Source organism: Amycolatopsis nalaikhensis (assembly GCF_030264295.1).
Classification (GTDB): domain Bacteria; phylum Actinomycetota; class Actinomycetes; order Mycobacteriales; family Pseudonocardiaceae; genus Amycolatopsis; species Amycolatopsis nalaikhensis.
Genome location: NZ_CP127173.1, coordinates 8968322 through 9196243, shown reverse-complemented (window position 1 = coordinate 9196243; position 227922 = coordinate 8968322). Strand labels below are relative to the sequence as shown.

Genomic DNA, 227922 nt, shown 5'->3' with positions numbered 1-227922 from the left:
CCAGGCGGCGCAGCGACCCCTCGACGGCGGAGACGATCCACCGGCGAGAGCTGCCGCGCTGGTTGGCGCCGGGGCCCATCGGGCCGTTGAACTTCGTGGCGAGGACGACGTCGTCGCGGCGGCCGCGCACGGCTTTTCCGACGATCTTCTCGGATTCGCCGTCGCCGCCGTAGACGTCGGCGGTGTCGATGACGGTGATGCCGCCGTCGAGGGCGCGGTGGACGATCCGCACGCAGTCGCCGGGGTCGGGATTGCCGTGCGGGCCGAACATCATGGTGCCCAGGGTGTAGGCGCTGACCTGGATGCCGGTCCGGCCGAGCGGGCGGGTGCGCATGGGGTTGCTCCTGCGTCGGGGCGGGGTGCGGCCGCGGGCGGCCGCACCCCGGCGGGCGGATCAGGCCTGGGCGTACTCGGTCGCGACGTCGACGATCCAGGTGACGCCGAAGCGGTCGGCCAGCATCCCGAAGGCGGGCGCCCACTGGGCCGGGCCGAACTCCTCGATCACGGTCGCGCCCTTGGCGAGGCCCGCCCACACCGGCGTCACCTCCTCGACGCTTTCACCGCGGACGGAGAGGAAGAACGGCTCGTTGGTGATCGTCATGCCGTTTTCGCGACGCGTGCCGGGTGCGGCCGGGGCGGCGGGCGCGTCCTGGCCGGGCACGTCGTAGGCCATGACGCGGAAGCCGTTGCCGGCGACGACCTGCCCGAACACGACGTGCGTCGCGCCGGGCAGCTCGGCCGGCATCCCGAAGTCGGCGTAGGTGACGACGGTGAGCTGCCCGCCGAACACCGACTGGTAGAACTCGAGGGCTTCGCGGGCCTCGCCGTGGAAGTTCAGGTGGGCGACAGCGTTGAGCGACATTTGGTCCGGTCCTTCACGAGTGGTTCCGCCGCCGGAGGTTTCCGGCGGCGAGCGCCACTGTTCCGCGAATAGCGGTCAGAGTACGTCCGTTACTCGTGGCATCCTGAAAAGATGCCGATCGCCACTTCGACGACGACGTCCAGCAGGCTCCTGGCGTTGCTGTCCATGCTGCAGGCCCGCCGCGACTGGCCGGGCGGCCTGCTGGCCGAGCGGCTGGGCGTCAGCGAGCGGACGGTGCGCCGCGACGTCGACCGGCTGCGCGAGCTCGGATATCCGGTCCAGGCGGTCAAGGGACCCGACGGGGGCTACCGGCTCGAAGCGGGCAGCCAGCTGCCGCCGCTGCTGTTCGACGAAGAGCAGGCGGTGGCGCTCGCGGTGGCGCTGCGGATCGCGGTGGGGACGGGCGCGGGCATCGAGGAGGCGGCGGCGCGGGCCCTGACCACGGTGCGGCAGGTGCTGCCGGCGCGCCTGCGGCGGCGCGTCGACGTGCTCGAGGTCAGTGCGGCGGGGCGCGGAACCGATCCCCAGGTGGACACGGAGGTCCTGCTGATACTCAGCGCGGCGGTCCGGGCCCGGGAGGAGCTGAGGTTCGACTACCGCGCGCCGGGAAGTTCGGAGGACGCCGAGCCGCGGCCGCCGCGCCGGGTGCAGCCGCACCACCTGGTGGTGCGGGCCGGGCGCTGGTACGTCGTGGGTTGGGATCCCGATCGTGGTGACTGGCGGACCTACCGCGCCGACCGGATGAAGCTGCGCGTCCCGAACGGGCCGCGGTTCGCGCCCCGTGAGGTTCCGGGGGGCGACGTGGCCGCTTTCCTTTCGGCCCGCTTCAAGGGCGCCGAGAGCGCGGACGCTTGGCCCTGTCGCGGCGAGGTGATCCTCGACCTGCCGGTGGCTGAGGTGGCGCCCTTTGCCGGCGATGGCGTTGTCGAGGAAGTTGGTGCTGCACGGACCAGGTTGACGGCCGGGGCCTGGTCTTGGGCTGCGCTCGCGGCGTCGCTGGCCCGCTTCGACGCCGAGATCGAGGTGGTCGCTCCGGCGGAGCTGCGGGCCGCGTTTGGCGAGTTGTCCCGGCGTGCCGCTCGAGCGGGTGAGGTCCATGTATCGGCCTGAAGATCTCCGTACGGTCGAAGTGGTCGGCTACCTGCGCGAAAATTCCGGACGGTTCTTCCGCGCCGGGGCGGCCGACGTCCGCATCTCCAGGCGGGACGGATGGCTGCTCGTCGACTCCGATGTGGACTGGTTGCGCGATGTGGAAGACTTCGTTTTCGGCCGGATCGTTCCCTTTACTGGCGCTGGACCGAACAGCATGTTCGCCGAAGTGTTGCTGGTGGCCTTTGCGAAGGTGTCGCCACGGCATCTGCGGGGTCAGTGCGAGTGATCAAGCGGTGGATGCGGAGAATGCTCGACCCGCGCCGACCGACACAAGTTTCGACGAAATCGAGGAGCCGCGGTATGGAGTGGGGTAGTTATCGGAGCTATCGACCCGCGGTGATCGGACCGCCGCGCCAGATGGCCCGGGCTGATGCTCGTCTCGAGTACAACCATCTCATGGCCCACAAGGACGAGCGGATCACGTGTCTACTCAAGTTGACCAGCTTGAACGGAGTCGCGTTCGACGGTACTCGTGATGGGCTCGAAAGACTCGATCGCTGGTTTGCTCAGAACATCGAAGAGGACTCGCGCGAATCCGGCAGGCTGGCGCCTCTTTGGTATTCGATCGTGATCGACGTCGGTCTCTTGCTCGGTGACCTGATGATTCGGCAAGTTCCGCATCTGAAGTGGGTTTTTCACACCTTTGGGAAGACCGATATCAACTATCACAAGGCGGTCATATTCGGGTTCACCAAAATAGCTGTCAAGAACTACACCGTTGACCCCGACGGGTTGGTCGCGACCTACGGTCACCGCATCGTGGCGGGCCTGGATGTCGATGAGAACCTGTTCAACCTCATCCTTGTCTCGACCCGGGAAAAGGCCTGACGGACACGGATGAGGGCAGTCGCCTGGGCGTCGTCGTCGGTCGGCCGCTAGGATCCTCCAGCCGGGTCGGGGGACTCCGGAGGGGGATCCTTGTTCGACGAAACGCGCTCCACCCTGTCCAACCACGACCAGACGACCGTCCACCGGCACGTCGACTCCGGGGGGACCGACGGCTTCGCCATCGCCGCCCTGCTCTGCGGGCTGATCGGGCTCGTGCCGTTCGCCGTCATCCTGGGCATCCGCGCTCTGGTCCGGATCGGACGCAGTGGCCGCGCCGGGCGGGGGTTGGCCGTCACCGGCATCGTTCTCGGTGCGCTCTGGCTGGGCGTCGGCCTGGTGAAGCTCGGGCCGCAGCTCCTCGCGCGATCGCCCGTCGCGCGTGGTGACGACTACATCCACGTCATGCCCGTCGGCGATTGCTTCGACTCCGGTGCCGACGGTGAACACGTCGCCCGGGTCGCCTGCGACCTCCCGCACGACGAACAGATCTTCGGACGCATCGACGTCGGCACCGGCACGGACGCCTACCCGGGCCTCGACGCCCTCCGCGAGCAGGCCTTGACCACCTGCCGGATGGCCGCGGACGCCTACTTCATCCGCGGCACGCCGCCGCCGGCGCTCGAGTTCTTCGTGCACCTCCCCACCCGCGGCTCCTGGATCGGGGGCGTTCGGACCGCCGCCTGCACCTTCGGGCAGCCGGGTGCGAAGCTCACCGCCTTCGTTCAGCCCTGACCGAAAGCTGTGCTCCGACCGCGAAGGCCGTCGCCGCCACGCCGAGGCCCGTGCGGAGCCAGTCCCACCGGTTCCAGGCCGCCAGCGCGCCCGCGACGTCTCGCGGGGGAAACGCGGGATCCAGCAGTGCCAGGTTCGCCGGGACGAAATACAGCAGCAGCACGAAAGTCCCGGCGGAACACACTGTCGCCGCGGCCCACCACCACCGCGCCGAGCTTCCTCGGATCGACAAGGCCAGCAGCACCAGGGAGGCCAGCTCGAACGGGAACACCGTCGCCCCGGTGATCGGGCCCTCTGTGGCGAACCGGGCCAGGAAGACCTCCGGTGGCGCCGCCCGCCACGAGGGGACGATCACCGTCTGGGTCAGCAGTGCTCCTCCGGCGAACGCCGCCGTCGCCGCCAATGCCAGGGTTCTCATATCCCTCTGACGGACCCGCCGCCGCCGTTGTGACGGGTACCGTGCCTCCATGTCCGCCTTCGACGTCCGGCCCGCCGAAAACTTCGACGACGTCGCCGCCATCCTCAACCCCAGCGGCAACGACCGCGCCTGCTGGTGCCTCGCCTACCGGATCACCTCCGCCGAATACAGTGCCCTGCGCGGCGAACGCCGGGCCGATCGGGTCCGGGGCCTCTGCGCCGAGCAGCCCGCCCCCGGCGTCCTCGCCTACGACGGTGACACGCCCGTCGGGTGGTGCGGGGTCTCGCCGCGGTCGCGGATGGAACGGCTGAACCGCTCGCGGACCATCCTTCCGCTCGACGACCTGCCTGTGTGGAGCGTCGTCTGCTTCGTCGTCCGGTCGTCCCACCGGCGGCGCGGCGTCGCGCGGGACCTCCTGGACGGCGCCGTCGACTACGCCCGCTCCTGCGGCGCTCCCGCCATCGAGGGCTATCCCGTCGACACCGAGGGCGCGCGGCTCAACTCGAGCGCGGCCCACGTCGGCACCACGACCTTGTTCGAAGCCGCGGGGTTCGGCCGCGTGCGGCCGACCCTCGCGCGGTCCGATCGCCGCGTCCGCTGGCTCATGCGGCTCGACCTCGGCGCGCCAGCTCGGTGACGACGTCCTCGAGCGGCGGCAGCTCGGCGATGCTCCGCTGGAATTCCCTTGCGGCGGAACGGAAAGACGACTCGGTGAGCACCCGCGAGACCGCCGCGGCGAGGGTCTCCGCGGTGATGCCCGCCGTCTCGACGTGCACGCCCACGCCGAGTTCGTGCACCCGTGCGGCGTTCGGCGGCTGGTCGGCGAACAGCGGCACCGCCACCATCGGCACCCCCGCCGACAACGCCTCGCGCACCCCGCTGAACCCCGCGTGCGTCACGAACGCGTCGCACCCGCCCAGCAGTTCGCGCTGCGGCACGAAGCCCGCCAGCTCCACGTTCGCCGGGCGCGGTCCGCGCCACGACGCCACCGCCTCGTCGCTGCCCAACGCCACCACCGCCGGGACGTCCAGGGCCCCCAAGGCCTCGACCGTGATCGACAGCAACCGGGACGGGCCCAGGAACCGGTGCGCGTTCGAACCGAACGCGGCGAGCACGCGCGGCCCGGCGGCGACCGGCGCCTCGGGCAGGCGATGACAACGGAGTCCGGGCGGGCGCGAGTCCGGGGGATACCACGACTCCGGCAGTAGCCCGGCCGTCAGCGCAGCCGCCGATCCGCCCGGCGGCACTCCGAACTTCGCGCGCAACGCGTCCAGCCGCTCCGCGAACGCCGGGACCAGCCGCGTGATCAGGGGCGCGATGTCCACCACCGCCGACGGGACGCCGAGCACCTCCGCCGCCAGGAGCCCGCCGTACTCGTTCGTCTCGCGGACGATCACGTCCGGCCGCCACCGCGCGTCGATGACGTTCGTGGCGAACGTCGCGGCCATCGCGTCGTCGAACACCGGCACCACCAGCGGCCCGCTGATCTCCGGGCGCCACTGCCGCAGCTTCTCCCGTACCGGCCGCAGTTCCGGGCGGCTCCCGGCCTCCTCGGGCGAGAGGACGTCCGGCAGCACCACCACCGGCACCCCGTGTCGCTCGACATCGGACGCCACCGCCGCGCCCGTCGCGATCGCGACCTCGTGGCCCGCCTCGCGAGCCGCCCGGGCCAAGGGCGCCAGCACCGGCAGCAGGTGGGACTTGATCGGCAACCCCGTCAGCAGAATCCGCACCCGGCCAGCCTAGGGGCGGACCCGGTGACCATGGGGGCGTACTAAAGGTCCAGGACCAGGTCCTCTCCGGGCCGCGAGCAGCAGACGAGCGCGTCGCCCGGGGCCGGTGGCTCGAGCGGGTCCGGGTCGTACCGGACGCTGCCCGACAGCACCGGCGTCACGCAGTTGTGGCACACGCCCGCGCGGCACGACCAGCGCGTCGGCACGTCGCACGCCTCGGCGAACTCCAGCAGGCTCGGGTAGTCGTCGTTCCACGGCACCGTGATCCCGCTGCGGGCGAACGTGACCGCCGGGCCCGTGCCCACCGCTCCGGCGGGCGCGTGCGGGGTCACCGTGACCGCGCCGGTGATGCCCGGGTTGAGCGCGGGCAGCGTGCCGAAGAGTTCACTGTGGACGTTCGCCGGGTCGACGCCCAGCGAGACGAGGGCTTCGCGCATCGCCGACATGAACGCGTCCGGGCCGCAGAGGTAGGCCACCGCAGCGGCCGGCAGATCCAAAGTGGACAGCACGGAAGCCGTGAGCCTGCCCTGTTCGGACGTGTAGTGGACGTGTTCGCGGCCGTGCGGGAGGCTCGCCAGCAAGCGGTGTGCCTCGGCGGCGAACGCGTGCTCGGCCGCCGAACGCGCGGTGTGCACCCACCAGACCGGCCGCGCGCTCCGGGCGGCGGCGAGCGCGTGCAGCATCGCCAGCACCGGCGTGACGCCGATGCCCGCCGACAGCAGCACCACGGGCCGGTCGTCGTCGGTCAGCACGAAGTCGCCGCGAGGCGCCGCGACGTCGACGACCGCGCCCGGCGTCAGGCTCGTGTGGAGGTAACCGCTCACCACGCCATCCCGCTTGACGCTGATCCGGTACTCGCTCTCCGACGGCGCCGCCGACAGCGAGTAGCTGCGGACCGGCGCCGGGTTCCCGGCCCCCGGGACGCGCAGGGTCAGGTACTGGCCGGGCTCCGGCCGGGGGAGCGGGGCGCCGTCGTCGGCGGCCAGGTGGATCGAGGCCACGCTCGCGCTCTCGGGCACGACCCGGGCGACGCGCAGCGGCCGGAACCCGCGCCACCCGCGTGGCTCGGCCGGGGCCGCCGCGTCGAGGAGGTCGCGGAACGACGTCTGCCAGCCCGGGCTGAGCGCCGGGATGTCCACGGCCTTGCGGAGCGCCTCCCGGTCGCGGTCCGGCAGGTAGAGCAGCGCGTCGATGTCCGCGATCGTCATCGCGTGGCGGCCGGTGCGGGTGCGGACGATCTCGTCGCCCGCCTGGACGCGGCCTTCGGTGATGACGCGCAGGTAGAAGCCGGGCCGGTGGTGCGCGACCAGCAGGGACGGCATCCGCGGCTCGCCGAGCCGCATGCCGACGCGGAAGCACGTCACCCGCGGCTGGGTGACCTCGAACTCGGCCTCGCCGATGCGGTAGCGGTCGCCGACGCAGACCTCGTCGTCCGGCAGGCCCTCGACGGTGAAGTTCTCGCCGAACTGGCCGTCTTCGAGGTCGTCGCGGCCGAGGAAGCTCCGCCAGTGCTCGTAGGACTCGCGCTGGTAGACCAGCACGGCGCGGTTCTCGCCGCCGTGACCGCCCAGGTCGCCTTGGCCGTCGCCGTCGATGTTGAGCCGCCGGACCATCAGCGGGCCGTCGACCGGATACTTGAAGATTCCGGTGTGGACGGTCCGGCCCTGCCAGGAGACGTCCTTCGGCAGCCCGACGTTGAGTGACACCAAACGCGCCATGGTGATCGTCTCCTTCAGTCCGCGGTGCGGGAGCGCTGGTGGTGGCGCCGGGCCTTCATCCGGTTGCCGCAGGTGGCCATCGAACACCACCGGGCGCTGTTGGGCTTGCTGCGGTCGATGAGGAACAACCGGCACTCGGGGTTGGCGCACGGCCGCAGCCGGCCGGGGCTCGACTTGGCCAGCGCGTCCCACGCCAGCACGGCCCGCGCGGCGGCGGACCGGCCCGGCGGCACGTCGAGGGTCCACTCGACGCCGTCGCCCAAGGACGCCCGGTACCGCACGCCCTCGACGAACCGCGCGACCGCCGCGGGGGCTTCCTCGCCGCGCACGATCCGTTGCAGCACCGAGCGCGCCTCGAGCAGCGCGCGGTGTTCGTCCGCGGTGGCGGGCAGGTCGTGGGCGCCCAGCCACTCGCGACCGGCCCGCGCGCCGGCGAGGTCGTCTACGGCCACCCCGTCGCGCACCGGAGTGGTGTTGAGCAGGTCGAGCAGCATCTCGTCAGTCATCGTGCACCTAACCTCCAAACTCACTGTTGACAGGTTACAGGCGGAGTGCTTCCATGTCTAACTATCAAAGTCGCTCATAGAGGTTAGGAGCACGAGATGGGACTGGCCTGGCAGCAAGGACCGCTCGCCACGCGGGCGGTGGGGCACTTCCTGGTCGAGCAGCCGCTGCCCGAGCGGATGCTCTTCGCGGAGCCGCTGCGGCGGCGGATGCGCGTGCGGTTCGGCGGCGAGTGGATCGCCGACAGCGAGGACGTCGTCCTCCTGCACGAGCCGGGGCGCTACCCGGTGGCCTACTTCCCGGTCGCCGACGTCCGGGCGGACGTGCTGGCAGCGGAGAACCGCACGACGACACACCGCGAGCTCGGCGCCACCGAGTGGTACACCGTGCGGGCCGGCGACCAGGAGGCGCCGCGCGCGGCCTGGCGGTACACCGGCCTCCCGGGGCACGCCGACGTCCTGCGCGACCGCGTCGCCTTCGCCTGGCGGGCGATGGACGCCTTCTACGAGGAGGACGAGCGGATCGTCGGGCACGCGGCCGACCCGTACCACCGCATCGACATCCGGCAGACCTCGCGGCACCTGGTCGTGCGCGACGGCGACCGCGTCGTCGCCGAGACCCGGCGGCCGGTGGTGCTCTACGAGTCGGGCTTCGCGCCGCGCTGGTACGTGCCGCGCGAGGACATCGACCTCACCGCGCTGAACCCGGTCGAGGGCGAGACGTTCTGCCCGTACAAGGGCCTGGCCGGCTACTTCGACATCGGCGACGCCAAGCGCGCCGCCTGGTCGTACCCCGAGGCGTGGCCCGAGGTCGAGCGCGTGTCCGGGTTCGTGTCGTTCGAGCCGGACGTCGTCGACGTGACCCTCGACGGCCGGAAGCTGGCCGTCGAACCGGGTCAGACCGTCACCCCGCACGGCATCGACCGGGGCCTCGACCCCGACGAGCTGCGGCTGCGCGTCCCGGAGAGGAACTGACGTGCTGACGGACCGCACCGTGCTCGTGGTGGGCCGGGGCAGCGGCATCGCCAAGGCCGTGACGGAAGCCGTCCGCGCGGCCGGGGCCACCGTCGTGGTCGCCGGCCGCGACGAGCGGGCGCTGGCCGCGGCCTACGACGACCCCGGCGTCACGGCCGCCGCCGTCGACCTCACCGACGAAACCTCCGTCGCCGCGCTGGCCGGCCGGCTCGGCCGGGTCGACCACGTCGTTTCGACGGCCTCGGCCCGGGCTCGCGGCGCGGTCGGCGACCTCGACCACGACACCGTGCTCCGGTCGTTCGACGTCAAGGTGCTCGGCCCGCTCCTGCTGGCCCGGCACTTCGCGCCGCGGATGCCCGAAGACGGCTCGTTCGTCCTCTTCTCCGGCTCCTCGGCGCGCAAGCCCCGCCGCCGGCATGCTCGCCGTCGGCGCCACCAACGCCGCGGTCGACGCGCTGACCCGCGGCCTCGCCGTCGAGCTCGCGCCGATCCGGGTGAACGCCGTGTCACCCGGCACGGTCGACACGGGCGCCTACGACGCGCTGGGAGAGCGGAAGAAGGCCGAACTGTTCGCCGCCCGCGCGGCCACCAGCCCCGCTCGCCGCGTCGGGCGCCCCGGAGAAATCGCCGAAGCCGTCGTCTTCGCGCTGAGCAGCACCTTCCTGACCGGGGTGTCCCTCGGCGTCGACGGCGGCGAACCCCTCGTTTGACCCATTCGGAAGGAACAGCCATGTACGCAGGAGCAGTCACCCCGGAAGTCGGGGCGGTGCCGTCGATCTACGTCCCCCGGCCCTTTCGGCTGGAGGTCGTCACGCTTCCCGTCAGCGACGTCGACCGCGCGGCGCGGTTCTACGCCGAGCAGCTGGGTTTCGCGCTGGACGTGGATTACCGGCCGAACGCGGCGTTCCGCGTCGTCCAGCTGACCCCGCCCGGCTCGGCGGCGTCGATCCAGCTGGGGGTCGGCCTGACCGACGCCGAACCGGGCTCGGCCCGCGGCGGCTACCTCGTCGTCGACGACATCGTCGCGGCCCACCGGGAGCTGGCGGAGCGCGGGGTGGCGGTGGGAGCGGTGCGGCACAAGAAGTCCGCGGACTGGCAGGGCGACTTCGCGCCCGGCGTGGACCCGGACCGGCGGGACTACGCGAGCTTCTTCGACTTCGCCGACCCCGACGGCAACACGTGGGTGGTTCAGGAACGCGGCCACCAGGCACCGGTGGTCGACGCGTCGTAGTCCGCGCCGTCGGTCTTGGTCGCGGTGTCGTGGCGGGCGCCGGTGAGATCGACGCCCGTGAGCCGCTTGTGGCTCAGGTCGGCACCGTCGAGGTCGGCGCCGGTCAGCTTCGCGTCGCTGAGGTTGGTGAGCTGGCCCTTGGCCCCGGCCAGGTCCGAACCGGACAGGTCCGCCTTGATCAGGAGCAGGTGGGTCAGGTCGGCGTAGGGGGCGTGGACCCCGGTGAGGCAGGTTTCGCCGAGGTTGGCGGCGAAGGCGTTCTTCGCTTCGCGGGCCACGTTCCGCCGGGTTATCACCAGGAACGCGGCCTCGACGTCCGGTGGGGTCTTCGGGCACGGGCCGGTCCGGGGGCTGGTGGTGCGGATGAACGCGGCCAGCACCTCGACGATCGTCTGCTGGTCCCGCGGCGAGTCCGTGGCCAGGCGCTCCAGCGCGAAGATGCCGCCCAGCCGCGCCTGCAGGTGGTCGGCGCTCAGCTGGTCGACGGCCTTGGTGTAGCGGTCGGTGAGCTGGCCCTGCTCGGCGATCCCGAGCTGGTCCCGCGTCGCGCCGAGGGACAGCGCGGTGAAGACCAGCGCGCCGAGCGCGGTGAACGCCGTGACGAGCGTGCTGACCCGCGACCAGCGGCCTTCCCGCGGCTCGGCTTCCGGCGCCGGTGACGCAGCGGTGCGGCCGCGCCAGGCCACGGTCGCGGCGGCGACGGCCAGCGCCCCGGCGAGCAGCACGAGCCACCAGCTGCCGAGCCAGTCGAGCAGGCCGGTCCACGAGAGGGCGCCGCGGACGAACAACGCCGCGACGAGGGCGGCGACGGCGGCCGCGGCCAGCAGCACGGCCACGCGCCGCCGGGAACGTCCGGTATCCGGGTGATCACGGTCCACGTCCGTTAGTCGGCGGGTGGCCGCCGGACGATACAGGCGTCGTCGGCGATCCGCATCGCCCACGCGTAGACCTCGGCCGGGTCACCCGCCGTGGCCCGGACCGCCGGGGCCACCAGCGGCCCGTTCACCGCCTGCAGCAGGTCGTACAACCCGAAGTACGCCCACTCCCACAGCATGCTGTCGAAGTTGTACGCCTCCATCAGCGGGGTGATCCTCGCCCGGATCCGCGCCACCTCGGCCGACGGCAGCCCGGCGGCGTGCAGCCTCCCCAGGGTCGCCCGCTCGGCTTCGGCGCCGAACTCCGTGTCGAGGAACGGCTCGAGCAGGTCCGCCCAGACGTCCGCGCGCCGCACCTCGGGGATGCCCGTGCGGTGGCAGAACTCCGCCAGCTCGCCGCTCTGCTCGCGCGGGACGAACAACGTCTCGCCGCGCCGGGTGCGCAGTTCCGGCCGGATCGCGTGCCAGTCGGCGTCGCGGATCCGCGCGATCGGGACGGCGCCCGCGCGGTAGACCGTGGCGCCGCGGAAGGGGTACCACTCGAAACACACGTGGTCCTCGGCGAACGTGACCTTCACAGCTCGAGCAGTCCCGCGAGGCTGAGCTGGTCGGCGGCGACGTCCAGGTCCGCCGCCGGGCCCTCGGCGAAGTGGTCGGCGATGTCCTCCAGCGTCACGGAGCGGCGGGCCGCGACTTCGAGCAGCGGCAGCGGCCGGAACGGAGGCAGAGCGACGCCGAGTTCGCCGGACGTGTCCGTTTCGCCGCGGTACCACCGGTCGCCGGTCCACCAGAAGCAGAACGTCAGCAGGCCACGGCGGCCACGCTCGTCGAGGACGCTGTCGGTCACCCAGGCCGGGGCCCCGGTGAACAGGTCCGGCAGCGGCCCGCCGCCGTTGTAGGCGGCGTCGAGCAGCGGGGAGTTCCAGCGCCCGCCCGAGAGCACCGCGCGGTTCCCGGGCAGCACGTACAGCGTCGAGCCGTTGCGGGCCGCGTCTTCGTACGACGCCGAGCCGGGGCGGATGCGGGGGCCCTGCTCCTCTCCGAGGCCGGCCGACACCGCCGCGAGCACGGCCCAGCGAGTCCAGAGGTCGCCGAGCGGCGGGAGGTCCGCGGCGGCGACCGCGGGCCGGCCGGCGGCCGCGTCGTCGGCGGCCCGGCTCGGTGGGCGGCCCTGCGCGGCGGGCCCCGCGATGTACCCGGCCAGCCAGACGGGCAGCGCCGGGCGCGGATGGGCCACGACGTCGTTGCGGTAGTGGCCGGGAGCGAGGAGCTGGTCGCCGGGGAACGGCTCGACGCCGTAGTCGTAGTCGGCGGTGGTTTCGCCGAGGTCGCTGCCGGTCACCAGCAGCCGCCACCACGGCCCGGACGGCATCCGCGCCGCAACGGCCCGCTGGGCGCGCACCAGGTCGACCACCGCCCGCGGCACCGGAACGGCCTCCGACCGGTCGCCGGTCCGGAACCGCACCCGGGCGACGTCGGCGGAAACAGTCACGGAGAACTCCGCGGAGAACCACTCCCAGCCGGGCGGGCCGAGCCGGGCCAGCTCCCGCGCGATCGGCTCGAGCAGGGCCTCGGCCTGGTCGGCGGCGGCATCGTCGGCGTCCACCGGGCCGCGCGGGAACCCGCCGACGTCCGGCGGCACCGCCGCGTGCCGGAACACCCACCCGAACTCGGCCAGGACGGCGGCCCCTTCGCTCCCGGGCGCGGGCGGCCGGGCGGCGAACTCCTCGAAGAGGAACTCGTCCTGGGCGATCGCCGGGGGCGTCGCGGACGAGACCTCCTTGATCCGGCCGGAGTCACCGACCAGGAAGACCGACTGGCCGACCGGCATCTCGAGGAACGCCAGCGGGTCGCTGTCGTCGACGTCCGCGGGCGCGTACACGCACCAGCCCGCGGCGAACCGGTCGGCTGTCAGGGCTTCGGTCGGGTAGTCGAGGCCGCGGGTCCGGATCCACGCCACCACCGAGGCGATCGCCGCCGCTTCGTCCATCCCCGCCCTCCCGTCGCGATCACCTTACGCGCCGGGGCTCGGCTCGCGCGGGCCCCGGCAGCGGCGTCTTGAATGAGTCATTCAAGACCTCCGAAGACCTGAATGAGTCATTCAAGACACGCGGCGGTCACACCGGGGAATCAAACGCGTCGCCCAAGCGCTGGGAGGGGCGTGAAGAAGATTGGCTTCCTCTCGTTCGGCCACTGGTCGGCGAGCGCGCACTCCGAGACGCGGTCCGCCGCGGACTTCCTGCACCAGTCGATCGACCTGGCCGTCGCTGCCGAGGAGCTGGGCGTCGACGGTGCCTACTTCCGCGTGCACCACTTCGCGCGGCAGGCGGCCAGCCCGTTCCCGCTGCTCGCGGCGATCGGCGCGCGGACGTCGAAGATCGAGATCGGCACCGGCGTCATCGACATGCGCTACGAGAACCCGCTGTACATGGTCGAGGACGCGGGCGCGGCCGACCTCATCTCCGGCGGCAGGCTGCAGCTCGGCATCAGCCGGGGATCCCCCGAGCAGGTGATCGACGGCTGGCGGTACTTCGGCTACGCGCCGGCGGAGGGCGACACGGACGCCGACATGGCCCGCCAGCGCACCGAGGTGCTCCTCGAACTGCTGAAGGGCGAGGGCTTCGCGCAGCCGAACCCGCGCCCGATGTTCGCCAACCCGCCGGGCCTGCTGCGGCTCGAGCCGCACTCGCCGGGCCTGCGCGACCGCATCTGGTGGGGGTCGGGTTCGAACGCGACCGGGGCGTGGGCCGCGAAACTCGGCATGAACCTGCAGAGCTCCACGCTCAAGGACGACGAGACCGGTGAGCCGCTGCACGTCCAGCAGCGCAAGCAGATCGAGGCCTACCGCGAGGCGTGGAAGGAAGCGGGTCACGAGCGGGAGCCGCGGGTGTCGGTGAGCCGCAGCATCTTCGCGCTGACCAACGACCTGGACCGGGCGTACTTCGGCCGCGACCGCCACTCGCGCGACCAGGTCGGCATGATCGACGAGAACACCCGGGCGATCTTCGGGCGTTCCTACGCCGCCGAACCGGACGAGCTGGTGCGGGAGCTCAAGGAGGACGAGGCCGTCCAGGCCGCGGACACCCTGCTGCTGACCATCCCGAACCAGCTCGGGGTCGACTACAACGTGCACGTGCTGGAGAGCATCCTCACGCACGTGGCCCCGGAGCTCGGCTGGCGCTGACGGCTCGACCGGCGGTCGTGAGTGGCGATTAGGGTTCTAACCCGAATCGCCACTCACGACCACCAGGCGGCACAGGAGCGCGTCGGGCGTCCGGCTCGAGCCGAAGCGGCCCGTGTACGCGACCCCGGCGACGTACTCGCCCGGCGCGCACTGGCCCTTGTAGTTGCCTGAAGCGAAGTCTCCCCCCGGGTCCCCGGCCGGGCGGTTGTCGCCGCGGTCGAACCAGACCGTGCGGCCCGTCCGGCCCAGCGGCGTCGCGGACCGGCCGCACAGGACCGCCGAGAACGCCGCTCCCGTCACGCCGTAGCCCACCACCGCGTGGTCCGGCGGGCACTGCACCTTCGTGTAGCCGGACGCCCAGTCGGTGTCCACATGGGACTCGTCGCGGACGGTGATGTACGCCGTGGGCGCCGGGAGCGTGCCCGTGCACAAGCCGCGGTTGCCGGTGTGGGCGAGCCCGGCCAGGCGTTGGCCGTCGGGGCAGACCCCCTTGCGCGCGCCCGGGTTCCAGTCCGGCTGCGCCCGCACCGCGCGCGAGGCCTGGAAGTCGGCGTGATCCAGGTTGAGCATCGACCAGTGCTCGGCCGCCGGGACAGGTCCGGTGTGCGACGGCGCGCCGACCAGCCGCCGCCACGCCGGGCCGCGCCAGTCCGTGCCGTCGAGCACGTCGATGCCGTGGCCGGCCGCGTCCCAGGCGAGCAGCGACCACCCGTCGCCCTTGCCGTCGGTCTGGAACCCGACCGCGGGCCAGTACGCGAAGTCCGTGTCCGTCTCGGCCAGGTAGTCGACGAAGTTCTCGAACCACGCCCGCGACGCCGGGTCGGTGGTGTTCCGGCCTTCGCCGAACTCGCTGATCCACAACGGCGCGGTGTAGTGCTTGCCGGTCTCCGCCGAGACGAAGAAGGCCTGCCGGTACAGCGTGTCCCGCAGCTGCTGGGGTGAAAGGTCGCGGTAGCGCGGGTCGTGCGTCTCACCGATGCCCGTCGCGCCGGAGTGGTTCGGACCGGTGTAGCCGTAGAAGTGCGCCGAGTAGACCAGCTTTCCCGAGTCGACGAGCGTGTGCGACAGCGTCCGGGCGGGTTCCAGCGTCGGACGGCCGTGGGGGAGGCCGTCGACCGGCAGTCCCGTCCAGTTGATGCCCTCGACGAAGATCAGCAGGTCGCGGTTGGCTTCGGTCAGGATCCGGTCGGCCACCTGCTGACTGGCGCGCTGCCAGTCCATGCCGTTGCCCCAGCCCCAGTTCGGGTCGTCGAAGGTGTTCCTCCGGACCTCGTTGTACAGGTCGGCGCCGACGACCCGCTTGTTCGCGGCGTAGCGGCGCGCCATGAACAGCCAGTCGTCCTGCCACCGCTGCTCGGACTGGGCGGTGTTCCAGCGTTCGTTGCCGTCGAGCCCGCAGCACCAGCGCGACGTCGTGGTGTGGTTGTTGAGGATGACGGCGAAGCCGCGCGCGGTGAGCCGCTTGACGACGTGGTCGTACACCCGCAACGGCGTCATGCCGCGCAAAGCGGGGTTGGCCGGCAGGTCGGGTACCGGGTTCGGGTCGTGGATCATCGCGTTCGAGAACGGCAGCCGGACGCTGTTGAGGCCCAGCCGCGCGAGCCCGTCGATGACCGTGTCGACCGGGACGCGGTCCAGCCCGAGCGGGGTCTGGTAGGCGATTTCGCCCGCGTGGTGGTTCGCGGGGTCGGCCGCGTCGCCCGACCCGGTCCACGTGCCGCTCGCGCCGTGCCAGTTGGCGGCCTTCAGCTTGAACCGGTCGCCGTGGGCGTCGACGAGGTAGCGGCCCTGGGTGCTGAGTGGTCCGGACCACGGCGGCGGATCCGCCGCGGCCGGGTTCGAGGAGAGCGCCGCGAGCGGCAGCGCGACGGCGACGGTCAGCAGGACGGCCCGGAGTCTCACCCCGGCAGTCAACCAACTCCGGCGGCCGCCCGGCTACGGCCGTCCGTCGGAACCGGCGAGCTGCGCGTCGTGGACCCGGCGCCACACCAGCAGCGAGACGACCGCGCCGCACAGGCAGAGGAACAGGTCCCACTGCGTGTCCCAGACGTCCCCCTGGGTAGCCAGGAAGGCGTCGGCACCCGACCCCGCGACGAGCGCGCTGAACCATTCCACGAACTCGAAGCACGCGCCGATCGCCAGGCACACGCTCGCGGTGAGGAACGCGACCCACCCGCCGGGCCGCAGCGGCGTCCGGCGCAGGAGCACCTCGCGGACGGCGACCGCGGGCACGAACCCCTGGACGAAGTGGCCGAGCCTGTCGTAGTTGTTGCGCTGGGTGCCCAGCCAGTCCCGCACCCAGTTGCCGAGCGGGGTTTCCGCGTACGTGTACTGACCGCCGTAGCAGAGCACGAGGGCGTGCAGCACGAGCAGCCAGCACAGCAGCCGCGTCAACGGAAAGCGCTTGCGCAGCACCAGGACCAGCGGCAGGCCCACCAGCACCCAGACGACTTCGAGGAACCACGTGCCGAGTGCCTTGGCCTGCGTCCCGGTCACCACCAGGGCCACGAGCACCACGGCGACCAGCAGCAGTCCCTCGGTCCGGCCCACTCCGCGCACCATCCGGCGACCCTACCGTGCGCCTTGACCTCGACGTTGGTCGAGGTTTTAGCGTCGGGACCATGACCGGAGCGACGATCCCCGACGTGCGGCGGCCGCCCAGGGCCCTGCTGGCGACCCTCCTCGGGGTCAGCACGATGACGATCATGGCCAGCGCGACGATCACCCCGGCGCTGCCGGGGATGGAAGCGCACTTCGCCGCCGAGCCGCACGCGCGGCTGCTGGTGCGGCTGGTGCTGACGCTCCCGGGGCTGGCGATCATGCTCGCGGCGCCGCTGCTGGCCCGGCTCAGCGGCCGGACCGGGCGCGTCCCGGTGCTCGTCGCGTGCTTGCTGCTCTACATCGTGGGCGGCGGCTCCGGCCTGGTCCTGGATTCGCTGCCCGCGTTGCTCGCCGGCCGGGCGCTGCTGGGCGTCGGGATCGCGGGCATCATGACGACGTCGACGGCGTTGCTGGCCGACCACCACGCGCCCGCCGAGCACGGCCGCGTGCTGGGCCTGCAGGGCGCGGCGATGGGGTTCGGCGGGGTCGTCGCGTTGCTGCTGGGCGGGGTGCTGGCCGCGGTGAGCTGGCGGGGGCCGTTCGCGGTCTACCTGCTGGCGGTGCCGGTGCTGGTCCTGGTGCTGCGTTACGTGCCGGAGGCGGTGCCGTCGCCGCCGGGCCCGTCGGCGGCGGAAACGCCGTGGACGCCGCGGGTGCTCGGGTTGTACGCGCTGATGTTCCTCGGCGTAGTGGTCTTCTACACGGTGCCGACGCAGGCGCCGTTCTGGCTGGCCGAGGTCGGCGACGCGGGCCCGGCGGTCACCGGCGCGCTGATCGCGGCGGTCAACCTGGCGATGACGCTGGTGGGCTTGAACTTCCGGCGGCTGCGCGCCCGCTGGGACTTCCCGGTGCTGGTGACGGCGATGTTCGCGGCGTTCGCCGCCGGGCTGGTCGTGCTCGGCGCGGCCGGGACCCTGGGCGTGGCCGCGCTGGGCATGGTGGTGGTCGGGCTCGGGATCGGCCTGCAGAACCCGGCGATCAACGGCTGGGTCGTCGCGTCGGTGGTGCCGACCGCGCGGACGAAGGCGCTCGGGATGCTGACTTCGGCGTTGTTCCTCGGGCAGTTCGCCTCGCCGTTGCTCGCGCAGCCGGTGGTCGACGCGGCCGGGCTGGGCCGGACGTTCGTCTTCGCCGGGGTGCTCGCCGCCGCGGTCGCGGTGGTGCTGGGCGGGACGCGGTTGCTGCGCGCCCGCCGGCGGCGGCCGTCGGGAGCGGGGCTCAGTCGAGCGAGAAGGGGTCCACGAACGGAAGGCCGCTGAGGCGCTGGTCGGTGAAGAGGCCGTCCGGAGCCGTCACCACCGGCAGCGGCTCGGCGGGCTGGTGGCCCCCCGCGCAGCGGGCGAACGGCCCGGTCACCGGGTCGAGCAGGGCGCGCATGTTCGGGTCGACGTGGTGGACCCACCAGTTCGACATGCCGAACGCCGGGTCGAACCGCAGGTGCTCCCAAGCCCGCCAGATCGAGTCGAGCCGGGAGAGCGCCTGGGCGTGGCGGTACCACTCCGGGCACCACACCTGGCCGGTACCCGGGGCCGGGCGAGTGAAGAAGTACGCGAACCGGTCGACGACGAACTCGTGGACGTTCCCGTAGAACAGCTCCGCCGGGCGAGCGAACTGCTCCTCGTCGCTCCGGATGTCGTCGACGGGCTCTTCCGGGGTCTGGGGTGGGGTCACGCTCATGCTCCTCTTCGCTGCTGGACGTCGACGGCTTCGGAGTGGCGGCCGAGGCGGTCCAGGGCCTGGGCGCAGACGCGGACGGCCTCCCGCAGGTCGGCCTGCAGCCCGGCGTCGCCCGGGTGCCGGTCCACCAGGTTCCGGTAGACGCGGACCGCGCGGCGCGCCGGTTCCTCGGCCCGCGCGGCCCGTCGCCAGTCGTGCCTGCCGCACAGGCTCAGCGCCCGGGCCAGGCGGCGCAGGACGCGCCCCTTGGTCAACGACGTCGCGTTCGCGGCGACGGCCAGGCACAGCTCCTCGGCTTCGACGGCCGTGCGCCAAGCCTCGTCCGGCGCTCCGGCCATCGTCCGCGCTTCGGCCAGCCGAAGGAGCGCGAAGCACAGGGACAGCTCCTGGCCTTCGCGGTCGGTGTCGAGCAGGCCGCGCCGGACCCGCACTTCGTGCTCCGCGACGCGCGCGGCTTCGGCGAACAGGCTCGTCATCGTCAGGGCCCGGCTCAGTGCCGCGCAGGTGGTGGCCAGGTGCACGGTCTCGCTCGCGTCCTCGGCCGCCAAGGCGGTGCGCAGCTCGTACGCTTCGCGGAGCGGGGCCACCGCGCGGGGCACCGTCGGGAACGCCGACGCGTAGCTGGTCCCGAGGTCGTACAGGCACCACGCCAGTGAGCTGCGGGCCTCCGGGGTATCACGGGCCAGCCTGCGGTAGCGGGGCAGGACCTGGCGCAGCCGGGTGCGCGCCGCGACCGGCCGGTCGTGCCGCTGGTACAGGTCGGACTGGTCGTGGAGGGCGCTGACGTACCGCCACGCGTACAGGCTCGGGGCGTAGTCGCTGAGCCGCCGCAAGGTGGCGATGGCCCGGTTCTGGGCGTCGAGGGCGTCCTTCTTGCGGCCGAGGGCTTCCGCGGCGGCGGCGAGGTCGCGGTAGATCTCCGCCTGGGTGTTCAGGTCGCGGGTGTTGAGCGGCGACGCCACCTCGTCGTACAACGCGAGCGCTTCGCGGTAGCGCGTCATCGCCGCCTCGTCGTCGCCGACGCGGTAGTCGATGTGGCCCAGCACCCACAGCGACTGCGCCAGGCGCAGTCTCGGGTCGCCGCGCGGATCGTAGGTCACCGCGCGCCGCAGCCGGATGGCTTCGGTGACCGACTCCCGTGCCGCCGCGTGGTCGCCCTCGTCGCGTTGTTCGCACGCGAGGTTGTGCAGCAGGAGCGCCAAGACGGGGCGGTGGACTTCGGGCAGTTCGTCGGCGAGCGGCCGCAGCACGGCGATCGCCTCGAGTTCCGCCGCCTTCCGCTCCTCGTACGGGCGGTCCGCCGCGGAGTGGCTGACCGACATGCCCAGCAGCGCGTTCGCCAGGTCGGCGGCCCCGGCGTCGGGGTTCTCGTGCGCCAGCCGGCGAGCGGTCTCGACCACTTCTTCGCTCTGGCTGAACGACTCCGGGTGCTTCTGCAGGCGCCAGAGGCTGTTGCTGCGTTCCTCCAGCGCCCGGACGAGCAGCAGCGGGTCCAGCTCGGGGTGCTGCTCGGCGAGGACGCGGGCGCGCCGGACGGCTTCGTCGGCGTGCTGCTCGGACCGGGCGACCTGGTCGAAGTCGATCGTCGTCGGGTCGAGCTGCCAGACCACCACCGACAGGTTGACCAGGGCCCGCACCAGGCCGCGTTCGCGCTTCTCGGCGCCGGGCCCCTCGTCGGCCGCCAGCGTGCGAAAGAGCCGAAGCGCCTCGGCACCGGCTCGGTGCGCTTCGGCCGGGTTTCCCGTCACCCGCAACGCTTCCGAGGCGACCAGCAGGGATTCCGCGAGCGCACCGTCGTCCGCCAGGCGCTCGCGGATGGCCACCGCTTCGCTCGCCGCCTCGTGGGCGTGGTCCCAGTCGCCGACGCCGAGGTAGCGCTCGGCCAGGCTGTGCAGGGCCCAGGCGCGGTCGCGCAGCACGTCCGGGTCGTCGCTCGTGGCCGGGTACTTCCCGCTCAGCTCGCGGGCGACGTCGAGCGCGTAGTCACGCAGGACGTGGGTTTGCTCCGGCAGCGCGGCCAGGTGTGTGCGCAGCGTGGCGGCAGTGAGGGGCCGCTCGGCCGACGCCGACCGCAAAGCGGCGCGCAGCCGCTCGACGACGGTTTGCGCGGCTCGCGTGCGTCGCTCGTTGGCGTGGGCCACCGCGGCTCGGGCCAGCACCGTGAGGGTCTGGCCGCGGAGGTGGTCGGGCGCGTCGGCGAACAACCGCTCGAGCAGCTTCGGGTCGGCGATGACCGCTTCGCTCGCCTGGTACTCCGCCAGCCGGTCGGGCTCGAGCTGGCCCCAGTAGCGTCCTTCCGGCGGCGGGTGAGGCTCGCGCAGGAGCTCGGCGATCTCCGCGGTCGTCGACCCGGGTTCGGCGGGCAGCGCCCGGCGGATGACGTCCCCGGCCTCGACCTCGTCCAGGGCCGGGCACAGCACGGCCGCCGCCACCGCGGGCTCGAGCAGCCGGGCCGCCCGCTTCCCGAGGTCGCGTGCGGCCGCGTTGTCCAGCCAGTACCGGCGTTCGTGCGCGAGCAGCTCCCCTTCCAGCGGCTGGTCACCCTCGGGATCCCGGCCGTGGCGCAGCAACGCGACCAGCGCCGCCATCTGCGTGGTCAGCGCCGTCTCGGCGCCGGCCGCGCCGACGCGGGCCGGGACGGTTTCGGCGAGCGCCCGCCAGTCGACGTCCGTCCGGCCGGTGACCTCGCCGAGGCGCGGCGCGAGACCCCGGGCCGCCGCCCGGAACGCGCTCTCGCGGTCGGTCGCCCCCGGGCTCAGGGCGGGCAGCTTCAGCTCGTCGAGGCCGCGGCCGGTCGCCGCGAACTGCCACGAGCCGAGCCCGCGGGCGAGCAGCAGCAGCCGCACCGGGTGCGGTGCGTCCTCGGCCCGCTCGGCCAGCTCCCGGACCAGCTCGGGCCGGGTCTCGGCGTAGTCGACGACGAACAGGACCGGGTGCTGGATCGCCCGCAACGCCCGGACGTCACCGACTTCGCGGCCGTGGACCTGCCCGGCCACCCAGCCGCGCTCGCGCAGCCGCGCCATCAGCTCGCGCGCGAGCCGGGTCTTGCCCTGCCCGCCCGGTCCGGTGAGCACGCGGACCGCCGGGCCGGGAGTGTCCGCCGAGCACCACCGTTCCAGCGCGGACAGCGTGTCCTCGCGGCCGTGGAAGGGCACGACTTCGGCGTCGGCGCGCAGCAGCATCGTGGGGGAGGTCAGCGCGCGCTTGGGTGGCGCGGGCTCGAGCAGCCCGGCCAGCTCGGCCGGTTCGGGCCCCGGGTCGACGCCGCTCGCCGCGCGCACCACCGCGCGGAAGTCGGCCAGGGCCAGCAGGGATTCGACGGTGGTGCACAGCAGGCGCGTGCCGTGCTCCGGCCTGCGGTCGCTGCGCACCACGCCGAGCAGCAGCTTGTCGCCGTCGGGGAACACCGCGGCGCCCGACATCCCGGACCACGGCGTGCGCGATTCGGTGCCGAGCCCCGAGGTGTCGAAGTCCATGGTGCCGTGGGCGTCGAGGATCTCGAAGGTCGCGCCGCCGTGCGGCCGGACCCGGCCGCCGAGCACCTCCGGGTGCCGCAGTCCGTCCCGCCGTTGCTGCCGCGGGAACCCCATGGCCGCGACGGCGAGTTCGGTGCCCGCGGTCACGAACCGGCCCCACCGCTGCGGATGGACCCGCAGCGACGCGGGCGGGACCCAGGTCTCGTCGTCGGCCGGGACTTCGAGGAGGGCGGCGTCGACGGTGTCGTCGAGCCGCCACCAGCGCACCACCGCGGCCGACCGGCCGGGCTGGTCCCCGAGGGACACGGTGAGCTGCGGCCGGCTCGTCCGGTGGCGGCACGAGGTGCGCGGCCGTCAGGACGAGCCGTGGCGCGACGAGGTACCCGCTGCCGAAGCCGAACCGCGAGCCGCCGCGGACCCGGACGACCTGCCCCCGCTGCATCCGACCGCGGGACTATTCGGTGTCGCCGACGGAGACGTCCCCGCCGCCCACGCGCTCCGGCGTCAGCTTCAGCGTGACGCGCTGGTGGGACCGGGTCGACCGCTCGCCGCGCGCGTCCGCTTCCACGACGCCGAACCGCAGCGCGCCGCCGCCGTTCTTCTTGCGCACCAGCTCGATCTCGAACTCCGCGGTGATTTCCCCCAGCTTGAACCGCAGTGGCGAATCCTGGCCGCGGCTCTGCGCCTCCGACAGCTGCTCGCGCAGCATCTCGATGGCGTCGGCCAGGTCCAGCCAGTCCTCGTCGTTCCCCCGCTGCGTCATGCCCCGCCCTTCGTTTCGCGCGATGAGCCCGCATCCTATCCCGGCGGCCGGGTCCGGGGGCGCAGTGCGGAAGGTTCGCCCCGTTCGAGGGCGGTGACGTGCTCGGCGAGGGCGAAGACGTCGCCGAGGGTGGCGCCCGCGTCGAGCCGCCCGACGAGCGCCGTCTCGGTCTCCTTGATCGCGAGCGCGGCGTCGAGGAGGCTCTCGATCCGGTCCGGGGCCACGACGACGACGCCTTCGCCGTCGGCCAGGACGAGGTCGCCGGGGTTCACCGTGACGCCACCGCAGGTCACCGGCACGCCCAGCTCGCCGGGCTTGACCGCGGTGCCGGACATCGGCGTGACGAACCGGCTGTAGACGGGCAGCGCGCAGTTCGCGACGTAGCCCAGGTCCCGGTACCCGGCGTCGACGACGAGCCCGCCGAGCGATCGGGCCAGCGCGCCCCTGGCGAACAGCTCACCGCCCAAGGCGATCTCGCGCGCGCCGCCGTCGACGACGACCACGTCGCCGGGCGCCGCGGCTTCGACCGCCTGGAGCACGCCGAGGAAGTCGTCGCGGCACCGCACGGTGAACGCGGGGCCGAAGATCCGCGTCCGGGCGGAGCGGGGCCGGATCGCGTCGGCCAGCACCCGGGTGGTCTTGTCGGCGTCGCAGAGGGCGGTGGTGTCCACCGCGCGGAAACGCTGAGCGAGGTCTTCGGTCACCGGCATTTCCGCAGGCTAGCCGATCTGCTCGCGGATCCACGCGGCGACGACGTCGACCCTGGCGATGGTTTCGGGACCCGGCTGCGGGCACGGCGGCCCGGTGTTCACGATCGCCACCAGCCGCCCGGTGCGGTCGTCGTCCGAGACGAAGAACGGGCCGCCCGAATCCTCCGGGCACGGCCCGTTCTCCACCGTGCGGGTGCCGACCGGGAGGGCCTCCAACGTCGCCCGGTCGACGCGGGAAACCGTGAACCGCCCGCGTTTGAGGTGGTCGGACGGCCCGAGCACGGTCGCCGAGTGCGAACCCCAGCCCGCGAACTGCAGCTCTTCGCCCACCGACGGCCGCGTGTCGGCCAGCGCCACCGGGACGACGTCGTCGACCGGGGCGCTGAGCTCGGCCACGGCGAGGTCGTTGACCGGCGACTGCCGGACGTCCACGACCTCGGCGGTGTGGCCGCCGGGATCGCTGTCCTTCAGCTTCCCGACAGTCACCGTCATCGTGTAGCGCGGCCGCCCGCCGACCCGGTTGTCGGCCAGGTCGTGGAAGCAGTGCCCGGCGGTGACGACCCACCGCGGCGCGACCAGGGAGCCGCTGCACGCTCCACTGCGGACACCGCCGCCCGCGACCGGAATGTCGTCCGACGTCAGTTTCGCGTTGAACGGCAGGATCGGGTCCGGGGGAGCGGGTTCGCGGGCGGCGGGGTCGGGCAGGCTGTGCCCGGTGGGGGGAGCGGCCAGTGCGGGCACCGTGGCCGCCGCGCCGAGTGCGGTGTGGGCGAACGCGACGCCGGCTCCCGCCAGCACCGCGACCGCCGTCGCCCCCGGCCGGAAGAGCCGCCGTCGTTCCGAAGTTCGCCTCACACTTCTACTACACGAGCGGGAGCCCGGATTGGTTGAGTTGACCGCGTTTCCGCCGGTCAGGCGGGTGCGTCGTGCGCCGCGTCGCGGCCGGGGTCGCAGAAGCGGGCCGCGACGAGCCCGCCCGCGGCGATCAGCGCGCCGAGCACGAGGAACGCCGTGTTGTACCCGGACACCCGGTCGCCGGCGGCGTCGACCAGCGCGCCGGTCGCCCACGGCGCGATGATCCCGGACGTGCTCTGCAGCGCGATGAACAGGCTCAGCACGCTCGTCCGCTGCGACGGCGCCGCCGCGGTCCCGATCGCGGCGTAGACGATCGGCTGCGCCACGAGCGTCAGGCAGTACCCGGCGACGAGCAGGGCGTACGCGACATACCGGGAGCCACCGGCCAAAGGGAGCAGGGTGAGCAGGACACCGCCGAGGGCGAGGGCGAGCGTGGGCACCAGGCCGTGCGCGACCCGCGCCGACGCGCCCGCCGCGAGCAGCCGGTCGGTGACCCAGCCCGCGCCGAGCATCACGACCATCCCGATGATGCTCGGCAGGCCGAACAGGAACCCGGACGTGATGGGCGAAAACCCGAGTCCGGCCTCCAAATAGGACGGAAGCCAGCTGAGCACCACCGAGATCAGCGCGTACATCGGGTAGGTGGCGAGCAGGAGCACGAGAAAGGTCCGGCTGCGCACGACGGTGAGGAAGGTGCGCCGCCGCGCGGCCCGGCTCGCGGCGTCCGGCGTCGCCACCGGGGCCGGGGCGAACGGCCCGGTGCGGCCGCCGAAGAACCAGACCACGCACCAGACGAGGCCCGCGATCGCGAGCGCGAGGAAGGCCGAGCGCCAGCCCTCGCGCACGATCAGCACGGTGAGCAACGGCGCGGCGACGAGCTTGGCGACGGACGCGCCGGAGGTGAGCAGCGCGGTCGGCAGGCCACGTCGATGCGGCGGGAACCAGCTGTAGGCGGTGGAGTTCGCGACGGCGGTCGCCGGGCCTTCGGCCATGCCGAGCCCGACGCGGGTGCCGAGCAGGACACCGCCGCTGGCGAACAGGAACACGGGCAGCTGGGTGGCGGCCCAGAGCAGGGACATGAGGAACAGCAACCACTTCAGCGGAACGTGCCGCGTCGCGAGGAAGCCGACGCCGACCGCGCTGACGCTGTAGAGGAAGTAGAACGAGCTGCTGATCAAGCCGAACTCCGACGCGGAGAGGTGCAGTTCGCGGATCAGCGGCTGGGCGGCCAGCGCGAGGGAGATGCGGTCGGCGAAGTTGAGCACCATGAACACGGCCAGCAGGAGCAGGACGGCCCAGGCACGCAGCGGCCGGTACCGCGGTGAGCCGGGCGTGTCCGGTGTGTCCGATGTGGACAGTGCGAGGTCGGGGAGCTTCGAAGCCGTCACGGGAACTTCCCTTCGCTGCGCTCGGCGACGTCGCCGGGGCGGGGTGGCAGCGACAGTAAAGGGGAAGTTCCGTTACAGTCAATATCTGAAACGTAAGCCAGGGTCACACGAGCTGTGCCCGCAGTTCGGCGGCCGTTTTCCGCAGCACGGGAAGGACGTGCTCGTGCATCTCCGCTTCGGACATCCGCTCCACGCCAGCACCCACGTTCAGCGCGGCGATCGCGGTCCCGTCCCAGCGGTGCAGCGGCACGGCGATCGAGTGGAACCCGGTCTCGACTTCATGGGCGACATAGGCGTGGCCCGCCTCGGCCGCCTCGGCGATCTTTGCCTCCAGCGCGGCCAAGTCGTCCTCACTAAGCCCGGCGTGCGTGACGAGGTGCCGGTGACGGCGCTCCTCGTCAAGCCCGCCGAGCAGGACGAGGCCGAGCGCCGAGCGGGTGGCGGGGACCTGGAACCCGATGCCCTGGCCGATGGGCAGGCTGTGCCGCGGCAGTGCCCGCGCGATCATCACGGCGGCCGCGCCGTCGAGGACCGCCGCCGTGCACGATGCCTGGAACCGTTCGGCCAGCTCGTCGCAGACCGGCTGCAGCACCTGGCTCACCGGGTTGGTCGTCAGGTAGGCCGAGGCGAGCGTCAAGACCTTGGGGCCGAGGCGGTACGCCTTGTCGTCGGGCACGACGTACCCGAGGTGGGCCAGCGTCAGGAGCGCCCGGCGCACCGTCGCGCGGGGCAGTTCGAGCTTGCGGGCCAGCTGAGCCTGTGTCAGCCGTTCTTCGGTGTGCCGGAACGCCGTCAGCACGAGCAGGCCACGTTCGAGCGCCTCGGAGTAGTCGGCCCGGTTGGTGCCTTCCACCTCGCGGGCGGCCCTGCGTGCTTCGTCCCGTTCGTTCAGCTTCGCCACGCTTGCTCCGTTCGATTAACGCACACTCTGTCGCAGAACCTAACACGGGTCTTGCGGAAGCCGAACTCCGCTGCCTACATTGCTCACATAAGAACGAAGTGTTCGGTAATCGAACGAGGAGCACAGTCATGCGCGCGGAGGACAACCGGAAGCTGACCGAGACCGGGCCGGGCACGCCCGGCGGCGCCTGGATGCGCCTGTACTGGCAGCCGGTCGCGCTGTCGGAAGAACTCGACACCGGCCGCCCGGTGGTGCCGGTGCGGATCCTCGGGGAGGACCTCGTCCTGTTCCGCGACGACGACGGCGGGCTCGGCCTGATCGACCGCCGCTGCGCCCACCGCGGGGCCGACCTCTCCCTCGGCCGGCTGGAGGACGGCGGCCTGCGCTGCTACTTCCACGGCTGGCTGTTCGGCCGCGGCGGGTCCTGTTTGGACACCCCGGCCGAGCCCGAGGACAGCAAGCTCAAGGCCAAGGTGCGGATCCGCGCGTACCCGGTCCGCGAGTGCAACGGCATCGTCTGGGCCTACCTCGGCGACGGCGAGCCGCCGAACCTGCCGTCGCTCGACTGCTTCGTCGCGCCCGAGGAGTACACCTTCGCCTTCAAGGGCTACCTCGACTGCAACTGGCTGCAGGCCCTCGAAGTCGGCATCGACCCGGCGCACGCGTCGTACCTGCACCGCTTCGAAGAGGACGAGGACACCGGCGACAGCTACGGCAAGCAGTTCCGCGGCGCCTCGCTCGGCACCGACCTGCCGATGACCAAGATCCTCCGCGAGTACGGCCGCCCGGAGATCCTCAACGCCCGCACCGAATACGGCCAGCGGATCGTCGCGTTGCGCACGCTCGACAAGGACGGCCTCGACGGCTCGTCCACGCACGTGCGGATCACCCACCAGGTCTTCCCGCACGGCATCACGATCCCGCTCAGCGCGACCATGGCGATCACCCAGTGGCACGTGCCGATCGACGACGTCTCCTGCTACTGGTACGCGATGTTCACCAGCCTCGACGAGCCGGTGGACCAGGCGACCATGCGGGCCCAGCGGCTCGAGGGCATCACGCTGCCGGACTACAAACCGGTCCGCAACCGCGCCAACAACTACCGGTTCGACCCGGAAGAGCAGCGCACCCAGACCTACACCGGGCTCGGGCGCGACATCAACGTCCACGACCAGATGGCCGTCGAAGGCCAGGGCTACATCTACGACCGCAGCCGCGAGCACCTCAGCCGGTCCGACCGGGCGATCGTCACCTACCGGCGGATGGCGCTGCAGGCCATCGACACCGTCGCCGAGGGCGGCAGCCCGGACACGTTGCTCAAGGACAGCGCCGACGTCGAAAGCCGCGGCCCGATCCCGCTCGACGGCATCGGCCCGACGGGGGAGTGGGAGCGGTACTGGGCGGCCTCGATCGCCGACCTGCGCAAGGCCAGCCCGTGGGCCTCCGGGCTGCAGGCGGCGCTCGCCACCGGACCGGCCGGCGTGCCGGGCTCGGTCGTCGAGCCCGACCGGTCCTCCTCGCCCGACGCCTACCGGCGGGACTGACCATGGGGTTCATCGAGAAGTTCGGCGTGTGGACCGCGGAGCAGCAGGACGCGGCCCGCGCGGTCCTCGCCCGCGTCGAAGCCGAAGACCTGCGGACGATCCGGGTGTCCTTCGTGGACCAGCACGGGCTGTTGCACGGCAAGACGATCCCGGCGAGCGGGCTGCCCGCGGTGTTCCGCGCCGGGCTGGGCTGCGTGTCGACGCTGCTGTCCAAGGACACCTCCGGCACCACCGTGTTCTCCGCCTTCAACGCCGACGGCGGCCTCGGCGTCGCCGAGATGGCCGGGGCCGCGGACGTCGTGCTGGTGCCCGACCCGACGACGTTCCACCTCGTCCCGTGGGCGCCCGGCACCGCCCGGCTGCTGTGCGACCTGCGGTTCCAGAACGGCGAAGCGGTGCCGTTCTGCAGCCGCGGCGTGTTCCGCACGGCGCTGGAACGGGCCGGGGCCGCCGGGTACGGCTACGTGACCGGGCTGGAGATCGAGTTCCACCTCTACCGGCGCGCCGGGCACGTCCCGAACGACGACGGCATCGGCGTCTGCGCGCACCCGACGCCGGTGGAGCCGATCACCCGCGGGAACCAGCTGCTCAGCGAGAACCTCGGCGACGAGGTCGAGCCGGTCACCCGGCGGATCCGCGAGGTCCTCGACCGGATGGGGATCGAGCTGCGCAGCATCGAGGTCGAGTTCGGCGCCGACCAGCTCGAGGTGACGCTCGACCCGGCCGCCGGACTCGGACCGGCCGACGCGATGGTGCTCCTGCGCAGCACGGTCAAGCAGCTGGCGCGGCGGACCGGCTACCACGCCACGTTCATGTGCCGCCCGCAGATCGCCGACAGCAAGTCGAGCGGCTGGCACCTGCACCAGAGCCTCGTCGAGGGCACGCGCAACGCGTTCGTCCCGGCGGACGGTGAAGGCCCGGTTTCCTCGGTAGGACGGCACTTCATCGCCGGGCAGCTCGCGCACGCGCGGGCGGCGTGCGTGTTCGCCAACCCGACGATCAACGGCTACAAGCGGTTCCAGCCGTACTCGATGGCCCCCGACCGGGTGGCCTGGGCCCGCGACAACCGCGGCGCGATGATTCGGCTCGTCGGCTCGGCCGAGGACGGCAGCACCCACATCGAGAACCGGATCGGCGAGTCCGCGGCCAACCCGTACCTGTACATGGCCTCCCAGCTGCACTCCGGGCTGGCGGGCATCGAGGCGGCGCTGCCGCTGCCGCCGTCGGCGGACGACCCGTACACCACCGAAGCCGGGCGGCTGCCGGCGAACCTGCGTGAAGCCGTCGACGCCCTCGAAGCCGACACCGGCCTGGCCAAGGCGATGGGCGCGCAGTTCGTCGCGTACTACGCCGGCTTGAAGCGGGCCGAGATCGCCCGGTTCGAGCGCACGGTCACCGATTGGGAGCAGCGTGAGTACTTCGACCTCTACTGAGCACGCCCTGCGCGTGACGCGCTTGACCTGGGAGGCCGACGGCGTCGTCGGCCTCCGCCTGTCCGCTGTGGACGGACGCCAGCTGCCGCCGTGGGAGCCGGGCGCGCACGTCGACGTCCGGCTGCCGTCCGGGTTGAGCCGCCAGTACTCGCTGTGCGGCGACCCGGCCGACCGCACGGGGTACGACATCGCGGTCCGGCTCGAAGCCGACGGCCGCGGCGGCTCGGCGGAAGTCCACGGCACGGCGCTGATCGGCCGCGAAGTCGTCGTGACCGAGGTGCGCAACCACTTCCCGCTGACCGACGCCGCCGAGTACCTGCTGATCGCCGGGGGCATCGGCGTGACGCCGCTGCTGCCGATGGCGCGGGCGCTCGCGGCACGCGGGGTCCCGTGGTCGGCCGTCTACTGTGGACGCGGCGCGGCGACGATGGCCTTCCGCGCCGAGCTGGTGGCCGCGGGCGGCGAGCGCGTCCGGTGCGTGGACACCGCGGCCGAGCCGCGGCCCGACCTCAAAGGACTGGTCGGCGCACTGGGTCCGGACGCGGTGGTGTACTGCTGCGGCCCGAACAGCCTGCTCGACGACGTCACGGAGATCTGCGAGGCCGCTGGCGTCCGGTGCGAGACCGAGCACTTCGGCGCGGCCACCGCGGTGCCCGACGCGGGCGGCGAAGAGGTCGAGCTGGAGCTGCGCCGCACCGGCGTGACGGTCGTGGCGGGCCCGGAAACGACGTTGCTGGAAGCGATCCGCGACGCCGGGGTCGACGTCGAGTCCGACTGCGAAGAAGGCTACTGCGGCACGTGCGAGACCCGTGTGCTCGAAGGCGTGCCCGACCACCGAGATGTCGTGCTGTCCAAGGCCGAACGGGCCACCGGGCGGACGTTCTTCCCCTGCGTCAGCCGCGCCTGCGGGCGCAAGCTGGTGCTCGACCTCTAGGAGGATGCGCGTGACCGAAGTGACCGTGGTGCCACCGGGGGCGGGGGAGAGCGTCACGCTCCCGGGGTTCGGCGCGGTGTTCAAGCTCGCCGGGGCGGACGTCTCGATCGTCGAGCACCCGTTCGCGGTCGGCGCGATCACGGCGCCGCACAGCCACACCCGCGAGGACGAGCATACGATCGTGCTGGAAGGCGAGATCGGCTTCCGGTCGGACGGCCAGGAGGTCGTCCTCGGGCCCGGCGGGTACATCACGAAGCCGCGCGGGCAGATGCACGCGATGTGGAACGCGGGCGACCGGCCGGGCCGGATCATCGAGGTGATCGCCCCGGGCGGGTTCGAGCGCTATTTCCGCGAGCTGGGCGAGCTGCTGGTCACCCACCCGGGCGGCGGAGACCTGCACAAGCTGCCGGAGTTCGCGGCACTGGCCCGGAAGTACGTTCTGACGTACGGAAAACCGGACTGGCTCGACGACGTCGTCCACCGCTACGGCCTGAACCGCCCCACCCACTGACGGGTCCCAAACGCCCCAATGTGGCCTTGGTTGCGTCTGACGCACCCAAGGCGGCCTTCGGTGCGTCTGACGCACCGAAGGCCACATTGGGGCGCTTGGGGTCACGGCTTCGGGGGCCAGAGGGGGTCCGGGACTGTGACGCCGAAGTCGTGGCCCCAGCGGTTTCGGCTGCTCACCTCGTGCACCGGACGCCGGTTCGCCGCCACGCCCCAGCGGCCGCGCGGGTAGCCCATGGCCAGCATCGCCGTCATCTGCCAGCCCTGGCCCGCCGGCACCTCCAGCAGCTCCAGGACCCGGTCGGCTTCGTAGCGCAGCACCGTCGTGATGACGCCGCCGACGCCCTCCGCGCGGGCCGCCAGCAAGGCGCTCCAGATCGCCGGGTAGATGTTCGCGCCGCCGTGGTCGTCGATCGCGAAGACGAACAGCAGCAACGGGATTTCGGTGAAGTGCTCGGTGAACCAGTCTCCGGAAGCCTTGATCCGGCGCAGGGTTTCGGCGTGTTCGGCGGCGTCGTGCACCGGCTTGGCGAGCGCGCCCGCGGCGATGTCGGCGTACTCCCGCTCGCGGCACTTCTCGTACAGGGCCGCGAGTTCGGCCTTCGTGTCCGGGTCGTCGACGGCCAGGAAGTGCCAGCGCTGCGTGTTGCCGCCGTTGGGGGCGCGGATGGCGGCGTCGAGGATCCGGGCCTGCACCTCCGGCGGGATCGGGTCGGGGTGGACGCGGCGCATCATGCGCGTGGTGTACAGCGCCTCGTGGACATCCATGGAGGCGATTATGCGCCGATTTACGTTACAGTCAATACATGGAACTTAACTGCGACGACGCGGCTTCTTCTCGGCCGCGATCGCGGGCCACAGCACCGAAACGACCGCCTCGGGGATCCCTTCCCGGGTTTCCCCGCGGTAGAACGCGGCGAAGTAGCTGCCGAAGCACATCGTCGCGATCGTGTGCCGGTCGATGCCCTCCCGCACGGCCCCGCTTTCCTGCAGCTGCTTCAAGACGTTCTCGACGAGCGTGACCCGCGGCTCGACCGAGTGCTCGCGCAGGATCCCGAGCAGCTCCGGCGTGCGGATCGCCTCGCCCGCGAAGTTGCCCATGAGCACCATCGCGTCCGGGTTGAAGTACGTGGGGTCGAGCCGCCGGACGGCCTCGACGAGTGCCTCCCGCGGCGCCATGCTGCTCAGGTCCACCTTGTAAGAGTCGCGCTGCTTGCGGAAACCGTAGTCCAGCGCGTCGACGACCAGGTCGAACTTCGTGGTCCACCGGCGGTAGAGCGTCGGGCGGCTGACCTTCGCGTCCGCCGCGATGTCGCCGATCGTCATCTGGGAATAGCCGTCGCGGACCAGGCGGGCCCGGGTGGCCAGGATGATCGCCTCGTCGAGCGCCGCGTCACGCGGGCGGCCGCCGGGCCGCGGCCCGGCTTCCTCGGTCTTCGCTGCTTCGCGTGCTCGCGCCATGAACCGCATCCTAACCGATTCGTTACAGGGAGTGGCTGTTACGCATGGACGTCCAGGAGTACCTCGACCGCATCGGCGCCGCCCGGCCCCCGGTGCCTTCGCTCGCCGCGCTGCGCGAGCTGCAACGCCGTCACCTCGAAACCGTGCCCTTCGAGAACCTCGCGATCACCCTGGGCGAGGCGATCGAACTGGGGGAGGAGGCGCTGTCCGGCAAGCTCGTGCGACGGCGGCGGGGTGGGATCTGCTGACGAGCTCAACGGCGCGTTCGCCGTCCTGCTGCGCGCGCTCGGCTTCGACGTCCGGTTGCTCGGCGGGCGGGTGTGGCGGCGCGAAGGCGGGTTCGGCCCGCCGCTCGACCACCTCGCGCTGCGCGTGGACCTCGGCGAGCCGTGGCTGGCCGACGTCGGGTTCGGCCGGTTCAGCCTGCGGCCGCTGCCGCTCGTCGACGGCGCCGTCCAGGACGATCCGGCCGGGCGGTTCGAGATCCGCGCCGCACCCCGGGGCGACCTCGACGTGCTCCTCGACGGCGGCGTCGTCTACCGGCTGGAGCAGCGCCCTCGCGAGCTCGCCGAGTTCGAAGCCATGGCCTGGTGGCACTCGACGTCGCCGCGGTCGCGGTTCACCGGCGGGCCGACGTGCTCGCTGGCCACCCCCGGCGGCCGGATCACCCTCGCCGGCGACCGGCTGATCGAGACCGTGGCCGGGCAGCGGACCGAGCGGCGGCTGGCGTCCGACGCCGAGGTGCTCGCCGCCTACCGCGAGCACTTCGGGATCGTCCTGGACCGGGTGCCGCGCGCAGTTTAGTTACAATACTAGACTGTAACGAAACTTCGGCCTACCGTCGGAGCACGACGGAAGGAGCCTCCGATGACCACCGCGCAGGACCTGATCGACCGCAGCATCCCGTTCCTCGAGGACGTCAAGAACCGGACCGCGGGCGGGGAGCTGGAGACCTGGCTCAACGAGAACCACGGTCCCGGCAGCCCGCTCTACGACGACCTCGCGCGCATGATCACCGACGGCGTGCGCGCCGGCTGGGCGGCGAACATCGAGGTCGACGGCCCGAAGTACCGGCGCAGCCGGATCGCCGAACCCCGCGACGTCCTCAACTACTTCAGCGTCACCGCCGTCTACATGGACAGCGTCGAGCCGTACCGCGGGCAGTACCACCAGCACCCCTACGGCGAGCTCAACCTCGTGGTGCCGCTGGACCCGGACGCGAAGCTGATGGGCCCGCGCGGCTGGAGCGGGCCGGGCTGGACCGCGCCGGGGCCGGGCAGCCACCACTACCCGGAGGTCAAGGGCGGTGCGCTGATCGCGTTGTTCTACCTGCCCGCCGGCCGGATCTCCTACGACATCACCCCGCCGGCCGAGTGAGCACCACCGTCGAGGAGGCCCTGCTCGGCCGCCGCAGCTGCCGGGCCTTCCGGCCGGATCCGGTGCCGCGCGCGCAGGTCGAGCGGATCCTGGACCTCGCGGCCCGGTCGGCCAGCAACTCCAACTCGCAGCCGTGGCAGGTGCACGTGCTGACGGGCGCGGCGAAGCGGGCGCTGAGCGCGGACCTGCTGTGCGCCTACGACGAGGGCCGCCGGGCGGCGGGCGAGTTCGCCTACCAGCCCGGCGCGGACCAGTGGCTCGAGCCGTTCCGCACCCGCCGCCGCCGCTTCGGCGAGGGCCTCTACCGGGACGCGCTCGGCCTCGGGCCCGAAGACACCGAAGGCCGCCGGGACCACCACCGGCGCAACTACGAGTTCTTCGGCGCGCCGGTCGGGATGATCCTCACGGTCAGCAAGCTGCCCCTGCAGGGCGCGCTGGTGGACGCGGGACTGTTCCTGCAGGCCCTGATGCTCGCCGCGCGCGGGGCCGGGCTGCACACGTGCGCGCAGGCGTCGCTGCTCGACTTCCACCCGGTCCTGCGGCGGCACGTGCGGATCCCCGACGACCACGTCGTCGTCTGCGGGATCGCCCTCGGGTACGCCGACGAGGAGCACCGGCTCAGCACCCACCGGACGACGCGGGAGCCCGTGTCGGCGTTCGCGACCTTCTACGACAGCGCGGACACCAAGACCCGGGTGACGGCCTGACGGCCGCGGCGCCTTCGCGCGCCGCGGCCGTCGAGGTCCCCCTCCCGGTTAGCTCCACGCGTTGCAGTTGTAGAGCAGGTTGTTCTTCATCCGGCACACCCGCACCTTGGCGATGTACGTCTTCGCGTAGGTGAAGCCGATCCCGTGGGTCTTGCCGACGCCGCACGCGCGCTGGCTCGTCAGCGTGAAGCGCGTGCCGTCCAGCGACACCTCCGCGACGGCGCAGTAGCCGTCCGCGTCCCGGTCCGCGACCTCACCGCTGATGCGCCCGGAGTAGGGCGCTTTGCCGCTCCAGGTCAGCGTTCCGTAGTACCGGGCGCCCCGCGTGCCGCCGTCGGTGGAGTAGATGTCGATCCACCGCGACCCGAGCGCGTGGACGCCGCCGTCGTCGGCGGGCGGGTGGTACGGCGCGACGATGCCGATCGGCTCGCCACCCGGTTCGGGGGCGGTCGCGGCGCCGGCCGGGACGGCGACGGCGGCGAGCGCGGCCAGCGACGCGACGCCGATCGCCGCGGGTTCGCGGACGGACGCGAGCAGAGCAGAGAACATCGGTTTCCCCTCTCCGGCCGTCGCGGGTGCGGCGGCTCGGGGACGAACCTACGGACGGATCCGGTGGAATTCGTCCGCCGCGGAATGGAGATCCGGCTGTGCCCGCGGCGGCACGGCACGGGCGTTCGTAAACCACGGCGGTATGCCCGGAAGGGGACGCGACCGCCCTCGAGCCTCGTTACGCTCGGCCGGTGCACCGGATCGAGTTCGTGCGGCGGCATCCGCGGGCGGTGGACCTCGCACTGGCCGTCACGATGCTCGCCGCGATGTGCGCGGTCGGCGGGCTCTACCGGCCGCCGGTGCACCGGCCGTTCGACGCCGTGGCCTACCTCTTGACCGGCCTGATCTGCCTGCCGCTCGGCGCCCGCCGCGTCCACCCGATGCCCGTGCTGCTCGCGACGTCCGCCGCCTACCTGGTCTACGCGGCCCAGGGTTACCTGCCGGGCCTGCACTTCTGGGGACCGGTGCTCGCCTTCTACAGCCTGGCGGCGGCGAAACCGCGGTGGCCGACCGCGGTCGGCGCCGTCGTCACCGCCGTCGTCGTGCTGAGCAGCGGAATCGCGTTGCACGCACCCCTCTTCGCGGCCGTCGCCGAAGCCGTCGCCGTCACCGCCGTGGCCTGGGGGCTCGGCGGCGTCGGCCGGCGGCTCGCCGATTGGAACGAGCTGCTGGCCGAAGCCACCGAACGGCTGCGCTGCGACCAGGCGCGGCGGATCGAGCGGGCGCTGACCCAGGAACGGCTGCGGATCGCGCGGGAACTGCACGACGTCGTCGCGCACCACATGTCGATGATCTCCATGCAGGCCGGGCTCGCGGGCTATGTCTTCGACACCGATCCGCCGACGGCGCGGGCCGCCGTGGACACGATCGGCGGTACCAGCCGGGAGGCGCTGGCGGAGATGCGGCGCCTGCTGGTCCTCCTGCGGGAGTCCGACGTCGCGGGCGGCGACGGCGAACCCGAGCCCGCGCCCGGGCTGGACCGGCTGGCGGCGCTGGTGGCCCGTGCTCGCGCCGGCGGCGTCGAGGTCGGCCTGGAAACCAGCGGTGACCTGGAAAGCCTGCCGTCGGGGCTGCAGCTGACCGTGTACCGGGTCGTGCAGGAGGCGCTGACCAACGCGGTCAAGCACGCCGGGCCCGCCCTGGTGGCGATCGGCGTGCACCGGGGGCCGCACGCGGTGACGGCGACGATCCGCAACGGGCCGGGATCGCCGGTGCGGGACGGGGAATCCGGGGAATACGGCTTACTGGGCATGCGTGAACGCGCGAAGCTGTACGGTGGAACGGTGACCGCGGGACCGCGACCGGACGGCGGGTTCGCGGTGGAGCTGGCACTGCCGCTGACTTGACAGTCCACCGGGGGATTCCGCCATGACCACGACCGTGCTCGTCGTCGACGACCAGCCGCTGGTGCGGGCCGGGCTCGCGGCCCTCCTGCGCGCGGCGTCCGGACTGGACGTGGTCGGCGAGGCCGCGGACGGCGAACAAGCCGTCGCCCGTGCCGCGGCGACCCGGCCGGACGTCATCCTCATGGACGTGCGCATGCCCGGCGTCGGCGGGGTGACGGCCACGCGCCGGATCCTCGCCGCCGCCGAGGATCCCGCCCCGCGCATCCTGATCCTCACGACGTTCGACATCGACGAGTACGTCTACGAAGCCCTGCGCGCGGGTGCGGCGGGGTTCCTGCTCAAGGAAGCCGAACCGGCCCGCCTGGTGCACGCGATCCACACCGTGGCAGCCGGTGACCTGCTCTTCGCGCCCGCCGTCACGCGTCGGCTGATCGAAACGTACGTCCGGCACCACACCCCGGCCGGCGGCGGCCGCACCGGCCACGCGCGGCTGGGCACGCTCACCGCGCGGGAGCGCGAAATCCTGTGCCTGGTCGGCACCGGCATCACCAACCGGGACATCGCCGGGCGGCTCACGATCAGCGAAGGCACGGTCAAGACTCACCTGAACCGCGTGATGACGAAGCTCGACCTGACCAGCCGGGCCCAAGCCGTCGTGCTGGCCTACGAATCCGGGCTGATCGTCCCCGGCGAGCCCGCATCGGCGGGCTTCGCGGCGGATTCGACGAAATGGTCGAACTCCGCCCCGCGCTGAATCTTCTCCGGTGAATCTTTCTCCGGCGTGGGAAAGCGGTTACACTCCCGTGCTGGGAGCGCTCCCAGATCGTCCTGTCGAGCTTTTCTCCAGGAGGTCGGTATGCACTGGCGAATTCTCCGGGCGGTGGTGGCCGGCGTGCTGCTGGCCGCCTGCGCCGTCGTGGCTCCCGCCCCGGCGGGGGCCGCCGCGCCCACGCGGGTCATGGCGCTGGGTGACTCCATCACCGGGTCGCCCGGGTGCTGGCGGGCCCTGCTGTGGCAGCACCTGCGGGAGACCGGGCACACCGACGTCGACTTCGTCGGCACGCTGCCGCCGCAGGGCTGCGGGTTCACCTACGACGGCGAGAACGAGGGCCACGGCGGATTCCTGGCGACCGGTATCGCGCGGGACAACCAGCTGCCCGGGTGGCTGGCGGCGACCCACCCGGACATCGTCCTGATGCACCTGGGCACCAACGACGTCTGGAACGGCATCCCGGCGAGCACGATCCTGGACGCCTTCACCACGCTGCTGGGGCAGATGCGGGCCGCCAACCCGACCACCAAGCTCGTCGTCGCGAAGATCATCCCGATGAACCCGGCCAACTGCGCCGCCTGCGCGCAGCGGGTCGTCGACCTCAACGCCGCCATCCCCGGCTGGGCGCAGGCGCACAGCACTGCGGCTTCCCCGATCACGGTCGTCGACCAGTGGACGGGATTCGACACCGCGGCCGACACCACCGACGGCGTCCACCCCAACGGCACCACCGGCATCCGGAAGATGGAAAGCCGCTGGTACCCGGCGCTCGTCGCGGCCTTGGGCACCGGCACGCCCGCCGCGGCGGGGCTGCACGTCGACGGCACCCGCGTCGTCGAGGCGAACGGCGCCGCGTTCGTGATGCGCGGGGTCAACCACCCGTACGCCTGGTACCCGAGCCAGAACAGCGCCTTCGCGAACATCAAGTCCTTCGGGGCCAACACGGTCCGGGTGGTCCTCGGCAGCGGCAAGCGGTGGGGACCGACGTCGGCGGCCGAGATCACCACCATCATCGGGCTGTGCAAGCAGTCGCGGCTGATCTGCGTGCTGGAAGTCCACGACACGACCGGCTACGGCGAAGAGAGCGCGGCCGCGAGCCTCGACGAAGCGGCGACGTACTGGATCAGCGTGGCCGCGGCCTTGAAGGGCCAGGAGAACTACGTCGTGCTCAACCTCGGCAACGAACCGTTCGGCAACAACCAGCAGGTGAGCGCGACCTGGGCGAGCGCGACGAGCGGGGCGATCGCGCGCCTGCGGTCCGCCGGGCTGCGGCACCTGATCATGGCCGACGCGCCGATGTGGGGCCAGGACTGGCAGAACATCATGCGCGACGACGCGGCGTCGGTGCTGGCCGCCGACCCGCAGCACAACACCGTGTTCTCCATCCACATGTACGGCGTCTACGACACCGCGGCCGAGATCACCGCCTACTTCGACGCGTTCCGGTCCGCCGGGCTGCCCCTGGTCGTCGGCGAGTTCGGCAACAAGCACAGCGACGGCGACCCGGACGAGGACACGATCATGGCCCAGGCGCAGGCCCGCGGCCTCGGCTACCTCGGCTGGTCGTGGAGCGGCAACGGTGGCGAAGTCGCCTACCTCGACATGACGAACGGCTTCGACCCGGCCAGCCTCACGGCGTGGGGCGAGCGGTTCCTCAACGGCACCAACGGAATCCGGCAGACGTCCGAGGAGGCCACCATCTACGGGGGCGGCGGCACCGACACGCAGGCACCGTCCACTCCGGGCACGCCGACGGTCTCGGCCGTGACGTCGTCCGGAGCGACGTTGACGTGGACGGCTTCGACCGACGACGTCGGCGTCACCGGCTACGACGTCCTGCGCGCCCCCGGCGCGAGCGGCGGGACGTTCACCGTGGTCGGCTCGAGCCCGACGACCACCTTCACCGACTCGGGTCTCACGGCGTCGAGCACCTACCGCTACCAGGTGCGGGCCAAGGACGCGGCGGGCAACACCTCGGCCGCGTCCGGGATCGCGTCGGCGACGACCACCGCGGGCGGCACCGGCGCGTGCAAGGTCGCCTACTCGGCGCCCGGCTGGGGCGGCGGCAACGGCTTCACCGCGTCGGTGACCATCACCAACACCGGCGCGAGCACGATCACCGGCTGGACACTGGCCTTCAGCTACGCCGCGGGGCAGCAGGTGACTCCACCCGGCTGGGGCGCCACGGTCAGCCAGACCGGGACCGCGGTCACGGCCACCAACCTGGCCTGGAACGGCACCTTGGCGCCGAACGCTTCGACCGGCATCGGCTTCAACGGGACGTACACCGGGTCCAACCCGGCGCCGACGTCCTTCACCCTCAACGGAAACACCTGCCTCACCGCCTGACCGTCCCCTTCGGAGAGAAAGGTGTGCCCATGCGTGCGTTCGTCTTCGGGCGGTGGCTGACCGCGGGACTGCTGGTGGCCGGGCTGCTGCCCAGCCCCGCGGCGGCCGCGGCCCCGGCCGTGCAGGTAGACAGGCTGAACCGTGGGGTGGTCAGCGTCCACACCGCGGAAGGCAACCAGGTCGGGTGGCGGCTGCTCGCCGACGACCCGGCCGGGGTGGCGTTCGCGGTCTACCGCGACGGCACCCGCGTGACCGAGACCCCGGCCGGTGGGCCGACCGGCTTCCTGGACCGCGGCGCCCCGGCGGGTGCCCGCTACACCGTCCGAGCGGTCGTCGGCGGGGTCGAGCGGATGTCGGCCTTCGCGGCCGAGGAATCCTTGACGTTGACCAGCGTCGCCGCGGCGAGCACCCGCGACGTCCCGATCCAGATCCCGCCCGGCGGCACGACGCCGTCGGGGGAGAGCTACACCTACAGCGCGAACGACGCGAGCGTCGGCGACCTCGACGGCGACGGCCAGTACGAGTTCGTCGTGAAGTGGGATCCCAGCAACGCCAAGGACAACTCGCAGTCCGGCTACACCGGCGACGTCTACGTCGACGCCTACCGGCTGGACGGCACCCGGCTGTGGCGGATCGACCTCGGGCGCAACATCCGCGCCGGGGCGCACTACACGCAGTTCCAGGTCTTCGACTACGACGGCGACGGCCGCGCCGAGGTCGCCATGAAGACCGCCGACGGCACCCGCTCGGGCACCGGCCAGGTCATCGGCAACGCGAACGCCGACTACCGCAACTCGAGCGGGTACGTCCTGTCCGGCCCCGAGTACCTCACGCTGTTCACCGGCCAGACCGGCGCCGTGGCGGCCACGGTGAACTACGACCCGCCGCGCGGCACGGTGTCGTCGTGGGGCGACAGCTACGGCAACCGCGTCGACCGGTTCCTCGCCGGGACGGCCTACCTGGACGGTTCGCACCCGAGCCTGATCATGAGCCGCGGCTACTACACCCGCACGGTGATCGCGGCCTGGGACTTCCGGGGCGGCGCGCTGACCGAGCGCTGGAAGTTCGACTCCAACTCGGCCGGTTCGCAGTACGCCGGGCAGGGCAACCACCAGCTGTCGATCGCCGACGTCGACGGTGACGGCCGCGACGAGATCGTCTTCGGTGCCATGGCGATCGACGACACCGGCAGTCCACTGTGGAACACCCGCACCGGCCACGGCGACGCCATGCACGTCGGCGACCTGATCCCCAGCCGTCCCGGGCTGGAGGAGTTCAAAGTGGACGAAGACACGTCGAAGCCCGCGTCGTGGCTGGCCGACGCGAAGACCGGCCAGGTCCTCTGGCAGAACACGTGCGGCTGCGACAACGGTCGCGGCGTCTCCGACGACATCTGGGCGGGCAGCCCGGGGGCCGAGTCCTGGTCGTCCGGGGTGTCCGGGCTGCTGAACACGAGCGGGCAGAACGTCGGGCGCAAGCCGTCGTCGGCGAACTTCGTGGTCTGGTGGGACGGCGACGCCCAGCGCGAGCTGCTCGACGGCACGCACATCGACAAGTACGGCACGGGCGGCGACACGCGGCTGCTGACCGCGTCCGGGGTGCACGCGAACAACGGCACGAAGAACACGCCCGCGCTGCAGGCGGACCTGTTCGGCGACTGGCGGGAGGAGGTCGTCTGGGCGACGTCGGACAACCGGGCCCTGCGGATCTACTCGACGACGGACGCGACGAGCATCGCGCACGTCTCGCTGATGCAGGACCGGCAGTACCGCGAGGCGGTGGCCTGGCAGAACACGGCGTACAACCAGCCACCGCACCCGAGTTTCGCGCTGGCGCGGTGAGCGGGCCCGTATCCTCGGGCGCATGACGTCCAAGCCGGTGATCGCCGTGGTCGGGGGTGGGATCGGCGGGCTCGCGGCCGCGGCGTTCCTGCACCGGGCGGGGCTTCCGTGCACGGTGTACGAGCAGGCCAAGGAACTGAAGGAGGTGGGCGCCGGTCTCGTGCTGGCGCCCAACCTCGCCCGGCTCCTGCGGCAGCTGGGCGTGCTGGAGGCGATGACGGCGACCGCGGTCCGCCTCGACGTCGGCTGGGAGTTCCGGCGCTGGCAGGACGGCACCGTGCTGTCGGCGGAGGACCTGCGCGAGTCGTGCGCGGACCTCTACGGCGAGCACACGTACACGGCGCACCGGGCGGACCTGCTGGCGGCACTGGCGTCGGCGGTGCCACCGTCGGCGCTGCGGCTGGGCAAGCGGTGCGTGTCGGTCACGGACGGCACCCTGCGGTTCGAGGACGGCGAGCGGGTGACGGCCGACGTGGTGATCGGCGCGGACGGCGTGCATTCGGTGGTGCGCGCGGCCTTCGTCGAGGCGGCGGCGCCGGTGTACTCGGGGTTGTGCGCGTTCCGGGCGCTGGTCCCGGCGTCGAGCGCACCCGAACCGGCCCGGCGGCCCGCGCAGACGTTGTGGATCGGGCCGGGCCACCACCTGGTCCACTACCCGATTTCCGCGGGCAAGCTGGTCAACGTGGTGGCGTTCGCCCCGGCGGGCGGCTACGAGACGGAGTCCTGGACGGCGACGGCGTCGCTCGAAGAGTTCCTCGCCGAGTTCGAAGGCTGGGACCCGCGGTTGCGGGAGCTGATCCGCGCGGGCGGGCGGCCGGGGCGGTGGGCGCTGCTGGACCAGGCGCCGCTGCGGCGGTGGAGCCACGGGCCGGTGACGCTGCTCGGTGACGCGGCGCACCCGATGTTCCCGTTCTTCGGCCAGGGCGCGGCGCAGTCGGTCGAGGACGCCGCCGTGCTGGCCCGCTGCCTGGCGTCCGGTGCCGAGCCCGCGGAGGCGTTGCGGCGGTACGAGGCCGTGCGGATGCCCCGGACGACGAGGTTGCAGGAGGCCAGCCACGGCCGGGCGCACGTGAACCACCTGCCGGACGGGCCGGAGCAGCGGGCGCGCGACGCGGCGTTCGCGGGCCGGGACCCGTTGCGGGACAACGGGTGGATCTACGGCTACGACGCCGGTTCCGACCCCGGGTAGGAGCCGGAACCGGCGGCGGGTCAGACCGTCACCTTGCCGAGCGTGGCCAGGGTGTGCGGCCGGTCCGCGGGGACGACGCCGGAGTAGAGCGCGGTCCAGCAGGACGGGCAGCAGTACTGCCGGAAGACGACCGGGGCGTCGATGTAGTCCGCCGGGTCGGCGGTGATCTGCGGGCCCGCCTCGGTCGAGGGACCGTCGTGGACCGCCACCGCCAGGTCCCCGTCCGGGCCGCCGAGCACCTCGGCGCAGTGGCGGCACGCCAGGACGTCGCCGACCTCGACTAGGTTGTCGTCGACGCGCCGGGCCGCGGTCAGGTCCGCCTTGCCGCGTGGGGTTCCCGCGAGCTGCGACCGGTCTCGCCGCAGCGCACGCAGCCGGGCGCGTTCCCGCGCGGTCGCGTCCTCGTCGACGTCGCCGTTCTCGACCACCACGCCGTAGACGTCGGTCGCCGCGGCCGTGGTGATCTTGTGCTCGCGCAGGTCGCGGACCACCGCGGCCGGGTCGCGGGTGAGCGGGTCGCCGTACCCGCCGCCGCCCTGCCACGTCATCGCGAACACCTCGCCCGGCGCGAGGTAGCTCGACGCGTAGTTCTGGCCCGGCTCCAGCGTGTCGCTCAGTTCGGCCAGCTCGCTCGGCATCCGCCCGGCCGCGAGCAGCTCCGCGACCCGGCTTTCGCGCGCCACGACGTCCAGCCCGCTGTTGCCCGGGTGCCCGCCCGACAGCCCGGTGTTCTGCGCGACGGCCTTGCCCGCCGACGCCAGCACCAGGCCCATCGGGACGCTCGTGCCGTGCGGCGTCAGCGCGATCGACGCGCCGAGCCCGCCGCGGTGGCGTCCCGGCCCGCCGGAGTCCGGGACCTCCCGCCGCCACAGCGTCAGCACCGGGTACAGGAACTCCGTCATCTCGACGTCGGGCACGCGGCCCATCGGGATGCAGAACAGGCCGCCGGTGTCGAGGCCGTCCGCGTGCGGGCGGGCGCCGTAGCCGCCGGCCATCGGCTCCATGATGATGTTGAGGAACGGCGCCGGCTGCTCGCCGCGTTCGTCCAGACCCGCGATGACCGCCGTGTCCCACGTGCCGCAACAGGTCGCCTGCACGTTCTTGCCCAGCTCGAGGTCGCGGTCGAGCATCTGCGACAGGCATTCGGCGATGAGGCTGCCGGTCAGCCAGGCCGGGCCGATCGGGCCGCGGCCGACGGCGGCGGGGAAGGTGGCGTTGTTGAGCGTGCCTTCCTCGGTGACGAGGTCGAAGCAGCGCATCAGCCCGCCCGCCGACCACGGGATGTCGTTCGCCAGGATCGGCAGCAGGGCCAGCATGACGCCGCCGCGCATCCCGGCGTACGTGCAGTTGATGACGCCCGCCTGCGGGTCGGTGCCGGTGAAGTCGAACGTCAGGTGGTCGCCCGTCTTCGTCGTGGTGACGGTGATCTTGTGCAGGTTCCGGTCGCCCTCGTGGGACTGGTCCTGGTAGCCGGTGGCCGACCAGCTCCCGTCCGGCAGCGCGGAAAGCTTGTCGCGCAGCCGGTGTTCGGCGTCGGCCATCATCCGCTTCATGACGGCCTTGACCGTGTCGGGCCCGTACTGCTCGATCAGGGCGTGCAGGCGTTCGGCGCCGACGTTGTTCGCGCCGATCTTCGCGCGCAGATCAAGCCCGACGAGCATCGGCACGCGCGAGCGGCGCACCCACAGGTCGGCGACGTCGCGCTGCAGCCGCCCGCCGCGGACGACCTTGACCGGCGGCGTCGGCAGGGACTCGGAGAAGACGTCCTCGGCGGCGGGGGAGAAGGAGCCGAGGCCGACGCCGCCGAGGTCGGGCTGGTGGGCGATCGCGCTGGTCCAGGCGAACAGCTTGCCGTCGTGGAACACCGGCTGGTACACGATGACGTCGTTCTGGTGCAGCCCGCCGCCCACCCACGGGTCGTTGCAGAGGAACATGTCCCCGGCCTCGATGCCCGGGTTTTCCGCGCGGTGGCGCAGGGTCCAGTAGATCGCGAGGTCGACCGCGCCGACGAGCATCGTGTTGTAGAGCCCGACCTGCACCTCCTGGCCGAGCTCGTCGGAGATGGCGAAGTCGAAGTCGTTGGCGTCGGTGACGATCGGCGAGCCGGACATGCGCTTGAGCGCCTCGCCCATCTCGTCGGTGACCGACCACAGCCGGTGCCGGATCACCTCGTAGGTCAGTGGGTCCAGGGAATCGACCTGGTCCTGCGTGACACTGTGGACGTCCAAAGCGGACGGCAGCGACCGGGCGAGCTCGGCCGGGTCGACGGGGCGGCTGGAGAACAGCTCCGAGCCGGGGATCGGCATGCTCATGCGGCACTCCCTGCGGTCACGGTGGTGCGGGCGGGCTCGGCCGGGGCGGCACCCGCGCGGATGGTGAGGTTGCCCAGCGCGTCGACGGTGCCGGTGGTCCCGGCCGGGACGACGACGGTCGTGGTGGGCACCTCGACGATGGCGGGCCCGGTCAGGACGTGCCCGGCCCGCAGTTCGCGGTAGTCGTAGATCGCGGTGTCGACGTACCCGGTAGCGGCGGTGAGGCAGACGGGCCGGCTGCCGGTCTGCGCGGCCGCCGGATCGGGCGAGTCGGCGAGCGGCACAGCCGGCAGCTCGGGGCTGAACGGCAGCACGCCGATGCCGCGCACGCGGAAGGTGATGGCCTGGATCCCGGCTTCGCGGAACCCGGCGTCCGCGCCGAACAGCTCGGCGTAGCGGGCTTCGAACGCGGCCGCGGCGGCCTCGATCGCGGGCATGTCGAGCGGGCCGTTCGCGACCGGCGCGGTGACCTCGGCGAGCTGCATCGTGTACCGCATGTCGATCTCGCGGTGCAGCTCGATCGCCTCGAACCGGATGCCCTGGCGTTCCAGCCCGGCCCGGACGCGCTGCTCGAGCTGCGCGAAGTTGCGCTCGGCGCGGGCCGGGTCGAACGGGACGACCGCCGGGTCGGACAGCTCGGCGGCCAGGACGATGTCGGAGGAGGCCAGGCCGAACGCCGAGAACGCGGACGCGACCGGGCCGAGCGGGACGACGACCTCGGTGCAGCCGACCTCGGCCGCGTAGCCGGCGCAGTGCGCGGGGCCGGCGCCGCCGAACGCGTAGAGCACGAACTCGCGCGGGTCGTGCCCGGCCTCGACGACGGTTTTCCGCAGCAGGTCGCCGGTTTGCGCGTTCTGGACGGTGTAGATCGCGGCCGCGGCCTCCTCGACGGTGAGGCCGAGCGGCTTGGCGATCTGCGTGTCGATGGCCTGGCGGGCGAGCTCCACCGACAGCGGCTTGCGGCCGCCGAGCAGGCCGCGCTCGGGCAGGATGCCCAGCACCAGGTTGGCGTCGGTGTTGGTCGGCTCGGTGCCGCCGTTGCCGTAGCACGCCGGGCCGGGGACGGCCTGCGCGCTACGCGGCCCGATGCGCAGGTTGCCGCCGGTGTCGAGCCAGGCGATCGCGCCGCCGCCGGAGCCGATCGCGTCGACGCGCAGGGTCGGCACGTTGATCGGGTGGTGGTTGATCACGGTGGTCGTGTCGCGCACCGGCTCGCCGTCGACGATGAGGCCGGCGAGGAACGTCGTGCCGCCGACGTCGGTGGAGATGATGTTGCGGTGGCCGAGCTGGCGGCCGAGGGCCACCGAGCCGACGACGCCGCCGGTGAGCACCGAGCCGACGGTGCTGATCGCGGTGGCGGGCGCTTCCTTCGCCGCGACGGCGCCGCCGTTGCTCTGCATCACCAGCAGCGGCCCGGCGAGCCGCTTGCCGCGCAGGGTGTCTTCGAGCGTGGTCAGGTAGTCGCGCAGGCCGGGGCCGATCTGGGTGCTCATGATCGTGGTGGCGTTGCGGGCGAACTCGCGGATGCGCGGGCTCACTTCCGACGACAGCGCGACGAAGACGTCGGGGTCGGCTTCGGCGATCAGTTCGCGCAACCGCCGCTCGTGCACGGGGTTGCGGAACGACCACAGCAGGGACACCGCGATCGCGCGGACGCCGTCGTCGAGCAGGGTGCGGATGGTGGCGCGAGCCTCGTCCTCGTCGAGTTCGACGATGACCCGGCCGTCGCGGTCGACGCGTTCGGTGACTTCGAGGGCGTGCCGCTTCGGCAGCAGCGCGTGGTCCTTCGACTGGCCCAGCACGTGCTGCAGCTCGTGCGGCGACCGGCCGAGGTACCGGCCTTCGACGTTCATGATGAAGATCGAGTCGCGGTGGCCCTTGGTGGTGAGGAAGCCGACGTCCGGGACATTCCCCATCACCAGCGCGTTGAGCGAGGACGTCGTGCCGTGGGCGATGTGGTGGGTGTCGGCGAGCATCCGCTCCAGCGGCACCCCGAGCTGCCCGGCGAGCAGTTCGAGCACGTCGAGGACACCGCGGGAGTAGTCCGGCGGGGTGGACGGGGACTTGGCGGCGAGCACGGTCCCGGCGTCGTCGTCCAAGACGGCATCGGTGAACGTGCCGCCCACGTCCACGCCGATGACATAGGCCATGACTACGCTCCTTTGCGCGGCGAGTTGCTTACGTCGGCGTAGACTATTCAACGCTTGCGACGAGAGTCAAGCAACACTCGCGCGCTCTTGACGAAATCTCGTCTTTGGCGTCGAATACTCGACAGTTGAGTCGAGACAGAGTTGGGAGGCCCTGCATGCAGCCGAAACGCGCAGCCGTGCTGGGCGGGGGCCCGGGAGGGCTCTACGCCGCACGCCTGCTCAAGCTGGCTTACCCGTCGTGCGAGGTGGCCGTGCACGAGCAGGGCACGCCGGACGCGACGTTCGGGTTCGGCGTGGGATTGGCGGCGGGCACGCAGCGGAAGCTGGCCGCGGCGGACCCGGACACCCTGCGGGCCTTGGTGGCCGCCGGCACCCGGCACGACATGACCATGCGCGTCGGCGGCCGGACCGCGCGCGTCCGCAACGACCGGCTCATCGGGGTCGCCCGCACCGAGCTGCTCGCCATCCTGCAGCAGCACGCCGAAAAAGCCGGGGTGCGGCTCGAGTTCGGCGTCCGCCGCGACGCCGCCGAGCTGGACGCGGACTTCGTCGTCGCCGCGGACGGCGTCGGCAGCGCGACCCGCGAGTCCGGCTCGTTCGAGGGGCACACCGAGGTCGGCCGGGGCCTGTACCTGTGGTGCGGCACGGATTTCGCCCTCGAAGACGCCGTCTTCGCGCCGGTGCGCACCGAGTACGGCACGTTCGTCACGCACGCCTACCCGTACTCCGGCGGGCGCAGCACGTTCCTCATCGAGACCGACGAACGGACGTGGCGCACCGCCGGGTTCGACGCCACGACCGAGGCGACCCCGCCCGACGAGTCGGACGAGAAGTCCCTGCGCTACCTGGAAGAGGTCTTCGCCGAGCAGCTGCGCGGCCACCCGCTGATCGGCAACCGCACGCGCTGGCTGCGGTTCCGGACCGTCCGCTGTGGACGGTGGGCGCACGGCCGCACGGTGCTGCTCGGCGACGCCGCGCACACCGCGCACTTCTCCATCGGCTCCGGCACGAAACTGGCGATGGAGGACGCGATCGGGCTCGTCGACGCTCTGCGCTCGTCGCCGGACATCGAGACCGCGTTCGAGCGGTACGAAACGGCCCGCCGCCCGGCGGTCGAGCGGCTGCAGGAGCTCGCGCGCCGCAGCCAGCTGTGGTGGGAGTCGTTCCCCGCCCGGCTGGACCTGCCGGTCGAACGGCTGATGGTCGCCTACATGACCCGGGCGGGCAACGTCCCGCTCGACCGGTTCGCGACGACGGCTCCGGACCTCGTCGCCGCCGCGCTGGCGCGCTACGCGCCGGGCGCGCCACCGGACGGGGACGTCGTCCGGTGGGTGCTCGACCAGCCCCTCGACCACGACGGCGGGCGCTTCCCGGACCGCCGCGCCGGGCGCTCGGCCGCGGAGCTGGTCACCATGGAGTGCGTGGTCACCGATCCGTGGGACGCCCGGGGCGACGCCGTCGTCGCCCGAGCGCGGCACGCCCGTGCCCAGGGCGCGCCCGGGTTCCGCGTCACCGGCCCCGACGATCGTCCCTCGGTGCTGACCCGGCTGGACGTCGCCGAGCGCGTCCGCACCGAGGCGGGCGGGCTGGTCGTGGTCGAAGGCCCCGCGGCGCTGGCCGCGGACCTGGCCGCCGGGCTGGTCAGCGGCCGCACCGACCTGGTCACCCTGACGGGGGAGCCGGCATGAGCAAGCTGGTCGGCTATCCCGACGAACTGCGCCGCGCCTACCGCGACGCCGGGCTGTGGGGGACCCGCACGATCGCGCAGGAGCTGCGCGAGGTCGCCCGCGTCCACCCGCTGCGGCCCGCGGTGATCGCGCTCGACGGCGAGCTGACGTTCGCCGAGCTGGACGAGCGCGCCGACCGGCTCGCCGCCGGGCTGCACCGCCTCGGCCTGGTGCCGGGCGACCCGGTGCTGTTCCAGGTCACCAACCGGCTCGGCGCGATCGTCGCCTGGTACGGCGTGCTGAAGGCCGGGCTCGTGCCGGTGGCCACGCTCGCCGCCCACCGCGGGCACGAGATCGGGGAGATCAGCCGCCGGGTCGGGGCGCGGGCGCACCTCGTCGAGGCGGGCACGCGCGGGTTCGACCTCGTCGAGTTCGCCGTCCGCCAGCGCGACGGACACCCCACGCTGCGGCACGTGCTGACCCTCGGCGCGGGGGACGACGACCGGGGCGTGGCCGTGGAAACCCTGGGCCAGGACGTCGATCCGGCCGAGGCGCGCCGGACCGTGGACCGGATCCAGGCCGGGATCGACGCCGACGCCGTGGCGGTGTTCCAGCTCTCCGGCGGCACCACGGGCGTGCCGAAGGTGATTCCCCGCCTGCACGCCGAGTACTGGTACAACGCCCGCGCCTACGCCGGAAGCTGGGGCTGGACGGCGGAAACCCGCGTCGCGCACCTGATCCCGATCATCCACAACGCCGGGATCGTGTGCGCGGTGCACGGCCCGCACAGCGTCGGCGCGTGCCTCGTCCTCGGCACCGCCGACCTGGACGAGTCGCTGCCCCTGCTCGCTCGTGCGGGCGCCACCCACGTTCTGCTGGGGCACGGGCACTTCAAGGCCGTCGAGCACCCGGCGTTCGAGGCCGTGGCCGCCGCGGTGACGCAGGTGGTCCTGTCCGGCTCGAAGGTCCCCGCCGCGTTGTTCGACGACCTCGAGCGCCGCGGGCTGTGGTCGGGTCAGCTGTTCGGGATGGGCGAAGGCCTGTTCCTCACCACTCGTCCCGGCGCGTCGCGGACCGCCCGCGCCACCACCGTCGGCACCCCGTTGTCCGAACGCGACGAGGTCCGCATCCTGGAGCCCGGCACGGAAACCGAGCTGCCCGACGGCGAGGTCGGCGAGCTGTGCTGCCGCGGCCCGTACACCCTGCGCGGCTACTTCGACGCCGAGGCGCACAACAAGCAGGCGTTCACTTCGGACGGCTTCTACCGCACCGGAGATCTCGCCGTGGTGCAGGCGCACGGCGGGGAGAAATGCGTCGCCATCGAAGGCCGCATCAAGGACCTCATCAACCGCGGCGGCGAGAAGATCAACGCCGAAGAGGTCGAACTGCTGCTCCTGCGGCACCCCCGCGTGAGCGCGGCGGCCGTGGTCGCCATGCCGGACCCGCGCCTGGGCGAACGGACCTGCGCGTTCGTCGTCGCCGACGGCGCGCCGCTGACGCTCGAGGACGTGCGGCGGCACTTCGCCGAGCTGGACGTCGCGAAGTTCAAGTGGCCCGAACGCGTCGAGAACGTCGAGGCGATCCCGCGCACCCTCGTCGGCAAGATCGACAAGAAACGCCTGCACGCCGAAATCACCGCGAAACTGGCGGCCGAAGCCGTGACCACCGGAGGCACCCGATGACCGACCCCCGTCCGCTGCACCGCGTCGGCTTGGTGGTGCCGAGCTCGAACGTCACCGTCGAGACCGAGATCCCGGCGTTGCTCGCCCGCCACAAGGATACGCGATTTTCCTTCCACGCCAGCCGGATGCGCATGCACCAGGTTTCGCCGGAGGAGCTGCGCGCGATGAACGCCCAGCGCGAGCGGTGCGTCGACGAGCTCGCCGACGCGGGCGTCGACGCGCTGCTCTACGCGTGCCTCGTCGCCCTGATGGCCCAAGGACCGGGGGAGCACCAGCGCACCGAAAAAGCCGTCACCGAGCAGCTCGCTGCCCGTGGCCGGAACCCCGCCGTGCTGTCCAGCGCCGGAGCGCTGGTCGAAGGGCTCGAAGCCCTCGGCGCGCGGCGGATCGCCCTGGTGACCCCGTATCTGCGGCCGCTGGCCGAGCAGGTCGTGGCGTACCTGGAGGCCGAGGGCTTCGAGGTCGTGGACTGGGCGGCGCTCGAGGTCGCGGACAACGCGGAAGTCGGCTGCATCCCCGGCGACCGCGTGCTGGCGGCCGCCCGCGGGCTCGACCTCGCCCGGGCGGACGCGCTGGTCATCTCGGCGTGCGTGCAGATGCCGTCGCTGGCACTGGTCGCCCCGGCGGAGGAGGAATTCGGGCTGCCGGTGCTGTCCGCGGCGACCGCGGGGGCGTACAGCCTGCTGCGGCACCTCGGCCTGACACCCGCGCTCACCGGTGCCGGGCGGTTGCTGTCCGCCCCTCTACCATCACCGTCATGAGCGGCAAGGCACCGCGGGCGCAGTCCCGCAAGAAGGGCGAGACCGGCCGCGTGGGCACGGCCCGCCGCGAGCTGGTCGAGTCCGAGCTGTACGAGCACGCGACGCGCCTGTTCGCCGAACGCGGGTTCGCCGGAACCAGCCTCCAGGACATCGCCGAGTCGCTCGGCATCTCGCGGCCCGCGCTGTACTACTACGTGAAGAGCAAGGAAGAGCTCCTCGCGCGCCTGGTCACCGAGGTGACGAACGGCCCGCTGGACGACCTCCAGCAGCTGGTCGCCACCGAGGGGCTCGACCCGGTCGCGAAGGTGCGCGGGATCGTCGAGGTCGTGGTGCGCCACCGCGCGTCCCAGCCCGAGCGGTTCCGCCTGCTGATGCGCTCGGAGGCCGACCTGTCCGACGAGCTGACGGAGGCGTACGACCACAGCCGCCGCGCGATCCTGAAGATCATCGCGACCGCGATCGACGACGGCGTCCGGGCGGGCGTGTTCCGCCCGGTCGACTCCCGCATCGCGGCGCTCGGCGTGCTGGGCATGGGCAACTGGGTGTCATGGTGGTTCCAGCCGGGCGGCCGCGACAGCGTCGACGACGTGGTCGAGCAGCTGGGCGACATGGCGATCGGCGGCCTGCAGCGCGACGAGCACCGCGCGCTGGCGGACGGCACGCCGGCGGCCGCGTTGAAGATGCTGCGCCAGGACCTCGACCACCTGGAGCGGATCATCGGCTCCTGACCGAGTTTTTTCGGAAGGCCCCTTCGCCCGCGGGTGGAGGGGCCTTTCGCGTGCCGTCACCTGAGCCCGGTTCCCCAGCGCCCCAAGGCGGCCTTGGTTGCGTCTGACGCACCGAAGGCCGCCTTCGGTGCGTCTCACGCACCGAAGGCCACATTGGGGCGCTGGGGCCTCACATGGTCGTCGTCACATGTGTCGAACTATTGACGCGATCGTCGAGACCCGCGTAGCGTCGGACACAGAACGACAGAGTCTCTGGAGGCACCCATGACCGAGCTGGACCACCGGGTCGCCGGCGTCGACCACGTCGCGTTCCCCACCTTCGACCCGGCCGCGACCGTGCGCTTCTACCGGGACGTGCTGGGTTTCCCGGTCGTGCACTCGATCTGCGCGGCGGGCTGGGGACCCGAGGACCACCCGGACTTCATCCACTTCTTCTTCGACATCGGCAACGAAGACCGGATCGCGTTCTTCTACTACTTCGGCACCGAGCCGAGCGTCGGCGGCGCAGCCGGCGCGAAGGGCGACGTCTACGCGCGGTTCACCGCAGACGTGCCGGACTTCTTCGTGCGCTCGCGGCACCTGGCCATCCACGTCGACAGCGAGGAAGACCTGCTGGAGTACCGCCGCCGCCTCGACGCGAGCGACTGGCCGGTCGAAATGCAGATCCAGCACGAGACCATCGAGTCGATCTACACCCACGACCCGAACGGGTACATGTTCGAGATCACCCGCGCGATGCGGCCGGTGACCCCGCAGGAGGACCTCGACGCGAACATCACCATCGACGCGCTGCTCGACGTCGTCGCCGAGCCCGAGCCGACCTTCGGGAAGCTGCTGGCGCGCAAGGCGGAGCTGATCGTCGAGAGGGCGGCGGACTGGGAGCTGGCCCGCACCGGGCGGGAGGCGGGCCGGTGACCGCGCTGTACGTGCTGGACGTCCCGGAGAACACACCGGTCGCGAAGGTCGCCGCCGAGGACGCCGCCGTCACCGTCGGCCGGGTCGGGCCGTACTTCGAGATCCGGGCCGACGGGCCGATCGTGATCGACCGCCGCGCCACGGGCTGCCGCCACGCCGTCTGGTACTCATGCGTCGCCGGCGTCTCGCGCGACAGCCACATCACCCAGCACGACAAGGACGCTCTGCGCGTGGAGGTGCGGTGAGCCTCGGCGCGGGCCGCTACCTGGCGGCGGGGGAGCGGCCGCCCGAGGTGGTGACGTCGGTGCACGAGCTGACGACGGCGGACGGCGCGACCGTGCGCGGCGTGCTGGCCGTGCCGCCCGGCGCGCGCACGGTGGTCTGCCTGACGCACCCGCGCCAGGATGTCACGCACCACCCGCTCGTGCCGTTGCTGCTGCAAGCCGGAGCGGCGGTGTGGACCCAGCACACCCGGTCGGTGAACAACGACCTGACCCTGGTGCACGAACAGGCCCTGCTCGACGTCGCCGCGGGCCAGGAGTTCCTGCGGGAGCGAGACTTCGCGTCGATCGTCCTGTTGGGACACTCCGGCGGCGGGACGCTGTTCGCGTTCTACCTCGAACAGGCGGCCCTGCCGCCGGGCGCCCGCATCGCCGCGACCCCCGGCGGACGGCCGACGAAGCTCGCCGACGCGCGGATGCCCCTCGCCGACGGCGTCGTGTTCCTCGCGCCGCACCCGGGGCAGGGCAAGCTGCTGCTGAGCTGCATCGACCCGTCGGTCGCCGACGAGGCGGACCCGCTGTCGGTGGTCCCGGAGCTGAACACCTACGACCCGGCCAACGGGTTCGCCGAACCACCGCGGAGTTCGGCCTACTCGGCCGAGTTCCTGACCCGCTACCGCGCGGCCCAACGCGACCGCGTCGCGCGGATCGACGCGGTCGCGCGCGAGCACCTGGCCCGCGCGGCCGAGGCGCGGTCGGCGTTCAAGGCGTCCGGCCTGGCCGCGGACCGCCGCCGGTCGCTGGCCCCGAAGATCATCACGGTGTTCCGCACCGACGCCGACCCCCGCACGGTCGACCTGACCCTCGACCCGAGCGAGCGCCCGTACGGGTCGCTGTTCGGCAAACGCCCGGACCTGATCAACTACGGCCAGGTCGGCTTCGGCAGGCTGACCACTCCCGAGGCGTGGCTGTCGACGTGGTCGGGGCTCAGCTCGAACGCCGACTTCGTGCGGTGCGCACCCGGCGTCACGACACCGACGTTGTTCGTCGAGCTGACCGGCGACCAGGCGGCGTTCCCCGCCGACACCCGTCGCATGATCGACGCGCTCGGCGCCGACGACCTCACGACGGCCACCGTCCGCGGCCGCCACTTCGGCGGCGCGATCGCCGAGGGCGAGCCGACGGGCAACGAGCTGGCGGCCGCGGAGATCGTGACGTGGCTGGGGAAGCGCTTCGAGCTGGCTTAGACGACCCCGGCCGCGATCAGCTGCTGCCAGATCTCACCCTGGTCGACGACCTCGACGCCGTGCTTCTCGGCCTTGGTGAGCTTGGCGGCACCGACGTCGGCGCCGGTGATGAGCAGGTCGGTGCTCGCGGAGACCGACGAGGCGATCGTCGCGCCCGCTTTCTCGCAGAGCCGCTGGAAAGTCGGGCGCGGCACCTTCTCCCCGGACCGCGGGTCGCTGATCGCCCCGGTGACGACGACGGTCTTGCCCGCCAGCGGCGCTCCGGCCGCGACGACCGGCGGAAGGTCCTCTTCGCGCACGTCGAGGGAGACGCCCCGCTCCCGCAGCCGTTCGAGCTCGGGCCGCAGCCGGGTGAGGTGTTCGATGAGCGAGGCGGCGACCTTCGGCCCGATGTCGTCGACGGCGACGAGTCCTTCGACCCCGGCGTCGGCGACGTCTTCCAGCGACCCGAAGCCGGCCCGGCACAACCGGGCGGCGGTGCCTTCCGAGGCCATCGGGATGGCGAGGCCGATGAGGGCGCGCCGGAGCCCGACCCCGCGGCTGGCGTCGATCGACTCGATCATCCGCGTGGCCGAGACTTCGCCGATGCGGTCGAACTCCAGCAGCCGCTCCTTGGTGAGCCGGTAGAAGTCCGAGGGGTGCTCGAGATCGCCGGACTCGGCGAGCCGTTCGATCCAGACGCCCCCGATGGCATCGATGTCCGCGGCGGCCCGCGAGGCCCAGTGGATCAGCCGCCGCACGGTCTGGGCGGGACAGGCGACGTTGGTGCAGAAGAGCTCACGGCTGTTGCCCTGCTCGGTGAGCGGCTGCGCACAGGAGGGGCAGGTGCTGGGCGGCACGATCTCGCGTTCGGCCCCGGTGCGCTTGGACTCGTCGAGCACCCCGGCCACGAACGGGATGACGTCGCCGGCCCGCCGGACGAGGACGGTGTCCCCGATCTTGATGCCCCGCGCCCGGATGACCTCCTGGTTGGCGAGCGTGGCCCGGGTGACGGTGGTCCCGCCGACGAAAACGGGCTCGAGCCAGGCGACGGGAGCGATCTTCCCGGTCTTCCCGACATCCCAGACGACGTCGGCGAGCACGGTGGTCTTCTCTTCGGCGGCGAACTTGTAGGCGAGGGCGCCACGGGGAGAGCTGGACCGGGTCCCGGCGGCGGCGTAGGCGTCCCGGTCGGCGAGCCGCATGACGGCACCGTCGAGGTCGTAGTCGAGGGAGTCGCGCTGCCGTTCGATCTCCCCGATCCGAGCTTGGGCTTCGGCGGCATCGGCACACCGCCGCATCTCGGCGGCGGTGAAGCCGAGACTGTGCAGGGCGGCCCCGAGATCGGCATCGGCGTTGTCGGGTTCGGTGTCGAGATCGAAGGCGAAGAACCGAAGCCGCCGCTCGGCGACGGTGGCGGGATCCTTGGCCCGCAGCGTCCCGGCGGCGGCGTTGCGCGGGTTGATCAGCGGCTTGTCGGGGTGCGCGGTGTTGTAGGCGGCGAAGGTGGAGCGAAGCATGACGGCCTCACCCCGAACCTCGACCCGCCCGGAAGCACCGAGCTTTTCAGGGACCCCATCGGTGAGCGCCCGAACGAGCGGAGTGACGTCATCTCCGGTGGTGCCGTCCCCCCGGGTGACGGCCCGGGCGAGCCGCCCGTCTTCGTAGACGAGGGCGAGCGAGAGCCCGTCGAGCTTCGGCATGACGACGACGGGCTGCCCGGGAAACCGATCGAAGAAGGCGACGACCTGCTCGGGCTTGGTCGCCTTCTCGAGCGAGAGCATCGGCCGGGAGTGCCGCACGGGAGCGTGCAGCACGGAGGGCGCACCGACCTGCTCGAGCGGGTTGGGATCGGGAGCGAGCTCAGGATGAGCCTCGACGAGCCCCCGAAGCTCATCCTCGACGGCGTCGTACTCAGCGTCGGCGACGAGGGGCGAGCCCCGGTAGTAGGCGTCGCGCAGGGCGACGATCCGATCGGCGAGTTCCTGAATGCGTTCCCGAGCGTCCACGGGAGGAACGCTACCGGTAGCCACCGACAATCCGCCTGAAAGGGACGGCCTTCGAACCCGGACCATCCGGGAAACCGGCTGTTACTGTCGAGACGTGTCCGAAGCGTTGACCCAAGACCCGGGCCCGGCGGCCCGCGTGAGGCTGTGCAGCCGCCGGGACAACGGCTGGTCTTCGCTGCAGGTGCGCCTGCTCGACAACGCGGAAGAGGCGGAGCTGGACCTGCCGCCGGGCCCGGACCAGGTGATCGTCCTGGTCACCCGCGGCACCACCACGATCGAGTCACACCACGGAGCGACGTGGCGACGCGCGGCGTATGTCCCGGGCTCGATCGGCCTGACCGCACCGGGCCACCCGACGCGGCTCCGCTGGCGCGGCCCGGAACGCACCGCGACGACGCACATACACCTCCCGGGCCCCCTGATCGACCGCACGGCACTGGACCTCTGGGGCCGCGACGCCGCTCGTCTCGGCCGTCCGGACGCGCTGTCGGTCGAAGACCCCGTCCTGGCCTCGGTGGTCGAAGCCCTCGGCGCGGCAGCGCTGGCCGGAGCCGACGAGCTTTACGCGGAATCGGCGGCGACGTTCCTCGCCGTCCACCTCCTCACCCGGCACGCGGTAGCGCCCCCACCCCGGGAGATCGGCCGCGACGAGCTGCGGACCCGCCGGGCCGTCCAGTTCATCCGGGACAACCACCACCTCCCGCTGTCGCTGGCGGACATGGCCGCCGCGGCGGACCTGAGCACCTTCCACTTCCTGCGCGTCTTCAAGACCGCCACCGGCCAGACGCCCTACCGGTACCTGACCCGGATCCGGGTCGAACGCGCCTGCCGCCACCTCGAACGCGGTGTCCTGTCGGTCACGGAAATCGCGCAGGCGTGCGGGTTCGCCACGCCCTCGCGGTTCGCTTCGGCCTTTCGTGCCCAAATCGGACAGTCGCCGTCGGCGTACCGGACGGCGGTGCGCGGACCGGCGCAATAAACGGCGTCCCCGGTAGCAATCACAGGAAGGCGCCCCCGCCGGCGCGCGGGTTAGCGTCGCCTCAGTGTCAGGGTGATGTTGCCGCTGTTGCGGTGGTTGGGATCCTGGCCGCTGGTGATCTGGCTCGTAGCGTCGCTGCCGCCCGTGGGTTGGCGATCATGCGTTGTGCCGGTCACCGGTGAGCCGGGGCCGGCCGGCGTGACTTGATAGGAGCGTGGCAGCGCCCCTCACTGAGGTGTGTCCGCCGGCCGGCCCAGCCGTCCCTTCGAGCTGGAAGGAGACCATCCCCATGGTGGTGATGCTGGGTATCGATGTCCACAAGAACACCCACACCGCGGTCGTGGTGGACGAGGTCGGCCGCAAGCTGGGCGAGAAGACGGTCCGCGCGACGGATGCCGGCCACCGGCAGCTGTTGCGCTGGACATTGCGTCAGTGGCCATCGCAGCAGGCGCGGTTCGCGGTGGAGGACTGCCGGCACGTCTCGACCCGGCTGGAGCGGGCGCTGCTGGGTGCGGGGCAGACCGTGGTGCGGGTAGCGCCCAAGCTGATGGCCGGCGCGCGGTCGGCGGCCAGGACCCGCGGTAAGTCCGACCCGATCGACGCTCTGGCCATCGCGCGAGCGGCGCTGCGGGAGCCGGACCTGCCGGCTGCTGTCCACGATGAGGCTTCGCGGGAGGTGAAGCTGCTGGTCGACCACCGTGAGGACATGGTCGCCACCCGCACCCGGATGCAGAACCGGCTGCGTTGGCACCTGCACGAACTCGACCCCGAGCTTCGATCCCGCCGCCCGTGGCCTGGACCGGCGCTGCGAGCTGGACCGGCTCACCGCGTGGCTGGCCCGGCAGCCGGCGTCGATGGTGGTGCGCATCGCCGCCGAACTGGTCACCGACATCCGCGACCTCACCGTCCGCATCAACGCGCTCGAACGCGAACTGGCGACCCGCATGACCCAGCAGGCACCGCAGCTGCTCGCCCTGCCCGGCTGCGGCGCGCTGACCGCAGCCAAAATCGTCGCCGAGACCGCGAACGTGACCCGGTTCCGCTCCGAAGCCTGCTACGCCATGCACGCCGGTGTCGCCCCCATCCCCGCCAGCTCCGGCAACACCACCCGCCACCGCCTCGCCCGCGGCGGCAACCGTCAGCTCAACGCCGCCTTGCACCGCATCGCCGTCACCCAGATCCGCCTTACCGGCCCCGGCCGCACCTACTACCAACACCGCCGCAGCAACGGAGACACCACCATGGAAGCACTCCGCGCCCTCAAACGACGCCTCGCCCGCGTCGTGTTCAACCTCCTCCGAACCGACACCACACCCCGCACAGCCGCACTCCCCACAGCGGCTTGACATAGGAGCAACGCGTGTCCACTCCAGAAACCACCGTCGAGGCGACGGTCAACGGCGAGGCCGTGCGGCTCGGCGTCGACCCCCGGGAGTCGCTGCTCGACGTGCTGCGCGAACGGCTCGGCCTCACCGGCACCAAGAAGGGCTGCGACCAGGGCCACTGCGGGGCCTGCACGGTGCACCTCGGCGGGCGCCGCGTGGTGTCCTGCCTGACGCCCGCCGTGCAGGCCGCCGGCCAGGACGTCACCACCATCGAAGGCGTCGCCGGCCCGGACGGCGGGCTGCACCCGCTGCAGCAGGCGTTCGTCGACAACGACGCGCTGCAGTGCGGCTACTGCACGCCCGGCCAGATCATGTCCGGGCTGGCCTGCATCGCCGAAGGCCACACCGGGGACGACGACGAGATCCGCGAGTACCTGAGCGGCAACCTGTGCCGCTGCGGTGCCTACGTCGGCATCGTCGCCGCCGTCCGGCAGGCCGCCGAGGCCGCGAAGGGGGAGAGCTGATGCGTCCCTTCGCCTACGTCGCCCCGGCCACCGTCGGTGCCGCCGTCGACGCGCTGCGCGACGCCGCGCCCGGTACCAAGGTGCTGGCTGGCGGCACCACGCTCTACGACCTGATGAAGCTGGGCATCGAGACCCCGCCCGCGGTCGTCGACGTGCACCGGCTGCCGGAGCTGACGACCATCGAGACCGGCCCGGACGAGCTCGTCTTCGGGGCCGGGGCCCGGATGGCCGACGTCGCCGACCACCCGGTCGTGCGCGCCGAGTACCCCGCGCTGTCCGAGTCGCTCTGGCGCGCGGCGTCGCAGCAGCTGCGGAACATGGCGACCGTCGGCGGGAACCTGTTGCAGCGCACCCGGTGCGGCTACTTCCGCGGCGGCCCGGAGTTCCCCTGCAACAAGCGCGAACCCGGCAGCGGGTGCGCCGCGCTCGGAGGCCACGACCGCACGCACGCCCTGCTCGGCGCGAGCGACGCCTGCATCGCGACGTACCCGGGTGACTGGGCGATCGCGCTGCTCGCCTTCGACGCGGTCGTCGACGTCGTCGGCCCGCGCGGGGAACGGACCGTGCCGCTCAAGGACCTGCACGTCGAGCCGGGTGACGACCCGACGCGCGAGCACGTCCTCGACGCCGACGAGCTGATCCTCCGCATCCGCGTCCCGGCCACGCCGGCCGGCCGGGGGAGCACCTACCTGAAGATCCGCGACCGCGAGTCCTACGCCTTCGCGCTCGCGTCGGCCGCCGTCGCGCTGACCGTGGCCAACGGCGCGGTCGCCGACTGCCGGATCGCGCTCGGCGGCGTGGCCACCCGGCCCTGGCGGGCAGAGGAGGCCGAACGCGCGTTGCGCGGCGCGCCGCTGACCGCCGAGGCCGCCCGCCACGCCGGCGAAATCGCCTTCGCCGGCGCGCGGCCCGGCACCTACAACGGATTCCGAGTCGAATTGGGCATCCGCACCGTCGCCGACGCCGTGCGCATGGCCGGGGAGAGAGCCACCCGATGACCGACACGCGCCGTGTCGACGCCTACGAGAAGGTCACCGGCCGGGCCGCCTACGGCACCGACCGCGTCCCCGACGGCGTCGCCTACGCCACGCTCGCCCTGGCCCGGATCGGCCGCGGCCGGGTGTCGCGGGTGGACACCGCCGCGGCGGAAGCCGTGCCGGGGGTCGTGCTCGTCGTGACCCGGTTCGACGCGGAAGAGCTGCGCGGCCCCGGCTTCATCATGGGCGGCGGGTTCTCCTTCCAGAGCCTGCAGCCCCTGGTGGACGACCACATCGCGTACCGCGGCCAGCCGATCGCGCTCGTCGTGGCGGACACGCTCGTCGCCGCGACCGAGGCGGCCGAGCTCGTCACCGCGGAGTACGAGACCGAAGCCTTCGCGGTCCACCTGGGCGACGAAGGTGCGACCACGCTGGTCCAGGAAGAAGCCATCCCGCTGCCGTTCCTCGCCGACATCAAGGTCGGCGACGCCGACGCGGCGGTCGACGCCAGCCCGGTGCGGATCGACAGCACCTACGAGCACGCGGCGCAGCACGCGGTCCCGATGGAGCTGAACGGCGGCGTCGTCGAGTGGCGGGACGGCAAGCTCATCGTGCACGAGGGCACGCAGAACGCGGCGGCGCTCCGGCACGGGCTGGCCCAGCAGCTCGGCCTCGACGCGGCGGACATCGAGGTCCGCTCGCCGTACGTCGGCGGCGGCTTCGGCCAGAAGAACTCGCTGCAGCCGCACCTGGGACCCCTGGCGCTGGTGGCCCGGCGCCTGGGCCGGCCGGTGAAGCTGGTGCTGGCCCGCACGCAGACGTTCCACAACGGGAGCTTCCGCCCGGCGACCCGTCACCACGTCCGGCTGGGCGCGGACGCCGGCGGCCGCATCCTCGCCGCCGTGCACGAGGTCGACCAGCAGACGTCCCGGCACGACCTGTTCCCGGCGATGCACACCGAGGTCACCTCGCGCCTCTACGGGTTCCCGGCGTTCCGCGGCCGGCACCGCCTGGTGCAGACGGACGTCCAGACGCCGGGCTACATGCGGGCGCCGTTCGAGAAGCTCGGCGGCGTACGCGTTCGAGTCGGCGGTCGACGAGCTCGCGTACGCGACCGGCCAGGACCCGGTCGCGCTGCGGCTGGCCAACGACACGATGACCGACCCGGTGACCGGGCGGCCGTTCTCGACCCGGTTCCTGGCCGAGTGCCTGCGCCGCGGCGCGGAGAAGTTCGGCTGGGCCGACCGGAACCCGGAGCCGGGCTCGATGCGCGCGGACGACGGTTCGCTGGTCGGCTGGGGCGTCGCGGCGGGCAACTACCCGGGCAGCATCGTCCCGGCGGTCGCGCACGTGACGGCGACGGCGGACGGCCGGGTCACGGTGGGCGTAGACGGCCACGAGATGGGCCAGGGCATCCGCTCGGCGGTGGCGCTGCTGGTGGCGGGCGATCTGGGCATCCCGGCGAGCGACGTCGAGGTGCGCGTCGGCGACACCCGGTACGCGGCCCAGCACCTCACGGCTGGATCGTGGGGCACGGCTTCGGCGCTGCCCGCGGTCCACGCGGGCCTGCGGGAGCTGCGCAAGCACCTGGACGTCGCGGACACGGGCGAGGTCGACGTCGCGGCGGCGGTCGAGCGCGTGGGGCACCCGGTGGAGGTCGAGGCCGCCACGCTCGGGCCGGGCCAGCCGCCCGAGGCGGTGGACCAGGCGAAAGCCGGCCACCTGGCGATCTCGGGCCCGGTGTACCCGGAGTTCAGCACGTTCAGCTGGATCGCCCATTTCGTGGAGGTCCGCGTGGAGCCGACGACGTGCCGCATCCGCGTGCCGAGGGTGGTGAGCGTGGTGGACTGCGGCCGGGTGGCGAGCCCGGTGACGGCGGCGAGCCAGGTCCGCGGCGGCGTGGTGTGGGGCATAGGTGGGGCGTTGCGCGAGGAGAGCCTGGCCGACCCGAGGTTCGGCGGCTTCCTCAATTCGACGCTCGAGGAGTACCCGATCATGGTCAACGCGGACGTGGGCCGGATTGATGTGGACTTCGTGGACGAGCCGGACCTGCGGTTCAACCCGGTGGGGGTGAAGGGTCTGGGAGAGGTGGCGATGGTCGGAGTCGCGGCGGCGGTGGCGAACGCGGTCCACCACGCGACCGGGCGGCGCCACCACCGCCTGCCGATCCGCCTCGATGACGTCCTCTAGCCGGGACCTGGACGACCGGCCATCGGTCTGCAGGCCGGACGCACTGGGCCCGGCGGAGCTGGAAGGCATCCGCCGGGCCCAGCCCCACCGAGGGCTACGAGGGTTGGTGTTCGTCCTGCCGGTGACGGCATTGCTGGCGGCGGGAGCGGGAGGCCCGGTACCGACGCTGGAAGCGCTCGGGCCGTTCGTGACGTTCGCGCTCCCGATCGTGGCGATGATCGCGTTCTGGTGGGAGGACTGGCCGGGCAGCCTGTTGAGAGGAGGCTGGCCAGGCATTTCGGACACGGCGCTGGTGGCGGCCGGGGGAGCGGTGCTGACCTTGCTGGGCCGGGCGGTGACCGGAACGGCATCGGTGCCGTTGGCGGCGGGCATCTTCACGTTGATGCTGCAGCTGACATTGGTGGGCGAAGGTTGGCCACTGAGGGGCCGAGGAACGCGCTGGCCGGGAGTGGCGGCACTGGCGGTGTGCTGGGCGGCGGGCTGGGGAGTCTATTCAGGACTGGTCGAGACGGGCCTGGTGCCGGGCGAGGAGTTCGCGGCGTGGTTCGCGGTACTGGGCGCATGGCAGATGGTCTGGTACGTGGCGCTGAGAGGATGGCCATTCGCCCGAATCCGAAGCCGCGCGGTCAGGTTGTCCGTCGCGCATGTCGCGGTGATCGCATGTGCGTGGGCAACGTATTTCGCGGCCCCACCGGAGAAGATCGCGGCAATAGCGGGCGCGGCGATCGCGTCGGTACTGGTGGTGGCAATGCTGTTCGAGGCATGGCCGGGAGTTCGTTTAGGACCAGTGCCCGGCCGCACGCTGGTGCTGGCGCTGGTGGCGCTGCTGACGGCGGCGTTGTCCTGGGTGGTGCCATGGGTGGCGAGGTGGGCAGAGGTACCAGAGCATTTGGTACCGGGCTGGACAACGCACACAACGCTGAACGCGTTGAGCTTGGCGGTGATCCTCCACGTAGCGGTGTGGCGCAGATGGCCCGCCGCCAGGCGGGTTGAAAAAGAGGAGCTGGGTGGTCATCCCGTCGCCTGAGGCCGTCAAAATCACTTTGAGCCAGGCCCGCAACTACCTCTTCAACGTGAGTTAGCTACGGAGGCTTGCGGGCCTGGCTCAAAGTGATAGGCCTCAATCAGGCGACGGGATGACCACCCAGCGGCCCCCACGAGAACGCAACGGGACTACGAAGCCCCGGCCATCCCAGAGCCTGCCCGTCCGGCGAGGACATGTCTTTAAAGAAGGCGGGCCCGACATCCCCCGCCCCTCCTCGCGGAGTGTTCAGCCGCCGGTTGACCTTGTCAAGGCGGGAAAGCGTGCCTTGACAAGCTCAACCGTCGACTGAAGGGCGGCGAGGACGAGGGGCGGGGGAGGTCTGGTGATGTCGTGCCTGCTTTGCGTTGCCGGCCGCCGGTTCACGAACGCGAAAAAGACTGCGGCGGCCGCGTCACGAACTCAGCTTGGACCGCGCCGCCAGCTGCTCGCTGATCTCCGCCAGCAGCTCATCGGCCGCATCACCCAGCGCCTCCAGGTCGGCAAGCGTCGTCTCCCCAGTGCTCACGGGCACAGCTCCTCCTCGATAGCCGCATGACAGACAACGACGGCATCCGCGAACGCGGTATGCACACGCAAATACTCCTCAAGGCCGACACTGTCGTCAGCCCAGGCATGCCACCGGACGTGCGCCTCGGCGACATCCAGCTTGGCGGCGGCAGCGACCTTCACCGGACTAGCGCCGGCCAGGACCGCCTGGTGCATGAGGGACGGCGATGCGCGCCGGGCGAGCTCGGCCAGCGCCGCGAGGCGGGCCAGCTCCGTCAGCGCGTCGGGCGCGACCGGGCGGTGGCGAGGTCCCGGCACCGGATGGGGGTTCTCGCGGCCGTCGGTCAAGACGCTGGTCATCGGATGACTCCTGGGCGGAAGCGGTGAAGCAACCTGAACGGCGGACGTTTACCCCGCTCTGAGCGGCGTAAACGAGGTGTCTGGTGATCTTCACCTCACCGGGTCGGGTGCGACACGCCTACCCAGTCGGGTAGCTAATCTTGATTCATTCCAGAAAATGCGGCAGACTCGCCGCCGTGCCCACGACCACGGACTTCGAGCGGATGCTGCGGGACGCCGCCCTGCGCGTCACGCGGCCGCGCCTTGCTGTGCTGTCCGCGGTGCACGGCCACCCGCACGCCGACACCGACTCGATCATCGGGGCCGTGCGGGACCACCTCGGGGAAGTGTCCCACCAGGCCGTCTACGACGTCCTGCGGGCACTCACCGGAGCGGGGCTGCTGCGGCGCATCCAGCCGCCCGGCTCCGTCGCCCGGTACGAGGCCCGCGTGGGGGACAACCACCACCACGTCGTGTGCCGGTCGTGCGGGGCCATCGCCGACGTCGACTGCGCCGTCGGCAGTGCTCCTTGCCTGACCGCTTCGGACGCCCACGGCTTCGTGATCGACGAAGCCGAGGTCGTCTACCGGGGCCTGTGCCCCGACTGCTCCACCGCGCCGAGTTCCTGAACACCTTTTGTCCCGGAAGGATTCCAGTGTCTGACAGTGCTGACGCCAAAGTTGGCGAGTTGAACGAAGAGGCCGCGGGCGGCTGCCCCGTCTCGGCCGGGCGTCGCAACCACCCGACCGAGGGTGCCGGAAACCGCGACTGGTGGCCGAACCAGCTCAACCTGAAGATCCTGCGCAAGCACGCGGCCGTCGCCAACCCGATGGACGACGGGTTCGACTACGCCGCCGAGTTCAAGACCGTCGACCTCGACGAGCTCGCGAAGGACGTCGACGAGGTGCTGACCACGTCGCAGGACTGGTGGCCCGCCGACTTCGGGAACTACGGCCCGTTCATGATCCGCATGGCGTGGCACAGCGCCGGCACCTACCGCGTCGAAGACGGCCGCGGCGGGGCGGGCGCCGGCATGCAGCGCTTCGCGCCGCTGAACAGCTGGCCGGACAACGGGAACTTGGACAAGGCGCGGCGGCTGCTGTGGCCGGTCAAGAAGAAGTGGGGCAAGAAGGTCTCCTGGGCCGACCTGATGATCTTCACGGGCAACCGCGCCCTGGAGACCATGGGCTTCAAGACCTTCGGCTTCGCCGGCGGCCGCGCCGACGTGTGGGAGCCGGACGAGGACGTCTACTGGGGCCCCGAGCGCACCTGGCTGGGCGACGAGCGCTACAGCGGTGACCGCAACCTCGAGAACCCGCTCGCCGCGGTCCAGATGGGCCTCATCTACGTCAACCCCGAGGGCCCGAACGGCAACCCGGACCCGCTGGCCGCGGCCCGCGACATCCGCGAGACGTTCGGCCGGATGGCGATGAACGACGAGGAGACCGTCGCCCTCATCGCCGGTGGCCACACCTTCGGCAAGACCCACGGCGCGGCCGACCCCGACCAGCACGTCGGCCCCGAGCCGGAAGGCGCCTCTCTCGAGGAGCAGGGCCTCGGCTGGAAGAACTCGTTCGGCTCCGGCAAGGGCCGCGACGCCATCACCAGCGGCATCGAGGTCACCTGGACCCCGACACCGACGCAGTGGAGCAACTGGTTCTTCCACAACCTCTTCGAGTACGAGTGGGAGCTCACGACCAGCCCGGCCGGCGCCCACCAGTGGACGCCGAAGGACAACAAGGCGAAGAACACCGTCCCGGACCCCGAGGACGGCAAGCTCAACCGCGCCCCCGGCATGCTCACCACCGACCTGGCGTTGCGCGTCGACCCGGTCTACGAGCAGATCTCGCGCCGGTTCTACGAGAACCCGGACCAGTTCGCCGACGCGTTCGCCCGCGCCTGGTTCAAGCTGACCCACCGCGACATGGGCCCGATCCAGCGCTACCTCGGCCCGCTGGTGCCGCAGGAAGAGCTGATCTGGCAGGACCGCGTCCCGGCCGTGGACCACGAGCTGGTCGACGACGCCGACGTCGCGTCCCTCAAGGCGCAGCTGCTCGGCTCCGGCCTGACGATCGCCCAGCTCGTCTCGACCGCGTGGGCGTCGGCCTCGACGTTCCGCGCCAGCGACAAGCGAGGCGGCGCCAACGGTGCCCGCATCCGCCTCGAGCCGCAGCGCGGCTGGGAGGTCAACGAGCCCGACCAGCTGGCGCAGGTGCTGCGCACGCTCGAGAACATCCAGGAGTCCTTCAACGGCGCCCAGACCGGCGGCAAGAAGATCTCCCTGGCCGACTTGATCGTGCTGGGCGGTGTCGCCGCCGTCGAGCAGGCCGCGAAGGACGCGGGCGTCACCCTCACGGTGCCGTTCACGCCGGGCCGCACCGACGCGACGCAGGAGCAGACGGACGCGGACTCGTTCGCGCCGCTGGAGCCGACCGTCGACGGGTTCCGCAACTACCGCGGCAAGGGCCACCGCCTGCCGTCGGAGTACCTGCTGCTCGACCGCGCGAACCTGCTGAACCTGAGCGCGCCGGAGATGACTGTCCTGGTCGGTGGCCTGCGCGTGCTGGGTGCGAACTACCAGCAGTCCCCGCTGGGCGTGCTCACCGAGACGCCGGGCAAGCTCACCAACGACTTCTTCGTCAACCTCCTCGACATGGAGACGGAGTGGAAGTCGACCTCGGAGGACCAGGAGACCTTCGAGGGCCGTGACCGCGCCACCGGCGAGGTCAAGTGGACGGGCACCCGCGCCGACCTGGTGTTCGGCTCCAACTCGGAGCTGCGCGCCCTGGCCGAGGTGTACGCGAGCGACGACGCCAAGGAGAAGTTCGCCCGCGACTTCGTGGCGGCGTGGACCAAGGTGATGAACGCCGACCGGTACGACCTGGTCTGAGTTCCCGGCTTCGCGCCCGCGTCCGGCACTCCTCAGAGGGTGCCGAACGCGGGCGCGAGTCGTTCCAGCTCCTCGACGGCGGCGGCGAAGTCGTCGCCGTGCGGGGGAAGCAGGACGACGTGGTCGGCGCCCGCGGCGAGGTGGGCGCGCGCTTTGGCCGGGATTTCCGGGTCGTCGGTGGCCACGGTCAGCCCGGTCACCAGCAGCTTGCCGGGGCCGAGCGTGGCCCGGGCGGCCGCGGTGAACTCCGGCGGTTGCCCGGCCGGGAAGGCGCCGTCGGCCAGTTCGGCGGCCAACGCGAGCATCTTGGGCCCGTTGGCGGCGAGCAGCCGCGGGTATTCCGCCGCGGGCGCGGGCGGCGACGTCGTCGCGGCCATCCGGGACAGGTAGTCCCGGACTGTCCGCAATGGACTGCCGTAGTCGCGGCCTGCCGCGGCGGCCTGCTCCCGGTAGCCCGCGCCGATGCCGAGGACCAGCCGTCCCGGGTAGGCCTCGGCGAGCTGCGCGGCGGCGGCGTGCAGCACCTGCGGCTCGCGGGCCCAGATGTTCGCGATGCCGGTGCCGAATCGCAGCGTTTCCGTGGCGGCCAGCAGGATCGCCAGCTGCACGAGGGCGTCCTTGCCGCCGACGACCTCGTTCGTCCACACGGTCCGGTACCCGGCCCGTTCGAGCCGCCGGGCGGCGTCGCGCTGGGCGCCGGCGGGGGCCGTCGTGGTGAAGGAGATCGGCAGGTAGACGCCGACCGGGCCGAGGTCCGTCACCGCGAGCCCGCCGCGAAGTAGTGCCCGGCGTCGAGGTCGGCGAGCAGGCCCGGCTGCTCCGGCCGCCAGCCGAGCAGTTCGCGGGTGCGCGCCGCGGATGCCGGGATGTCGAGCGCGAAGAGCGCGCCCACGAAGCCGAAGTGGCCGACCGCCTCCTCCGGCGCGATCGGCTTCACGGGCACGTCCAGGTGCCTGCCGATGACTTCGGCGATCTCTTTGACCGCAACGCCTTCGTCGCCGATCGCGTGCAGTCGCGTACCCGCGGGCGCCGACTCGAGCGCCAGGCGGAACACCCGCGCCGCGTCGAGGCGGTGCACGGCGGGCCAGCGGTTGGCGCCGTCGCCGGGGTACGCCGAAAAGCCCTTGTCACGGGCGGCGGCGAGCACGCGCGGCACGAAACCCTTGTCGCCTTCGCCGTGCACGCTCGGGGGCAGCCGCACGACCGAGACGCGGACACCGCGTTCGGCGAAGGCGAGTGCCGCCGTCTCGGTGCCGAAGCGGGGCGAGGTGAGCGACGCGGGGTCGGGCGTCGAGTCCTCGGTGGCGACTCGCCCGGGAACCAGGCCCGCCGTGCCGGAGGTGATCACCAACGGGCGCCCGGACTCGGCGAGCGCGTCGCCCAGTGCCTCGATCGCCGTCCGGTCCTGCGCCGCGGCGGCGGCGAAGTCGGTGAAGTCGTGGTTGAAGGCGAGGTGGACGACGCCGTCGGCCGCGGCGGCCCCGGCGCGCAGGATCTCGAGGTCGTCGAGGGATCCGCGGTGCGCCTCGGCGCCGATGGCTTCGAGCGCGGCGGCGGAGGCGTCCGAGCGGGCGAGGCCGAGGACCTGGTGACCCGCGCCGAGCAGCTCGCGGACGACGACGCTGCCGACGAAACCGGTGGCGCCGGTGACGAACACACGCATGGTGGTGCACTCCTTGGAGTGGGGTTCTCCTTCCACCGTGGCTGCGCGAACCGGGCCGGGTCCAATGAGTGTTTCGCGAAGCGTGATGCGGTTCGCGCATGACCGCAGCTCAAGGCGCTATGCTGGAGACATGCCCGAACCGGATCTCGACCTCCGCTTGGTCCGCGGCTTCACGGTCGTCGCCGAGCGGGGCCACTTCGGCCGCGCCGCCGCCGAGCTGCACCTGACGCAGTCGTCGCTGAGCCGCCAGATCGTCCGGCTGGAGCAGCAGGTGGGGGCGCGGCTGCTGGACCGCACGCCGCAGGGCACCCGGCTGACGGAGGCGGGCGAGGCGTTCCTCCCGCTGGCGGTCGAGCTGCTGCGCACGGCGGCGGGGGCGGCCGCGCACGCGCGGTCGGTCGCCCGGCCGCGCCGGATCACGGTCGGCTACATGGCGAACCTGATCGTCACACCGGCGGTGCGCGAGCTGCGGCACCGCCACCCGGACGCGGAGGTGCGGACGAAGCACCTGGAGTGGGACGACAGCCGCGCGGCACTGCTGGAGCACCGCGTCGACGTGGCGGTGCTGCGCCTGCCGTTGCGGACGGGCGGCCTGCACGTGACGGTGCTCTACGACGAGCCGCGGGTCCTGCTGGTCTCGAGCGAGCACCGGCTGGCGGGCAAGGAGTCGGTGACGCTCGACGACATCGCGGACGAGCCGCTGCCCCGGGCGGCGGACCCGGAGTGGGACGCGTTCTGGCGCATCGACCCCCGCCCCGACGGCCGCCCCGCCCCGGACGGCCCGCACCTGAGCGCGATGGAGGACAAGTTCGAGCTGGTGGCGAGCGGCCAAGCGGTGGCGATCGTCCCGGTGGGCCCGGGCAGCGTCAGCAGCCTCCGCCCGGACTTGACGACGGTCCCGTTGGAGGGCGTCGAACCGGCACACGTCGCGGTGGCGACCAGGGCCGGGGACCGGAGCCCGCTGGTGGCGTCGTTCCGCAAGTGCGCGGAGGCGGTGCTGACCGGCCCGCCGGCCTGAGCGCGCCCGGCCGCTACGAAGACGCGGGCAAGGCGGCGACCTTCGCCGCGAGGTGCCGCGCGGAGTTCACCGCGGTGTGGTGCCGGGTGAGCTGCTCGACGATGGCGCGGATCCGGGCCCGATCCGTCACTTCGGCGGGCGCGAAGTGCAGCGCCGTGAGGAGCGAACAGGCCGTCTCGTCGGGTTTCCGCCAAGCCCACCAGGCCCGCGCCATGTCGGTGAAGTGCCGTGCCCGGCGTTCGGGCGTCGGCAGTGCGCGCACGTCCACCTGACGGCCGGCTTCGACGGCGGTGCCGGCGTCGCCGAGTGCCCAGTGCACGCTCACGCGGTACATGCGGGCGTTCGCGGTCGCCCGGTCGGCGATTTCGGGAGGGACGCGGTCACGCAAGCACGAAGCCGCCCGCGCGGCTTCCCCGATGGCGGCCAGCACGGTGCTCCGGTCTTCGTTCTGGGCGGCCACGTAGGCGTGTGTGCACATGACCTGGACGTAGGAGATCGCCTGCCGGACGTCGGTCAACCCGGTCCGCTCGATCAGGTTCGCCGCACGGAGGCTGACCAGGTTCGCGGTGGCCGTCTTTCCCTCGTGCCGCAGCACGATCGTGAGGCCCCGGTCGGCGGCCGCCATCGCCAAGGGGGAACCGCTCTGGCGGGAGACCCGGATCGAGTTCTGCGCGGTGAGCCGCGCGGCCCCGACGAGCCCGACCTTGTCCAGCAGATCCGTCGCCAGATCGTTCACCTGGCAGTACCGTTCCATCGCGTCCGGGTGACCCGACTCCAGCTCCTGGTCCGCCAACCTGAGCAGATCGGGGAGGTGGCGCAGCACCACGGCGTTGCGTCCCTGGTCGTACCAGGCCCGCGCGGTGGCCAAGGTCCGGCCGAGCATGCCGGGTGGCGCGTCGATCCCGGGGCTGACGCCCGCCAGCACGCTGTCGAGACTGCTGAGCAGGACGGCGGGCACGGTCGCACCCGTCAGCGTAAGGAAAGAACGACGATGGATCGGGTCCTCCTCGGCCGGGTTCGCTCCTGAGGTGACGCTAGGCGATGGAGCGTCATCAAGGCCGAGAGCCACGCCGACCTGATGGGGTGGAATCCGCAGCTTTTCCGCGAGCGCTTTCGCCAGGCGGATGTCCGGCGTCTTCATCAGCCCGCTCTCGAAGCGCGACAATGTCGAAGTCGAAATGTTGACCTGGGCGGTCGTTGGCCGCCATCCCGATTTTCGGCGTGTCACCCGCCCCTCTTGATACGAGCAATCCGGGCGCGGCCGACGAGCGGTCGATGAGGAGCAGTTGACACCCGGGATGGGAATCGTCGTCGACGTGGTCGGTTACGGCCGGCGCAGTGTCGCGCGCCAACGTGAGGTGCAGCAACGGCTGTTCGCGGTGATGGCCGGGATCCCGGACGCGGTCGGCGTCGACCCGGAACGCGTCCGGGTGGCCGGCGGGCTCGGCGACGGCATGGTCCTGCTCTTCCCGCCCGAGATCGACGTGACTCGCGTGCTGCCCCGGCTGGTGCGAGCGATGGCCGAGCGCGTCGACGCCGACAACCGGCGGTACCGGGATCGGATGCGGATTCGCCTGGCGGCGGGCTTCGGCCTGGCCGGGCGGGGGCCGCTCGGGCACGTGGGATCTTCGGTGCTCGAACTCAGCCGCCTCAACGATAGTCCGCCGGCGCGACGGGCGATGATCGACCGTGAAAACGCCGATCTGGTCGTCGTGGTTTCGCACCTGCTCTACCAGTTGATCGACCGATGTGGACGGTGTGCGGACGACTTGCCGCCGCTGAAACCCGTTACGGTGAGCGTGAAAGAGTACTACTCCACGGCCTGGATGTGGATCTGCGAAGGGTGACGGGTTTCAGCGGCACCGGACGAATTCCGTCACCGGGAAACGGAAGCGCCCGCCTTCGTGCGGGAGGCCTGCTCCGCCCGTTTGCGCTGGATCGCTTCCTGCGCGCGCTGCAATTTGTCGTGCCAGGCTCCTGAGTCGTTCATGGCGTGCTCCGAGGGACCGTTACGCGGGTGGAGTGCCGTGGCCGGACGCTGAACCCCGGCCACGGTCGGAGGATGCGGCCCGGCGCGCCGCCGGTGCCGCGAGGAAGAGGTACCCCGCCCACCTGCCCGTCAATTCCGGTTTTGTGTGCTCCACCAGGGTGAACTCAGTCGCGGGCTCCGGCGAGCCCGTCGAGGAACACGCGCACCAGCCGCTCCGCCGGTTCCGTTCGCTCCGGCGGTGCCGGGCCCGCCGCGAGTGCCGCTTCGTGCATCTCGAACAGCAGCGCCAAGTCCGCCGGTTCGAGGTCGGCTCGTACGCTGCCTTCGCGCTGGGCCCGCTCGAAAGCCGGGCGCAGCAACGAGATCAGCGCCTGCGTGTACTGGACCTGGCTGCGCACCGGCAGTTCGCGGAACAGCCGGACGAGCGGCCGACGCCGGGCTTGCATCGCCAGCACCAGCCGCAGCAGCTCGCGGAACGATTCGTTGCCGCGCACCAGGTTCTTGAACTCGGCCAGGTGGTGGGCGGCGACGGCGAGGGCCAGCGCCGTCCGGTCGGGGAAGTGCCGGTAGACCGTCGCCCGGCCGAGACCCGCGCGGCGGGCGACCTCGTCGAGCACGACGTCCGCTTCTTCGCTGAACGCCTCGTCCGCGGCGCGCAGGATCGCTTCGCGGTTGCGGCGGGCGTCGACGCGCCGGGGTACGGCCGCAGACGGTCGCCCAGCACGCATGGAGCCGAACACTACTCGCGAGTAGTGAGACCGGCAATCCGTTCCATCTCTCGGTTCGGGTTCGTACTGTCACCCACAGTCACGATTGGAGCCCACCCATGCGCACCCTGAACCGCCGCACCCTCCTCCACGGCGCGGTCGCCGTCGCCGCGCTCGGGGCGGCCCGGGTGCCGACCACCCGGGAGGAGCACCGCGTCGTCGTCATCGGGTCCGGCTTCGGCGGCGGTGTCACGGCGTTGCGGCTCGCGCGGGCCGGGGTGCCCGTCCTGGTGCTCGAACGCGGCCGCCGCTGGCCGACCGGGCCGGACGCCGAGACCTTCCCGCACCCCACGACGTCGCCGGACAAACGGATCTTCTGGCTCGGCTCCGCGCCGTCGCTGCCCGGCCTGCCCTCCCTGCCGCCGTTCGAGCGCTACACCGGGCTGCTGGAGCAGGTGAGCGGCCGGGGCATGAGCATGATGTGCGCCGCGGGCGTCGGCGGCGGCTCGCTGGTCTACCAGGGCATGACGCTGCAGCCGACGGCCGAGCTGTTCCACGCCTGCTTCCCCGAGCGGCTCGACTACGCGCGGCTGGACGCCGAGTACTACCCGCGCGTCGCCCGGATGCTCGGCATCGCGACGGCGCCCGACGCGCTCATTGAGAGCAAGCCGTACACGGCCTCGCGGATCTTCGCCCGCAACGCGCGCAACGCGGGTTACGCCGTCGAGAAGATCCCGATGCCGATCGACTGGGAATACGCGCTGCGCGAGCTCGACGGCGAGATGAAGCCGTCCTACACCAACGGCGACTGCGCGCTCGGGGTCAACAACGGCGGCAAGCACTCGGTCGACGTCACCTACCTCGCCGCCGCCGAGGCGACCGGCCGCTGCACCGTCGCGCCCCTGCACAACGTCACCGACGTCGCCTTGGCCCCGGACGGCCGCTGGGAGATCCGGGTCGACCGCATCGACACGAGCGGCACGGTGCTCGAAAAGAAAGTCCTGACCGCGAAGGCCCTCGTCATGGCCGCCGGGACGGCGAACACGACGCGGCTGCTCATGCGGGCGGGCGCGAAGGGCGACATCCCGGACCTGCCCGACGCGCTCGGCACCGGCTGGGGCACCAACGGCGACCGCATCTACACCTGGACCGACCTCGCCGACGACTTCGGCGCGCCGCAGGGCGGCCCGGTCGTCTACGGCAGCAAGGAGTGGGACGAGCCCGCCACGGCCAACACCGTCATCCAGGCGTCCCTGCCGCCGCTGCCGGACCTGCGCACCACGATGCTCGTCGGCTACGGCGTCAGCACCGGCCGCGGCCGGTTCGTCTACGACTCCGCGGCCGACGACGCCGTCCTGCACTGGCCCTCGACCGCCGACGCGCGGCTGAGCGCCCGCATCCACGAGCGGATCTCCCGCATCGCCGGCCCGCTCGGCGTGCTGCTCGACACGACCGCCGTCGCGCCGAGCACCTGGCACCCGCTCGGCGGCGCCGCGATGGGGGCGGTCTGCGACCTCGAGGGCCGCGTGCTCGGCCACCGGGGCCTCTACGTGCTCGACGGCGCCCTGATGCCGGGGACCACCGCCGCCTGCAACCCGTCGATGACCATCGCCGCGGTCGCCGAGCGCGCGCTCGACCACCTGATCGCCGAAGACGTCGACAACGTCTTCTGAAACCCCTGGGCTCGACGAGGAGTTCCCGTGCGGAGAAACCGTTTCCGGCCGCTGCTGCTGGCGGTCGTCGCGTTGGTGTCGACGATGGGCGCCGCGGTGCCGGACCCGCCGCAAGGCCCGGCCGGTGACGCGTTCTACACGCCACCGAGCCCGCTGCCGGACGGCGCGGACGGCGACGTCGTCTGGTGGCGGCCGCTGCCGGACCAGTCCGGCGCGCGCGGCTACCTCCTGCTGTACCGGTCGCGGTCGGCGACGGACACGCCGATCGCGGTGTCGGGCCGCGTCCTGGTGCCGACGACGCCGTGGACCGGCGCCGGGCCGCGCCCGATCGTCTCGGTGGCCAGCGGGACCCGGGGCATCGGCGACCGCTGCGCGCCGTCGAAGTTCCAGCCGGACTACGAAAAGCCCCTGTTCATCGACGCGATGCTGCGCCGCGGCTGGGCCGTGGCCATCACCGACTACGAGGGCCTCGGCACACCCGGCCTGCACACCTACGTCGTCGGCCGGTCGGAAGGCCACACGGTGATCGACGCGGTCCGCGCGGCCACCCGGCTGCCCGCGGCGGGGCTGGCGGCGGGCGGGCCGGTCGCGTTCTCGGGCTACTCGCAAGGTGGCGGCGGAGCGGCGTGGGCGGGCGAGCTGGCGCCGTCGTACGCGCCCGAGCTGGACGTCGTGGGCATCGCGGCCGGCGGCACCCCCGCGGACCTGGAGGTCGTGGCGAAGAGCCTCGACGGCGGCATCGGGTTCGGCTTCCTGCTGCTGTCGGCGCTGGGCCTGGACGCCGCCTACCCGGAGCTGGACCTGCCCGCCTACCTCAACGAGCGCGGCCAGACGCTGTACGAGACGCAGCAGGACGCCTGCGTCGACGCCGTGTTCGGCTACGCGTTCGGGCACATCGCGGACTACACGACGGCGAACCCGCTCACCACGGCGAAGTGGCAGGCGCGGCTCGCCGAGAACGAGCTGGGCGCGCGCCCGCCGAAGGCCCCGGTCTTCCTGTTCCACGGCAGCCTCGACGAGATCATCCCGCTGTCGCAGGCACAGGCGCTGCGCAGGACCTATTGCGCGGCCGGGGTCGACGTCACGTGGGGCACCTACGTCGGCGAGCACGTGACGACGCTGGCGTTCTCCGCGGGCGACGTCGTGAACTACCTCGGCGACCGGTTCGCGGGCAAGCCCGCACGCTCCAACTGCTGAGCGATTTCCCGGTCGGGGTAAGGCGTTTTGCGGCTATCCCCGTGCAGGGCGACGTAGAAGTCGTTGACGACCACGGCGAGCGGGGCGTAGCGGTGCAGGAACGGGTGCGCGCCCGGCACCGCGCGCCCCGCCGCGCATTCGCGCACCACGCCGTGGACGGCGCGGTAGCCCGTGCCGTCGGCGTGCCGCCGGGCGATCCGGTTGACCAGGTGGGTCAGCACGTAGGCCCGGTCGTGGTCGGCGTGGCGGGCGAGGAAGGCGGCTTCGGCGTCGGAGAGCGCGAAGTCCGGGAACACGGCGAGCCCGAAGTCGGAGAGGTAGAGCCGGTCGCCGTCGGTGAGGATGTTCGCGAAGTGCGCGTCGAAGTGCTGGACGCCCCGCGCGGCGAGGAACTCGGTGATCGCGCGGAGGTCCCGGTGGGCGAGGTCGATCCCGTCGGGGTGGTCGTCGATCCACCGGTCGAGGTTCCCCGGCAGGTGTTCGAGGAACAGCACGAGGTCGGTGGTCGCGTCATCGAGCGCTTCCAGTCGCCGCCGGACGCCGGGGTCGCCGTGCCAGAACGCGACGTCCCGCTCCAGGTCGGTGCGGGGTCGCGGCTGTCCGGGCAGGATCCGCCAGTGGTGCAGGAGCGGGAAGTGCTCGCAGGCGCCGGTGCGCACCCAGTCGCTCGCGGCGCGGTGGGCCGCCAGTTCCCGCCACGCCCCGCCGCCCGCCGAGCCGACGCCGTAGTGCGACCACGGCGGCAGCCCGTACAGATCGGCGGTCGAGCCGTCGTTGCGGCGTTCGACGTCGGTGAGGGCGACGCGTTTGACGAAGACGGGTTCCCCCGCGACCCGCAGCAGCCACGTCGACCCGCCGATCCCGGTGCCCAGCGGGTGCGCGTCGGCCAGGAGGCCGTCCCCGGCTTCGGCCAGTGCCGCGGCGATCTTCTCGTGGCGTGCCAGGCGGGCCGTCACGCGCGCACCAGCGGCAGGTAGACCTCGTCGACGATCTCCACGAGCACGGCGTCGTCCACTGTGGTCAGTCCGCGGGTGAGGTATTCGTTGCGCAGCAGCACGAGCGCGACGGTGGCGACTCGCGGGTGACGCGCCTCCGGTCGCGCCTCGCCACGCGCGATGGCTTTCTCCAGGATCGCGAGCCACGGCTTGGTGCCGCCTTCGGCCGCCTGTTCGTGCAGCTGCCGCCGCAGCTCCGGCTCGTCGCCGACGCCGGTCAGGAGGCCGTGCAGGATCCGGGCGGCGGGGGAGGACTGGCCGCAGTTGATCGCGCGCAGCAGGGTCAGCGCGTCTTCGCGGAGCTCACCGGTGTCGGGCGGGCTCAACTTGGCTTCGGCCAGGTGCCGGTAGGCGGCGACGCCGAGCGCGGCGCGGTTCGGCCAGCGGCGGTAGAGCGCGTTCTTGTTGGTGCCCGCCCGCTGGGCGACGCGCTCCATGGTCAGCCCGGGGTAGCCGGACTCGGCGAGTTCGTCCGCGGCGGCACGCAGGATCGCGTCTTCCAGCTCGGCGCCGCGGCGCCGCGTCCTCTCGGGCATGGGACCCAGCCTAGCGCATCTAGGGTACGGTACGGACCGTACCCTAATTTTGGAGGAGACATGCGCGCCAAGGGCATCGGCTACGACACCGGCTTCGAGCGCGGCGGGAAGTTCAACCGCCCGTTCGACACCGGCCTGGTCCGCCGCGAGCTGGCGGTCATCCGCGACGACCTGCACTGCACGGCGGTGCGGCTGATCGGCACGGACCTCGACCGGATCGAGTTCGCCGCTCGCGAGGCGGCCGCGCTCGGGCTGGAGGTGTGGTTCTCGCCGTTCCCGTGGGACCGCACGCCGGAGGAGATCCTGGACCTGCTCGCCGACGGTGCCGCGCGAGCCGAACGCCTTCGCGTAGCGGGTGCCGAGGTCGTGTTCGTCACCGGGGCCGAGCTGAGCCTGTTCAACCACGGCTTCCTGCCCGGCGACGGCATCGAGGAACGGCTGGGCAACCTCCTCGCCGACCGGGAGCTCCTGACCGGGCTTTCCGAGCAGGTCAACGAGTTCCTGGCCCGGGCGGTGGCCGTGGTCCGCGCCCGGTTCGGCGGCCGCGTCACCTACGCGTCGGTGCCGCTGGAGCGGGTCGACTGGGCGCTGTTCGACATCGTCGCGGTCGACGCGCACCGGTCGAAGGAGGTGGCCGACAGCTACCAGGAGGGCATCCGTTCGCTGGTGGCGGCGGGCAAGCCGGTGGCGATCACGGAGTTCGGCGTGACGCCCTACCGCGGCGCGGCGGACCTCGGCGCCCGGTGCGGCGAGATCGTCGAGTACGACGGCGACGTCCCGGTCCGGCTCAACGGCGCGTACGTCCGCGACGAGGAGGAGCAGGCGCGCTACTTCCGCGAGCTGCTGGCGGTGTTCGAGGCGGAGGGGGTCGACGCGGCGTTCGCGTGCACGTTCGTCTGCTACGGGCTGGTGCACCGGGCCGACCCGCGCGAAGACCTCGACATGGCGAGCTGGGGCGTGGTGAAGGTGCTGGAGAACGGGTCCGGGGACACGTATCCCGGGCTGCCGTGGGAGCCGAAGGCCGCGTTCGGTGCCCTGGCTGACTGTTATGGCTGAGGAATCCGCCGCGAGCTGCTGCTTTGCGCTGACGGCGCGGCTGGCCACCGCGCGGAGTCGGCCGGGGGCCGCGCCGCCACCGCTGCGGGGCCTGATTCGCTCCGGCCGCTCGCTGGCCGGCCACCACCCCTGCGGGCGCCCGCGAGCGGCAGCCACCGCCCGTGTCATGGCGGGAGCCCCGCCTCCAGGGTGACACTGGCGCCATGAAGGTCGTCGACGGGCAGCGCGGTGCCTACCGCCCCGCGGTGACCGTGCCGCCTCCGTTGCGGCGCGGTCCGCTGCTGGTCACCGCCGCTTTCGCGGCCCTCGGCGCTGCCCTCATCCCGGCTGCCGCGGTGCCCGGGATCTGGCGGATCTGGCAGCTCTACGCGATGCTGTTCGGCGCCGTCGCCGCCTTCGAACTCGTCGCCGTCTTCGCCGTTCTGGGGTGGCCGACCCGCAAGACCGCGCGGTCCGGTGCCGTCGCCGCCGCGGCCGGGCTCGGCTTGTGGGTGGTCAGCCGGCCGCTCGGGTTGCTCGCGCGGTTCGATCCCTGGCAACCCGCGGACACCGTCGTCGGCTTCACCGACTACGTCGCCGCTGGGCTGCAGGTCGTCGCGCTGTTCGGCTTCCTCGTCGTCGCGCGGCGGCGGGCGCACCCTCGGCCGTCCGCGCCGCGGCGGGTGTTCGCGTGGATCGTGCTGTTCCCCGTCCTCCTGCTGGTGCTCGCGACCGGCGCGGCGGGCACCGTCGCGGCCGCCGACGGCCTCGCCAGCCCGCGCCCGTCGACGCTGCTCGAGGGCGGCACCGTCGAATACTGCCGTCCCGACGGCGTCCCGCTCGCGATGGACCTCGCCCGGCCGCGCGCGAGCGGGCGTCCGGCCCCGGTGGCGCTGTACCTGCACGGCGGCGGCTTCGTGTTCGGCAACCGCAAGCCGACCGGGCCGGGCGCGCTGCTCACCGGGTCGCGGCCCGGCCCGGTGCGGGACGCCCTCGTTGCCCGCGGCTTCGTCGTCGCGTCGATCGACTACCGCCTCGCCCCGGCCGCCCCCTGGCCGTCGGCGCTCACGGACGCCCGCTGCGCCGTCCGGTTCCTCAAGGCCAACGCGGCCGCTCTCGGCATCGACCCGGCCCGGATCGCCGCGTGGGGCACCGGGACCGGCGGCACGCTGGCGTCGCTGCTCGGCGTCGCCCGGGAGGCCGATGACGCGAGCACGGTCCGCGCGGTGGCGGCCGTCGGCGCTCCGGCGAAGTTCACCGGCACCAGCCTGCCCGAGCGGGCCGCGGTGTTCCTGGCACGCTTCCCGGCGAGCCCGCTGAGCTACCCGGCCGCCGGAGCACCGCCGTTCCTCATCGCCGACGGCGGCCCCGGCTCGGCGGAGTTCGCGGACCGGCTGCGAACGGCGGGAGTTCCCGTGACGGCGACGCCCGACGTGGCGGCGTTCCTGGCCGAGACGGTAAGTTGAGCGCATGAGCGGACGGGCGATCTTCGGCGATCACTCCTACCGCTGCGACTTCTACGGTTGACGAACCCCAGCTCCGGGTCCCTTTCCTTTCAACCGTAAGGACAGTCATGCCTTCATCCGAGCACGCCGGAACGCACTGGGCGCTCAAGCACATGCCCCTGACCGCGGCGGCCGTCGAGGAGTGCGCGCCGGTGCTCACCGGGCGGCGCCTGGCGATGTGCCTGCACGTCGAACCCAAGACCGGCGCCCTGGTCACCCTGCTGGCCCGCGCCGGCGTCGAAATCACGCTGACCGGCTCGCCCGGCACGACCCACGACGACGTCGCGGACGCGCTGCGGGCGCTCGGCGTGCGGGTCCACACGCGCCGCGCCGACGACGAGACCGACCACGCGCGCAACGTCGACGCCGTGCTCGCCCGCGAACCCGACCTCACCCTCGACAACGGCGCCGACCTCACGTTGTCCCTCCTCGCCACCGGCGCGCCCGCCGGATACCTCGGCGGCACCGAGGAAACGACCACCGGCGGCGTGCGGCTGCGGGAGCGGCGCGTCGGCCACCCCGTCGTCGTGATCAACGACTCGCGGCTGAAACTGCTGGTGGAAAACGAGTTCGGCGTCGGCCAGAGCGTCGTGCAGGGATTTCTCAACGCCACCAACCTGATGGTGCCGGGCATGCGCGCGGCGGTGCTCGGCTACGGGCCGTGCGGCAAGGGCGTCGCCGACACGCTGTCCCGGCTCGGCGCGCGCGTCGCGGTGTGCGACCCGGATCCGATGCGGGCTCTGCAGGCCATTTTGGACGGTCACCGTGTCGGGTCGTCGACCGAGGTCCTGGCCGACGCGCGGGCGGTGTTCACCGCGACCGGCGCACCCGGCGTCGTCGGCGCCGCGGAGCTGGCGGCATTGCCCGACGGCGCGCTGCTCGCCGGTGTCGGGCACTTCGCGTGGGAAATCGACGCGGACGCGCTGCGGGCGGTGACAGTTCGCACGGTCGAGTACGGGACGCCGGGCCGCCGCACCGGGCACGTGCTGGCCGACGGCCGCGAGATCGTCGTCCTCGACCGCGGCCGGATGCTCAACCTGACCGCCGCGAACGGGAACTCCGTGCAGGCCATGGATCTCGGGCTCACGCTGCAGGTCCGCAGCCTGGCGGCGGTGGCCGCGGGCGGGCTCGCCGCCGGGGTGCAGCCGGTGCCGTCGCCGGTCGAGCACCGGATCGCGACGGACCTGGTGGCCGCGCTGGCTTGACCTGGAGCGCGCTCCAGGTCATAGCGTGTGGGCAGGCCGACCACACGTCAGGAGAACGTTCCATGGAACTCGGTTTCCACCTCCCCATCTTCGACATCGACGGCGGGACGACCGCCATCGCCGGCGAGCTCGCCCGGGTGGGTGCCGCGGCGGAGGAGGCCGGTGCGACCTGGTTGTCCTTCATGGACCACTACTTCCAGATCGAGCCGACCGGCCTCCCCGCCGAGGCGAACATGCTGGAGGGCTACACGACGCTCGGCTTCCTCGCCGCGCACACGTCCCGGATCGAGCTCGGCCTGCTGGTCACCGGCGTGACCTACCGGCACCCGGGGTTGCTCGCGAAGATCGTCACCACGCTGGACGTCCTTTCGGGCGGCCGGGCCGCGCTCGGCATCGGCGCGGCCTGGTTCGAGCGGGAGCACCGCGGCATGGGCGTGCCGTTCCCGCCGGTCGCCGAACGGTTCGAGCGCCTGGAGGAGACGCTGCGGATCTGCGGGCAGATGTGGGACCCGGCGGACAACGGCCCCTTCGAGGGCAAGCACTACCAGCTCGCCGAAACGCTGTGCTCGCCCCAGCCGATCCACCGCCCGAAGGTGCTGATCGGCGGCAGCGGCGAACGCAAGACGTTGCGGCTGGTCGCGCAGTACGGCGACGCGTGCAACCTCTTCGCGTCGTCGCCCGAGGACGTCGAGCACAAGCTGGACGTGTTGCGCCGCCACTGCGACGACGTCGGCCGCGACTACCGCGAAATCCGCAAGACGGTCTTGGCCAACAACCCGCGTCCGACACCGGAAACCCGCGACGAATTCGTCCGCGCGATGGCGCCGTACGCGAAGCTCGGCATCGAGACGGCGATCATCACCCCGACCACGGGTTCTCCCGCCGCGTGGATCGAGGGAATGGCCCCGGCGGTGCCGCGGCTGGCGGAGCTGACCGCGCACTGAGGGTGAACCACTCGGGTCCCGCCGCCGTGTGCCCTGATGAGGTGGCGACCTGAGAGGAGGGGCTGATGCCCCACGTGCGCACGACCGGACGACACCGCAAGAAGGCGACGATCGGGCTCGCCGCGCTGCTGGGAGTCGCGGGGGCGACCGCGACGGCGATCGCACTGAGCAGCCCGGCGAGCAACGCGGCCACGGAGAGCTGCGGCGGCCTGGACACGGCGCTGCGGAACAACTTGACGTTCATCGCGGGCCAGCAGGCGGCACCGGACGCGCAGTCGAAAGCCCGGATAGCCAACCGCCAGGCGGTGGTGGACCAGCTCGAGCAACGCCGCGAGGCGGCGGGCTGCGAAGCAAAGGTGGCGGCGAACGCGGCGGCGGCCGAATGCGCGGCGGCGGCCAAGGCTGGTGAGGTGGCGGCCGAGGACAAGGCGGCCGGTGGCAAGGCGAAAGCCGAAGACCAGGCGGCGGCCGGGGAGAACGGCGCCGACCAGGGTATGGCGAAGGGGAACGGCAAAGCCAAGCAGAACGGCAAGGCCAAGCAGAACGAGGCAGCCGCCGCCGAAGAAGCCGACGCGGCCGACCAGGCGGCGGCGCAGGCCTGCCAGGTGGTTGAGGAGTGTGTGGCCCAAGCGGCCGCGGCCACGGACGCGAACGGCATGGCCGACCAGGGCATAGCCGAGCAGAACGGCAAGGACAAGAAGCAAGCCGAGGCCGACCAGAACGGCATGGCGGGCCAGCAGGGCATGGCCGATCAGCAGGGGATGGCCAAGCAGAACGGCATGGCCGCCCAGCAGAACATGGCCGACCAGAACGGAAAGGCAGCGCAGGGCAAGGCCGAACAGCAGGGCAAGGCAGACCAGAACGTCGCCGCCCAGGACTGCGCGGCGATCTTGAGCTGCGTCGCCCAGGCCGGGCAAGCCGCCGATCCCGCCGCCGACCACGGCATGGCCGCCGAGCAGAACGGCAGCGCCGACCAGGGCATGGCCGACCAGAACGCCCAGCAGAACGCCAAGGCCGACGAAGCCGCCGCCATCGCGGCGAAATGCGTCGCCGAATCCACCGGCCAGGCCGGAAACGCCACGGCCGAAGTGGTCTGCCCGGGCGAAACCGTCACCCTCTCGGGCGAAAACGGCGCCCCAGCGGCCTCAAGCGACGAGTTCCCCGTCGGCACGATGCTCAAAATCACCAACCTGGACAACGAGAAGTCCGTCACGGTCCCGGTGACCTCGGCCTCCGGCAGCTGCGCACTACTGAACAACGCGGCTTTCGCGCAGATCCGCGAGCAGGGCAAGCAGCTCGTCCGCAACGCGAAGATCGAAAAGGTCGGCTGACCCCAGCGGCCCGGGCCCGGACGACGGGCCCGGGCCGCACCCGAACCGGTGACCGGCGGGAACTCCGGCCCGTCGCTGATCGTTGACGGGGTGGCGCGCAGTAATCTGGTGCGAGCCACCCGACCGACGACAGCACGAGGCTTCAGTGACCACCGATCCGGCCGCCGAGGACCTGCGGGAGGCGGCCGACGAGCTCGCCGTCGCCGGGCAGCTCCCGCGGTTCCTCCTGATGTACAAGTTCGCCATCGAAGAGCTGATGACGAAGCTGCGCATCCTCAGCGAGGAATTCGACTTCGTCCACCGGCACGACCCGATCGAGCACATCACGAGCCGGGTGAAGCGGCCGGAAGCCATCAAGGAGAAGGTGCGCCGCCGCGGGCTCGGCGGTGACTGGGTCTCCGCCGCCGGCGCGCTCGACGACATCGCCGGCATCCGGGTGGTCTGCCCGTTCGTCTCGGACGTCTACGAGGTCGCCCGGATGCTCACCGCGCAGGACGACGTCGAACTGTTGCGCACCAAGGACTACATCACTCAGCCCAAGGCGAACGGCTACCGCAGCCTGCACCTGATCGTCCGCATCCCGGTGTTCCTGTCCGACCGCGTCGAGAAGGTCAAGGTCGAGGTGCAGCTGCGCACCATCGCGATGGACTTCTGGGCCGCGGTGGAGCACAAGCTGTCGTACAAGTACGCCGACAGCGTGCCGTCGGACTTCGCGGGCGAGCCGCCGCCGCGGCCCGGACCGCGGCCGACCTCGACGCCCGCATGGCCGCCCTGCACGAACGCCTCCGCTGACTCACGCCAGCGCGTCGAGCAGGATCCGCAGCCCGAACTCGAACTCCGCTTCGTGGTCGCACACGGCCAGGTACGGCGCCGCCGTGACGACCGCGGGCAGTCCCGACGCCTCGAGGTCGGCGAGGCGACGGCGGTGGCCTTCGGGGTCCGCGCCGCTGAACGTCGGGGCCGCGTTGACCTCGCGCATCAGCGTGCCGATCAGGAACGCCAGCACGGCCCGCAGCCCGTGCACCGCCCGCTCCGGCGGGTAGCCCGCGGCCAGCAGCGGCGCCAGCACGGCCTCGACGGGCGCGAGCGCGGTCAGCGACGCGAGCTGGCGGGTGAGCACGAGCGGCGCCGCGCGCGGGTGGCCGAGCATCGCCGCACGGAAGTCGCGGGCCAGCGCGGCCATCGTCGTGCGCAGGTCCGCGCCCGGCGAGGGCGCGGGGATCGCGGCCAGCAGCACCTCCGCGATCCCGTCGAGCAGCGCGTCCTTGCCGTCGACGTGGTTGTAGAGGCTCATCGGGTCGACGTCGAGCCGGCGCGCGAGCTTCCGCATGCTGACCGCGTCCAAACCCTCTTCGTCGACGAGGTCGAGGGCCGCGCGCAGGATCCGGTCCCGGGAAAGCGGGTCCGCGTCCTTCGGCGGACGGCCACGGCGACGCGGTGCGGTCACAGGGCGGCCGGGAGGTATTCGTAGCCGCGCAGGATGCGGGTCGGGCGGCGACGGCTGCCGGGCAGCAGGCGCAGGCCGGGGAACCGGTCGAAGATCGAGCGCAACCCGATCTCGCCCTCCATCCGGGCCAGCGACGCGCCCAGGCAGTGGTGCCGCCCGGCCCCGAACGAGACGTGGTCCCGGGCACCCGCGCGGGTGACGTCGAAGGTGGCCGGGTCGGCGAAGACCTCCGGGTCGCGGTTCGCGCCGGCCAGGATCGTGGTCACCAGGGCGCCGCGGGGCAGCGGAACCCCGGCGACCTCGGTGTCGCGCGTCGCCAGACGTCCGGTCAGCAGCACCGGCGGGTCGTGCCGCAGCACCTCTTCGACGGCGTTGCCCCACAGCTTCGGCTGCTCGCGCAGGACGGCGAGCTGCTCCGGGTGGCGCGTCAGCAGGGCGATGCCGCTGCCGAGCAGGTTGACCGTCGTCTCGAACCCGGCCGCCAGCACCAGGCCCGCGGTGGCCTTCAGCTCGGCTTCGGTGAGCCCGACGCCGTCGTCCCTGGCCGCGACGAGCTTGCTGAACAGGTCGTCGCCGGGGTGGCGGCGCAGGTGGTCGAGGTGCTCGCCGAGCCACGTGTCGAACTCCGCGAGCGCGGTCTCGACGTCGCGGAACGCGCGCCAGCCCAGGCCGAGGTCGAGGCTCGGCGCGGCCGCCGCGCCCAGGGACAGGACCTTGCCGAGGTCCGCGGGCGGGACGCCGAGGATCTCGCTGATGACGGTGACCGGCAGCAGGCCGCAGTAGGACTCGACGAGGTCGGTCTCGCCGCCCGGCTCGAGCGCGTCGAGCAGGCCGTCCGCGATCTCCTGGACCCGGCCGCGCAGCTGCTCGACGGCGCGCGCGGTGAACACGCCGGTGACGAGCTTGCGGTAGCGCGTGTGCTCGGGCGGGTTGACCGCCAGCAGCGACGGCGGGCGCACCGGGTGCAGGTGCTCGCCCGCCGACCATTCGACGAGCCTGCCCAGCGGGGAGCCGTCGGCGCCGATCACGCCGACGCGGAAGTCGTCGCTGGCGAGCACTTCCCGGACCGCGGCGTGCGTCGTGGTCATCCAGCCGAACCGGGTGCGGGCGAGCGGGCCGTTCGCGCGGACCTCCTCGAACATGGCGGTCAGGTCCCGGCCTTCGGCGGCCGCGACGACCATCCGGCCCTGCAGGTCGCCGCGCCGGGCCTCGCGGCGCAGCACGGTCCGGGGGAGTGCGTGGCCCAGGCTCCACCTGATCACCGGTTTCGCGCGGGCCAGGGCTCCTTCGAGCACGGCGTCCCCTTCCTTCGGCGTGCCTACAGTGTAGGTTATCGTCGAATACCTACGCTGTAGATAAAGGAGCCCGCCGTGCGCGAACTGCCCTCCACTGCGGTCCTCGAGGCCCGGCAGCAGCTGGTGCTCGACCACTTCCGCGACGAGGTCGCCCAGGACTGGGACTCGACGCTGTCGACGTTCCCGCACCCGCACTACGAGCTGGTCGCGACGATGACCGTGCACGACGGCGACCACGCGGTCCGCGGCTACTACCACGACACGCGCGTCGCGTTCCCCGACCAGCACCACGAGCTGATCGCGCTGCGGCACAGCGCCGACGCCGTCATCGCCGAGTTCTGGTTGCTGGGCACGCACCTCGGGCCGTTCGGGAAGATCCCGGCCACCGGGTCCCGCTTCCGCGTGCGGATGACGGCGTACTTCCTCTTCGACACCGACGAGAACCTGGTGTGCGAGCGGATCTACTTCGACACGCTCACGATGCTCAAGCAGCTGGCCGGCGGGGTGGACAAGCGGAACCCGAAGAACTGGCCGCTGCTGGTCAAGCTCGTGCGCGGGCTGCTGGCCATGTCCGGCGAGGCGCCGGATCCGCGGCTGCTCGACACCGCGGAGCCGGACCTCGGGTGAGCCGTCAGCCGCAGCTCCAGCGCAGCGGGCCGTAGTCGCTGCCGGTGGTGCCGTAGACGACGCCGTCGTCGCCGACCACGAACAAGTCCGCGTCGACCCCGTCGGGCACCGGCAGCGCGCCCAGCAGTTCGGTGTCCTGCCAGACGGCGGGCAGGCCGGTGAGGTCGGTCAGGCTGCCCGCGATGAGCCCGTGCGCGTTCACCGCCTCGGCCGTGCCACCCCGCTCGAGCGGCCGCGGGTCGTCCGGGCCGTGCCAGGCGAGGGCGCGCGAGGCCGGCCACGCGTCGACCGCGGTGCCGACCACGACGCCGTTCCGGATCGCGCGCAGGAGCAGGAAGTGATCCTCGCCGGTCAGCGGGATGACCTGCCCGTGGCGCCACAACGAGCCGGGCTTGCCGTCGCGCGGGGCGAGCAGCACGGTGCCGTCGTCGTCGAGGTCGATGCCGGACCCGGCCGGGGTGTCGATCACGAGCGGCCCGGCCGCGAAGGTGGACCAGAGGATGCTCACCGGGTGGCCGTCCGCGGTGGCGCTGCCGCTCGCGAGGACGTCGCCGCGTTCGTTGAGCGCGACGGCCGACTCGACCCGGTAGCCGTCCGGGGTGGGCAGGCGGGTGAGCGTGCCGGGCCCGCGGTGGCCGTCGGCGAAGAGGTAGACGCCGAAGTCGGTCGAGGGCAGGCTGCCGGACAGCAGGACCGTCCCGGCCGAGTTCTCGTCGGCCACGGAGGGGTAGACGAAGTTCGCGAGCGCGGCCGGGATCCGCGGCTGCCCGTCCGTCCAGAGCACCACCCGGGCCATGTTGACGCTCAGGTCGGTGACCGTGCCCGAGTAGCCCCCGTGGCTGTCGGTGCCTTCGACCCTGGTGTAGCGGGCCTCGAACCCGCCGGGTGTCGGAACCTTCTGCACCGTCCAGGTGCACGGTTCGGCCGCGTGGGCGGCCGGGGCCGTGAGGACGGTGCCGAAGGTGAGCGCCGCGAGCGCGGCGGCACGTCGGAACATGCGATCTCCCCCTTGTGTCGCTGAACGCCCGCTGCACGTCCGGCGGCCGCGGCGGGTTGAGCCGGCGGCGGGGGAGTACCCGTTCGGCCTAGCCGAGCGCGGGCCGCCGTTCGCCGTGCGGGGCAAGCAGGACGCCCAGCGCGACCAGCTCGGTGAGCGCCATCCCGCGTTCCACCAGGCCCAGCGGGATGAGCGTCCACCAGCGGCCGCCGTCGACGGCCGCGACCACGACCGCGCCCAGGATCACCGCGAACCAGCCCAGCGACGCGATCGCCAGCAGCGTGGCCAGCCAGCGGCGGCCGGGGGAGCCGGGGAACGCCGTGCGCGCCGCGACCATTACCGCCAGCGGGAGCGCCACGAACGCCACCACGCTCGCGATCCGGTGCAGCGTGCCGCCGAAGTCCGCGCGGGACACCGTCGCCCAGTCCGGCTTGGGGAAAGCCACGATGACCAGCAGCCCGACCGTCCACAATGTACCCAGGATCGCCGCGGGCACCGGCAGCCGCCGCTGCCGCCCGAGCACCGCGAGCCCGGCGGCCGAGCCGAGCGCGACCAGGACCACGGCGAGGTCGAACACCCACTTGTGGTCGGACAGCCCGTACTCGCTGATCGTGCGGCGGGTCGCGCTGATCTCGTCGGTCGGCGGGATGACCTGTAGCAACAGCACCAGGGCGGCGCCGAGGACCAGCGCGGCGAGACCCGTCAGGGAGACCGCGACCGAGACCCGTCGCGCGGGGACCGTGACCATGTTCCGACAGTAGCCGACCGGCGGTTGAACTCCCGGTGAAAAGGGCCGTCCGGGCAGCCGGAAGGCGGTCGGGCTGTACGACTTACGGCGGTTACCGCAGCCGGATTTCCTCCATTATGGTCACTCGCTACCGGTACGTCCGTGGTGCCGGCCTCGGTCAAGGAGGTCCATTCCTGTGGGGAATTCACCAAGACGACTGGTGCTGCTGGCTTCGGCCGTGGCACTGGCCGGAACGTTCGTCGCGCTACCGACCGGTACCGCGGTCGCGGCGCAGAACATCCTGCGCGCCGACAAGTCGGTACCGCGCTCCTGCTTCGCGAAAGTGCTGCCCAAGGGCACCGCGGGCACCGACCGCCGCGAGCTGACGTCCACCGTGGACGGTCTGGTCCAGGCCCGGCTGAAGGCCGCGACGGCCACCGAGGGCGACTGGGACGTCGCCGTCTTCGACAAGGCGACCGGTGCCGTGGTCGCCGCCTCCACCGCGTTGCGCTCCCACGAACTCGCCGAGAGTTTCGTGAAGAAGGGTCAGGAACTCGTCGTCCAGGGCTGCCGCTACGGCGGCTCGGCCGACCGGGTCCAGCTCGGCGTCGACTTCCTGGCGCTGACGCCGCAGGGCACGCCGACCGGCACCGCCGCGGCGCCGTCGCGGGCGGAGCTCGTCCGCGTCGAGACGCCGACGCGTGCCGACAAGAACAAGCTGACCGCGCTCGGCCTCGACGTCACCGAGAAGGGCGACGCGACCGGCGTCGAGGTCGTGCTGGCCGACGACGCCGACCGCAAGACGCTGAAAGACAGCGGTTTCAAGTCGAAGGTGATCGAAGCCGACCTGTCGGCGAAGTCGGTGCGGGACGCGAAGACCGACCGCCAGTACGCCGCCGCGACCGCCGCCTCGGCGCTGCCGTCCGGGCGCACCAGCTACCGGCACCTCTACGACTACAACTACGAGCTCAAGGAGCTGGCCCGCAAGAACCCGGGCCTGGTCTCGGCGTTCACCATGCCGGAGTCGACGTGGGAAGGCCGCGACGTCGTCGGCGTCGAAATCGCCACCGACGTCAAGAACATCACCGACGGCAAGCCGGTGAACTTCACCATGGGCGTGCACCACGCGCGGGAGTGGCCGGCCGGCGAGCACGTCATGGAATGGGCGTACGAGCTGGTCAACGGCTACGCGCACGACGCGGCGATCCGCGGCATGGTCGGCAAGACGCGCAACATCGTCGTGCCGATCATCAACCCGGACGGCTTCGAGATCTCCCGCGAGGCCGAGCCCAAGGGCGACTTCACGCGCTTCGACTACGAGATGAAGCGCAAGAACTGCAACGTCAACGACTCGCCGCCGCAGTACGCGACCGGCGTGTGCAAGGCGAACCCGGGCGGGCGCGTCCGCGGCACCGACCCCAACCGCAACTACGCGGGCTTCTGGGGCGGCAACGGCGCCGAGCTGTCCTGGAGCGGTGACACCTTCCGCGGGTCCGCGCCGTTCAGCGAGCCCGAGGTGCGCAACGTGCGCTCGATCGTGTCCTCGCGCCAGGTGACCAACCTGCTGACGATGCACACCGTCGCCGCGCTGGTGCTGCGCCCGCCGGGCGTGGCCGACGTCCGCCCGCCGCTGGAGGAGCCGGCCTACAAGGCCCTCGGCGACAAGCTGGCCTCGCGCAACGGCTACACGAGCGAGCCGAGCTGGGCGCTCTACGACACCACCGGCACCACCGAAGACTGGTCGTACTGGGCCACCGGTGGCTGGGGCTTCACCATCGAGGTCGGCGGCAACGGCTTCCACGGCCCCTACGCCGACAGCGTCGTCGCCGAGTACGAGGGCCTGGCCCCCGCGGCCGGCGCCGGCAAGGGCGGCAACCGCCAGGCGTTCCTGGACATGCTGGGCAACGCGGCCGACCCGCAGCAGCACTCGACGCTGATCGGCTCGGCGCCGAAGGGCTACCAGCTCAAGCTGCACAAGACGTTCCAGACGCCGACGTCGCCGGTGATCCAGCCCGACGGCTCCACCATGCCGCCGATCTACGTCACCGACGACCTGAACTCGAAGCTCACCTCGACCGGCGGCCGGTTCGCCTGGTCGGTCAACCCGTCGACCCGGCCGTACGTGGCCGGCCGGTACGGGCGCGACCCGCAGGGCCCGGCGCAGCAGGGCTTCGCGGTCGCCAACCCGCCGGGTGTCCCCGCCATCAACCAGAACTACCCGGCGGACGCGACGGCGGAGAGCTTCACCTTCCACGTCGACGGCCTGCCGAAGGTGGACAACGGGAAGTTCAGCGTCAACATCAACTGGGCGAACACCGCCACCGACTGGGACCTGTTCGTCTACGACTCGGCGGGCAACTTGGTCAGCTCGTCGGCGAACGGCGGCACCACTTCCGAGCACGCGGTGCTGTTCGACCCGCCGGCCGGCGACTACACGGCCGTGGTGGTCAACTACGACCAGGCCGACCCGAACGCCGTCGACGACTGGACCGGTGACGTGTCGTTCGCGTCCCCGACCCCGCCGACGTACGGGACGAAGGAGGCCTACCAGCTGACCTGCTCGACGCCGAACGGCAAGCTGGTCGGCGTGGCGGACGTGTTCGTCGACCGCGGCCAGACGGTCGACGTCGGCGAGGTCTGTACCCGCTCCGCGCAGTCGCAGAAGCTGCGCGCTTCGGGCGGCGTCCGGTAGTTCGCTGTTCATGAGGGGCGCCTTCATGCCATGAAGGCGCCCCTCATGGCGTCAAGGCGAGGGCGAGGCCCAGGACGACCAGAACGGTGCCCACGACGCGGTTGAGAGCCGGTTTCGCGTGGGCGTACCAGCGTTGCGTGGCGGGGGAGGAGAAGAGCAGGGCGACGCTCAGGTGCCACGCGCTCGAGGCGGCGACGATCAGGAGGACGGCGGCGGCTTTGACGGCCGTCGGTTCGGCCGGCGGGAGCGTCGCGGTGAGCACGCTGCCGAAGAAGGCCGCGGCCTTCGGGTTCGTCAGGTTGCTGAGCACGCCGCGGCGGAACGCGCCGCGGTGGCTTTCGGGCGGGGCGGCGTCGGGAGCGCGGACGCGCAACCACATCCGCACGCCGAGCCAGGCGAGGTAGGCCCCGCAGGTGATCCGCAGGGCGGTGGCCAGCCACGGCGTGTGCGCCAGCAGCGTGCCCAGCCCGAAGACCGCGACGGCGGCCAGCGCCCCGCCCGCGGCGACCACGCCGAGCGCGACCGCCACCGCGGCCCGGCGCGTCCCGGCCGCGGCGGTGTGCGCGATGAGCACGAAGTTGGGGCCGGGGGAGACGGCGGCCGGCAGGTAGGCCAGCAGCACCGTGCCGAGCGTGGCGGCGGGGTTCACGCCGCGCGGCCGCCTCCGCCGACGACCTGGTCGCGCAGGGCCCGCAGCGTCTGGTGGTCCACAGTGGACGGATCGGCGGCCAGCCATTCGCCGATCTCGTGCAGGAACTCCTCCGGCGTCATCGGCGCGGCGGGCAGGTCGCCGGGGTCGGCCGTGGTCAGCGCGCCGCTGCGGCTCGGGTACACGATCATCACCCCGCGCAGCGCTACCCCGGGCAGCAGGTCGCGGTAGGCGGCGAGGCTCTCGGTGAGCCGGCTGCCGCCGCCGCGGAACGGCCTGCCGTTGCGCAGCAGCCTGCCGTCCTCGGCCGTCTCGTAGTGGCCGGGCAGCCACAGCTTCGACTCGATCAGCACCAGCCGCTTCCCGCACAGCACGGCGTGGTCGACGTCGGCGAACACCGAGCCGGGCCAGGCGAGCCCGTGGAAGATCCGGGCGCCGGGCAGCCGCGTCAGGTAGCCCTCGAGCAGGTCGGCGGTGAGGCGCTCGGCCAGCTCGTCGCGCTCGGTGCCGGGCGTGCCGAAGACCGTGCGGCCGCCGAACTCCTCCGCGTACGCCTCGCGCGCCTTGCTCGCGCGCAGGTAACCGCGGGCCAGCCGCTGGACCAGCAGCGCGGTGCCGGCGGTGAGCAAAAGCCAGACGATGAGCACCGGCGTGCTGAACCCGACCCCGGTGACCAGGGGCAGCAGCACGAGCACCATCCCGGCCACCGCGGCGACCGCCGGGGCGTGCCCCGGGCCGCGACGGCGGCCGTGGCGCATCCGCGTGTCCTCGCCGGCGAAGTGCCACCAGCTCAGGTCCTCGGCGTCGAGGTCGGGCAGGTCGGGGACGAAGCCGGGCTCGTCGCCGAAGCGCCGCCGGGGCCGCGGCCGGACGGGGACCGGGACCACGGTCGCGCCGCCGGAGTCGTAGCGGGCGCGGGCGATCGGGTCGCCCAGGACCTCGTAGGCCTCGCGGAGCAGCCGGAACGTGCCGACGGTGCCGCCGCCGTCGGGGTGCATGGTCTTCGCCAGCCGGCGGTAGGCCGTCTTGACGTCGGCCGCCGTGGCGTCCCGGCGGACGCCGAGCACCTCGTAGTAGTCGACCTCGGGCACGCTGGCGTTCACCTCCGGATGGCTGCGCGAAGACTTTATGGGGTCGGGTTTCGGGGCGTCGCACCGCCTCCGCGGCACGCCAGGGTGACGGTCCTCCGGCGCAGGTCAGTGCCGTGTCCGGAGTTTTACCGCTGCCGGGGCCGGGTTCGCTGCTCCCCGGTCGGCGGCGTATTCGTGCGCGTGACGGGGTCTTGGCGGCGGTGGGCGGGGTGTTTGCGGTGCTCTTCCAGTGTCCATTGAGGACTGTTGGTCACTCGGAAGTGTTGCTGCGTCGCGGATCGCGGATCTCTTCGTGACATTCCGTAAGGAGAATTCACCTGAACGGATGGGAACAGATGTTCGAATCTGCGGCTACGATGGACCCATGTCCCCGGCACCCCACAGACGTGACGGGCCCACCGCCACCCCACCTCGGCAGCGGGCCCGTCACCCCCGTCACCGCTCGCGCAGCAGGAAGCGCTGGAGCTTCCCGCTCGCGTTGCGGGGCAGCGCGTCGATGAACCGCACCCGGCGCGGGTACTTGTACGGCGCGGCAACGGCTTTGGCGTGCTCCTGCAGGGCGTGCACGACGTCCGGGCCGGGCGTGACGCCGGCGCGCAGCACGACGAAGGCGGTCACGACCGCGCCCCGGTCCGGGTCGGGCGTGCCGACGACCGCGCACTCCTCGACGTCCGGGTGCGTCAGCAGCACCTCTTCGACCTCGGGAGCCGCGATGTTGTAGCCGGAAGACACGATCATGTCGTCGCTGCGCGCCACGAACCGGAAGTACCCGTCGGGTTCGCGGACGTAGGTGTCGCCGGTCATGTTCCAGCCGTCGCGGACGTAGTCGGCCTGGCGCGGGTCCTCGAGGTAGCGGCAGCCGGTGGGGCCCTTGACGGCGAGCAGGCCGGGCGTGCCGTCGGGCACGGGCGTGCCGTCGACGTCCAGCACGGCGGCCCGGAAGCCGGGCACCACGGTGCCGGTCGTGCCGGGGCGGGCGGCTTCGTCGGCCGCGGAGATGAACACGTGCAGCATCTCCGTGCTGCCGATGCCGTCGATGAGCGGACGGCCGACGACCTCGCGGTACCGCTCGGCCACGGCGGCGGGCAGGGCCTCCCCGGCGGACACGGCGCGGCGCACGCCGGCCAGCAGGGGGCCGTCGCCCGAGCCGAGGATCGCGCGGTAGGCGGTCGGGGCGGTGAACAGCACGGTCACCGCCTGCTCGGCGACGATCGAAGCCAGCTCCTTGGGCGTGGCGCGTTCCAGCAGGAGCACGGAGGCGCCCACGCGCAGCGGGAACACCAGCAGGCCGCCCAGGCCGAAGGTGAAGGCCAGGGGCGGGGTGCCGCAGAAGACGTCGGCCGGCTCCGGTCGCACGACGTGCCGGGAGAACGTGTCGGCGATGGCGAGCAGGTCGCGGTGGAAGTGCATGGTCGCCTTGGGTGTCCCGGTGGTGCCGGAGGTGAAGGCGAGCAGGGCGACGTCGTCGGCGGCGGTGGGCACGTCGGCGAAGGTCGCCGGGTGGCGGGCGCAGCGTTCGGCGAGTTCGGTGCCGTAGGCGACGGTCGGCAGTCCGGGCGGAAGCTCGTCGAGCAGGCGCTCGTCGCACAGGACGACGCTCGGCCGCGCCCGGTCGACGATCTTGTCGAGCTCGTGGCGGCGCAGCATCGGCATCGTCGTCACGGCGACCGCCCCGGCCTTGAGCACGCCCAGCCAGCAGGCGGCGAGCCACGGGGTGTTGGTGCCGCGCAGCAGCACGCGGTTGCCCGGCACGACCCCGAGCTCGGCGGTGAGCACGTGCGCGATCCGGTTGGCCCGGGTCAGCACCTCGCCGTAGGTCCACGACTCGTGGAGCGAGCGCAGGCAGGGCCGGTCCGGGCCGAGGCGGGCGACGGTGTCGTCGAGCAGTGCCGTCGCGGCGTTGAGCCGGTCCGGGTAGTGCAGCTCCGGCAGGTCGAAGACCAGCTCGGGCCACTGCCGCTCGGGCGGCAGCCGGTCGCGGCAGAACGAGTCGGTGTGAGCGCTGGGAGTAAGCCTCATCGCAGCTCCTCGGGTCGGCCTGCACCACGAGGAACGTAGCACTCGTTGCGACCGTCCAAAAGACGCTATGTCGGATCGATGACGGCGACGACGGAAAAGCGATGTCAGGGCCGGGCGTCCGCCCGCACCTCGGGTTCGGCCGGGGCTGAGTCGTGTGCGCGGCGCAGGGGGATCGCGCAGCCGAGGGCGAGGGTGGCGATGGAGCCCCAGAACAGGGCGGCGACCCAGGCACCGCGCGGAGTGGCGAGGCTCAGCGCCGGGGAGATCAGCGTGCTCGAGACGGCCCAGGCGGGCACGGCCACGAGGGCGACCACCCCGAGGAGGACGCGAAGCCAGACCGCGCCCCGCCCGGCGATGGCGTAGCCGCCCGCCATGCCGAAGAGCGGCAGGGCGAGGGCCCCGCCGCCGAGGCCGTCGCTGAACGGGACCTCACCGGCCATGATCGTGGTGAAGGTTTCGGGAGCGACGATCACGGCAAGGGGAAAGGCGAGGGGCGCGGCAACGAGCCACCGATGACGGCGGGTGTGCCAGGCCCAGCCGAAGAGCACCCCGGTGACGACGCCGGGCAGCAGGATCTGGACGAAGGTGCCGTACCAGTGCACGGCGGATTCCGCCCCGGCGACTTCGACCATCATCCCGCGCAACCCGGCGGCCCAGGTAAGGCCCGCCACACCACCGACGGCGGGCGGGCCCCAGGCGCGGCTCATCGCGCGAGCGCGCGTTCCCGCGCACCACTGACGAGCAGCCCGACGCCGACAACGGTGAGGACGAGCAACCCGGCGGCGAGCATCCGCGCCCAGGCCGGGGCGTCGACGAAGAAGGCGGGGATGGAGAGCAGCGCGGAGAGAAGGCGGGAAGCGACAAGGGTGACCTGCCCGGCCCGGTTCCCCCGCCAGGCGGGAACAGCGGCGGCCAGGGTGGCAAGGCCGAAAACGCCACCGAGAACGACGACAACAGCGGGCGGCGCACCATCCATGTTGATACCGGCGACACCGACGACATCGGCCAGGCCGAGAACGAGGCAGAGGACATAGCCGGTGGTGAAGACGGGCGAGCGGGACATGGTTTCCTCCTCGAGTTCCGAACGGCTTCCAGATTCGGCCGGAGAAGGAGTGGAAACCACGACGCGCACCCACCGAGCGCTCACCGTTCAGCCGCCGAGCGTGGGTGCGGGGCGAGGTGGGAGGGCGCGCGGGGCGAGGTTATGCGCCGGGCACGGTGCGCGGAGACTGCGCGCCGGTACCGCCTAAGCATGCGCGGGGTTCCCCGGCTCGGCGGCGCGGCTCGGCGCCCGTGGCCCGCCGCTGCGCGCAGCCCGGTGCGCGGGTTCCGCAGCCGTGTCCGCCGTCGCCTCGCCAAGCCCCCCCGGCGCGCCTACCGACCTCCCGCCCGATCCGCCAGCGCGTCCAGCACCACCCGATACCCGCCGGGGTTCATCGGCGGCAGCCGGGCATCAAGCCGCGCCAACAGCTCGTCCCGCTCCGCGCACAACTCCGCCACCAACCCCTCGTCCCCGTCCGCCAGCGCGATCCCCGCCAACCCCTCCAAGCACCACGACAAATACATCGGGTTCCCGATCCGGCCGAACAGCACCCGGCTCTCGGCGAACAGCGAACGCGCCCGCTCGATCCGCCCGTCCGCCAGCTCGACGTGGCCCAGCTGCGTCGTCGACATCGCCGTCGCCCACAGATCCTCGTACCTCCGCGCCGATGCCAACGCGATCTCGCTCTTCCGGCGGGCCTCCTCGAGGTCACCCGTCAGCATCGACAAATGCCCCAGGTGCGCCAGGAGCTGGTCGGCGATCCGGTCGTCGCCGCGTTCGCGGTTGAGGCGCTCGCACTCCCTCAACGCCTCGTCCGCCTCCTCGTACCTTCCCGTGAACACCGCGTTCGTGCCCACTCCGCGCAACGACTCCGCGATCCGGCTGCGGTCGCCGGTCGACCGGGCGAACGCCACCCCCTCCGTGAACAGCTCGTGCGCCCGCTCGTGCTCACCCGCGTGCATCGCCTGCATCGCCAGCAGGATCAGCGCGTCGACCAGCTGACGGCTCGAGCCCGTCGCCCTGGTCTCCGCCAGTCCGCGCTCCGCCAGCTCGGTCGCTTCGCCCGTGTGCCCCGTGTAGAACCGCGTGTACGCCAGCCCGACCAGCGCCGCCGCGTGGCCGGGCTCGTTCTCCGCCGCCAGCTCCAGCGCCTGCTCGTGGTCCGCCGCCGACTCCGCGTAACGGTCCAGCTGACGGGACAGCTCGCCGCGCGTGTTCAACGCCGTCACCAGGTCCTTTCCGCGCGCGCGAGCCACCAGCTCCGCACACCACGCCGACGCCTCCTCGAACGCCGAAATCTCCGTCGCCATCCCTGCCGCGACGGCCAGCGCGGGGATCCGGGCCTCCTCCTCACCAGGCAGGGCGAGCACCGCCGTCGCCGCGCGGACGCCCTCCTGCAGCAACCCGTGGTCCGCCCAGAAACCCGACAACGTCATCCACAGCCGGAGCGCGTGGGCCGCGTCGCCACACTCGACCGCCCGGTCCAGGGCCGCCCGGAGATTGTCCTTTTCGGACTCCGCCGCCTCCTCGGGAAGGGCCGCGAAGAACGTCAGGTGAGCGGTGACGGCGGACGTCTCCTCGCCCGCCTCCCGCAACTGCTCGCGCCCGTACTCGCGGATCGTCTCGAGCATGCCCAGCCGACCGTCCGGCCCCGTCGTGACGAGGCTCGCGTCGACCAGCTCCGTCACCGTCTCCAGGTCCTCCACCGCCGCCAGTGGACAGCCGCCCGCGAACACCGACAGCTTCCGGAACAACGCCTGCGCCGACGGCGACAGCAGGTGGTAGCTCCAGCCGATCGCGTCGCGCATCGTGCGCTGCCGGTCCGGCAGGTCCCGGGGCCCGCCGACCAGGATCGGCAGGCGGTGGCCCAGGCGCTGGAGCAACACAGCCGGTGGCAGCACGCGCGTCCGTGCCGCCGCGAGCTCGATCGCCAGCGGCAATCCCTCCAGGCGACGGCAGATCTCCGTGACCGTTTCGTCCGCCTCGAGCGCCACACCCGCCGCGGTCGCGCGCTCGGTGAACAGCCGGACCGCCGGGGCGTCCGGGTCGCCCGCCTCCAGCGGCGCGATGCGGTACTCGCGCTCGGCGCGCACCCGCAGCGGCACGCGGCTGGTCACCAGCACCGTCACCCCCGGGCACGCGGCGAGCAGGGCCAGCACGTCGGCGCCCGCGTCGACCAGGTGCTCGAAGTTGTCCAGCAGCAGGATCGTCCGCCGCTCGCGGAACGCCGTCGCCAGGCGCGCGGCTACCGGGACCGGTCCGCGCTCGTCGAGCCCGGCTTCGTGCGCGATCGCCGCGACGACCTGGCCCGGATCGCGCAGCGGCGCGAGATCGACGAAGAGCGCGCCATCCGGGTAGCGCGGGCGGACGGTCTCCAGGACCTCCAGCGCGAGCCGCGTCTTGCCGACGCCGCCCGGGCCGGTGAGCGTCAGCAGGCGCGTCTCGCCGCGGTCCAGCAGCTCGACCAGCGCCGCGGCCACCCCGGCCCGGCCGATCAACGGCGGCAGCAGCCGGGGCGGGCCGGGCGCGGGCGACGACGTCGGCGCGTCCGGGCGGGCGGCCGCCAGCAGCGCCGCGCGGTCCGGCTCGGCCAGCGCCAGCGCGTCGGCGAGCAGGCGCACCGTGTCGAGCCGCGGGATGCGGCGCGGGTCGCGCTCGAGGTCGCTGACCGCGCGCGGGCTCACCCCGGCGCACTCGGCGAGCGCCTCCTGGGTCAGGCCGGCGGCCAGCCGCAGCCGCTTGAGCAGGGTGGCGAAGCTCATCGCTGGTGAATCGTCCCGGAGCGGCCGAATGTGTCAAGCCGACGGTGAGCGGACGTCGTGGTCCCGTCCGCGCCCGGGCGCGACGCTGGCGGCATGACACCCGACGAGATCCGGGCGCGGGCCCGCAGAATCACCGACGAGCTGATCAACCAGGGCGACGTGGCCGTGCTCGACGAGCTCGTCGACCCCGGCTACGTCCAGTACCTCGCCGCCGAGGACCGCACGACCGGGGCCGCGGAGCTGGCCGAGTTCGTCACCGGGATCCGGCGCGCGTTCCCCGACCTGCGCGCGTACACCGAACAGCAGGTCGTCGAGGGCGACACGCTCGCCCAGCGGCTCACCCTGACCGGCACGCACAGCGGCGCGGCCTTCGCCGGGCTGCCGCCGGCCACCGGGGCCCGGCTGCGCGTGCAGGTCGTCGACATCTACCGGATCGGCCCCGGTGGGCGGTTCACCCAGCGGTGGACGCTCTGGGACGAGCACGCCGTCCGCCGCCAGCTCGGGATCGGGTCATGACCGGCGTGGTGCGGCTGGCGAACAAGCTGGCCGTGGCGTTGTACCGGCGGGGCGTCGGCCGGACGGCGAAGCACCGGCCCGTCCTGCTGCTCACCGTCGCGGGCCGCCGGACCGGCGACCCGCACACCGTCCCGGTCGCCTACTTCGAGCACGACGGCGGCTACCTGGTGGCCGCGTCGGCGGGCGGCGCGAAGCGGGAGCCGCAGTGGTTCCGCAACGTCCGCGCGGCGCGGCAGGCCCAGGTGCGCGTCGGCGACCGCGACCGGGACGTCGAGGTCCGCGTCCCGGACCCGGCCGAGCGCGACCGGCTGTGGCGCGACGTCGTCCTGCGCGAGGCGCCGTTCTTCGACGGCTACGAGCGCAAGTCGGGGCGCACCATCGGGGTCTGCCTGCTCACCCCGGCGGGTCCGTGACGCCCGGCCGACGTTTCGCCGCGCGCGCCCGTGGTAGCCCCTGGGCATGGTGAGTGTCGGCTACTTCCTGTCGTCCGAGGAGTTTTCCCCGCGTGAGCTGGTCCGGCAGGCCCGGCTCGCCGAGTCCGCCGGGTTCGAGCGGCTCTGGATCTCCGACCACTTCCACCCCTGGCTCGACGAGCAGGGCAACAGCCCGTTCGTGTGGTCCGTGCTGGGCGCGCTCAGCGAGGTGACGTCGCTGCCGATCTCGACCGCGGTGACGTGCCCGATCATCCGCACGCACCCGGCGATCGTCGCGCACGCGGCCGCCACCGCGGCGGTTCAGTTCGAGGGCCGGTTCGTCCTCGGTGTCGGGACCGGGGAGGCGCTGAACGAGCACGTCACGGGGGGGGCAGTGGCCGCCGCCGCGGGTGCGGCTGGAGATGCTCGAAGAGGCGATCGACGTCATCCGGAAGCTGCACACCGGCAAGGAGGTCAACCACCGCGGCCGGTACTACACCGTCGACCACGCCCGGCTCTACACCGTGCCCGAAGAGCCCGTGCCGATCTACGTCTCGGCGTTCGGGCCGACGGCCACCGACCTGGCCGCCCGCGCGGGCGACGGCTTCTGCACCGTGATGCCGGACGCCGAATTGGTGCGCCGGTACCGCGAAGCCGGCGGGGGCGACCGCCCGGTGCAGGGCGGGCTGAAGGTGTGCTGGGCCGATTCCGAAGAGGACGGTGTCCGCACCGCGCACCGGTTGTGGCGCAACGAGCTCCTGGACGGCCAGCTGCCGTCGATCCTGCCCAGGCCCGCCGACTACGAGGCCGCCGCGAGCCTGGTGACCGAGGACATGGTGCGCGAGCAGTTCCCGTGCGGCCCGGACGCCGACCGGCACGTCGCCGCCGTGCGCGAGTTCGCCGACGCCGGATTCGACGAGGTCTACGTCCAGCAGATCGGCCCCGACCAGGAGAAATTCTTCGAGGCCTGGCGCACCCAGGTGCTGCCGCGGCTCTAGCCGCCGACCCGCACGACGTGGGGGTCGTCCTCGTCGCCGAGGTCGCGCGCGTCGAGGCCCGCGGAGACGAGGATCCCGATGAGGGCCCGCTGCATGTGCGCGCCGATTTCGTCGGCGTGCCGGAGGCCGTCCGGGACCACGCCGGTGCGGCCGATGCCGGCCAACGCCGTCGCGGCGCGCTCGGGGGCGTCGTCGCCGGGGGACACGCCGAGCGCGGCGAGCCGGAGACCGGGGTCGGGGTGCCACTCGACGGTGACGCCGCCGCCTTCTTCGGCCGCGAGGTCGTCGACGACGACTTCGGCCCCGGCCTGTGCGGGCGTTTCGCGGGTCCGCAGGTAGGCGGGCAGGCCCGCGCGGTGCAGTTCGGCGACCACGCGGGCGCCGAGTTCGGTCCGCCGGGCGAGCACTTCGGGCGGGACGCGGGGAGTTTCGGTCATCAGGTGCCTCCGGTCAGCGGCCGCCGGCCTGCAGGATGAACATCGCCAGGATCTCCTTCGCCGCCTTCCGCACGGCGCTGTTCTGGTCGTAGTAGACACTCCACTTGACCGGGGTGCCCGGCGCGAGCGCGTCGTCGAGCATCGGCCCGCACGCGGCGCACGGCTTGCGCTCACTGTAGAACTCCGTGATCTTCTTCGGGTCGATGCCCTTCGCCGCGAGCTGGTCGAGGATGTCGTCCTCGGCGTGCCACTTGGTCCCCTTCTCGACGGACTTGCTGACCCCGACCACGAAGTCGCCGGTCTTGGGATCGCCCAGGCCGGGCACACGGGCGACCGCGACGTTCCGCCCCGGCCGGAACTCGAGGCCTCTCGCGACGCGCGCGGTGTAGGCGACGTGGCTGATTTCGTCGCTGTTGTACCCGATCTGGCCGTCGCAGCCGTTGTGGACGAGGACGAGCAGGCCGTCCGCGGCCACCCAGTAGGTGTGGACGTCGGCGACGACGAGGTTGTGGACGGTCAGGAACGCCGGGTACGGCACGGTTTCCGCGACGCGGAGCCCGCCGGACAGTGGCTCGCCCGCGCGCAGGTCCCGGGCCTCGACCCAGGCTCGCCGGGCGGGGTCCCAGAAGGGGTGGCCCGACGTCGCGGTGAGCACGCCGCCGCGCGTCCCGTCGGTGACGGTCACCCGCTCCAGGAGCTTGCGGCCCTCGCCGGTGATCCGGCTGAGCACCGGCTTCCCGGACGTCGTGCCGGTGACCGGGTCGGTCGCGCGGACCAGGGTGCCCGGGCCGACCCGCTCGATCGGCCGGGTGGTCCCGTCGGCCAGCACCACCAGGGTGCCCGGCACGAAGCTGTTCGGCGCCGGGCAGTCCGCGGGCCGGGCCGCGGCCGGGGACGGCGCCTGCCGGACCTCGTCGACGGTGACCCGCTCGCCGTCGAGGAGCACCTCGGCCCGTCCGCCGTGGCGGATGGCGTCGTCGAAGGCCCGTTGCCCGGCACCGCGTTCGACGGCGGCGGGCTGGGTCTCGAGCGCGGTGTAGTTCCCGTCCAGTTTGCGGGCCAGCCCGTCGAAGACCCCGGACAGCTGGGTGCTGCCCGGCGGCAGCTTCGCGACGGAGTCCGGCGCCAGCCGCGCGGTGACCTGGCGCGGGATGACGTCGACGCCGTTCTTCGCCGCGTAGTCGCGGAGGGCGGCCGTGTCGGCCACCGGCGACGCGCGGTCGCCGCCGGTGTCTCGCGCTTGCTCGGCGCGCGCCGGCGGCCGGAGCGCGTCCCCACCCGAAACCCGGGGCGGCGCCGCGGAAACGGGCGGATGCGCCTGCGCGGCCGCCATTTCGCCGAGCAGCCGCAGACCTTCGGCACGCAGCTGCCGGTCTTGGTCCTGCCAGGTGCGGGCTTGGTCGTCGTGCTGCTGCTTCGCGTCCCGAAGTTGCGAGCTTTCGCTGTCCAGCTGGGACTTTTCGGAGTCCAAAGCGGACTTCTCGGTGCGCAGCTGGTCGAGCTCACTGGTCAGTTGCGCTTGTTCACCGCGCAGCTGGGACGCCTCGGCGTCGTACGCGCGCGACTGCGCCGCCTGCTGGGGGAGCAGGAACTGGTGCGGGGCCGCGTTGTGCGCGTCGATCCGCTGCTTGAGCGCGGTGCCGCGCTGGTCGATCGAGTCCAGCCGCTGCTTCGCCGCCGCGCCGCGGGAGTTGTAGCCGTCGAGTTTGCCCTGGTACGTGCGTTCCCGCTGGTTGAGGGCTTGCTCTTCGGCGTTGAGCTGCCGTGCTTGCTGGGGCAGGGCCGAGGCCCGCTGGTCGTAGGCGACGATGCGGGAGTTGAGCCCCGCCGGGTACTGCGGCCCGGGGCTGAGGAGCGCGGGCGCGGCCGGTGCGTCGAGGTGGACGGGCGGGTCCGCGACGGCCGGAGTGCCGGAAAGGAGCAGAACCCCGGCGAGGACGACGCCGAGCACGCGGCGGATCACGGCTCGACCCGGCTCGCGACCCGGTCGGCCAGCTGGGCCGCGAGCGGTGCGCCGTCGCCCGCTTGGCAGACCGAAACCTGCAGCACCGTCGTGCCCTTCACGCGGGCCTGGCGGTGGCACGCCCAGCCGTCGCCCGCGTCCTGGATCGCGCTCCAGGCCAGGGATTCCGGTCCCGACGCCGCGACCTCGTAGGCCCAGGTCGACTCGCCGCGCAACGGGTCGGTGCGGACCGCGGCGGGGCAGTTCGCCAGCCCGTCGGTCAGGACCCGGAAGACGGCGGCCGCGTCGGACGGCTCCGGGTACCGGGCGACGGTCTGGGTGACGGTGTGGTCGGCGACGTCGGCGGAGTCCTGGTAGGCGACGGACCGGAAGGCCGTCCAGGCGGTGCCGTAGACGGCTTGGGTGGCGGGCCCGACGGCGACGGAGCAGGCCGGGGGTTCGGCCGTCAGCGCGGACGGCGGTTCACTGGCGCTGGTCTCGGCGAGCAGGGAAGTGCCGAGGACGACGCTGGTCTCCTCGGCGGTCAGCACGCTCGCCTCGACGGTCCCCGGGATCGCGCCGCGGATCCGGGATCCGAAGACCCACCAGGTGACCCCCGCGCCGACGAGAACGGCCACGACCCCGGCGGCCACCCACCGGCGCCGCCGGGTGGCGACGAGGGCTCGCCACCGGCCGGTCGGTTCTTCCGTCGCCATCGCTGCCCCCTCGTCTCGCGGCGGTGAGCCGTGAGCGTCGCAGGAGTCGATGAAATCGCGATGAAACGCGAGGCTGCCGTGGCCGGCTGAGCGCGATGGCCGCGGTCACGACGCAGGCGACGCCGAGCCAGGCCCGCGGGGTCAGGATTTCGCCCAGCACCACCATTCCCGCCACCGCGGCGACCGCGGGTTCGAGGCCCACCAACGCGCTGACCGTCCGGGCGCGCACCCGGCGCAACGCGGTGAATTCCAGCGAGTACGGGAAGACCGCCGTCAGGATCGCCACCGCGAGCCCGGCGAGCAGCACGGGCGGCCGCAGGAACTCCCCGCCGTTCTGGGCGATTCCGGCGGGCGCCCACAACGCGGTCGCCCAGCCGAGCGCGAGCGCGAGCGCACCGAGTCCCGTGCCACCATCGGCGGACCGCTTGCTCAGCAGCAGGTAGGCGGCCATCGAGGCGGCCGACGTCGCCGCGAGTGCCACGCCCGGACCCGGCAACCCGGCGCTCGCCGGGTCGTTCACCAGCCACAGGCCGAGCCCGGCGAGGAGGGCGAACCCGATCCCACGGCGACCCGCCACCGCGAGCGCGAGCGGGCCGAGTTGCTGGATCGTGCTCGCCGTCCCGACGGGCAGGAACCGCAACGCGGGGTAGACCAGGTTCATCCCGGCGATGGCGGTGCCGAAACCGAGCACCAGCACCGTTTCGCGCGGGCCCCGCGGCAGCCGGGGCCGGGTGACGGCGAGCAGGATCGCCGCCGCGAGACCGAGCCGCGACGTCACCACCCCGGCCGGGCTCACCTCGGCGAAGAGGCTCTTGCCGAACGCCTGCCCGGTCTCGAGGCTCAGCACGCTCGCGACGACCAACGCCGGGGCGGGAATGCGCATACCTCGACCCTGCGCCGTCAAAGCTTGTACGTCCATCGACAATATTCGGCCAATACCTTGTAGAATCGACTGAATGATCGACTTGCGACGGCTGCAGGTCCTGCGGGTGCTCGCCGCCCGCGGCACCGTGACCGCGGCCGCCGCGTCCCTGCACCTGACGCCGTCGGCGGTGTCGCAGCAGATCCGGCTGCTGGCCAGGGAACTGGACGTCGAACTGCTGAGTCACGAGGGCCGCCGCGTCCGGCTCACCCCCGCCGCGGAAGCCCTCCTGGCCCACGCCGACGACCTGCACGCGCGCTGGGAGGAGACCCGGGCCGCGCTGGCGGCGTTCAAGGACGGCGAGGGCGGAGCGTTACGCGTTTGCGGGGTGTCTTCGGCGATCGCGGCGCTGGTCGCCCCGGCCGCGGGGGCACTGCACGACCAGGGCGTCGAGCTGCGGATCGCCGAAGAAGAAACGAAGGACTGCTTCGACGCCCTGCTCACCGGCGAGGCCGACATCGCCGTCGTCCTGCCGACACCGGACGTCCCGCCGGCCGACGACCCGCGGTTCGAGCCGTCGTTCCTGCTCGACGATCGCCTGGACCTGCTGGTGCGGCGCGGGCACCCGCTGGCGCGGCGACGCCGGATCGGGCTCGCCGAAGCGGCCGGGGAGAGCTGGGTGGTCAAGGCCCGCGACAACGACACCTACGCCGTGCTGCTCGCCGCCTGCGCGGCCGCCGGGTTCACGCCGCGGGTCGGCCACCAGGTGAAGGAGTGGTACGCGGTGTCCGCGACGGTCGCCGCCGGGCTCGGTGTCTGCCTGCTGCCGCGGATGGTGCCGATCCCGGCGGCCCACCCCGTCCGGCGCCTGACGCTGGCCGGCGAGCCGCGGCCGTCCCGCCGGATCTCGGCGTACGTGCGCCGCGGCAGTGCCGGACATCCCGTGGTGGCACGGGGTTTGGCGGCGTTGCGGGCGGTGTCGGGCTGATTCAGTCCGCGACCGTGGCGTCCGGCTGGTTCGCGCGGCGCAGGGCGTCGGCGACGAACCCGTTCCCCTTCAGCTCTTCGACGAGGTCGCGCAGGAAGGCGAGCGTCTCCGGGCGCCGGTCCGGGGACGTGCCGACCGCCTGCTCGATGCGCATGAACCGCTCGTCGATCACCCGCGTTCCCGGGTGCGCGGCGGCGTAGGCGGTCATCGGCTGCCGGATCCCGGCGGCCACCTCGAGTCCGCCCTCCTCGAACGCGACCACGCCGTCCTCGCCGCGGACCACCGTCGCGTGCTCGAGGGTCCGAGTCAGGAACAGGTCGTAGGCCGAGCCCTGCTTGACGCCGATCCGGACGCCTGGCCGATCGACGTCGGCCGGTGCCCGGAACGGCGAATCCACCGGCGCCACGAACACACCCTCGATGACGACGTACGGCGCGGTGAAGGCGACCGAGGCCGCGCGGGCCGGTTCGATCGCCAGGAAGCACAGGTCGGCCGCGTCCGAGGTCAGTGCCTCGAACGACTTCCGGGCCGCGTCGAAGCAGACCAGCTCGGCCGGAACGTCGAGCCGCGCGGCCACTTCGCGCGCGATGTCGACCGTCACGCCGCCCGGTTCGTCCGGAGTGCCGTGGGCGAGCACCGGGTTGCCGAGGTTGATGGCGGCGCGCAGCGTGCCACCCGGCGCGAGGTCCGCGGCGACGGCGGAAAGGTCTCCCATGACCGGCGAGGGTAACCGCGCGGACCCGGCTTCGCGGCCCGAGTGTTGCTCACGCCACCGGAAACCGGTCCGCCGTGGACAGGGCGAAGACCGTTTCCTGGTGGTAGACCTCGCCGGGCCGCAGCACGGTGCTCGGGAAGTCCGGCCGGTTCGGCGAGTCCGGGAAGTGCTGGGCTTCCAGTGCGAACCCGGCGCCGCGGTGGTGCGGGCGGCCGTCGGCGCCGAGGTAGTTGCCCGAGTAGAACTGCACCCCTGGCTCGGTCGTCCACATCGTGAGCAGGCGGCCGGACGCCGGCTCCCACGCCCGCGCGGCGAACGGCGCGTCGTCGTCGAGCACCCAGTTGTGGTCGTAGCCGGAGCCGATCGCCAGCTGGGGGTCGGATTCGCCGAGCCGGGCGCCGATCCGCTCCGGCGCGCGGAAGTCGAACGGCGTGCCGTCGACCGGGACCGGGTCGCCCGCCGGGATCAGGTTCTCGTCGGTGGGGCAGTAGCGGCTCGCGGCGATCGCCAGCCGGTGGTCGTGGACGTCGCCGGTGCCCGCCAGGTTCCAGTACGTGTGGTTGGTCAGGTTGACGACCGTCGGCGCGTCCGTGGTCGCGCGGTAGGTGAGGACGAGCCGGCCGCGCGCGTCGAGGCGGTAGGTCACCTCGGTGGTGAGCTGCCCGGGGTAGCCCTGGTCGCCGTCCGGGCTGACCAGCGTCAGCCGCAGGCCGCCGGGCACCTCGGCCGCGGACCACACCCGCGTGTCGAACCCGGCCGGGCCGCCGTGCAGGCTGTTCTTCCCGTCGTTCACCGGCACCCGGTGCAGGACGCCGTCGAGGGCGAACGCGCCGCCCGCGATCCGGTTGGCGTACCGGCCGATCACCGCGCCGAGGAAGACCCGCGGCGCGCCTGGCCGGTTGTTCGCGACGTAGCCGTCGAGGTCGGGATAGCCGAGGACGACGTCGGCGCGCCGCCCCGAGCGGTCCGGCGCTTCGAGCGACTGGACGACCCCGCCGTAGTCGAGGATCCGGACGGTGATCCCGCCGTCCCGGGCCAGCGTGTAGCGGTGGACGTCGGTGCCGCCGACGCGGCCGAAGAGCTCACGGGTGAGTTCGGTACGGGGCATCGGCGCGTCCTCCACTGTTAGCGTTAACAGCTTGGCGGAGAACCCGGCTCGCGGTCAAGGGTCCGTCAGTCCTCGCCGGGCCGCGTGCCCAGGAGCTGGTGCGCCCGCAGCGTCATCTGGATCTCCAGCCGCTGCGCCGGGTCGCTCAGCCGCTCGCCGAAGAGGTCGCTCAGCTGGCTCACCCGGTACCGCACGGTCTGCGGGTGGATGCCCAGCGCCTGCGCGATGTCCGGGGTGTTCCCGTTGTGCTCCAGCCAGCTCAGCAGGGTCTCCGCCAGGCGCGTCCGCTGCTTCACCGTGAGCTCCGCGAAGGGCGCCAGCGTCTTCGCCGACAGCTCGTCCAGCAGGAACCGGTCCAGCAGCAGCCAGTGCGTCGCGAGGTGGTCGGCCGTGTGCGTCACCGGGCCGTCGCCGACCAGGCCGCGGCGGACCAGGTCGAGCGTGCGGCGCGCCCACCGCAGCGACGTCGCCGCGTCGGCCGGGCGGACCCGCGGCCCGACCGCCGCGCGCCAGCCCGGCAGCCGGCCTTCGAGACCGCGCAAGTCCCGGTCCGGGTTCGGCGTCAGCAGGCAGGGTTCGGGGCCTTCGAGGTCGAGCAGGACGTCGTCGGCGACCTGCGGGGCCGGGGTCAGGTGCTGCTCGGCCCGCGGGTCGAGCGCGACGACGGCGACCCGCTCGGGCATGGCCCAGTTCGCGGCCTTCGCCGTGGTCGCGATCGCGGCCGGGGACGACGGCGGGTCGGCCAGCAGCAGTTCGAGCAGGCGGCGTCTCCGGCGTTCGAGCGTGCCGGTCGCCATCGCCTGCGCCAGCGTGTACCCCTCGACCGAGTACGAGGAAATCTCGTCGACATAAGCGAAAATGGCTTCCGCGCCGACGCACAGCACGGCCGCCGGGAAGCGGTGGGCCTGCCCGAGCTCGGCGATGTACCGCCACGCCGCGCGGCCGCCCGCGCGGTAGGCGGCCTGCAGCGAGTTGAGGCTGCCGCCGTCGTGGTGGACGCGCTTGCCGACCTCCACGAACAGCTTCGGCCAGTTGTCCTCTGTGGACAGCGGATCGTCGATGCTGTCGATGCAGCTGACAACCGCCTGCTCGATCGCCAGCACGATCATCTTGCCGAACTCGCCTTCGAGGGGCTTGGCGTATTCGGGCACGGCCCGCTGGACCTCTTCCAGGATCCGCCGCGAAAGCGGGTCGGCGTGCGGCCGGAACCGCCGCGCGAGTTCGGTGGGCAGCGAATACCACAGCTGCCGCGCCCGGCCGGCGTCCCGCGGCGGCGGGATCGTGATCGTCCGGGCCATGGCGCACCCCTTTCCGGCGTCGTCGCGGGACGTCATGTACTCACACGGAAACGAGATTGGCAACCGCCACCACTTTGCGGGGTGGGGGTTCTGTCACGCGCGGACCAATGCGCGCGACGAAGATTGTCACGCGCCCGACAACCGACGGAACACTCACGGGCGCAAGGGTTTTCGCCCGTCGATTTGTCAGGCTGGACGGTATCTTCGCGCGCCTTTCCGTTGTTAGCGTGATCAAGTGACGATGCTCGTTTCGTGGTGCTTCCGGCGCGCCGGGATCGTCGTCGTGCTGTGGCTGGTAGCGCTCGGCGGGCTGGGGTTGGCCGCGCTGCACGAGGGCGCGGCTTTCCGCGACACGGTGGATCTGCCCGCCGCGGACAGCACGGCCGCGGCGAACCTGTTGCGCGGCACCGGAGCCGAAGAAAGCCTCGTCGCCCACTCACCGGACGGCCCGCTCGACACCGGCGTGGGCCGCGCCCGGCTCGACACGCTCGCGACGCGGCTGGCGGCGCTCCCGCACGTCGTGGCGGTGAGCCCGACGCCGGGCCGGATCTCCAGCGACCGGCACACAGCGGTGCTCACCGTCCGGTTCGACGCGCCGGCGGGCGACCTCGGGCAGGCGACGGCCGACGCGCTCGCGGCCGTCGTCCGCGACGCCGACGGCCTGACCGCCGGGGCGTCCGGCGAGCTCGCCGCGATGACGACGGCCGCGCCGAACCTGGGCAACGCCGCGATCGGCCTGCTCGCCGCCGCCCTCGTGCTGCTGGTCGCTTTCGGCTCGGTGGCCTGCGTGCTGCTGCCGATCCTCACCGCATTGGTTTCGGTGGGCTGCGCGCTCGCCGTCGTCACGCTGGTGTCGCACGTCATGACGATGCCGAAGATCAGCACCGAAATCGCCGCGTTGCTGGGTCTCGGCGTCGGCGTCGACTACGCGTTGTTCGTGCTGACCCGCTACCGGCAGGCCCGCCGGGACGGCGCGGAACCGGCGCCCGCGCTGGCCGCCGCGGCGGCGACGTCGGGCCGCAGTGTGGTCTTCGCCGGGGTGACCGTGTGCGTCTCGCTGGCCGGGCTGCTGACCGTCGGGCTGGCGTTCCTCGACGGGATCGCCGTCGCCGCCGCGGTTTCCGTGCTGCTGACCGCGGCGGCCGCGGTGACGCTGCTGCCCGCGCTGCTCCGGCCGGTCGCCCGCCGGATGCGCGTCCGGGCGGACGGGAGCGACGGCCGCTGGGCGCGGCTCGCCCGCTCGGTGACGGCGCGGCCGGGACCGTACACGCTCGCGGCGCTGGTCGTCGTGGCGGTGCTCGCGCTGCCGATGACCGGGTTGCAGCTCGGCGTGCCGGACGCCACCCAAGACCCGCCCGGCAGCGTCACCAAGACCGCCGCCGAACTGCTGGACGACGGGTTCGGCCCGGGAGCGGGTGTCCCGCTGCTGGTGGTGGGCACCGGCGACCCGTCGCTCGGCACGCTCCGCGAGGCGCTGCTGGCCAGGGCCGACGTCGGCCCGCCGACCCCGGTGCCCGGCGGCTGGCTGCTCACGGTGGTCCCGCGCACGGCGCCCGGCGACCCGGCGACCGACGAGCTGCTGACCTGGACCCGGGCGCTGGCGACGACGGTGGGTGGCCCGGACACGCACGTCGGCGGGCTGGTCGCGACCCGCGCCGACTTCTCGGCGGCGATCACCGAACGGCTGCCGCTGTTCCTCGCGGCGGTCGTCGGGATTTCGGTGCTGCTGCTGGCGTGGGTGTTCCGCAGCATGCTGATCCCGGTGACGGCGGCGGCGATGAACCTGCTGACGGCGGCCGCGACGACGGGTGCGGTGGTGTACGCGTTCGGCGCCCCGATCGAGCCGTACTTGCCGGTGTTCCTGTTCGCGGGGCTGTTCGGGCTGTCGATGGACTACGAGGTGTTCTTGATCGCCCGGATCCAGGAAGCATGGCGCCGCCACGGCGACACCCGGGCGGCGGTCATCGACGGCGTGGCGGCGACCGGCCGGACGATCACGGCGGCGGCGCTGATCATGGCGCTGGTGTTCGTGTCGTTCGCGTTCGTGGACGCGCGCGCGGTGCGCGAGGCCGGGGTGGGGTTGACGGTGGCGGTGCTCCTGGACGCGGTCGTGGTCCGGTGCGTGCTGGTGCCCGCGGTGATGGCCCGGCTGGGCGACGCGAACTGGTGGTTCCCCCGGCGGCGAGCGGTGCGGCGTGTCCGGCGCGAGGTGCAGTGGAGCAGGCGATGACCCGCCGGACCTCGACCCTCGTCATGATCGCGCTCGGCGCGTTCGTCACCACTCTCGACAACACCATCGTCGCGGCGGGCGCTCCTTCCATCGCCCGTGACCTCGCCCTCGATCTCGGCACCCTGCAGTGGGTCGCGCTCGGCTACATGCTGCCGTTCGCCGGATTACTGCTGGTCGCGGGCACCCTGATCGACCGGTGGGGCAGGCGGGCGACCCTCCTGGGCGGGCTGGCCGCGTTCGGCGCCGGGGCGGCCGCGGGCGGGTTCGCCGAAACCGCGTGGCTGCTCGTCGCCGCCCGGGTGGTCCAGGGCATGGCCGCCGCTTTCCTGGTGCCCGGCCTGCTGAGCATGCTGCGCACGAACCTCGACGCGCGCGGCCGGACCCTCGGCGCCGCGATCTGGACCGCGTGCCTCGCCGCCGCGCTCGCCCTCGGGCCGGCCGTCGGCGGCATCCTGTGCGCTTCCCTGGGCTGGAGCTGGATCTTCTTCGTCAACCTTCCGTTCGTCGCGGCGATGCTCGTCCTGCTGCCCGCCACCACCTCGCGCGGGCGCGACCCCGGCGGCCCGCGTCCGGCCACCGCCCCCATGGTCGTCGTGACGGCGAGCCTGGTCCTGCTCACCGCGGCCCTCGTCGAGCCGCGGGCCGCGACCACGTCGCCGCTGCTCGCCGCGGGTATCGCGCTCGGTGGGGCGTTCCTGCTCCGGGAGCGGCACGCGCGGACCCGCCTGGTCCCGCCGGAACTCACGAAGAACCGGGTGTTCGCCGGTTCGCTCGTCGTGCAATTGTTGTGGGGCCTGGGAGTTTCGGGCGTCTTCTTCTTCACGCCGTTGCTGCACCAGGAGTTCCTCGGGCTCGGCCCGGTCGGCGCCGCGTTGCCGTTGGTGCTGGTCGCCGTCGCGGTGGCGGCCGCGACGCCGCTCGTGCCGCGGGCCGTGGCCGCGTGGGGGCCGCACCGGACCGTCGGCGCGGGGCTGGCCGTGGTCGCCGCCGGGCTGTTCGCGCTGGCCGCGGTGAACCACGTCCCGGCGATCCTCCCGCGCACCCCGGGACTGGTGCTGATCGGCGCGGGGTCGGCGTTCACCGTCCCCCTGACGTCGCACGCCCTCGACGTCGTCGCCGAGCGGCATTCCGGGACGGCGTCGGGGCTGCTCACCGCGTCCCGCGAGCTGTCGAGCGCGCTGGGCGTCGCGCTGATCGGGGCCGTGCTGACGGCGGTGCGCTCGATGCGGCTCGACGCGGGCGCCCCGGCCGGGACGGCGCTCGCCGGGGGCTACACGGCCGGGTTGCTCGCCGCGGCCGGGCTGACGCTCGGCGGCGCGCTCCTGGCCGTGCGCGTGTTGCGGGCGCCGCCGTCCGAGACCTCGTCGCCGCGTGACAAACGCGCGGTGCCGTAATCCGTTTCCGCGTGAGCATGCGAGATCCCTTGATTGACAACCTTCCCCGGCCTGCTTTTCACTGCGCCGGTAAACGCTATCTGCGAGGAGCCATGGAAACCATTTCCGAGCCGCTTCCCGTCACCCGCGAAACCGAGTCGTTCGCGACGCTGCTGAGCCGCTGGGCGCGCGTCTTCGGCGACGAAGCCGCGGTGACCCACCTGGACCACCGGACCACCGCGGACGGCCGGGCGGACACGCTCACCTGGCGCGAGCTCGACGAGCGCGTCAGTGCGGTGGCCGCGCGGCTCACCGCGGTCGCCGAGCCGGGGGAGCGCGCCGCCGTCCTCGCCGGACAGTCGGCCGAGTACGTCGTCGCGTTCCTCGGGGCGATCCGCGCCGGGTTCGTCGCCGTGCCGCTGTTCCCGCCCGGCCTGCCCGGGCACGCGGGCCGGCTCGCCGCCGCCCTCGCCGACTGCGCCCCGCGCGTCGTGCTCACCATCGCCGCCGAGTTCGACGCGGTCCGGGACTTCACCGCCGCGCCGGCGGTCATCGCCGTGGACGCGCTGCCCGCGGCCGAGCCGCGCGAGTGGCCCGCGCCCGACCCCGACGCGCCCGCGTACCTGCAGTACACGTCGGGTTCCACGCGTTCGCCCGCCGGGGTCGTGCTGACCCACCGCAACGTGCTCGCCAACGCCCGCCAGGCGTGCACCGCCTACGGCGCCGAATCCCGGACGACGTCGACGGTCAGCTGGCTGCCGCTGTTCCACGACATGGGGCTGATCCTCGGCATCGGCGCGCCGATGGCGGCCGGGCTGGCTTCCGTGCTGATGGACCCGGTGGCGTTCCTCGAACAGCCCGCCCGGTGGCTGCGCGCGCTCTCGGCCAGCCCCGGCGCGATCAGCGCGGCCCCCAATTTCGCCTACGGCTACTGCGCTTCCCGCGTCACCGAGGCCGAGAAGGCCTACCTCGAGCTGAGTCGGGTCGTTTCGCTGATCAACGGCAGCGAGCCGGTGCTGCCCGCCACGATCGCGAAGTTCCAGGACGCGTTCGGTGCCTGCGGGTTGCGGCCGGAGGTCCACCGGTCGTCCTACGGCCTGGCCGAAGCTACGGTGCTCGTTTCGGTCACCGACGCCGGGAAACCGCCCCGGCAGGTCACATTCGACCGGGACCGGCTCGCCGCCGGATTCGCGGAGCCCGCCGCGTCGGGCACCACGCTCGTCTCGTGCGGCCGCCCGGCCGGGCAGCGTGTGCGGATCACCGACCCGGTGACCGGCGAAGCCGCCGCGCCCGGCGAAGTCGGCGAGATCCGGGTCAGCGGCCCGAACGTCGGCCGCGGCTACTGGGGACAGCCGTCGGCCGCGACGTTCAACCTGCCACCGCTCGACCCGGACACCGGCGAGGGCTGGCTCGCGACCGGTGACCTCGGCGTGGTCTTCGACGGCGAGCTGTTCGTCACCGGGCGGCTGAAGGACCTGGTCGTCGTCGACGGCCGCAACCACTACCCGCAGGACATCGAGCAGACCGTCGAGGAGCACCCGGGCGTGCGGCCGCACTCGGCCGCGGCGTTCGCGATCGACGGCGACGCCGGGGAAACCGCGGTCGTCGTGCTGGAACGCGCCAAGGACACCGACGTCGGCATCGCCGCGGTGACCGCCGCGGTGCGGGCGGCCGTGTCGGCGGGACACGGGTTGCGCCTGCACGACGTCGTCTTCCTCGAACCGGGCGAGGTCCCGCGCACGTCGAGCGGCAAGATCAGCCGCGCCCGGTGCCGCGAGTCCTATCTGGACGGTTCGCTGACCGCGCGGCGGCTCGCGTGAACGCGGCGGAGATCCGGGCCTGGCTCGTCGCGCGGGTCGGCGAGAGCGACCCGGACCGGCCGCTGCAGGAGCTGGGACTGTCCTCACGGGACGCGACGGTGCTCGCCGCCGACCTGGGCCGGTTCGTCGGCCGCTCGCTCCCGGTGACGCTGGTCTGGGAGTACCCGACGATCACCGCGCTCGCGGACCACCTGTCCACAGTGGAGTCCGGCGAGGTGGCGCCGCCGCCGGAGCCCGCGGCCGGGGAACCGATCGCGGTCGTCGGGCTCGGCTGCCGCCTGCCGGGCGGGATCGAGTCACCGGAGGCGTTCTGGCGGTTCCTCGCGTCCGGCGGGGATGCGATCGGCGACGTCCCCGAAGGCCGGTGGGAGACGTTCGCGCCCGCTGAAGCCCTGGCGGGCCTGCCGTCGAAGGGCGGGTTCCTCGGCGACGTCGCCGGGTTCGACGCCGCGTTCTTCGGCATCACGCCGCGCGAGGCCGAGGCGATGGACCCGCAGCAGCGGATCCTGCTCGAGGTGACGTGGGCGGCGCTGGAGCACGCCGGGATCCCGCCGTCGTCGCTGCGGGGCAGCCGGACCGGCGTGTTCGTCGGGCTGTCGGCGACCGAGTACGGCTCCCTGACGATGACCGACGTCGCGGGCGTCGACGTCTGGTCCGGCACGGGCGCGGCGGCGAGCATCGCCGCGAACCGGCTGTCGTACCTGCTCGACCTGCGCGGACCCAGCCTGACGCTCGACACGGCGTGCTCGTCTTCGCTGGTCGCGGTGCACCAGGCGGTGCAGAGCCTGCGGCGCGGGGAGAGCGCGCTCGCGCTGGCGGCCGGGGTGAACGTGCTGCTGTCGCCGGGCATCACGGCGGGCTTCCACCGCGCGGGCGTCCTGGCGGCGGACGGCCGCTGCAAGCCGTTCGCGGCGGCGGCCGACGGCATCGTCCGCGGCGAGGGGTGTGGAGTGGTGGTGCTGAAGCCGTTGCGGGTGGCGCGCCGCGACGGCGACCGGGTGCTGGCGCTGATCCGCGGCAGCGCGGTGAACTCCGATGGCCGCTCCAACGGCTTGACGGCCCCGAACCCGGCGGCCCAGGCGGCGTTGCTGCGCGACGCCTACGCGGCGTCCGGGGTCGAGCCGTCCACTGTGGATTATGTCGAGTCGCACGGGACAGGCACGCCCCTGGGTGACCCGTTGGAGGCGGGGGCGCTCGCGAACGTCCTAGGCGACCGCGAACCCGGACGGCCGCTGCTGCTGGGGTCGGTCAAGAGCAACGTGGGCCACCTCGAGGGCGCGGCCGGGATCACCGGGCTGCTCAAGGTGGTCTTGGCGATGACCCACCGGCGGCTGCCGCCGAGCCTCCACATCGGAGAGCCGAACCCGCACATCGACTTCACCGGGCTGCGGGTGGTGGCGGAGCCGACGGACTGGCCACGGTATTCGGGGACGGCGCGCGCGGGGGTCTCGGCGTTCGGATTCGGCGGGACGAACGCGCACGTGGTGCTGGAGGAGTGGCCCGCGGCTTCGTTCCCACCGCGGGCCGGCGAGTCGGCTCCGCAGGTGTTCGCGTTGTCGGCCCGGTCTTCGGAGGTGCTGGGGGAGCGGGCGGCGGAGCTGGCGGACTGGCTCGAGAAGGAGCCGACGCCGCTCGACGCGGTGGCGGCGACGCTGGCGCATCGGCGGGACCACCTGCCGGTGCGCGGGGCGGTGGTGGGCGAGAGCCGGGACGAGGTGGTCGCGGGTCTGCGCGAGCTGGCCGCCGGACGCGGTCTCGTCGGAGAGTCCCGTGAGAACTCCACCGATGGCGTCGTCTTCGTCTTCTCCGGTTACGGCTCGCACTGGCCCGGAATGGGCAGCGCCTTCCTTCGCTCCGAGCCCGCCTTCCGCGCCGAAGTCGATGCGCTCGATCCCGTCTTCCACGCCGGAACCGGGTTCACCCTGCGCGAAGCCCTCGAGCACGACTCGCCGGACCTCGCCACCACCCAGCTCGCCCTCTTCGGCACGCAACTCGCCCTCGCCGGGCTCTGGCGCGCCCACGGTGTCACCCCCGCCGCCGTGCTCGGGCACTCGATGGGCGAGGTCGCCGCCGCCGTTTTCGCCGGGGCCCTCGACGTCGCCGACGGGCTGAACGTCATGGCCACCCGCGCACGCCTGCTCGGCGAACTCGACCAGGGCGGCGAAGGCGCGATGGCCGTCGTCGAACTCTCCGCACACGAACTCGCCGAGTTCCCCGAAGTCACCGTCGCCGTGTACGCGTCACCTACCCAGTGCACAGTCAGCGGACCCGCCCGACACGTCGACGCCCTCGTCGAGCACGCCGAACGCCTCGGCAGACTCGCGCGGCGGCTGCCGGTCCGCGGGGCCGGGCACTCCGCCGCCGTCGACGCCGTCCTCGGCCGGTTCCGGGCCGAACTCGGCCACCTCACCCCGCGGAAGCTCGAAATCCCGTGCTACACCAGCGTTCTCGACGATCCGCGCGAGACGCCCGCCTTCGACGTCGAGTACTGGGCCGCCAACCTGCGCCGCCCGGTGCGGTTCAGCCAGGCCCTCGAAGCCGCGGCCGCGGACGGGCACGCCGTCTTCGCCGAAATCTCGCCGCACCCCGTCGCCCTCGCCGCGATCGAACAGACCACGGGCGCGCGGGCCCTCGCCCTGGCGTCCGGCAGCCGCAAAGTCGACGAGCGGACCGCCTTCCTGACCAGCCTCGCCCGGCTGCACGTCCGCGGCCACCGCGTCCTCACAGCTCGCCCGCAGACGCCGCCGGTCACCCTGCCCGGCCCCGTCTGGCGGCACGAACGCTTCTGGCCCCGGCCAGTTCAGCGAACCGGGGGTGCGCACCCGCTCCTGGGTGTCCACATCGAACAGCCGGGCGGCGGCACCCACCTGTGGCGCGCCGACGTCGGCACCGCGGCCCTGCCGTGGCTGGCCGACCACACCGTCCACGGCGAACCGGTGTTCCCGGCCACCGGATTCCTCGAACTGGCCCTCGCCACCGGCGGCGGGCACGTCCGCGACCTCGAACTGCGGGAGGTCCTGCCGCTCGCCGAGCACACCGAGGTGACGACCACGCTCACCGGCACCGAGCTGAGCGTCCACGCCAAAAACGGCGTGTGGGTCCGGCACGCCACCGCGCGGATCGGGTCCGGCGGCACGCCGTCGGCACCCTTCGGCGCGGCCACCGGCGAGCCGGTCGACCTCTACCGGGTGCTCGGCGAGCTGGGGCAGGACTACGGTCCGGCGTTCCGCGGTCTCCGGAACGTCGTCGCCGCGGACGGCCGCGCGTCGGCGACGATCGCCCTGCCCGGCGCCGACCACCCCGCCTACACCCTGTACCCGGCCCTCGCCGACGCATGCCTGCACGCGCTGGCCGCGGCCGTCGGGGAGGCGGACGCGCTCTACCTGCCGCTGACCGTGGGCGAAGTCGTCGTCGCCGGGGAGCCGCGTCGCGGCGTGCGCGTGGACGCCGTCCTCGGCTCGGTCGACGACTCCGGCGACGGCCTGCTCGGGAGCGTCCAGCTCGTCGACGCCGACGGTGCCGTCCTGGTCGAGTTCCGTGACGTCTACTGCCGCCGGTTCCGCGACGCGGCCGTCGAACGCCTGCTCTTCGAAGCCGCCTGGCAGCAGGCCGAACTGCCGCCCGCTGCCCGGCACGACGACCGCTGGATCGTGCTGGCCGACGAAGACCCCGGTCTCGACGCGGAAACCGTGCCCCTCGGCAACCCCGTCGCGAAGTCCCTGCGCGACGGGGAAACGACCGCGGTGCTCGCCCTGCTCGGCGGCCCGGCCGAACCTGACCCGGACCGGGCCGCGCGGCTGGTCGAGACGCTGTCCGGGGTGGTGGCCGAGCTGGCCGAACTGCCGGTGCCGCCGCGGTTGTGGCTGGTCACGGCGGGGGCGCAGAGCGTCGAGCCCGGCGAACGGGGTGACCCCGGCCTCGCCGCGTTGCGTGGCTTCGTGCGGGTGCTGGCGTTCGAACACCCGGAACTCCGCGTGAGCCTGGTCGACTTCGACGCCGGTCCGGACCCGGCGCGGCTGTGGACCGGGCAGCTGCGGGACGAGGTCCGCGCGGACGGCCCGGACGACGAAGTCGCCTGGCGCGAAGGCGTCCGGTACACCCGCGCGCTGGCGCGTCCGCGGCTCGGCGACCCGGTGCGCGAGCCGGTCCGCGACGGCGCGTACATCCTCACGGGAGGGCTCGGCGGCCTCGGGCGCGTCGCGGCGCGGTGGCTGGCGGAGCGGGGCGCGACGCGGCTGGTGCTGAACAGCCGCCGCGCCGCCGACCCGGGTGACCTGGGCGTCGAGGTCCGGGTGGTGCCGGGCGACATCGCCGACCCCGGGACGGCGGAAGCCCTGGTCGCGGCGGCTGTCGAAGGTGGCGTGCCGCTGCGCGGGGTGTTGCACGCGGCCGGGGTGCTGGCGGATGGGGCGGCGATCACGGTGGACGGTGAGTCGCTCGACGCGGTGTGGCGGCCGAAGGCGCTGGGCGCATGGCGACTGCACGAGGCAACGGCCGGGCACGACCTGGACTGGTGGCTGGTGTATTCATCGGCGGCGGCGCTGTTCGGCTCACCGGGGCAGGCGGCGTACGCGACGGCGAACGCGTGGACCGACGCATTGGTGGCATGGCGCCGAGCCCAGGGCCTCCCGGCAGCGACGATCGCGTGGGGTGCCTGGGGTGAGGCGGGCGCCGTAGCCGACGCGGCTTCGACCCGGGACCGTAGTTCGGCGGCCGAGGTCGGCGGTGGCGCGGGCGTGTCGGCGGGGTCGGGCAGTTCCGAGCGGGCTGCGGTCGGCGGCGCTGATCCGTCGGCCGGGTCGCGCAGCCCGGTGCGGGCCACCGGCAGCACGGCCGCATCGCGCAACCCCGTGCTCGACCCCCTCGGCACCGAGGAAGCCCTCGCTGCCTTGGAAGCCGTCCTGGCCCGCGACCGCGCGGCGACCGGCGTAGCCCGCGTCAACGCCGAGACCGTCCTTGACCTCTTCCCTCGCCTGGCCGAGCGGCCGTTCTTCACCCTCTTCGCCCCGCGGACCGAACCCTCCACTTGGGACGGCATGGCGGCATTGCGCACCAGCTCCCCAGAGACCGCCCGCGCCGCGATCACCGACCACCTGGCCGGGCTCGTCGCCGGGCTGCTGGGCTACGCCGAGGTCGACCGGAACGTCCCGCTCACCCACCTCGGCCTCGACTCGCTCTCGGCGATGCGGGCCCGTGGCGCGGTCGAACGCGATTTCGGGCTGCCGCTCCCGATCCCGCTGCTCTTGCGCGGCGCCACCCTGACCGAACTCGCCGCCCACCTCGCCGAGGAAGCCGGGTTCGGCAGCTCCGAGATAGCCGTCCGCGCCGCGACCGGCCCCCGCGATCCCGCCGAGCGCTGGGTCGCCCGCCACTGGCAAGCCGAGCTGGGCGGCGCGGAACCCGGCGTGCACGACGACTTCTTCGCGGCGGGCGGCGACCCCGAACGCGCGCGGCGACTCCGTGCGGTGTTCGCCGAACAGCTCGGCGGCGTGCCGCCACTCGACGAACTTTTCGCCACACCGACCGTCGCGGCGATGGCCGACCTGCTCCGCGCGGAGCTGGAAGGCCACGGCGGCGGGCCCGTCCGGCTGCTGCGCGACGGCGTCGCCGAACCGCTGTTCCTCTTCCACCCGGCGGGCGGCCCGACCAGCGTCTACCGCGAACTCGTCCGGCTCCTGCCGGAAGGCCAGCCGGTGTACGGGTTCGAACGCATCGACGACGAGGACACCGTCGAGGCCAAGGCCGCGTGCTACGCGGAACTCGTCCGCGAAATCCAGCCGCACGGTCCGTACCGGCTCGGCGGCTGGTCGTTCGGCGGCTGCCTGGCCTACGAGACCGCCCGGCGGCTGGGCGAACCCGTCGAGCTGGTGTTCCTGATCGACTCCATCCTGCCGCTGCCCGCGCCCGGGAAACCGGTGGAAGAGCTGCTGCTGGAGCGGTTCGACCGGTTCGCCGAGCACGTCTCGCGGACGTACGGCGTGCCGTTCGAGGTGCCGCGGGCGGAGCTCGCCGGGCTGAACGAGCACGGGCAGATCCGGTGGGTCGTGGACCGGCTCGCCGAACGCGTGCCGGACATGGGCCAGGGCGTCCTGCGCCACCAGTACGAGTCCTATGTGGACGCGCGGGTCGCCGAGCGGTACACGCCGGAGCCTTACGGCGGACGCGTGCTGCTGTTGCGGGCCAAGGATCCGCACCCGCTGACGACCGCCCTCGACCCGCGCTACCTGCGCACCGACGACGCGCTGGGCTGGGACGAGTACTGCGAGGGGCTCGAGGTGGTGCGGGTGCCGGGCGACCACGTGTCGATGATCGACCCGCCGCACGTGGCGGTGCTCGCGGACGCCTTGGCCGCGCGCCTCGCCTCGCCCGTGGGGAAGGGGACCCGATGACGCTCGAAGACCTGACCCCGACCACGGCCTTCCGGATCGCCGACCTCGCGGCTCGCCAGGACGAGGTCGTGCGGATCGCCGAAAAGCGGGCCGTCGACCGGCAGCACGCCAAGGGCAAGCTCACCGCGCGCGAACGGATCGGGCTGCTGCTCGACCCCGGGTCCTTCGTGGAGCTCGACCAGTTCGCCCGGCACCGGTGCGCCGAGTTCGGGATGGACGCCAACCGGCCGTGGGGCGACGGCGTCGTCACCGGGCACGGCACCGTCGACGGGCGGCAGGTCTGCGTCTTCTCCCAGGACTTCAGCGTCTTCGGCGGCAGCATGGGCGAGGTCTCCGGCGAGAAGGTCCTCAAGGTGATGGACCTGGCCATGACCATCGGCTGCCCGGTCGTCGGGATCAACGACTCCGGCGGCGCCCGCATCCAGGAAGGCGTCGTCTCGCTCGCCTACTACGCCGAGCTCGGGCGCCGCAACGCGCACGCCTCCGGGGTCGTCCCGCAGATCTCGATGATCATGGGGCCGTGCGCGGGTGGTGCCGTCTACGCGCCCGCGATCACCGACTTCACCGTGATGGTCGACCGGACGTCGCACATGTTCGTGACCGGCCCGGACGTCGTGCACGCCGTCACCGGGGAGCGGGTCACCGCGCAGGAGCTCGGCGGCGCCGCCGTGCAGAGCGAGGTCGCCGGCAACGCCCACCACCGGGCGGCCGACGAGGAGGACGCCATCGAGTGGGTGCAGACCCTGCTCGGCTACCTGCCTTCGAACAACCTCGACCCCGCCCCGGAGTACGCCGACGACACCAGCCCGGTCGTCACCCCGGCCGACCTCGAGCTGGACCGGCTCGTGCCCGACTCGCCGCACCGGACCTACGACATGACCGAGCTGATCGCCCGGCTGGTCGACGACGGCGAGTTCACCGAGGTGCACAGCGCTTTCGCGCCCAACATGTTCTGCGCGTTCGGCCGGGTGCAGGGCCGCTCGGTCGGCGTCGTGGCGAACCAGCCGCGGCACCAGGCCGGCGTGATCGACATCGACGCGTCCGAAAAGGCCGCGCGGTTCGTGCGCTTCTGCGACGCCTTCGGCATCCCGCTGCTCACCCTCGCCGACGTCCCCGGCTACCTGCCCGGCACCGCCCAGGAACGCGGCGGCATCATCCGCCGCGGCGCCAAGCTGATCTACGCCTACGCCGAGGCGACCGTGCCGAAGGTGACCGTGGTGGTGCGCAAGGCCTACGGCGGCGGTTACGCGGTGATGGGATCCAAGCACCTCGGCGCCGACGTCACCATGGCCTGGCCCACCGCGGAGATCGCCGTGATGGGCGCGGAGGGCGCGGTCCGGGTGCTCTACCGGCGCGAGCTGGCCGAGCTGCCGCCCGAAGACCGGGAGGCCGCCCGCCGCCGGCTCACCGAGGAGTACCGCGACCGCCACACCGGGCCGTACCAGGCCGCCGAACGCGGCTACGTCGACCAGGTCGTCACGCCGTCACAGACGCGGCTGCAGGTGGCGCGGGCCCTGCGGACGCTGCGCACCAAGCGCCAGACCCTGCCGGCCAAGAAGCACGGGAACATCCCCCTGTAAGGAGTCGCTGTGCACCGGATCGCCCTGCTGGCGTTGTCCGTCGTGGTCCTGCTCACCGGCGCCGTACCGGTCGCCCAGGCGAGCCCGGCCGTGGCCGACGACGGCGCGAAGGTCGTCGAGGAAACCTGGCTCGACGCGCGGACCGTCGACCTGAAGATCAGCTCGCCCGCCCTGGGCACCACCGGCATGGTCCGGCTGATCGTGCCCTCGGGCTGGGCGGCCCAGCCGAGCCGGACCTGGCCGGTGCTGTTCCTGCTGCACGGCTGCTGCGAGCCGGTCGACTACCGGTCCTGGGACCAGTTCACCGACGTGAAGGCGTTCACCGCGACCAAGGACGTCCTCGTCGTGATGCCGACCGACGGGCCGGCCGGGATGTACACGAAGTGGTGGAACTTCGGGCTGTCGAACACCCCGGACTGGGACACCTTCCACACCGCCGAAGTGCGCCAGATCGTCGAACGCGGCTACCGCGGCGGGACGCGCCGCGCGGTCGCCGGGCTGTCGATCGGCGGTTACGGCGCCATGGCGTACGCGTTCCAGCACCAGGGGATGTTCGCCGCCGCCGCGTCCTACAGCGGCGTGCCGAACACGCTCTTCCCCGGCATCCCGGTGTGGATCATCGGCATCCTGGCCCGCGCCGGGATCTTCAACTACCTGCAGCTGTGGGGCGACTCGTTCGGGATGCGGCCGCTGTGGTCCGCGCGCAACCCCTACGACCACGTCGCCGACCTTCGCGGCACGGCGCTCTACGTCTCCTGCGGCAACGGGCAGACCGGGCCGCTCGACCCGCCCGGGCAGGCCGACGTGCTGGAGCCGTCGGCGCTGCTGTCTTCGCAGAGCTTCACCGACCGGCTGCGTCAAGCCGGGATCCCGGTGACCGTCGACTACTACGGGCCGGGCACGCACAGCTGGCCGTACTGGCAGCGGGCCCTGCACGGCTCGTGGCCGGTGCTGGCGGGCGGCCTCGGCCTGCCCGCCTGAACGGATTCCCTTTCCCCGATGGAGGTTGTGGTGAAGTCTGTCCACTTGCGACGGATCTGTTCGGCGATCGCCGGCGTCTCACTGGCGGCGCTGGGAGTGGTCGCCGCGAGCCCACCGGCGGGTGCGACGGCGGCCCCGCTGCTGCCCGGGCCGTTCGACGACTCGTTCTACACGCCGCCGTCGCCGCTGCCCGCCGGGAAACCCGGCGACGTCCTGCGCTGGCGGCCCTCGGTACCGCTGATGAACGTCGCCAACGCCGACGCGTGGCAGGTCATGTACCTCTCGACCAACGCGCTGGGCCGCCCGGACGCGGTGACCGGGACCATCCTGGTGCCGAAGGGCAAGGACCCGGCCACGGCCCCGATCGTCGGGTACGCCGTCGGCACGCAGGGCCCGGCGTTCAAGTGCACGGCGTCCAAGGCGATGGAACGCGGCACCCTTTACGACCAGCCCGCCATCAACGACTCGCTGTCCAGCGGTTACGCGGTCGCGGTCACCGACTACGAGGGCTATTCGCCGACGACGGTGCCGACCTACATCACCGGGCAGTCGATGGGCCCGGCCGTGATCGACTCGGTGCGCGCGGCGCAGAACCTGCCCTCGGCGCGGCTGTCGAAGTCGGCGAAGGTGATCTTCCAGGGCTACTCGCAGGGCGGCGGCGGCTCGATGTGGGCGGGGGAGAAGCAGCCCACTTACGCGCCCGAGCTGAACGTGGTCGGCGTCGTCGCGGGGGGCGTCCCGGCCGACCTGACGGAAGTCGCGAAAGGACTCGACGGCTACATCGGCTTCGGCTTCCTGGCGTTCGCCGCGGTCGGCCTCGACGCCGCCTACCCGGACCTGCAGCTGGATTCGTTCCTCAACGACACCGGCCGCCAGCAGCTGGCCGACGCCAAGAAGAACGCCTGCGTCGCGGAGCTGCTGCTGAACTACTCGTTCAAGAAGATCAGCGACTACACGACGTCCAACCCGTTGAACACGCCGCAGTGGCAGGCGCGGCTCGCGCAGAACAAGCTGGGCGCGAGCCCGCCGCGGGTGCCGGTGTTCCAGTACCACGCGGGCACCGACGAGATCGTCAACACCCCGCAGGCGGAGGCGCTGCACCGGACGTACTGCGCGGCCGGAGTCCGGGAGCAGTGGCAGACCTACATCTCCGACCACGCCACCGGAATCCTCGCCGGGAACGCCGACGCGCACCAGTGGATCGTCAAGCGCTTCTCCGGCGCCCCCGCCCCCACGAACTGCTGACAACGCGGGGTCAGACCTTGCTCGCGGCGAACGCGGCCGCGTCGGCAGCGTTCGCCCCGTAGCTCAGGTGTGCCAGGACGTTGGCGCCACCGGCCTGGCACACCGGGTCGCCGTTCGCGCAGTAGTCCTTCGTGCGGCTCTGGTACGGGCCGGTGATCTCGCGGCCGATCGACCGGATCGGGTTGCCGAACACCAGGATCGCGGCGATGCGCGGGGCCAGCTCCGCCGGGATCGTCTTCACGATCGCGCCGCCGACCGGCGAGCCCGCGCTGCTGATGCCGATCGAGTTGTCGACGACGTTGGCGCCCTGGGAGTAGCCGACCAGGACGAACCGCTGCTGCGGGCACGCGGCGGCCTGCGCGGTCACGTGGTCGACGAGGTCGGCGTTGCCCTTCTGCACCGACGTCGGCTGGCCGAGGTCGGCCGGGTAGTTCACCCGGTAGCTGCTCAGCGACCGCGGCCGCAGCGCGTTCTGCACGGCCTGGTAGACGGGGTCGCCGACGATGACGCCCAGCGTGCCGGGTTCGAAGGTGCCGCGGGCGACCGGCACGTCGATGTCGGTGCAGGGCGCGGCGGACGCCGCCGGCGCGGTGGCGACGGCGAGCCCGGCGGCGGCGATGCCGACCGCGAAAGCGGCGGAAAGCGGACGGGGAACACGACTCATGGCTGATCACACCCATCGGGCCGGGGACGGATTTCCCGCAAACGCTTTCCCGGAACGGGAATTCGGGCGGGTGATCGCAGCTTGCAGCGGCCGCCGGAATCCGGCAAGAGGGGTTTCCGGGAATTGTCGCGCCGGTGACAATCAGTCCGATGTGGACGCTCAGGTGGCGCACCGGCCCGCCGGGCGCGCGCCGTCGACGTGGTCCAGCAGCGCCGGATCGAGCCCGCGCACGGCGGCCATGACGAACCCGGTGGCCAGCTCGCCCGCGGCGATCGGGTCGAGGCCGGGGGAGTGGGACACGTGCATGGCGGCCCGCCCGACGAGGCCCACCATCATCGCGGCGAGCAGGTCCGCCCCTGGCCCCGGCGTGCGGCCGTGGGCGAGCAGGTGTTCGCGGATCCGGCCGACGACGTGCGTGGTGATCGTGTCGGCGAGCGCGCGGCGTTCGCCCGACATCTCGTCGACGGCCGAGTCGAACAGCATCCGGAAACTGTCCGGGTGAGCGCCGGCGTAGCTGAACATGGCCATCACGGAAAGCCGGACGCGGTCTTCCAACGGCCGCGTGGCCGCCGTTTCGTAAGCGGCGATCACCCAGTCCCGCAGGGCGGCGACCTCGCGGGTCACGGTGGCGCGGAAGAGGGCCGCCTTGTCGCCGAAGTGGGCGTAGAGCGTCGGTTTGGTGGAGTCGGCGCGGGCGGCGATCAGGTCCATCGTGGCCTGGGCGTAGCCGCGTTCGGCGAACACGGCGCGGGCGGCGTCGAGCAGCTCGTCGTCGCTGGGCCGGGCGGCCGGGCTGCGGCGCGTGCTGGATCGATCAGGGGAAGTCCGCCCGCTCATGGAGGTGTACTGTACGGTCCCCCTGCTTTACTGTCCGGTAAAGCAGGCGGGATCCCCGCTCCGGCGCCGTTTTCCCCGGTGGAGGAACCAGGTGAGTGCTCGGCAGCACGTCCCGGTCGCCCGGCTCCCGGGCGAGGAGGTGCCCCGGCGGGCGGACCTGGCCGCGCTCATGCGGCCCGCCCTGCCCGCGCTGGTGGACGGGATCGTGCGGGAGGTGTGGCGCGCGGTCCCGGTCTACGCCCGGCCCGGCTCGTACGGCCGCGTGACCCGCGACGGCGTCGAGTGCGCCGTCGCGTTGTTCGTGGATCTGGTCGAGGATCCGCTGGCGCCGCGGGACGAGCTGTACGAGACGTGCCGCCGGCTCGGTGCCGGCGAGGCGCACGAAGGTCGCAGCCTCGACGACCTGCAGGCGGCCTACCGCGTCGACACCCGGGTGGGCTGGCGCTGGATCATGCGGCTGGGGCGGCGGCACCGGCTGTCGTCGCCGGTGATGGCGTGGCTGGCCGAGCTGCTGTTCGGCTACGCGGACGAGCTGGCCCGGATGTCGATCCGCGGACACCGGGAGGTGCTCGCGGAGCTCGACGGCACCCGCGCCGGGCTCCGGCGGCGCTTGCTGCGCCTGGTGACCAGACCGGGCGCGCTCCCGCCGGACGCGCTGGCCGACCTCGCCGCGGCGGCGGGCTGGCCGGTGCCCGCCGAAGTCGTGGCGGTCGCCGCCGAAGAACCGGTGCGGACGCCGTGGGGGCCCGAGGCGCTCGCCGACCTCGAGGCACCGCAGCCGTTCCTGCTGCTGCCCGCGTCGGTGGACGAGTGCGACCTCGCCGGGCTCGGCACGCGCGTGGCGGTCGGCCCACCGGCGGAACCCGGCGCGGCGGCGCATTCCCTGCGCTGGGCTCGGACGGCGCTGCGGCTGGTGGCGGACGGCGCGCTGCCGGACGCGCCGGTGACGTGGTGCGTCGAGCACCTGACGACGTTGTGGCTGCTGGGCGACATCCCGTTGGTGGCCGAGGTCGCCCGGCGGGAACTGGCTCCGCTGGCCCGGTTCCCGGACCGGACGCGCCACCGGCTCGGCGAGACGTTGCTGTCCTGGCTGCAGAACGGCGGCAACTCCGAGAAGATCGCGGTGGACCTGTCGGTGCACCCGCAGACGGTCCGCTACCGCGTGCGGCAGCTGAAGCAGGCCTTCGGCGAGCGCCTGGAGGACCCGGACGCGCGGTTCGCCATGCAGGCGGCGTTGCGCGCGTCCGGGCTCCGGTCCCGCGGTGCTTAGCCCTTCACGAGCGCGGCGACGGCGTCGGCGAGCGGGGTCGTCGGGCGGTCGATGAGCTCGCGCAGGTCGCCGGACGTCGAAGCCAGCTCGCCGTCCCGGATGCCGCGGTCGGCGTCGGCGAGCATGGCCGCGATCGGCCCGGGCAGGCCCGCGTCGACCAGCAGCTGCCGGTGCTGCTCGCCGGGCAGGTCCTGGTAGCTCACCGGCTTGCCGGTGGCGGCGGCGATCGCGGCGGCGAGGTCGGCGTAGCTCCACGGCTCGTCGCCCGCCAGCTCGTACGCCTTCCCCTCGTGGCCTTCGCCGGTGAGGACCGCGACGGCGGCTTCCGCGTAGTCGATCCTCGGCACGCCGCCGAGACGTCCTTCGCCCGCGCTGCCCGCGAAGGAGCCCGTGGCGAGCGCCTGGGCGACCGTCTGGGCGTAGTTCTCGGTGTACCAGCCGTTGCGCAGGAACGTGAACGGCACGCCCGACTCGCGGATGACCTGCTCGGTGGCCTGGTGGTCGTGTCCGCGCCCAGGATGCTCGTGTTGACGAGGTGGCCGACGCCCGCCTCCCGCGCGGCCTCGACGACCGCGGAGTGCTGGGCGAGCCGCTGCCCGGGGGTGCTGCTCGAGATCAGCAGGACCTTGTCGGCGCCGCCGAGCGCGGGGGCGAGCGTCGCCGGGTCGTCGTAGTCGGCGGTTCGGACGTGGAGACCGCGGGCGGAGAACCCGTGGATCGCGCACGGCGGCGACGACTTCGGCGGGCGGCACCTTCTTCAACAGGCTCACGTCCCGGGCGACGCTCGAGCACATCACGGGCCGCCGGGGGATCCTGGCGATGGTCGCCCTGCACGACGGCACGCTGCGGTTCAACGCGCTGCGCCGCCGGGTCTCGGAGGTCAGCGAGAAGATGCTGGTCCAGACGCTGCAGGCGCTGGAACGCGACGGTTTCGTGCACCGCGAGGCCCAGCCGACGATCCCGCCGAAGGTCGAGTACAGCTTGACCCCGCGCGGCCGCCGGACGGCGCCGCTGTTGCTGGCGTTGATCCAGGACGTCGAGGCTCAGATGCCCGAGGTGATGGAAGCCGACGCGGCGTATGACGCCGCCAAGGGCTGATCTGCGTGTGCTGAAGGGGACTTTGGTCGCATCAGATGCGCTGAAAGTCCCCTTCAGTGCGTCGCGGTGGCTGCCGGAACAGGTTCTCGTCCGAGGCGGGGGTCCGTGGCCAGCGGTCTTGCCCAAAGGGAGAACGTGTTCTAGTTTTGTGACGTGAAGACCGATCTGGGCCTGGCCGGTGCCGTAGTGCTGGTCACCGGCGGCGTCCGCGGCGTGGGCCGGGGCATCGCCGACGTGTTCCTCGCCCACGGCGCCCGCGTCGTCGTCTGCGCGCGCCACGAAGCACCCACCCGCGCGGAGTTCGTCCCCTGCGACGTCCGCGACGAAACCCAGGTCGCCGCCCTGATCGACGGGATCGTCACCCAGCACGGCCGCCTCGACGTCGTCGTCAACAACGCGGGCGGTGCCCCCTTCGCCCCCGCCGCGGAAGCGTCGCGGCGGCTGCACGAGAAAGTCGTGCAGCTCAACCTGCTCGCGCCGCTGCTGGTCTCCCAACACGGCAACGCCGTCATGCAACGACAGGACGACGGTGGCTCGATCGTGATGATCTCCAGCGTCAGCGGGACGCGCGCGTCGCCGGGAACCGCGGCCTACGGTGCCGCGAAAGCCGGGCTCGACAACCTCACCGCCAGCCTCGCCGTCGAGTGGGCGCCCAAAGTCCGGGTCAACGCCCTCGACGTCGGCATGGTGCGCACCGAGCAAGCCCACCTGCACTACGGCAGCGAAGCGGCGATCGAAGCCGTCGGCAAGACCGTGCCGCTCGGCCGGCTCGCCGAGCCCGAAGAAGTCGGGGCGTGCGCCGCGTTCCTCGCCTCGGGTCTGGCTTCCTACGTTTCGGGCGCGACCCTGCGCGTGCACGGCGGCGGTGAGGTTCCGGCCTTTCTCGCCGCGGCCGACGTCAACCACCAGGAGGATGCGTGAGCGGGTTGTGCCGGGACCGGGTGGTCGTGGTGACCGGAGCCGGACGCGGGATCGGGCGGGCGCACGCGCTCGCCTTCGCCGCCGAGGGTGCGCTGGTCGTGGTCAACGACGTGGACGGGGACGCCACCGCCGGAGTCGTCGCCGAGATCGAGGCGCTCGGCGGGAAAGCCGTCGCGAACACCTCCGACGTCGCCGACTGGGCCGGGGCGCGCGAGCTGATCGGCACGGCGCTGGCGAACTTCGGCCGCCTCGACGTCCTGGTCAACAACGCGGGCTTCCTCCGGGACCGGATGCTGGTCAACCTCGCCGAAGACGAGTGGGACGCCGTCATCCGCGTGCACCTCAAGGGGCATTTCGCACCATTGCGGCACGCCGCGGAACACTGGCGCGCCGAAGCCAAAGCCGGGCGGACACCGAGCGCGCGGGTGATCAACACCAGCTCGGGCGCCGGGCTGCTGGGCAGCGTGGGCCAGGGCAACTACTCGGCGGCGAAGGCGGGCATCGCGGGGTTGACCGTCGTGGCGGCGGCCGAACTCGCTCGCTACGGCGTGACCGTGAACGCCATCGCCCCGGCCGCGCGGACCCGGATGACCGAGGGCGTGTTCGCGTCGATGGCGCGCCCGGACGAGGGGTTCGACGCGATGGCGCCGGAAAACGTGTCGCCGCTGGTCGTGTGGCTCGGCAGCGCGGAGTCCGCGCACGTCACCGGCCGCGTCTTCGAGGTCGAGGGCGGCAAGGTCTCCCTGGCGCAGAGCTGGCGGCACGGTCCGGTCGTGGACAAGGGAAAGCGGTGGGACCCCGCCGAACTCGGGCCCGTCGTCGCCGGCCTGCTCGAGCGCGCGCCCGAGCCCGAACCCGTGTACGGAGCGAGCTGATGGGGATCCTGACCAAACGCGACGCGCACGTCGAGGTCGTCACCGTCGACTTCCCGCCGGTCAACGCGCTGCCCGTGCAAGGCTGGTTCGACCTGGCCGACGCGATCACCGCGGCGGGCCGTGACCCGGACGTCCACGTCGTCGTGCTGCGCGCGGAAGGGCGCGGCTTCAACGCCGGCGTCGACATCAAGGAGATCCAGCGCAGCGAGGGCTACGACGCGCTGGTCGGCGCGAACCGCGGCTGTTACGCCGCTTTCGGCGCCGTCTACGACTGTGAAGTGCCGGTGGTCGCCGCCGTGCACGGCTTCTGCCTCGGCGGCGGCATCGGGCTGGTCGGCAACGCGGACGTGATCATCGCCTCGGACGATGCCACGTTCGGCGTTCCCGAGGTGGAACGCGGCGCGCTCGGCGCGGCGACGCACTTGGCCCGGTTGGTGCCGCAGCACTTGATGCGCACGTTGTACTTCACCGCGCGGAAGATCACCGCCGCCGAGCTGCACGCGCACGGCTCGGTCTACCAGGTCGTGCCGCGCGCGGAGCTGGACGACGCGGCGATGGCCGTCGCCAGGGACATCGCGAAGAAGGACCCGCGGGTGATCCGGGCGGCGAAGGAGGCCCTGAACGGCATCGACACCCAGCAGGTGCACCGCAGCTACCGCTTCGAGCAGGGCTTCACCTTCGAGCTCAACCTGCTCGGCGCGTCCGACGAGGCCCGCGAGGAGTTCTTGAATGGCCGATAAGCGCACGACCGCCGACGACGTCGCCGCGGAGCTGGCCGACGGCATGACGATCGGGATCGGCGGCTGGGGCTCCCGGCGCAAGCCGATGGCGCTGGTCCGGGCGATTCTCCGCACCCCGGTGAAGGACCTCACCGTCGTCTCCTACGGCGGGCCCGACGTCGGCCTGCTGTGCGCGGCGGGCAAGGTCAAGCGCGTCGTGTTCGGGTTCGTCACGCTGGACTCGATCCCGTACGACCCGTGGTTCGGCCGCGCCCGCGAGACCAGCGCCATCGACGTCACCGAGTACGACGAAGGCATGTTCGGGGCGGCGCTTTCCGCGGCGGCGCAACGGCTTCCGTTCCTCCCGATGCGTGCCGGGCTCGGCTCGGAGGTCATGCGCGCCAACCCGGGCCTGCGCACGGTGCGTTCGCCGTACGACGACGGCGAGGAGCTGGTCGCGGTGCCCGCGCAACGCCTCGACGTCGCGCTGGTGCACCTCAACCGCGCCGACGCCCGCGGCAACGCCCAGTACCTCGGCCCGGACCCGTACTTCGACGATCTCTTCTGCCTGGCCGCGGAGAAGCGGTTCGTGTCGGTGGAGAAGGTCGTCGACACCGCCGAACTGACGGCGGGCGGACCGGTGCAGTCGCTGCTGCTCAACCGAGGCAGCGTCGACGGCGTCGTCGAGGCGCCGCGCGGCGCCCACTTCACGACGGCGGTGCCGGACTACGGCCGCGACGAGCGGTTCCAGCGGCACTACGCGGCCTGCGCCAAGGACCTCGACGCGTGGCCCGGGTTCGCGGACCGGTTCCTGTCGGGTGACGAGCGCACCTATCTGTCCGAAGTGGACAAGTTCGAGGCGGAGGCGGCATGAGCGCGACCCGGGCCGAGATCGCCGTCGTGGCGGTGGCCGAGCTGTTCCGCGGCGACGGTGAGATCGTGGCGAGCCCGATGGGTCTGGTCCCGCAGCTGGGCGCCAAGCTCGCGCGGCTGACGTTCGAGCCGGACCTGCTCATGTCCGACGGCGAGGCGTACCTCGTCACCACCGACGGCGTCGTCGAAGGCTGGCAGCCGTTCCGGAAGATGCTGGACACGATCGTCCCGCACGGACGGCGGCACGTCGTCATGGGCGCCAACCAGATCGACCGCTTCGGCAACCAGAACATCTCCGCCATCGGCGACCACGCCCGGCCGAAGAAGCAGCTCCTCGGCGTGCGCGGCGCGCCGGGCAACACGGCCAACCACCGCACCAGCTACTGGGTGCCGCGGCACAGCACGCGGGTCTTCGTGGACAGCGTCGACGTCGTTTCCGGCGTGGGTTACGACAACGCGGCCAAGGTGGGGCTGAAGTTCCACGACGTGCACCGGGTCGTCACGAATCTCGGCGTGTTCGACTTCACCACCCCCGACCACTCGATGCGCGCGGTCTCGCTGCACCCCGGCGTCACCCGGGACGAGGTCGCGGCGGCCACCACGTTCGAGATCGACTTCGGGAGCGCCGAAACCAGCCGCGAGCCCACGGAAGAGGAGCTACGGCTCATCCGGGAAGTCCTGGACCCGAAGGCGTTGCGCGACAAGGAAGTCCCGGCGTGAAGACCGCGCTGACGGAACTCGCGGACATCGAGCACCCGGTCGTGCAGACCGGGATGGGCTGGGTCGCCGGACCCCGGCTCGTGTCGGCGACGGCCGAAGCGGGCGGCCTGGGCATCCTCGCCTCGGCCACCATGACCTTCCCCGAACTCGAAGCCGCGATTGCCGAGGTCAAGAAGCGGACGGACCAGCCGTTCGGGGTCAACCTGCGTGCCGACGCCGCCGACGCCGGTGACCGGGTCGACCTGCTGATCCGCGAAGGCGTGAAGGTGGCGTCGTTCGCGCTCGCGCCTCGCAAGGAGATGATCGCGAAACTCCGGGACCACGACATCGTCGTGATCCCGTCGGTCGGCGCCGCGCGGCACGCCGAGAAGGTCGCCGCCTGGGGTGCCGACGCCGTCATCGTCCAGGGCGGTGAAGGCGGCGGGCACACCGGGGGAGTGGCGACGACGCTGCTGCTGCCCTCGGTGCTCGACGCCGTCGACATCCCGGTCGTCGCCGCGGGCGGGTTCTTCGACGGCCGCGGCCTCGCCGCCGCGCTGGCCTACGGCGCGGCGGGCGTCGCCATGGGCACCCGGTTCCTGCTCAGCAAGGAGAGCACCGTCCCCGACGAGGTCAAGCGCCTCTACCTCGAGCAGGGGCTCACCGGGACGGTCGTCACCCGGCGCGTCGACGGCCTGCCGCACCGGGTGCTGCGCACCGAGCTGGTCGACAAGCTGGAACGCACCGGCCGCGTCCGCGGGCTCGCGCAGGCCGCGCGCAACGCGCTGCGCTTCCGGAATATCACCGGACTGTCCCCGGTTGCGATGGTGCGAGAAGGCTTCGCGATGAAGCACGGCAACGATCTCACGTGGAGCCAGCTGGTCATGGCGGCCAACACCCCCATGCTGTTGCGGGCGGGACTGGTCGAGGGCCGGACGGACGCGGGAGTGCTAGCGTCGGGACAGGTGGTGGGCATGATCCACGACCTGCCCACGGTGGCCGAGATCGTCGAGGGCACGGTGGCCGAGGCAGGTGAGATCCTGAGGCGCCTCGGCCGGGGAACGGGAGGATGAGCGTGGCGCTCAAGGTCGGTTACAAGGCGTCGGCGGAGCAGTTCGGGCCGCGGGACCTGGTCGAATACGCGGTGCGGGCCGAAGAGGTCGGCCTCGACTCGGTCATGGTGTCCGACCACTTCCTGCCCTGGCGGCACGAGGGTGGCCACGCGCCGTTCGCCCTGGCCTGGATGCCCGCCGTCGCCGAGCGCACGAAGCGCGTCCAGATCGGCACGAGCGTGCTGACCCCGACGTTCCGCTACAACCCGGCCGTGATCGCGCAGGCGTTCGCGACGATGTCGCTGTTGTCGAACGGCCGCGTGATCCTGGGCGTCGGCACCGGCGAGGCGTTGAACGAGATCGCCGTCTCGGGCCGTGAGTGGCCGGAGTTCAAGGAGCGCTTCGCCCGGCTGCGCGAGTCGATCAAGCTGATCCGCGAGCTGTGGACCAGCGACAACGTGAACTTCGACGGCGAGTACTTCAAGCTGGTCGACGCCAAGATCTACGACCGCCCCGAGCAGCCGGTCCCGGTGTACGTCGCCGCGGGCGGCCCGGTGGTCGCCAAGTACGCCGGCCGCTCCGGCGACGGCTTCATCTGCACCTCGGGCAAGGGCATGGACCTCTACACCGAGAAGCTGATGCCCGCGGTCAAGGAGGGCGCGGAGGCGGCGTCGCGGGACGCCGAGGGCATCGACCGGATGATCGAGATCAAGATGTCCTACGACCGCGACCACGAGAAGGCGCTGGAGAACACCCGGTTCTGGGCGCCGCTGTCGCTGACGCCGGAGCAGAAGCACAGCGTGACCTCGGCCGAGGAGATGGAGCGGCTGGCCGACGAGCTGCCGATCGAGCAGGTCGCCAAGCGCTGGATCGTGGCGTCCGACCCGGACGAGGCCGTGGCCCAGATCAAGCCGTACCTCGACGCGGGCCTCAACCACCTCGTCTTCCACGGCCCGGGCCACGACCAGGAGCGCTTCCTGACGCAGTTCTCCGAGGACGTCCTCCCGAAGCTGCGCGCCCTCGCCTGACCGCGGCGCAAGTTGTCGTGAGTGTTTAGGGCGGTTCTAACCGCCCTAAACACTCACGACAGGCGTTCGATGATCGTCACGTTGGCGGTGCCGCCGCCTTCGCACATCGTCTGCAGGCCGTACCGACCCTCGCGGCGCTCCAGCTCGTGCAGGAGCGTCGCCAGGAGCTTCGTGCCCGTCGCGCCGATCGGGTGGCCCAGCGCGATCCCGCCTCCGTTGACGTTCACGCGCGCCGGGTCCGCGCCCGTTTCGTCCAGCCACGCCAGCACCACGCTCGCGAACGCCTCGTTCACCTCGAACAGGTCGATGTCCTCGACCGTGAGCCCGGCGCGGCGCAACGCGTGCGCGGTCGCCGGGATCGGGCCGGTCAGCATCCAGACCGGGTCCGCCGCCCGCACCGACAGGTGGTGGATGCGGGCCCGCGGCTTCAGTCCGTGTTCCTCGACGAACGCCGCGGACGCCAGGAGTGCCGCGCTCGCGCCGTCGGAGATCTGGCTCGCCACCGCCGCCGTCAGGCGGGAGCCTTCGCTCAACGGCTTCAGGCCGCGCATCCGCTCCAGCGTCGTGTCCCGGCGCGGGCCTTCGTCGTGCCGGAAGTCGTCCACCGGAACGATCTCGGCGTCGAACCGGCCGGAGTCGATCGCGGCCAGGGCCCGCCGGTGGCTGCCCAGCGCGTACTCCTCCATCGCCTCGCGGCTGATGTCCCAGTGCGCCGCGATCATGTCGGCACTGCGGAACTGCGAGACCTCGACGCTGCCGTAGCGCTCCTGCCAGCCCTTCGAGCCGGAGAACGGGTCCTCGAAGCCGTACTCGCGCCCGGCCAGCATCGCCGCGCTGATCGGGATGCGGCTCATGTTCTGCACGCCCCCGGCCAGCACCAGGTCCTGCGTGCCGGACATGACGGCCTGCGCGGCGAAGTGCACGGCCTGCTGGCTCGACCCACACTGCCGGTCGACCGTCACCCCCGGCACGTGGTCGCCGAACCCGGCCGCCAGCCACGCCGTGCGCGCGATGTTGCCCGATTGCGGGCCGAGGGTGTCGGTGCAGCCCAGGATGACGTCGTCGACGAGGTCCGGGTCGACGCCGGTGCGCTCGACGACCGCCTTGATGACGTGCGCGCCGAGGTCGGCGGAGTGCCAGCCGGACAGGGCGCCGCCGCGGCGGCCGACGGGCGTGCGGACCGCGTCGAGGAGGAAGGCTTCGGGCACGGGAACGCTCCTAGGGGTGCTGGCTGCTGACGGAGACGACTTCGCCGGTCAGGTAGCTCGCGTAGTCGCTGGCGAGGAAGACCATGACGTTGGCGACCTCCCACGGCTCGGCCGCGCGGCCGAACGCCTCCCGTTTCGTGAGGTCTTCGAGGAGTTCGTCGCTGGTCACCTTGGCGAGGAACGGGTGCATGGCGAGGCTGGGCGCGACGGCGTTCACGCGGACGCCGTGCTCGGCCGCGTCCAGCGCGGAACACCGGGTCAGCGCCATCACCCCGGCCTTGGCCGCGGCGTAGTGCGCCTGACCGGCCTGGGCGCGCCAGCCGATCACCGAGGCGTTGTTGACGATCGCCCCGCCACCGCCCTGGGCGACGAACTGCCGCAGGGCCGCGCGCGTGCACCGGAAGGTACCGGTGAGGGTGATGTCGAGGACGCGGGACCATTCGTCGTCGGTCATGTCGAGCACGGACTTCGTGCCGCCGAGCCCGGCGTTGTTGACCATCACATCGAGACGGCCGAAGTGGTCGACCGCGCCGTCGACGAGGGCCTGGACCTGGTCTTCGGCGGTGACGTCGCAGGGGATGGCGTGCACCTTGCCGAGTTCGGCCAGTTCGGCGGCCTTCTCGCCGAGACGGCGTTCGTGCCAGTCGCTCACCACGACGCTCGCGCCTTCTTCGAGGCAGCGGCGGGCGACGGCCGAGCCGATGCCGGTGCCCGCGGCGGCGGTGACCACGACGACCTTGCCCGCGAGCAGCTCGTGGCCGGGTGGGTACTGGGGGATCACGGTCGCGCCTCCCGGGGCAGGCCGAGCACACGCTCGGCGATGATGTTCCGTTCGATTTCGTCCGAACCGCCGTAGATCGTGTCCGCGCGGGTGAACAGGTAGAGCCGCTGCGCGTCGTCCAGCTCGGGGCCGTCGGCGACCAGGGACCGCGAGCCGCGCGCCCGCACGGCCAGTTCCCCGAGTCCGCGGTGCCACTGCGCCCACAGCAGCTTGCCGACGGCGACTTCCGGGCCCGCGGCCTGGCCGAGCGTGCGCAACGCGTGCGCGCGCAGGACGCGCAACCCGAGGCGGGCGCGGGTGAGGTCGGCACGCAGGAGCGGGTCGTCGTAGGTGCCCAGGCGCTTCGCGTCGGCGACGATGTCGTCCAGCTCGCGGCGGAAGCCGATCTGCTGGCCCAGCGTCGAGACCCCGCGTTCGAAGCCGAGGGTGGCCATCGCGATCCGCCAGCCGTCGCCGGGTTCGCCGACGACCAGGTCCGCGTCGGTGCGGGCGTCGTCGAAGAACACCTCGTTGAACTCCGACGTGCCGGTCAGCTGCCGGATCGGCCGCACGGTGACGCCCTCCTGGCGCAGCGGCACCAGGAGGTAGGACAGCCCGTGGTGGCGCCGCGACCCCGGTTCGGTGCGGGCCACGACGAAGCACCAGTCGGCCACGTGGGCCAGTGACGTCCAGATCTTCTGGCCGTTGATGACCCATTCGTCGCCCCGGAGGGTTCCGGATGTGGAGACGGCGGCGAGGTCGGAGCCCGCCCCGGGTTCGGAGTAGCCCTGGCACCACAGCTCTTCGACGGCGACGATCTTCGGCAGGAACCGGGCCTGCTGCTCGGGCGTGCCGAACGCGATGAGCGTCGGGCCGAGCAGCTGCTCGCCGATGTGGTTGACCCGGGCCGGCGCGCCCGAGGCGGCGTATTCCTCGTGGAAGGCGACCTGCTCGTCGAGCGACAGCCCGCGCCCGCCGAATTCACGCGGCCAGCCGACGCACGTCCAGCCCGCCGCGGCCAGGTGGCGTTCCCAGGCCAGGCGCAGCTCGAACGCCTCGTGCTCGCGGCCCGGCCCGCCCAGCCCGCGCAGCGCGGCGAACTCGCCGGTCAGGTTGTCCGCGAGCCAGCCCGCGACCTCGCGGCGGAATCGCGTCGGTTCCACGCACGCCTCCTTGCTGCCGGGCCGGTCCGGCACCTAGGGTAATGAGAACACGTTCTAGTTTGTCGGTCCAGAGGAGGGTGCGGTGGGACAGACCACGATCCCGGCCGTCGTCCGGGAGGCTGCCGCGAAGTTCGGCGCCGCCGAGGCCTTGGTCGACGGCGACGTCCGGCTCGGGTTCGGCGATCTTCTGGAACGTGTTCAGGCGGTCGCCCGCGCGTTCGCCGCGCGTGGGGTGGAGCCGGGGGACCGGGTCGCGGTGAACCTCCCCAACACCCACCACTGGGTCCTGGCCGCCCTCGGCGCGCTCTACGGGGGTGCGACGCTCGTGCCGGTCAACACCCGGTTCACCGCCGCCGAGACCGTCGACCTGCTGGTCCGCAGCCGCGCGAAGGCCCTGGTCGTCGCCGCCGACTTCCTCGGCACCGACCGCCACGCCGCCATCGTCGCGACCGGCGCGGACCTGCCGGACCTCGGCACCGTCGTGCGCGTGCCGCTGGAACAGCCGCACCGGCCCGTGCCGGGGACGCTGGGCTGGGACGAGTTCCTCGCCGAGCAGGCCCCGCTGGCGGAGGTCGAAGCCCGCGCGGACGCGGTGAAGCCGGACGACGTCAGCGACATCCTGTTCACCTCGGGCACGTCCGGCCGGGCCAAGGGCGTGCTGTCGGCGCATCGCCAGGTGGTCGGCGTCGCGACGGCGTGGGCCGAGTGCGGCCGGGTCACCGACGGCGACCGGTACCTGGTGATCAACCCGTTCTTCCACAGCTTCGGCTACAAGGCCGGGATCGTCGTCGGGCTGCTGACCGGCGCGACGATCGTCCCGCAGGCCGTGTTCGACCTGCCGACGACGATGGCGCTGATCGAACGGGAGCGGATCTCGGTCCTGCCCGGCGCGCCGACGATCTTCCAGTCCCTGCTGCACGAACGGGATCACGGAGACCTCTCGTCGCTGCGGCTGGCGGTCACCGGGGCGGCGCCGGTGGCGGCGTCGCTCGTGCGCCGGATGCGCGCGGAAATCGGCTTCGAGATCGTCCTCACCGCTTACGGCCTGACCGAAGCCGTGGTAGTGACGATGTGCCGCCCGGGGGACGACGCGGAGCTCGTGGCCGGTACTTCGGGCCGGGCGACCGCCGGGTTCGAGGTGGCGATCCAGGGGTCGCCCGGCGAGATCGTGGTGCGCGGGCCGAACGTGATGCTCGGCTACCTCGACGACCCGGAAGCCACCGCCAAGGCGATCGACGAGGACGGCTGGCTGCACACCGGCGACGTCGGCGAGCTGGACGACGGCGGCTACCTCACCATCACCGGCCGGCTCAAGGACATGTACATCTGCGGCGGCTTCAACGTCTACCCGGCCGAGGTCGAGCACGCGCTGACCGAGCTGGCCGGCGTCCGCGACGTCGCCGTCATCGGCGTCCCCGACGACCGGCTCGGCGAGGTCGGCAAGGCGTTCGTCGTCGGCACCGGGCTGACCGAGGACGCCGTGCTCGCGTTCTGCCGCGAGCGGCTGGCCAACTACAAGACCCCGCGGTTCGTCGCGTTCGTGGACGAGCTGCCCCGCAACGCTTCCGGCAAGGTGCTGAAGCGGCTGCTCAGTGAGGAGACGGCATGAGTGAACCGGTGGTCCGCTACGAGCGGCGCGGACCGGTCGCGGTGGTCACCATGAACCGGCCGGACTACCGCAACGCCCAGAACTCGGCGATGACCTACGCCCTCGACGACGCCTTCGCCCGCGCCGTCGACGACGCCGAGGTCAAGGTGATCGTGCTGGCGGGCGAGGGCAAGCACTTCTCCGCCGGGCACGACATCGGCAGCCCGGGCCGCGACGCCGACGTCACCTTCGACCGCCGCGCGGTGCTGTGGTGGGACCACACCGACCGGGTGGGCGGCGACCAGCGGTTCGCCCGCGAGTCCGAGGTGTACCTGGGCATGTGCCGCCGGTGGCGGGAGATCCCGAAGCCGATGATCGCGAGCGTCCAGGGCGCGTGCATCGCGGGCGGGCTGATGCTGGCCTGGGTGTGCGACCTGATCGTCGCCGCCGACGACGCGTTCTTCGCCGATCCGGTGGTGCGCATGGGAATTCCGGGGGTCGAGTACTTCGCGCACCCGTGGGTGCTCGGGCCGCGCGCGGCCAAGGAGGTCTTGTTCACCGGCGAGCGCTTCACCGTGCAGCAGGCCAAGGAATGGGGCATGGTCACCCGGATCGTGCCGCGCGCGGAGCTGGAGCAGCGCACGCTCGAACTCGCGGAGAAGATCGGCGCGATGCCGCAGTTCGGGCTGGCGCTGGCGAAGAAAGCCGTCAACCAGGCCGAAGACCTGATGGGCCTGCGGTCCGGAATGGACTCCGTGTTCGGGCTCCACCACCTGGCGCACGCGCACAACGCGGAGACGTCGGAAGACTCACTGGGCGGCCAGTCCGCGCGCTCGATGCGCGACGCGAACAAGGGGGCCTGATGGACCTCGACATCGACGAGGCGTCCGCGGCCTTCCGCGACGAGGCCCGCGAATGGCTGGCCTCGCACGTGCGGGCGTTGCCGTCGATGGACACGGCCGAGGGCTTCGCGGCGCACCGCGAGTGGGAGGCCGAGCTGGCCGACGCGCGGTGGTCGGTCGTGTCGTGGCCGCGCGAGTACCACGGCCGGGACGCCTCGATGCTGCAGTGGCTGCTGTTCGAGGAGGAGTACTACGCGGCGGGCGCGCCCGGGCGGGTGAGCCAGAACGGCATCTTCATGCTCGGCCCGACGCTCTTCGCCCACGGCACCCAGGAACAGCGCGACCGGATCCTGCCCGCGATGGCGACCGGTGAGCAGGTGTGGGCGCAGGCGTGGTCGGAACCCGAAGCGGGCAGCGACATCGCGGCGTTGCGCAGCACGGCGGTGCGCACGGACGGCGGCTGGCTGCTGTCGGGGCAGAAGACGTGGAGTTCCCGCGCGGCCTTCGCCGATCGCGCGTTCGGCCTGTTCCGGACCGACCCTTCGGCCCAGCGGCACCACGGATTGACGTACTTCATGGCCGACCTGCGCGCGGAGGGCGTGACGGTCCGGCCGATCCCGCAGCTCGACGGCGAACCGGGGTTCGCGGAGATCTTCTTCGACGACGTGTTCGTGCCCGACGAGGACGTGATCGGGGAGGTCGGGCAGGGCTGGCGCGTCGCGATGACGACGGCGAACAACGAGCGCGGGCTTTCGTTGCGCAGTCCCGGACGGTTCCTCGCCGCGGCCGATCGCCTGGTCGGCCTCTGGCGGTCGCACGGCGCCGACGAGTCCACAAGGGACAGAGTGGCCGACGCCTGGATCGGCGCGCGGGCTTACCAGCTCTACACCTTCGGCACGGTGAGCCGCCTGGCCGAGGGCGGCGAGCTGGGCCCGGAGTCGAGCGTCAACAAGCTCTTCTGGTCCCACCTCGACGTCGAACTGCACGAGACCGCGCTCGACGTCCTCGGCCCGGCGGCGGAGACCGACGAGGCGTGGGTGAACGGCTACCTGTTCTCGCTCGCCGGGCCGATCTACGGCGGCACCGACCAGATCCAGCGGAACACGATCGCCGAGCGGCTGCTGAAGCTCCCGAGGGAGGCCCGTCGATGAAGTTCCAGCTCTCGCCGGAGCAACGGCAGTTCTCCGCCACGCTGCACGAGCTGCTGGGCGGTGCGGACACCGCGGCCGCTGCCCGGGCCTGGGCGGTGGGGCAGCACGACCGCGGGCTCAAGCTCTGGCGCGCCCTCGCCGACCTCGGCGTCTTCGCGCTGCTCGTGGACGAGGAACTTGGCGCCGGTCCCGTCGACCTGGTGGTCGCCTTCGAGGCGCTGGGCTACCACGCCGTCCCGGGCCCGCTCGTCGAGTCGGCGGCGGTCGCCCCGGCGCTGCTGACCGGCGACCGGCGCGCCGCCCTCGCCGAAGGTGACCTCGTGGCCACCGTCGTCGCGCCGCCGGAAGTCCCCCTCGCCCTGGACGCCGACGTCGCCGCAGTGGTCCTGGACCTGACCGGCGCGGACGTCACGACCGCGGACCCCGAACCGGTCCGCTCGATCGACCCGGCCCGGCGGCTGTTCCGCGTCCCCGGCACCCCGGTCGCCGACGCGGCCGCGTTCGACATGGGTGTCCTGGCCGTGGCCGCCCAGCTGCTCGGCGCGGGGCAATGGCTCCTCGACGCGTCGGTCGCCTACGCGAAGCAGCGCAGCCAGTACGGCCGCGCGATCGGCGAGTACCAGGCGATCAAGCACCTCCTCGCCGACGTCGCGACGCGGCTCGAGCTGGCCCGGCCGCTGCTGTACGGCGCGGCCGTCGCCGGGGAAACCATCACCCGCGATGTCTCGGCGGCGAAGGTCATGGCCGGGGACGCGGCGTACCTCGCCGCGCGGACCGCGTTGCAGGTGCACGGCGCCATCGGCTACACCGCCGAGCACGACCTCGGACTCCGGCTGACGAAGGTGCGGGCCCTGGTCGGGGCCTGGGGCACCGGGGCGTTCCACCGGGCGCGGGTGCTGCGATGACCGACCCGATGGAGACCGAGGAAGCCCAAGCCCTGCGCGAAGCCGTGCGGGCGTTGCTGACCCGGCGGTCGGGGCCGGAAGCGGTGCGGGCCGCGATGGACTCGCCGCTGGGGTACGACGACAAGCTGTGGTCGACGTTGTGCGAACAGATCGGCGTCGCCGCCCTCGCCATCCCGGAGCACTACGGCGGCGCAGGCGCGGGGCTCGCCGAAGCGTGCGTCGTCCTGCAGGAACTCGGCCGCACGCTGACGCCCGCACCGATGCTGGGCTCAGCGGTGCTGTGCGGCGAAGCGCTGCTCCGCACCGGCAACGACGAAGCCTGCGAACGGCTGTTGCCGGGCATCGCGGCGGGCACGAGCATCGCCGCCCTGGCCTGGTCCGGAGTGGACGGACAGTGGACACCGGCGCTGACCGCGTCGGACACCGGGCTCGACGGCCGCGCGCACTACGTCCTCGACGGCGACCTCGCGGACGTCCTGCTCGCGGTGGCCCGCACGGCCGACGGCGTCGGCCTGTTCGAAGTACCGGTCGACGCGGTCCGCCGCTACCGGGTCACCAGCCTGGACCCGACCCGGCGGCTGGCGGTGGTGGAGTTCGCGTCGGTCCCGGCGCGACGGCTCGACACCGAGGGCTACGAGCGGCCGCTGCGCCGCCTGCGGGACACGGCGGTGACGGCGGTCGCGGCCGAACAGGTCGGCGCCGCGGCCCGCGCGCTGGAACTGACGGTGGAGTACACGAAGCAGCGCCACCAGTTCGGCCGTCCGATCGGCTCGTTCCAGGCGCTGAAGCACCGCATGGCCGACGTGCACGTCCTGGTCGAAGCCGCCCGGTCCGCGTTGTACGCGGCCATTGTGGACGGTGATGCCGAAGCGGTCACGACGGCGGAAGTCGTGTGCGGTGAGGCGTTCTCGCACGCGGCGGCGGAGATGGTCCAGCTGCACGGCGGCATCGCGATCACCTGGGAGCACGACGCGCACCTGTACTTCAAACGCGCCCACGGGACCGCCCTCCTCTTCGGCGATCCCGTGGCCGCGTCCGGCGGCTAGGACAGGTGGTGGACCTCCTGCAGCCCGTACACGGGCGTCGGGATGCCTTCCGCGCGGGCCTTGAGCTGCAGGGCCAGGTAGAGCGAATAGTGCCGGGACTGGTGCAGGTTCCCGCCGTGGAACCACAGCCCTTCCTGCCGGGTCGGCTTCCACATGTTCCGCTGCTCGCCCTCCCACGGGCCCGGGTCCTTCGTCGTGTCCGAGCCGAGGCCCCACACCTTGCCGACCTTGTCCGCGACCTCCTGGCTGATCAGGTCGGCGGCCCAGCCGTTCATCGAGCCGTAGCCCGTCGCGTAGACGACCAGGTCGGCCTCCAGCTCCGTGCCGTCGTCGAGGACCACCGACGTCTCGGTCAGCTCGGTGACCTGGCCGTGCGCGAGCTTCACGTCGCCGTTGGCCACCAGGTCCGCCGCGCCGACGTCGATGTAGTAGCCCGAGCCGCGGCGCAGGTACTTCATGAACAGGCCCGAGTCGTCGTCGCCCCAGTCGTGGCGGAAGCCCGCCGCTTCGAGGCGGTCGTAGAACTCCTGGTCGCGTTCCTTGATCGCCGCGTACACCGGCTGCTGGAAGGTGTGCATGATCCGGTAGGGGAGGGAGGCGAACGTGAGGTCCGCCTTCTGCGTCGTCATCCCGGCGGCGAGGGCGCGCTCGGAGTAGAGGTCGCCGAGGCCGAGGTCCATCAGGGAGTCGGACTTGACGATGTGCGTCGAGCTGCGCTGGACCATGGTGACGTCGGCGCCGGTCTCCCAGAGCGCGCCGCAGATGTCGAACGCCGAGTTGTTCGACCCGATGACGACGGCCTTCTTGCCGCGGTAGGCGTCCGGGCCGGGGTGCTGGGAGCTGTGGTGCTGGTCGCCGCGGAAGCGGTCCTGGCCGGGCAGCACCGGGATGTTCGGCTTCCCCGACATGCCGGTCGCGAGCACCAGCTGCTTCGGCTTGAGCACGACTTCTTCGCCGTCGCGGTCGAGGACGACGGTCCACTCCTTGGCTTCCTCGTCGTAGGAGGCCTTCTTGCAGGTCGTCGACGACCAGTAGTTCACCTCCATGACCTTCGTGTACATCTCCAGCCAGTCGGCGATCTTGTCCTTGGGCGCGAACACCGGCCAGTTGCGCGGGAAGTCCAGGTAGGGCAGGTGGTCGTACCAGACCGGGTCGTGCAGGCACAGCGACTTGTAGCGGCCGCGCCACTGGTCGCCCGGCCGCGCGTACCGGTCGACGACCACGTGCGGCACGCCGAGTTGGCGCAGCCGCGCGCCGAGCGCGATGCCGCCCTGCCCGCCGCCGATGACGACGACGTACGGCTGCCGCGTCGTGCCCAGTTCTTCCGCTTCCGCCCGCCGCGCCTCGGCCCAGGTAACGCGGTCGGGGCGCACGCCGTGCTCGGCGCCCATCGGCCGGGCCGTGCCGAGCGGCTCTTCGTGGCCCTTCAGCTCGTGCAGGGTGGTCAGCAGCGTGAACGCGCCTTCGTCGGTGAGCCGCAGGTGGCCGCGGCCCCGGCCCACGGCCGTCTCGAAGGCGATCCACGCCTCGACGACGCCGTCGCTCTCGGTCGGCTCCTCGGTGGCGTGGAACCCGCTCGCGTCGGTGCTGTCCATCGTGGCCAGCAGCAGATCCTTGACGCCGTCGCGGTTTTCGACCGTCTTGAGGTTCCAGGTGAACGCGACGAGGTCCCGCCAGAACGACGTCGTGGCGAAGAGGGCGGCGGCCCGGTCGGCGTCGCGGGCCGCGAGCGCGGCCTCGAAGTCGGCGAGCCAGCCGTCGACGCGCTGCCGGGCACCGACGGCCGCGGCCGGTTCGAGGGTCTGGGTCATGAGCGGACCTCCCCGTCTCGGGCACCGTCATCGTCGGCGGCGCGTTGAGCGCAGCTTCCGCCACCGGCTACGGCCCGCGTAAGGGTTGCCTCAAGGTTGCATCAGCACGACGTCGACGCCGGGCGCGATCCGGTACGGGCGGGCGAGCAGCAGCCCGCCGACCAGCTTGCGCAGCCGCGACAGCTCGGCGCGCACGGTCACCAGGTGCGTGCGGTCGCCGTAGAGCGTCTCCGACAGCTGCGCGGCCGACACGCCCGCCGGCCCGGCGGTGGCGATGAGCCGCAGCAGGTCCGCCTGCCGCCTGCCGAGCGGGTGCGTCCACCGCACCGAGCCTTCGACGATCGCGCGCGGCGGGTCGGTTTCGAGGATGAGCCGCAGGTTTTCGCGGCGGCTCGGGCGCAGCAGCCAGCCGCCGGGCACCGGCTCGGGCTCGCACGCGCCGACGCCGCGCACCGCCACCGGGACACCCTGGCGCGGCGCGGCCACCCGGTCGATCCCGGTGACCCCGCTCTGGGCGGCGACCCAGCCGTGGTCGTCGACGACGAGCCCGGCCCCGACGCCGGAAAGGAGCGACCCGGAGATCTGCCGCAGCGCCTCCAGCCGGGTTTCGTGCCGCTGCCACAGGACGGCTTCGGCGAGCCGCACCGACGTCCCGACCAGGGCGACGGTCATCGGGTGGACGGTCTCGGCCGGGCCGCTGACGTCGACGATCCCGAGCAGCTCACCCGAGCGCGGGTCGTGCACGGGGTAGGCGGTGCAGGTCCAGGTGTGGTGGGACCGCACGAAGTGCTCGGCCGCGAACATCTGCACCGGCGCCGCCTCGGCGAGCGCGGTGCCGATCGCGTTGCTGCCGATCGCCGGCTCCGACCAGGTGGCGCCTTCGGTGAAGCCGAGCGAGTCGGCGCGGTGGCGGACCCGGCGCGCGCCTTCGCGCCACAACACGACGCCGTCCGCGTCGGTGACCACCATCAGGTGCAGCGCGTCCTCGGCCACCGACGTCAGCGCGCCCCGGAGTTCGGGGAGGACTTCGCGGAGGCGGCAGGTGGTCCGCCGCCGTTCGACCTCGGCGACGCCGACCGGGTCGGGCGCGGGCGGCCGGTCGGGGTCGACGCCCTGCGCGGCGACGCGCCGCCACGAGCGTTCGACCAGCAGCCGGGGCGCGGACGCGGGCGGCCGCCCGGCGAGGACGGCGTCGTGGATGCCCGCGAGCAGCCGGGCGTGCCCGGCGACGTCCGTGCCGGGCCGGACCGCGCAGACTCCTTCGTCCACCGCCACCTCCTGGGCCGTGGCTTCACGGTAACCCGGCGGACCGGGGTCCCGGCAACCTTCGCGAACCGCCCGGGTGGTGCGATACTGCCCCGACGTCCGGCGAGGAGAAGACCATGGACCAGCAGCACCTGCCCGCGGAGATCGACCTCGAGCGGCCGAACGCCGCCCGCACCTACGACTGGGCCCTCGGCGGGACGGCGAACTGGGCCATCGACCGCGAGTACGGCGAGCAGGCCCTCAAGGCGTACCCGCAGCTGCGCGTCGCGGTCCGGGCGAACCGCGACTTCCTCGGCCGGGCGGTGCGGTACTGCCTGGCGAACGGCGTCAACCAGTTCCTCGACCTCGGCTCGGGCGTCCCGACGATGGGCAACGTCCACGAGGTCGCCGACGACATCGACGACGAGAGCCGCTGCGTGTACGTCGACATCGAGCCGGTGGCGGTGGCGCACTCCCGGATCCTCCTGGAGGAGACGGGCGACCTGGAGCGGCACGCGGTCCTCCACGCCGACCTGTGCGACGCCGAGCGGGTGTGGGAGGCGGCGATGGAAACGGGGATCCTCGACCCGGGCCGCCCGATCGCGCTGCTGACGGTGGCGGTGCTGCACTTCCTCCCGGACCCGACGGGCGTGCGCGAGGCGATCCGCGACTACCGGGCGTTGCTGCCACCGGAGTCGTTGTACGTCCTTTCGCACCTGTCGCATTCGGACGTGGCGGACGGCGAGCAGAGCCAGCTGCGGCGGCTGGAGAACGTGAGCAAGCAGTCGAGCACGCCGGGGGTGCTGCGGACGCACGAGGAGATCCAGGCGTTCTTCGGCGACTTCGAGCTGGTGGAGCCGGGCCTGGTCCCGGTGGGCCAGTGGCACCCGGACGCGGCGCAGGACCCGGGCGCGGAGGTCCGCACGGCGGTGGGCGGAGTGGCCCGCAAGCCCCGGGTGGGCTGAAGGGGACGTTCGTCGCATGAGATGCGCTGAAGGGTCCTTTCCCCGCATGTGATGCGAGGAAAGGACCCTTCAGCCCACCGGGGCCGCGGGCCAGCGCCCCAAGGCGGCCTTCGGTGCGTCCCACGCACCCAAGGCGGCCTTCGGTGCGTCTGACGCAACCAAGGCCACCTTGGGGCGCTCGGGCTGTGCAGGGCCTAGCCCGTGAGGCGGGCCGCCGAGCCTGGCAGTTCGCGGTTCGCCTCGTCCAAACCCGTCGCCACGGTCCGGCACGGGCCGCAGCCCGCGATGTGCGCCGCCACCGCGCTCGCCCGCCTCGGTGACAGCGCCCCGCGGACCCACGCCCCCATGCGGCGGCGCGGCTCGCGGCACACCGGCTCCTCCGCGTCGGGCACCTGGACCTGCAGGTACGCCTGCCGCAGGCCCTCGCGCGCCCGCATCGCCAACGCCGCTGCGCTGTTCGGCGACAGCCCGAGCAGCGGTGCCACCTGCGTCGGCGTGTCGCCCTCGGCTTCGGTCCGCCAGAGCACCGTCCGCCAGCGGCCGGGCAGCGTGCAGTACGCCGACCACACCAGCTTCGTGTTCGACCGGTGCAGGGCCAGCTCGTCGGCGCCGCGCGCGGCCGTCTCGGGCACCGTTTCGCACAGCTCGAGACGGCTGCCCTGCTTTCCCCAGCGGGCCACCAGGTTCCGCATCGTCACCACGAGGTACGGCCGCAGGTCCTCCCGCGGACCGCCGCCCGCGCGGACGACCGCCAGCACGCGGGCGAACGTCTCGGCGACCAGGTCGTCGCGTTCGGCCGGCTGGCTCGCCCAGGCCGACGCCGTCCGGAGCAGCGGCTCGGCGTGGCGGCGGAACAGGACGCCGCCCGCGGCGAGGTCGCCGTCGCGGATGGCGGCGAGCAGCACGGCGTCCGGCTGGTCTTCGCTGGCCGTTCCCATCCGCACTCTCCGCGATCGGACTGCACCCAAAGTAAGAGGTACGGCAGTGTACGCCATAGCCGCCCAGCGGTACACTGCGGCCGATGACCTCGACGGACACACCGCGGCCGCCCGACGGCCGGGCCGCGCGGTGGGCCGGGCAGCGCGACCGGCGCCGCCGCGAGTTCGTGGAAGCCGGCCTGCGCGCCATCGCCCGGCACGGGCCCGAGGTGTCCACCGAACAGATCGCCGACGAAGCCGGCGTGGCTCGCACCCGGCTCTACCGGCACTTCGACGGCGCCGCCGACCTGCAGCACGCCATCGCCGCCCGGATCGCCGAGCTGGTCACCACCGAGTTCACGCCCCTGTGGAACCCCAGCGGCACGCCGATGGACCTCATCCGCACGGCGATCGGCGCGCACACCCGCTGGCTGGCCGAGCACGGACCGCTCTACCGCTACCTGACCAAGCACGCGATGGCGGGCCCGGACGGCTCCCCGGACGTCTTCGCCGACGGCAAGACCGCCATCGCGCGGCAGCTCACCGTGGTGTTCGAGCACTACCTCGGGCTGTTCGGCATGGACACGCGCGTCTGCGAGGCGGTCGCGTTCGGGCTGGTCGGCCTGGTCGAGTCGAGTACCTCTCGCTGGCTGGAGAACCCCCGCGGCGTCGGCCGCGCCGAGCTGGCCGCCCTGCTGGCCCGTTGGGTGTGGGGGATCGTCGACGACACGCTGCGCGCCGGCGGCGTCGAGCTCGACCCGGACGCCCCGCTCGTGGCCGCCGACCTCACCCCGCACTCGCCCGGCCGGTCGTGAGTGGCGATTCGGGTTAGAACCCGAATCGCCACTCACGACCACCGGTCGGTCCACAGTGGACTCAGCGTGCGCGGCCGCCCCGCACCCCCTACGATCGGGGCAAAACGGACAGGGCGGGGGACTGGATGGGCATCGGCGTCGGCACGTGGCTGGTCACCGTCGGGCTCGTGCTGGCCCTGCTCGCGGTCGACCTCGTGGTGGCCGCGCTCCGGCCGCACCGGGTCGGCTTCGCCGAGGCCATCGCCTGGTCGGTCGGGTACATCCTGGTCGCGGTGGCGTTCGGGGTCTGGCTGCTGCTCGCCCACGGCGGCGAGTTCGGCGCCGAGTACTTCGCGGGCTACATCGTCGAAAAGAGCCTGTCGGTCGACAACCTCTTCGTCTTCGTGATCATCATGACGACGTTCGCCGTCCCCGAGGAGCACCAGCACAAGGTGCTCACCTTCGGGATCGTGCTCGCGCTGGTCATGCGCGGGATCTTCATCGCGCTCGGCGCGACGCTGCTTTCCCTGTTCTCGTTCATGTTCCTGCTGTTCGGCCTGCTGCTGATCTACACCGGCGTGCAGCTGTTCCGGCACCGCGACGCCGACCCGGACATCGAGCACAACCTGGTGGTCCGCACGGCCCGGCGGGTCCTGCCGGTGTCGGACGCCTACGACGGCGGCAAGCTGACCACCAGGGTGGCGGGCCGCCGCGCGGTCACCCCGCTGGTCGTGGTCCTGGTCGCGATCGGCGGCGTCGACCTGCTGTTCGCGCTCGACTCGATCCCGGCCGTGTTCGGCGTGACCGAAGAGCCCTACATCGTCTTCGCCGCCAACGCGTTCGCGTTGCTGGGCCTGCGGGCGCTGTACTTCCTGGTCAAGGGCCTGCTCGACCGGCTCGTCTACCTCTCGGCCGGGCTGGCCGTGATCCTCGCGTTCATCGGGGTGAAGCTGATCCTGCACTGGGCGCACGTCGACATCGACGCGCGGGTCCCGGAGATCGCCACGCCGGTCAGCCTCGTGGTGATCATCGGCGTGCTCGCCGTCGTCACGGTCGCCAGCCTGGTCAAGACGCGGCGCGACCCCGGGGCGAAGGCGCACCCGGGTTCGCTGCGCGCGTCCGGGGACTCAGACCGCGAAGACCTGTGAGTCGTCGGCGAACGCCTTGAACTCCAACGCGTTCCCGGCGGGATCGAGCAGGAACATGGTCCACTGCTCGCCGGGCTGGCCCTCGAAGCGGACGTAGGGCTCGATCACGAACTCCACCGCCGCGGCGCGCAGCCGCTCGGCGAGCGCGTGGAACTCCGGGACCGGGAGGATGAGCCCGAAGTGCGGCACCGGCACGTCGTGGCCGTCGACGGGGTTGTGGACCCGCTTCGGCCCGGACGGCGCCAGGTGCGTCACGAACTGGTGGCCGTGCAGGTTCCAGTCGACCCAGGTTTCGGCGCTGCGGCCCTGCGCGAGCCCGAGGACTTCGCCGTAGAACCGGCGGGCGGCGGCCAGGTCGTCGACCGGCATGGCGAGGTGGAAGCGGGGGAGAGTCATGTCTGAATGTTAACATTACGACATGAGTGCTCGAGTGGCTCCCGCGCGCCGCCGGGGGCTGGCCGACGAGGTCGCCGACCGCATCCGCGACGCGATCTTCGACGGCGCGTACCCGCCGGGCAGCGCACTGCGCGAGGTGGAGCTGGCCTCGGCGCTCGGCGTCAGCCGCGGCCCGGTGCGGGAGGCGCTGCTCAAGCTCGAGCGCGAGGGCCTCGTGCGCGGCGAGTGGCACCGCGGCACCACGGTGACCGAACTGTCCGATGTGGACGTCGCCGAGCTCGACAGCCTGCGGGCGGCGCTGGAACAGCTCGCCGTCGCCCTGGTCGTCGAGCGCGCATCCGACCTGGCGGAGATCGACGCCGTCGTCGCCCGCATGGAACGGGCGGCCGACGAGCACGAGATGGTCCGCTGCGACCTGGACTTCCACGACGCGGTCTACGCGGCGGCCGGGCACCGTCGCCTGCGCGAGGCCTGGGCGGCGATCCGCTCCCAAGTGCACTTGTTCCTGCTGACGCGGATCGGCGTGGAGTCCGAGGGCTACCTCGCGGGCATCCCCGCCGAGCACCGGCAGCTCGCCGACGCCCTGCGGGCCCGCGACCGGGAGGCCGCCCTCGAGCTCTTCGCCGTCCATCGCCGCCACGCGTTCGAGATCCTGCGCGGGAGTTGACGGCGGCGTCCTCCGGCGCGGATCGTGGAGCGATGGCGACACGCATGGGTGCGCGGTTCACCGGCGACCTGGCCGCACTGCGCTACGAACCGGTGGCGAAGCGGGTGCGGGCGGTCGCGAGTGGACGGACATTCACCGACTCGCGCCGGGCCGTGCTGGTGTGGGAACCGAAGCGGGTGGTGCCGTCGTACGCGGTCCCGCTGGCGGATCTGCGGGCGACGCCGACCCCGGCGAGCGGTGAAGAGGCGCCGGAGCACCCGGTCCGGCTGGCCGAAGGCGGCCCGCCTGTTCTCGACCCGCGGACCGCGTTCGCCGTGCACACCTGCGCCGGCGAACCGCTGACCCTGGCCGTGGACGGCGTGACGCTGCCGGGTGCGGGGTTCCGGCCCGCCGACCCCGACCTCGCCGAGCACGTCGTCCTCGACTTCGCCGCCTTCGACGAGTGGCTCGAGGAAGCCGAACCGATCGTCGGCCACCCGCGGGACCCGTTCTCGCGCATCGACGTCCGGCGCAGCGACAGCCGGGTCCGGATCGAGGTCGACGGCGTCGTCGTGGCCGACTCGGCCGCGCCCCGGCTGCTGTTCGAGACCGGCATCACCACCCGTTTCTACCTGCCGCGCGAAGACGTCCGGATGGAGCTGCTCACGCCGTCGGCCACCCGCACCACGTGCGCCTACAAAGGACACGCGAGCTACTGGTCGGTGGGCGCGCACGCCGATCTCGCCTGGACCTACGAGGAACCGCTGTCCGACGCGCGGGACGTCGCCGGCTACATCGCCTTCCTCACCGAACGCGTCGACGTCTTCCTCGACGGGGAGCGGCAGCCGCGGCCGGTCACGCCCTGGTCATAGCACCAGGTCGGCCGGACCGGCGACCTCCCGCACCACGCCCGTCGATTCCAGGCGCTCCAACGGGTCCGCGTCCGGCAGCTCGCCGAACGAGAGCCCGGTCAGCTCGGCGATCCGGCGCACCGGCACCTGGTACGTGCGGTACGCGCCGTAGCTGAACTCGCCCGCCACCTCCAGGCCCTTGATCAGCTCCTCCTGGCTCAGCAGGTACGCCGTCGCCGACAGCGTGCCGTCGGCCTTGACCATCGCGACGACCTTCCAGAACTGGCGCGGCAGCTGGACCCCGCGGTACCGGTCGTCGTCCTCGGCGAGCACCGGCCCGGTCACGACGCTGACCTTCAGGTCCGCGTTGTCGGCGTTGTTCAGCACGTAGTCCTCGAGTCCGGCCCACGTCGTCTTGTTCTGGTTGAAGTCTTTGTGCTGCGGCGAACAGTTGGTGAAGTGGAACGTGTCGTCGTTGGCCCGCTGGGCGATCGCGGGCGTCGCGCCCCACGCCGGGTCGAGGCGGCGGACCAGGTGCCCGCGGTCGAGCGGGTTGTCGCGGTAGATCTCCTCGCCGACCTGCTCGGCGACGTCCACGCGCGGGTCGAGCGACCACTTGTCCGCCTCGCGCTTCAGCGCCTGGCTGGTGCGCCCGTCGATGTTGACCGCGGTGAACAGGGCCAGCCGGCGCTGCTTGTGCAGCACGACGCTGAAGTGGTGGTAGGGCAGGACGTACCGCGGTTCGCGCGTCGCCTGCCGGTTGGTCGCGGCCAGCGGCAGGAGGGCCTCGGGCAGCTCGGGCAGCGGCACGGTGTGGCCCGGCAGGAAGTCCGGGTCGTAGCCTTCGCGGTTCGAGTAGTCCGGGTCGATGCGGACGGTCTCCGCTTCCGCCGGAGCGGCCGCCGGTTCGGCGCGCAGCCGGATGTCGACCGGCATCGTGAGGGTCAGGACCTGCGGCGAGCTATCCGAAACCGGCGGCCGCGACGTCGGCCTGGTGCGCTCGGGCTTGGTGGAAAGGCGGTCGAGGAGGGCTTGCTGCGCGGGCGGGAACTGCTGGCCGCGCAGGAACTCCAGCAGCCTGCTGACCCGGATCCCCTCGTTGAGGAAGTTCCCGAACTCGGCGTGCCCGTCGGCGTGGACGCTGGCGTGGTGCAGCGCCACGATCTCCCACTGGTCGTTGAAGACGGGGGAGCCCGACGACCCGGGCTCGGTGTCGGTCTCGTAGTGCAGGAACTGCTCGAGCACGTCCACGATCCGGTTTTCCCGCAGCGCGACCTGCTTCTTGCCGCCCTGCGGGTGCTGGACGATGGTGACGAAGTCCCCGACGATCGCCTTGCCCTCGCTGCCGATCAGCCGGTTGAACCCGAAGGGCGCCAGGTCGTCGGCGGTCGCTTTCACCGCCACCAGCGCGAAATCGAGGTCTTCGTCGGCGGCGAAGAAGCGGTCCGGGTCGAGCCCGAACGCGCGCACCGGCAGGGGCAGGCCGTCGACGCCGTCCTGGTAGTCGAACTCGATCACGCTGAACCCGGCCGTGGCGGCGTCGGGCAGCACGTGGTGGTTGGTGAGCAGGAGTTCCGGCGACACCAGGGATCCCGTGCCGTAGCCGGTGAGCCTGCCGCGGGCGTCCCGGATGTTCACCCGGCCGACGGCGGCCGCGGCCGTGACCCCGCCTTCGAGATAGCCGACGCCGAGCAGGTCATTGGTGAGGATGATCCGTTCGAGGATCGCGCCCGCGGCGGTCATCGCCGCCGGGTCGCCCGCGGCGATCGCGGCCGGGCTGACCGGCCGCACGTCGGGGTAGTAGCGGCCGAGCCGGTCGATCCGGGTGGCCACCCGGCTGGGCTCGTCGGCCTGGGCGATCCCGCCGGGTTCGCGCAGCAGCGCGATCTTCGCCCGCCGTTCGGCAGTGCGCCTCTCGGCCCGGATGGCCACGGCTTCCCGGTGGTCGGTCCTGATGTCCACGATGCCTCCCCGACGGCGGCTTCCGGCAGTGCGAAACACCGCGTTAGTCGGGTTCGTCCGGAGCGCGTTACACGGCCGACGGCGTGTCGGCGGGAATGCGGGTCAGGCTGTGATGGTCGGTTTTCCCGACGTGGCAAGGAAAAGGGAAATTAACCGGCGACACGCACGGGAGGACGATCCCGGCGCGCGATCAGGTCGTGCGAGCATGCAGCCATGTCTTCGACCATGCGGGCGTTCGTGCTCACCGGGCCGCGGCGGGGCTCGGTCCAGGAGGTGCCGTCGCCCGAGGCCGTGCCGGGTGAGGTGGTCGTCGACGTCGAGCGCGCCGGGGTCTGCGGCACCGACGTCGAGTTCTACACCGGCGAGATGACCTACCTGCACCAAGGGCATTCGGCGTACCCGATGCGGCTGGGGCACGAGTGGGCGGGCACGGTCACCGCGATCGGCGACGGCGTGGACCCGGCCTGGCTCGGGCGCCGGGTCATGGGCGACACCATGCTCGGCGACCGGACGTGCCGCCGCTGCCGCAAGGGCCACCAGCACGCCTGCGAGAACCGGCAGGAGGTCGGCATCCGCGGCGGACGGCCCGGCGCGCTGGCCGAGCGGCTCGCCGTCCCGGCGTGGTCCCTGCACGAATTGCCCGACACGGTCGACGCGGTGTTGGGGGCGCTGGTCGAGCCGGGCGGCAACGCGTTGCGCGCGGCGCGGGCGACCGGAGCGGGCCCCGGCGACCGGGCCCTGGTGCTCGGGCCGGGCACGATCGGCCTGCTGACGGCGATGTTCCTGCGCGCGGCGGGCGCCGAGGCGCACCTGATGGGCCTCGACGGTGACGAGTTCGCCCGCAGCCTGGGGTTCGCGCACGTGTGGACCCGCGAAACCCTGCCGGACGTGCCGTTCGACGCGGTCGTCGACGCCACCGGCGCGGCGAGCGCACCGGCGTTCGCCGTGGACCACGTGGAACCCGCCGGCCGGGTCGTCTACATCGGACTGTCGGGCGCGCCGAGCCCGCTCGACACGCGCGCGCTGGTGCTGAAGGACGTGACGGCGGTCGGGGTGCTGTCGGCGTCACCGGGGTTGGCGGAGACGATCGCCGCGTACGGCAGCGGGGCGGTGGATCCGAGGCCGCTCGTCGCGGCGACAGTGGGGCTTGATGAGGTGGGGGCGGTGCTGGCCGGGGAGTTCGGCGCGGGACCGAAGATCCACGTCGACCCGCGGCGCTAGCGGGGTGATGCCAGCGTCGTCGGGCGGCTGCGTCCGCGGAGGGTGACGTCCTCGGTCGCCGTCCAGTGCGCGGCTTCCGCTTCCGTCGCGGCCTCGACCGCCGTCCACGAGGCGAGGAGGCGGCCGGGCGCGTTCTTCGCCAGCTCCGTCAGCCGCGCGGCTTCGTTGACCGGGTCGCCGATCACCGTGTACTCGAAGCGGCGCGGGTCGCCGACGTTCCCCGCGACCGCGTCGCCGGTCGCGACGCCGATCCCGGCCGGGCCGTCCGGGACCTCGGTGGCCAGGCGACGGGCGATCGCGCGCCCGGCGGCCAGTGCTCGGGTCGCGTGGTCGGGCAGCGGCGCCGGGGCGCCGAACACCGCCAGCGCGGCGTCGCCGACGAACTTGTTGATCAGCCCGTCGTGCCGGTCGACCTCGTCGACCACCACCGCGAAGAACCGGTTGAGCAGGCCGACGACCTCCTCGGGCGGGCGGCTCGCGGCCAGCGCCGTCGACCCGACCAGGTCGACGAACAGCACCGAAACCGTGCGCACGCTGCCACCGAGCTCCGCCGACGACCGCATCGCCTCGACCGCGACCTCGTGGCCGACGTGCCTGCCGAACAGGTCGCGCATCCGCTCGCGCTCGGCCAGCCCGGCCACCATGTCGTTGAACCCGGCCTGCAGCAGCCCGAGCTCGGTCCCGTCGTACACCGGGATTTCCACGCCGAAGTCGCCCGCGCGGACGCGGCCCAGCGCGTGCCGGACCGAGGCGATCGGGTTGACGACCGCGCGGGCGGTGAACACCGTGACCAGCAGCCCGAAGCAGAGCACGACCAGCCCGAGCGCGATGACCGACACGGCGAGCTTCGTCGTGGAGACGTCGCCGCGCACCCACGCCAGCACCGCCGTGACGACGAGCCCGGCCACCGGCACGCCGGTGCCGAGGCACCAGAAGAGCAGCATCCGCAGGTTGACGCCGCCGCTGAGCGGGCGCGGCGGCGCGGTGCCGTCGAGCGCGCGGGCGGCGTACGGCCGCAGCGCGAACTCGCCGAGCAGGTAGGCGATCGCGCACACCACGACGCTCGCGAACGCGACGACGAGGAACACCGTCAGCGCGACCGCGGGCTGCCGGAGCACGGCGAGCGCGGCGAACACCACGGTCGCCACACCCCACAGCACGCCCTGCATCAGCGTCAGCCGCAGCGGGACGCGCAGGCTGGCGACGCGCTCGGCATCGGTCGGGCGACGTCCTTCGGCCGCCCAGTGCAGGGTCCGCAGTGCGCCGCGGGTACCCCAGAGCGTGCCGACGACGACCGCCGACACGACGTACACGGGCACGGCGACCGCGGTGACGCGCACGAGCTCGGCCGACATCCCCGGCGACGGCATGAGCAAGGCCGCGAGCCCGACCACGACCAGCGCGCCGATGACGTTCGTGGCGATGAGGGTGGCGGTCAACAGGCGCTGGACGCGCCGCCGCAATACGGTGAGGTCCTGGTCGAGTGGCCCGAGCAGCCCGGAGCCGAACGGCCCGCTCCGGGTGGGGGAGTCGCTTCGTAGGTGCACCGGTTCCCGCCGTTCGACACTGTTGAGTGAACGACTGTACACCGAGCCTGTGAAGATCAGCCACCGGTCCACGCCGCGGGCCGGGCTGAAGGGGACGTTGCTCTCATCTGATGCGCTGAAGGGGACTTTCCTCTCATCAGATGCGAGGAAAGTCCCCTTCAGCGCATCCAGGGCGACGGGTGTGCACTCGACTCGATATGTGTTACGGTTGGTAACAGTAAACCGGGGTAACACCTGACGAGGAGGTCGCCCATGACGAGCATCGACGAACGCGAACCCGGGCTCTCGGACCGCGAGACCGTCGCGCGGCGCCTGCTCGACTCGTCCGAACAGCTCTCCTACGACCCCGTCAAGGAAGTCGACTGGGAGACGCCGCTCGACACCGATTACCACGGCGCCAGCCCCGAGTGGAGCACGCTCTACGGCACTTCCTACTGGGCCGAGATGACGCCTGAGCAGCAGCGCGAGCTGACCCGCCAGGAGGCGGCGTCGGTCGCCAGCACCGGGATCTGGTTCGAGATGATCCTGCAGCAGATGGTGCTGCGGGACTTCTACGCGAAGGACCCGACCGACCCGGCCTTCCAGTGGGCGCTGACCGAGATCGCCGACGAGTGCCGTCACTCGATCATGTTCGCCCGCGGCGCCGCCAAGCTGCGCGCGCCCGCCTACCGGCCGCGGCGGTTCGTCGTCGAACTCGGCCGCGTCTTCAAGGCCACCGCGACCGGGGAGGCCGCCTACGCCGCCATCCTCGTCGCCGAAGAGGTGCTCGACGTCATGCAGCGGGACTGGATGCGCGATGAGCGCGTCGTCCCCTTCGTGCGCACCATCAACAACATCCACGTCGTCGAAGAGTCGCGGCACATGAAGTTCGCCCGCGAGGAGACCCGCGAGCGGCTCGAAGGCGCCGGGTGGCTGCGCCGGCAGATCAACGGCCTGGTCGTCGCCGTCGCGTCCTACTTCATCGTCACCAGCATGGTGAACGCCAAGGTCTACGAGAACGCCGGGCTCGACGGCAAGCGCGCGCGGCGCGAAGCGAAGGCCAACGAGCACCACAAGTCGATGCTGCGCTCGAGCTGCTCCGGGCTGATGGAGTTCCTGCACTCCGCCGGGCTGCTCACCAAGCCGTCGCTGTGGTTCTACAAGCGCGCCAACCTGATCTGACATGGCTTTCGCGATCACGCAGACCTGCTGCGCCGACGCGTCCTGCGTGTCGGTCTGCCCGGTCAACTGCATCCACCCGACGCCGGACGAGCCGGACTTCGGCACGACCGACATGCTCTACATCGACCCGGGCACCTGCATCGACTGCGGGGCCTGCGCCGACGCCTGCCCGGTCGACGCGATCTTCCCGGCCGGCGACCTGACCGGCCCGCTGAAGGTCTACGAAGACCTCAACGCGGAGTTCTACGCGGGCCGGGACGTGCTGACCGAGGCCACCGTCGCGCCGAACTTCCACCGGTGGGCGCCGCCGGCGTTCGCCCGGGTGCTGCCGAGCGACTTCGCGCCACTGGACGTCGCCGTCGTCGGCACCGGCCCGGCCGGCATGTACGCCGTGGAAGACCTGCTGCTGCACACGAACGCGCGGGTCACCCTGATCGACCGGTTGCCGGTCGCCGGTGGCCTGATCCGCTACGGCGTCGCGCCCGACCATCCGTCGACGAAGAAGATCGGCGAGACCTTCGCCCGCTTCCACGACCACCCGCGGCTGCGGCTGCGGCTCGGCGTCGAAGCCGGTCCCGAGCTGGCCGAGCGTCACGACGCCGTCATCTACGCGGTCGGCGCCACCGGCGCCCGGCGGCTCGACGTGCCCGGCGAGGACCTGCCCGGCAGCCTCCCGGCGGTCACGGTCGTGGGCTGGTACAACGGCCACCCGGACATCGCCCCCGGCGCGGTCGACCTCTCGGCCGAGCGGGTCGTCGTGGTCGGCACCGGCAACGTCGCGCTCGACATCGCCCGCATCCTCACCGCCGACCCGGATTCCCTGGCGGGCACGCCCATCGCGCCCGCTGCGGCGGACCGGCTGCGGGCCGGCAAGGTCCGCGAGGTCGTGCTCCTGGCCCGCCGCGGCCCGGAGACGGCCGCCTACACCCGGTCCGAGCTGCTCGCCCTGGCCGCGCGCGGCGACCTCGTCGTCGACGCGCACGACCCGCGGATCGCCGCGGCGATCGACGCCGGGGACGGCAAAGCGGCGCTCTTGCAGGGGATCCCGCGCGAGGAGATCGACTGGTCGTCACCGCCTCCGGACGGCGCGCGGCGGGTCGTCCTGCGCTTCCACTCGGCGCCGGTCGCCTTCACCGGCGACACCGAGGTCCGCGGCGTCCGGGCTTCGGGCCCGTCGGGCGACGTCGAGATCCTCGCGGGCCGGGTGGTCCGCGCCGCGGGCTTCCGCGGTGCGCCCGTGGCGGGCCTGCCGTTCGACGAGGCGACCGGCACGGTCCCGAACGTCGCCGGGCGGGTCGAGCCGGGCACGTACGTGGCCGGGTGGATCAAGCGCGGCCCCTCGGGCGGCATCGGCGCGAACAAGGCGTGCGCGCGCGAGACGGTCGGGGCGTTGCTGGAGGACGCCGTCGCGGGCCGGTTGCGGTCCCGCGCACCCCGGCGCGGACTGGCGAAGCTCCTCCGCCGCGCCTGAGTCCACTGTGGACGCGGTCAGCGGTACCGGCCGGCCAGTTCCGGGCTCTGCCCGCCGAACGCGGCCAGCTCGGCCCGGAAGACCGCGTCGAGCAGGCTGACGTCCTCCACACCGGGCGCGCAGACGACTTCGCCGAGTTCCAGCCCGCGCAGGGACGCCGTCACGACGTCGGCGGCGCTCATGCGCGGCACCGCCGACAGGTCCATGCCCTGCCGCTCGTGGAACTCGGTGGCGACCACGCCCGGGCACACGACCTGCACCCGGACGCCGGTGCCTTCCAGTTCGGCGCTGAGCGTCTGGGACAGCGTGACCAAGTGGGCGAGCGAACCGGCGTAGACCGCGCGGCGGGGCATCTGCGTGTGCGGCGCCGGGCCGCTGAAGGCGATCATCCCGGCGACGTTGACGATCGTGCCGCGGCCGCGTTCGACCATCCCGCCGACGGCGGCGCGGGCGAGCAGCGTCGGCGCGAGGACCTTGACGTTGACCAGCTCTCGCGCCTTGTCGGCGGGCAGGTCGGTCAGTGGCATGTAGTGCGCGACACCCGCGTTGTTGACCAGCAGGTCCAGCGGCTCGCTCGCGCAGACCTCGGCGACCGCGTCGATCCCGTCCGGGGTGGAGAGGTCGGCGGCGATCGTGCGGACCTTGACCGCGGCCCGGGCGGCGAACTCGTCGAGCCGCTCCTGGCGCCGTCCGACGACGACCAGGTCGTGGCCGTCGGCGGCGAGGCGGTCGGCGTACGCCAGGCCGATGCCGGACGTGGCGCCGGTGACCAGGGCGAGCTTGCTCATCGTTGGTGTTCCTTCCGGTGGTTGACGGGCGCCGCGGCGGCCGAGCCCAGGAGGGCGAGCTTGTCGGCCGCGTCGGTGCCGGGATCGGGGTGGTAGACGGCGAGCACGAGCCCGGGCGCTTCGGTGAGCTCGAGCTTCTCCCGGTTCAGCCGGAGTTCGCCGACCAGCGGGTGAGCGAACCGCACGGCCGCGCCCCGCCGGTTCGCGACGTCGTGGCGGGCCCACAGCTCGCGGAAGCGCGGGCTGGCCAGGGAAAGCTCGCCGACGAGCTCGATGACCCGCGGGTCGTCGGTGTCGGTCCCGACGGACTGGCGGAACCCGGCCACCAGCCAGCGGGTGGCCTCGGCCCAGTCGGGGAAGAGCGCGCGTTCGGCCGGGTCGAGGAAGACGTCGCGCAGCCGGTTGGCGCCCGCGACGAGCCGCGGCGAGAGCGCCGTGGCCAGGGAGTTCGCGGCCAGCACGTCGAGGTAGCGGCCCTCGACGAACGCGGGCAGCGACAGCGCCGCCAGGAACTTCACGATGCTCGGCGGGACCTTCTCCTTCCGGCGCCGCCGCTTCCGCGCGGGCGGCGCGGTCGCGAGACCGATCAGGTACGCCGTCGCGTCCTCGTCGAGCTGCAGCGCGCGGGCGAGTGCCTCCAGCACCTGGCGCGACGGGTTGCGGTCGCGGCCCTGTTCGAGGCGCAGGTAGTAGTCGGCGCTGATGCCCGCGAGCATCCCGACCTCTTCCCGGCGCAGGCCGGGCACCCGCCGCTCGCCCAAGGCGGGCAGGCCCGCCCGGTCGGGGGTGAGCTGTTCGCGGCGGGCCCGCAGGAAGTCGCCCAGCAGGTTCGGTTCTTCGGCCACACCGTCACGGTAGGCCGCCGCGCGCGAGCCTGCCTGGTCCTGTCACCCCCAGGAACGCGACGACCCGAGCCGGTGCAGGACGGCCGCGGCGAGCGCCGTCCGCTCGAGCATCCCGCTGACGCTGATGTGCTCGTGCCGCGCGTGCGCGCCGTCGCCGACGGCGCCGAAGCCGTCCAGCACCGGGTGGCCCAGGGCGGCGACGAAGTTGCCGTCGCTGGCGCCGCCGACCGAGCACTCCCGCAGTGTCACGCCCAGCTCCGCCGCCTCGGCGCGGGCCAGTTCGTAGAGCCCGGCGATACCCGCCGAGCGTTCCATCACCGGCCGGTTCCAGCCGCCGGTCACGGTGACCGTAGCCCGCGGGTCGTGCGCGGTCAGGGCCGCCAGGCCCGCGTCGATGCGTGCCGCCTCCGCCGCGCTGGACACGCGGACGTCGATCTCGCCCGAAGCCGCGCCCGCGATGACGTTCTGCCGGGTGCCGCCCGAGATCACGCCCACGTTCACGGTGGTCCCGGCGTCCGGATCGGACAGTCCGTGCAGCGCGAGGATCGCCCGGGCCAGCTCGTCGATCGCGCTCGCGCCCTTCGCCGGGTCGAGCCCGGCGTGCGCCTCGACGCCGGTGGTGTGCACCTGGAACAGGCCGACGCCCTTGCGCGCGGTCTTCACCGCGCCGTCGGCGGCGGCCTCGAACACCAGCGTCGCGCACGTGCCCTCGGCCGCCTCCTCGATCACCGGGCGCGAGGCCGGGCTGCCGATCTCCTCGTCGCCGTTGAGGACCAGCCGCACGGCCGGGCGGGGCAGGCCCGCCGCGTCGAGGGCGCGCAGGGCCCACACCGCGTGCACCAGGCCCGACTTCATGTCGAAGATCCCCGGCCCGGTCGCGCGGTCACCGTCCACGGTGAACGGCCACGCGGCGAGCGTGCCGAGTGGCCACACCGTGTCGTAGTGGCAGAGCAGCAGCACCGGGTCGCCGGTGCCGGGGAAGTCGTAGACCTTGATGTCGCCGTGGCGGCCGCCGTCGACGTCGCGGACGGATACCGGGGCGCCGAGGCGTTCGCGCACCCAGCCGTCCACCCAGGACAGCCCGCGGGTCAGTGCCGCCTTGTCGTCGCTGGGGGTTTCGATGCCGACGTAGGCGGCGAGGTCGGCCAGGAGGTCGTCGCGGTGGGCCCGGACCCACTCGTGCAGGGCGGCGATCACAGGGTTCGCTCCAGTTCGGTCAGGTGGTCTTCGGACATGGCGACGGCGCCGCTTTCGATCTCCCGCAACCGGTCCAGCACCGCCCGCAGCAGCGGCACCGGGGCTTCCGCGAGCACCGGCGCGTAGTGGTGGTGCACCTCGACCGGGCGGTGCCGCACGGCGATGTCGCGCCAGATGCCGCTGCGGTCCTTCGGCTGGGTCCGCAGCCACGCGACCAGGCGGTCGGTGGCCTCCTCGCGGCCGGTCGCGCCCGGCAGGTAGGCCGCCGGGTCGAACTGGTCGAACGCCTCCAGGGTCCGCTCGCCCGCCGCAGCGAACACCTCGGCGGTGAGCGCGTGCATCAGCGGGCGGTGCCGGTCGATGAGGTCGGCCATCGGCGCGTCGGCCAGCGCCGTGGTGGTGAGCATCGCGCCGAAGCCGAGCTTCGCCCACAGGTAGCCCTCGAGGTTGGCGGTCGCCTTCGCCGGGCCCCAGGCCTGCAGGTCGGTGACGACCTCCTCGACGCGGGTGGTGATCCGGCTGTCCGGCTCGCCGACGACCAGTGCCCCGAGGCCGCCGTCCCGCACCACGCCGGGTTCGACGACGTCCGCGAAGAGGTTCACGAACGCGCCGACCGTCCGTTCCGGACCGACGCGCGCCGCGATCACCGGCTCGTTGAGCCCGTTCTGCAAGGAGACGACAAAGCCGTCCGGCGCGAGCCGCGGGGCCAGCCAGTCCAGGACCGTCTCGGTGGCCTGCGCTTTGACGGCCAGCAGTACCCGGCCGAGCACCGGCGGGGCCTCCTCGGGCCGGAACGCGGGCAGCGCGACGGTTTCGTCGCCGTCGGGGCGGCGCAGGGTCAGGCCGCGGTCCGTGATCGCGGCGACGTGCGCCGGGTCGGCGTCCACGATGGACACCGGATGACCCGCGCGGGCGAGGTGGAAGGCGAGCGTGCCGCCGATCGCGCCGCCGCCGACGACCGTGTACGAGCGCCGGTCAGACATGGGCTTCCTTTCCTTGCTGCACAGCGGTTTCCCCGGCCCAGTGCAGGGGCAGGCCGACCGCGCCCGCGGTCGAGCCGCCGTCGACGCGCAGGACCGCGCCGGTGATCCAGCCCGCTTCGGGGCCCGCGAGCCAGAACACCGCGTCGGCGATCTCGTGCGGCTCGCCGCGGCGGCCGAGCGGGTTGACCGACACCGCGGCCGCGTACGCCTCGGTCACCGGGTTGGCCTCGCTGTCCACGGTGACGAACCCGGGGCTGACGGCGTTGACGCGGATGCCGTGCGGGCCCAGCTCCACCGCGCAGGCCTTGGTCAGCATCTCCAGCGCGGCCTTCGACGTCGCGTAGTGCGCGGCGCCGGGACGGGCCCGGGTGGCGGCGCCGGAGGAGATGTTGACGACGGCGCCGGTGGTCCCGGCGGCGGCGTGCCTCCGTCCGAAAGCGACGGTCGTGAGCAGCGCCGCCCGCACGTTGACGTCCTGGACGCGGTCCCAGGTCGCCGCGGTCATCTCGAGCAGGGGAGTGGCGGGGTAGATCCCGGCGGCGTTGACCAGGACGTCGACCGCTCCGGCGCGCTCGACGAGTGTCTCGGTGAACTCCGCGTCGGCCAGGTCGCCGGGGAGTTCGAGGACTTCCGCGGGCAGCCGGCCGGCCACTGTGGACAGTTCCGCCGGGCGGACGTCGGACAGGACGAGCCGGTCGCCCGCGGCGGCGAACCGGGCCGCGACGGCGGCGCCGATGCCGCCGCCCGCCCCGGTGACGAGCACGGTCCGCACTACAGTTCCTTCCCCTTCGTCTCGGGCATGGTCAGGTACACCGCGACGCCGATCAGCGCGGCGACCGCCACGTAGACCCACACCAGGTGGCCGAGGTGGCTGGCGTTCAGCCAGGTCGTCACGTACGGCGCGGTGCCGCCGAAGATCGCCACCGCCAACGCGTAGGGCAGGCCGATGCCGGTCGTGCGGACCTCCGGCGGGAACTGCTCGGCCATGATCACCGCGCAGTTCGCCGAGTACCCGACGATGAGGACCAGGCCGATCAGCTCGATGACGAAGACGCTCCAGAAGCTGTTGCCCAGGAAGTGGAACGCGGGCCAGGCGAACACCACGAACCCGCCGGCGAACATCGTCATCGTCGCCTTGCGCCCGAGCCGGTCCGACAGCAGGCCGCCGAACGGCAGCAGCGCGATGAACACGACCATGGCCAGGGTGTTGGCCAGCAGCGCGGTCTTCAGCGGGATGCCGGTGGCCAGGTGCGCGTACGCGGGCATGTACGAGACCCACACGTAGTAGATGAGCGTCCCGGCGATGGTGATCCCGGCCACGCGCAGGGCCGCGCCCGGGTGGTCGCGCAGCATCGCGACCAGCGGGTTGCGCCGCGGCTTGGCGCTGATCTTGGCGAACGCCTCGGTCTCCTGCACCGACACGCGCAGCCACAGGCCGACCAGGCCGAGCAGCCCGGCGATGCCGAAGGCCAGCCGCCAGCCCCACGCCTTGAGGTCGGGGTCGGCGAGCGTCGCGTTGAGGATGGTGCCCATCAGAGCGGCGAGCAGCGAGCCGAGGCCGACCGACACCTGCTGCCACGAGCCGGCGAACGCGCGCCGCCCGGGCGCGGCGGACTCGATGAGGAACGCCGACGACGAGCCGAACTCGCCGCCCGCGGAGAAGCCCTGCACGAGCCGGGCCAGCAGCAGCACGATCGGGGCGAGGATCCCGATCTGCGTGTACGTCGGGGTCAGCGCGATCACGATCGACGCACCCGCCATCAGGGAGATGGTGAGCGTGAGGCCCTTCTTGCGGCCCTTGCGGTCGGCGTACGCGCCGAGGACGGCACCGCCGATCGGCCGCATGACGAACCCGACCGCGAACACGGCCAAAGTGGACAGCAACGCCGTGGTTTCACTGCCCCCGGCGAAGAACTGGCCGGCGAAGACCGGGGCGAACGTGGCGTAGACGGCCCAGTCGACCCATTCGACGGTGTTGCCGACGGCGCCGGCGACGATCGCCTTCCGCTGCCGGGCGGTCAGCCGGTGGCCGACTCTGGTGTCCACAGTGGTCATGACCGCTCCTCCAGGACGTGGTCGACGATCTGGGCGTGCGTGGCGAACCAGACGTCGTCGTGGCCGCCGATGTGGTCGAGCAGCTCGGCCAGCACGGCCAGCCGCGAGCGGTGCCCGATGATGTGCGGGTGCATGGTGAGCTGGAAGATCCCGCCCTCGGCGTGGGCGGCGTCGAACTCGTCGCGCCAGATCGAGAGCACGCCGCGTGGCGGGGTGTAGGGCCGCAGCGACGCGAACCGGTCCATCATGAAGTACGGCGCGTCGTCGCGGATCCACTCGACGGGCAGCTCGACGACGCCGGTGGGTTCGCCGTGTTCGAGCAGCTCGTAGCAGTCGTCGTCGGCCATCAGCGACGAGTCGTACTTGAGGCCGAGCTCGCGGGTGATGGCGAGGGTGTGCGCGGAGAAGTCCCACGACGGCGTCCGGATGCCGACCGGCCGGGTGCCGCTCAGGCGCTCGAGGACGTCGGCGGCGCGGAAGGCGAGGTCGCGCTCCTCGGTCTCGGTGAGGGCGGTGTTGCGTTCGTGGATCCAGCCGTGCAGCGCGACCTCGTGCCCGGCGTCCACATAGGACTTCACCTCGCCGTCGTGCAGCAGCGCCGAGACGGCGGGCACGAAGAAGGAAGCGGGCGCGTTGTGCTTGTCGAGCAGCTTCAGGATGCGCGGCACGCCGACGCGGGCGCCGTACTCGCCTTGCGCCATCTTGCCGGGCAGGGTTTCGCCGTCGCGGAGGGCAGGCGTCTCGTGGTCGGAGTCGAAGGACAGCGCGACCGCGACCTTCGCGCCGCCGGGCCACGACGACGGCCGCAGTGGGCGCCCGGCCCGGACGTGCTCGACGTGCCCGCGCCAGGTCGGTTCGTCCCACTGCCAGGGTTGCCCGGTCATGCGTCCTCCAGAGTGGCGGCGGGCGTCGGGGCCCACGCGCGTTTGAGCGTCGAAACCTGCAGGGTCACGTCGGCTTCCCGGAGCCCGGGCAGCGCGCCGACGACGTCGGTGGTGTGGCGGTACAGCTCGCCGTAGTGGCGCAGCACGATCTGGCCGACGAGGTTGAACCGGCCGGTGGTGGCGGAGAGGTACTTGGTGCCGGGGTGGGCGGCGAGCTGCTGCCCGGCGCGGTCCAGCTCGCCGGGGACCACGGAGAGCCAGAGCATGAACTCGAGGGCGTACCCGAACATGGCGGGCTCGGCCAGGGTCCGGAAGCGCAGGCAGCCGCGCCGCACGAGCGAGTCGACCCGCCGGGCGACGGTGGATTCGCTGGTGCCGACCAGCCGCGACACCTCCTTGAACGGCAGCCGCCCGTCTTCGCCGAGCGCGGCGCAGATGGCGAGGTCCAGCTCGTCGAGCTGCTCGGGCGGGCGCTCCCAGTGCTGTTCTTCGAACGGCCGGACATCACCGCCGCGCAGCTCGGCGACGGCGTCGGGGGTCAGTTCACCGGAGTCCCAGTCGTGGTTGGAGGTGAAGGTCCGCATGACCGCGAAGGTCTCGGCGTCCCGGATGGCCTCGGCGGCGGGGAAGCCGTTCTCCTGCAGGCCGGCGATGTCGCCGTAGGAGGGCAGGACGAACTCGGCGGAGCAGTCGGCACTCCCGGCGAGCACGGTGGCGTACCGGACATCGGGCCGGGCGGCGAGGGCGTCGGCCACGGCGGCGGCGGTGCCGGGCCGCGTCTTGAACCGGGCGAGGACGGGCACGCCGAGCCCGCACCGGAGGACGTCGACCACGCCGATGACCCGCAGCTGACGGCTTTCGGTGAGCTGCGCGGCCCGCCGCAGCACGGTGGATTCACTGGCCCCGACGTGCCGCGCGACGGTGCCCCAGGGAGCCCGCCCGTTCAGCTGCAGGGCGGCGACGATGCGCCGGTCCAGATCGGTCGTTTTGACTTCGTTCCGCACGAGAGGCATCTTGCGTGCGGGAAAACGTCAAGTCAAGGGGTCAATATGCAAGAAAGCTTCACGTGGACTCGGGCCGGGGCGGGGAGCGCCCCAATGTGGCCTTCGGTGCGTGAGACGCAACGAAGGCGGCCTTGGGTGCGTCAGACGCACCCAAGGCCGCCTTGGGGCGCTTCGGGCCCGGTCAGTCCATCTCGAGGGTCGCGGTTTGCGCGGCGAAGGCGTCCGCCGCGGCGAGGTCGAACTCGCCGTGGTCGCTGCCGAGCCCCTGGGCCACCAAGCCCGCCGCCGCGCAGCCCAGCACCGCCGACTCCCTCAGCGACCGGCCGAGGCCCAGCCCCCGCAGGAAGCCCGCCGAAAACGCGTCGCCGCAGCCCGTCGTGTCCGTCACCTGCACCGCGAACGCCGGAACCGCGACCTCCGACTCGGCCGTGACCACCAGAGCCCCGCGTGCCCCGCGCGTGACTGCCACACAACCGACCCCTCGGTCGAGCAACGCGCGCGCACCCGACTCGAGCGAAGACGCGCCCGACAACCCCAGCACCTGCTCCTCGTTCGGCAGCAGGTAATCCAAAGAGGACAGTGCGGGCGCGAGCCAGGCGAGCACCCCGGGATCACCGGGCGCCAGCAGATCGGCGGACGTCACCACCCCCGAGATCCGCGCCGGAGCGAGGATCTCCACGGCCTTCGCGCCACCCATCAGCTCGGGCCCGCCCAGGTGCAGGTGGGTCGCCCGGGCGATCTCCGCGACCGGCGCATCGGCAGGCGAGTAAGTCAGGTTCGCGCCCGGCACGTGGAAAGCGGGACGGCTGCCATCCGCACGAATCGGCAGCACCGAAGCCGACGTCTGCACGCCGTCGCGGCGCAGCAGCAACGACGTGTCGACCCCGTAACGCGTGAGCATCGCCAGCAGGAGATCGCCGATCGGGTCGGTGCCGATCGCGCCCGCCGTGCGGACCGTCGCTCCCAGCTTGGCCAGCGTGATCGCCGTTCCCGCGGCCGTGCCCGCCGGGCCGAAGCGGATCTGCTCCACCAAAGCCGCGCCCTGGCCTTCGGGGATGGCCTCCACGGGCCGGACCTGCACGTCGAATACGTGCGCTCCCAGCGTGACGACCGTCTGCGTCACCGGCCCTCCTCCTCGATCCGCCGGGGCCGCCCGTACCCACGCCGGACCGCCGCGGCGAACACCGCGTCCTGCTGCGCGGCGTCCAACTCGCGCGGCGAACCCAGCGTCGCGGCCCGCACGTACAAGCCGCACGCCCATTCCAGCAGCAGCGCATTGTCCACAGCGGACTCCAGCGTCGGGCCGTGCGCGACCGCGCCGTGGTTGGCCAGCAGGGCCGCCGCCTTGCCCTCGAGCGCCGCGAGCGTGCCCGCCGCCAGCTCCGCCGACCCGAACACGGCGAACGGCGCGACCCGGATCGCGCCGCCCAGCGCGAGCTGCTGGTAGTGCACGCACGGCAGCTCGTCGAGCACCAGCGACACCGCCGTCGCCTGCGGCGAATGCGTGTGGACCACCGCGCCCGCGCCGTAGCGCCGGTAGATCCCGAGGTGCAGCTCCAGCTCTGACGTCGGCAGCAGCTCCCCGGCGACGACTCCGCCGTCGAGGTCGACCACCGTGACGTCGTCCGCCGTGGCCCGGCCCAGCACTACTCCCGTCGCGGTCACCGCCACGTGGTCGCCCGTCCGGACACTCACGTTGCCCGCCGTGCCGATCAGCAGCCCCTCGCCGGCCAGGCCGTGACAGGCCCGCGCCACCGCCCGCCGCGCCTCGTCGAGCGCCGAACCCGCCACTCCCATAAGGTCGAGGCTAGGATAAATCCGAATCAAAGTCACGTTCAGGTTTGGAGCGACGCGATGACCCGGCCGGATCCCCTGGAGTCCGCCGTCCGGCTGCGCCGGGTGCCGCGCCAGGCCCGGTCGCGGCAGAAGCTGGCCCAGGTCCTGGCGGCGGCCGACCGGTTGCTCGCCGCGGACGGCGTCGAGGCGCTGACCACGACCCGCGTCGCCGCCGAAGCCGGGGTGTCCGTGGGGGCGCTCTACCAGTACCTCCCGGACCGCGACGCCATCACCGAGGCCCTCGCCGACGTCTACCTCGCCCGGCTGGAAGACCTGATGGACGCCTTCGCCGGACGCGCGAAGACGGAGACGTGGGCCGACCCGGTCGGCCTCCTCGTCGACGCGTTCGCCGGGCTCTACCGCGCCGAACCCGGGTTCCGCGCGTTGTGGCTCGGCCGCGGGCTCACCGACGCGGCGCGGGAAGCCGACCTCGCCCACAAGCGCGTGATGGCCGCGGGCGTGCACCGGATCCTCGTCGCGCAGCACCGCGTCCGCGACGACGACGCGGCCGCGCTCGCCTGCCGGGCGGCGTTCCTCGCCGCGGACGCGGTGCTGCAGGAGGCGTTCCGCGGCGACGGCGCCCCCGAGCTGCTCGACCAGCTCAAGGTGATGCTGCGGGCCTACCTCGACCGGTTGCCCCGGCCGTGATCACGTCGTCGCGACGAGGAACTCCTCGCCCTTCGTGATGCGGAGCCCGTCGGCCCGGCCCGCAAAGTACCGGTCGTTCAGCTCGTCGCCGGAAACGTGGGTCACCGCGCGGAAACCGGCTTCCCTGGCCATGGCGAGGAGTTCGGTGGGGGAGAAGGAACTCACGAACGGCGTTCCCGCCGACTTCGCCTTGCTCGCCGTGGCCCGGTGCCGCGCGCGGTCGCCCTCGTCGAGCAGTTCGGCGGGCAGCATGAACGTCATCGCGAACGTGGATCCCGGCGCGAACCCGGCGATCCGGCGCAGCGTGGCCGCGTTCGCCTCCTTCGAGAGGTACATGCTGACGCCCGTGGAGGCGACGACCGCCGGCCGGTCCGTCGCGAAGCCCGCGGCCGCGAGCTCGTCCGGCCACGACGCCCCGGCTTCGAAGTCGACCGGGACGAGCCGCAGCCAGTCCGGGACGCCGAGGCCGAGTTCGGCCAGGCGACGGCGTTTCCACGCCTGCGGGCCGGGCTGGTCGACCTCGAACACGCGCATCCGGGCCGCGACTTCCGGCCGGCGCTGGGCGAAGGTGTCCAGCCCGGCACCGAGGATCACGTACTGGGCGACGCCGTCGGCGGCCCGCTCGGTCACCAGGTCCTCGACGAACCGGGCCCGCGCGACCATGCCCGCCCGGTAGCGGCCCGCGGTGGCCGGGTCCATGTCGTCGCGGTCCCGCCACCGCTCGCCGGGGTCGGCCAGCCGGAGGCCCAGTTCGTCGGCGAACACGTGCGGCGGCGGGTCGAGCCGGACGTGCAGGGCCCGCCACAGCGCGGTCCGGACGGCGGTACTGTCCGGGGCGGCGCGCACGTCACGCCTTCCCCGGCGCCGACAGGGTCCACGTCCGCCCGTCGGGGTCGCGGACGGTCATTTCGCGGGTCCCGTAGTGGGTGTCCTCGAACGGGGTCACGACCTCGACGATGCCGTCGGCCTCGAACGCGTCCGCGTCGGGCACCTTGAACACGACCTGCGTGCGCGGCTCCTGCGTCTCGGGCACCTCGGCGATGAAGAGGAACGGGCCGTCGCCGTTGCGCAGCTGGCCCGAGCCGTGGCCGGTCTCGAACTCGAGCCGGTAGCCGAGCGCCTGGAAGAACTTGGCCGCCTTGCCCCAGTTGTGCGTCTCCAGGTACAGCGCTTCGACGCCCTCGGTCGTCATGTCAGTGCTCCTTTTCCAGGTAGGCGCGCAGCGCTTCGGCGACGAGGGCCGACAGCGACTGCTCCGTTTCGATGGCGCGGTGCTTGACCTGCCGGATCAAGCCGACGGGCAGGTACACGTTGAACTGCTTGACGTCCTCATCACCCACGTCCGACAGGCTAGCATGCTAGCAATCTAGCCGCATCCTGCCCGGTGAAGACGCTCACGACGGCCGGGGTGACCGACCCGTCGCTGGGCAACGCGAAGGAGGACGAGGTCCGGCAGGCGTTCCAGCGCGGGCAGGGAGCACTGGAGCCGTACGGCTACGCCTCGTACGCGAAGGAGAAACCGCAGGACCTGGCGCACGTGCACGGGGCGCGGTACCCGTCGGTGGTACCCGGACGGCCGAGCCGCGGCACGATCGGCGGCTTCACCCTGGCGGTGAGCATGTGCTCGCCGCCCAACGCGGAGGCGTTCGAGTAGCTCTCCGTCGCGAACGGGATTTCTCTACTTAATTCGGGTGTACACCATCGGGTCATCACGATGTCGGACCGTCGTCATCCGCCGAACTTAGCGTGTGCGGGCCGTGCGCCTCCGCGCACCGGAAACGCTCTTCGGAAGAGGTGACACATGGCTGGTCCATTCGACGCCGCCGCGGGTCCGGCGCCGTCGCGTCGGCAGGTTCTGCTGGCCGGCACCGCCGCGCTCGGCGCCGCCGCCCTGTCCGGGGTCCCCGCCGCGGCGGCCGAAGGTGCCGGGGCCGCGCCGATCCGCGCCCCGTTCACCCTCGGTGTGGCTTCGGGGGACCCGCTACCCGATGGGGTGGTGCTGTGGACGCGGCTCGCGCCCGCCCCGCTGGCTCCGGACGGCGGCATGCCCACCCGGCCGGTTCCGGTCAGCTGGCAGGTCGCCGAGGACGAGGGCTTCCGCCGGGTGGTCGCCGCCGGAGCCGAACTCGCGCGCCCGGAGCAGGCGCACACCGTGCACGTCGAGGTGTCCGGCCTGCGGCCCGGCCGCGAATACTTCTACCGCTTCCGGACCGGCCGCGAGCTGAGCCCGGCGGGCCGGACGAAGACCGCGCCGCGGCCCGGGTCGCGCACCGACCGGTTCGCCTTCGCCTTCGCCAGCTGCCAGAACTACCCCGAAGGCTTCTACACCGCCTACCGGCACATGGCGGATGAAGACCTCGACTTGGTGGCGTTCCTCGGCGACTACATCTACGAAGGCGGCGCGCAGGGCACGATCGGCCGCGGCCACGCGCCCGCCGCCGAGATCTGGACCCTGGCCGACTACCGCACCCGCCTCGCGCAGTACAAGACCGACCCGGACCTGCAGGCCGCGCACGCCGCGTTCCCGTGGGCCGTCGTGTTCGACGACCACGAGGTCGAAAACAACTGGGCGGGCGACATCTCCCAGCCCGACACCGAACCCGACCAGGACCCGGCGGTGTTCCGGCAACGCCGCGCGGCCGCGTTCCAGGCCTACTACGAGCACATGCCGCTGCGGCGCGCCCAGCGCCCGTCGGGACCGGACATCCGCATCCACCGGCGGCTGACCTTCGGCGACCTCGTCGACTTCCACCTGCTCGACACCCGCCAGTTCCGCGACGACCAGGAGGTGACGCCGCAGGAGCGGCTCGACCCGGCCCGCACGATCCTCGGTGCCGCGCAGAAGGACTGGCTGCTGCGCAACCTCGCGGGCCGCACCGCGCGGTGGAACGTCCTGGCGCAGCAGGTGTTCTTCTCCGCCCGCGACTTCACGGCGGGCCCGGAGCAGAGCTTCAGCGACGATGCCTGGGACAGCTACCCGGTCGAGCGCGACTTCGTCCGCGACCACCTGGCCGGGGCGAGCAACCCGGTGGTGATCACCGGTGACGTGCACGCGAGCTACGTCGCCGACATCAAGGCCGACTTCGCGGACCCGATGTCGGCGACGGTGGGAACCGAGCTCGTCGGCACGTCGATCACCTCCGGCGGCGACGGCGTCGAGCAGAACGCGGGCGATGCCGTGCAGCTGCGGGAAAACCCGCACCTGAAGTTCGTCAACCGCAAGCGCGGCTACGTCCGCAACGTGATCACCCGGGCGGAGTGGACGGCCGACTACCGCGTCGTCGACTACGTCTCGCGGCCCGGTGCCCCGGTGAGCACCCGCGCGAGCTTCGTCGTCGCCGACGGCAAGCCCGGCGCTGTGCCCGCGTAGCTCACCTGACGTACTCGGAAAAGAACGCGCTCAGGCACGCGCGCTGGGTGTCGAGGCTCCGGCCCGGCTCGATCGTCCCGATGAACGGGGCGATCGACGCCGGGTCGAGGCCGAGCCGCGGCAGGAGCACCTGGTAGTCCGTGTAGCTGAAGTGCTCGCCGTCGGGCAGGTAGTGCTCGCGGACGGGCCCGCGCTGGTGGCTCAGGAATTCCTGCCACGAGACGTCGGAGGCCGCGCTGTGGTCGCCCGCGCTCATCAGCAGGAACGGCCGGTCGAGGCCTTCGGTGGCGGCGCGGCCGAAGTCGCGGTTCGACAGGGAGTACGCCATGCTGCCGTCGAGGTCGGCGCCCGCGTCGACGCGGCCGTCCACGACCATCGTCTCGCCGGTGGTGAACCCGCCGCCGGAGTGGCCGAACATGCCGATCCGCGAGACGTCCGGGACGAGCCCGGCGGGGAGCGCGCGCTGCTCCGCGTCGGGTTTTCCGCCCCGGGCCAGGGTTTCCAGCGCGTCGAGGACGAACCGGGTGTCGGCCACCCGCGTGGCGATCAGCCGCTTGCCCGCGTCCGGGCCCGAGGGCAGCACCCGGCGTTTCACCCGGCCGCCGGGGAACTCCACCGCGGCGGGCTCGTGGGTGTGGTCGATCGCCACCGTCACGTACCCCTCGCTCGCCAGCTGCTCCAGGAGCGCGGTCCCGACCGAACGGGGGTACTTCGCGCTGGGGGAGTAGAGCACGACCGGCCGCGGCCCGCCGGCGGCGGGAGCGCCGGTGCGGGCGTGCGTGGGGAAGGTGTAGCCGAGCCGGCCGGCGGGGACGCGCAGCTGCGCCGCGTCGTCTTCGGCGACGACTTTCGCCGCGTTTTCCGGGATGTACGGCGCTTTCGGGCCGCCGCCGGGCCGCGCCGGGTACCGGACGGTCACCATCAGCTCCCGCGTCGTCCCCGCGACCCACGGGTCCGGGCGGCCGTGGTCGACGAGGTGCAGTTCGGTGCTGCCGACCGGATACGGCCCGGTCGGTGCGGGCAGCCGCAGCGGCGGCGCGGCCGCGGCGGCGGAGACCGTGGTCAGGAAGAGGGCGCCGGTGACCCCGGCGAGGAGGGCTTTTCGCATGGTTCGACCGTATTGACCCCGGATGCGCGCGACATCGGGATGATCACCGATCCCGACCCCGTCAGGGAACCGCGGCCGCGTCAGTCCCCGGCGACGGGCTGGGGTTCGGCGGTCAGCACCGGGTCCGCGAAGCCGGCGGCCAACGCCCGCAAGGCCGCGTCCAGGTAGACGGTGAGGTCCGCGTCCGCGCGGGCCGACCAACGCTCGTAGCCCGCGCGGCAGGCCGCCAGCACCGCGCGGCCCACCGTCAGCGGGTACAGCGAGTCCGCCGGCTGGCCCGTCCGGCGCCCGACGTACGCGCTCACCGCGCGCTCCCACGCGTCGTAGTGCCGCGCCGCGCTCGCGGCCAGCTCCGGGACCGAGCTGACCAGGCTCATCCGCATCCGCAGCTCCGGGACGTCCTCGGCGCGGTAGTGGTTCGCCGCGAGCACCGCTTCGCGGACCGCGTCCATCACCGGGAGTGCGTCCGGCGCCGCCGCGAGCAGCTCGGTGATCGTCTCGACCTCGTGGTCGAACTCGTTCCACAGCACGTCGGACTTGGCTTCGTAGTACCGGAAGAACGTCCGGCGGCTGACCCCCGCGGCGGCGGCGATGTCGTCGACCGTCGTCTCGTGGAAGCCCCGCTCGGTGAACAGCCGCAGCGCGATGACCTCCAGCTCGCGGGCGCTGGTGCCCGGGGGACGGCCGCGGCGGCCGGCGCCGGTGGTGCGTTGGGTCATCCGAGTGGCCGTTCCGTTCCCGGGGTTGTTTCCGACACGCCGTGACATTACTCTCCCCATATTCGTCACAGCGTGCCGAAACTGTCTCAGTGCCGAAGGAGTCACGATGACCGAGAAGCCCGCCGAGCAGCCCACCCCCGCCGAGGACACCGTGGTGGCCGAAGACCTGCTGGTCGAGGAGGTCTCCATCGACGGGATGTGCGGTGTCTACTGACGCCGCGGCCGGCCCGTTCGACCTGGACGCCGCCTGGCGCCTGGACGAACGGGTCGCCATCCGGCCCGAGCGGTTCGGGGCGCTGCTGTACCACTTCGGCACCCGCCGCCTGTCGTTCCTGAAGAGCCCGGCCCTGCTGACCGTCGTCCGGTCGCTGGCCGACCACCCGAGCGCCCGCGCGGCCTGCGACGGCGCCGGCGTCGGCCCGCCCGAGCTGCCGCGCTACCGCGCCGCGCTGGCCGCGCTGGCGGCGTCGCGGATGATCCAGCCGAGGAGTGCCTGATGTCCCTTGTGGACGAATTCCAGTACGGGCTCGACGCCCCGATCTGCCTCACCTGGGAACTGACCTACGCCTGCAATCTCTCGTGCGTCCACTGCCTTTCCTCGTCCGGACGGCGGGACCCGCGCGAACTGTCCACAGCGGAGTGCAAGGCGCTGATCGACGAGTTCGAGCGCATGCAGGTGTTCTACGTCAACATCGGCGGCGGCGAACCGACCGTCCGCCCGGACTTCTGGGAACTGGTCGATTACGCGACCGAGCACCACGTGGGCGTGAAGTTCTCCACGAACGGCGTGAAGATCACGCCGGAGGTGGCGCGGCGGCTCGCGGCGAGTGACTACGTCGACGTCCAGATCTCCTTGGACGGAGCGACGGCCGAGGTCAACGACCACGTCCGCGGGCCCGGCTCGTACGCCACGGCGATCCGCGCCATGGAGCATTTGGCGGACGCGGGTTTCGCGAACTTCAAGATCTCGGTGGTGATGACCCGCCACAACGTCGCCCAGCTCGACGAGTTCAAGGCGATCGCCGACCGCTACGGCGCCCAGCTGCGGATCACCCGGCTGCGCCCGTCCGGCCGCGGCGTGGACACGTGGGACGAGCTGCACCCGACCGCCGCGCAGCAGCGTTCGCTGTACGACTGGCTGGTGGCGCACGGCGAAGGCGTGCTGACCGGCGACTCGTTCTTCCACCTGGCGGGCTACGGCGAGGGCGACCTGCCGGGGCTGAACCTGTGCGGCGCCGGCCGCGTCGTGTGCCTCGTCGACCCGGTGGGTGACGTCTACGCGTGCCCGTTCGCCATCCACGACACGTTCCTGGCGGGCAACGTCCGTTCCGAGGGCGGGTTCACGAGGGTGTGGCGGGAGTCGGAGTTGTTCACGTCGTTGCGTTCGCCGCAGAGCGGCGGGGCGTGCGAGTCGTGCTCGGCGTTCGACGCCTGCCGCGGCGGCTGCATGGCGGCGAAGTTCTTCACCGGCCTGCCGCTGGACGGCCCGGACCCGGAGTGCGTGCGCGGCCACGGCGAACTGGCGCTGGCGGGCGTGACGAGCGTGCCGAAGCCGTCGCTGGACCACTCCCATCGGAAGCGCGAGCCGGTCCCGGTGACGATCGGGATGCGCCGCCCACCGGAGCGCGCGTGCGACGAAAGCCCGCTCGCCGGGTTCAGGCGCTGACCGTGCGGCTCGCGGACCTTTCCTGGCCGGACGTCGCTCGGCGGGCGGCGATCCTGGCGGTGCCGATCGGGGCGACCGAGCAGCACGGCCCGCACTTGCCGCTGTCGACGGACACCGACATCGCGGTGGGCTTGTGCGACCGGCTCGCCGAGGTGCGGCCGGACGTGCTGGTGGCGCCCGCGGTGGCGTACGGGTCGAGTGGTGAGCACGCGGGCTTCGCGGGGACGTTGTCGATCGGCCAGGAGGCGACGGAGTTCCTGCTGGTGGAGCTGGGCCGCTCAGCGACGGAGACGTTCGAGCACGTGTTGTTCGTGTCGGCGCACGGGGGCAACGCGGGACCGGTGGGCCGCGCGGCCGCCCGGTTGCGCGCGGAGTCTCGGGACGTGTCGGTGTTCCAGCCGCGTTGGGAGGGCGAGCCGCACGCCGGTCGGCCGGAGACGGCGTTGCAGCTGGTGCTGCGGCCGGGTTCGGTGCGGATGGACCGCGCGGTGGCGGGGGACGGGCGGTCGATCGGCGAGTTGATGCCGGTGTTGCGGGAGGGCGGGGTCCGGGCGGTGACGGAGACCGGGGTGCTCGGCGACCCTCGTGCTGCGACGGCCGAGGAGGGGGCGGACCTGCTGGCTGAGTTAACCTCGGCGCTGGTGTCCCATGTGGACGGATGGTGCCCGGTCCGCGAGCCGGGTGCGGTGATGCCGCGATGAGCCAGAGGATGTCGCCGCCCGCCCGGCGGCCGGTGGTGCCGCGGCGCCTCGGGGGTCCGGCGGGGCCGAGGACCACGGCCGATCCGGCGCGTGCCCGGCAGCCGGTGGTGCCGCGGATCCGAGCCGTTCACACGTGCCACCCGAGGGTGGTGCCGCGATGAGCCCGCGCGTCGCTCTCGTCACCGGCGCCGCCCGGGGGATCGGGGCCGCGACCGTCCGGCGTCTCGCCCTGCAAGGCTGCTCCGTCCTCGCCGTCGACCTCGCCGCCGATGACCCGGCCCTCCCGTACCCCATGGCCACCCCCGCCGACCTCGCCGCCGTCGGCGCGCTCCCCAACGTCGACACCTTCGTCGCCGATGTCCGGGACCCCGCCGCGATGCAAGCCGCCGTCACCGAGGCCGAACGCCGGTGGGGTGGCCTCGACGTCGCCATCGCCGCCGCCGGTGTCATCGCCGGGGGCGTGCCCCTCTGGGAAGTCCCTCCGGAGCAGGAAAAAGCCGTCCTCGACGTCAACCTCACCGGCGTCCTCACCCTCGCCCGCGCCGCGATCCCCGCCCTCCTGCGCCGCCCGCAGCCCCGCCATGGGCGGTTCCTCGCCGTCGCCTCGGCCGCCGCCACTCGGGGCTTGCCCATGCTCGCCGCCTACTGTGCCGCCAAAGCCGGGGTTGCCGGGCTCGTCCGCGCCCTCGGGGCCGAACTCGGCGGCTCCGGCGTCACCGCCAACGCCGTCAGCCCCGGCTCGACCGACACCCCCATCCTCGCCGAAAGCGCCCGCCTCTACGCCCTCCCCGACGCGGCCGCCTTCGCCGCCCAGCAACCCGTCCAGCGCCTCCTCGGCCCCGACGAAGTCGCCGCCGTGCTGGCCTTCCTGGCGAGCCCGGACAGCGGCGCCATGACCGGCGCCGTCGTCCCCGTGGACGGAGGCCTGGCCCTGTGACCCCCCTACCGCGCGGCTTCCGCGTCACCCCGGACCAGGACACCAAGCAGCTCACCGCCGAACTCCTCTTCGGCGGCTCCCCGGCCCGAGTCCTGCGCCTGACCGAAGCCGGTCAGGCCGCCTGGCGCGAACTCGCCGACGGCCCGGTCGCCTCGGCCGCCGCGGGCGTGCTCGCCCGGCGGCTCACCGACGCCGGGCTCGCGCACCCCGTGCCACCGGAACCGGCCACGCCCGCGGACCTCACCGTGGTCGTCCCCGTCCGCGACCGGGCCGAACTCCTCGACCGCTGCCTGGGCGGGCTCGACGGCCGTCACCCCGTCCTCGTCGTCGACGACGGCTCGGCCGACCCCGCCGCCGTCAGCGAGGTTGCGGCACGTCACGGCGCGAAGCTCGTCCGCCGCGACGTCAACGGCGGCCCCGGCCCCGCGCGGAACACCGCGCTCGACCACGTCTCCACCGACCTCGTGGCCTTTGTGGACAGTGACTGCGTCCCGGCGCCCGACTGGGCCGACCGGCTCGCGGAACACTTCGCCGACCCCCTGGTGGCCGCGGTCGCGCCCCGGGTCACGCCCCTGGCTCCGGACACGGCGGCGGGGCGCTACACCCGCGCGGCGAGCAGCCTCGACCTCGGCGACCGCCCCGCCCGGGTCGCGCCCGGCACCCGCGTGTCGTACGTCCCGACCGCCGCGCTCGTCGTCAAAGCGGCCGCCGTGCGCGAAGTCGGTGCCTTCGACCCGGAGCTGCGCTTCGGCGAGGACGTCGACCTCGTCTGGCGTCTGCACAAGGCGGGCCACCGGATCCGCTACGCCCCTGACGTCCACGTCGACCACCACGAACCCTCGACGTGGCAAGGACTTCTCACGCGACGAGCGCGGTACGGCACGTCCGCCGCACCACTCTCACAGCGACACCCGGGGCTGCTGGCACCCCTGGCGCTGCACCCGTGGCCGACGCTGACCGTCGCCGCGCTGCTGGCGCGCCGTCCGGGCCTCGCCGCGCTGGCGTTCGGCGGCTCGGTCGCCGACTTGGTCCGCCGACTGCGCGCCGACGACATCCCTGCCGACGGCGTCGTCCGCGCGATGGCCACCGCCGTCCACCAGACCTGGCTCGGCTGCGGCCGCTACGGCACGCAGTTCGCCGCGCCCGTGCTCGCCGCGCTCCTGCTGCGACGCGGATGGCGTGCCGCCGCCGCGTCGCTGCTGTTCGGCCCGCCCCTCGCCGCGTGGCTGAAGCAGCGGCCGGAGCTGGATCCCGTCCGCTACACCGCCGCCGCGATCGCCGACGACGTCGCCTACGGCGCCGGCGTGTGGGCCGGGTGCCTGACCCACCGCACCCTCGAGCCGGTCCGCCCGGCTCTCGCCCGGCGCCTCCTGCGCACAGACCCGAAGGGAAAACGATGACCTGGTTCGAATCCGTCGCCGAGGCCCAGCGCCGCGCCAAGAAACGGCTGCCCGGATCCGTGTACTCCGCCCTGATCGCCGGTTCCGAGAAGGGCCTGACGCTGGCCGACAACCTCGGCGCGTTCGACGAGCTGCGCTTCGCCCCGCGCACCGCCGGGCACCACGGCCAACGCGAGCTGGCCACGCACGTCCTCGGCCGCGACGTCGCGCTGCCGGTGCTGATCTCGCCGACCGGCGTGCAGGCCGTGCACCCCGAGGGCGAAGTCGCGGTCGCCCGAGCCGCCGCCGCGCGCGGGACGTCGATCGGCCTGAGCTCCTTCGGCAGCAAGCCGATCGAAGAGGTCGTCGCGGCCAACCCGAACACCTACTTCCAGATCTACTGGACCGGCACCCGCGACGACATCCTGCGGCGCCTCGAGCGCGCCCGCGCCGCCGGGGCGGTCGGCATCATCCTGACGCTCGACTGGTCGTTCTCCCACAGCCGCGACTGGGGCAGCCCGCACATCCCCGAAAAACTCACCTTCCGTGAGCTCCTGCGGTTCGCGCCGGAAGGCCTGACCCGGCCGCGGTGGCTGCTGGACTACGCGAAGACGCGGCGGCTGCCCGACCTGGGCGTGCCGAACATGGTCGCGCCGGGGGAGGAGGCGCCGACGTTCTTCGGCGCGTACGGCCAGTGGATGCAGACGCCGCCGCCGTCGTGGGACGACGTGGCCTGGCTGCGCGCGCAGTGGGACGGGCCGTTCCTGCTCAAGGGCGTCATCCGGGTCGACGAGGCCCGCCGCGCGGTCGACGCCGGGGTCAGCGGGATCTCGGTGTCCAACCACGGCGGCAACAACCTCGACGGCACCCCGGCGACGATCCGGGCCCTCCCGGCGATCGCGGACGCGGTCGGCTCGCAGGTGGAAGTCCTGCTGGACGGCGGCATCCGCCGCGGCAGCGACGTCGTCAAGGCGCTGGCCCTGGGCGCGAAAGCGGTGCTGATCGGCCGCGCCTACCTCTGGGGCCTGGCCGCGGGCGGGCAGGCGGGCGTGGAGAACGTGCTCGACGTCCTGCGCAACGGCATCGACTCCACGTTGCTGGCGCTGGGAAAGCGCAGCGTGCACGACCTCGGCCGGGAGGACGTCCTGGTCCCGCCGGGGTTCGCGGCGGCCCTCGGGGAACCGGCGTCGCAGCGGGCATGAGAATGGCCCGGGCGCGAAAGCCCGGGCCACCTCAGCGGGTTCAGAAGCCGTAGACGCGCTGTTCAGCGGACGTCGCGGCGGCCAAACCGTTGGCCCACAGCTGGTTCACCCGGCTGCGTTCGGCCGAGTTCGGCACGGCGTTGGTGCACGACGGGCCGGGGCCACCGCCCGACATCAGCTCCGAGCACGGGCCGGAGTAGTGGTCGGGCAGCCCGAGCGCGTGGCCGGTTTCGTGGGCCGCGATGCGGGTCGGGTTGTACTGGCGGGCCTGGGTGTAGTCGATGAAGATGGTGCCGCTGCCGTGCCCGTTGGTCTGGGCGTAGGAGCCGCGGGGGTCGTTGCCTTCGGTGTAGCGTAGGCTGGCGCCGGAGTTGCGCTCGACCAGTCTGACGTTGGTCACGCTGCGGTTCCAGTTGGCGGCACCGGCGTTGATGACCGACCGGAAGGTCGGGGCGCTGGCGGTGCTGTAGTAGACCGTGGTGACGGCGGCTTCCTGCTCGACGGCGGCCGACGCGGTCCCCGCGGCGAGCGGGGTCAGGGTCAGGGTCAGGGCGAGCGCGACGGCGCCGGCCAGTGCGAACTTCCTCGACATCGGAAGACTCCTCGTGGGGACGGGGATTTGCCGGATTTGCGCGCGCTGTCGAGAATTTACCGCGATGATCTTGCCGCCGGAGCCGACTTAGGTAGGGAATTACCCAACCCGGTCCGTCCGGCCGACAACAGGGTTCACCGATCAACACCGCGGGTCGTAAGGCCGGCCGGGCACGTAGCGGGCCCACTCCTCTTCGGTGATCCGTTGCCCCACCGCCGCGCAAATCCGCTCGGCCGCCCGATCGGGATCTGTCTCCCACAGGCGGATCGCCTTCTCCGCGGTTCCTGCCGTGAGCGCGTGCCCGTCGGGGGCGAACTCGACGACGAACACCGAGTCCTGCGCGGCTGTCAGGGTGGCGAGCCACCGGGGTGCACTCGGATCCGTCATGTCCCAGGTCCACACGGTGTGGTCGTAGCCGCCCGCAGCCAAGGTGCCGCCGTCCGGGCTGAAGGCCACTGAGTAGACGTAGTTCGTCGCGCCGACCAGCGGGTTGCCGAGCGCGCGGGGTGCGGCGGGATCGGCGAGGTCCCACAGGCGGACGGTCTTGTCCGCGCCGCCGGCCGCGATGATCGGGCCCTTGGGGGAGAACACGACGGAGTGGACGTAGCTGTCGAAGCCCGAGAGAGCCGGAAGTGGTCGTGCGGAGCCGGGACGGCTCACGTCCCAGAGCCAGATCTTCCCGTCGAGACTGCCAGCCGCGAGCAGGGAGTCGTCGGCACTGAACGACAGCGAATAGACACTGTTGCCCGCTCCTTGCAGCGTCGCGACCAGCTTGGTCGACTGCGGGTCGCTCACGTCCCAGAGCGTGACCGGCCGGTCGTCGGTGCCGACGGCCAGCAGGCGGCCGTTCCGGCTGAACTCCACCGTTTCGACGAGACTGTCGCTCGCGTGCAGAGCGGGACCGACCGCGCGTGGGGCGTCGGGGATCGTAACGTCGAAGAGCACGACGAAGCCGTCGTCGAGTCCGGTCGCCGCGGTCCGGCCGTCCGGGCTCAGGCTCACCGAACCCGAGAAGTTGTCATCCGCGTGGGGATTCACCAAAGGTCGGCCTCTTCGCGCTGGCCGCGCCGGATCGGTCGTCTCCCACAGTTCCGTCGTGTTCGGCAGAAGACCCGCGCTCGTGATCAAGGTGTTGTGGTTACCCGCGTACTCCAGGGACAGCGCACTGTTGGCGCGATTCCCGATTCGCTGGCCCGGCACTGGCCACAGGCGGGTGACGCCGTCCGCCGCAACACTCGCGAGCGCGCTGCCGCCGTCGAGGAACTCGACTCCGGTGACCGGTCCGGGATGCGGCAGGGACACCACGACCCGGCCCGTCGTACGGTCCCAGACCCGGACGGAGCTGTCGGAGCTTCCCGCCGCGAGGGTGGTGCCATCGGGCGTGAAGGCCAGTGCGTTGATCCGGCCGGTCGCACCGGTCAGGGCCGTGGCGGCCACCGGATGCCGGACATCGGCGGTGTCCCAGGCGTAAACGTTCTTGTCGGCGCTTCCGGCCGCGAGTGTACGGCCGTCCGGAGCGAAGGCGACGGTCAAGACCTTGCCGACCGGCCCGCCGAGCGCGCTGCCCAATGGCGCCGGTCGGCTGGCCGTTCCCACATCCCAGAGCCGGACGGTGCGGTCGGCGCCTCCGGCTGCCAGCGTGCGGCCGTCCGGGGCGAAGGCCACCGCCTGGACGAACCCTGTGAAGCCGGTCATCGTCGCCTGCAGAACGGGGTGCGCCGGGTCTGTCATCGAGAACAATCGGATGGTCTCGTCCGCGGAACCTACTGCGAGCAGAGTGCCGTCCGGGCTGAACGCCGCGGAGTAAACCGTGTTGCCGAAGCCGGTCAGCGGCCCGCCGAGCGGCACCGGGGCGGCCGGTGTGGTCACATCCCACAACCGCACCCGCCGGTCGCCACCGCCCGTGGCGAGGATGCTCCCGTGCCGGGTGAACGCCACCGTGAAGATTGTCTCGTCCGCCGCCGCGAACGGCGGCCCCGCCCGCACGGGGAGCTCACCGGGGCGGCGGGTCCACAACTGAACCTGGCGGCCTGTCCCGGCCGTCGCGAGAAGAGTGCCGTCCGAGGAGGCACTCACTGCTTGTAGCACCTGCAAGGGACCGAGCAGCCGCATGGCCAGCGGGCTGGCACTCGCGTCAAGGACGCTCGCCCTCGCTTGCGGAGTCGGCGAAATGCGGTACGCCTCGAGGCTGAGCTGGGCGGCCAGCGAAACGTCGCTCGACCGGAACCGGTCCGCCTGGGTGGCGAGCTCCCGCGACTGGCTCAAGTCGCGTTGCCGGGCACTGGCCGCCGACTGTGTGACCGCATAACTGACCATCGCGCTCGCGAGCAGGACGCAGACGGCGACGATTGAGATCAGCACGTGCCGGATCCGTCGCCTGGCGCGCAGATCGCGTTGCTCGGCGAGGTGGCGTTCGTTCGAAGCGGCGAGGAAGTCGCGTTCGGTGGCATTCAGCTGAGCGTCGCGTCCCGGTTGCCCCACCCATTCGTTCGCCGACGTGAGCAGGCCACCGCGGTAGAGCAGGTCACCGTCTTCGCCGGACTCCTGCCACGTCCGCGCCGCCAAGCCGAGCCTGCGGTGCAGGGCATGACCGGCGCGGTCGTCGTCGAGCCAGGTCCGGAGGCGCGGCCACGCCAGGATCAGCGCTTCGTGGGCGATCTCGACGCCGTCCTCTGCGACGGTGAGCAGCCTTCCGTTCACGAAACGGTCGAGCACATCCGCGGACAGGTCGTCCGCGGAGCCGTCCTCGATCTCCGCGGTGGGCACGCGGCGGCGGGTGTCCGGCAGAGCGTCGCCGGTGTGGACCAGCCGCAGGAAAATGCTGCGTGCGCGATCCTGCCCTGCCGGCTCGAGCCGCATGTGGATGGCGTCCGCCGTCTGGGCGACCGCTTGGCGGATGCCGCCGCAGTCCCGGTACCCGGCCACAGTCAGGCTCCCGTGCTCCCGGCGTTCCCAAGTCATGCGCAGGGCATGCGCGAGAAGGGGTAAGGCGCCGGAGTCGCATGCCGCCGCCGAGCCCGCCGGTGCGAGGTCGCTCAGGATGAGATCGACCAGACCCGGCTCGAGCGACAGGCGAGCTTTCGCCGCGGGCCCTTTGATCACCTCGGTGAGTTCCTCTCGCGACATGGGTCCGATCACCACCTGGTCATCGTTGAGGGCGGCGGCGAGCATCAGGTCGTCGGTGGCCTGGGGAAGGAAGTCGACGCGCATGCCCAGTACCACGACGGTCGTCGCGGCGCCGCTCGCGACCGGGTTTGCGAGGTAGCCGATGGCCAGCAGGAACGCCTGGCGTTCCGATTCCGCGGTTTCGGCGCTGAACAGCTCTTCGAACTGGTCGATGATCAGCACGGCGCCTTCATGGCCTTCGTCGTCCAGACGTTCGCGGAGCGCGGGATGCAACAGGTGCCGGGAAAGCTCCGCTGGATCGGCCGCGAGCTGCCGTGAGACATCCTCTCCGTCCACCCCGAGCAGATCAGCGAGCCGCAGGCAGGGACTGTGGCCTGGGGTCATGAACAGTGCGAGGCGGTTGCCCTCCCGGGGGCCGGCGAGCGCCGGCATCACACCGGCCTTCAGCACGGAGGACTTACCGACTCCGGACGAACCGACCACAAACAGCGGGCGCCCGCGGGAAGGCCGGTTGTGGATCCGGTTCAGGATCTGGTTCGTGACACGAGTTCGTCCGAAGAACCAGTCCGTGTCCCGTTCGTCGAACGCCTCCAGACCCCGGTACGGTACGGGCCCGTCCGCCGGCTCGGGACCGGGTCGTCGCCGGATCCGTTCAATCGTGTCGAGCCATTCGTCGTGCGCCTTCTCGTCATGTATTCCCAATACTTCCAGCAGCCCGATGAAGCCCTCGCTCCCGCTGCGCTGTGGCAGGTTGCGGCCTCGGAGGTAGCCGTTGAGGGTGGTCACCGGTATTCCGGCTCGGCGTGCGGCTTCGCGCCCGCTCAGGCGTGCTCGCTGGCAGAGGGCCTCGAGAGTGTGGCCGAATTCCACGCGATCATTGATCAGGCTCGGGTCGAACTCCGGGTCGGGCACGAGTCGCGGCTCCTCTCGGTTTCGGTGTGATCCGCTACGAACGACTGTTCGCGATTAATCACGTTCGTTGCGGTGCGGAGGCACGGACTTTGGTCCGAACGGCCGATCGGCGAAGTGTCTTGCCGTGTACCAGAACGTACGAGATCCCGGCCTGCGGCGGCCACCTTCTGTCCGAACGTGTTCGGGGAATCCCAGGCGAGTTCCGAAGCCGCGGCGATCGCGCTTGACTGGAGGGCGGGAACCCGGAGGAACAGCCGTCGGCTCCGATCGGTTCCGTGGTCGGACCGTGGGCATGCGCGTGTCTCCGGGCTCCGGGGTTTGCTCCACAAAACCGCGTCGCGACCTCGTGGTCAAGGACAGGTTCTGGACAATTGCGTACACAGCGGAGTGAGGCGAATATCTCGTGAACGAATCTGGGTCTGTGGCTGCGTTCGATGATTTTCTGTCATCGCTGGAACCGGCATCCGGAGTTCCTGGGGAGTGTCGGGAATGATCGTCTACCGGCTGCCCGGACTGCTCACTGTCGAAGCATGGGAGATGTGCCTGGGCGGCGCCGGAAGCCCCTTCGTTGGGGGACACCGCTGGCGCCCGGAAGTCGCCGCCGAAGGGTTCCGGCTCGACTTCGCGTCCGTCGAGTTCGTCCACTTCGAAACCCTCGCCCGGGCCCTCGTGCTGCTGGACGCCGCTGTCCGTGACGGTGTGCAGGCCACGGTCGTGCTGCCCACCGGAGTCCTGCCGGTCGCGGCGGAAGAAATCGGCGAGTCCGCCGAGGATGGGACGGCACTCGAGCGGCTTGGCCGGCGCACCGCGCGGCAGGCCAAGGCACGGGAGGACGCCCGGGCGTTCATGCGGGACGTCGGTTTCCTCGACGCCCTGCGCGCTTCCCACTGGGACGACGATGCGGTTCGGGTGGAAGATTCCGCCGCCCCGCGGTCCGGCTTGCCGTGGCCGGAAACCCAGGCGGGCCCGGTGGCCGCGGCGCTCGACGAACCGAAGTTGTTGCGCCGGCGCAGGATCCTCCCGTTCCGTTGGGTATCCGTCGACGCGCACGGCCCGGTCGCGTCGGAGGTCCTGCCGGAGGTGCTCAGACGGTTCACTGACATGGGGCTTTCGCGTTCGGACGCCCGAGCCATCACGCATGTCGTCGTTTCCGGGCTCGCCGAGAACGTCGGCTTGCACGCCTCGTCGGGCTCACCGCGCACGACCCGCGCGTTGATCGCGGCAGTGCTGGTCGACGACGACGTCTACGTCGGCCGCTGCCGCCTGCCGCGCTCCGAACGAGGCTTGGCCGATTCGCTGGAGGCTGGCGGGTTCGGTGGCCAAGTGCTGCAGGTGGTCGTCGGGGACTCCGGAGTCGGCCTGCTCCACCGGTTGTCCCCGGACGCGGACCCGGCGAGGGCTCAGGTGCCCCCCAGGGAACTGGTGCTCCAAGCCTTCGAACGGAATCTCGCCAGCCGAGGGACCGGAGCGCGAGCCGAAGCGGTCGGACTGTGGAGAGTCGCGCGGTTGGTCGGCAGCTACCACGGCAGCGTGGTGACGCGCTCGGCCTCGGCGGCGATAGGGAAGGTCTACACCGGGGCCGCGGTCGAGGACTTCGACCAGCGGCAACCGGCTTGGGCGCCGGGGACCGTCGTCGAGGTCACCCTGGTCATCCGCGACTACCTCACCAGGGCGCTTTCGGTGCCGTGGGAGTGGCGCTCCAGTGCCCGTGCCGACGCGCGCTGGGAGGTAATCCCCTGTGAGTTCGACCCCGAACACGGGATCGGAGACGCCGACCGCGCACGGCTGGACGAAGCGGCCTTGCTGGCGCAGGAAGGACGACGGTCGGCCGGCGTGGTTGCGACCATCCCCGTCCGGCAGCCTGACCACGCGTTGTCCGACACCGCTGTGCAGACGGCTTTGTCGCAGGCCCTGCACGTCGCCAGCCTGACCCCGCACCAGGCCACGGTCGTCCTGGTCTTCCCGAACGCCGATCCGCGTCTGCTGGACCTCCTCGTCGCGGGGCTCAACGCCGACGAAGAGCGGGAGTGGGAACTCACGCAGAGGAGCCGGACCCCGAACCCGATCCTGGTCCTCGGTGCCTCCGGCGCGCCCTTCTGGTGTGGCGGTTCGGCGTGCCTTCGGGTCGTGCTGGAAGGGCTCACGGCGGCCGGAGGAGCACTGCCGGTGCCCGAGGTGACCCGGTTGTGGGCTGAGGCCGGCCGGGCGCAGGACGAGCTGTGGCCGATCCTCGCCAAACACGCGCACCTGATCACGGTGACCTCGGGCGAGGTGATCTTGCACGTTTCGGCTGGCGATGCGGTGCGCGCACTCGGTGAATACGTACGTGACGGTCTTGCCGAAGCGATCGAGCAAAGCGGGCCTGGTGTGTCGCGCGGCCTGTTCCGGACACCCATGCTGCGCCTGACCAGCCGCTGGATCGACGTCGAGCGCTTGGTGAACGGAACGATCGGACTCGACCTCGTGACGTTCCTGCTGGCGCGAGCAGTCGAGGAGGCATCGCTGGCGGCCACGGACCACGACCGGTCCCTGGTGGTGGCGCGCGCGTCGACGACACCCGCTCAGCTGGCCGCCCAGCTGAGCGAGTGCCTGTATCGGGACGGGCGATATTACGAACTGCCCGGTGACCTGGACCTTGACGGGATCCCCGTCAGCGAGCAGGTACCTCGCCGAGCCAACGTCGTCATCTGCGCCGACATGCTTTCCACGGAGAACACCGTCCGCCGGGCAGCGGCCGCGCTCGCCGGTAAGTGCGTCGTACCCGTGGCCGTTGTCTGCGTGGTGGACGCGAGGACGCACTCCGGCCCGATCCGGATGTTCAACCGCGACATCGCCGTGCTGTCGCTGGTCAAGGCCGACACCACGGTCCCGTCGCAACCTGAGGGAACTCCCGTCGACATCAACCCGATCCACCGACGTCCGGTCGCGCCCCACGAGGTGCCGACACCAGCGCGGACCCCGATCACCGAGGAAACCTTGCTCGAGTGGTGCGCCGAGGACGACGATGCCTTGCGGCTCGGGCACGTCGAGAGCATTCCGCGTGCTCGCCACTTCAGCGCGTACCCCCAGCTCGACCACCTGCTGTTCGGCAACGGCGTGAGCGACGAGGTGTGCGCCGCGATCCGCTACAGCGTGCATGACGTGATGCTGCAGTGGGATGTGGACAGCCCGGGTGTGCGGGACCCGCTGGCGAGCTGCCGCATCTGGTACCCGGCTGGTACCGCCGACTACGCGTCCAAGCTCGCCCAGCTCGTCCGAAAGGTTCTCGTCGAGGAGGGCGCGGAGGTCACCGACGTGTCGGCGATCCCGCGAGCCGTCGCCGGGAACAGGTGGACGTTCCCCGCCAGTCTCCCCGCGCCACCGGAAGCTCGGAACGGTAGTCGTCGTCGACTGGGGCGCGCTGAGTGCCACGTCGGTCCACCAGATGATGCGGCTCGCCGCCGAGGCCGGTGCGTCCGCGATCTTGGCGCTTGTCCTGCTCGACCAGCTGGGCGGCCAGGAGTCCGACGCGTTGCGCGCGGTCAGCGCCTTGCGTGCCCGCCGGGGCGGAAGGGCGGGGCCCGCAGTACCCGCCGAAGTGCGGTTCCTCGCGACGAGCAGCCTGGGGCGTCCCGCAGTTCCCGACTGCGCGCTCTGCGAGACGAGGGATGTCTACGAGGAGTACGCCGAATCGGCGCCGCGTGCCTTGCGTGGTCACGCCAAACGGCTGCGGGAGCGGACGCGGGTGCGGACGCGGAGCGAGATCTTCGGCGAAGTTCCGGTCGACGTCTTCAAGGTGCCCATCCGGGCCGAGGAGATGTCCGACTACCTGCGTTGGAGGGGCCTGCTCCTGCGGGCGCTCGAGGACACCGCCGCACGGCAGGAGGTGTTGGACCGGATCGGCGGCCTGGACGACGCCGACGCCGAGGCGGCGCCGAGGACCAAGTGGACCAGGGACAGCCTCCTGCGTCTCACGGCGGCCGAGCAGACCTGGCTGAAGCTTCCGCCGTTGCGCTTCGCCGCCGCACGTGAGCGCCTCGCCGCGATTTGCGAGTCAGCGTTGAGGCGATCCCAAACCGGCCACGCGTGGTTCCGCACCCAGGTCGTGATGGTGCTGGCCGCCGCCGCACCCGAGATCTTCGTTGACCTCCTGCCCAAGCTGGTCGCCCGTGCCGTCGCCATCGACGAGCGGGAGCTGAGCGATCAGCTCTTCCTCGAGTGCCACCGCCTGCTCCGCCGCCCGTTGGAAGACATCCCAGCCGACCACGCCGCCATGCGGCTGGCCCTGATTCGCTGTCGAGATCGGCTGGAAAACCTGTCGGGCCCGGGGGAAACGGCTGTGGTCCGAAAGTCGTTCGGCGTGGTCAAAGAACTGCTCGCGGTGCTCGAGGCGAAAGCCAAACCCCGCCCGCGGAACCCCCAGCACGGGTGGTGGCTCCTGCGGGAGGACCTCAGCCGGCACGTGCAAGCCCACCGGATGGAGGCTTCGCTCCTCAGGGTGCGTGACTACGTCGAAGACCTCGTCTTCGCGCAACCGCCCGAGGCGCGCGGCATGGAGGCATTGGCCGACTGGGAGTCGTGCAGCACGCAACTGTGCCAGCGTGCGCTGGTGAACATGACGGTCCTACACGACATCATCGCCGGCGACTACGTGTCCGACCGCGTCGGACGGCACGACCAGCGGCTGCTCCTGGCCGGGATCTCTGATGCCGACTTCTCCGAGCTGCGGCTCGTGCACGACCGGCTCGAGGACATGGTCGAACGGACGTGGGCGCCGGACGATCTGGACTGGCAAAGGGAGCACCGGGAACTCCTGACCCGGCTCCGCTGGTGGCACCGGATGTTCACGGCGACGCACCTCGACAAAGGCCGGACCGCGGTGTTCGTCGAGCTCGTGGATTCCGCGCCCGTGGTGCCCGGTCCCCGCGTCGACCGGGTCGTCCAGGGGGCGGGCGTGGAGTTCAAAACCCTCCGACGCGAAATCGGGGACCAGACCGAGGTCTTCTGTCCCGCGCCACTGCTCGCAGAGGTCGTGACGCACGTCATCGCGAACATCCGTCAGCACCGGCGGCCGTCCGCGACTCCCGGGGTGCGCGTCGAGTACGGCCTGTCCGAGGGCAGGCGACTCCTGCTGACCATCCGGAACACGGCCACGGACCCCAGCACCCACCCCGGGCACGGCCTTCGCACGCTCGACGACAAGCTTCGCCCGTTCGGCGGCTCGATCACAGGTACGCCACTCGAGGGCGAATGGACGTTCGCGACCGAAATCGGTCTGCCCGTCTGGCAAGGAGTCTGAATGGAACACGTCATCCGTGGACTGATGGTCGATGACGTCGAACAGAGCCGGAACTCCGTCAGCCTCCGGCTGAGCCAGCAGCTGGGAGCGAAAGGCTGGTCGATCGCCTGGACGATGGTCGGTGATCCGAACGAGGCACATCGGTTGCTCGCGGCCGAGCCGCCGTTCGATCTGTGTGTGATCGACTTGCTCTTCGATCGCGAAGATTTCGACGACGACGAGCCGAGGGGACTCGAATTGGTCGAACGGGCCGTCGCCGTGGCTCCCCGGGCTTTCGTCTTCGTGATCAGCGCCGGGGACCGACACCGTCGTGACTTGTTCTCCCAGGCTGAGGCGCTGGGTGCGCACAAGGTGCTGCGCCGGGGTGAGTTCAGCACCGAGTCGGCGAGCAGCAGCCCCGGGGCAGTGGCGGCAGCGATCCGAAACCACCTGCTCGGGAACGGCAGTGTCGTCGAAGTCGGGGTTCGCGCCGACCGGACAGATCCGGCCGTCCAAGCGCTGCTGTTCGACGTCAAGGAGGCGACGCTGACGCAGCTGCATCGGCTCGTGCTGGAGGACACCGACGACGTCGCGGACACCGTCGAGGTCAAGTGCCTGGTCCCCGGCGCCTCCGGTGCGAGTGTCTGCACGACGACGGCGCGCGTGCGGCGCGGGCCGATCGTGCACCACGTGCTCAAGGTGAGCCGGGCGGCCGATGACCTGCTCCGCGAGACCCGGGGAGCTCTGCACGCGCGTCAGCTGCTCCCCCAGCGGTTCGTCGTCCCCTTGCAGCCGGAGCGCCCGGTCGGCCCGGTGAACGGCTGGTGCGCGACGGGTGCTCACCTCGGCCGGGACGCGGTCCCACTGCGGAGGTGGCTCAGCTCCGGGCCGGCACCGAGCTCGTCGAAGACCTCTTCGACCTCCTGTTTTCCGACTGCTTGGCCGGGTTGTACGAGGCGACTGAAGAGGACGTGGACGGAAGCGCACCCTCGCTGTTCGCTCTGCCGTACTACAAACAGTGCCTCGTGCTGCACGCGATGGAGGAGCTCGCACCGCTGCTCACCCATCCCAGCGGTGGCCGCCTCCACGATGCGTCGGCCCTGCTCGCCGATGTCGGCGCGTTCGTCACCGAAGGCCGGCTGCCCGGCGTCCAGGAGCGGAACCTGCCGCAGCGGAGCCGCGTCTGCATCGCACACGGTGATCTCCACGGCGGGAACGTGCTTGTCTACCCGGGCCGCCACCCCTCGCCGGCGTTGATCGACTTCAGCGAGTTCGGCAAGGCGCACTGGGCGGTCGATCCGGCCCGGCTCGCCGTCGACCTGCTGATGTACGGGATCGACGCGGGAACGGAATCGGTGTTCTTCGAGGGATTTCCGGTGTGGCGCGAGCTGGCCGTCGCTGTTGGCACGCTGTCCACCGACCTGCGGGCGGTTTCCGCGGATCCGTCGACCACCGCGTGCTTGCGTGGCCTGGGTTGGCTCACCGCGCAGCTGAGGCAGATCTGTCCGAAATTGCGGGGGGATGCCGATTTCCGGCGGAACCGCTGGGAATGGCACCTCGCCTTGGGCAGCCAGGTGCTGCGGATGAGCTACAACCGCGACATGCCGCCGCCGAAGCGGGTGGCAGGCCTGGTCGCGGCCCACGACCAGCTGCTCGCGGCGGCGGACGCCTTGCCCGATGGAACGGACGAGCTCATGCGGGAACAAGGGCGGTGACGGCGTGGCGAGTTTCGCGGACCGGCGTGTGGATCCACGCGCGCGTCGCGACTTCCTTGGTGTTCAAGGGCACTTCCCGGTAGGCGCTCGCGTCGATTCCACGATGTCCGTGCCGCACGACCGCTTGGTGGATCACGTCGGAAACGGCGAGGACGAGGTCCGCGCGAGGGTTGTCGACGAGCTCCTGCCGGAGAGGTATCGAGTCGACCAGCCGGCAGGCCAGATTGAGGTCCGTCCCGATCCAGCCGTGCGGGCCGGGAACCACTTCGCCTGCGTGCACCGCGACCCGCACGCGGATGCGCTGGTCCACCCGCGCTGTCCCGTTGCGCTCGTGCAGGCACGACCTCAGCCGCGGGACGAACGGCTGGAGCAGCACCGCCTTCGAGACGTCGGCGGGGATGAACACGATCATGCCGTCCCCGCGGTCCGCGACGACGAGCCGGGACCGGGGAATGCCCGACCCGCGACAGGCCTCGCGCACGAGGCCGTCCAGGTCGGCGCGGACGTGGAGCTGGGCGAGGTCGGTCCGCCGACCGAACGCGGCCACGTCGATGACGACGATCGTCCGGTGCTGCGGATCCGTTCTCCGCGGGTGGCGCAGACGACGGCGGAGAGCCGGAAGAGGCACTGTGGCCGAGAGCCGGAAGTTGTCGAGCCTGACAGCCATGCGAGTTCGCCTTTCGATCGAGGGGCACCTGCAGGCGTCGATCATCTGCCGCGCGAGGGCCGGGATCCACGAGGAAGGCGGCTAACTCCACGGGACTCGACGAACGTGGACGCCGTTGAACGCTGCGGATACTCCGTTCCCGCGAAACCGCTGGTGATCAGTTGACCGTTTCTGACAGGGTTGAACGCCGGGGGCCGAGGAGACGCCGTGGCGCTGAAGCGTGAGCCGACACCCGCCGGGGCGATCACCGAGCTGTTCGATCGTCTGCACGACCTGCACCTCGACGCGGGCGAGCCAGGGGTGCGCCAGATCGCCACCGGGATCGGTCGCGGTGTGCTGAGCTACACGACCGTGCACAACGTGTTTCGCGGTCCGAAGGTGCCCAAGTGGGGGCATCTGGAGCTGATCGTCGACCAGCTCGGCGGCAACCCGGAGGCGTTCCACGTGCTCTGGCGTGCCGCGCGGCTCGCTGAGCTCGCCATCCCCGGCAACCAGGTCGCGGCCGCCTCCGGTCCGGCTTCCGTCCTCTCGGACGACCGGCCGCAGGAGGCCGTCGCGGCCGCACCGGCCGCCGAGGTGCCGGGCGGTCGGCGGTTCGGTTTCGTCCTGGTGACCAACCGGATCCCGGTCCATGCCCACACCACTGGGAACGGGGTGCGAAGCACCTGCAGCGCCGGGTTGGACCAGGTGTTCCGTGATCTCGTCCTCCAGCGGCAAGGAGTGTGGGTGGGATGGTCGCGGCGAGATGAGGAGGCGAACGGGTTCGAGCAGACAGGCGGACCGCCCCTGATGACCGTCGCGTTGACCGGACGTGAGGTCGAATGGCACCAGGAAGGTCAGTGCAGCTCCACGTTGTGGCCTCTCTACCACGACGCGATCGAACGCCCGGAGTTCCGCCGGGCCTGGCGCGACGCCTACCGCGTGGTCAACGAGCGGTACGCCGACGCTGTGGATCGGGTCGCCGCATCCGGGGCGGCGGTCTGGATCCACGACTATCAGCTGCAGCTGGTCCCGGCACTGGTGCGGGAGCGGCGGCCTGACCTGAGGATCGGGTTCTTCCTGCACATACCCCTGCCGCCGCCCGAACTGTTCACTCAGCTGCCGGGCCGTGAGGAAGTCCTGCGCGGCCTGCTCGGCGCGGACGTCGTGGGGTTCCAGCGTCCACGGAGTGTGCAGAACTTCGTCCGACTGTGCGCGGACGTGCTCGGCCTGCCGGTGTCGGATGGATCCGTGGACGTCGGCGGGCGCACTGTCGACGTCCGCGCCTACCCCGTTTCGATCGACGTGGGCGCGATCGAAGGATTGGTCGGGCAGTCTCGGACCCGGCGGCGCGCCCAACAGATCCGGGCCGAGCTCGGGAACCCCGATGTTCTCGTCGCGGGGATCGACCGCCTCGACTACACGAAGGGCATCGAGCAACGGCTCGTGGCCTACGGCGAAATCCTCGACGGCATGCGGTCGGTGGCGAACCCGCCCGTCTTCGTCCAGGTCGCCACCTTGAGCCGGGAACGGGTTGCGCGGTACGCGAGCCTGCGCGAACGGGTCGATCGGCTTGCCGGGCACCTCAACGGCAGCTACGGCCGCATGGGGAGCCCCGCTGTCCGCTACACGAACAGCGCCCTCGATTTCCACGAGGTGGCGGCCCTCTACCGCGCCGCCGACGTGATGGTCGCGACGCCGTTCAGGGATGGCATGAACCTGGTGGCGAAGGAGTACGTCGCGAGCCGCCTCGACGATCGTGGTGTCCTCGTCCTGAGCGAGTTCGCCGGCTCGGCGGCGGAGCTGCCGGAGGCCATCCTGGTCAACCCGAACGACACGGACGACCTGAAGGACGCGATCCTGCGTGCGATCGCCATGCGACCGGCCGAACAGAGCCGGCGGATGAAGGCGATGCGGTCTCGCGTGCGAGCGCACGACAGCCATGCGTGGATCACGTCGGTGATGGCCGATCTCGACAGGGCGGTTCGTCCTGTGTGACGTCAGTGTTCCCACGTCAGGTCGAGGAGCTGCTGTTCGAGCTTCCGCGCCGCCGCGACTTCGATGCCTACGCCCCACAGGGGGGCCGTGCTCGCGCCGTCGGCGGCCGCGACGACCAGGGTCACCACGTGGTCCGGGAGGCCGTCCGCGTGCAGGTCGCGGTCCCAGCGCTCGGCGTCCGCGCGGGCCAGCTCGGCGATCTCGGGGATCGAGATCAGCTGCGCGATCAAGGCGATGTTCTCGCGGACGGCCACCTCGTCGTACGACGTGTCGAGGGACGCGCGGACGTACGCCCGCGTCAAGGCGCCCGGTGCGGTGTCGGCCGGGTCGAGGGCCGCGTGCACCTCCGCGCGGAACGTGTCCAGGATGTCCTGGGCGAGCGTGCGCACCAGGGCGTCCTTCGCGGGGAAGTGGTACAGCAGCCCGCCTTTCGACACCCCGGCCGCCTTGGCGATGTCGTCGAGCGACGCCGAGATCCCGCGCGTCCGGATCACCGTGCCGGCCGCGTCGAGCAGCGCCCGGCGCGTTTCTTTCGGGCCGCGCCCGGCTTTGCGAGGCATCGTCAGTCCTTTCCGGACGGAATGGTACGCCAGGCGATCAGCGCCGCGACGGCGGTGACGGCGGCGGCCGCCAGCGACGTCACCTGCATGGCGCCGGTGAACGCCTCCCGGGCGGCGGTGGCGGCGTCGGACGCCGGGTCGAGTACGGCCAGCGCCCCCGCCAGGGAGTCGTGCGCTCCGGCGGGTGCCGAGGCGGGCAGGAAGGCGCGGTAGACCAGCGTGACGACCGACCCGAGAATCGCGATGCCCAGCGCCGCACCGAGTTCGTACGCCGTTTCGGAGATCGCCGACGCCGAGCCCGCCTTGTCCCGTGGCACCGCGGACAGCACCGAGTCGACGGTGAGCGTCAGCGCCAGTCCGACGCCGAGCCCGACCGGCACCAGGGTCAGGCCGAGCCACCAGTACTGCGGTGCCCGTTCGGCGACCGCGACCAGCGCCAGCCCCACCGCGGCCACGGCGAGGGCGGCCGCGACGGCCCGGCCGCGCCCGAGCCGTCCGACGACCACGCCGACCGCGGCCACGACGACGATCGAGGCCAGCGTCGCGGGCATCTCGGCCAGCCCGGCCCGCAGCGGCGAGAAGCCGCGGACCAGCTGGAGGTACTGCGAGAAGAAGAACAGCAGGCCCATCAACGCGAACACGGCGACGAAGCTGGCGAGGACGGCGCCGCTGAACGCGCCGTTGCGGAACAGCGTGACGTCGATCAGCGGGTCGGCCACCCGCCGCTGCCGCCGGACGAACACGGCACCCGAGACGACGCCGACGAGCGCGGCGACCACGACCGGCGTGTCGATCCCCGCCTCGACGGCGTGCTTGACCGCGTAGACCAGCGGGACGATCGCGGCCATCGACAACCCGGCCGAGAGCAGGTCGAAGCGGCCCGGCGCCGGGTCGCGCGACTCGGGCAGCAGGAACGCGCCCGCGATGAGGAAGACGACGACGATCGGCACGTTGATCAGGAACACCGAGCCCCACCAGTAGTGCTCGAGCAGGGCGCCGCCGACGAGCGGGCCCAGCGCGATGCCGCCGCCGGAGCCGGCCGACCAGATCGCGATGGCGCGGGTGCGCTCGCGCGGGTCGGTGAACAGGGTGCGGATGAGCGAGAGCGTCGACGGCATGATCGTCGCGCCCGCGACGCCGAGCAGCAGCCGCGCGATGATGAGCACGCCCGCGGTCGGGGAGAAGGCGGCCAGCGCGGAGGCGAGCCCGAAGGCGGCTGTCCCGATGAGCAGGACCTTCTTGCGGCCGAAGCGGTCGGCGAGGTTCCCGGCCGTGACGAGCAGACCCGCCAGCGCGAGCGAGTAGACGTCGCCGATCCACAGCACCTCGGTGGCGGTGGGGGCGAGTTCGCGCGTGAGCGAGGGGACGGCGAGGTAGAGGACGGTCCCGTCGACGGCGAGCAGCAGCACGGCGCCGACCAGCACGCCCAGCGCGGCCCAGCGGCGGCGCACGGGCTGGGCAGTCGGCAAAGTGGCGGTCATGCCCCTTACTATACCGTCTGGACGGTGCAGTAACGGTGGTGGACCTGATCACATGCCGGTGCGGGTGCCCCGATGAGCGGCGGGACCGCGGCGCACGGGGGCGAAGCTCTTCGGCGAGGATCAGGTTGACGTGCACGGCGGCATGGCCGACGGCCCGTCGCGCGGCGGCGAGGGCGGTGAGCACGACGAGCACCCCGGACCCGGTGAGCAGCCCGGCGACGGTGTCCCCGGGAACCAGGGCGGCGACCGAGGCGGCCAGCAGAACGGGCGGCCACCACGGGGCGGGCTGGGCGTGGCGCGGGCGCCGGATGCCGGTGCGCGGGCGCTGCCGATGCGTGACCATGCCGCCTCCGATCGCCGCCGGGTGGTCCTGCATCATGACTGACCGGATCGTCCGGGTTACCGGGTCTTCGCGGTCTGTACACGATCGCCCGGAATCTCCGCCGGACGGACCAGCGCGGTGTGCGCAGGGTGGTCCGGATTCGTGGGCGCGTCACCGCATTGGCGCTGGCCTGTCGCGCGCTCGAGTGTTACGGCGGGGAGGGCCTCGCGACGCCTAGACTGGTGGCGGAGGTGCGGACATGACGGCGGAAGAGCTGATGATCGAGTTCGCCCTGACGCGCCTCGACCACCCGGACCTCGACCTGGAGGACCTGGCGGCCCTCGTCGTCCGCCGCGGCGGGCTGGAGCGCGAGCTGGAGTTCGCGGCCCGCAACCTGGCGGACCGGGACGAGCTGCGCGCAGCGACGTTCCCGGCGGCGGTCGAGTACGTGCTGCGGGTGGTGCTTACCCTGCGGGGTCCCTCGGACTAGGCGGGCGGTCGGGACGTGGGCTGAAGGGGACGTTCATCGCGTCAGATGCGCTGAAGGGGACTTTCCTCGCATCAGATGCACTGAAAGTCCCCTTCAGCCCACGTCGCCCGCCGCGCGGCGCAAGCCTCGCCGGTCGAAGACCAGCTCGCGGGCCGTTCCCAACGCCGTCGCGATCGCTCCCGCCAGCACCGCGTCCTCGCCGAGCTGCCCCGCGACGATCTCCGGCACCACGGGTGTCATCGAGCCCAACGCGCGCCGCATCGGCTCGGCCAGCAGGTCCGCGTTGCCGCCGATCCCGCCGCCCAGCACGATCAGCCTCGGGTCCAGGACCGCCGTCACCGCCGACACCACGTACGCCAGCTTCTCGGCTTCCTGTTCCACCACCCGCAACGCCCGCGCGTCGCCCGCGCGCGCCAAGCGGAACACGTCCTTCGCCGAACGCGCCTTCGTCAACCCCGACGCGCGGGCCGCCTCGACCACCGCCTGGCCCGCCGCCACCGCCTCCACCGGGCCCGGCCGCCGCGCTCCCGCCGCGGACGGCAACGGCCCGTACGGCAGGTCCGCGATCTCGCCCGCCGCCCCGTGGGCGCCGCGGAACAGCTTGCCCTCCACCAGCAAGCCCATCCCGATCCCGGTGCCGACCGTCAGGCACACCAGCACGTCCACGCCGAGCGCCGCGCCCAGTGCGTGCTCGCCCACCGCGCACAGGTTCGCGTCGTTCTCCACCACGACGTCCGACCCCGCCACCGCCAGCGCCGACACCAGCTCGTGCAGCAACCCCCGCCGCTCCCAGCCCGGCAGGTTGGGCGCGCGGTGCACCGTCCCCACCGCCGGGTCGGGGATGCCGGGCGTGCCGACCACCGTCGCCACCACCTCGTGCGGGCGCAACCTCGCTGACGCCACCGCGCGTTCGACGGATTCGCTCACCGTGCGCACCAGCGCGCTCGCCGAGCGGCACCGGTTGGGTTCGTCGAGCCGCGCGACGATGCTGCCTTCGAGGTCGGCCACCGCGATCCGGATCGCGCGCCGTCCGATGTCGACGCCGACGACGTGGCCGGCGTCCGGCGCCGCCTGGTAGACGACCGCCGCGCGGCCCGGTCCGGTCAGGCTCCGGCCGGTGGTTCGGACCAATCCGTGCTGCTCCAGGTCGAGGAGCGCTTGCCCCACCGTGGGTTTCGACAACCCCGTGTCGGCCGCGATCCGAGGCCGCGTCGCCTCGCCGTGCCGCCGTAACCGGTCCAAAACCAGGCGCTGGTTCAGCGCCCGCATGCTCGCCGGGGTTCCCACCTGCGGCCCGTTTTGCCCCACTAGATCCTCCTGTCTTGCCGCAAGTTTATCCGCGGAACCCTTCCGGCTCCGGTCGTTCTATGTTAAGAAACTTTACTAACTACTAGCCGGAGGCACGTCGTGAGTTCACCCACCCGTTCAGGGGAGCCGCACCCGGCCCTTGAACGCAAGATCGGCCCGCTGCAGGCGACCGCCATCAACATGACGCAGATGTGCGGTATCGGCCCGTTCGTCACGATCCCCGCGATGGTCGCCACCATGGGCGGCCCGCAGGCGATGTTCGGCTGGATCATCGGGGCGATCGTCGCGCTGGCCGACGGGCTCATCTGGGCCGAGCTCGGCGCCGCCATGCCCGGCGCCGGCGGCACCTACCTCTACCTGCGCGAGGCGTTCCAGTACCGCACCGGACGGCTGATGCCGTTCCTGTTCGTGTGGAGCGCGGTGCTGTTCATCCCGCTGATCATGTCCACCGGCATCATCGGCCTCGTCCAGTACCTCGGCTACCTGATCCCCGGCGTCACCGACGACGCGGGCACGACACCGCTGGGCAAGATCATCGGCGTCGGCATCACGCTCGTCATCGTCGCCGCGCTGTTCCGCAAGATCGGCCAGATCGGCAAGCTCACCACGGTCCTGTTCGTCGTCATGCTGATCGCGGTGCTGACCACGGTCGTCGCGGCGTTCACGCACTTCAGCGGCGCGCAGGCGTTCGCCTTCACCCCGGGCGCGTTCAGCTCGGCCGGCGAGGGCACGTTCTGGGGCGGCCTCGGCGCCGGCCTGATCATCGCCATCTACGACTACCTCGGCTACAACACGACCGCCTACCTCGGCGGCGAGGTCCGCACGCCGGGCCGGACGCTCCCGCGGTCGATCCTCTTCTCGATCCTCGGCATCATGAGCCTCTACTTCCTGCTGCAGGTCGGCGTCCTCGGCTCGGTCCCGCTGGAGGAGCTGAAGAGCGCGACCTCGGTCGCCTCGACCGTGCTCGAACAGGCGTGGGGCACCGGGACGGCGAAGGTCGTCACTGTCTTCATCGTCGTCGCGGCCATCGGCTCGGTGTTCGCCGGCCTGCTCGGCGGCTCGCGCGTGCCGTTCGAAGCCGCGCGGGACAAGGTGTTCCTGCCGATGTTCGGCAAGCTGCACCCGAAGCTGAACCTCCCGACCGCGGGCGTGCTCACCATGGGCGCCATCACGATCATCGGCTCGCTGTTCACCCTGACCGACGTCATCAACGCGGCCGTCGCGACGCTCGTCATCATCCAGTCGCTGGCCCAGGTCGCGGCGATCGTGACGCTGCGCCGCCGCCAGCCGAACCTCAAGCGGCCCTACCGGCAGTGGCTCTACCCGGTCCCGACGCTGCTCGCGCTGGTCGGCTGGGTCTACATCTACGTCTCCGCGACCTGGCTCTCGATCGGGCTGTCGCTGGGCTGGATCGCCGTCGGCGCGCTCGCGTACCTCGTCTACGCCAAGGCTGAGCACACCTGGCCGTTCGGCCCCAAGGAAATCAAAGAAGCCTTCGCCACCGACCCGGAAGGGGCTCGGGCATGACCAAGAAGCTCGCGGCGTTCGCCGCGCTGCTCCTCGTCCCCGGCGTGCTGAGCGTCGCCGGGCCCGCCGCCGCGCAGGACGCGCAGGCCGTCACGAAGCCGCACGGCCTCACCACGATCGGCACGCAGGGCTGGCAGGTACTGACCACCGCGAACGTCAAAGACGGCGGCGAGAAGGTGTCGACGCCCGGCTATGCCACCCGCGGCTGGCTGCCGGTGAAGCCGGACGACGCGGGCGCGCCCGGAACCGAGATCAACGCCCTCGTCCAGAACGGCAAGTGCCCCGACGTCTTCTATTCGGACAACATGCGCAAGTGCTTCGGGTACGTCGACAAGCTCGGCCCCGTCGTCACCCAGCCGTTCGCCGACCCCTGGTGGTACCGCACGGACTTCACCCCGGAGATCCGGCCGGGGCAGCACGCGCAGCTGACCGTCCCGGGCATCGTCGGCGAGGGCGACGTCTGGGTCAACGGCGCGCTCGTCGCCACGAAGGACGTCGTCAGCGGTGCCTTCGCCGGGCACACCTTCGACGTCACGAAGCTGGTCAAGCCGGGCCGGAACACCTTGGCGATCAAGGTCTACCCCAACGACCCGACGAAGATGTACACCCTCGACCAGGTCGACTGGGGCCAGATTCCGCCGGACAACAACACCGGAATCCAGTTCCCGCCGACGCTGCAGGTCTCCGACGCGCTCACCGGCGACAACGCGCACGTCGTGCAGGACAACGCCCCCGACCTGTCCAGCTCGAAGCTGACGGTGAAGGTGGACGTCACCAACAGCACGGCCACCCCGCAGAACGGCGACGTCGCCGCGACGATCACCCCGCCGTCGGGCGCGCCGATCGTCGTCAAGCAGCGCGTCACGATCCCGGCGAACACCAAGCGGACCGTGGCGTTCGCGCCGGTGAAGATCGAGAAGCCGCAGGTCTGGTGGCCGTACTCGATGGGCGGTCAGCCGCTCTACACGCTGACCACCGCGGTCTCGCAGCACGGCGTGCTGTCGACGTCGTCGAAGAGCACCTTCGGCATCCGCACGGTGACTTCGCGGCTGGTCGGCAAGTCCGCACCGCTGCCCGAAGGCGCGCGGCAGTTCACGATCAACGGCAAGGACTTCGTCTTCCGCGGCGGCGGCTTCGCACCGGACCTCTTCCTGCGTTACGACAAGGCCGATACGGCGCACCAGCTCGCGTTGATCAAGAACCTCGGCCTGACCGGCGTCCGGCTCGAGGGCCACGACATGCCGCAGGACTTCTACGACCAGGCCGACCGCGCCGGGCTGCTGGTGATCGGCGGCTTCCTCTGCTGTGACGCCTGGCAGCCCGAGGACGCCGCGAAGCTGACCGACCGCGACTACCGGATCATGCACGACTCCGCGTACACGATCGCGCAGGGGGAGCGGAACCACCCGAGCGTCTTCAACTACGGCTGGAGCGACAACGAGCCGGTGCCGCGCCAGGAGTCCGAAACCCTGAAGGCGTTCAAGGAAGCCGACTTCCAGGTACCGGTGATCGCGTCGGCGGAGTACAAGAGCACGCCGACGCTCGGCCAGTCCGGCGAGAAGGAGGGCCCGTACGACTGGGTCCCGCCGGCCTACTGGTACGACAGCTCGCACTTCGACGCCGAGGACTCCTCCCGCACCAACGCGGGCGGCGCCTGGGGCTTCGCCAGCGAGCAGAGCGCCGGGCACACCGTGCCGACGCTCGACTCGATCAAGCGGTTCCTCTCGCCCGCCGAGCAGGCGAAGCTCTGGCAGGACCCGGCCTACAACCAGTACCACGCGAACTTCGAGCCGGGCCACGGTGGCTACGCGTTCGGCACGCTGTACACACTGGACCAGTCGATCCGGCAGCGGTACGGGAAGTGGAACTCGCTGAAGTCCTATGTGGACCTGGCGAATATCGCGAACTACGAGAACACCCGCTCGCAGTTCGAGGCGTTCCTGCACCACTCGACGGACAAGGCCAACCCGTCGACCGGCGTCGTCTACTGGCAGCTGAACAAGGGCTGGCCGACGCTGTTGTGGTCGCTCTACAACGACGACGGCGACCAGGCGGGCGCGTACTTCGGCGCGCAGAAGGCGAACAAGCCGCTGCACGCGCTCTACGGTTACGACAACGGGTCCGTGACGCTCGACAACCTCGGCGCCACGACGCAGTCCGGGCTCTCGGTGCGGGCTCGCGTCCTCGACACCGCGGGCAAGGTCCTCGACGACCAGACCGCGTCCGGCATCTCGCTCGCTTCGCAGGGCGTGAAGACCGGTGTCCTCAAGCCGAAGGTGCCCGCGGAGACGAAGGCACCCGCGCCCGCGCAGGTCTACTTCGTCGAGCTGCAGGTCTCCCAGGGCGCGAAGGTCGTCGACCGCAACGTCTACTGGCTGTCGACGCAGAAGGACGTCGTCGACTGGGCGAAGACGCTCGGCAACCCGCAGGCGACGCTCTCGCAGTACAGCAACCTGCAGGCGCTGCAGAACCTGCCGAAGTCGCAGGTCAGCGCGGTGGCGTCGACGCGCGCGCACGGCGGTGACCTCGTCACCACGGTGACCGTGACCAACACGGCGAAGACGCCGGGTGCGGCGTTCTTCCTGCGGGCCGACGTCCGCCGCGGCACACCGGACGGCCGCGAGGCACCGGGGGACAACCAGCTCGCGAACGCGACCTGGGACGACAACGACATCACGCTGTGGCCGGGCCAGTCGCAGACGCTGACCGTCACCTACCGGGCCGCGGACCTGCGCGGCGCGGCCCCGGTGATCAGCGTCGACGGCTTCACCACCGGCCGGGTCGTGGTCCGGGGGAGCGGCGCGTGAGCGGGGAACGGATTCTCGGCATCGACTTCGGCGGCACGAAGGTGGCGCTGGGGCTCGCCGACCGCGACGGCACCCTGCTGGCCACCAGCCGGCTGGACACCGACGCGCAGGCGGGGGCCGAGCAGGTGGTGGTGCGCGCGCTCGCCGGCGCCCGGGCACTGCTGGCCGAGACGGGTGCGGTGCCCGCCGCGATCGGCGTCGTCAGCCCGGGGATCGTGCTGCCGGAGGAGATCCTGCTCGCGCCGAACGTGCCGGGCTGGGAGCAGCTGCACCTGGCGGAGCTGGTGGCCGCGGAGTTCCCGGACGTGCCGATCTCGGTCGGCACGGACGCGAAGGCGGCGGCGCTGGCGGAATGGCGATGGGGCGCGCTGGCCGGGGCCGACCCGGCGGTGTTCCTGTCGCTGGGCACCGGCATCGCGGCGGCGGTGCTGGTCGGCGGCCGGGTGCTGACCGGCGCCAACGGAGCTGCCGGCGAGATCGGGTACAACCTGCTCTCGCCGCAGGACACCGAGGGTTTCGCGAGCGGAGCGGCGCCGCTCGAGGAAGCCGTCGGTGGGCGTGGGCTGGGCGGCCGGGCGAGTGAACTGCTCGGCCGCCCGGTCACCGCCGGGGAGCTGTTCGCACTGGCCAAGGAGAACGTCGAAGCCAAGGAACTGGTGACGGCGGCGCTCGACGAGCTGTCGATGCACGTGGCCAACCTGGCGATCGCCCTGGACCCGCAGCGCATCGCGGTCGGCGGCGGGCTCGTCCGCTCGGCGGACGTGCTGCTGCCGGCATTGGCCGACCGGCTGGCGCACGCGGTGCCGTTCCCGCCGGAGCTGGTGTCGGCGCGGTTCGACCAGGACGCGGCGCTGCTGGGCGCGGTGGCGCTGGCGCTGGGCGAGTAGACGGCCGGGTGGCGTGCCGGTGCCCCGACCCGGCGCGCCACCCGGAATCACGCCGAAGCGGTGGCCAGCTCGGTGCGGCGGAACGCGGCGGGGGAGAGCTGGAACCACACGAGGACCGCGCTGAACGCCTGGATCGCCGCGACGACCACCCAGACCCCGCGCAGGCTCCAGTGGGCCGCGACGAGGCCGCCGGTGAGCGCGCCCAGCGGGGTCAGGCCCCAGGCCAGCGCCCGGTGGCTGGTCAGCACCCGGCCGAGCAGCGGCGCCGGCGTGTAGAGCTGGCGGCTGGACTGCGAGCAGACGTTCCAGACCAGCACCGTCGAGGTGAGGAAGACCAGCACCACGCCGATCAGCGGCGGCCACGGCGGCAGCACGGCCAGCAGCAGCGGCGCCACCGCGCCGAGGCCCTGCGCGAGCCGCATCGACCACGAGTAGCCGAGCCGGTCGACGATCTTCTGCACCACGAACGACGACGCCACCCAGCCGACCGCGAGGCAGGCGAGCAGCAGGCCGTAGCCGACCGAGCCGACGTGCAGCACCTGCGTCGCGTAGAGCACGAACATCGAGTTCCCCGCGCTGGCGGCGAACGAGCCGAGGGCGACGTTGAGCGTGATCGCCCGCAGCAGCGGCGTCCGGACCAGGTGCGTGAGCCCGGCGGACAGGTCGCGCAGCGGATGGGTCCGCGCGATGGTCCTCGACTCGGCCGGGATGCGCCGCGCGAGCACCAGGGCGGCCAGCGCGCAGGCGGCGGCGACCCAGGCCGGCGCCCCGGCGGCGAAGGCGACCAGGAACCCGGTCAGCGGCGGCACGACGAACTGCACGACACCCCGGTCGATCACGGTGAGCCGCGCGTTGGCGGCCGCGAGCCGCTGCGGTTCGACGATCTCGGGCAGGAGCGCGCCGCTGGCGCCGTCGCCGAGCACCTGCGCGGAGGTGACGATGAAGGCGACGACAAGCAGCACGGGCAGGCTGAGCATCCCGGCCGACGCGACGGCGGCGAGCACCAGGGCGGCCCCGACCTGCACGGCGTAGGCCCAGGCGAGGACGGTGGTCCGCCGCACGCGGTCGATGAGCACCCCGGCGAAGAGCGACAGCAGCAGCCACGGCGCCTGCCCGGCGATGTTGACCAGCGACACTTCGCGCGGGTCGGTCGTGATGGAGACGGCCAGCAGCGGCAGCGCGGCCAGCATCAGGCCTTCGGCGGACGAACCGGACACCGCGACGGCCTGCAGCCGCACCCATCTGCTCGACATGATCACCAGCGTGCCGAACACGCGCGCGGTGTCAACCGAATTTCGCCCAATGCACTCCAGTGTCCATTGTACGCGAAATGGGCGGTTCGCGCCATTCCGTGATATCCTTGCCGTGGCCGAACAAATCGGTTCCCGGGAATCTCGACCAGTTTCTCTCCCCATTCTTGACGCACGAAGCCGCTGCTCCACGCGAGCACGCGCGTGGACCGATGTGAAGGGGAATTCCCATGAGTGAAATGATTCTGGCCCAGACCGCCAACCTCAACCCCGGGCTCGCCGCGATCGGTTACGGGCTCGGCGCGATCGGCCCGGGAATCGGCGTCGGCCTCATCTTCGCCGCTGTGATCAACGGCACGGCCCGGCAGCCGGAAGCGCGGGGACGGCTGCAGACCATCGGGTATTCGACGTTCGTGCTGTCCGAAGTGCTCGCGCTGATCGGCATCGTCATCTATTTCATCGCGTCGACCAAGTCGTGAGCCGGAGAGTCAGCGGCGCACCCTGGTCGACTCCCGCACGACCAGCTCCGGGGTGAACACCACGGCCTGGTGCTCCGCCTTCGTGTCCGCCGTCTCGGCCAGCAGCAGCTCCGCCGCCGTGCGGCCGAGGCGGCGGGCCGGCTGGCGGACCGAGGTCAACGGCACCGCCGCCGCGCCGGCGAACTCGATGTCGTCGTAGCCGACGATCGCCATCTCCTCCGGGACGCGCACCCCGGCGCCCACCATCGCCTGCAGCACGCCCAGCGCCAGCAGGTCGTTCGCGCAGAACACCGCCGTCGGGCGGGGGCTCGTGCCCAGCAGCCGCGCGCCCGCGTCGCGGCCCGACGAGACGTCCAGGCCGACCGCCTCGAGCACCGTCAGCTCCGCCGCCGAGCCCGCCAGTGCCGTGCGGACCCCCTGTTCGCGGTCGCGGCACTGGGCGAGGATCGCCGGGCCGTTGACGAACGCGATCCGGTGGTGGCCGGTCTCCAGCAGGTGGCGTGCGGCGAGCGCGCCGCCTGCGATGTCGTCCACCGACACCGAGCTCGCCTCGGACGCCGGCGCCTTGCGGTCCACGAACACGTACGGCGTGCCGCTGCGCCGGAACGCGTGCAGGGCCTCGCCGGTCGTCGCGACCGGGCTCAGCAGCACCCCGCGCACCCGCTGCTCGGCGAACATGGCCAGGTACGACGCTTCGAGGTCCGAACGCTGGCCGCTGTTGCACGTGACGATGTTGAGGCCCTCGGCGTGCGCGGCCTGCTCGGCCCCGCGGGCGACGTCGACGAAGAACGGGTTGCCGAGGTCGAGCACCAGGAGTCCCAGCACGCGGCTGCGGCCCGCGCGCAGCTGCCGGGCCGACTCGTCGCGGACGTAGCCGAGCTCCTCGATCACCGACAGCACGCGGTTGCGGGTGGCCGCCGCGACCACGTGCGGCCGGTTGACCACATTGGACACCGTCCCGATGGAGACACCGGCCCGCTTCGCGACGTCCTTGATGCCGACCACCGCACCCCCTCGCTGAGAAGGCGTGAGCCTACCACAGGAATGAAACGTTTCACGGAGGGAATTCCCGCCGAACGTCGGATGATCGCGCCGCTAGGCTCCGAGCCGGTGTGCCTGCCACTGGGAGGAGTCCGGGTGCGGATCTTCACGATCGTCCTGACCGTCGTGCTGGCGTGGGTGCTCGGCGGGGCCGTCGCCGCGGCCGCGCCGATCGTCGAAGGCAGCACCGACGATCCCGTGACGCCCGCGCCCGCGGTGACCCGGCCCGACACCCCGCACTGCACGGTCACGCTCGCCGACGCGTTCCGCTCCAACGCCCCCGACGGCACCCCGCGCTTCTACGAGGGCACGCTCACGCCGCCGCCGTCGTGCCCCGGCCCGTGGGCCAAGGTCGTCATGGACCAGACGGTGACCGTCAGCGGCCGCCAGTACGACCGGATCGGCGACCTGCGGATCGGCGGCACCGAGGTGTGGTGGGGCACCACGGAGGAACCCAGCGGTGAGGGCACCCGGCCGATCACCTACCACTTCGACAAGGATCTCACCCCCTACACCGCGCTGCTGCGCACGCCGCAGCCGTTCCACGGCGGCATCGAGAACTACAACTCGCCGATCTACACCGGCGTCTACGCGCAGACCGTGACGCTCACCTACTACCAGGCGGACCGGAAGCACCCGGCACCCGAGACCCCCGATCACGTCGCGGGCTTCGGGCACGCCGACGCGACCCCGGCGGCGCCCACTGTGCACTTCAGCGCGAAGGACCTGCCGCGCAACATCACCCGCGCCTACCTCGAAGTCACGCTCGAAGGCCACGCGTGCGACGAGCAGTGGTTCGACGACGTCCCGGACGAGGTCGCGGCGAAGTACCCGGCCGCCGGGCTGTGCGGCAAGGGTCCCTACCGCGAGGCGAACTTCGCGATCGACGGGACCGCCGCCGGCAGCGCGTTCACCTTCCCGCACATCTACTCCGGCGGGATCGTGCCGCAGCTGTGGCGCCCGATCGTCGCGATCGACACGTTCAGCCTGCACGCCGAGACCTACGACGTCACGCCGTTCGCGAGCCGTCTCGTGGACGGCGGTGCGCACGACATCTCCTTCTCCTTCCCGGACATCGGCGGCGAGTTCACCGTCGTCCCGACGCTACTGCTCTACACCGACAAAAACGCGGCGCGGACTTCCGGTGCCCTGACCCAGCACGACGTCGCGGCGGCGCCGGAGCGGCGGACGACGGTGAAGGACATCGAGGACGGCGTGAACGTCACGGTGACGGCGAAGCGCCACGACGTCACCGCGGGGTACGTCGACACGTCCGCCGGCCGGGTGTACACGCGGGTGGAGCGCACCCGCGACTACCGCAACACCGACGACGTCACCGGTGGCGGCTTCAGCCAGCACGTCGTCCAGGCCGACTCCGGCCAGCAGTCCTCGGTGTCCACTGTGGACGGGCGGGTGCGGTCGGCGGACCGGCACACCTGGTCCTACCCGCTGACCACGCAGGCGACCGCGAACATCACCGACGACCAGAACCTGCGCATCTCGGGCTCGGCGGAGATGACCAAGGTCCTCGGCGACCTCACCGGCGACGGCCGGAGCTGGCGGCCGGTGCGCGCGTCGCGGGAGTGGCTGAGCTCGTCCGGTGTGCTGGCCCGCACCAACGGCGTCAACACCGAAGCCGACGGCCGGTCGAAGACGCTCTACACCGGCGCCGACGACCTCGGCCGTCCGTACTTCCACTACGTCGCCAGCGAGCACGGGCTGATCACCGAAAACCGGGAGCTACCGCCGCGGGGGTGAGCCCGGTCTCGCGGTCCGTCACCCGATCGGGCTAGTGCGGTACTGTCGGGTGCATGGGGAGTCTCCGCTCGCGAGTCCTGGGCTGGGTCGGCCGCCGGTACCTGGCCCGGCAGTCGAAGAAGGGCTTCGACCTCGAGAAGATGTCGTCCATCCTGCCCGATTCGGCGCTGCTGCCGTTGAAGCGGGACGGGCTGGACCCGGTCGCGGAGATCGGCGCGCGCCGGGCCGAAGCGCCGATCAGCAAGCTCGACCTGCCGTTCGGGATGAACGCGTGGCTGGTCACGGGTTACGACGAGGCGAAGGCGGTGCTCGGCAAGGTCACCGAGTTCTCCAGCGACTTCGGCAACCTCGTCGGCAACGCGGGCGTGACGGCGGACCAGAACCCGGGCGGGCTCGGGTTCGCGGACCCGCCGGTGCACACGCGGCTGCGCAAGCTGCTCACGCCGGAGTTCACGATGCGCCGGCTCAACCGGCTGACCCCGCGGATCGACGAGATCGTCACCGAGCAGCTCGACGCGATGGCCAAGGCGGAGGGCCCGGTCGACCTGTGGCAGGCGTTCGCGCTGCCGATCCCGTCCCTCACGATCTGCGAGCTGCTCGGGGTGTCCTATGAGGACCGCGAAGACTTCCAGCGCCTGAGTACGGCGCGGTTCGACCTCTTCGGCGGCGCGGGCGCGTCGCTCGGCGCGATGTCGGAGTCGCTGACGTACTTGCTGGACATCGTGAAGAAGCAGCGCGAGGAGCCGGGCGACGGCCTGCTCGGCATGCTGATCAAGGAGCACGGCGACGAGATCGACGACCGCGAGCTGGCGGGCCTGGCCGACGGCGTGCTGACCGGCGGCCTCGAGACGACGGCGAGCATGCTGGCGCTCGGCGCGCTGGTGCTGCTGCGCGACGAGAAGGCGTTCGACGCGGTGCGCGGCGACGAGGAGTCGGTGCACCGGTTCGTCGAGGAGCTGCTGCGCTACCTGACCGTGGTGCAGATGGCGTTCCCCAGGTTCGCCAAGCAGGACATGGAGATCGCGGGCGTGTCCATCAGCGAGGGCGACATCGTGTTGGTGTCGCTGTCGGCGGCGGACCGCGACCCGAAGCTGGGCCCGGGCATGGACGAGTTCGACGCGACGCGCGAGCCGACGTCGCACCTGGCGTTCAGCTACGGAATCCACCGCTGCATCGGCGCGGAGCTGGCGAGGATGGAGCTGCGCACGGCTTATCCGGCGCTGGTCCGGCGGTTCCCGAAGCTGCGGCTGGCCGTGCCGGAAGAGGAGCTGTCCTTCCGCAAGGTGTCCATTGTGTACGGACTGGACGAGCTCCCGGTCTACGTGGACTGAGCCCGCTCAGTTCACCCCGCGCGGCCGGAACTGGATGCTGATCCGCGGTCCGACCGGCTTGGCCGTCTTCGGGACGGCGTGCTCCCAGGTGCGCTGACAACTTCCGCCCATCACGAGCAGATCGCCGTGCCCCAGCGGGCGCGCCAGCGTCTTCCCCCGCCGCCCCGTGGGCGCAGCGCGAGCGTGCGCGCCGCGCCCACGGAGAGGATCGCGACCATTGTGTCCTCGCGGGCGCCCCGGCCGATACGGTCGCCGTGCCACGCCACGCTGTCCCGGCCGTCGCGGTAGTAGCACAACCCCGCCGTGCGGAACGGCTCCCGCAGTTCCCGCGAGTAATGCCTGCTCAAGGCGTCACGCGCCGCCGTCAGCACGGGATGGGGGAGCGGGACGTTCTCCCGGTAGTAGCTCAGCAGCCGCGGCACGGCCACCACCCGGTCGTACATCTTCCGCTTCTCCGCCTGCCACGGAACGTTCTCGGCCAGCGCCGCGAACAGTTCGTCGGCACCCTCCAGCCAGCCCGGCTGGATGTCCACCCACGCGCCCGAGTCGAGGTCGGTCCGCTCGGGCGCGAGCGGGCGCAGCGAGAGGGCGCCCTGGGTGTCGAACAGCGAAGACTGCAGACCCGGGTTCATGGACCCCAGCCTACACCTAGATCGAACACCTGTTCTAGCGAATGACGTCGTAGACGACCTTCTGGATGCCGTTCGAGTACGTCTCGCTCTCCACGACCCGGAGCTGCTGCTTGGCCTTGTCGGTCTCGCTGAACAGCCGCTTGCCCGCGCCGAGCAGCACCGGGAACACCAGCAGGTGGTAGCGGTCGATCAGGCCGGCGTCGGACAGCGCCCGGTTCAGCGCGGCGCTGCCGTGGACGATGATCGGCCCGCCGTCGGTCTCCTTGAGCGTGGCGACGTCGTCCAGGGAGCGCAGGATGGTCGTCTCGCCCCAGTTCGTCACCAGGTCCGCCTCCTGGAGCGTGGTCGAGACGACGTACTTCGGCATGGCGTTGTAGCCCGGGAACTCCTCGGTCATGCCCGGCCACACCGGCGCGAACGCCTCATAGCTGACCCGGCCCATCATCATCGCGGTGGCTTCGCCCTGCTCGCGGCCCTTGCAGCTCGTAGGCGGCCGGGTCGAACTCGATGTCCTGGAACGTCCAGCCGGAGTTGCGGTAGCCCGGTTCGCCGCCGGGTCCTTCGACGACGCCGTCGAGCGAGACGAAGGCGGTGGTGATCAGGGTGCGCATGGGGTGCTCCTCGGGGGTTCGGTCCTGCTGTCACGAGTCTGTCGAACGGGCTCGGCCGGAATCGACACGGACACGCTCGAAAACTTCCCACCCGAAGTGGCTCTTGTCCGGCAGTGGTCCATGCTCGTACAGTGCTCCCCAAGTCGGACAAAGGTCTGGACCTCTGTCCCCCTACCGCCGCCGCCTCGGAACGACTTCAGGAGGTTGACGGTGCGCAGACTTCGTGGCGCGGGCGTGCTCGCGGCGGTCGCGGCCGGGCTCGCGGTGCTCACGCCGGCGGCGGACGCCCAGGTCGGGACCGGTCCGTGGATCTCGGACTCGCCGGGCTACTCCGAGCAGGAGCGGGGGTGCGGCCAGATCTCCGGGCTCACCTTCCAGCTCACCTGCTCGACGGCCAGTGGTGACCAGCGCGCGGAACGCCGCTACACCACCTACACCGGCGGGACCCACCAGTTCGAAGGCTCCTTCAAGATCACCAGCATGTCCGGCTCCCGGATCAGTCTCAAGCAGACGTTCCGGGACGGCTCGAACGCCGGCCCGTACTTCATGCTGGCGGTCGAGAAGGGCGGCCGGATGTACGCCGTGGAAGGCGGGGCGACGCTGGGCAGCGGCGCGACCGTCGGCACGTCCGTGCGGGTCAACACGATCAACCAGGTCGGCAGCTCGCACAAGGTGTACCTCAACGGCTCGCTGAAGCAGACGATCTCGAGCCCGGGCGGCAGCTACTACGACAAGTTCGGCAGCTACCGCACGGCCAGCGGAGCGGGGCCGATCACGGTGCAGTGGAGCGGGATCCGGTTCTGGCACAAGTGACGGCCGCGGCGTCCCCGGTCCCGGCCGGGGGCGCCGCCCAGGCCGCGAGGTCGTCCCACGCGGCCAGCCGCAGCCCGCTGGTGAACCGGCGGGGCGTCCCGGTCAGCGGGTCGTCGAAGGCGAGCACCTTGGCCAGCAGCTGCAACGGCTTCGTGAAGTCGTCGAGCGGTTTCTCCCGCAGCTCGGGGTAGAAGTCGTCGCCGAGGATGGGGACGCCGAGGCCGCTGAGGTGCACGCGCAGCTGGTGCGTCCGGCCGGTCGAGGGGATCAGGCGGTACCGGCCGAGCCCGTCGCGGTGCTCGGCGAGCTCGACGTGCGTCTCGGCGTTCACCGGCCCTGGCTCTTCGCGGGCGGCCAGCACGCCGCGTTCCTTGACGATCCGGCTGCGCACGGTCCGCGGCAGTTCGAGCGCCGGGTCGTGCGGCGCGATCGCCTCGTACTCCTTGTGCACCCGGCGGTCCCGGAACAGCGTCTGGTACTTCCCGCGCAGCTCCGGGGTGATCACGAACATCACCAGCCCGGCGGTGACGCGGTCGAGGCGGTGCGCGGGGGACAGGTGCGGCAGGTCGAGGTCGCGGCGCAGGCGCACGAGCGCCGTCTCGAGGATGTGCCGCCCGCGCGGGATGGTCGCCAGGAAGTGCGGCTTGTCGACGACCAGCAGGTGCTCGTCGCGGTGCACGACGCTGATCTCGAAGGGCACCGGCACCTCGTCCGGCAGGTCCCGGTGGAACCAGATGAACGAGCCGGGCTCGAAGGGGGCGTCGACGCCGAGCGGGCCGTCGAGGCCGTGGATGCGCTCTTCGCGCAGCATCTGCTCGATGCGGTCCGGCGCCACCCGGGGCAGCCGGTCGACGAGGTGCGCCAGCAGCGTCGGCCAGTCGCCCTCGGCGGGGAGCTTGAGCCGGGCGGGGTCGAGCCCGTGGCGGGGCGGGATCGGCGGGCGGAGCTTGCGTCTCATCGTCCGTCGAGCCTAGCTGCCGATCCGGCCAAAAGGAGGCCGCCCCCGAGCGGCACGCAATAGGCGCTACGGACCGGTTCGGCCGTGACTGTGGCCGGATTGGCGGCCATCGGCACAGCTAACCCTCTGAGGGCGTCCGGTAGCGCGCGACGTAACGGGCGGTCGCCTCGGCGTTCGCGGCTTCCGCCGCCTCGGCCCGGATGCGGCGGCCGGTGTGGGGCGGGAAGCCCTGCCTGCCGAGCCGGTGCTCGATGCTCTCCTCCATGTACGCGCACGAGTAGAAGTACGCGACGAGCGCCGCCATCAGCACCAGGGACAGGCGCAGCCAGATCGAGCCGGGCAGCAGCAGCCACACGGCGCAGAGCGGCACGATGCCGAGCGACCGCTGCAGCACGTACCGGGCGCGCCAGTGCTTCGACGTCGCGTCGTGCAGGACCCAGTCGTTGTAGCGCACGGGAAGCCGCACGCCCACGGCGTAGCCGGACCAGCGGAGCACACCAGGTCGTTCCATGAGTTCGATAGTACACTAACGATTAGCGTGCTAACTGATGCGGTAGGATCGAGCCATGATCGACCTGGGTGAAGACCCGCTGAAGCTGGACCGGCAGGTGTGCTTCGCGCTGTCGGTGGCTTCGCGCAGCGTGATCGCGATCTACCGGCCGCTGCTGGAGCCGTACGGCCTGACGCACCCGCAGTACCTGGTGATGCTGGCCCTGTGGGAGCGGTCGCCGAGGTCGGTGAAGGACCTCGGCACCACGTTGCGCCACGAGCCCGCGACGCTGTCGCCGCTGCTCAAACGGCTGGAGGCGCTCGGTTACGTGACGCGCGCCCGCAGCCGTTCGGACGAGCGGCAGCTGACGGTCGAGCTGACCGAGGCGGGCCGGGCGCTGCGGTCGGAGGCCGAGAAGATCCCGTACCGCGTCGTCGAGACGCTGGGGATGGAGGTCTCGGAGCTGGAGGCCTTGCACGCGGTGCTGACGCGGGTCATCGACGCGACGGCGTGACGCGCGGAATGCCCCGGCGCGGGGTGGGGTTGAGCACAGTGTGCTGAAGATCAGGCTGGGCGTCGCGCCCGCGGCGGGGACGGGTCCGGCCGAGTTCGCCGGGCTGGCGCGGCGGCTGGAGGAAGCGGGCGTCGACTCTCTGTGGCTGTCGGAGCTGGTCTATTCGCCCGAGGTCGACCCGATGATCGGCATGGCGCACGCGCTGGCGCGGACGTCTCGGCTCAAGGTCGGCACGGGGGTGGCGATCCTGCCCGGCCGGCATCCGGTGCTGGTGGCCAAGCAGTTGCTGACATTGGCCGGTCTGGCGCCGAAGAGAGTGTTGCCGGTGTTCGGGCTCCGCCCGGCCCGCACCGCCGAGCACGACTTGTTCCCGGTGCCACCGGGCCGCCGGGCGGCGGTGTTCGACGAGTCGCTGGTGCTCCTGCGGCGGTTGCTCGAAGAGGATTCAGTGTCGTTCTCCGGGGCGTTTTTCGAGGTCTCCGAGGTTTCGCTGGGGCCGCGTCCGGCGAAGAGGCTGGACGTCTGGCTGGGCGGGTCGGCCCCGGCGGCGTTGCGCCGGACCGGGCGTCTCGCGGACGGCTGGCTGGGGAGTTTCCACACGCCGTCGCAGGCGCGGGAAGCCCGGCTCGCGATCCAGCAGGCCGCGGCCGAGGCGGGGCGGGAGATCGAAGAGGACCACTTCGGGTTGAGCCTGGTGGTGGCGGATCGCGGGGTCCCGGACGAGCTGGCGGCGGTGGCCGCGCGGCGTCGTCCTGGGGTGCCGGTGTCCGATCTGGTGGCGACCAGCTGGGCCGAGGCGCGGCGGCTGGTGGAGCAGCACATCGAGGCCGGGCTGTCGAAGTTCGTGATCCGGCCGGGGCACGGGGACTTCGAGGGGTTCCTGGAGAAGTTCCAGGCCGAGCTCGTGCCGCTGCAGAATTAGAACTCCAGCGGTTCCGCCTTCCGCGGCATGAGCAGCAACGCGACCACCGAAACCGCAGCCACGACGAGCAGCCCCACGAACACGTAGTGCGTAGCGTCGCTCAAAGCCCCACGCACGAAAGTAGCCACCGGCGAATCGTCCGTGTGCCCGCCCAGCACCAGGCTCGTCGCGTCCACCGACGGCGGTAGGTGCCCGGCCACCGAAGCCGGGGGATTGGCGAACCGCGAAGCCAGCGTCGCGTTGGCGATCGCGCCGAACACCGCCGCTCCCACCGCGCTCCCCAAGGACCTGCTGAACAGGTTCGTCGCCGTCACGACTCCGCGGCGGTCCCAGCCCACCACCGACTGGACCGCCACCAGTGTCGGGCTCGACGTCAGGCCCAGGCCCAGCCCCAGGACGAACGCCGCGAACGCCGCCGACCAGAGGGATGACCTCGCGTCGAGCAACGCCACCAGTACTCCGCCCGTGATCACGAACACGCTGCCGATCAGCGCCGTGTCGCGGAAGCCGATGCGCAGGTAGATCTTGCCCGCCAGGGACGCCGACAGGGGCCAGCCCACCGTCAGCGCCGCCACCGCGAACCCGGCCGCCAGCGCTCCCGCGCCGAGCACTCCCTGCGCGTACGTCGGCAGGTACGACGTCAGCCCCATCAGGACCGCGCCCACCACCACCGCCAGCAGGTTGCCGCCCACCAGGATGCGGCGGGTGAACACCCACAGCGGCAGCACCGGCTCCGCCGCGCGCTTCTCCACCAGCACGAACGCCACCAGCAGCGCCGCGCCCGCGACGAAGATCGCCACGCTCGGCAGCGAGCCCCACGCCCACGCCACGCCGCCCTCCAGCAGGCCCAGGATCACCAGGGAACAGCCGACCGTCAGCAGCGCCGCGCCGGTGTAGTCCACCTTGTGCGCCTTGCGCTCCACCCGCTCGGCGAAGTTGCGGTACAGCATCAGCGCGGCGATCGCGCCCAGCGGCAGGTTGATGAAGAAGATCCACCGCCAGTCCAGGTACTCCGCGAACACGCCGCCCAGCGTCGGGCCGACCACCGACGCCATGCCCCAGACGCTCGCGACGTAGCCCTGCACCCTGGCGCGCTCCTCCACCGTGTAGAGGTCGCCGATCACCGTCATCGACATCGGCTGGATCGCGCCCGCGCCGATGCCCTGCACCGCGCGCGCCGCGATCAGCACCGGCATGCTCCACGCCGCCCCGCACAGCACCGAGCCCACCAGGAACGCCGCGATCCCGAAGAACATCACCGGGCGGCGGCCCAGGACGTCGGCGAACTTGCCGTACAGCGGCACCGTGACGGCCTGGGTGAGCAGGTAGATCGAGAACAGCCACGGAAACTGCGAAAACCCGCCGAGGTCGCGCACCACGCTCGGCACGGCGGTCGCGATGATCGTGCTGTCCAGGGCGACCAGGCCGGTGCTCAGCATGACCGCGATCAGCACCGGGCCGCGTTCCGACCGGAAACCGACCCCCTTCACGCTGGTGGCGGCGGGTGTCGTCATCGGCGCGGCGCTCCTCGGGGCGGTCATGACCGGGGTCAACTACTTTGCAGCCCTAAGCATTCCATCCCGCGGCGCGCGACCCCAGCGTTTTTCCGTCACAGTGCTCTTCGCGCAAGATGGGTCGGATGAGCAACTGGATCCGGCCGATCGAGCGGGGCTGGGTGGTCCGCGACGCGGTGCCCGGCCCCGACGTCGACGAGTTCGCCGAGCCCGACCGCGTCGTCGCCGCGCTGGCCGCGCCCGGCGCCGCGGACAGCCTGCTGGCCGTGCAGCACCCCGCCCGCACCCCCGCGGCGCTCGCGCGCGGCCTCGACCTGGCCGCGGCCGTGCCGGTCGCGCGGGCCGTGCTCGAACGGCTCCGCAAGCGGTTCTACCGGCCGGTGCGGGAGATCGTCGCGCCCTACCGGATCGAGGGGCCGGACGGCGTCGCGCTGGGGCTGCTCTGCCTGGTCGACCCGGCCGCGGTGACCGACGAGGGCGCCGCGCGGGTCCGGCACACCGAGGACGTCTACCCCGACGTCGTGGCCGAGCGGGCCGCGGTGCTGGCCGGGCTCGGCTGCGCGACCAGCGCGGCGCTGCTGGTCCCGGCGACCGGCGGTGAGCGGCTGACCGCCGAGGTCGAGCAAGCGTGCGCGGGCCTCGGCCTGCCCGATCTGTCCACTTCGGACGCGGCCGGGCGGCGGCACGACCTGTGGGTGGTGCCCGCCGGGCCGTTGCAGGACCGGCTGCTGGCCGCGGTCGACGGCGCCGACCTGCTGGTCGCCGACGGCAACCACCGCGTCGCCGCGGCCGCGGCGGCCGGGCACGGCGCACTGCTGGCCCTGGTCACGGCCGGGCCGAAGCTGCGGATCGGCGCGATCCACCGGGTCCTCACCGGCACCGGCCTCGGCCCGGAAGACCTGGTGGAACGCTGGTCCGCGGCCGGCCTGGACGTCCGCTACGACGAGCACGCCGTCCCGGTCACCGGCGAGGCCGTGGTGCGGGCGGGCTCGGCGGTGCTGCGGATCCCGCTGCCGGTGCCGAAGGACCCGTGGCCGGTGATCGACCACGAGATCGTCGAGCGGGTGCTGTTCGCCGACGCGCTCGGCGTCGACCCCGACGGGCCGTGCGTCCGCCCCCTCCCGGCGGGCCGCCCGCTGCCACCGGACGCGGACGCGGTGGTCATGCTCGCGCCGGTGACCTACGCCGACGTCCTCGCGGTGCACGCGGCCGGACGGCGGATGCCCCGCAAGGCCACCTACTTCACGCCGAAGCCGCGCAGCGGGCTGGTGCTGGCGGATCTCCGGTGAGCGTCAGCCGAGCCGCTCGGCCAGGAAGGCGAGGATTTCGTCCCGGGCCCGCACCGTGGGGTGGCCGTCCTCGTCGACGAGGTGCGCGGTGACGACGCTGTGCGGCGTCCCGACGGTGTCGCGGAAGAACGGGGGCGGGTTCGTGTTCGCGGAGCCGCCGGGGAGGACACGGCCGTCGAAGGCGTCGCCTAGGAGTGCCTGGTAGGCGGCGAAGCGCTGCCCGGTGCACCAGCGGTCGTTGTCGAAGCGGTAGGCGAGCACCTTCAGGCCGTCGCGCTTCACGCGGTCGCTGATCGCGCGCGCGTCCTCGTCGCCGAGTTCCAGTCCGGCGGGGTCGTCCAGTGGCAAGGACGGGTGGTTTACCACGGGCGCGACGACCGCGGGCTCGAGGGCCATGGTGAGGGCGAAGTTGCCGGTGAAGCACAGGCCGATCACCCCGACACCCGGACCGCCGCATTCGGCGTGGGCCTGGCGCGCGAGGCCCCGCAGCCAGGCGGTGACGGGGCTGGTGCCGCCGCCGGCGAAGGCCCGGAACTCGGCGCTGACGCACGTGCGGCGGACGACTTCCGCCCCGCCCTCGGCCGTGGGGTAGGCGCCGTCGACCCCGAAGAGCGACGGGACGAAGACGGTGAAGCCCGCGTCGCGCACCCACCGCGCGAGCCGGAGGACGTCGGGGCTGATGCCGGGCATCTCCGGCAGCACCACGACCGCCGGCCCGGTTCCCGCGACGTAGACCTTCTTCACCACCCCGTCTACTTCCGCCTCGCGGTGGGAGAAGTCGGTGATCGCATCGTCCAGCTGTTCGTTCATGCCGCCAGCGTCGCCGGAGGTGGCTGCGGCGGGCGATAGGCCGGATCGCCGGATTTCGGGGTAATCTCGCCACATGCGGGTTGCAGGCGCGACACCACCGGAGCAACCCCGCCCCTTGTCCTCGTCGCTAACCGGCGGTCGGCAACGCAAGCCAGGCACGAGATCACCAGACCTCCCCCGCCCCTCGTCCTCGCCGCTCTTCAGTCGACGGTTGAGCTTGTCAAGGCACGCTTTCCCGCCTTGACAAGGTCGACCGGCGGCTGAACACTCCGCGAGGAGGGGTGGGGGATGTCGGGCCCGTATCTCTAAAAACATGTCCTCGCCGGACGGGCAGGCTCTGGGATGGCCGGGGCTTCGTAGACTTGTTGCGTTCTCGAGGTGGGCCGCGAGGTGGTCATCCCGTCGCCTGATTGAGGCCTATCACTTTGAGCCAGGCCCGCAAGCTTCCGTAGCTAACTCGCGTTCTGCGGGTAGTTGCGGGCCTGGCTCAAAGTGATTTATCCGGCCTCAGGCGACGGGATGACCACCCCGCTCCTTTTTGGGTTGGTCACCCGGACGTGTTGTGTTGCGGTGCCACGCCGAGAGGAGACGAACATGACTGCGCTGCGGGTCGGCGTCCTGGCCTACCCGGGCTGCTTCGCGTCCGAGGTGTTCGGCGTGCCCGACCTCCTGACGATGGCGACGCACGTCGCCGGTCCCGGCCAGGCCGGGTACGAGGTGTCGGTCGTTTCGCCGCGTCGTCGCGTCGCCGCCGCGGGTGGTGCGGTGCTGTCCGTCTCGCCGCTGCGCGAGGTCGACGTCCTGGTCGTGCCGGGGTTCGCGCTGGTGCCGGGCTCCGACGTGGACGCGAAGCTCGCGTCGCTCGCCCCCGAACTCGCCGCGATCCGCGCGCACGCCGCCGCGGGCAACGTCGTCGTCTCGATCTGCGTGGGGGCGTTCCTGCTCGCCGAGGCCGGGCTGCTGCACGGACGTCAGGCCACGACGGCGTGGCTCTTCGCGGAGGAGCTGGCTCGACGCTGCCCCGGCGCCGACGTCCGGCCCGAGCGGCTGGTCGTCACCGACTCGGGAGTGACGACGACGGCGGCCTTCAGCGCCATGTACGACTTCGCGCTGGAGCTGATCCGCGAACACAGCGGTGCCCGCGTGGCCCGGACGACCGCGCGCCTGGCCCTCGTCGACGACGCGCGAGCGTCGCAGAGCCCCTACGTCGACGCGCGCCTTCTTCCGCAGCCCGGGAACGAATTCTCCCGCCGCGTGATGCGACGGCTCGACCAGAACCTCGCCGCCCGGTACGACCTCGCCGCGTTGGCCGGTTCCTTCAACGTCAGCACCCGGACGTTGCTGCGGCGTTTCGCCGACGAGACCGGCCGGAGCCCGCTCGCTCACCTGCAGTCGTCGCGCGTCCGCCGGGCCCGGCACCTCCTCGAAACGACGGACCGGACCGTCGCGAGCATCGCCGCCGCGGTCGGGTACCGGGACGCGGGCACCTTCACCGCCCTCTTCGCCAAGCACACGGGACAACGCCCCCGCGACTACCGCGCGGCGTTCCGGCGTGGTGCCACTACTGCGAGTCCCACCAGGACAGCACGCGGGTCGCGTGGAGCGTGAGCCACTTCGACGGCTGCCCGGCGGGGACGTCCACTTCGAACCAGACGCGCCCGGCGTCGGTCCGCTGCTGCAGCCACGTGCCGTCGGGTTGCCGGGCCGCGCGGATCACCCCGACCGCCTCGGCCAGGCGCGGGTCGGGCCGGTCCGCGTCGCGGAAGTACGAAGCCGCGTTGAGCACGTCGTAGCGCCACCGGAACGGGTAACCGAACTCGCGCACCCACGGCGCGATCGGCTCGCCCGTCGACAACCGGCGGAACAGCCCGCGCTCCAGCAGGTACTCCTCACCGGCGCGGCGGGCCTCGCGCGTTTCCGGCGTGCCGCCCGTCGCGGTTTCGTGCGCCAGCAAGCCTTTCAAGGCGTTGAGTGTCGAGTGGACGGACGAGCGCGTCGACCCTTCGACCCACTCGCAGTTCCAGCCACCGTCGGGCAGGCGGTGGCTCACGAACCAGTCGGCGATCCCGGTGACGTCCGCGCCGAGCCAGACGCCGTTGGCCAGCGTCCAGGCGTTGATGCAGCAGTCGACTTCGCCGCCCCAGTAAGGCAGGTCGTCGTACTCCCAGCGGCTGTTCCGCGCCAGCAGCTCGGCCGTGCCGCGCAGGACGCTCGCGTCCAGGCCCCACTCGCGCAGGGCGTTCAACGACCACGTCGTCGCCGTCCACGGCTGGTCCTCGCCGCCGCGGAAGCCCGCCGGGAAGAACGCGCCGCCCGCCCACTGGCCGTCCGGGTCCTGGTGCGCGAGCAGCCGCGCGCCGAACCCCTCCGTGGCGATCCGGGCGCGCGTCGCTTCCCACACCGACGGGGGCTCACCCGCCAGGTCGCGCTCGACCTGCCAGCGCAGGGCCGGATCGGAGTCGCGCAACCAGGCGAGTGAGTCCATCAGGCCCCCGTGACGCCGTCGATGGCTTCGCGCAGGAAGTCCGCGTGGCCGTTGTGCCGGGCGTACTCGTGGATCATGTGGAGCATGACCAGGCGCAGGGAGACGTCTTCGCCCCAGCGCGCCTGGTAACCGGTGACGTCGAGGGACTCGGCCGCCTCCTCGATCTTGCGTGACTGCTCGACCTCGGCCTGCCACGCCTCGAAGGCTTCGGCGCGCGTCGACGAGCTGGCGTCGTAAGCGGCCTGGAAGTCCCCTTCGGGTGACCACCGCAGCGGGATGTCCTCGCCGTTGATCACCCGCCGGAACCAGGTGCGCTCGACCTCGGCCATGTGCCGGACCAGGCCGAGCAGGGAGAGCGTCGACGGCGGGCTCGAGGCCCGGCGCAGGTCCTCGTCGGACAGTCCGTCGCACTTCATCGCGAGGGTGGCGCGGTGGAAGTCGAGGAAGGTGCGCAGCATTTCGCGCTCGCCGCCGGTCAGCGGCGGGGCGGGGCGTTCGGTGGTCACGAAGGAGTGTGTAGCACGACCGGCGCTGTCTTCATCAAGGAATTGTCGTACCCGTGTTTTAAGCTCGCGCGGTGGACTTGCCCGTGATGCCGCCGGTGCGGCCGATGCTCGCCAAGGCCGTGCACGCCGTCCCGCACGAGCCGGGGCTGCTGTACGAGCCGAAGTGGGACGGTTTCCGCTGCGTCGTGTTCCGCGACGGCGACGAGATCGAGCTCGGCTCCCGCAACGACCGCCCGCTGACCCGCTACTTCCCGGAGCTGGTGGACCTGCTGGCCGCCGCGCTGCCGCCGCGGTGCGTCGTGGACGGCGAGATCGTGCTGGTCACCCCGGCGGGGCTCGACTTCGAGGCGCTGCAGCTGCGGCTGCACCCGGCGGCCTCGCGCGTGCGCAAGCTCGCCGAGGAGACGCCGGCCAGCTTCATCGCCTTCGACCTGCTCGCCCTCGGCAACACCGACCTCACCGAGGCGCCGTTCCGGGAGCGGCGCAGGCAGCTGGAAAGCATCCTGCGGACCGACGCCGAGGGACTTCAGCGCGTCCACCTGACCCCGCTCAGCGACGACCCCGTGCAGGCCGAGGACTGGTTCACCCGGTTCGAGGGCGCGGGCTTCGACGGCGTCATGGCCAAGCCCGCCGACCTGCCGTACGAGCAGGACAAGCGGGTCATGCTCAAGGTCAAGCACGAGCGCACGGCGGACTGCGTCGTCACCGGGTTCCGGTGGCACAAGGACGGCGCTGGCGTCGGGTCGCTGCTGCTCGGCCTGTTCGACGACGAGGGCGTGCTGCACCACGTCGGCGTCGCGAGCAGTTTCACGAAGGCGCGGCGGGCGGAGCTGGTGGAGGAGCTGGCGCCGTTGCGCGAAAACGCTCTCGAAAACCACCCGTGGCGCACCTGGGCCGAGTACGAACCGGACCCGGGCCGCAAGCCGGGCGCGATGAGCCGGTGGGCGCCGGACAAGGACCTGTCGTGGGAGCCGCTGCGCCCGGAGTGGGTCGCGGAGGTCCGCTACGAGCACCTGCAGGGCGGCCGGTTCCGGCACGGCGGGCGGCTGGTCCGGTTCCGGCCCGACCGCACGCCGGAGTCGTGCACGTACGCCCAGCTCGACGAGGCACCTCCCGCCGAGCTCGCGAAGCTGTTCGGGGAGGCGCGGTGAGCGAGGCGGTGCTGCTCGACGTCGACGGCGTCGAGGTCAAGATCAGCAGCCCGGACAAGGTGTACTTCCCGGAACGCGGCGAGACGAAGCTCGACCTCGTCGAGTACTACCGGGCGGTGGCCGGGCCGCTGCTGGCCCGGCTCGGCGGGCGCCCGCTGCTGCTGGAGCGCTACCCGGACGGCGCGGGCGGCAAGAACTGGTACCAGAAACGGGCGCCGAAGGGCGCGCCGCCGTGGCTGACCACCACCGTCGTCTCGACGCCGAACGGCACGACGAGCGACGCGCTGGTCGCGAAGGACCTGGCGCACATCCTGTGGGCGGTGAACCTCGGCTGCCTCGGCTTCCACGTCTGGCCCTACCGCGCCGACACGCCCGAGGTCACCGACGAGCTGCGCGTCGACCTCGACCCGTCGCCCGGGATCGGCTTCGACGAGCTGCGCGAGGCCGCCGTGCTGACCAGGGAGTTCCTGGCCGAGCTCGGCATCGAAGGCCACCTGAAGACGTCCGGTTCGCGCGGGCTGCACCTCTACGTGATGCTCGAACCGCGCTGGGACGGCTTCCAGGTGCGGGCCGCGGCGGTCGCGCTGGCGCGGGCCCTCGAACGGCGGCACCCGGCGAAGATCACCGCGCAGTGGTGGAAGGAAGAGCGCGGCTCGCGCGTCTTCGTCGACTTCAACCAGAACGCGCCGCACAAGACGGTGTTCGGCACGTGGTGCGTGCGCCCGCGCGTCGGCGGCCAGGTGTCGACGCCGATCGGCTGGGACGAGCTGGACGGGGTGGAGCCGGATGCGTTCACGTTGAGCACGGTCCCGGCGCGCCTCGCCGAGCGCGGCGACCCGTGGGCGGGGGCGGGGGAGCGGCCGCAGTCGATCGAGCCGCTGCTGGAGATGTCGGCGGCGGACATGGCGAACGGGCTGATGGACGCGCCGTGGCCGCCGGTGTACCCGAAGATGCCGAACGAGCCGCCGCGCGTGGCGCCGAGCCGCGCGAAGAAGGAGTGACGTGGCCACGGTCGCCGAGTGCCCGCCGGACGACGGGCTGCTGCTCGCCTTGATGGCGGCGATGACGGCCGAGCTGATCGTGGTGTACGACCTGCCCCCGGACGCCCAGCCGGCACCGCTGGACCGGGGCAGCCGCTACCTGCTGGCCCGCGACGGCGAGCGGGCGATCGGCTGCTGCGCGGTCGAGCCGGTGGCCCCGGGGTTGTACGAGCTGAAGCGGATGTTCGTGGCGCCCGGTGTCCGCGGCACGGGTGTGTCGAGCGCACTGGTGGCGGAATCGGAGCGGCTGGCCCGCCGCCAAGGCGGCGTGCGGATGCGCCTGGAGACGGGCGTACGCCAGCCCGCGGCGATGCGCCTGTACGAACGGGCGGGGTTCCGTCGGGTGCCGAACTTCCCGCCGCACGAAGCCGACCCGGAATCTGTTTGCTACGAGAAGCGGCTTGCGTAGCCGGTCGTGAGTGTTTAGGGCGGGGTGGATTCAAGCTGTTGTCGCAACAGGCTCCGGCCCGGACAGTAGCATCGCGAGGCGTTCGGCTGGGGTGTCCCAGCCGAGCGTCTTGCGCGGACGGCCGTTGAGTTCGGCCGCGACTTTCGCCAGCTCGGCTGGGGTGTGCACCGATAGGTCGGTGCCGGTGGGGAAGTACTGGCGCAGCAGCCCGTTGGTGTTCTCGTTCGACCCTCGTTGCCAGGGCGAGTGCGGGTCGCAGAAGTAGATCGCCATCTCGGTGGCCATGGTGATCCGCGCGTGCTGGGCCATTTCGGTGCCCTGGTCCCAGGTCAGGGACCGGCGCAGCTCCTGCGGCAGTCGCCGGATCACGGTGATCATTTCCTGGGCGACCGCGGCGGCGTCTTTGCCGCCGGGCAGGTGCAGCAGCAGGCAGAACCGGGTGCTGCGCTCGACCAGGGTCCCGATCACCGAACGGCTGTCTTTGCCGACGATCAGGTCGCTTTCCCAGTGTCCGGGGACGGCCCGGTCGGCGGCTTCGGCGGGCCGGTCGGAGATCGGGACCATCCCGGCGATCCTGCCCTGACGGGTCCGGCGCCCGTCGGGGGTGCGCTGCGGTCTGCGGATCGCTCGTCCGGTGCGCAGGCACGCGGCCAGCTCCCGTCGCAGCTCGCCCCGGCCTTGGACGTAGAGGGCCTGGTAGATCGTTTCGTGGCTCACGTGCATCCTCGGCTGGTCGGGGAAGTCCCGTTTCAGCCTGGCAGCGATCTGCTCCGGAGACCACCGCGCGGTCAGGTCCTGCCGGACCCGCTGGTGCAGGTCCGGGTTCGTGGCCAGTTTCGTGGGTTTCGGTCGTGTCGCGCGTTGCTCGGCGGCGTGCTGGGCGGTGCTGGCCCGATAGCGTCCACCTCTGGTGCTGTTGCGGTCCAGTTCCCGCCCGATGGTGGACCGGTGCCGGCCCAGCCGGCGGGCGATCTCCGCCCGTGGCAGGTCCTGGGCGTGCAGGACCATGATCTCTTCCCGCTCGGCCAGCGAGAGATAGCGGCCCGAGCAGGCTCGCGGCGTGTTGCTGATCACGCCTCCAGCCTGCTCGAACAATCGTCTCCCGCTGGCCCGCGACACACCCGCAGCAGCTGCGGCCCGCTCCACCGGCACACCCGCCCGGACCTGATCCCAGAACGCCACCCGAACATCCCGGGACAACCACCGACGCCGCTTTCCAGCCACGACAACACCTCCCACAACAGGTGTTGCGACGACCACCAGAACCCAAGCGGTTCTAACCGCCCTAAACACTCACGACAACTCGAGCCGCGCTACAGGTGCAGGTCGAGGGAGAGCTGGCCCCTGTCCTCGTCCGCTGTCGCCGCGCGGATCCCGGCCGGGGGCGCGGGCAGCGTCGCCACGCACGCCGGGCACGGGGCCACTTCGGACTCCGTCAGGTCCACCGGCTTCCAGCTGCGGGACTCGCGCTCGCCGCACGCCGAACGCCGGTAGCGGAGGTCGCCCGAGCGGGTCATCAGGTGCGCCAGCGGGACTTCTTCGGGCAGCACGCCGACCAGGTACCAGCGTGGTGCGCTCACCGCGGTGGTCGTCATGGCCGCCAGTCTCCGTCGCGGCGGGCCGGACCCCGTGACATTTGCCGATCGTCGGCGTGGCGGGCCTCAGGCCTCGTCGGGCAGATAACGCAGGATGTGCAGCAACCCGCGCTCGTCGACCGCCGACGGGTCCGGGGCCACGCACCCGCCCAGATCCGCCAGCACCGCGTCGGCGTCGAGGCCCGCGCCGATCAGGACCAGCTCCGTGCGATGGGGCGCGCCCTTCGGCCACGGCGAGCGGTCGAGCTGCACGAACCCGCCGACCGTGTGCAGGTGGAAGCGCGAGCCCGCGTTGAAGTCGGCCTGGCCCTTCATCCGGTAGAGCCCGGCCGGGCGGCGCTCGAGGAACTCGACGAACGCCCGGGGCGCCAGCGGCGTTTCCGCGGTGAACGTCACAGTCTCGTACGCCGCGTGCAGGTGGTCCGCGTGGTCGTGGTCGTCCTCGCGCAGGTCGTCGAACGACAGCTGGCCGACGCGCTCGCCGCGGGGCTCGGGGTCGAAGAACAGCCGCGGGTCGACGCGCCCGTGGGACGTCACCAGCAGCGGACGGCCCGGGGCCAGCTCCTCGACCGTCGCCGTCACCTTCGCCAGCTCCTCGGGCGACACCCGGTCGGCCTTGTTCAGCACCACCAGGTCGGCCAGCCGCAGGTGGTCGGCCAGCTCCGGGTGGCGTTCGCGGGCCGCCTCGAACTCGGCCGCGTCCACCACCTCGGCGAGCCCGCCGTAGCGGATGTCCGGGTTCTCGCTCGCGATCATCAGCCGGATCAGGTCGCGGGGCTCGGCGATGCCGCTCGCCTCCACCACGATCACGTCGATGCCCGCCTCCGCCGACGACAACCGCCCGAGCATCGCGTCCAGCCCGCTCGCGTCGACCGCGCAGCAGAGGCACCCGTTGCCGAGCGAGACCATCGTGTCGACCTGCCCGGCGACGGCCAGCGCGTCGACGTTCACGCTGCCGAAGTCGTTGACCACCACGCCGACCCGGGCGCCCTCGCGGTTGGCGAGCAGGTGGTTCAGCAGCGTCGTCTTGCCCGCGCCGAGGAACCCGGCGACGAGGACCACGGGGATCCGGCTCACGAAACGTCCTCCCTCCGATCACCTCGACTCTAACCACGGCGCGCTTACCCCGGTGACGGGCCCCGGAGAAGACCGTTCGGCGAAAACCCTCGAACAGCCCAGCGGGAAAGGATCACGCCGACCGGATACGGCGTCGTGATCGATTCCCGGGAAATGCGCTGCGCCATGTCCGGATAACGGATCGTAGCAGTTCTTTTTTCGCGTTTCCGCTGGCGGCGACGCCATTCGGAGATCGTCCGCGAGCCGGGCACCGACCGGGGGAGTGCGTGGCGCGAATCGTGGGGTACTCTGCCCGGCCTGGCCGAACACGCTGGTATCACCGGAGTTTCCGGACAGGTGACGAGCGGAGGAACAGTGGACCTTTCCGTCGGGACGCAAACCACGATTTCGGAGAGTAGGACGGCGCGATGACGGTTACGCCCGAGCGGGTGACGTCCGCGCTGCCGATCTCTCACCAGCGCGTATCGGGGGAACAAACGGTCAATTCCGCGGAAGCCGAGGAATTCCTGGACCTGATGTTCGCCGAAGGCGCCGCCGAGGACGGTGTCCGGCTCGACGCGCGGCTGGCGCGGGTCCGCGCGGAAATCGCCGAAACGGGCACCTACCGGCACACCCCGGCCGAGCTGGCGTTCGGCGCGCGCGTCGCGTGGCGGAACTCGGCCCGCTGCATCGGCAGGCTGTACTGGCGGAGCCTGCGCGTCCGCGACCGGCGCCGGGTCACCGACCCCGCCGCGATCGCCGGCGAGTGCGTTGCCCACCTCCGCCAGGCCACCCGCGACGGGCGGATCCGGCCGACGATCACCGTCTTCGCGCCGGACACCCCGGCCGGACCCGGTCCGCGCATCCGCAACGAGCAGCTGATCCGCTACGCCGGCTACCGCCTCGACGACGGCTCGGTGCTCGGCGACCCGCGCACCGCCGGGTTCACCGAACGGGTGCGAAGACTCGGCTGGCGGCCCCCGGAACGCCGGGGGTCGTTCGACGTCCTCCCGCTGCTGGTCGAGGCGAGCCCGGGCGAGCCGCGGTTGTTCACCCTGCCGCCGGACGCCGTGCTCGAGGTCCCGCTGACCCACCCCGACCACCGCTGGTTCGCCGGGCTCGGCCTGCGCTGGCACGCCGTGCCCGCGATCAGCAACATGCCGCTGGAGATCGGCGGTGTCACCTACTCCGCCGCGCCGTTCAACGGCTGGTACCTCGGCACCGAGATCGGCGCCCGGAACCTGGCCGACGAACAGCGCTACGACCTGCTGCCGGTGATCGCCGAGCTGATGGGCCTGGACACGACGTCCGAGCGCACGCTGTGGCGCGACCGGGCGCTGGTCGAGCTGACCCTGGCCGTCCAGCACTCGTTCGACGCGGCCGGGGTCACGATGGCCGACCACCACACCGAGTCGCGGCGGTTCCTGTCCCACCTGGACCGCGAGGAACGCGCGGGGCGGTCGTGCCCGGCGGACTGGAGCTGGATCGTGCCGCCGCTGTCCGGTGGCCAGACCGCGGTGTTCCACCGCTACTACGACGCACCCGACCCCGCGCGGCGGCCGGCGTTCCTGCCGCCCGGCTGACACGGGCGGACCAGCGTGGAAGCGCCCGTTCGGCGGATCGTGGCGGCCCCGCGGGGCCGTTTCGCCCGCGGGCGCGGAGAATGGACCCATGCCCGCAGTCCTCGTCGCCTACGCCGGACGTCACGG

203 protein-coding genes and 8 pseudogenes (2 of these 211 only partly in view) are annotated in these 227922 nt (G+C 72.3%); 116 read left to right on the top strand and 95 right to left on the bottom strand.

Annotation, left to right across the window (positions count from 1 at the left end):
* On the bottom strand, positions 1-334 hold the beginning of the coding sequence (locus QP939_RS44620) for an aldo/keto reductase (RefSeq protein WP_285452881.1). The gene continues 707 nt to the left of window position 1, outside the view; 334 of the gene's 1041 nt are visible here — the first part of the coding sequence; it begins with the start codon at positions 332-334; its stop codon lies off the left edge, out of view.
* 60 nt (positions 335-394) lie between these two features.
* Positions 395-862: a VOC family protein gene (locus QP939_RS44615; RefSeq protein WP_285452880.1), complete on the bottom strand. Its 468-nt coding sequence runs from the start codon at positions 860-862 to the stop codon at positions 395-397.
* 111 nt (positions 863-973) lie between these two features.
* Here QP939_RS44615 and QP939_RS44610 point away from each other — a divergent pair, with 111 nt between their 5' ends.
* From QP939_RS44610 to QP939_RS44595, 4 genes are all read left to right on the top strand, one after another.
* Positions 974-1972 (top strand): helix-turn-helix transcriptional regulator, encoded by a 999-nt coding sequence (locus tag QP939_RS44610; protein ID WP_285452879.1) that lies wholly within the window; start codon positions 974-976, stop codon positions 1970-1972.
* Entirely contained in the window at positions 1959-2240 is a 282-nt protein-coding gene (locus QP939_RS44605; protein ID WP_285452878.1) for a hypothetical protein, read from the top strand. The genes QP939_RS44610 and QP939_RS44605 overlap by 14 nt, the downstream gene beginning before the upstream one ends.
* Positions 2241-2350: 110 nt before the next feature.
* Positions 2351-2842 carry a hypothetical protein gene (locus QP939_RS44600; RefSeq protein WP_285452877.1) on the top strand — a complete coding sequence of 164 codons (492 nt, stop codon included), beginning with the start codon at positions 2351-2353 and terminating at the stop codon, positions 2840-2842.
* A gap of 90 nt (positions 2843-2932) precedes the next feature.
* Positions 2933-3574: a DUF4190 domain-containing protein gene (locus QP939_RS44595; protein WP_285452876.1), complete on the top strand. Its 642-nt coding sequence runs from the start codon at positions 2933-2935 to the stop codon at positions 3572-3574.
* Here the strand turns inward: QP939_RS44595 and QP939_RS44590 are convergent.
* Positions 3552-3992 carry a DUF1772 domain-containing protein gene (locus QP939_RS44590; RefSeq protein ID WP_285452875.1) on the bottom strand — a complete coding sequence of 147 codons (441 nt, stop codon included), beginning with the start codon at positions 3990-3992 and terminating at the stop codon, positions 3552-3554. The genes QP939_RS44595 and QP939_RS44590 overlap by 23 nt on opposite strands.
* Before the next feature lie 49 nt (positions 3993-4041).
* Here QP939_RS44590 and QP939_RS44585 point away from each other — a divergent pair, with 49 nt between their 5' ends.
* Complete coding sequence (locus QP939_RS44585; protein ID WP_285452874.1) at positions 4042-4629, top strand: GNAT family N-acetyltransferase; 588 nt, start codon at positions 4042-4044, stop codon at positions 4627-4629.
* On the opposite strand, the gene QP939_RS44580 is transcribed toward QP939_RS44585, so the two are convergent.
* Genes QP939_RS44580 through QP939_RS44570 form a run of 3 tightly spaced genes read right to left on the bottom strand, consistent with a single transcriptional unit; the run spans position 4595 to position 7949 of the window.
* Entirely contained in the window at positions 4595-5725 is a 1131-nt protein-coding gene (locus tag QP939_RS44580) for a glycosyltransferase (RefSeq protein WP_285452873.1), read from the bottom strand. The genes QP939_RS44585 and QP939_RS44580 overlap by 35 nt on opposite strands.
* Before the next feature lie 41 nt (positions 5726-5766).
* Positions 5767-7443 carry an MOSC and FAD-binding oxidoreductase domain-containing protein gene (locus QP939_RS44575; RefSeq protein WP_285452872.1) on the bottom strand — a complete coding sequence of 559 codons (1677 nt, stop codon included), beginning with the start codon at positions 7441-7443 and terminating at the stop codon, positions 5767-5769.
* Positions 7444-7457: 14 nt separating this feature from the next.
* Positions 7458-7949, bottom strand: a complete 492-nt coding sequence (locus QP939_RS44570; RefSeq protein WP_285452871.1) for a CGNR zinc finger domain-containing protein — start codon at positions 7947-7949, stop codon at positions 7458-7460.
* A 96-nt stretch (positions 7950-8045) separates the two neighbouring features.
* Here QP939_RS44570 and QP939_RS44565 point away from each other — a divergent pair, with 96 nt between their 5' ends.
* The 3 genes and pseudogenes from QP939_RS44565 to QP939_RS44555 all read left to right on the top strand — a co-directional run bounded on the left by QP939_RS44565 (position 8046) and on the right by QP939_RS44555 (position 10152).
* Complete coding sequence (locus QP939_RS44565) at positions 8046-8921, top strand: DUF427 domain-containing protein (protein ID WP_285452870.1); 876 nt, start codon at positions 8046-8048, stop codon at positions 8919-8921.
* 1 nt (position 8922) lies between these two features.
* Positions 8923-9559, top strand: a pseudogene (locus QP939_RS44560) (SDR family oxidoreductase); the annotation flags it as partial.
* A gap of 92 nt (positions 9560-9651) precedes the next feature.
* On the top strand, positions 9652-10152 hold the full coding sequence (locus QP939_RS44555) for a VOC family protein (RefSeq protein WP_285452869.1): 501 nt from the start codon (positions 9652-9654) through the stop codon (positions 10150-10152).
* Here the strand turns inward: QP939_RS44555 and QP939_RS44550 are convergent.
* From QP939_RS44550 to QP939_RS44540, 3 genes are read right to left on the bottom strand one after another with little or no spacing between them, the layout of a single operon-like run.
* Positions 10110-10988, bottom strand: coding sequence for a pentapeptide repeat-containing protein (locus tag QP939_RS44550; RefSeq protein WP_285452868.1), 879 nt, complete (start codon positions 10986-10988; stop codon positions 10110-10112). The two genes, QP939_RS44555 and QP939_RS44550, sit on opposite strands and share 43 nt — an antisense overlap.
* 47 nt (positions 10989-11035) lie before the next feature.
* Complete coding sequence (locus QP939_RS44545; RefSeq protein WP_285452867.1) at positions 11036-11605, bottom strand: hypothetical protein; 570 nt, start codon at positions 11603-11605, stop codon at positions 11036-11038.
* The gene (locus tag QP939_RS44540) at positions 11602-13017 is read right to left on the bottom strand and encodes a hypothetical protein (RefSeq protein ID WP_285452866.1); all 1416 of its coding nucleotides are present in this window, start codon (positions 13015-13017) and stop codon (positions 11602-11604) included. Before QP939_RS44540 ends, QP939_RS44545 begins: the two co-directional genes overlap by 4 nt.
* Before the next feature lie 171 nt (positions 13018-13188).
* Between QP939_RS44540 and QP939_RS44535 the strand changes: the two genes are divergently transcribed.
* Positions 13189-14211, top strand: coding sequence for an LLM class flavin-dependent oxidoreductase (locus QP939_RS44535; RefSeq protein WP_285452865.1), 1023 nt, complete (start codon positions 13189-13191; stop codon positions 14209-14211).
* Between the two features lie 36 nt (positions 14212-14247).
* Here the strand turns inward: QP939_RS44535 and QP939_RS44530 are convergent, their stop codons facing one another.
* A complete protein-coding gene (locus QP939_RS44530; protein WP_434219608.1) occupies positions 14248-16113 on the bottom strand; it encodes a glycoside hydrolase family 5 protein in 1866 nt (621 codons plus the stop codon).
* Positions 16114-16146: 33 nt separating this feature from the next.
* Positions 16147-16773 (bottom strand): DUF2238 domain-containing protein, encoded by a 627-nt coding sequence (locus QP939_RS44525; protein WP_285452864.1) that lies wholly within the window; start codon positions 16771-16773, stop codon positions 16147-16149.
* Positions 16774-16832: 59 nt separating this feature from the next.
* Between QP939_RS44525 and QP939_RS44520 the strand changes: the two genes are divergently transcribed.
* Positions 16833-18071 carry an MFS transporter gene (locus QP939_RS44520; RefSeq protein WP_285452863.1) on the top strand — a complete coding sequence of 413 codons (1239 nt, stop codon included), beginning with the start codon at positions 16833-16835 and terminating at the stop codon, positions 18069-18071.
* On the opposite strand, the gene QP939_RS44515 is transcribed toward QP939_RS44520, so the two are convergent.
* The 7 genes from QP939_RS44515 to QP939_RS44485 all read right to left on the bottom strand — a co-directional run bounded on the left by QP939_RS44515 (position 18031) and on the right by QP939_RS44485 (position 26582).
* Positions 18031-18483 carry a DUF4913 domain-containing protein gene (locus tag QP939_RS44515; RefSeq protein WP_285452862.1) on the bottom strand — a complete coding sequence of 151 codons (453 nt, stop codon included), beginning with the start codon at positions 18481-18483 and terminating at the stop codon, positions 18031-18033. The genes QP939_RS44520 and QP939_RS44515 overlap by 41 nt on opposite strands.
* Positions 18484-18485: 2 nt before the next feature.
* Entirely contained in the window at positions 18486-22271 is a 3786-nt protein-coding gene (locus QP939_RS44510; RefSeq protein ID WP_285452861.1) for an AAA family ATPase, read from the bottom strand.
* Positions 22272-22419: 148 nt separating this feature from the next.
* The gene (locus QP939_RS44505; protein ID WP_285452860.1) at positions 22420-22728 is read right to left on the bottom strand and encodes a trypco2 family protein; all 309 of its coding nucleotides are present in this window, start codon (positions 22726-22728) and stop codon (positions 22420-22422) included.
* A 35-nt stretch (positions 22729-22763) separates the two neighbouring features.
* Positions 22764-23438 (bottom strand): RraA family protein, encoded by a 675-nt coding sequence (locus QP939_RS44500; protein ID WP_285452859.1) that lies wholly within the window; start codon positions 23436-23438, stop codon positions 22764-22766.
* Positions 23439-23447: 9 nt separating this feature from the next.
* Entirely contained in the window at positions 23448-24293 is an 846-nt protein-coding gene (locus tag QP939_RS44495; protein WP_285452858.1) for a S1 family peptidase, read from the bottom strand.
* Positions 24294-24349: 56 nt separating this feature from the next.
* A complete protein-coding gene (locus QP939_RS44490) occupies positions 24350-25681 on the bottom strand; it encodes an MFS transporter (RefSeq protein WP_285452857.1) in 1332 nt (443 codons plus the stop codon).
* A 103-nt stretch (positions 25682-25784) separates the two neighbouring features.
* Positions 25785-26582, bottom strand: coding sequence for an IclR family transcriptional regulator domain-containing protein (locus QP939_RS44485; protein WP_285452856.1), 798 nt, complete (start codon positions 26580-26582; stop codon positions 25785-25787).
* 128 nt (positions 26583-26710) lie between these two features.
* Here QP939_RS44485 and QP939_RS44480 point away from each other — a divergent pair, with 128 nt between their 5' ends.
* From QP939_RS44480 to QP939_RS44465, 4 genes are read left to right on the top strand one after another with little or no spacing between them, the layout of a single operon-like run.
* Positions 26711-28126, top strand: coding sequence for an aromatic ring-hydroxylating dioxygenase subunit alpha (locus tag QP939_RS44480; RefSeq protein ID WP_285452855.1), 1416 nt, complete (start codon positions 26711-26713; stop codon positions 28124-28126).
* A 2-nt stretch (positions 28127-28128) separates the two neighbouring features.
* Positions 28129-29559, top strand: coding sequence for a glutamine synthetase family protein (locus tag QP939_RS44475; RefSeq protein WP_285452854.1), 1431 nt, complete (start codon positions 28129-28131; stop codon positions 29557-29559).
* The gene (locus QP939_RS44470) at positions 29537-30493 is read left to right on the top strand and encodes a PDR/VanB family oxidoreductase (protein ID WP_285452853.1); all 957 of its coding nucleotides are present in this window, start codon (positions 29537-29539) and stop codon (positions 30491-30493) included. Before QP939_RS44475 ends, QP939_RS44470 begins: the two co-directional genes overlap by 23 nt.
* Positions 30494-30503: 10 nt before the next feature.
* A complete protein-coding gene (locus QP939_RS44465; protein ID WP_285452852.1) occupies positions 30504-31004 on the top strand; it encodes a cupin domain-containing protein in 501 nt (166 codons plus the stop codon).
* A gap of 101 nt (positions 31005-31105) precedes the next feature.
* Here the strand turns inward: QP939_RS44465 and QP939_RS44460 are convergent, their stop codons facing one another.
* Both QP939_RS44460 and QP939_RS44455 read right to left on the bottom strand, forming a co-directional pair.
* The gene (locus QP939_RS44460; protein ID WP_285452851.1) at positions 31106-31768 is read right to left on the bottom strand and encodes a nitroreductase family protein; all 663 of its coding nucleotides are present in this window, start codon (positions 31766-31768) and stop codon (positions 31106-31108) included.
* A gap of 45 nt (positions 31769-31813) precedes the next feature.
* Positions 31814-32461 (bottom strand): TetR/AcrR family transcriptional regulator, encoded by a 648-nt coding sequence (locus QP939_RS44455; RefSeq protein WP_285452850.1) that lies wholly within the window; start codon positions 32459-32461, stop codon positions 31814-31816.
* A gap of 44 nt (positions 32462-32505) precedes the next feature.
* Here QP939_RS44455 and QP939_RS44450 point away from each other — a divergent pair, with 44 nt between their 5' ends.
* From QP939_RS44450 to QP939_RS44435, 4 genes are all read left to right on the top strand, one after another.
* Positions 32506-32709, top strand: coding sequence for an arylamine N-acetyltransferase (locus tag QP939_RS44450; protein WP_285452849.1), 204 nt, complete (start codon positions 32506-32508; stop codon positions 32707-32709).
* Positions 32696-33265 (top strand): arylamine N-acetyltransferase family protein, encoded by a 570-nt coding sequence (locus QP939_RS44445; RefSeq protein ID WP_285452848.1) that lies wholly within the window; start codon positions 32696-32698, stop codon positions 33263-33265. The genes QP939_RS44450 and QP939_RS44445 overlap by 14 nt, the downstream gene beginning before the upstream one ends.
* A 63-nt stretch (positions 33266-33328) precedes the next feature.
* A complete protein-coding gene (locus tag QP939_RS44440) occupies positions 33329-33838 on the top strand; it encodes a DUF4863 family protein (RefSeq protein WP_285452847.1) in 510 nt (169 codons plus the stop codon).
* Positions 33835-34545 carry a nitroreductase gene (locus QP939_RS44435; protein ID WP_285452846.1) on the top strand — a complete coding sequence of 237 codons (711 nt, stop codon included), beginning with the start codon at positions 33835-33837 and terminating at the stop codon, positions 34543-34545. The genes QP939_RS44440 and QP939_RS44435 overlap by 4 nt, the downstream gene beginning before the upstream one ends.
* A gap of 48 nt (positions 34546-34593) precedes the next feature.
* Here the strand turns inward: QP939_RS44435 and QP939_RS44430 are convergent, their stop codons facing one another.
* Complete coding sequence (locus tag QP939_RS44430; protein ID WP_285452845.1) at positions 34594-35094, bottom strand: hypothetical protein; 501 nt, start codon at positions 35092-35094, stop codon at positions 34594-34596.
* Between the two features lie 191 nt (positions 35095-35285).
* Here QP939_RS44430 and QP939_RS44425 point away from each other — a divergent pair, with 191 nt between their 5' ends.
* From QP939_RS44425 to QP939_RS44405, 5 genes are all read left to right on the top strand, one after another.
* Complete coding sequence (locus QP939_RS44425; protein ID WP_285452844.1) at positions 35286-36440, top strand: sensor histidine kinase; 1155 nt, start codon at positions 35286-35288, stop codon at positions 36438-36440.
* A 22-nt stretch (positions 36441-36462) separates the two neighbouring features.
* Positions 36463-37194, top strand: coding sequence for a response regulator (locus tag QP939_RS44420; protein ID WP_285452843.1), 732 nt, complete (start codon positions 36463-36465; stop codon positions 37192-37194).
* Positions 37195-37296: 102 nt separating this feature from the next.
* Positions 37297-39561, top strand: a complete 2265-nt coding sequence (locus tag QP939_RS44415) for a cellulase family glycosylhydrolase (RefSeq protein ID WP_285452842.1) — start codon at positions 37297-37299, stop codon at positions 39559-39561.
* Between the two features lie 29 nt (positions 39562-39590).
* Positions 39591-41402, top strand: coding sequence for a rhamnogalacturonan lyase (locus tag QP939_RS44410; protein WP_285452841.1), 1812 nt, complete (start codon positions 39591-39593; stop codon positions 41400-41402).
* Between the two features lie 22 nt (positions 41403-41424).
* Positions 41425-42591: an FAD-dependent monooxygenase gene (locus QP939_RS44405; protein ID WP_285452840.1), complete on the top strand. Its 1167-nt coding sequence runs from the start codon at positions 41425-41427 to the stop codon at positions 42589-42591.
* 20 nt (positions 42592-42611) lie between these two features.
* Here QP939_RS44405 and QP939_RS44400 read toward each other — a convergent pair whose 3' ends face one another.
* Together QP939_RS44400 and QP939_RS44395 are read right to left on the bottom strand one after the other, a co-directional pair.
* The gene (locus tag QP939_RS44400) at positions 42612-44903 is read right to left on the bottom strand and encodes a hydantoinase B/oxoprolinase family protein (RefSeq protein ID WP_285452839.1); all 2292 of its coding nucleotides are present in this window, start codon (positions 44901-44903) and stop codon (positions 42612-42614) included.
* A complete protein-coding gene (locus QP939_RS44395) occupies positions 44900-47053 on the bottom strand; it encodes a hydantoinase/oxoprolinase family protein (protein WP_285452838.1) in 2154 nt (717 codons plus the stop codon). The genes QP939_RS44400 and QP939_RS44395 overlap by 4 nt, the downstream gene beginning before the upstream one ends.
* A gap of 155 nt (positions 47054-47208) precedes the next feature.
* On the opposite strand from QP939_RS44395, the gene QP939_RS44390 reads away from it, so the two are divergent.
* The 7 genes from QP939_RS44390 (at position 47209) to QP939_RS44360 (ending at position 54274) form a co-directional block, all read left to right on the top strand.
* Positions 47209-48741 carry an FAD-dependent monooxygenase gene (locus QP939_RS44390; protein WP_285452837.1) on the top strand — a complete coding sequence of 511 codons (1533 nt, stop codon included), beginning with the start codon at positions 47209-47211 and terminating at the stop codon, positions 48739-48741.
* Complete coding sequence (locus tag QP939_RS44385) at positions 48738-50402, top strand: (2,3-dihydroxybenzoyl)adenylate synthase (RefSeq protein WP_285452836.1); 1665 nt, start codon at positions 48738-48740, stop codon at positions 50400-50402. Before QP939_RS44390 ends, QP939_RS44385 begins: the two co-directional genes overlap by 4 nt.
* Complete coding sequence (locus QP939_RS44380) at positions 50399-51163, top strand: maleate cis-trans isomerase family protein (protein WP_285452835.1); 765 nt, start codon at positions 50399-50401, stop codon at positions 51161-51163. The genes QP939_RS44385 and QP939_RS44380 overlap by 4 nt, the downstream gene beginning before the upstream one ends.
* The gene (locus tag QP939_RS44375) at positions 51160-51891 is read left to right on the top strand and encodes a TetR/AcrR family transcriptional regulator (protein ID WP_285452834.1); all 732 of its coding nucleotides are present in this window, start codon (positions 51160-51162) and stop codon (positions 51889-51891) included. The genes QP939_RS44380 and QP939_RS44375 overlap by 4 nt, the downstream gene beginning before the upstream one ends.
* Positions 51892-52155: 264 nt before the next feature.
* Positions 52156-52806, top strand: a complete 651-nt coding sequence (locus QP939_RS44370; RefSeq protein ID WP_285452833.1) for a VOC family protein — start codon at positions 52156-52158, stop codon at positions 52804-52806.
* Positions 52803-53051: a hypothetical protein gene (locus QP939_RS44365; RefSeq protein WP_285452832.1), complete on the top strand. Its 249-nt coding sequence runs from the start codon at positions 52803-52805 to the stop codon at positions 53049-53051. The genes QP939_RS44370 and QP939_RS44365 overlap by 4 nt, the downstream gene beginning before the upstream one ends.
* Positions 53048-54274, top strand: coding sequence for an alpha/beta hydrolase family protein (locus QP939_RS44360; protein WP_285452831.1), 1227 nt, complete (start codon positions 53048-53050; stop codon positions 54272-54274). The genes QP939_RS44365 and QP939_RS44360 overlap by 4 nt, the downstream gene beginning before the upstream one ends.
* On the opposite strand, the gene ligA is transcribed toward QP939_RS44360, so the two are convergent.
* Entirely contained in the window at positions 54271-56262 is a 1992-nt protein-coding gene (gene ligA / locus QP939_RS44355; RefSeq protein WP_285452830.1) for an NAD-dependent DNA ligase LigA, read from the bottom strand. The two genes, QP939_RS44360 and ligA, sit on opposite strands and share 4 nt — an antisense overlap.
* Positions 56263-56356: 94 nt before the next feature.
* Between ligA and QP939_RS44350 the strand changes: the two genes are divergently transcribed.
* The 7 genes and pseudogenes from QP939_RS44350 (at position 56357) to QP939_RS44315 (ending at position 63284) form a co-directional block, all read left to right on the top strand.
* The gene (locus QP939_RS44350; protein ID WP_285452829.1) at positions 56357-57241 is read left to right on the top strand and encodes a helix-turn-helix domain-containing protein; all 885 of its coding nucleotides are present in this window, start codon (positions 56357-56359) and stop codon (positions 57239-57241) included.
* Positions 57242-57530: 289 nt separating this feature from the next.
* Positions 57531-58587 (top strand): annotated as a pseudogene (locus tag QP939_RS52335) (IS110 family RNA-guided transposase).
* A 14-nt stretch (positions 58588-58601) separates the two neighbouring features.
* On the top strand, positions 58602-59090 hold the full coding sequence (locus QP939_RS44335; RefSeq protein WP_285452827.1) for a (2Fe-2S)-binding protein: 489 nt from the start codon (positions 58602-58604) through the stop codon (positions 59088-59090).
* Positions 59090-60088: an FAD binding domain-containing protein gene (locus QP939_RS44330; RefSeq protein ID WP_285452826.1), complete on the top strand. Its 999-nt coding sequence runs from the start codon at positions 59090-59092 to the stop codon at positions 60086-60088. Before QP939_RS44335 ends, QP939_RS44330 begins: the two co-directional genes overlap by 1 nt.
* Positions 60085-61068 (top strand): annotated as a pseudogene (locus QP939_RS44325) (xanthine dehydrogenase family protein molybdopterin-binding subunit); the annotation flags it as partial. The gene QP939_RS44330 and the pseudogene QP939_RS44325, both read left to right, overlap by 4 nt.
* 154 nt (positions 61069-61222) lie before the next feature.
* A complete protein-coding gene (locus tag QP939_RS44320; RefSeq protein WP_352249062.1) occupies positions 61223-62257 on the top strand; it encodes a xanthine dehydrogenase family protein molybdopterin-binding subunit in 1035 nt (344 codons plus the stop codon).
* Positions 62258-62363: 106 nt separating this feature from the next.
* Positions 62364-63284: a hypothetical protein gene (locus tag QP939_RS44315; RefSeq protein ID WP_285452825.1), complete on the top strand. Its 921-nt coding sequence runs from the start codon at positions 62364-62366 to the stop codon at positions 63282-63284.
* 519 nt (positions 63285-63803) lie between these two features.
* Here the strand turns inward: QP939_RS44315 and QP939_RS44310 are convergent.
* Complete coding sequence (locus QP939_RS44310; RefSeq protein ID WP_285452824.1) at positions 63804-64148, bottom strand: hypothetical protein; 345 nt, start codon at positions 64146-64148, stop codon at positions 63804-63806.
* 176 nt (positions 64149-64324) lie between these two features.
* Here QP939_RS44310 and QP939_RS44305 point away from each other — a divergent pair, with 176 nt between their 5' ends.
* Together QP939_RS44305 and katG are read left to right on the top strand one after the other, a co-directional pair.
* On the top strand, positions 64325-64756 hold the full coding sequence (locus QP939_RS44305) for a Fur family transcriptional regulator (protein ID WP_285452823.1): 432 nt from the start codon (positions 64325-64327) through the stop codon (positions 64754-64756).
* Between the two features lie 26 nt (positions 64757-64782).
* Entirely contained in the window at positions 64783-67017 is a 2235-nt protein-coding gene (katG, locus tag QP939_RS44300) for a catalase/peroxidase HPI (protein WP_285452822.1), read from the top strand.
* Positions 67018-67049: 32 nt separating this feature from the next.
* Here the strand turns inward: katG and QP939_RS44295 are convergent, their stop codons facing one another.
* Together QP939_RS44295 and QP939_RS44290 are read right to left on the bottom strand one after the other, a co-directional pair.
* The gene (locus QP939_RS44295; RefSeq protein WP_285452821.1) at positions 67050-67778 is read right to left on the bottom strand and encodes an LLM class flavin-dependent oxidoreductase; all 729 of its coding nucleotides are present in this window, start codon (positions 67776-67778) and stop codon (positions 67050-67052) included.
* A complete protein-coding gene (locus QP939_RS44290) occupies positions 67775-68680 on the bottom strand; it encodes an SDR family oxidoreductase (RefSeq protein WP_285452820.1) in 906 nt (301 codons plus the stop codon). The genes QP939_RS44295 and QP939_RS44290 overlap by 4 nt, the downstream gene beginning before the upstream one ends.
* Before the next feature lie 130 nt (positions 68681-68810).
* On the opposite strand from QP939_RS44290, the gene QP939_RS44285 reads away from it, so the two are divergent.
* Entirely contained in the window at positions 68811-69698 is an 888-nt protein-coding gene (locus tag QP939_RS44285) for a LysR family transcriptional regulator (RefSeq protein WP_285452819.1), read from the top strand.
* A gap of 13 nt (positions 69699-69711) precedes the next feature.
* On the opposite strand, the gene QP939_RS44280 is transcribed toward QP939_RS44285, so the two are convergent.
* The gene (locus QP939_RS44280; RefSeq protein ID WP_285452818.1) at positions 69712-70656 is read right to left on the bottom strand and encodes a hypothetical protein; all 945 of its coding nucleotides are present in this window, start codon (positions 70654-70656) and stop codon (positions 69712-69714) included.
* A 340-nt stretch (positions 70657-70996) separates the two neighbouring features.
* Here QP939_RS44280 and QP939_RS44275 point away from each other — a divergent pair, with 340 nt between their 5' ends.
* The gene (locus QP939_RS44275) at positions 70997-71545 is read left to right on the top strand and encodes a hypothetical protein (RefSeq protein ID WP_285452817.1); all 549 of its coding nucleotides are present in this window, start codon (positions 70997-70999) and stop codon (positions 71543-71545) included.
* Positions 71546-71852: 307 nt separating this feature from the next.
* Here QP939_RS44275 and QP939_RS44270 read toward each other — a convergent pair whose 3' ends face one another.
* Positions 71853-72416, bottom strand: coding sequence for a TetR/AcrR family transcriptional regulator (locus QP939_RS44270; RefSeq protein WP_285452816.1), 564 nt, complete (start codon positions 72414-72416; stop codon positions 71853-71855).
* 98 nt (positions 72417-72514) lie between these two features.
* Here QP939_RS44270 and QP939_RS44265 point away from each other — a divergent pair, with 98 nt between their 5' ends.
* Together QP939_RS44265 and QP939_RS44260 are read left to right on the top strand one after the other, a co-directional pair.
* On the top strand, positions 72515-74068 hold the full coding sequence (locus tag QP939_RS44265) for a GMC oxidoreductase (RefSeq protein WP_285452815.1): 1554 nt from the start codon (positions 72515-72517) through the stop codon (positions 74066-74068).
* Positions 74069-74095: 27 nt separating this feature from the next.
* The gene (locus QP939_RS44260; RefSeq protein WP_285452814.1) at positions 74096-75265 is read left to right on the top strand and encodes a lipase family protein; all 1170 of its coding nucleotides are present in this window, start codon (positions 74096-74098) and stop codon (positions 75263-75265) included.
* On the opposite strand, the gene QP939_RS44255 is transcribed toward QP939_RS44260, so the two are convergent.
* Positions 75217-76221 (bottom strand): protein kinase family protein, encoded by a 1005-nt coding sequence (locus tag QP939_RS44255; protein ID WP_285452813.1) that lies wholly within the window; start codon positions 76219-76221, stop codon positions 75217-75219. The genes QP939_RS44260 and QP939_RS44255 overlap by 49 nt on opposite strands.
* On the bottom strand, positions 76218-76796 hold the full coding sequence (locus tag QP939_RS44250) for a TetR/AcrR family transcriptional regulator (RefSeq protein WP_285452812.1): 579 nt from the start codon (positions 76794-76796) through the stop codon (positions 76218-76220). The genes QP939_RS44255 and QP939_RS44250 overlap by 4 nt, the downstream gene beginning before the upstream one ends.
* Positions 76797-76856: 60 nt before the next feature.
* On the opposite strand from QP939_RS44250, the gene QP939_RS44245 reads away from it, so the two are divergent.
* The 6 genes and pseudogenes from QP939_RS44245 (at position 76857) to QP939_RS44220 (ending at position 83608) form a co-directional block, all read left to right on the top strand.
* Positions 76857-77852 (top strand): glycoside hydrolase family 113 protein, encoded by a 996-nt coding sequence (locus QP939_RS44245; protein WP_285452811.1) that lies wholly within the window; start codon positions 76857-76859, stop codon positions 77850-77852.
* Positions 77853-78055: 203 nt separating this feature from the next.
* A complete protein-coding gene (locus tag QP939_RS44240) occupies positions 78056-79297 on the top strand; it encodes an alpha/beta hydrolase (protein WP_285452810.1) in 1242 nt (413 codons plus the stop codon).
* A gap of 107 nt (positions 79298-79404) precedes the next feature.
* Positions 79405-80541, top strand: coding sequence for an adenosylhomocysteinase (locus tag QP939_RS44235; protein WP_285452809.1), 1137 nt, complete (start codon positions 79405-79407; stop codon positions 80539-80541).
* Between the two features lie 62 nt (positions 80542-80603).
* Complete coding sequence (locus QP939_RS44230) at positions 80604-81485, top strand: LLM class F420-dependent oxidoreductase (RefSeq protein ID WP_285452808.1); 882 nt, start codon at positions 80604-80606, stop codon at positions 81483-81485.
* A gap of 65 nt (positions 81486-81550) precedes the next feature.
* Complete coding sequence (locus tag QP939_RS44225; protein WP_285452807.1) at positions 81551-82816, top strand: RlpA-like double-psi beta-barrel domain-containing protein; 1266 nt, start codon at positions 81551-81553, stop codon at positions 82814-82816.
* 145 nt (positions 82817-82961) lie between these two features.
* Positions 82962-83608: pseudogene (locus QP939_RS44220) on the top strand (GTP pyrophosphokinase).
* Position 83609: 1 nt separating this feature from the next.
* Here QP939_RS44220 and QP939_RS44215 read toward each other — a convergent pair.
* Both QP939_RS44215 and QP939_RS44210 read right to left on the bottom strand, forming a co-directional pair.
* Positions 83610-84263, bottom strand: a complete 654-nt coding sequence (locus tag QP939_RS44215; RefSeq protein WP_285452806.1) for a TetR/AcrR family transcriptional regulator C-terminal domain-containing protein — start codon at positions 84261-84263, stop codon at positions 83610-83612.
* Entirely contained in the window at positions 84260-85558 is a 1299-nt protein-coding gene (locus QP939_RS44210; RefSeq protein ID WP_285452805.1) for a cytochrome P450, read from the bottom strand. The genes QP939_RS44215 and QP939_RS44210 overlap by 4 nt, the downstream gene beginning before the upstream one ends.
* Before the next feature lie 75 nt (positions 85559-85633).
* Here QP939_RS44210 and QP939_RS44205 point away from each other — a divergent pair, with 75 nt between their 5' ends.
* Complete coding sequence (locus QP939_RS44205) at positions 85634-86185, top strand: ester cyclase (RefSeq protein ID WP_285452804.1); 552 nt, start codon at positions 85634-85636, stop codon at positions 86183-86185.
* Between the two features lie 4 nt (positions 86186-86189).
* Here QP939_RS44205 and QP939_RS44200 read toward each other — a convergent pair whose 3' ends face one another.
* Together QP939_RS44200 and QP939_RS44195 are read right to left on the bottom strand one after the other, a co-directional pair.
* Positions 86190-87182 carry a hypothetical protein gene (locus QP939_RS44200; RefSeq protein WP_285452803.1) on the bottom strand — a complete coding sequence of 331 codons (993 nt, stop codon included), beginning with the start codon at positions 87180-87182 and terminating at the stop codon, positions 86190-86192.
* An 88-nt stretch (positions 87183-87270) separates the two neighbouring features.
* Positions 87271-87930, bottom strand: a complete 660-nt coding sequence (locus tag QP939_RS44195; protein WP_285452802.1) for a DUF998 domain-containing protein — start codon at positions 87928-87930, stop codon at positions 87271-87273.
* 199 nt (positions 87931-88129) lie between these two features.
* Here QP939_RS44195 and QP939_RS44190 point away from each other — a divergent pair, with 199 nt between their 5' ends.
* Positions 88130-90601, top strand: coding sequence for a M14 family zinc carboxypeptidase (locus tag QP939_RS44190; RefSeq protein WP_285452801.1), 2472 nt, complete (start codon positions 88130-88132; stop codon positions 90599-90601).
* A gap of 43 nt (positions 90602-90644) precedes the next feature.
* On the opposite strand, the gene QP939_RS44185 is transcribed toward QP939_RS44190, so the two are convergent.
* The 6 genes from QP939_RS44185 to QP939_RS44160 form a co-directional block, all read right to left on the bottom strand.
* On the bottom strand, positions 90645-91250 hold the full coding sequence (locus QP939_RS44185; RefSeq protein WP_285452800.1) for a LysE family transporter: 606 nt from the start codon (positions 91248-91250) through the stop codon (positions 90645-90647).
* Positions 91247-92341: a J domain-containing protein gene (locus tag QP939_RS44180; protein WP_285452799.1), complete on the bottom strand. Its 1095-nt coding sequence runs from the start codon at positions 92339-92341 to the stop codon at positions 91247-91249. Before QP939_RS44180 ends, QP939_RS44185 begins: the two co-directional genes overlap by 4 nt.
* A gap of 435 nt (positions 92342-92776) precedes the next feature.
* Complete coding sequence (locus QP939_RS44175; RefSeq protein ID WP_285452798.1) at positions 92777-94360, bottom strand: AMP-binding protein; 1584 nt, start codon at positions 94358-94360, stop codon at positions 92777-92779.
* 104 nt (positions 94361-94464) lie between these two features.
* A complete protein-coding gene (locus tag QP939_RS44170) occupies positions 94465-95067 on the bottom strand; it encodes a hypothetical protein (protein WP_285452797.1) in 603 nt (200 codons plus the stop codon).
* Positions 95064-95423 carry an effector-associated constant component EACC1 gene (locus tag QP939_RS44165; protein WP_285452796.1) on the bottom strand — a complete coding sequence of 120 codons (360 nt, stop codon included), beginning with the start codon at positions 95421-95423 and terminating at the stop codon, positions 95064-95066. The genes QP939_RS44170 and QP939_RS44165 overlap by 4 nt, the downstream gene beginning before the upstream one ends.
* A 311-nt stretch (positions 95424-95734) precedes the next feature.
* Positions 95735-98164 (bottom strand): ATP-binding protein, encoded by a 2430-nt coding sequence (locus QP939_RS44160; RefSeq protein ID WP_285452795.1) that lies wholly within the window; start codon positions 98162-98164, stop codon positions 95735-95737.
* 93 nt (positions 98165-98257) lie between these two features.
* Here QP939_RS44160 and QP939_RS44155 point away from each other — a divergent pair, with 93 nt between their 5' ends.
* The 3 genes and pseudogenes from QP939_RS44155 to QP939_RS52050 all read left to right on the top strand — a co-directional run bounded on the left by QP939_RS44155 (position 98258) and on the right by QP939_RS52050 (position 100091).
* A complete protein-coding gene (locus tag QP939_RS44155) occupies positions 98258-98680 on the top strand; it encodes an ester cyclase (RefSeq protein WP_285452794.1) in 423 nt (140 codons plus the stop codon).
* Positions 98677-99093, top strand: coding sequence for a nitroreductase/quinone reductase family protein (locus QP939_RS44150; protein WP_285452793.1), 417 nt, complete (start codon positions 98677-98679; stop codon positions 99091-99093). Before QP939_RS44155 ends, QP939_RS44150 begins: the two co-directional genes overlap by 4 nt.
* 46 nt (positions 99094-99139) lie before the next feature.
* Positions 99140-100091: pseudogene (locus QP939_RS52050) on the top strand (TIGR03557 family F420-dependent LLM class oxidoreductase).
* Here QP939_RS52050 and QP939_RS44135 read toward each other — a convergent pair.
* From QP939_RS44135 to QP939_RS44120, 4 genes are read right to left on the bottom strand one after another with little or no spacing between them, the layout of a single operon-like run.
* Positions 100088-100528 carry a hypothetical protein gene (locus QP939_RS44135; protein ID WP_285452791.1) on the bottom strand — a complete coding sequence of 147 codons (441 nt, stop codon included), beginning with the start codon at positions 100526-100528 and terminating at the stop codon, positions 100088-100090. The pseudogene QP939_RS52050 and the gene QP939_RS44135 overlap by 4 nt on opposite strands.
* A 13-nt stretch (positions 100529-100541) precedes the next feature.
* On the bottom strand, positions 100542-102491 hold the full coding sequence (locus QP939_RS44130; RefSeq protein WP_285452790.1) for a nucleic acid/nucleotide deaminase domain-containing protein: 1950 nt from the start codon (positions 102489-102491) through the stop codon (positions 100542-100544).
* The gene (locus QP939_RS44125) at positions 102488-103021 is read right to left on the bottom strand and encodes a sensor domain-containing protein (protein ID WP_285452789.1); all 534 of its coding nucleotides are present in this window, start codon (positions 103019-103021) and stop codon (positions 102488-102490) included. The genes QP939_RS44130 and QP939_RS44125 overlap by 4 nt, the downstream gene beginning before the upstream one ends.
* Positions 102954-104069: an EamA family transporter gene (locus QP939_RS44120; protein WP_285452788.1), complete on the bottom strand. Its 1116-nt coding sequence runs from the start codon at positions 104067-104069 to the stop codon at positions 102954-102956. The genes QP939_RS44125 and QP939_RS44120 overlap by 68 nt, the downstream gene beginning before the upstream one ends.
* Positions 104070-104142: 73 nt before the next feature.
* On the opposite strand from QP939_RS44120, the gene QP939_RS44115 reads away from it, so the two are divergent.
* Complete coding sequence (locus QP939_RS44115; protein ID WP_285452787.1) at positions 104143-105036, top strand: LysR family transcriptional regulator; 894 nt, start codon at positions 104143-104145, stop codon at positions 105034-105036.
* 1 nt (position 105037) lies between these two features.
* On the opposite strand, the gene QP939_RS44110 is transcribed toward QP939_RS44115, so the two are convergent.
* The 3 genes from QP939_RS44110 to QP939_RS44100 all read right to left on the bottom strand — a co-directional run bounded on the left by QP939_RS44110 (position 105038) and on the right by QP939_RS44100 (position 108157).
* Entirely contained in the window at positions 105038-105751 is a 714-nt protein-coding gene (locus QP939_RS44110) for a transporter substrate-binding domain-containing protein (protein ID WP_285452786.1), read from the bottom strand.
* A gap of 49 nt (positions 105752-105800) precedes the next feature.
* Positions 105801-106859: an aldose epimerase family protein gene (locus QP939_RS44105; protein WP_285452785.1), complete on the bottom strand. Its 1059-nt coding sequence runs from the start codon at positions 106857-106859 to the stop codon at positions 105801-105803.
* A 65-nt stretch (positions 106860-106924) separates the two neighbouring features.
* Complete coding sequence (locus tag QP939_RS44100) at positions 106925-108157, bottom strand: PucR-like N-terminal domain-containing protein (RefSeq protein ID WP_285452784.1); 1233 nt, start codon at positions 108155-108157, stop codon at positions 106925-106927.
* Positions 108158-108398: 241 nt separating this feature from the next.
* Here QP939_RS44100 and QP939_RS44095 point away from each other — a divergent pair, with 241 nt between their 5' ends.
* The 7 genes from QP939_RS44095 (at position 108399) to QP939_RS44065 (ending at position 123775) form a co-directional block, all read left to right on the top strand.
* Positions 108399-110387 (top strand): MMPL family transporter, encoded by a 1989-nt coding sequence (locus QP939_RS44095; RefSeq protein ID WP_285459986.1) that lies wholly within the window; start codon positions 108399-108401, stop codon positions 110385-110387.
* Positions 110384-111781 (top strand): MFS transporter, encoded by a 1398-nt coding sequence (locus QP939_RS44090; RefSeq protein ID WP_285452783.1) that lies wholly within the window; start codon positions 110384-110386, stop codon positions 111779-111781. The genes QP939_RS44095 and QP939_RS44090 overlap by 4 nt, the downstream gene beginning before the upstream one ends.
* Positions 111782-111873: 92 nt before the next feature.
* Positions 111874-113580 (top strand): fatty acyl-AMP ligase, encoded by a 1707-nt coding sequence (locus QP939_RS44085; RefSeq protein ID WP_285452782.1) that lies wholly within the window; start codon positions 111874-111876, stop codon positions 113578-113580.
* On the top strand, positions 113577-119969 hold the full coding sequence (locus QP939_RS44080) for a type I polyketide synthase (protein ID WP_285452781.1): 6393 nt from the start codon (positions 113577-113579) through the stop codon (positions 119967-119969). The genes QP939_RS44085 and QP939_RS44080 overlap by 4 nt, the downstream gene beginning before the upstream one ends.
* Positions 119966-121549: an acyl-CoA carboxylase subunit beta gene (locus QP939_RS44075; protein ID WP_285452780.1), complete on the top strand. Its 1584-nt coding sequence runs from the start codon at positions 119966-119968 to the stop codon at positions 121547-121549. The genes QP939_RS44080 and QP939_RS44075 overlap by 4 nt, the downstream gene beginning before the upstream one ends.
* 9 nt (positions 121550-121558) lie before the next feature.
* Positions 121559-122530: an alpha/beta hydrolase gene (locus QP939_RS44070; protein WP_285452779.1), complete on the top strand. Its 972-nt coding sequence runs from the start codon at positions 121559-121561 to the stop codon at positions 122528-122530.
* Between the two features lie 30 nt (positions 122531-122560).
* Entirely contained in the window at positions 122561-123775 is a 1215-nt protein-coding gene (locus tag QP939_RS44065) for a lipase family protein (protein ID WP_285452778.1), read from the top strand.
* A gap of 10 nt (positions 123776-123785) precedes the next feature.
* On the opposite strand, the gene QP939_RS44060 is transcribed toward QP939_RS44065, so the two are convergent.
* Together QP939_RS44060 and QP939_RS44055 are read right to left on the bottom strand one after the other, a co-directional pair.
* Complete coding sequence (locus QP939_RS44060) at positions 123786-124439, bottom strand: cutinase family protein (RefSeq protein ID WP_285452777.1); 654 nt, start codon at positions 124437-124439, stop codon at positions 123786-123788.
* A 159-nt stretch (positions 124440-124598) separates the two neighbouring features.
* Positions 124599-125276: a TetR/AcrR family transcriptional regulator gene (locus tag QP939_RS44055; protein ID WP_285452776.1), complete on the bottom strand. Its 678-nt coding sequence runs from the start codon at positions 125274-125276 to the stop codon at positions 124599-124601.
* Between the two features lie 91 nt (positions 125277-125367).
* Here QP939_RS44055 and QP939_RS44050 point away from each other — a divergent pair, with 91 nt between their 5' ends.
* Positions 125368-126546, top strand: coding sequence for a PucR family transcriptional regulator (locus tag QP939_RS44050; protein WP_285452775.1), 1179 nt, complete (start codon positions 125368-125370; stop codon positions 126544-126546).
* Here the strand turns inward: QP939_RS44050 and QP939_RS44045 are convergent.
* On the bottom strand, positions 126543-127010 hold the full coding sequence (locus tag QP939_RS44045; RefSeq protein ID WP_285452774.1) for a Rossmann-fold NAD(P)-binding domain-containing protein: 468 nt from the start codon (positions 127008-127010) through the stop codon (positions 126543-126545). The genes QP939_RS44050 and QP939_RS44045 overlap by 4 nt on opposite strands.
* An 83-nt stretch (positions 127011-127093) precedes the next feature.
* Positions 127094-127264, bottom strand: a pseudogene (locus tag QP939_RS44040) (KR domain-containing protein); the annotation flags it as partial.
* A gap of 74 nt (positions 127265-127338) precedes the next feature.
* On the opposite strand from QP939_RS44040, the gene QP939_RS44035 reads away from it, so the two are divergent.
* The 8 genes from QP939_RS44035 (at position 127339) to fgd (ending at position 133811) form a co-directional block, all read left to right on the top strand.
* Positions 127339-127644: a winged helix-turn-helix transcriptional regulator gene (locus QP939_RS44035; protein WP_285459985.1), complete on the top strand. Its 306-nt coding sequence runs from the start codon at positions 127339-127341 to the stop codon at positions 127642-127644.
* Between the two features lie 153 nt (positions 127645-127797).
* Positions 127798-128565: an SDR family oxidoreductase gene (locus QP939_RS44030; protein WP_285452773.1), complete on the top strand. Its 768-nt coding sequence runs from the start codon at positions 127798-127800 to the stop codon at positions 128563-128565.
* A complete protein-coding gene (locus QP939_RS44025; protein WP_285452772.1) occupies positions 128562-129440 on the top strand; it encodes an SDR family oxidoreductase in 879 nt (292 codons plus the stop codon). The genes QP939_RS44030 and QP939_RS44025 overlap by 4 nt, the downstream gene beginning before the upstream one ends.
* Entirely contained in the window at positions 129440-130180 is a 741-nt protein-coding gene (locus QP939_RS44020) for an enoyl-CoA hydratase family protein (protein ID WP_285452771.1), read from the top strand. Before QP939_RS44025 ends, QP939_RS44020 begins: the two co-directional genes overlap by 1 nt.
* A complete protein-coding gene (locus QP939_RS44015; protein WP_285452770.1) occupies positions 130170-131033 on the top strand; it encodes a CoA transferase subunit A in 864 nt (287 codons plus the stop codon). The genes QP939_RS44020 and QP939_RS44015 overlap by 11 nt, the downstream gene beginning before the upstream one ends.
* On the top strand, positions 131030-131752 hold the full coding sequence (locus tag QP939_RS44010) for a CoA-transferase subunit beta (RefSeq protein WP_285452769.1): 723 nt from the start codon (positions 131030-131032) through the stop codon (positions 131750-131752). The genes QP939_RS44015 and QP939_RS44010 overlap by 4 nt, the downstream gene beginning before the upstream one ends.
* Positions 131749-132804 (top strand): NAD(P)H-dependent flavin oxidoreductase, encoded by a 1056-nt coding sequence (locus QP939_RS44005; protein ID WP_285452768.1) that lies wholly within the window; start codon positions 131749-131751, stop codon positions 132802-132804. The genes QP939_RS44010 and QP939_RS44005 overlap by 4 nt, the downstream gene beginning before the upstream one ends.
* 2 nt (positions 132805-132806) lie before the next feature.
* A complete protein-coding gene (fgd, locus tag QP939_RS44000; RefSeq protein WP_285459984.1) occupies positions 132807-133811 on the top strand; it encodes a glucose-6-phosphate dehydrogenase (coenzyme-F420) in 1005 nt (334 codons plus the stop codon).
* Between the two features lie 53 nt (positions 133812-133864).
* Here the strand turns inward: fgd and QP939_RS43995 are convergent, their stop codons facing one another.
* From QP939_RS43995 to QP939_RS43985, 3 genes are read right to left on the bottom strand one after another with little or no spacing between them, the layout of a single operon-like run.
* Positions 133865-135019 (bottom strand): acetyl-CoA C-acetyltransferase, encoded by a 1155-nt coding sequence (locus QP939_RS43995; protein ID WP_285452767.1) that lies wholly within the window; start codon positions 135017-135019, stop codon positions 133865-133867.
* A 10-nt stretch (positions 135020-135029) separates the two neighbouring features.
* Entirely contained in the window at positions 135030-135800 is a 771-nt protein-coding gene (locus QP939_RS43990; RefSeq protein ID WP_285452766.1) for an SDR family oxidoreductase, read from the bottom strand.
* A complete protein-coding gene (locus QP939_RS43985; RefSeq protein WP_285452765.1) occupies positions 135797-136942 on the bottom strand; it encodes an acyl-CoA dehydrogenase family protein in 1146 nt (381 codons plus the stop codon). Before QP939_RS43985 ends, QP939_RS43990 begins: the two co-directional genes overlap by 4 nt.
* A gap of 82 nt (positions 136943-137024) precedes the next feature.
* On the opposite strand from QP939_RS43985, the gene QP939_RS43980 reads away from it, so the two are divergent.
* The 5 genes from QP939_RS43980 to QP939_RS43960 are packed head-to-tail and all read left to right on the top strand — an operon-like array spanning position 137025 to position 142474.
* Entirely contained in the window at positions 137025-138551 is a 1527-nt protein-coding gene (locus tag QP939_RS43980; protein WP_285452764.1) for a FadD3 family acyl-CoA ligase, read from the top strand.
* On the top strand, positions 138548-139393 hold the full coding sequence (locus QP939_RS43975) for an enoyl-CoA hydratase (protein WP_285452763.1): 846 nt from the start codon (positions 138548-138550) through the stop codon (positions 139391-139393). Before QP939_RS43980 ends, QP939_RS43975 begins: the two co-directional genes overlap by 4 nt.
* Positions 139393-140523: an acyl-CoA dehydrogenase family protein gene (locus tag QP939_RS43970; RefSeq protein ID WP_285452762.1), complete on the top strand. Its 1131-nt coding sequence runs from the start codon at positions 139393-139395 to the stop codon at positions 140521-140523. Before QP939_RS43975 ends, QP939_RS43970 begins: the two co-directional genes overlap by 1 nt.
* Positions 140520-141428, top strand: coding sequence for an acyl-CoA dehydrogenase family protein (locus tag QP939_RS43965; RefSeq protein WP_285452761.1), 909 nt, complete (start codon positions 140520-140522; stop codon positions 141426-141428). The genes QP939_RS43970 and QP939_RS43965 overlap by 4 nt, the downstream gene beginning before the upstream one ends.
* Entirely contained in the window at positions 141425-142474 is a 1050-nt protein-coding gene (locus tag QP939_RS43960) for an acyl-CoA dehydrogenase family protein (RefSeq protein ID WP_285452760.1), read from the top strand. Before QP939_RS43965 ends, QP939_RS43960 begins: the two co-directional genes overlap by 4 nt.
* Here the strand turns inward: QP939_RS43960 and QP939_RS43955 are convergent.
* Positions 142471-144285 (bottom strand): flavin-containing monooxygenase, encoded by a 1815-nt coding sequence (locus QP939_RS43955; protein WP_285452759.1) that lies wholly within the window; start codon positions 144283-144285, stop codon positions 142471-142473. The two genes, QP939_RS43960 and QP939_RS43955, sit on opposite strands and share 4 nt — an antisense overlap.
* A gap of 90 nt (positions 144286-144375) precedes the next feature.
* Positions 144376-145554, bottom strand: a complete 1179-nt coding sequence (locus QP939_RS43950) for a GAF domain-containing protein (protein WP_285452758.1) — start codon at positions 145552-145554, stop codon at positions 144376-144378.
* Between the two features lie 113 nt (positions 145555-145667).
* Between QP939_RS43950 and QP939_RS43945 the strand changes: the two genes are divergently transcribed.
* The gene (locus tag QP939_RS43945) at positions 145668-146495 is read left to right on the top strand and encodes an SAM-dependent methyltransferase (protein WP_285452757.1); all 828 of its coding nucleotides are present in this window, start codon (positions 145668-145670) and stop codon (positions 146493-146495) included.
* 194 nt (positions 146496-146689) lie between these two features.
* Here the strand turns inward: QP939_RS43945 and QP939_RS43940 are convergent, their stop codons facing one another.
* Complete coding sequence (locus QP939_RS43940) at positions 146690-147433, bottom strand: zf-HC2 domain-containing protein (RefSeq protein ID WP_285452756.1); 744 nt, start codon at positions 147431-147433, stop codon at positions 146690-146692.
* Between the two features lie 83 nt (positions 147434-147516).
* Between QP939_RS43940 and QP939_RS43935 the strand changes: the two genes are divergently transcribed.
* Positions 147517-148227, top strand: coding sequence for a TetR/AcrR family transcriptional regulator (locus QP939_RS43935; protein WP_285452755.1), 711 nt, complete (start codon positions 147517-147519; stop codon positions 148225-148227).
* Between the two features lie 125 nt (positions 148228-148352).
* The gene (locus QP939_RS43930; RefSeq protein WP_285452754.1) at positions 148353-149354 is read left to right on the top strand and encodes a TerC/Alx family metal homeostasis membrane protein; all 1002 of its coding nucleotides are present in this window, start codon (positions 148353-148355) and stop codon (positions 149352-149354) included.
* Here the strand turns inward: QP939_RS43930 and QP939_RS43925 are convergent.
* The gene (locus QP939_RS43925) at positions 149334-149750 is read right to left on the bottom strand and encodes a VOC family protein (protein ID WP_285452753.1); all 417 of its coding nucleotides are present in this window, start codon (positions 149748-149750) and stop codon (positions 149334-149336) included. The genes QP939_RS43930 and QP939_RS43925 overlap by 21 nt on opposite strands.
* A 22-nt stretch (positions 149751-149772) precedes the next feature.
* On the opposite strand from QP939_RS43925, the gene QP939_RS43920 reads away from it, so the two are divergent.
* Positions 149773-150417: a GntR family transcriptional regulator gene (locus tag QP939_RS43920; protein ID WP_285452752.1), complete on the top strand. Its 645-nt coding sequence runs from the start codon at positions 149773-149775 to the stop codon at positions 150415-150417.
* Positions 150418-150449: 32 nt separating this feature from the next.
* Positions 150450-151268 (top strand): DUF427 domain-containing protein, encoded by an 819-nt coding sequence (locus QP939_RS43915; protein ID WP_285452751.1) that lies wholly within the window; start codon positions 150450-150452, stop codon positions 151266-151268.
* Here QP939_RS43915 and QP939_RS43910 read toward each other — a convergent pair.
* A complete protein-coding gene (locus tag QP939_RS43910; RefSeq protein WP_285452750.1) occupies positions 151263-153209 on the bottom strand; it encodes a DNA/RNA non-specific endonuclease in 1947 nt (648 codons plus the stop codon). The two genes, QP939_RS43915 and QP939_RS43910, sit on opposite strands and share 6 nt — an antisense overlap.
* Positions 153210-153422: 213 nt before the next feature.
* On the opposite strand from QP939_RS43910, the gene QP939_RS43905 reads away from it, so the two are divergent.
* The gene (locus tag QP939_RS43905; RefSeq protein ID WP_285452749.1) at positions 153423-154430 is read left to right on the top strand and encodes a zinc-dependent alcohol dehydrogenase; all 1008 of its coding nucleotides are present in this window, start codon (positions 153423-153425) and stop codon (positions 154428-154430) included.
* Here the strand turns inward: QP939_RS43905 and QP939_RS43900 are convergent.
* On the bottom strand, positions 154427-155977 hold the full coding sequence (locus tag QP939_RS43900) for an adenylate/guanylate cyclase domain-containing protein (RefSeq protein WP_285452748.1): 1551 nt from the start codon (positions 155975-155977) through the stop codon (positions 154427-154429). The genes QP939_RS43905 and QP939_RS43900 overlap by 4 nt on opposite strands.
* 252 nt (positions 155978-156229) lie before the next feature.
* Between QP939_RS43900 and QP939_RS43895 the strand changes: the two genes are divergently transcribed.
* Positions 156230-157138 carry an AurF N-oxygenase family protein gene (locus tag QP939_RS43895; protein ID WP_285452747.1) on the top strand — a complete coding sequence of 303 codons (909 nt, stop codon included), beginning with the start codon at positions 156230-156232 and terminating at the stop codon, positions 157136-157138.
* A gap of 1 nt (position 157139) precedes the next feature.
* Positions 157140-158609: an FAD-dependent oxidoreductase gene (locus QP939_RS43890; RefSeq protein ID WP_285452746.1), complete on the top strand. Its 1470-nt coding sequence runs from the start codon at positions 157140-157142 to the stop codon at positions 158607-158609.
* A gap of 17 nt (positions 158610-158626) precedes the next feature.
* Here QP939_RS43890 and QP939_RS43885 read toward each other — a convergent pair whose 3' ends face one another.
* The 10 genes from QP939_RS43885 to QP939_RS43840 form a co-directional block, all read right to left on the bottom strand.
* Positions 158627-159397: an SDR family NAD(P)-dependent oxidoreductase gene (locus tag QP939_RS43885; RefSeq protein ID WP_285452745.1), complete on the bottom strand. Its 771-nt coding sequence runs from the start codon at positions 159395-159397 to the stop codon at positions 158627-158629.
* Positions 159394-160242, bottom strand: coding sequence for a helix-turn-helix transcriptional regulator (locus tag QP939_RS43880; RefSeq protein ID WP_285452744.1), 849 nt, complete (start codon positions 160240-160242; stop codon positions 159394-159396). Before QP939_RS43880 ends, QP939_RS43885 begins: the two co-directional genes overlap by 4 nt.
* Before the next feature lie 42 nt (positions 160243-160284).
* The gene (locus QP939_RS43875) at positions 160285-161439 is read right to left on the bottom strand and encodes a M20 family metallopeptidase (RefSeq protein WP_285452743.1); all 1155 of its coding nucleotides are present in this window, start codon (positions 161437-161439) and stop codon (positions 160285-160287) included.
* Complete coding sequence (locus QP939_RS43870; RefSeq protein WP_285452742.1) at positions 161436-162422, bottom strand: ketopantoate reductase family protein; 987 nt, start codon at positions 162420-162422, stop codon at positions 161436-161438. The genes QP939_RS43875 and QP939_RS43870 overlap by 4 nt, the downstream gene beginning before the upstream one ends.
* A complete protein-coding gene (locus QP939_RS43865; protein ID WP_285452741.1) occupies positions 162415-163194 on the bottom strand; it encodes an SDR family NAD(P)-dependent oxidoreductase in 780 nt (259 codons plus the stop codon). The genes QP939_RS43870 and QP939_RS43865 overlap by 8 nt, the downstream gene beginning before the upstream one ends.
* Entirely contained in the window at positions 163194-164477 is a 1284-nt protein-coding gene (locus tag QP939_RS43860; protein WP_285452740.1) for an MFS transporter, read from the bottom strand. The genes QP939_RS43865 and QP939_RS43860 overlap by 1 nt, the downstream gene beginning before the upstream one ends.
* Entirely contained in the window at positions 164474-165361 is an 888-nt protein-coding gene (locus QP939_RS43855) for a polysaccharide deacetylase family protein (protein WP_285452739.1), read from the bottom strand. Before QP939_RS43855 ends, QP939_RS43860 begins: the two co-directional genes overlap by 4 nt.
* Positions 165358-166374 carry an Lrp/AsnC family transcriptional regulator gene (locus tag QP939_RS43850; RefSeq protein ID WP_285452738.1) on the bottom strand — a complete coding sequence of 339 codons (1017 nt, stop codon included), beginning with the start codon at positions 166372-166374 and terminating at the stop codon, positions 165358-165360. The genes QP939_RS43855 and QP939_RS43850 overlap by 4 nt, the downstream gene beginning before the upstream one ends.
* Positions 166375-166546: 172 nt before the next feature.
* Complete coding sequence (locus QP939_RS43845; protein WP_285452737.1) at positions 166547-167488, bottom strand: carbohydrate kinase family protein; 942 nt, start codon at positions 167486-167488, stop codon at positions 166547-166549.
* Entirely contained in the window at positions 167485-168162 is a 678-nt protein-coding gene (locus QP939_RS43840; protein ID WP_285452736.1) for a class II aldolase/adducin family protein, read from the bottom strand. Before QP939_RS43840 ends, QP939_RS43845 begins: the two co-directional genes overlap by 4 nt.
* A gap of 57 nt (positions 168163-168219) precedes the next feature.
* On the opposite strand from QP939_RS43840, the gene QP939_RS43835 reads away from it, so the two are divergent.
* Positions 168220-168849 carry a TetR/AcrR family transcriptional regulator gene (locus QP939_RS43835; RefSeq protein WP_285452735.1) on the top strand — a complete coding sequence of 210 codons (630 nt, stop codon included), beginning with the start codon at positions 168220-168222 and terminating at the stop codon, positions 168847-168849.
* On the opposite strand, the gene QP939_RS43830 is transcribed toward QP939_RS43835, so the two are convergent.
* The 3 genes from QP939_RS43830 to QP939_RS43820 are packed head-to-tail and all read right to left on the bottom strand — an operon-like array spanning position 168850 to position 170189.
* Complete coding sequence (locus QP939_RS43830) at positions 168850-169695, bottom strand: class I SAM-dependent methyltransferase (RefSeq protein WP_285452734.1); 846 nt, start codon at positions 169693-169695, stop codon at positions 168850-168852.
* Between the two features lies 1 nt (position 169696).
* Entirely contained in the window at positions 169697-170041 is a 345-nt protein-coding gene (locus tag QP939_RS43825) for a VOC family protein (protein WP_285452733.1), read from the bottom strand.
* Between the two features lies 1 nt (position 170042).
* Positions 170043-170189 carry a ribbon-helix-helix protein, CopG family gene (locus tag QP939_RS43820; RefSeq protein WP_285452732.1) on the bottom strand — a complete coding sequence of 49 codons (147 nt, stop codon included), beginning with the start codon at positions 170187-170189 and terminating at the stop codon, positions 170043-170045.
* Positions 170190-170233: 44 nt separating this feature from the next.
* Between QP939_RS43820 and QP939_RS43815 the strand changes: the two genes are divergently transcribed.
* Together QP939_RS43815 and QP939_RS43810 are read left to right on the top strand one after the other, a co-directional pair.
* Positions 170234-170503 (top strand): type 2 periplasmic-binding domain-containing protein, encoded by a 270-nt coding sequence (locus QP939_RS43815; protein ID WP_285452731.1) that lies wholly within the window; start codon positions 170234-170236, stop codon positions 170501-170503.
* 147 nt (positions 170504-170650) lie between these two features.
* Complete coding sequence (locus tag QP939_RS43810; RefSeq protein WP_285452730.1) at positions 170651-172219, top strand: alkaline phosphatase D family protein; 1569 nt, start codon at positions 170651-170653, stop codon at positions 172217-172219.
* Position 172220: 1 nt separating this feature from the next.
* Here the strand turns inward: QP939_RS43810 and QP939_RS43805 are convergent, their stop codons facing one another.
* Together QP939_RS43805 and mftR are read right to left on the bottom strand one after the other, a co-directional pair.
* The gene (locus QP939_RS43805) at positions 172221-173327 is read right to left on the bottom strand and encodes an alpha/beta hydrolase (RefSeq protein ID WP_285452729.1); all 1107 of its coding nucleotides are present in this window, start codon (positions 173325-173327) and stop codon (positions 172221-172223) included.
* An 80-nt stretch (positions 173328-173407) separates the two neighbouring features.
* Positions 173408-174046 carry a mycofactocin system transcriptional regulator MftR gene (gene mftR, locus QP939_RS43800; RefSeq protein ID WP_285452728.1) on the bottom strand — a complete coding sequence of 213 codons (639 nt, stop codon included), beginning with the start codon at positions 174044-174046 and terminating at the stop codon, positions 173408-173410.
* Positions 174047-174152: 106 nt separating this feature from the next.
* Between mftR and mftA the strand changes: the two genes are divergently transcribed.
* The 7 genes from mftA to mftD all read left to right on the top strand — a co-directional run bounded on the left by mftA (position 174153) and on the right by mftD (position 179931).
* Positions 174153-174260, top strand: a complete 108-nt coding sequence (mftA, locus tag QP939_RS43795) for a mycofactocin precursor MftA (RefSeq protein ID WP_285452727.1) — start codon at positions 174153-174155, stop codon at positions 174258-174260.
* Positions 174250-174543: a mycofactocin biosynthesis chaperone MftB gene (gene mftB, locus QP939_RS43790; RefSeq protein WP_285452726.1), complete on the top strand. Its 294-nt coding sequence runs from the start codon at positions 174250-174252 to the stop codon at positions 174541-174543. The genes mftA and mftB overlap by 11 nt, the downstream gene beginning before the upstream one ends.
* Positions 174543-175712 carry a mycofactocin radical SAM maturase gene (mftC, locus tag QP939_RS43785; RefSeq protein WP_285452725.1) on the top strand — a complete coding sequence of 390 codons (1170 nt, stop codon included), beginning with the start codon at positions 174543-174545 and terminating at the stop codon, positions 175710-175712. The genes mftB and mftC overlap by 1 nt, the downstream gene beginning before the upstream one ends.
* Entirely contained in the window at positions 175676-176413 is a 738-nt protein-coding gene (mftE, locus tag QP939_RS43780; protein WP_352249004.1) for a mycofactocin biosynthesis peptidyl-dipeptidase MftE, read from the top strand. The genes mftC and mftE overlap by 37 nt, the downstream gene beginning before the upstream one ends.
* A gap of 157 nt (positions 176414-176570) precedes the next feature.
* On the top strand, positions 176571-177350 hold the full coding sequence (locus QP939_RS43775) for a mycofactocin-coupled SDR family oxidoreductase (protein ID WP_285452724.1): 780 nt from the start codon (positions 176571-176573) through the stop codon (positions 177348-177350).
* Complete coding sequence (gene mftF, locus QP939_RS43770) at positions 177347-178750, top strand: mycofactocin biosynthesis glycosyltransferase MftF (protein WP_285452723.1); 1404 nt, start codon at positions 177347-177349, stop codon at positions 178748-178750. The genes QP939_RS43775 and mftF overlap by 4 nt, the downstream gene beginning before the upstream one ends.
* The gene (gene mftD / locus QP939_RS43765) at positions 178747-179931 is read left to right on the top strand and encodes a pre-mycofactocin synthase MftD (RefSeq protein WP_285452722.1); all 1185 of its coding nucleotides are present in this window, start codon (positions 178747-178749) and stop codon (positions 179929-179931) included. The genes mftF and mftD overlap by 4 nt, the downstream gene beginning before the upstream one ends.
* Before the next feature lie 40 nt (positions 179932-179971).
* Here the strand turns inward: mftD and QP939_RS43760 are convergent, their stop codons facing one another.
* Entirely contained in the window at positions 179972-180523 is a 552-nt protein-coding gene (locus QP939_RS43760) for a snapalysin family zinc-dependent metalloprotease (protein WP_285452721.1), read from the bottom strand.
* 141 nt (positions 180524-180664) lie between these two features.
* Entirely contained in the window at positions 180665-184561 is a 3897-nt protein-coding gene (locus tag QP939_RS43755; protein ID WP_285452720.1) for an nSTAND1 domain-containing NTPase, read from the bottom strand.
* Positions 184562-185050: 489 nt separating this feature from the next.
* Between QP939_RS43755 and QP939_RS43750 the strand changes: the two genes are divergently transcribed.
* The 3 genes from QP939_RS43750 to QP939_RS43740 all read left to right on the top strand — a co-directional run bounded on the left by QP939_RS43750 (position 185051) and on the right by QP939_RS43740 (position 191533).
* Positions 185051-188572, top strand: a complete 3522-nt coding sequence (locus tag QP939_RS43750) for a hypothetical protein (RefSeq protein ID WP_285452719.1) — start codon at positions 185051-185053, stop codon at positions 188570-188572.
* Between the two features lie 28 nt (positions 188573-188600).
* Complete coding sequence (locus QP939_RS43745) at positions 188601-189839, top strand: hypothetical protein (protein WP_285452718.1); 1239 nt, start codon at positions 188601-188603, stop codon at positions 189837-189839.
* A gap of 917 nt (positions 189840-190756) precedes the next feature.
* Complete coding sequence (locus QP939_RS43740) at positions 190757-191533, top strand: phosphotransferase (protein WP_285452717.1); 777 nt, start codon at positions 190757-190759, stop codon at positions 191531-191533.
* Here QP939_RS43740 and QP939_RS43735 read toward each other — a convergent pair.
* Positions 191511-192200: a nucleotidyl cyclase domain-containing protein gene (locus tag QP939_RS43735; RefSeq protein WP_285452716.1), complete on the bottom strand. Its 690-nt coding sequence runs from the start codon at positions 192198-192200 to the stop codon at positions 191511-191513. The genes QP939_RS43740 and QP939_RS43735 overlap by 23 nt on opposite strands.
* A gap of 207 nt (positions 192201-192407) precedes the next feature.
* Between QP939_RS43735 and QP939_RS43730 the strand changes: the two genes are divergently transcribed.
* Positions 192408-194177: an alpha,alpha-trehalose-phosphate synthase (UDP-forming) gene (locus tag QP939_RS43730; protein ID WP_285452715.1), complete on the top strand. Its 1770-nt coding sequence runs from the start codon at positions 192408-192410 to the stop codon at positions 194175-194177.
* A 2-nt stretch (positions 194178-194179) separates the two neighbouring features.
* Here the strand turns inward: QP939_RS43730 and QP939_RS43725 are convergent, their stop codons facing one another.
* On the bottom strand, positions 194180-194737 hold the full coding sequence (locus QP939_RS43725) for a TetR/AcrR family transcriptional regulator (RefSeq protein ID WP_285452714.1): 558 nt from the start codon (positions 194735-194737) through the stop codon (positions 194180-194182).
* Between the two features lie 2 nt (positions 194738-194739).
* Complete coding sequence (locus QP939_RS43720) at positions 194740-196218, bottom strand: MFS transporter (RefSeq protein WP_285452713.1); 1479 nt, start codon at positions 196216-196218, stop codon at positions 194740-194742.
* A gap of 130 nt (positions 196219-196348) precedes the next feature.
* Between QP939_RS43720 and QP939_RS43715 the strand changes: the two genes are divergently transcribed.
* Entirely contained in the window at positions 196349-196603 is a 255-nt protein-coding gene (locus QP939_RS43715) for a hypothetical protein (RefSeq protein ID WP_285452712.1), read from the top strand.
* 196 nt (positions 196604-196799) lie between these two features.
* The gene (locus tag QP939_RS43710; protein WP_285452711.1) at positions 196800-197030 is read left to right on the top strand and encodes a hypothetical protein; all 231 of its coding nucleotides are present in this window, start codon (positions 196800-196802) and stop codon (positions 197028-197030) included.
* Between the two features lie 93 nt (positions 197031-197123).
* Here the strand turns inward: QP939_RS43710 and QP939_RS43705 are convergent, their stop codons facing one another.
* Complete coding sequence (locus QP939_RS43705; protein ID WP_285459982.1) at positions 197124-198299, bottom strand: ROK family transcriptional regulator; 1176 nt, start codon at positions 198297-198299, stop codon at positions 197124-197126.
* A 138-nt stretch (positions 198300-198437) separates the two neighbouring features.
* On the opposite strand from QP939_RS43705, the gene QP939_RS43700 reads away from it, so the two are divergent.
* From QP939_RS43700 to QP939_RS43690, 3 genes are read left to right on the top strand one after another with little or no spacing between them, the layout of a single operon-like run.
* Positions 198438-199865, top strand: a complete 1428-nt coding sequence (locus QP939_RS43700; RefSeq protein WP_285452710.1) for an APC family permease — start codon at positions 198438-198440, stop codon at positions 199863-199865.
* Positions 199862-202672 carry a glycosyl hydrolase 2 galactose-binding domain-containing protein gene (locus tag QP939_RS43695; RefSeq protein ID WP_285452709.1) on the top strand — a complete coding sequence of 937 codons (2811 nt, stop codon included), beginning with the start codon at positions 199862-199864 and terminating at the stop codon, positions 202670-202672. Before QP939_RS43700 ends, QP939_RS43695 begins: the two co-directional genes overlap by 4 nt.
* Entirely contained in the window at positions 202669-203559 is an 891-nt protein-coding gene (locus QP939_RS43690; protein WP_285452708.1) for an ROK family protein, read from the top strand. Before QP939_RS43695 ends, QP939_RS43690 begins: the two co-directional genes overlap by 4 nt.
* 47 nt (positions 203560-203606) lie before the next feature.
* On the opposite strand, the gene QP939_RS43685 is transcribed toward QP939_RS43690, so the two are convergent.
* Positions 203607-204812, bottom strand: coding sequence for an MFS transporter (locus QP939_RS43685; protein WP_285452707.1), 1206 nt, complete (start codon positions 204810-204812; stop codon positions 203607-203609).
* 227 nt (positions 204813-205039) lie between these two features.
* On the opposite strand from QP939_RS43685, the gene QP939_RS43680 reads away from it, so the two are divergent.
* Entirely contained in the window at positions 205040-205288 is a 249-nt protein-coding gene (locus QP939_RS43680) for an ATP synthase subunit c family protein (protein WP_285452706.1), read from the top strand.
* 9 nt (positions 205289-205297) lie between these two features.
* Here the strand turns inward: QP939_RS43680 and QP939_RS43675 are convergent, their stop codons facing one another.
* Complete coding sequence (locus QP939_RS43675; protein WP_285452705.1) at positions 205298-206293, bottom strand: LacI family DNA-binding transcriptional regulator; 996 nt, start codon at positions 206291-206293, stop codon at positions 205298-205300.
* 132 nt (positions 206294-206425) lie between these two features.
* On the opposite strand from QP939_RS43675, the gene QP939_RS43670 reads away from it, so the two are divergent.
* Positions 206426-208087: a peptide-N4-asparagine amidase gene (locus QP939_RS43670; protein WP_285452704.1), complete on the top strand. Its 1662-nt coding sequence runs from the start codon at positions 206426-206428 to the stop codon at positions 208085-208087.
* A 53-nt stretch (positions 208088-208140) separates the two neighbouring features.
* Positions 208141-209418 carry a cytochrome P450 gene (locus QP939_RS43665; protein ID WP_285452703.1) on the top strand — a complete coding sequence of 426 codons (1278 nt, stop codon included), beginning with the start codon at positions 208141-208143 and terminating at the stop codon, positions 209416-209418.
* Positions 209419-209424: 6 nt separating this feature from the next.
* Here the strand turns inward: QP939_RS43665 and QP939_RS43660 are convergent.
* Positions 209425-210050, bottom strand: a pseudogene (locus QP939_RS43660) (alpha-ketoglutarate-dependent dioxygenase AlkB).
* 34 nt (positions 210051-210084) lie between these two features.
* Positions 210085-210661 (bottom strand): annotated as a pseudogene (locus tag QP939_RS43655) (dihydrofolate reductase family protein).
* A gap of 234 nt (positions 210662-210895) precedes the next feature.
* Here QP939_RS43655 and QP939_RS43650 point away from each other — a divergent pair.
* Positions 210896-211474, top strand: coding sequence for a hypothetical protein (locus QP939_RS43650; RefSeq protein ID WP_285459981.1), 579 nt, complete (start codon positions 210896-210898; stop codon positions 211472-211474).
* Here QP939_RS43650 and QP939_RS43645 read toward each other — a convergent pair.
* A complete protein-coding gene (locus QP939_RS43645) occupies positions 211434-212432 on the bottom strand; it encodes an RluA family pseudouridine synthase (protein WP_285452702.1) in 999 nt (332 codons plus the stop codon). The two genes, QP939_RS43650 and QP939_RS43645, sit on opposite strands and share 41 nt — an antisense overlap.
* A 118-nt stretch (positions 212433-212550) precedes the next feature.
* Positions 212551-212928, bottom strand: coding sequence for a DUF5313 domain-containing protein (locus QP939_RS43640; protein ID WP_434219690.1), 378 nt, complete (start codon positions 212926-212928; stop codon positions 212551-212553).
* A gap of 70 nt (positions 212929-212998) precedes the next feature.
* Between QP939_RS43640 and QP939_RS43635 the strand changes: the two genes are divergently transcribed.
* Both QP939_RS43635 and QP939_RS43630 read left to right on the top strand, forming a co-directional pair.
* Complete coding sequence (locus tag QP939_RS43635; RefSeq protein ID WP_285452700.1) at positions 212999-213436, top strand: MarR family winged helix-turn-helix transcriptional regulator; 438 nt, start codon at positions 212999-213001, stop codon at positions 213434-213436.
* A 40-nt stretch (positions 213437-213476) separates the two neighbouring features.
* Complete coding sequence (locus tag QP939_RS43630; protein ID WP_285452699.1) at positions 213477-214358, top strand: TIGR03854 family LLM class F420-dependent oxidoreductase; 882 nt, start codon at positions 213477-213479, stop codon at positions 214356-214358.
* Here QP939_RS43630 and QP939_RS43625 read toward each other — a convergent pair.
* A complete protein-coding gene (locus QP939_RS43625) occupies positions 214355-215872 on the bottom strand; it encodes an MDR family MFS transporter (RefSeq protein ID WP_285452698.1) in 1518 nt (505 codons plus the stop codon). The genes QP939_RS43630 and QP939_RS43625 overlap by 4 nt on opposite strands.
* Before the next feature lie 125 nt (positions 215873-215997).
* Here QP939_RS43625 and QP939_RS43620 point away from each other — a divergent pair, with 125 nt between their 5' ends.
* Positions 215998-217161 carry a DUF1015 family protein gene (locus QP939_RS43620; RefSeq protein ID WP_285452697.1) on the top strand — a complete coding sequence of 388 codons (1164 nt, stop codon included), beginning with the start codon at positions 215998-216000 and terminating at the stop codon, positions 217159-217161.
* Positions 217162-217164: 3 nt separating this feature from the next.
* Here the strand turns inward: QP939_RS43620 and QP939_RS43615 are convergent, their stop codons facing one another.
* Complete coding sequence (locus tag QP939_RS43615) at positions 217165-217971, bottom strand: dienelactone hydrolase family protein (protein WP_285452696.1); 807 nt, start codon at positions 217969-217971, stop codon at positions 217165-217167.
* A 594-nt stretch (positions 217972-218565) separates the two neighbouring features.
* On the opposite strand from QP939_RS43615, the gene QP939_RS43610 reads away from it, so the two are divergent.
* A complete protein-coding gene (locus QP939_RS43610; protein ID WP_285452695.1) occupies positions 218566-219579 on the top strand; it encodes a GlxA family transcriptional regulator in 1014 nt (337 codons plus the stop codon).
* Here the strand turns inward: QP939_RS43610 and QP939_RS43605 are convergent.
* Together QP939_RS43605 and QP939_RS43600 are read right to left on the bottom strand one after the other, a co-directional pair.
* Positions 219533-220456, bottom strand: a complete 924-nt coding sequence (locus QP939_RS43605) for a prenyltransferase/squalene oxidase repeat-containing protein (RefSeq protein WP_285452694.1) — start codon at positions 220454-220456, stop codon at positions 219533-219535. The two genes, QP939_RS43610 and QP939_RS43605, sit on opposite strands and share 47 nt — an antisense overlap.
* Complete coding sequence (locus QP939_RS43600) at positions 220456-220962, bottom strand: DinB family protein (protein ID WP_285452693.1); 507 nt, start codon at positions 220960-220962, stop codon at positions 220456-220458. The genes QP939_RS43605 and QP939_RS43600 overlap by 1 nt, the downstream gene beginning before the upstream one ends.
* Before the next feature lie 71 nt (positions 220963-221033).
* Between QP939_RS43600 and QP939_RS43595 the strand changes: the two genes are divergently transcribed.
* From QP939_RS43595 to QP939_RS43585, 3 genes are read left to right on the top strand one after another with little or no spacing between them, the layout of a single operon-like run.
* Positions 221034-222113 carry an ATP-dependent DNA ligase gene (locus QP939_RS43595; RefSeq protein ID WP_285452692.1) on the top strand — a complete coding sequence of 360 codons (1080 nt, stop codon included), beginning with the start codon at positions 221034-221036 and terminating at the stop codon, positions 222111-222113.
* Entirely contained in the window at positions 222110-223114 is a 1005-nt protein-coding gene (gene ligD, locus QP939_RS43590) for a non-homologous end-joining DNA ligase (RefSeq protein WP_285452691.1), read from the top strand. Before QP939_RS43595 ends, ligD begins: the two co-directional genes overlap by 4 nt.
* Before the next feature lies 1 nt (position 223115).
* Positions 223116-223562 carry a GNAT family N-acetyltransferase gene (locus QP939_RS43585; RefSeq protein WP_285452690.1) on the top strand — a complete coding sequence of 149 codons (447 nt, stop codon included), beginning with the start codon at positions 223116-223118 and terminating at the stop codon, positions 223560-223562.
* 30 nt (positions 223563-223592) lie between these two features.
* Here QP939_RS43585 and QP939_RS43580 read toward each other — a convergent pair whose 3' ends face one another.
* The 3 genes from QP939_RS43580 to QP939_RS43570 all read right to left on the bottom strand — a co-directional run bounded on the left by QP939_RS43580 (position 223593) and on the right by QP939_RS43570 (position 226234).
* Positions 223593-224786 (bottom strand): IS30 family transposase, encoded by a 1194-nt coding sequence (locus QP939_RS43580; protein ID WP_434219607.1) that lies wholly within the window; start codon positions 224784-224786, stop codon positions 223593-223595.
* An 89-nt stretch (positions 224787-224875) separates the two neighbouring features.
* Complete coding sequence (locus QP939_RS43575; RefSeq protein WP_285452689.1) at positions 224876-225157, bottom strand: hypothetical protein; 282 nt, start codon at positions 225155-225157, stop codon at positions 224876-224878.
* Between the two features lie 66 nt (positions 225158-225223).
* Positions 225224-226234 carry a CobW family GTP-binding protein gene (locus tag QP939_RS43570; RefSeq protein ID WP_285452688.1) on the bottom strand — a complete coding sequence of 337 codons (1011 nt, stop codon included), beginning with the start codon at positions 226232-226234 and terminating at the stop codon, positions 225224-225226.
* A gap of 407 nt (positions 226235-226641) precedes the next feature.
* Here QP939_RS43570 and QP939_RS43565 point away from each other — a divergent pair, with 407 nt between their 5' ends.
* On the top strand, positions 226642-227796 hold the full coding sequence (locus tag QP939_RS43565) for a nitric oxide synthase oxygenase (RefSeq protein WP_285452687.1): 1155 nt from the start codon (positions 226642-226644) through the stop codon (positions 227794-227796).
* 88 nt (positions 227797-227884) lie between these two features.
* Positions 227885-227922 carry the start of a flavodoxin domain-containing protein gene (locus tag QP939_RS43560; RefSeq protein ID WP_285452686.1) on the top strand. It continues 469 nt past the right edge of the window, so the window shows 38 of its 507 coding nt (coding positions 1-38); its start codon is at positions 227885-227887; its stop codon lies off the right edge, out of view.

What these genes read in the sequence shown, in the direction of transcription:
- QP939_RS43940 (WP_285452756.1), bottom strand. Translation starts at nt 147,433, where the DNA reads ATGGGAACGGCCAGCGAAGACCAGCCGGACGCCGTGCTGCTCGCCGCC.
- QP939_RS44265 (WP_285452815.1), top strand. Translation starts at nt 72,515, where the DNA reads ATGCGCACCCTGAACCGCCGCACCCTCCTCCACGGCGCGGTCGCCGTC.
- QP939_RS43610 (WP_285452695.1), top strand. Translation starts at nt 218,566, where the DNA reads ATGACTGCGCTGCGGGTCGGCGTCCTGGCCTACCCGGGCTGCTTCGCG.
- QP939_RS44120 (WP_285452788.1), bottom strand. Translation starts at nt 104,069, where the DNA reads ATGCGCATTCCCGCCCCGGCGTTGGTCGTCGCGAGCGTGCTGAGCCTC.
- QP939_RS43665 (WP_285452703.1), top strand. Translation starts at nt 208,141, where the DNA reads ATGGGGAGTCTCCGCTCGCGAGTCCTGGGCTGGGTCGGCCGCCGGTAC.
- QP939_RS44155 (WP_285452794.1), top strand. Translation starts at nt 98,258, where the DNA reads ATGACACCCGACGAGATCCGGGCGCGGGCCCGCAGAATCACCGACGAG.
- QP939_RS44525 (WP_285452864.1), bottom strand. Translation starts at nt 16,773, where the DNA reads ATGGTGCGCGGAGTGGGCCGGACCGAGGGACTGCTGCTGGTCGCCGTG.
- QP939_RS44110 (WP_285452786.1), bottom strand. Translation starts at nt 105,751, where the DNA reads ATGGGAGACCTTTCCGCCGTCGCCGCGGACCTCGCGCCGGGTGGCACG.
- QP939_RS44085 (WP_285452782.1), top strand. Translation starts at nt 111,874, where the DNA reads ATGGAAACCATTTCCGAGCCGCTTCCCGTCACCCGCGAAACCGAGTCG.
- QP939_RS44100 (WP_285452784.1), bottom strand. Translation starts at nt 108,157, where the DNA reads ATGGCCCGGACGATCACGATCCCGCCGCCGCGGGACGCCGGCCGGGCG.
- QP939_RS43725 (WP_285452714.1), bottom strand. Translation starts at nt 194,737, where the DNA reads ATGCCTCGCAAAGCCGGGCGCGGCCCGAAAGAAACGCGCCGGGCGCTG.
- mftC (WP_285452725.1), top strand. Translation starts at nt 174,543, where the DNA reads ATGTCCCTTGTGGACGAATTCCAGTACGGGCTCGACGCCCCGATCTGC.
- QP939_RS43970 (WP_285452762.1), top strand. Translation starts at nt 139,393, where the DNA reads ATGGACCTCGACATCGACGAGGCGTCCGCGGCCTTCCGCGACGAGGCC.
- QP939_RS44270 (WP_285452816.1), bottom strand. Translation starts at nt 72,416, where the DNA reads ATGCGTGCTGGGCGACCGTCTGCGGCCGTACCCCGGCGCGTCGACGCC.
- QP939_RS43735 (WP_285452716.1), bottom strand. Translation starts at nt 192,200, where the DNA reads ATGGCTGTCAGGCTCGACAACTTCCGGCTCTCGGCCACAGTGCCTCTT.
- QP939_RS44505 (WP_285452860.1), bottom strand. Translation starts at nt 22,728, where the DNA reads ATGACGCAGCGGGGGAACGACGAGGACTGGCTGGACCTGGCCGACGCC.
- QP939_RS44020 (WP_285452771.1), top strand. Translation starts at nt 129,440, where the DNA reads ATGGGGATCCTGACCAAACGCGACGCGCACGTCGAGGTCGTCACCGTC.
- QP939_RS43925 (WP_285452753.1), bottom strand. Translation starts at nt 149,750, where the DNA reads ATGACTCTCCCCCGCTTCCACCTCGCCATGCCGGTCGACGACCTGGCC.
- QP939_RS44390 (WP_285452837.1), top strand. Translation starts at nt 47,209, where the DNA reads ATGCAGCCGAAACGCGCAGCCGTGCTGGGCGGGGGCCCGGGAGGGCTC.
- QP939_RS43850 (WP_285452738.1), bottom strand. Translation starts at nt 166,374, where the DNA reads ATGCCTCTCGTGCGGAACGAAGTCAAAACGACCGATCTGGACCGGCGC.
- QP939_RS43890 (WP_285452746.1), top strand. Translation starts at nt 157,140, where the DNA reads ATGGCTTTCGCGATCACGCAGACCTGCTGCGCCGACGCGTCCTGCGTG.
- QP939_RS44500 (WP_285452859.1), bottom strand. Translation starts at nt 23,438, where the DNA reads ATGCCGGTGACCGAAGACCTCGCTCAGCGTTTCCGCGCGGTGGACACC.
- QP939_RS44225 (WP_285452807.1), top strand. Translation starts at nt 81,551, where the DNA reads ATGCCCCACGTGCGCACGACCGGACGACACCGCAAGAAGGCGACGATC.
- QP939_RS44015 (WP_285452770.1), top strand. Translation starts at nt 130,170, where the DNA reads ATGGCCGATAAGCGCACGACCGCCGACGACGTCGCCGCGGAGCTGGCC.
- QP939_RS44450 (WP_285452849.1), top strand. Translation starts at nt 32,506, where the DNA reads ATGGACGTCCAGGAGTACCTCGACCGCATCGGCGCCGCCCGGCCCCCG.
- QP939_RS43915 (WP_285452751.1), top strand. Translation starts at nt 150,450, where the DNA reads ATGGCGACACGCATGGGTGCGCGGTTCACCGGCGACCTGGCCGCACTG.
- QP939_RS43615 (WP_285452696.1), bottom strand. Translation starts at nt 217,971, where the DNA reads ATGAACGAACAGCTGGACGATGCGATCACCGACTTCTCCCACCGCGAG.
- QP939_RS43645 (WP_285452702.1), bottom strand. Translation starts at nt 212,432, where the DNA reads ATGAGACGCAAGCTCCGCCCGCCGATCCCGCCCCGCCACGGGCTCGAC.
- QP939_RS43620 (WP_285452697.1), top strand. Translation starts at nt 215,998, where the DNA reads ATGAGCAACTGGATCCGGCCGATCGAGCGGGGCTGGGTGGTCCGCGAC.
- QP939_RS44605 (WP_285452878.1), top strand. Translation starts at nt 1,959, where the DNA reads ATGTATCGGCCTGAAGATCTCCGTACGGTCGAAGTGGTCGGCTACCTG.
- QP939_RS44135 (WP_285452791.1), bottom strand. Translation starts at nt 100,528, where the DNA reads ATGACCGAAACTCCCCGCGTCCCGCCCGAAGTGCTCGCCCGGCGGACC.
- QP939_RS44565 (WP_285452870.1), top strand. Translation starts at nt 8,046, where the DNA reads ATGGGACTGGCCTGGCAGCAAGGACCGCTCGCCACGCGGGCGGTGGGG.
- QP939_RS43895 (WP_285452747.1), top strand. Translation starts at nt 156,230, where the DNA reads ATGACGAGCATCGACGAACGCGAACCCGGGCTCTCGGACCGCGAGACC.
- QP939_RS44115 (WP_285452787.1), top strand. Translation starts at nt 104,143, where the DNA reads ATGATCGACTTGCGACGGCTGCAGGTCCTGCGGGTGCTCGCCGCCCGC.
- QP939_RS44170 (WP_285452797.1), bottom strand. Translation starts at nt 95,067, where the DNA reads ATGAGCCGCGCCTGGGGCCCGCCCGCCGTCGGTGGTGTGGCGGGCCTT.
- QP939_RS44160 (WP_285452795.1), bottom strand. Translation starts at nt 98,164, where the DNA reads ATGAGCTTCGCCACCCTGCTCAAGCGGCTGCGGCTGGCCGCCGGCCTG.
- QP939_RS44610 (WP_285452879.1), top strand. Translation starts at nt 974, where the DNA reads ATGCCGATCGCCACTTCGACGACGACGTCCAGCAGGCTCCTGGCGTTG.
- QP939_RS43975 (WP_285452763.1), top strand. Translation starts at nt 138,548, where the DNA reads ATGAGTGAACCGGTGGTCCGCTACGAGCGGCGCGGACCGGTCGCGGTG.
- QP939_RS43565 (WP_285452687.1), top strand. Translation starts at nt 226,642, where the DNA reads ATGACGGTTACGCCCGAGCGGGTGACGTCCGCGCTGCCGATCTCTCAC.
- QP939_RS44375 (WP_285452834.1), top strand. Translation starts at nt 51,160, where the DNA reads ATGAGCGGCAAGGCACCGCGGGCGCAGTCCCGCAAGAAGGGCGAGACC.
- QP939_RS43805 (WP_285452729.1), bottom strand. Translation starts at nt 173,327, where the DNA reads ATGCGAAAAGCCCTCCTCGCCGGGGTCACCGGCGCCCTCTTCCTGACC.
- QP939_RS43635 (WP_285452700.1), top strand. Translation starts at nt 212,999, where the DNA reads ATGATCGACCTGGGTGAAGACCCGCTGAAGCTGGACCGGCAGGTGTGC.
- QP939_RS44540 (WP_285452866.1), bottom strand. Translation starts at nt 13,017, where the DNA reads ATGGACGAAGCGGCGGCGATCGCCTCGGTGGTGGCGTGGATCCGGACC.
- QP939_RS44195 (WP_285452802.1), bottom strand. Translation starts at nt 87,930, where the DNA reads ATGGTCACGGTCCCCGCGCGACGGGTCTCGGTCGCGGTCTCCCTGACG.
- QP939_RS43965 (WP_285452761.1), top strand. Translation starts at nt 140,520, where the DNA reads ATGAAGTTCCAGCTCTCGCCGGAGCAACGGCAGTTCTCCGCCACGCTG.
- QP939_RS44250 (WP_285452812.1), bottom strand. Translation starts at nt 76,796, where the DNA reads ATGCCCGAGAGGACGCGGCGCCGCGGCGCCGAGCTGGAAGACGCGATC.
- QP939_RS44105 (WP_285452785.1), bottom strand. Translation starts at nt 106,859, where the DNA reads ATGCCCCGTACCGAACTCACCCGTGAGCTCTTCGGCCGCGTCGGCGGC.
- QP939_RS44400 (WP_285452839.1), bottom strand. Translation starts at nt 44,903, where the DNA reads ATGAGCATGCCGATCCCCGGCTCGGAGCTGTTCTCCAGCCGCCCCGTC.
- QP939_RS43855 (WP_285452739.1), bottom strand. Translation starts at nt 165,361, where the DNA reads ATGACCGGGCAACCCTGGCAGTGGGACGAACCGACCTGGCGCGGGCAC.
- QP939_RS44380 (WP_285452835.1), top strand. Translation starts at nt 50,399, where the DNA reads ATGACCGACCCCCGTCCGCTGCACCGCGTCGGCTTGGTGGTGCCGAGC.
- QP939_RS44555 (WP_285452869.1), top strand. Translation starts at nt 9,652, where the DNA reads ATGTACGCAGGAGCAGTCACCCCGGAAGTCGGGGCGGTGCCGTCGATC.
- QP939_RS44060 (WP_285452777.1), bottom strand. Translation starts at nt 124,439, where the DNA reads ATGAGTCGTGTTCCCCGTCCGCTTTCCGCCGCTTTCGCGGTCGGCATC.
- QP939_RS44395 (WP_285452838.1), bottom strand. Translation starts at nt 47,053, where the DNA reads ATGGCCTATGTCATCGGCGTGGACGTGGGCGGCACGTTCACCGATGCC.
- QP939_RS44290 (WP_285452820.1), bottom strand. Translation starts at nt 68,680, where the DNA reads ATGCGTGTGTTCGTCACCGGCGCCACCGGTTTCGTCGGCAGCGTCGTC.
- QP939_RS44460 (WP_285452851.1), bottom strand. Translation starts at nt 31,768, where the DNA reads ATGGATGTCCACGAGGCGCTGTACACCACGCGCATGATGCGCCGCGTC.
- QP939_RS43920 (WP_285452752.1), top strand. Translation starts at nt 149,773, where the DNA reads ATGAGTGCTCGAGTGGCTCCCGCGCGCCGCCGGGGGCTGGCCGACGAG.
- QP939_RS44385 (WP_285452836.1), top strand. Translation starts at nt 48,738, where the DNA reads ATGAGCAAGCTGGTCGGCTATCCCGACGAACTGCGCCGCGCCTACCGC.
- QP939_RS43710 (WP_285452711.1), top strand. Translation starts at nt 196,800, where the DNA reads ATGACGGCGGAAGAGCTGATGATCGAGTTCGCCCTGACGCGCCTCGAC.
- QP939_RS44310 (WP_285452824.1), bottom strand. Translation starts at nt 64,148, where the DNA reads ATGACCAGCGTCTTGACCGACGGCCGCGAGAACCCCCATCCGGTGCCG.
- QP939_RS43945 (WP_285452757.1), top strand. Translation starts at nt 145,668, where the DNA reads ATGGACCAGCAGCACCTGCCCGCGGAGATCGACCTCGAGCGGCCGAAC.
- QP939_RS43960 (WP_285452760.1), top strand. Translation starts at nt 141,425, where the DNA reads ATGACCGACCCGATGGAGACCGAGGAAGCCCAAGCCCTGCGCGAAGCC.
- QP939_RS44330 (WP_285452826.1), top strand. Translation starts at nt 59,090, where the DNA reads ATGCGTCCCTTCGCCTACGTCGCCCCGGCCACCGTCGGTGCCGCCGTC.
- mftR (WP_285452728.1), bottom strand. Translation starts at nt 174,046, where the DNA reads ATGACCCAACGCACCACCGGCGCCGGCCGCCGCGGCCGTCCCCCGGGC.
- QP939_RS43680 (WP_285452706.1), top strand. Translation starts at nt 205,040, where the DNA reads ATGAGTGAAATGATTCTGGCCCAGACCGCCAACCTCAACCCCGGGCTC.
- QP939_RS44090 (WP_285452783.1), top strand. Translation starts at nt 110,384, where the DNA reads ATGACCCGCCGGACCTCGACCCTCGTCATGATCGCGCTCGGCGCGTTC.
- QP939_RS44615 (WP_285452880.1), bottom strand. Translation starts at nt 862, where the DNA reads ATGTCGCTCAACGCTGTCGCCCACCTGAACTTCCACGGCGAGGCCCGC.
- QP939_RS44230 (WP_285452808.1), top strand. Translation starts at nt 80,604, where the DNA reads ATGGAACTCGGTTTCCACCTCCCCATCTTCGACATCGACGGCGGGACG.
- QP939_RS44075 (WP_285452780.1), top strand. Translation starts at nt 119,966, where the DNA reads ATGACGCTCGAAGACCTGACCCCGACCACGGCCTTCCGGATCGCCGAC.
- QP939_RS43775 (WP_285452724.1), top strand. Translation starts at nt 176,571, where the DNA reads ATGAGCCCGCGCGTCGCTCTCGTCACCGGCGCCGCCCGGGGGATCGGG.
- QP939_RS43720 (WP_285452713.1), bottom strand. Translation starts at nt 196,218, where the DNA reads ATGACCGCCACTTTGCCGACTGCCCAGCCCGTGCGCCGCCGCTGGGCC.
- QP939_RS43860 (WP_285452740.1), bottom strand. Translation starts at nt 164,477, where the DNA reads ATGACCACTGTGGACACCAGAGTCGGCCACCGGCTGACCGCCCGGCAG.
- QP939_RS44010 (WP_285452769.1), top strand. Translation starts at nt 131,030, where the DNA reads ATGAGCGCGACCCGGGCCGAGATCGCCGTCGTGGCGGTGGCCGAGCTG.
- QP939_RS44405 (WP_285452840.1), top strand. Translation starts at nt 41,425, where the DNA reads ATGACGTCCAAGCCGGTGATCGCCGTGGTCGGGGGTGGGATCGGCGGG.
- QP939_RS44235 (WP_285452809.1), top strand. Translation starts at nt 79,405, where the DNA reads ATGCCTTCATCCGAGCACGCCGGAACGCACTGGGCGCTCAAGCACATG.
- QP939_RS44370 (WP_285452833.1), top strand. Translation starts at nt 52,156, where the DNA reads ATGACCGAGCTGGACCACCGGGTCGCCGGCGTCGACCACGTCGCGTTC.
- QP939_RS44475 (WP_285452854.1), top strand. Translation starts at nt 28,129, where the DNA reads ATGGGGTTCATCGAGAAGTTCGGCGTGTGGACCGCGGAGCAGCAGGAC.
- QP939_RS44480 (WP_285452855.1), top strand. Translation starts at nt 26,711, where the DNA reads ATGCGCGCGGAGGACAACCGGAAGCTGACCGAGACCGGGCCGGGCACG.
- mftA (WP_285452727.1), top strand. Translation starts at nt 174,153, where the DNA reads ATGACCGAGAAGCCCGCCGAGCAGCCCACCCCCGCCGAGGACACCGTG.
- QP939_RS43810 (WP_285452730.1), top strand. Translation starts at nt 170,651, where the DNA reads ATGGCTGGTCCATTCGACGCCGCCGCGGGTCCGGCGCCGTCGCGTCGG.
- QP939_RS43605 (WP_285452694.1), bottom strand. Translation starts at nt 220,456, where the DNA reads ATGGACTCACTCGCCTGGTTGCGCGACTCCGATCCGGCCCTGCGCTGG.
- QP939_RS44165 (WP_285452796.1), bottom strand. Translation starts at nt 95,423, where the DNA reads ATGTCCCGCTCGCCCGTCTTCACCACCGGCTATGTCCTCTGCCTCGTT.
- QP939_RS43625 (WP_285452698.1), bottom strand. Translation starts at nt 215,872, where the DNA reads ATGACGACACCCGCCGCCACCAGCGTGAAGGGGGTCGGTTTCCGGTCG.
- QP939_RS43835 (WP_285452735.1), top strand. Translation starts at nt 168,220, where the DNA reads ATGACCCGGCCGGATCCCCTGGAGTCCGCCGTCCGGCTGCGCCGGGTG.
- QP939_RS44415 (WP_285452842.1), top strand. Translation starts at nt 37,297, where the DNA reads ATGCACTGGCGAATTCTCCGGGCGGTGGTGGCCGGCGTGCTGCTGGCC.
- QP939_RS43575 (WP_285452689.1), bottom strand. Translation starts at nt 225,157, where the DNA reads ATGACGACCACCGCGGTGAGCGCACCACGCTGGTACCTGGTCGGCGTG.
- mftD (WP_285452722.1), top strand. Translation starts at nt 178,747, where the DNA reads ATGACCTGGTTCGAATCCGTCGCCGAGGCCCAGCGCCGCGCCAAGAAA.
- QP939_RS44240 (WP_285452810.1), top strand. Translation starts at nt 78,056, where the DNA reads ATGAAGGTCGTCGACGGGCAGCGCGGTGCCTACCGCCCCGCGGTGACC.
- QP939_RS43695 (WP_285452709.1), top strand. Translation starts at nt 199,862, where the DNA reads ATGACCAAGAAGCTCGCGGCGTTCGCCGCGCTGCTCCTCGTCCCCGGC.
- QP939_RS43685 (WP_285452707.1), bottom strand. Translation starts at nt 204,812, where the DNA reads ATGTCGAGCAGATGGGTGCGGCTGCAGGCCGTCGCGGTGTCCGGTTCG.
- QP939_RS44245 (WP_285452811.1), top strand. Translation starts at nt 76,857, where the DNA reads ATGCGCGCCAAGGGCATCGGCTACGACACCGGCTTCGAGCGCGGCGGG.
- QP939_RS44520 (WP_285452863.1), top strand. Translation starts at nt 16,833, where the DNA reads ATGACCGGAGCGACGATCCCCGACGTGCGGCGGCCGCCCAGGGCCCTG.
- QP939_RS44275 (WP_285452817.1), top strand. Translation starts at nt 70,997, where the DNA reads ATGGGAATCGTCGTCGACGTGGTCGGTTACGGCCGGCGCAGTGTCGCG.
- QP939_RS44285 (WP_285452819.1), top strand. Translation starts at nt 68,811, where the DNA reads ATGCCCGAACCGGATCTCGACCTCCGCTTGGTCCGCGGCTTCACGGTC.
- QP939_RS43840 (WP_285452736.1), bottom strand. Translation starts at nt 168,162, where the DNA reads ATGGGAGTGGCGGGTTCGGCGCTCGACGAGGCGCGGCGGGCGGTGGCG.
- QP939_RS44175 (WP_285452798.1), bottom strand. Translation starts at nt 94,360, where the DNA reads ATGAGGCTTACTCCCAGCGCTCACACCGACTCGTTCTGCCGCGACCGG.
- QP939_RS44055 (WP_285452776.1), bottom strand. Translation starts at nt 125,276, where the DNA reads ATGAGCGGGCGGACTTCCCCTGATCGATCCAGCACGCGCCGCAGCCCG.
- QP939_RS44095 (WP_285459986.1), top strand. Translation starts at nt 108,399, where the DNA reads ATGCTCGTTTCGTGGTGCTTCCGGCGCGCCGGGATCGTCGTCGTGCTG.
- QP939_RS44585 (WP_285452874.1), top strand. Translation starts at nt 4,042, where the DNA reads ATGTCCGCCTTCGACGTCCGGCCCGCCGAAAACTTCGACGACGTCGCC.
- QP939_RS44410 (WP_285452841.1), top strand. Translation starts at nt 39,591, where the DNA reads ATGCGTGCGTTCGTCTTCGGGCGGTGGCTGACCGCGGGACTGCTGGTG.
- QP939_RS43825 (WP_285452733.1), bottom strand. Translation starts at nt 170,041, where the DNA reads ATGACGACCGAGGGCGTCGAAGCGCTGTACCTGGAGACGCACAACTGG.
- QP939_RS43705 (WP_285459982.1), bottom strand. Translation starts at nt 198,299, where the DNA reads ATGCGGGCGCTGAACCAGCGCCTGGTTTTGGACCGGTTACGGCGGCAC.
- QP939_RS44430 (WP_285452845.1), bottom strand. Translation starts at nt 35,094, where the DNA reads ATGTTCTCTGCTCTGCTCGCGTCCGTCCGCGAACCCGCGGCGATCGGC.
- QP939_RS44575 (WP_285452872.1), bottom strand. Translation starts at nt 7,443, where the DNA reads ATGGCGCGTTTGGTGTCACTCAACGTCGGGCTGCCGAAGGACGTCTCC.
- QP939_RS44440 (WP_285452847.1), top strand. Translation starts at nt 33,329, where the DNA reads ATGACCACCGCGCAGGACCTGATCGACCGCAGCATCCCGTTCCTCGAG.
- QP939_RS43905 (WP_285452749.1), top strand. Translation starts at nt 153,423, where the DNA reads ATGTCTTCGACCATGCGGGCGTTCGTGCTCACCGGGCCGCGGCGGGGC.
- QP939_RS43870 (WP_285452742.1), bottom strand. Translation starts at nt 162,422, where the DNA reads ATGTCTGACCGGCGCTCGTACACGGTCGTCGGCGGCGGCGCGATCGGC.
- QP939_RS44320 (WP_352249062.1), top strand. Translation starts at nt 61,223, where the DNA reads ATGACCGACCCGGTGACCGGGCGGCCGTTCTCGACCCGGTTCCTGGCC.
- QP939_RS44455 (WP_285452850.1), bottom strand. Translation starts at nt 32,461, where the DNA reads ATGGCGCGAGCACGCGAAGCAGCGAAGACCGAGGAAGCCGGGCCGCGG.
- QP939_RS43760 (WP_285452721.1), bottom strand. Translation starts at nt 180,523, where the DNA reads ATGTCGAGGAAGTTCGCACTGGCCGGCGCCGTCGCGCTCGCCCTGACC.
- QP939_RS44200 (WP_285452803.1), bottom strand. Translation starts at nt 87,182, where the DNA reads ATGTTCCGACGTGCCGCCGCGCTCGCGGCGCTCACCTTCGGCACCGTC.
- QP939_RS43935 (WP_285452755.1), top strand. Translation starts at nt 147,517, where the DNA reads ATGACCTCGACGGACACACCGCGGCCGCCCGACGGCCGGGCCGCGCGG.
- QP939_RS44420 (WP_285452843.1), top strand. Translation starts at nt 36,463, where the DNA reads ATGACCACGACCGTGCTCGTCGTCGACGACCAGCCGCTGGTGCGGGCC.
- QP939_RS44570 (WP_285452871.1), bottom strand. Translation starts at nt 7,949, where the DNA reads ATGACTGACGAGATGCTGCTCGACCTGCTCAACACCACTCCGGTGCGC.
- QP939_RS43885 (WP_285452745.1), bottom strand. Translation starts at nt 159,397, where the DNA reads ATGAGCAAGCTCGCCCTGGTCACCGGCGCCACGTCCGGCATCGGCCTG.
- QP939_RS44590 (WP_285452875.1), bottom strand. Translation starts at nt 3,992, where the DNA reads ATGAGAACCCTGGCATTGGCGGCGACGGCGGCGTTCGCCGGAGGAGCA.
- QP939_RS43955 (WP_285452759.1), bottom strand. Translation starts at nt 144,285, where the DNA reads ATGACCCAGACCCTCGAACCGGCCGCGGCCGTCGGTGCCCGGCAGCGC.
- QP939_RS43750 (WP_285452719.1), top strand. Translation starts at nt 185,051, where the DNA reads ATGATCGTCTACCGGCTGCCCGGACTGCTCACTGTCGAAGCATGGGAG.
- QP939_RS43930 (WP_285452754.1), top strand. Translation starts at nt 148,353, where the DNA reads ATGGGCATCGGCGTCGGCACGTGGCTGGTCACCGTCGGGCTCGTGCTG.
- QP939_RS44150 (WP_285452793.1), top strand. Translation starts at nt 98,677, where the DNA reads ATGACCGGCGTGGTGCGGCTGGCGAACAAGCTGGCCGTGGCGTTGTAC.